This window comes from Geopseudomonas sagittaria (assembly GCF_900115715.1).
Lineage (GTDB): Bacteria > Pseudomonadota > Gammaproteobacteria > Pseudomonadales > Pseudomonadaceae > Geopseudomonas > Geopseudomonas sagittaria.
In genome coordinates this window covers 1-226,828 of sequence record NZ_FOXM01000002.1, presented here as the reverse complement: position 1 = coordinate 226,828, position 226,828 = coordinate 1, and the positions used below count along the sequence as shown (strand labels likewise).

At 66.7% G+C, this 226,828-nt stretch carries 204 protein-coding genes and 3 pseudogenes (1 of these 207 cut by a window edge); 108 read left to right on the top strand and 99 right to left on the bottom strand.

Features of this window, described 5'->3' with window-relative positions; translation table 11 throughout:
• The 19 genes from pcaF to BM297_RS03265 form a co-directional block, all read right to left on the bottom strand.
• Positions 1 to 318, bottom strand: the beginning of a protein-coding gene (gene pcaF, locus BM297_RS03350; RefSeq protein ID WP_092428274.1) for a 3-oxoadipyl-CoA thiolase. It extends 888 nt beyond the left edge of the window; the window shows 318 of its 1,206 coding nt (coding positions 1–318); it begins with the start codon at positions 316 to 318; the stop codon falls past the left edge of the window.
• Complete coding sequence (locus BM297_RS03345) at positions 315 to 1,100, bottom strand: CoA-transferase subunit beta (RefSeq protein ID WP_092428272.1); 786 nt, start codon at positions 1,098 to 1,100, stop codon at positions 315 to 317. The genes pcaF and BM297_RS03345 overlap by 4 nt, the downstream gene beginning before the upstream one ends.
• A complete protein-coding gene (locus tag BM297_RS03340) occupies positions 1,097 to 1,957 on the bottom strand; it encodes a CoA transferase subunit A (RefSeq protein WP_092428270.1) in 861 nt (286 codons plus the stop codon). Before BM297_RS03340 ends, BM297_RS03345 begins: the two co-directional genes overlap by 4 nt.
• A gap of 440 nt (positions 1,958 to 2,397) precedes the next feature.
• Positions 2,398 to 3,342 (bottom strand): catechol 1,2-dioxygenase, encoded by a 945-nt coding sequence (gene catA, locus BM297_RS03335; protein WP_092428268.1) that lies wholly within the window; start codon positions 3,340 to 3,342, stop codon positions 2,398 to 2,400.
• A gap of 44 nt (positions 3,343 to 3,386) precedes the next feature.
• Positions 3,387 to 3,677, bottom strand: coding sequence for a muconolactone Delta-isomerase (gene catC, locus BM297_RS03330; protein ID WP_092428266.1), 291 nt, complete (start codon positions 3,675 to 3,677; stop codon positions 3,387 to 3,389).
• A gap of 19 nt (positions 3,678 to 3,696) precedes the next feature.
• Positions 3,697 to 4,818: a muconate cycloisomerase family protein gene (locus BM297_RS03325; RefSeq protein WP_092428264.1), complete on the bottom strand. Its 1,122-nt coding sequence runs from the start codon at positions 4,816 to 4,818 to the stop codon at positions 3,697 to 3,699.
• A 272-nt stretch (positions 4,819 to 5,090) separates the two neighbouring features.
• Positions 5,091 to 5,867: a 1,6-dihydroxycyclohexa-2,4-diene-1-carboxylate dehydrogenase gene (locus tag BM297_RS03320; RefSeq protein ID WP_092428262.1), complete on the bottom strand. Its 777-nt coding sequence runs from the start codon at positions 5,865 to 5,867 to the stop codon at positions 5,091 to 5,093.
• 61 nt (positions 5,868 to 5,928) lie between these two features.
• Positions 5,929 to 6,939, bottom strand: coding sequence for a benzoate 1,2-dioxygenase electron transfer component BenC (benC, locus tag BM297_RS03315; protein WP_092428260.1), 1,011 nt, complete (start codon positions 6,937 to 6,939; stop codon positions 5,929 to 5,931).
• 126 nt (positions 6,940 to 7,065) lie between these two features.
• Positions 7,066 to 7,554: a benzoate 1,2-dioxygenase small subunit gene (gene benB, locus BM297_RS03310; RefSeq protein ID WP_092428258.1), complete on the bottom strand. Its 489-nt coding sequence runs from the start codon at positions 7,552 to 7,554 to the stop codon at positions 7,066 to 7,068.
• Positions 7,555 to 8,916 carry a benzoate 1,2-dioxygenase large subunit gene (gene benA / locus BM297_RS03305; protein ID WP_092428256.1) on the bottom strand — a complete coding sequence of 454 codons (1,362 nt, stop codon included), beginning with the start codon at positions 8,914 to 8,916 and terminating at the stop codon, positions 7,555 to 7,557. It abuts the gene before it with no gap.
• 240 nt (positions 8,917 to 9,156) lie between these two features.
• Positions 9,157 to 10,110, bottom strand: coding sequence for an AraC family transcriptional regulator (locus BM297_RS03300; RefSeq protein WP_092428254.1), 954 nt, complete (start codon positions 10,108 to 10,110; stop codon positions 9,157 to 9,159).
• A 175-nt stretch (positions 10,111 to 10,285) separates the two neighbouring features.
• Positions 10,286 to 10,513 (bottom strand): hypothetical protein, encoded by a 228-nt coding sequence (locus BM297_RS21765; protein WP_175526589.1) that lies wholly within the window; start codon positions 10,511 to 10,513, stop codon positions 10,286 to 10,288.
• Between the two features lie 220 nt (positions 10,514 to 10,733).
• The gene (locus BM297_RS03295; RefSeq protein ID WP_092428252.1) at positions 10,734 to 11,573 is read right to left on the bottom strand and encodes an IclR family transcriptional regulator; all 840 of its coding nucleotides are present in this window, start codon (positions 11,571 to 11,573) and stop codon (positions 10,734 to 10,736) included.
• Between the two features lie 72 nt (positions 11,574 to 11,645).
• Positions 11,646 to 12,596 carry an AEC family transporter gene (locus tag BM297_RS03290; protein WP_092428250.1) on the bottom strand — a complete coding sequence of 317 codons (951 nt, stop codon included), beginning with the start codon at positions 12,594 to 12,596 and terminating at the stop codon, positions 11,646 to 11,648.
• A complete protein-coding gene (gene zapE, locus BM297_RS03285) occupies positions 12,590 to 13,651 on the bottom strand; it encodes a cell division protein ZapE (protein WP_092428248.1) in 1,062 nt (353 codons plus the stop codon). Before zapE ends, BM297_RS03290 begins: the two co-directional genes overlap by 7 nt.
• The gene (gene pcaG, locus BM297_RS03280) at positions 13,641 to 14,231 is read right to left on the bottom strand and encodes a protocatechuate 3,4-dioxygenase subunit alpha (RefSeq protein ID WP_092428246.1); all 591 of its coding nucleotides are present in this window, start codon (positions 14,229 to 14,231) and stop codon (positions 13,641 to 13,643) included. Before pcaG ends, zapE begins: the two co-directional genes overlap by 11 nt.
• A 14-nt stretch (positions 14,232 to 14,245) precedes the next feature.
• Positions 14,246 to 14,965 (bottom strand): protocatechuate 3,4-dioxygenase subunit beta, encoded by a 720-nt coding sequence (pcaH, locus tag BM297_RS03275; RefSeq protein ID WP_092428244.1) that lies wholly within the window; start codon positions 14,963 to 14,965, stop codon positions 14,246 to 14,248.
• 102 nt (positions 14,966 to 15,067) lie between these two features.
• A complete protein-coding gene (gene pcaQ / locus BM297_RS03270; RefSeq protein ID WP_092428242.1) occupies positions 15,068 to 16,006 on the bottom strand; it encodes a pca operon transcription factor PcaQ in 939 nt (312 codons plus the stop codon).
• Positions 16,007 to 16,144: 138 nt separating this feature from the next.
• Positions 16,145 to 16,831: a phenylalanine--tRNA ligase beta subunit-related protein gene (locus BM297_RS03265; RefSeq protein ID WP_175526588.1), complete on the bottom strand. Its 687-nt coding sequence runs from the start codon at positions 16,829 to 16,831 to the stop codon at positions 16,145 to 16,147.
• A gap of 368 nt (positions 16,832 to 17,199) precedes the next feature.
• On the opposite strand from BM297_RS03265, the gene BM297_RS03260 reads away from it, so the two are divergent.
• Positions 17,200 to 19,035 carry a sulfatase-like hydrolase/transferase gene (locus BM297_RS03260; RefSeq protein ID WP_092428238.1) on the top strand — a complete coding sequence of 612 codons (1,836 nt, stop codon included), beginning with the start codon at positions 17,200 to 17,202 and terminating at the stop codon, positions 19,033 to 19,035.
• On the opposite strand, the gene BM297_RS03255 is transcribed toward BM297_RS03260, so the two are convergent.
• From BM297_RS03255 to BM297_RS03175, 18 genes and pseudogenes are all read right to left on the bottom strand, one after another.
• Complete coding sequence (locus tag BM297_RS03255) at positions 19,036 to 19,581, bottom strand: type II secretion system protein (RefSeq protein WP_092428236.1); 546 nt, start codon at positions 19,579 to 19,581, stop codon at positions 19,036 to 19,038.
• A complete protein-coding gene (locus tag BM297_RS03250; protein WP_092428234.1) occupies positions 19,568 to 19,942 on the bottom strand; it encodes a type II secretion system protein in 375 nt (124 codons plus the stop codon). Before BM297_RS03250 ends, BM297_RS03255 begins: the two co-directional genes overlap by 14 nt.
• Before the next feature lie 4 nt (positions 19,943 to 19,946).
• A complete protein-coding gene (locus BM297_RS03245; RefSeq protein ID WP_092428232.1) occupies positions 19,947 to 20,420 on the bottom strand; it encodes a type II secretion system protein in 474 nt (157 codons plus the stop codon).
• A 3-nt stretch (positions 20,421 to 20,423) separates the two neighbouring features.
• Positions 20,424 to 20,759 (bottom strand): annotated as a pseudogene (locus BM297_RS22035) (cohesin domain-containing protein); the annotation flags it as partial.
• Positions 20,760 to 20,873: 114 nt separating this feature from the next.
• Positions 20,874 to 22,724: pseudogene (locus BM297_RS03240) on the bottom strand (secretin N-terminal domain-containing protein); the annotation flags it as partial.
• Positions 22,721 to 23,263 carry a hypothetical protein gene (locus BM297_RS03235; protein WP_092428230.1) on the bottom strand — a complete coding sequence of 181 codons (543 nt, stop codon included), beginning with the start codon at positions 23,261 to 23,263 and terminating at the stop codon, positions 22,721 to 22,723. The pseudogene BM297_RS03240 and the gene BM297_RS03235, both read right to left, overlap by 4 nt.
• Complete coding sequence (gene pilO, locus BM297_RS03230) at positions 23,263 to 23,811, bottom strand: type 4a pilus biogenesis protein PilO (protein ID WP_092428228.1); 549 nt, start codon at positions 23,809 to 23,811, stop codon at positions 23,263 to 23,265. The genes BM297_RS03235 and pilO overlap by 1 nt, the downstream gene beginning before the upstream one ends.
• Positions 23,798 to 24,334, bottom strand: coding sequence for a PilN domain-containing protein (locus BM297_RS03225; protein ID WP_092428633.1), 537 nt, complete (start codon positions 24,332 to 24,334; stop codon positions 23,798 to 23,800). Before BM297_RS03225 ends, pilO begins: the two co-directional genes overlap by 14 nt.
• Before the next feature lie 16 nt (positions 24,335 to 24,350).
• A complete protein-coding gene (locus BM297_RS03220; protein WP_092428226.1) occupies positions 24,351 to 25,166 on the bottom strand; it encodes a class III extradiol ring-cleavage dioxygenase family protein in 816 nt (271 codons plus the stop codon).
• A complete protein-coding gene (locus BM297_RS03215; RefSeq protein ID WP_092428224.1) occupies positions 25,147 to 26,862 on the bottom strand; it encodes a GspE/PulE family protein in 1,716 nt (571 codons plus the stop codon). The genes BM297_RS03220 and BM297_RS03215 overlap by 20 nt, the downstream gene beginning before the upstream one ends.
• A 69-nt stretch (positions 26,863 to 26,931) precedes the next feature.
• A complete protein-coding gene (locus BM297_RS03210) occupies positions 26,932 to 27,324 on the bottom strand; it encodes a response regulator (protein ID WP_092428222.1) in 393 nt (130 codons plus the stop codon).
• A gap of 253 nt (positions 27,325 to 27,577) precedes the next feature.
• Positions 27,578 to 28,237 (bottom strand): SurA N-terminal domain-containing protein, encoded by a 660-nt coding sequence (locus BM297_RS03205; protein ID WP_092428220.1) that lies wholly within the window; start codon positions 28,235 to 28,237, stop codon positions 27,578 to 27,580.
• Positions 28,234 to 29,805 carry a cytochrome c/ABC transporter substrate-binding protein gene (locus BM297_RS03200; protein WP_092428218.1) on the bottom strand — a complete coding sequence of 524 codons (1,572 nt, stop codon included), beginning with the start codon at positions 29,803 to 29,805 and terminating at the stop codon, positions 28,234 to 28,236. The genes BM297_RS03205 and BM297_RS03200 overlap by 4 nt, the downstream gene beginning before the upstream one ends.
• Positions 29,806 to 29,822: 17 nt before the next feature.
• Entirely contained in the window at positions 29,823 to 30,455 is a 633-nt protein-coding gene (locus BM297_RS03195; protein ID WP_092428216.1) for an SCO family protein, read from the bottom strand.
• Positions 30,452 to 31,129 (bottom strand): SCO family protein, encoded by a 678-nt coding sequence (locus BM297_RS03190; RefSeq protein WP_092428214.1) that lies wholly within the window; start codon positions 31,127 to 31,129, stop codon positions 30,452 to 30,454. The genes BM297_RS03195 and BM297_RS03190 overlap by 4 nt, the downstream gene beginning before the upstream one ends.
• A 53-nt stretch (positions 31,130 to 31,182) precedes the next feature.
• Positions 31,183 to 33,216 (bottom strand): cytochrome D1 domain-containing protein, encoded by a 2,034-nt coding sequence (locus BM297_RS03185; protein ID WP_342742273.1) that lies wholly within the window; start codon positions 33,214 to 33,216, stop codon positions 31,183 to 31,185.
• A 118-nt stretch (positions 33,217 to 33,334) separates the two neighbouring features.
• The gene (gene mnxG, locus BM297_RS03180; RefSeq protein WP_245768192.1) at positions 33,335 to 39,109 is read right to left on the bottom strand and encodes a manganese-oxidizing multicopper oxidase MnxG; all 5,775 of its coding nucleotides are present in this window, start codon (positions 39,107 to 39,109) and stop codon (positions 33,335 to 33,337) included.
• A gap of 202 nt (positions 39,110 to 39,311) precedes the next feature.
• On the bottom strand, positions 39,312 to 39,950 hold the full coding sequence (locus BM297_RS03175) for a lytic transglycosylase domain-containing protein (protein ID WP_092428212.1): 639 nt from the start codon (positions 39,948 to 39,950) through the stop codon (positions 39,312 to 39,314).
• A 270-nt stretch (positions 39,951 to 40,220) separates the two neighbouring features.
• On the opposite strand from BM297_RS03175, the gene gspG reads away from it, so the two are divergent.
• The 11 genes and pseudogenes from gspG (at position 40,221) to BM297_RS03125 (ending at position 54,888) form a co-directional block, all read left to right on the top strand.
• The gene (gspG, locus tag BM297_RS03170) at positions 40,221 to 40,655 is read left to right on the top strand and encodes a type II secretion system major pseudopilin GspG (protein ID WP_092428210.1); all 435 of its coding nucleotides are present in this window, start codon (positions 40,221 to 40,223) and stop codon (positions 40,653 to 40,655) included.
• A gap of 29 nt (positions 40,656 to 40,684) precedes the next feature.
• A complete protein-coding gene (locus tag BM297_RS03165; RefSeq protein WP_092428208.1) occupies positions 40,685 to 41,875 on the top strand; it encodes a type II secretion system F family protein in 1,191 nt (396 codons plus the stop codon).
• Between the two features lie 268 nt (positions 41,876 to 42,143).
• Positions 42,144 to 43,496 (top strand): hypothetical protein, encoded by a 1,353-nt coding sequence (locus tag BM297_RS03160; protein WP_092428206.1) that lies wholly within the window; start codon positions 42,144 to 42,146, stop codon positions 43,494 to 43,496.
• A gap of 39 nt (positions 43,497 to 43,535) precedes the next feature.
• A pseudogene (locus BM297_RS22410) lies at positions 43,536 to 44,900 on the top strand (Ig-like domain-containing protein); the annotation flags it as partial.
• Entirely contained in the window at positions 44,889 to 46,076 is a 1,188-nt protein-coding gene (locus tag BM297_RS22405; protein WP_449404131.1) for an Ig-like domain-containing protein, read from the top strand. The pseudogene BM297_RS22410 and the gene BM297_RS22405, both read left to right, overlap by 12 nt.
• A gap of 394 nt (positions 46,077 to 46,470) precedes the next feature.
• Positions 46,471 to 47,802 (top strand): hypothetical protein, encoded by a 1,332-nt coding sequence (locus BM297_RS03150; protein ID WP_092428202.1) that lies wholly within the window; start codon positions 46,471 to 46,473, stop codon positions 47,800 to 47,802.
• Positions 47,803 to 47,846: 44 nt separating this feature from the next.
• On the top strand, positions 47,847 to 50,405 hold the full coding sequence (locus BM297_RS03145; RefSeq protein WP_092428200.1) for an Ig-like domain-containing protein: 2,559 nt from the start codon (positions 47,847 to 47,849) through the stop codon (positions 50,403 to 50,405).
• Positions 50,406 to 50,580: 175 nt separating this feature from the next.
• Positions 50,581 to 52,425 carry an ExeA family protein gene (locus tag BM297_RS03140; RefSeq protein WP_092428198.1) on the top strand — a complete coding sequence of 615 codons (1,845 nt, stop codon included), beginning with the start codon at positions 50,581 to 50,583 and terminating at the stop codon, positions 52,423 to 52,425.
• Between the two features lies 1 nt (position 52,426).
• Positions 52,427 to 53,251 carry a general secretion pathway protein GspB gene (locus BM297_RS03135; RefSeq protein WP_092428196.1) on the top strand — a complete coding sequence of 275 codons (825 nt, stop codon included), beginning with the start codon at positions 52,427 to 52,429 and terminating at the stop codon, positions 53,249 to 53,251.
• A 336-nt stretch (positions 53,252 to 53,587) separates the two neighbouring features.
• Entirely contained in the window at positions 53,588 to 54,187 is a 600-nt protein-coding gene (locus tag BM297_RS03130; RefSeq protein ID WP_092428194.1) for an FMN-dependent NADH-azoreductase, read from the top strand.
• Positions 54,188 to 54,288: 101 nt separating this feature from the next.
• Complete coding sequence (locus BM297_RS03125; RefSeq protein ID WP_092428192.1) at positions 54,289 to 54,888, top strand: RICIN domain-containing protein; 600 nt, start codon at positions 54,289 to 54,291, stop codon at positions 54,886 to 54,888.
• Between the two features lie 48 nt (positions 54,889 to 54,936).
• On the opposite strand, the gene BM297_RS03120 is transcribed toward BM297_RS03125, so the two are convergent.
• Together BM297_RS03120 and BM297_RS03115 are read right to left on the bottom strand one after the other, a co-directional pair.
• Complete coding sequence (locus tag BM297_RS03120; RefSeq protein WP_217648235.1) at positions 54,937 to 56,325, bottom strand: heavy metal sensor histidine kinase; 1,389 nt, start codon at positions 56,323 to 56,325, stop codon at positions 54,937 to 54,939.
• Entirely contained in the window at positions 56,322 to 56,999 is a 678-nt protein-coding gene (locus BM297_RS03115; protein ID WP_092428190.1) for a heavy metal response regulator transcription factor, read from the bottom strand. Before BM297_RS03115 ends, BM297_RS03120 begins: the two co-directional genes overlap by 4 nt.
• Before the next feature lie 498 nt (positions 57,000 to 57,497).
• Between BM297_RS03115 and nirB the strand changes: the two genes are divergently transcribed.
• Positions 57,498 to 60,056 carry a nitrite reductase large subunit NirB gene (nirB, locus tag BM297_RS03110; protein WP_092428188.1) on the top strand — a complete coding sequence of 853 codons (2,559 nt, stop codon included), beginning with the start codon at positions 57,498 to 57,500 and terminating at the stop codon, positions 60,054 to 60,056.
• Positions 60,056 to 60,436 carry a nitrite reductase small subunit NirD gene (gene nirD, locus BM297_RS03105; RefSeq protein WP_092428186.1) on the top strand — a complete coding sequence of 127 codons (381 nt, stop codon included), beginning with the start codon at positions 60,056 to 60,058 and terminating at the stop codon, positions 60,434 to 60,436. The genes nirB and nirD overlap by 1 nt, the downstream gene beginning before the upstream one ends.
• Positions 60,437 to 60,587: 151 nt before the next feature.
• Here nirD and BM297_RS03100 read toward each other — a convergent pair whose 3' ends face one another.
• On the bottom strand, positions 60,588 to 61,040 hold the full coding sequence (locus tag BM297_RS03100; protein WP_245768191.1) for a hypothetical protein: 453 nt from the start codon (positions 61,038 to 61,040) through the stop codon (positions 60,588 to 60,590).
• 174 nt (positions 61,041 to 61,214) lie between these two features.
• Here BM297_RS03100 and BM297_RS22030 point away from each other — a divergent pair, with 174 nt between their 5' ends.
• The 5 genes from BM297_RS22030 (at position 61,215) to BM297_RS03075 (ending at position 65,968) form a co-directional block, all read left to right on the top strand.
• Entirely contained in the window at positions 61,215 to 61,472 is a 258-nt protein-coding gene (locus BM297_RS22030; RefSeq protein WP_092428182.1) for a DUF2933 domain-containing protein, read from the top strand.
• Positions 61,473 to 61,475: 3 nt separating this feature from the next.
• Entirely contained in the window at positions 61,476 to 63,914 is a 2,439-nt protein-coding gene (locus BM297_RS03090) for a heavy metal translocating P-type ATPase (protein WP_092428180.1), read from the top strand.
• Positions 63,915 to 63,948: 34 nt separating this feature from the next.
• Complete coding sequence (locus BM297_RS03085) at positions 63,949 to 64,947, top strand: YncE family protein (RefSeq protein ID WP_175526586.1); 999 nt, start codon at positions 63,949 to 63,951, stop codon at positions 64,945 to 64,947.
• 278 nt (positions 64,948 to 65,225) lie between these two features.
• Entirely contained in the window at positions 65,226 to 65,492 is a 267-nt protein-coding gene (locus BM297_RS03080) for a heavy-metal-associated domain-containing protein (RefSeq protein WP_092428176.1), read from the top strand.
• Between the two features lie 26 nt (positions 65,493 to 65,518).
• Positions 65,519 to 65,968, top strand: coding sequence for a DUF411 domain-containing protein (locus BM297_RS03075; RefSeq protein ID WP_092428174.1), 450 nt, complete (start codon positions 65,519 to 65,521; stop codon positions 65,966 to 65,968).
• 39 nt (positions 65,969 to 66,007) lie between these two features.
• Here BM297_RS03075 and BM297_RS03070 read toward each other — a convergent pair whose 3' ends face one another.
• The 4 genes from BM297_RS03070 to BM297_RS03055 form a co-directional block, all read right to left on the bottom strand.
• The gene (locus BM297_RS03070) at positions 66,008 to 66,514 is read right to left on the bottom strand and encodes a TPM domain-containing protein (RefSeq protein WP_092428172.1); all 507 of its coding nucleotides are present in this window, start codon (positions 66,512 to 66,514) and stop codon (positions 66,008 to 66,010) included.
• Complete coding sequence (locus BM297_RS03065; RefSeq protein WP_092428170.1) at positions 66,508 to 67,347, bottom strand: TPM domain-containing protein; 840 nt, start codon at positions 67,345 to 67,347, stop codon at positions 66,508 to 66,510. The genes BM297_RS03070 and BM297_RS03065 overlap by 7 nt, the downstream gene beginning before the upstream one ends.
• A complete protein-coding gene (locus BM297_RS03060) occupies positions 67,347 to 67,988 on the bottom strand; it encodes a LemA family protein (RefSeq protein ID WP_092428168.1) in 642 nt (213 codons plus the stop codon). Before BM297_RS03060 ends, BM297_RS03065 begins: the two co-directional genes overlap by 1 nt.
• Positions 67,989 to 68,073: 85 nt before the next feature.
• Positions 68,074 to 69,138, bottom strand: coding sequence for an HD domain-containing phosphohydrolase (locus BM297_RS03055; RefSeq protein ID WP_092428166.1), 1,065 nt, complete (start codon positions 69,136 to 69,138; stop codon positions 68,074 to 68,076).
• A 381-nt stretch (positions 69,139 to 69,519) separates the two neighbouring features.
• On the opposite strand from BM297_RS03055, the gene BM297_RS03050 reads away from it, so the two are divergent.
• Genes BM297_RS03050 through BM297_RS03035 form a run of 4 tightly spaced genes read left to right on the top strand, consistent with a single transcriptional unit; the run spans position 69,520 to position 73,619 of the window.
• Positions 69,520 to 71,391: a copper resistance system multicopper oxidase gene (locus BM297_RS03050; protein WP_092428164.1), complete on the top strand. Its 1,872-nt coding sequence runs from the start codon at positions 69,520 to 69,522 to the stop codon at positions 71,389 to 71,391.
• Positions 71,392 to 71,405: 14 nt separating this feature from the next.
• The gene (locus BM297_RS03045; RefSeq protein WP_245768190.1) at positions 71,406 to 71,777 is read left to right on the top strand and encodes a hypothetical protein; all 372 of its coding nucleotides are present in this window, start codon (positions 71,406 to 71,408) and stop codon (positions 71,775 to 71,777) included.
• Entirely contained in the window at positions 71,758 to 72,897 is a 1,140-nt protein-coding gene (locus tag BM297_RS03040) for a copper resistance protein B (protein WP_449404130.1), read from the top strand. Before BM297_RS03045 ends, BM297_RS03040 begins: the two co-directional genes overlap by 20 nt.
• Positions 72,898 to 72,911: 14 nt before the next feature.
• A complete protein-coding gene (locus tag BM297_RS03035) occupies positions 72,912 to 73,619 on the top strand; it encodes a c-type cytochrome (protein ID WP_092428162.1) in 708 nt (235 codons plus the stop codon).
• A gap of 27 nt (positions 73,620 to 73,646) precedes the next feature.
• Here the strand turns inward: BM297_RS03035 and BM297_RS03030 are convergent, their stop codons facing one another.
• On the bottom strand, positions 73,647 to 75,074 hold the full coding sequence (locus BM297_RS03030) for a sigma-54-dependent transcriptional regulator (RefSeq protein ID WP_092428160.1): 1,428 nt from the start codon (positions 75,072 to 75,074) through the stop codon (positions 73,647 to 73,649).
• A 5-nt stretch (positions 75,075 to 75,079) separates the two neighbouring features.
• Positions 75,080 to 76,486, bottom strand: a complete 1,407-nt coding sequence (locus tag BM297_RS03025; protein WP_342742272.1) for a sensor histidine kinase — start codon at positions 76,484 to 76,486, stop codon at positions 75,080 to 75,082.
• A gap of 458 nt (positions 76,487 to 76,944) precedes the next feature.
• Here BM297_RS03025 and BM297_RS03020 point away from each other — a divergent pair, with 458 nt between their 5' ends.
• A complete protein-coding gene (locus tag BM297_RS03020; RefSeq protein ID WP_092428156.1) occupies positions 76,945 to 78,153 on the top strand; it encodes a tyrosine-type recombinase/integrase in 1,209 nt (402 codons plus the stop codon).
• A gap of 39 nt (positions 78,154 to 78,192) precedes the next feature.
• Here BM297_RS03020 and BM297_RS03015 read toward each other — a convergent pair whose 3' ends face one another.
• From BM297_RS03015 to BM297_RS21400, 3 genes are all read right to left on the bottom strand, one after another.
• Positions 78,193 to 78,546, bottom strand: a complete 354-nt coding sequence (locus BM297_RS03015) for an alpha/beta fold hydrolase (protein WP_092428154.1) — start codon at positions 78,544 to 78,546, stop codon at positions 78,193 to 78,195.
• Positions 78,547 to 78,687: 141 nt separating this feature from the next.
• On the bottom strand, positions 78,688 to 79,992 hold the full coding sequence (locus tag BM297_RS22025; RefSeq protein WP_245768187.1) for an alpha/beta fold hydrolase: 1,305 nt from the start codon (positions 79,990 to 79,992) through the stop codon (positions 78,688 to 78,690).
• 107 nt (positions 79,993 to 80,099) lie between these two features.
• Positions 80,100 to 80,867 (bottom strand): hypothetical protein, encoded by a 768-nt coding sequence (locus BM297_RS21400; RefSeq protein WP_139231008.1) that lies wholly within the window; start codon positions 80,865 to 80,867, stop codon positions 80,100 to 80,102.
• Between the two features lie 242 nt (positions 80,868 to 81,109).
• Here BM297_RS21400 and BM297_RS22355 point away from each other — a divergent pair, with 242 nt between their 5' ends.
• Positions 81,110 to 81,181, top strand: a complete 72-nt coding sequence (locus BM297_RS22355) for an excalibur calcium-binding domain-containing protein (protein ID WP_217648237.1) — start codon at positions 81,110 to 81,112, stop codon at positions 81,179 to 81,181.
• 73 nt (positions 81,182 to 81,254) lie between these two features.
• Here BM297_RS22355 and BM297_RS21390 read toward each other — a convergent pair whose 3' ends face one another.
• Positions 81,255 to 81,998: a hypothetical protein gene (locus BM297_RS21390; protein WP_139231007.1), complete on the bottom strand. Its 744-nt coding sequence runs from the start codon at positions 81,996 to 81,998 to the stop codon at positions 81,255 to 81,257.
• Positions 81,999 to 82,342: 344 nt separating this feature from the next.
• On the opposite strand from BM297_RS21390, the gene BM297_RS03005 reads away from it, so the two are divergent.
• Positions 82,343 to 83,269, top strand: coding sequence for a phage antirepressor N-terminal domain-containing protein (locus BM297_RS03005; RefSeq protein ID WP_092428152.1), 927 nt, complete (start codon positions 82,343 to 82,345; stop codon positions 83,267 to 83,269).
• Positions 83,270 to 83,325: 56 nt separating this feature from the next.
• Here the strand turns inward: BM297_RS03005 and umuC (BM297_RS03000) are convergent, their stop codons facing one another.
• A complete protein-coding gene (gene umuC / locus BM297_RS03000; protein WP_092428150.1) occupies positions 83,326 to 84,603 on the bottom strand; it encodes a translesion error-prone DNA polymerase V subunit UmuC in 1,278 nt (425 codons plus the stop codon).
• Positions 84,590 to 85,021 carry a LexA family protein gene (locus BM297_RS02995; RefSeq protein ID WP_092428148.1) on the bottom strand — a complete coding sequence of 144 codons (432 nt, stop codon included), beginning with the start codon at positions 85,019 to 85,021 and terminating at the stop codon, positions 84,590 to 84,592. Before BM297_RS02995 ends, umuC (BM297_RS03000) begins: the two co-directional genes overlap by 14 nt.
• Before the next feature lie 134 nt (positions 85,022 to 85,155).
• Here BM297_RS02995 and BM297_RS02990 point away from each other — a divergent pair, with 134 nt between their 5' ends.
• From BM297_RS02990 to BM297_RS02975, 4 genes are all read left to right on the top strand, one after another.
• Positions 85,156 to 85,851: an SOS response-associated peptidase gene (locus BM297_RS02990; protein ID WP_092428146.1), complete on the top strand. Its 696-nt coding sequence runs from the start codon at positions 85,156 to 85,158 to the stop codon at positions 85,849 to 85,851.
• 260 nt (positions 85,852 to 86,111) lie between these two features.
• Positions 86,112 to 86,345: a Phd-YefM gene (locus tag BM297_RS02985; RefSeq protein WP_092428623.1), complete on the top strand. Its 234-nt coding sequence runs from the start codon at positions 86,112 to 86,114 to the stop codon at positions 86,343 to 86,345.
• Positions 86,346 to 86,356: 11 nt separating this feature from the next.
• A complete protein-coding gene (locus BM297_RS02980) occupies positions 86,357 to 86,641 on the top strand; it encodes a type II toxin-antitoxin system RelE family toxin (RefSeq protein WP_092428144.1) in 285 nt (94 codons plus the stop codon).
• 162 nt (positions 86,642 to 86,803) lie between these two features.
• Entirely contained in the window at positions 86,804 to 87,022 is a 219-nt protein-coding gene (locus BM297_RS02975) for a hypothetical protein (RefSeq protein WP_092428142.1), read from the top strand.
• On the opposite strand, the gene BM297_RS02970 is transcribed toward BM297_RS02975, so the two are convergent.
• The 25 genes from BM297_RS02970 to BM297_RS02845 form a co-directional block, all read right to left on the bottom strand.
• Positions 87,019 to 96,312 (bottom strand): LPD38 domain-containing protein, encoded by a 9,294-nt coding sequence (locus BM297_RS02970; RefSeq protein WP_139231006.1) that lies wholly within the window; start codon positions 96,310 to 96,312, stop codon positions 87,019 to 87,021. The genes BM297_RS02975 and BM297_RS02970 overlap by 4 nt on opposite strands.
• Before the next feature lie 152 nt (positions 96,313 to 96,464).
• The gene (locus BM297_RS02965; protein WP_092428138.1) at positions 96,465 to 98,003 is read right to left on the bottom strand and encodes a hypothetical protein; all 1,539 of its coding nucleotides are present in this window, start codon (positions 98,001 to 98,003) and stop codon (positions 96,465 to 96,467) included.
• 55 nt (positions 98,004 to 98,058) lie between these two features.
• Positions 98,059 to 100,110 (bottom strand): hypothetical protein, encoded by a 2,052-nt coding sequence (locus BM297_RS21385; RefSeq protein WP_139231005.1) that lies wholly within the window; start codon positions 100,108 to 100,110, stop codon positions 98,059 to 98,061.
• 10 nt (positions 100,111 to 100,120) lie between these two features.
• Positions 100,121 to 101,680 (bottom strand): hypothetical protein, encoded by a 1,560-nt coding sequence (locus BM297_RS02960; protein ID WP_092428136.1) that lies wholly within the window; start codon positions 101,678 to 101,680, stop codon positions 100,121 to 100,123.
• A gap of 15 nt (positions 101,681 to 101,695) precedes the next feature.
• Positions 101,696 to 103,309 carry a hypothetical protein gene (locus BM297_RS02955; protein ID WP_092428134.1) on the bottom strand — a complete coding sequence of 538 codons (1,614 nt, stop codon included), beginning with the start codon at positions 103,307 to 103,309 and terminating at the stop codon, positions 101,696 to 101,698.
• Between the two features lie 103 nt (positions 103,310 to 103,412).
• Complete coding sequence (locus BM297_RS02950; protein ID WP_092428132.1) at positions 103,413 to 105,326, bottom strand: beta propeller repeat protein; 1,914 nt, start codon at positions 105,324 to 105,326, stop codon at positions 103,413 to 103,415.
• Positions 105,323 to 106,411: a hypothetical protein gene (locus BM297_RS02945; protein WP_092428130.1), complete on the bottom strand. Its 1,089-nt coding sequence runs from the start codon at positions 106,409 to 106,411 to the stop codon at positions 105,323 to 105,325. The genes BM297_RS02950 and BM297_RS02945 overlap by 4 nt, the downstream gene beginning before the upstream one ends.
• 13 nt (positions 106,412 to 106,424) lie before the next feature.
• Entirely contained in the window at positions 106,425 to 107,042 is a 618-nt protein-coding gene (locus tag BM297_RS02940; RefSeq protein ID WP_092428128.1) for a hypothetical protein, read from the bottom strand.
• 2 nt (positions 107,043 to 107,044) lie between these two features.
• Complete coding sequence (locus BM297_RS02935) at positions 107,045 to 107,704, bottom strand: phage adaptor protein (protein ID WP_092428126.1); 660 nt, start codon at positions 107,702 to 107,704, stop codon at positions 107,045 to 107,047.
• Positions 107,704 to 108,105, bottom strand: a complete 402-nt coding sequence (locus BM297_RS02930) for a hypothetical protein (protein WP_092428124.1) — start codon at positions 108,103 to 108,105, stop codon at positions 107,704 to 107,706. Before BM297_RS02930 ends, BM297_RS02935 begins: the two co-directional genes overlap by 1 nt.
• A 48-nt stretch (positions 108,106 to 108,153) precedes the next feature.
• Positions 108,154 to 108,633, bottom strand: coding sequence for a hypothetical protein (locus tag BM297_RS02925; RefSeq protein ID WP_092428122.1), 480 nt, complete (start codon positions 108,631 to 108,633; stop codon positions 108,154 to 108,156).
• Positions 108,634 to 108,689: 56 nt separating this feature from the next.
• On the bottom strand, positions 108,690 to 109,982 hold the full coding sequence (locus BM297_RS02920; protein ID WP_092428120.1) for a phage capsid family protein: 1,293 nt from the start codon (positions 109,980 to 109,982) through the stop codon (positions 108,690 to 108,692).
• 28 nt (positions 109,983 to 110,010) lie between these two features.
• Complete coding sequence (locus BM297_RS02915) at positions 110,011 to 111,042, bottom strand: hypothetical protein (RefSeq protein WP_092428118.1); 1,032 nt, start codon at positions 111,040 to 111,042, stop codon at positions 110,011 to 110,013.
• A 170-nt stretch (positions 111,043 to 111,212) separates the two neighbouring features.
• Positions 111,213 to 113,471, bottom strand: coding sequence for a portal protein (locus BM297_RS02910; protein ID WP_092428116.1), 2,259 nt, complete (start codon positions 113,469 to 113,471; stop codon positions 111,213 to 111,215).
• A 12-nt stretch (positions 113,472 to 113,483) separates the two neighbouring features.
• Positions 113,484 to 114,755: a PBSX family phage terminase large subunit gene (locus BM297_RS02905; protein ID WP_092428114.1), complete on the bottom strand. Its 1,272-nt coding sequence runs from the start codon at positions 114,753 to 114,755 to the stop codon at positions 113,484 to 113,486.
• Positions 114,752 to 115,285, bottom strand: coding sequence for a terminase (locus tag BM297_RS02900; RefSeq protein WP_217648234.1), 534 nt, complete (start codon positions 115,283 to 115,285; stop codon positions 114,752 to 114,754). Before BM297_RS02900 ends, BM297_RS02905 begins: the two co-directional genes overlap by 4 nt.
• Positions 115,286 to 115,848: 563 nt before the next feature.
• Complete coding sequence (locus BM297_RS02890) at positions 115,849 to 116,358, bottom strand: lysis system i-spanin subunit Rz (protein WP_092428112.1); 510 nt, start codon at positions 116,356 to 116,358, stop codon at positions 115,849 to 115,851.
• Positions 116,358 to 116,876 carry a glycoside hydrolase family protein gene (locus BM297_RS02885; protein WP_092428110.1) on the bottom strand — a complete coding sequence of 173 codons (519 nt, stop codon included), beginning with the start codon at positions 116,874 to 116,876 and terminating at the stop codon, positions 116,358 to 116,360. Before BM297_RS02885 ends, BM297_RS02890 begins: the two co-directional genes overlap by 1 nt.
• A complete protein-coding gene (locus tag BM297_RS02880) occupies positions 116,873 to 117,130 on the bottom strand; it encodes a holin (protein WP_092428108.1) in 258 nt (85 codons plus the stop codon). The genes BM297_RS02885 and BM297_RS02880 overlap by 4 nt, the downstream gene beginning before the upstream one ends.
• A 465-nt stretch (positions 117,131 to 117,595) precedes the next feature.
• Positions 117,596 to 118,036 (bottom strand): RusA family crossover junction endodeoxyribonuclease, encoded by a 441-nt coding sequence (locus BM297_RS02870; RefSeq protein ID WP_092428106.1) that lies wholly within the window; start codon positions 118,034 to 118,036, stop codon positions 117,596 to 117,598.
• A complete protein-coding gene (locus BM297_RS02865; protein ID WP_175526585.1) occupies positions 118,029 to 118,754 on the bottom strand; it encodes a replication protein P in 726 nt (241 codons plus the stop codon). The genes BM297_RS02870 and BM297_RS02865 overlap by 8 nt, the downstream gene beginning before the upstream one ends.
• Positions 118,681 to 119,511, bottom strand: coding sequence for a DnaT-like ssDNA-binding domain-containing protein (locus BM297_RS02860; protein ID WP_092428104.1), 831 nt, complete (start codon positions 119,509 to 119,511; stop codon positions 118,681 to 118,683). Before BM297_RS02860 ends, BM297_RS02865 begins: the two co-directional genes overlap by 74 nt.
• Positions 119,512 to 119,581: 70 nt before the next feature.
• Positions 119,582 to 119,779, bottom strand: a complete 198-nt coding sequence (locus tag BM297_RS02855) for a hypothetical protein (RefSeq protein ID WP_092428102.1) — start codon at positions 119,777 to 119,779, stop codon at positions 119,582 to 119,584.
• Positions 119,780 to 119,806: 27 nt separating this feature from the next.
• Complete coding sequence (locus BM297_RS02850; RefSeq protein WP_092428100.1) at positions 119,807 to 120,160, bottom strand: hypothetical protein; 354 nt, start codon at positions 120,158 to 120,160, stop codon at positions 119,807 to 119,809.
• A 46-nt stretch (positions 120,161 to 120,206) separates the two neighbouring features.
• Positions 120,207 to 120,395 carry a Cro/CI family transcriptional regulator gene (locus BM297_RS02845; RefSeq protein ID WP_092428098.1) on the bottom strand — a complete coding sequence of 63 codons (189 nt, stop codon included), beginning with the start codon at positions 120,393 to 120,395 and terminating at the stop codon, positions 120,207 to 120,209.
• A gap of 110 nt (positions 120,396 to 120,505) precedes the next feature.
• On the opposite strand from BM297_RS02845, the gene BM297_RS02840 reads away from it, so the two are divergent.
• The 22 genes from BM297_RS02840 to BM297_RS02735 all read left to right on the top strand — a co-directional run bounded on the left by BM297_RS02840 (position 120,506) and on the right by BM297_RS02735 (position 134,207).
• Positions 120,506 to 121,189: a LexA family protein gene (locus tag BM297_RS02840; RefSeq protein WP_092428096.1), complete on the top strand. Its 684-nt coding sequence runs from the start codon at positions 120,506 to 120,508 to the stop codon at positions 121,187 to 121,189.
• Between the two features lie 24 nt (positions 121,190 to 121,213).
• Positions 121,214 to 121,921 (top strand): thermonuclease family protein, encoded by a 708-nt coding sequence (locus tag BM297_RS02835; protein ID WP_092428094.1) that lies wholly within the window; start codon positions 121,214 to 121,216, stop codon positions 121,919 to 121,921.
• 30 nt (positions 121,922 to 121,951) lie between these two features.
• Positions 121,952 to 122,257: a carbon storage regulator gene (locus BM297_RS02830; RefSeq protein ID WP_092428092.1), complete on the top strand. Its 306-nt coding sequence runs from the start codon at positions 121,952 to 121,954 to the stop codon at positions 122,255 to 122,257.
• A gap of 29 nt (positions 122,258 to 122,286) precedes the next feature.
• Entirely contained in the window at positions 122,287 to 122,550 is a 264-nt protein-coding gene (locus BM297_RS02825; RefSeq protein ID WP_092428090.1) for a carbon storage regulator, read from the top strand.
• A 15-nt stretch (positions 122,551 to 122,565) separates the two neighbouring features.
• The gene (locus BM297_RS02820) at positions 122,566 to 122,943 is read left to right on the top strand and encodes a PH domain-containing protein (RefSeq protein WP_092428088.1); all 378 of its coding nucleotides are present in this window, start codon (positions 122,566 to 122,568) and stop codon (positions 122,941 to 122,943) included.
• A gap of 28 nt (positions 122,944 to 122,971) precedes the next feature.
• A complete protein-coding gene (locus tag BM297_RS02815) occupies positions 122,972 to 123,253 on the top strand; it encodes a carbon storage regulator (protein ID WP_092428086.1) in 282 nt (93 codons plus the stop codon).
• Positions 123,254 to 123,263: 10 nt separating this feature from the next.
• Positions 123,264 to 123,656 carry a hypothetical protein gene (locus BM297_RS02810; RefSeq protein ID WP_092428084.1) on the top strand — a complete coding sequence of 131 codons (393 nt, stop codon included), beginning with the start codon at positions 123,264 to 123,266 and terminating at the stop codon, positions 123,654 to 123,656.
• 107 nt (positions 123,657 to 123,763) lie between these two features.
• Positions 123,764 to 124,789, top strand: coding sequence for a nucleoid-associated protein (locus BM297_RS02805; protein ID WP_092428082.1), 1,026 nt, complete (start codon positions 123,764 to 123,766; stop codon positions 124,787 to 124,789).
• A complete protein-coding gene (locus BM297_RS02800; protein WP_092428080.1) occupies positions 124,779 to 125,981 on the top strand; it encodes a hypothetical protein in 1,203 nt (400 codons plus the stop codon). The genes BM297_RS02805 and BM297_RS02800 overlap by 11 nt, the downstream gene beginning before the upstream one ends.
• A 99-nt stretch (positions 125,982 to 126,080) precedes the next feature.
• Positions 126,081 to 126,524, top strand: a complete 444-nt coding sequence (locus BM297_RS02795; RefSeq protein ID WP_092428078.1) for a hypothetical protein — start codon at positions 126,081 to 126,083, stop codon at positions 126,522 to 126,524.
• A gap of 199 nt (positions 126,525 to 126,723) precedes the next feature.
• The gene (locus tag BM297_RS02790) at positions 126,724 to 126,972 is read left to right on the top strand and encodes a DUF1654 domain-containing protein (RefSeq protein WP_092428076.1); all 249 of its coding nucleotides are present in this window, start codon (positions 126,724 to 126,726) and stop codon (positions 126,970 to 126,972) included.
• A gap of 30 nt (positions 126,973 to 127,002) precedes the next feature.
• Complete coding sequence (locus BM297_RS02785; RefSeq protein WP_092428074.1) at positions 127,003 to 127,242, top strand: DUF1654 domain-containing protein; 240 nt, start codon at positions 127,003 to 127,005, stop codon at positions 127,240 to 127,242.
• Between the two features lie 352 nt (positions 127,243 to 127,594).
• The gene (locus BM297_RS21375) at positions 127,595 to 127,894 is read left to right on the top strand and encodes a hypothetical protein (protein ID WP_139231002.1); all 300 of its coding nucleotides are present in this window, start codon (positions 127,595 to 127,597) and stop codon (positions 127,892 to 127,894) included.
• A gap of 101 nt (positions 127,895 to 127,995) precedes the next feature.
• The gene (gene csrA, locus BM297_RS02775; RefSeq protein ID WP_092428070.1) at positions 127,996 to 128,187 is read left to right on the top strand and encodes a carbon storage regulator CsrA; all 192 of its coding nucleotides are present in this window, start codon (positions 127,996 to 127,998) and stop codon (positions 128,185 to 128,187) included.
• A gap of 436 nt (positions 128,188 to 128,623) precedes the next feature.
• Complete coding sequence (locus BM297_RS02770) at positions 128,624 to 128,995, top strand: hypothetical protein (protein WP_092428068.1); 372 nt, start codon at positions 128,624 to 128,626, stop codon at positions 128,993 to 128,995.
• Entirely contained in the window at positions 128,992 to 129,186 is a 195-nt protein-coding gene (locus BM297_RS02765; RefSeq protein WP_092428066.1) for a hypothetical protein, read from the top strand. Before BM297_RS02770 ends, BM297_RS02765 begins: the two co-directional genes overlap by 4 nt.
• 127 nt (positions 129,187 to 129,313) lie before the next feature.
• On the top strand, positions 129,314 to 130,120 hold the full coding sequence (locus tag BM297_RS02760) for a RecB family exonuclease (protein ID WP_092428064.1): 807 nt from the start codon (positions 129,314 to 129,316) through the stop codon (positions 130,118 to 130,120).
• 12 nt (positions 130,121 to 130,132) lie between these two features.
• Positions 130,133 to 130,342: a hypothetical protein gene (locus BM297_RS02755; RefSeq protein ID WP_092428062.1), complete on the top strand. Its 210-nt coding sequence runs from the start codon at positions 130,133 to 130,135 to the stop codon at positions 130,340 to 130,342.
• Positions 130,342 to 131,319 (top strand): recombinase RecT, encoded by a 978-nt coding sequence (locus BM297_RS02750; protein WP_092428060.1) that lies wholly within the window; start codon positions 130,342 to 130,344, stop codon positions 131,317 to 131,319. The genes BM297_RS02755 and BM297_RS02750 overlap by 1 nt, the downstream gene beginning before the upstream one ends.
• A 6-nt stretch (positions 131,320 to 131,325) precedes the next feature.
• Positions 131,326 to 131,526: a hypothetical protein gene (locus BM297_RS02745; protein ID WP_092428058.1), complete on the top strand. Its 201-nt coding sequence runs from the start codon at positions 131,326 to 131,328 to the stop codon at positions 131,524 to 131,526.
• 11 nt (positions 131,527 to 131,537) lie between these two features.
• Complete coding sequence (locus BM297_RS02740; protein WP_092428056.1) at positions 131,538 to 132,362, top strand: hypothetical protein; 825 nt, start codon at positions 131,538 to 131,540, stop codon at positions 132,360 to 132,362.
• A gap of 6 nt (positions 132,363 to 132,368) precedes the next feature.
• Entirely contained in the window at positions 132,369 to 134,207 is a 1,839-nt protein-coding gene (locus BM297_RS02735) for an AAA family ATPase (RefSeq protein ID WP_092428054.1), read from the top strand.
• A 432-nt stretch (positions 134,208 to 134,639) separates the two neighbouring features.
• On the opposite strand, the gene BM297_RS21370 is transcribed toward BM297_RS02735, so the two are convergent.
• Complete coding sequence (locus BM297_RS21370; protein ID WP_139231001.1) at positions 134,640 to 135,284, bottom strand: hypothetical protein; 645 nt, start codon at positions 135,282 to 135,284, stop codon at positions 134,640 to 134,642.
• A 35-nt stretch (positions 135,285 to 135,319) separates the two neighbouring features.
• On the opposite strand from BM297_RS21370, the gene BM297_RS02730 reads away from it, so the two are divergent.
• The gene (locus BM297_RS02730) at positions 135,320 to 136,999 is read left to right on the top strand and encodes a DNA cytosine methyltransferase (RefSeq protein ID WP_092428052.1); all 1,680 of its coding nucleotides are present in this window, start codon (positions 135,320 to 135,322) and stop codon (positions 136,997 to 136,999) included.
• 104 nt (positions 137,000 to 137,103) lie between these two features.
• Here BM297_RS02730 and BM297_RS02725 read toward each other — a convergent pair whose 3' ends face one another.
• Positions 137,104 to 137,805 carry a TIGR02391 family protein gene (locus BM297_RS02725; protein ID WP_092428050.1) on the bottom strand — a complete coding sequence of 234 codons (702 nt, stop codon included), beginning with the start codon at positions 137,803 to 137,805 and terminating at the stop codon, positions 137,104 to 137,106.
• 78 nt (positions 137,806 to 137,883) lie between these two features.
• Here BM297_RS02725 and BM297_RS02720 point away from each other — a divergent pair, with 78 nt between their 5' ends.
• The 7 genes from BM297_RS02720 (at position 137,884) to BM297_RS02690 (ending at position 145,049) form a co-directional block, all read left to right on the top strand.
• Positions 137,884 to 138,120 (top strand): hypothetical protein, encoded by a 237-nt coding sequence (locus BM297_RS02720; protein WP_092428048.1) that lies wholly within the window; start codon positions 137,884 to 137,886, stop codon positions 138,118 to 138,120.
• A 100-nt stretch (positions 138,121 to 138,220) separates the two neighbouring features.
• Positions 138,221 to 138,574: a hypothetical protein gene (locus BM297_RS02715; RefSeq protein ID WP_092428046.1), complete on the top strand. Its 354-nt coding sequence runs from the start codon at positions 138,221 to 138,223 to the stop codon at positions 138,572 to 138,574.
• A gap of 91 nt (positions 138,575 to 138,665) precedes the next feature.
• Positions 138,666 to 138,881 carry a helix-turn-helix transcriptional regulator gene (locus tag BM297_RS02710; protein ID WP_092428044.1) on the top strand — a complete coding sequence of 72 codons (216 nt, stop codon included), beginning with the start codon at positions 138,666 to 138,668 and terminating at the stop codon, positions 138,879 to 138,881.
• 60 nt (positions 138,882 to 138,941) lie between these two features.
• A complete protein-coding gene (queD, locus tag BM297_RS02705) occupies positions 138,942 to 139,298 on the top strand; it encodes a 6-carboxytetrahydropterin synthase QueD (RefSeq protein WP_092428042.1) in 357 nt (118 codons plus the stop codon).
• A gap of 110 nt (positions 139,299 to 139,408) precedes the next feature.
• Positions 139,409 to 140,161, top strand: coding sequence for a TraX family protein (locus BM297_RS02700; protein WP_092428040.1), 753 nt, complete (start codon positions 139,409 to 139,411; stop codon positions 140,159 to 140,161).
• Between the two features lie 26 nt (positions 140,162 to 140,187).
• Positions 140,188 to 141,414 carry an exonuclease SbcCD subunit D C-terminal domain-containing protein gene (locus BM297_RS02695; RefSeq protein WP_092428038.1) on the top strand — a complete coding sequence of 409 codons (1,227 nt, stop codon included), beginning with the start codon at positions 140,188 to 140,190 and terminating at the stop codon, positions 141,412 to 141,414.
• The gene (locus tag BM297_RS02690) at positions 141,411 to 145,049 is read left to right on the top strand and encodes an AAA family ATPase (RefSeq protein WP_092428036.1); all 3,639 of its coding nucleotides are present in this window, start codon (positions 141,411 to 141,413) and stop codon (positions 145,047 to 145,049) included. The genes BM297_RS02695 and BM297_RS02690 overlap by 4 nt, the downstream gene beginning before the upstream one ends.
• 131 nt (positions 145,050 to 145,180) lie before the next feature.
• Here the strand turns inward: BM297_RS02690 and BM297_RS02685 are convergent, their stop codons facing one another.
• The gene (locus BM297_RS02685) at positions 145,181 to 150,070 is read right to left on the bottom strand and encodes a DUF4011 domain-containing protein (RefSeq protein ID WP_175526584.1); all 4,890 of its coding nucleotides are present in this window, start codon (positions 150,068 to 150,070) and stop codon (positions 145,181 to 145,183) included.
• A gap of 305 nt (positions 150,071 to 150,375) precedes the next feature.
• Between BM297_RS02685 and BM297_RS02680 the strand changes: the two genes are divergently transcribed.
• Positions 150,376 to 151,293, top strand: coding sequence for a LysR family transcriptional regulator (locus BM297_RS02680; RefSeq protein ID WP_092428032.1), 918 nt, complete (start codon positions 150,376 to 150,378; stop codon positions 151,291 to 151,293).
• A 41-nt stretch (positions 151,294 to 151,334) separates the two neighbouring features.
• Here the strand turns inward: BM297_RS02680 and BM297_RS02675 are convergent, their stop codons facing one another.
• The 3 genes from BM297_RS02675 to BM297_RS02665 all read right to left on the bottom strand — a co-directional run bounded on the left by BM297_RS02675 (position 151,335) and on the right by BM297_RS02665 (position 154,666).
• Entirely contained in the window at positions 151,335 to 151,865 is a 531-nt protein-coding gene (locus tag BM297_RS02675) for a DUF934 domain-containing protein (RefSeq protein ID WP_092428030.1), read from the bottom strand.
• Entirely contained in the window at positions 151,862 to 153,532 is a 1,671-nt protein-coding gene (locus BM297_RS02670) for a nitrite/sulfite reductase (RefSeq protein WP_092428028.1), read from the bottom strand. The genes BM297_RS02675 and BM297_RS02670 overlap by 4 nt, the downstream gene beginning before the upstream one ends.
• 126 nt (positions 153,533 to 153,658) lie before the next feature.
• Positions 153,659 to 154,666 carry an AraC family transcriptional regulator gene (locus BM297_RS02665; RefSeq protein ID WP_175526583.1) on the bottom strand — a complete coding sequence of 336 codons (1,008 nt, stop codon included), beginning with the start codon at positions 154,664 to 154,666 and terminating at the stop codon, positions 153,659 to 153,661.
• Between the two features lie 455 nt (positions 154,667 to 155,121).
• On the opposite strand from BM297_RS02665, the gene antA reads away from it, so the two are divergent.
• The 9 genes from antA to BM297_RS02620 all read left to right on the top strand — a co-directional run bounded on the left by antA (position 155,122) and on the right by BM297_RS02620 (position 164,213).
• Positions 155,122 to 156,513 (top strand): anthranilate 1,2-dioxygenase large subunit, encoded by a 1,392-nt coding sequence (gene antA / locus BM297_RS02660; protein ID WP_092428026.1) that lies wholly within the window; start codon positions 155,122 to 155,124, stop codon positions 156,511 to 156,513.
• Entirely contained in the window at positions 156,513 to 157,004 is a 492-nt protein-coding gene (gene antB, locus BM297_RS02655) for an anthranilate 1,2-dioxygenase small subunit (protein WP_092428024.1), read from the top strand. The genes antA and antB overlap by 1 nt, the downstream gene beginning before the upstream one ends.
• A gap of 19 nt (positions 157,005 to 157,023) precedes the next feature.
• Positions 157,024 to 158,049: an anthranilate 1,2-dioxygenase electron transfer component AntC gene (gene antC / locus BM297_RS02650; RefSeq protein ID WP_092428022.1), complete on the top strand. Its 1,026-nt coding sequence runs from the start codon at positions 157,024 to 157,026 to the stop codon at positions 158,047 to 158,049.
• Between the two features lie 171 nt (positions 158,050 to 158,220).
• Positions 158,221 to 159,384 (top strand): ABC transporter substrate-binding protein, encoded by a 1,164-nt coding sequence (locus BM297_RS02645; RefSeq protein WP_092428020.1) that lies wholly within the window; start codon positions 158,221 to 158,223, stop codon positions 159,382 to 159,384.
• Between the two features lie 65 nt (positions 159,385 to 159,449).
• Positions 159,450 to 160,361: a branched-chain amino acid ABC transporter permease gene (locus tag BM297_RS02640; protein ID WP_092428018.1), complete on the top strand. Its 912-nt coding sequence runs from the start codon at positions 159,450 to 159,452 to the stop codon at positions 160,359 to 160,361.
• Positions 160,362 to 160,371: 10 nt separating this feature from the next.
• Positions 160,372 to 161,397 (top strand): branched-chain amino acid ABC transporter permease, encoded by a 1,026-nt coding sequence (locus BM297_RS02635; RefSeq protein ID WP_092428016.1) that lies wholly within the window; start codon positions 160,372 to 160,374, stop codon positions 161,395 to 161,397.
• Positions 161,394 to 162,143, top strand: a complete 750-nt coding sequence (locus BM297_RS02630) for an ABC transporter ATP-binding protein (protein ID WP_092428014.1) — start codon at positions 161,394 to 161,396, stop codon at positions 162,141 to 162,143. The genes BM297_RS02635 and BM297_RS02630 overlap by 4 nt, the downstream gene beginning before the upstream one ends.
• Entirely contained in the window at positions 162,136 to 162,825 is a 690-nt protein-coding gene (locus BM297_RS02625; RefSeq protein ID WP_092428013.1) for an ABC transporter ATP-binding protein, read from the top strand. Before BM297_RS02630 ends, BM297_RS02625 begins: the two co-directional genes overlap by 8 nt.
• Before the next feature lie 128 nt (positions 162,826 to 162,953).
• Entirely contained in the window at positions 162,954 to 164,213 is a 1,260-nt protein-coding gene (locus tag BM297_RS02620) for an OprD family porin (protein ID WP_092428012.1), read from the top strand.
• 85 nt (positions 164,214 to 164,298) lie between these two features.
• Here BM297_RS02620 and BM297_RS02615 read toward each other — a convergent pair whose 3' ends face one another.
• The 10 genes from BM297_RS02615 to mdcA form a co-directional block, all read right to left on the bottom strand.
• Positions 164,299 to 165,171 (bottom strand): alpha/beta hydrolase, encoded by an 873-nt coding sequence (locus BM297_RS02615; RefSeq protein WP_092428011.1) that lies wholly within the window; start codon positions 165,169 to 165,171, stop codon positions 164,299 to 164,301.
• Positions 165,172 to 165,544: 373 nt separating this feature from the next.
• Positions 165,545 to 166,309 carry a malonate transporter subunit MadM gene (gene madM, locus BM297_RS02610; RefSeq protein ID WP_092428613.1) on the bottom strand — a complete coding sequence of 255 codons (765 nt, stop codon included), beginning with the start codon at positions 166,307 to 166,309 and terminating at the stop codon, positions 165,545 to 165,547.
• Between the two features lie 8 nt (positions 166,310 to 166,317).
• Positions 166,318 to 166,755 (bottom strand): malonate transporter subunit MadL, encoded by a 438-nt coding sequence (gene madL, locus BM297_RS02605; RefSeq protein WP_092428009.1) that lies wholly within the window; start codon positions 166,753 to 166,755, stop codon positions 166,318 to 166,320.
• A 56-nt stretch (positions 166,756 to 166,811) separates the two neighbouring features.
• On the bottom strand, positions 166,812 to 167,747 hold the full coding sequence (mdcH, locus tag BM297_RS02600) for a malonate decarboxylase subunit epsilon (RefSeq protein WP_092428007.1): 936 nt from the start codon (positions 167,745 to 167,747) through the stop codon (positions 166,812 to 166,814).
• Complete coding sequence (locus tag BM297_RS02595) at positions 167,744 to 168,370, bottom strand: malonate decarboxylase holo-ACP synthase (RefSeq protein WP_092428004.1); 627 nt, start codon at positions 168,368 to 168,370, stop codon at positions 167,744 to 167,746. The genes mdcH and BM297_RS02595 overlap by 4 nt, the downstream gene beginning before the upstream one ends.
• 16 nt (positions 168,371 to 168,386) lie before the next feature.
• Positions 168,387 to 169,193 carry a biotin-independent malonate decarboxylase subunit gamma gene (gene mdcE / locus BM297_RS02590; RefSeq protein ID WP_092428002.1) on the bottom strand — a complete coding sequence of 269 codons (807 nt, stop codon included), beginning with the start codon at positions 169,191 to 169,193 and terminating at the stop codon, positions 168,387 to 168,389.
• Complete coding sequence (locus tag BM297_RS02585; protein ID WP_092428000.1) at positions 169,190 to 170,041, bottom strand: biotin-independent malonate decarboxylase subunit beta; 852 nt, start codon at positions 170,039 to 170,041, stop codon at positions 169,190 to 169,192. The genes mdcE and BM297_RS02585 overlap by 4 nt, the downstream gene beginning before the upstream one ends.
• Positions 170,034 to 170,333 (bottom strand): malonate decarboxylase subunit delta, encoded by a 300-nt coding sequence (locus tag BM297_RS02580; protein WP_092427998.1) that lies wholly within the window; start codon positions 170,331 to 170,333, stop codon positions 170,034 to 170,036. Before BM297_RS02580 ends, BM297_RS02585 begins: the two co-directional genes overlap by 8 nt.
• Before the next feature lie 2 nt (positions 170,334 to 170,335).
• Complete coding sequence (locus tag BM297_RS02575; RefSeq protein WP_092427996.1) at positions 170,336 to 171,211, bottom strand: triphosphoribosyl-dephospho-CoA synthase; 876 nt, start codon at positions 171,209 to 171,211, stop codon at positions 170,336 to 170,338.
• Positions 171,211 to 172,872, bottom strand: a complete 1,662-nt coding sequence (gene mdcA / locus BM297_RS02570) for a malonate decarboxylase subunit alpha (RefSeq protein ID WP_092427994.1) — start codon at positions 172,870 to 172,872, stop codon at positions 171,211 to 171,213. The genes BM297_RS02575 and mdcA overlap by 1 nt, the downstream gene beginning before the upstream one ends.
• Positions 172,873 to 173,052: 180 nt before the next feature.
• Here mdcA and BM297_RS02565 point away from each other — a divergent pair, with 180 nt between their 5' ends.
• From BM297_RS02565 to BM297_RS02450, 25 genes are all read left to right on the top strand, one after another.
• Entirely contained in the window at positions 173,053 to 173,481 is a 429-nt protein-coding gene (locus BM297_RS02565) for a LexA family protein (RefSeq protein WP_092427992.1), read from the top strand.
• 2 nt (positions 173,482 to 173,483) lie between these two features.
• Complete coding sequence (umuC, locus tag BM297_RS02560; RefSeq protein WP_092427990.1) at positions 173,484 to 174,737, top strand: translesion error-prone DNA polymerase V subunit UmuC; 1,254 nt, start codon at positions 173,484 to 173,486, stop codon at positions 174,735 to 174,737.
• A 133-nt stretch (positions 174,738 to 174,870) separates the two neighbouring features.
• Positions 174,871 to 175,035 (top strand): hypothetical protein, encoded by a 165-nt coding sequence (locus BM297_RS21760; RefSeq protein WP_175526582.1) that lies wholly within the window; start codon positions 174,871 to 174,873, stop codon positions 175,033 to 175,035.
• 253 nt (positions 175,036 to 175,288) lie between these two features.
• Positions 175,289 to 176,848, top strand: coding sequence for a type VI secretion system protein TssA (tssA, locus tag BM297_RS02555; RefSeq protein WP_092427988.1), 1,560 nt, complete (start codon positions 175,289 to 175,291; stop codon positions 176,846 to 176,848).
• Positions 176,849 to 176,901: 53 nt separating this feature from the next.
• Positions 176,902 to 177,408 (top strand): type VI secretion system contractile sheath small subunit, encoded by a 507-nt coding sequence (gene tssB, locus BM297_RS02550; protein WP_092427986.1) that lies wholly within the window; start codon positions 176,902 to 176,904, stop codon positions 177,406 to 177,408.
• Between the two features lie 25 nt (positions 177,409 to 177,433).
• Positions 177,434 to 178,909 carry a type VI secretion system contractile sheath large subunit gene (gene tssC, locus BM297_RS02545; protein ID WP_092427984.1) on the top strand — a complete coding sequence of 492 codons (1,476 nt, stop codon included), beginning with the start codon at positions 177,434 to 177,436 and terminating at the stop codon, positions 178,907 to 178,909.
• A 6-nt stretch (positions 178,910 to 178,915) separates the two neighbouring features.
• Entirely contained in the window at positions 178,916 to 179,320 is a 405-nt protein-coding gene (gene tssE, locus BM297_RS02540; protein ID WP_092427982.1) for a type VI secretion system baseplate subunit TssE, read from the top strand.
• A gap of 11 nt (positions 179,321 to 179,331) precedes the next feature.
• A complete protein-coding gene (locus BM297_RS02535) occupies positions 179,332 to 179,856 on the top strand; it encodes a PAAR domain-containing protein (protein ID WP_092427980.1) in 525 nt (174 codons plus the stop codon).
• A gap of 11 nt (positions 179,857 to 179,867) precedes the next feature.
• Positions 179,868 to 180,836, top strand: coding sequence for a DUF6402 family protein (locus tag BM297_RS02530; RefSeq protein ID WP_139231000.1), 969 nt, complete (start codon positions 179,868 to 179,870; stop codon positions 180,834 to 180,836).
• A 6-nt stretch (positions 180,837 to 180,842) separates the two neighbouring features.
• Positions 180,843 to 181,226, top strand: coding sequence for a hypothetical protein (locus BM297_RS02525; protein WP_245768186.1), 384 nt, complete (start codon positions 180,843 to 180,845; stop codon positions 181,224 to 181,226).
• A 154-nt stretch (positions 181,227 to 181,380) separates the two neighbouring features.
• Positions 181,381 to 183,171, top strand: coding sequence for a type VI secretion system baseplate subunit TssF (gene tssF, locus BM297_RS02520; protein ID WP_092427976.1), 1,791 nt, complete (start codon positions 181,381 to 181,383; stop codon positions 183,169 to 183,171).
• The gene (gene tssG / locus BM297_RS02515) at positions 183,135 to 184,157 is read left to right on the top strand and encodes a type VI secretion system baseplate subunit TssG (protein ID WP_092427974.1); all 1,023 of its coding nucleotides are present in this window, start codon (positions 183,135 to 183,137) and stop codon (positions 184,155 to 184,157) included. Before tssF ends, tssG begins: the two co-directional genes overlap by 37 nt.
• Complete coding sequence (gene tssH / locus BM297_RS02510) at positions 184,154 to 186,757, top strand: type VI secretion system ATPase TssH (RefSeq protein ID WP_092427972.1); 2,604 nt, start codon at positions 184,154 to 184,156, stop codon at positions 186,755 to 186,757. The genes tssG and tssH overlap by 4 nt, the downstream gene beginning before the upstream one ends.
• A gap of 10 nt (positions 186,758 to 186,767) precedes the next feature.
• Positions 186,768 to 188,282 carry a sigma-54 interaction domain-containing protein gene (locus BM297_RS02505; RefSeq protein WP_092428609.1) on the top strand — a complete coding sequence of 505 codons (1,515 nt, stop codon included), beginning with the start codon at positions 186,768 to 186,770 and terminating at the stop codon, positions 188,280 to 188,282.
• Between the two features lie 17 nt (positions 188,283 to 188,299).
• Complete coding sequence (locus BM297_RS02500; protein ID WP_092427970.1) at positions 188,300 to 190,597, top strand: type VI secretion system Vgr family protein; 2,298 nt, start codon at positions 188,300 to 188,302, stop codon at positions 190,595 to 190,597.
• On the top strand, positions 190,594 to 192,087 hold the full coding sequence (locus BM297_RS02495; RefSeq protein ID WP_175526581.1) for a hypothetical protein: 1,494 nt from the start codon (positions 190,594 to 190,596) through the stop codon (positions 192,085 to 192,087). The genes BM297_RS02500 and BM297_RS02495 overlap by 4 nt, the downstream gene beginning before the upstream one ends.
• Positions 192,084 to 193,046 (top strand): PoNe immunity protein domain-containing protein, encoded by a 963-nt coding sequence (locus tag BM297_RS02490; RefSeq protein WP_092427968.1) that lies wholly within the window; start codon positions 192,084 to 192,086, stop codon positions 193,044 to 193,046. Before BM297_RS02495 ends, BM297_RS02490 begins: the two co-directional genes overlap by 4 nt.
• 44 nt (positions 193,047 to 193,090) lie before the next feature.
• Entirely contained in the window at positions 193,091 to 193,225 is a 135-nt protein-coding gene (locus tag BM297_RS02485) for a type VI secretion protein (protein WP_092427966.1), read from the top strand.
• Between the two features lie 21 nt (positions 193,226 to 193,246).
• The gene (tagH, locus tag BM297_RS02480) at positions 193,247 to 194,440 is read left to right on the top strand and encodes a type VI secretion system-associated FHA domain protein TagH (protein WP_092427964.1); all 1,194 of its coding nucleotides are present in this window, start codon (positions 193,247 to 193,249) and stop codon (positions 194,438 to 194,440) included.
• Positions 194,441 to 194,445: 5 nt separating this feature from the next.
• A complete protein-coding gene (tssJ, locus tag BM297_RS02475; protein WP_092427962.1) occupies positions 194,446 to 194,940 on the top strand; it encodes a type VI secretion system lipoprotein TssJ in 495 nt (164 codons plus the stop codon).
• Positions 194,941 to 194,943: 3 nt separating this feature from the next.
• A complete protein-coding gene (gene tssK, locus BM297_RS02470; protein WP_092427960.1) occupies positions 194,944 to 196,275 on the top strand; it encodes a type VI secretion system baseplate subunit TssK in 1,332 nt (443 codons plus the stop codon).
• Positions 196,276 to 196,280: 5 nt separating this feature from the next.
• On the top strand, positions 196,281 to 197,147 hold the full coding sequence (icmH, locus tag BM297_RS02465) for a type IVB secretion system protein IcmH/DotU (RefSeq protein ID WP_092427958.1): 867 nt from the start codon (positions 196,281 to 196,283) through the stop codon (positions 197,145 to 197,147).
• A gap of 18 nt (positions 197,148 to 197,165) precedes the next feature.
• The gene (gene tssM / locus BM297_RS02460) at positions 197,166 to 200,705 is read left to right on the top strand and encodes a type VI secretion system membrane subunit TssM (RefSeq protein ID WP_092427956.1); all 3,540 of its coding nucleotides are present in this window, start codon (positions 197,166 to 197,168) and stop codon (positions 200,703 to 200,705) included.
• Positions 200,705 to 201,436 carry a PP2C family protein-serine/threonine phosphatase gene (locus BM297_RS02455; protein ID WP_092427954.1) on the top strand — a complete coding sequence of 244 codons (732 nt, stop codon included), beginning with the start codon at positions 200,705 to 200,707 and terminating at the stop codon, positions 201,434 to 201,436. Before tssM ends, BM297_RS02455 begins: the two co-directional genes overlap by 1 nt.
• Positions 201,433 to 202,416 (top strand): serine/threonine-protein kinase, encoded by a 984-nt coding sequence (locus tag BM297_RS02450; protein ID WP_092427952.1) that lies wholly within the window; start codon positions 201,433 to 201,435, stop codon positions 202,414 to 202,416. The genes BM297_RS02455 and BM297_RS02450 overlap by 4 nt, the downstream gene beginning before the upstream one ends.
• A 138-nt stretch (positions 202,417 to 202,554) precedes the next feature.
• Here BM297_RS02450 and BM297_RS02445 read toward each other — a convergent pair whose 3' ends face one another.
• Positions 202,555 to 204,714 carry a TonB-dependent receptor plug domain-containing protein gene (locus BM297_RS02445; protein WP_245768185.1) on the bottom strand — a complete coding sequence of 720 codons (2,160 nt, stop codon included), beginning with the start codon at positions 204,712 to 204,714 and terminating at the stop codon, positions 202,555 to 202,557.
• 553 nt (positions 204,715 to 205,267) lie between these two features.
• On the opposite strand from BM297_RS02445, the gene BM297_RS02440 reads away from it, so the two are divergent.
• Positions 205,268 to 206,641 (top strand): tyrosine-type recombinase/integrase, encoded by a 1,374-nt coding sequence (locus tag BM297_RS02440; RefSeq protein ID WP_092427950.1) that lies wholly within the window; start codon positions 205,268 to 205,270, stop codon positions 206,639 to 206,641.
• Positions 206,642 to 206,796: 155 nt separating this feature from the next.
• On the opposite strand, the gene BM297_RS02435 is transcribed toward BM297_RS02440, so the two are convergent.
• The 5 genes from BM297_RS02435 to BM297_RS02415 all read right to left on the bottom strand — a co-directional run bounded on the left by BM297_RS02435 (position 206,797) and on the right by BM297_RS02415 (position 215,697).
• Positions 206,797 to 208,113, bottom strand: a complete 1,317-nt coding sequence (locus tag BM297_RS02435) for a DUF1329 domain-containing protein (RefSeq protein WP_092427948.1) — start codon at positions 208,111 to 208,113, stop codon at positions 206,797 to 206,799.
• A gap of 19 nt (positions 208,114 to 208,132) precedes the next feature.
• On the bottom strand, positions 208,133 to 210,016 hold the full coding sequence (locus BM297_RS02430; RefSeq protein ID WP_092427946.1) for a DUF1302 family protein: 1,884 nt from the start codon (positions 210,014 to 210,016) through the stop codon (positions 208,133 to 208,135).
• 43 nt (positions 210,017 to 210,059) lie between these two features.
• Positions 210,060 to 212,519, bottom strand: coding sequence for an efflux RND transporter permease subunit (locus BM297_RS02425; RefSeq protein WP_092427944.1), 2,460 nt, complete (start codon positions 212,517 to 212,519; stop codon positions 210,060 to 210,062).
• A 10-nt stretch (positions 212,520 to 212,529) separates the two neighbouring features.
• Complete coding sequence (locus BM297_RS02420) at positions 212,530 to 213,549, bottom strand: WD40/YVTN/BNR-like repeat-containing protein (RefSeq protein WP_092428606.1); 1,020 nt, start codon at positions 213,547 to 213,549, stop codon at positions 212,530 to 212,532.
• A 456-nt stretch (positions 213,550 to 214,005) separates the two neighbouring features.
• Positions 214,006 to 215,697: a sigma-54-dependent Fis family transcriptional regulator gene (locus BM297_RS02415; protein WP_092427942.1), complete on the bottom strand. Its 1,692-nt coding sequence runs from the start codon at positions 215,695 to 215,697 to the stop codon at positions 214,006 to 214,008.
• Between the two features lie 165 nt (positions 215,698 to 215,862).
• Between BM297_RS02415 and BM297_RS02410 the strand changes: the two genes are divergently transcribed.
• The 12 genes from BM297_RS02410 (at position 215,863) to dmpG (ending at position 226,801) form a co-directional block, all read left to right on the top strand.
• Positions 215,863 to 216,954 (top strand): IS5 family transposase, encoded by a 1,092-nt coding sequence (locus tag BM297_RS02410; protein ID WP_092427940.1) that lies wholly within the window; start codon positions 215,863 to 215,865, stop codon positions 216,952 to 216,954.
• A gap of 537 nt (positions 216,955 to 217,491) precedes the next feature.
• Positions 217,492 to 217,761: a phenol hydroxylase subunit gene (locus BM297_RS02405; RefSeq protein ID WP_090348280.1), complete on the top strand. Its 270-nt coding sequence runs from the start codon at positions 217,492 to 217,494 to the stop codon at positions 217,759 to 217,761.
• Positions 217,762 to 217,810: 49 nt separating this feature from the next.
• Positions 217,811 to 218,797 carry an aromatic/alkene monooxygenase hydroxylase subunit beta gene (locus tag BM297_RS02400; RefSeq protein WP_092427938.1) on the top strand — a complete coding sequence of 329 codons (987 nt, stop codon included), beginning with the start codon at positions 217,811 to 217,813 and terminating at the stop codon, positions 218,795 to 218,797.
• Between the two features lie 16 nt (positions 218,798 to 218,813).
• Entirely contained in the window at positions 218,814 to 219,083 is a 270-nt protein-coding gene (locus tag BM297_RS02395; protein ID WP_090348278.1) for an MmoB/DmpM family protein, read from the top strand.
• Between the two features lie 14 nt (positions 219,084 to 219,097).
• Positions 219,098 to 220,639, top strand: coding sequence for an aromatic/alkene/methane monooxygenase hydroxylase/oxygenase subunit alpha (locus tag BM297_RS02390; protein WP_092427936.1), 1,542 nt, complete (start codon positions 219,098 to 219,100; stop codon positions 220,637 to 220,639).
• Between the two features lie 91 nt (positions 220,640 to 220,730).
• Positions 220,731 to 221,090 (top strand): phenol hydroxylase subunit P4, encoded by a 360-nt coding sequence (locus BM297_RS02385; RefSeq protein WP_090348276.1) that lies wholly within the window; start codon positions 220,731 to 220,733, stop codon positions 221,088 to 221,090.
• A gap of 10 nt (positions 221,091 to 221,100) precedes the next feature.
• Positions 221,101 to 222,162, top strand: a complete 1,062-nt coding sequence (locus tag BM297_RS02380; protein WP_092427934.1) for an NADH:ubiquinone reductase (Na(+)-transporting) subunit F — start codon at positions 221,101 to 221,103, stop codon at positions 222,160 to 222,162.
• An 8-nt stretch (positions 222,163 to 222,170) separates the two neighbouring features.
• Positions 222,171 to 222,485, top strand: a complete 315-nt coding sequence (locus tag BM297_RS02375) for a 2Fe-2S iron-sulfur cluster-binding protein (protein WP_090348274.1) — start codon at positions 222,171 to 222,173, stop codon at positions 222,483 to 222,485.
• Positions 222,486 to 222,555: 70 nt separating this feature from the next.
• Entirely contained in the window at positions 222,556 to 223,479 is a 924-nt protein-coding gene (locus BM297_RS02370) for a catechol 2,3-dioxygenase (RefSeq protein WP_092427932.1), read from the top strand.
• A gap of 209 nt (positions 223,480 to 223,688) precedes the next feature.
• Positions 223,689 to 224,552, top strand: coding sequence for an alpha/beta fold hydrolase (locus tag BM297_RS02365; protein ID WP_092427930.1), 864 nt, complete (start codon positions 223,689 to 223,691; stop codon positions 224,550 to 224,552).
• Between the two features lie 271 nt (positions 224,553 to 224,823).
• Entirely contained in the window at positions 224,824 to 225,747 is a 924-nt protein-coding gene (locus tag BM297_RS02360; protein ID WP_090312213.1) for an acetaldehyde dehydrogenase (acetylating), read from the top strand.
• 13 nt (positions 225,748 to 225,760) lie between these two features.
• A complete protein-coding gene (gene dmpG, locus BM297_RS02355; RefSeq protein WP_092427928.1) occupies positions 225,761 to 226,801 on the top strand; it encodes a 4-hydroxy-2-oxovalerate aldolase in 1,041 nt (346 codons plus the stop codon).
• The last annotated feature ends 27 nt before the right edge of the window (positions 226,802 to 226,828 follow it).

Genomic DNA, 226,828 nt, shown 5'->3' with positions numbered 1-226,828 from the left:
GGCGATGGCGCGGAAGGCGCTGCCCACCGCGTCCATGCCCGAGGCGCACAGGCGGTTGAGGGTCACGCCCGGCACGCTCGGCGGCAGGCCGGCCAGCAGCAGGGACATGCGCGCGACGTTGCGGTTGTCCTCACCGGCCTGGTTGGCGCAACCGTAGAACACGTCGTCGATCGCCGCCGGGTCGAGCTGCGGGTTGCGCTCGAGCAGGGCTTTCAGCGGAATCGCGCCGAGGTCGTCGGCGCGCACCGCGGCCAGCGCGCCGCCGAAGCGGCCGATGGGCGTGCGCACCGCGTCGCAGATGTAGACGTCGCGGCTCATGCCTCACCCCCAACCTGACCGCCGTGGGCGGCGGCGGTGCGGGCTTCCAGGGCGCGCAGGGCGTCGAGTTCGACGGCGGTCGGCTCGGCAGTGACGGTCATGTTGTCGGCGAAGCGGATCGCCCAGCCGGTGTTCTCGATCACCTGCTCGCGGGTCACGCCCGGGTGCAGGGCGGTGACGACGAACTCGTTGGTGCCGGCTTCCGGCTCCATGATGCACAGGTCGGTGATGATGCCGACCGGGCCCTTGCCGGGCAGGCCGAGCTGCTGGCGATGGTCGCCGCCCTCGCCGAAACCGACGGAGGTGATGAAGTCGAGCTTGTCGACGAAACTGCGATGACCCTGCTTGAGGATGATCAGCACTTCCTTGGCGCTGCCGGCGATTTCCGGGGCGCCGCCGGCGCCGGGCAGGCGCACTTTCGGCGAGAAGTAGTCACCGACCACGGTGGTGTTGATGTTGCCGAACTTGTCGACCTGCGCCGCGCCGAGGAAGCCGACGTCGATGCGCCCGCCCTGCAGCCAGTAGCGGAAGATCTCGCCGGTGGGCACCACGGTGTCGGCGGTTTCGGCCAGCTCGCCGTCACCGATGGACAGCGGCAGCACGGTCGGCTTGGCGCCGATCGGGCCCGATTCGTAGATCAGCACCACGTCCGGGGACGAGGTCAGGCGCGCCAGGTTGGCCGCCTTGGACGGCAGGCCGATACCGACGAAGCATACGGCGCCGTTCTTCAGGCGGCGGGCGGCAGCCACGGTCATCATTTCATTGGTGGTGTAGCTGCTCATTGGTTGGCCTCCTGCTGTGCGGCCAGCTTGGCCTGGAATTCGGAAAAATCGGCGGTGCCGCGGATATAGGTATCGATCCAGGCGGTGAAGGACTCGCGGCCACGCGCGATCGGGTCCCAGGCCTGGTAGAAGCGGTTGTCGCGCTCGGAGTAGCCGTGGGCGTAGGACGGATGGGCACCGCCCGGCACCACGCAGACGGCGGACAGCGCCCAGGTCGGCAGCACGCAGGCATTCATCGGCGCATTCAGGTCGTCGACGATCTCTTCCACGGTGACGATGGCGCGCTTGGCGGCCAGCACGGCTTCCTTCTGCACACCGAGGATGCCCTGCACCAGCACGTTGCCCTTGCGGTCGGCTTTCTGCGCGTGGATCACGGTGACGTCCGGGCGCACGCTCGGCACCGCGACCAGCTTCTCGCCGGTGAACGGGCAGGTGATCGGCTTGATCAGCGGGTTGACCTTGGGCAGGTCGGAACCAGCGTAGGCACGCAGCACGGCGAACGGCAGGCCGGAGGCACCGGCGACGTAGGCGTTGGCCAGGTCGGCGTGGCTGTGTTCCTCGATTTCCAGAGCGTGCGGCCACTGCTTCTCCACCGCGTCGCGCAGGCGGTGCAGCGAACCGACACCCGGGTTGCCACCCCAGGAGAAGATCAGCTTCTTGGCGCAGCCGGCACCGATCAGCTGGTCGTAGACCAGGTCGGGGGTCATGCGCACCAGGGTCAGCTCTTTCTTGCCCTGACGGATGATCTCGTGACCGGCGGCAGTCGGAATCAGGTGGGTGAAGCCTTCGAGGGCAACGGTGTCGCCGTCGTTGACGAAGCGCTGGACGGCTTCGCGCAGGGTAAGAATCTCGGCCATTTCGTGTGCTCTAGCTCGTTGACGATGCCCGACGCCACAGCGCCGGTCAGTGGGTAAACATTAGGGCGGTCGCCGGCACGAGACAATCCGATAATCGACAATATGTTCGTTTATCGGACATATTATCTTCACTCGATAACCACCCAAGCGGGCCGTTGCCGCCACCGCTACGCGCCATGGTCATCCAGCGTCGGACATGATCTGTGTGGGACTTCGAGCAGCATCCCGCCGATGCACCCGGGAAACGGCTGCGCCGTCATCGCCAACGGTGCTGACGATCACGGCGCAACTTCCCGAGCAGGCTGGGGTGCCCTTCTGGCAGGAAGAACTGAGCCCGCCGAAGCGGGCTCAGGGCGCGAATGACAACGCTCGAACGCATCATCCGCCAGCCATTGCCTGCCGGAGATCGGGCCGCCCCTCGCGGGGAGGCCCGACATCGGTCAGGCGCCTTGCACCTGCAGGGCGCGCGGACGCTGGCTGCGCAGCTCGGCTTCGAGACTGACGGCCTTCTGCAGCTGGAAGTCGAAGTCCAGCTCGGCGAAGCGACCTTGCACGCCACGGGCATCCGCGGCGGCGGCGTCGTCGATGAAGCGGATGTCGCCGACCAGGCCATCGCGGGTGGCATAGGCGAAGTCGTCCCACAGGTACTGGTCGCCGGCCAGGTTGATCTGGGTGGTCAGCAGGCGATGACCCGGCGCGGAGATGAAGAAGTGGATGTGCGCCGGGCGCTGGCCGTGACGACCGAGCAGGTCCAGGCACTCCTGGGTCGGGCCGTCGGCGGAGCAACCGTAGCCGGACGGCACGATGCTGCGCGCGCGGTAGCGGCCTTCGGCGTCGGTGACGATGCGGCGACGCAGGTTGTACTCGGACTGGCTCTTGTCGAAGTACGAGTAGTTGCCCTTGGTGTTGGCGTGCCACAGGTCGACGGTGGCGCCGGCGACCGGGTTGCCGTCGGTATCCACCACGCGACCCTGCAGGAACATCACGGTGGCCTCGTCGAGCTCGCTGCCGTCGTCCATGCGGGTCTCGCCCTGACTGATCGGCGCGCCGGCCACGTACAGCGGGCCTTCGATGGTGCGCGGAGTGCCGCCGGTCAGGCCGGCCTGTTCGTCCTTGGCGTCCTGCAGCAGGTCGAGGAAGTGCTCGAGGCCCAGGCCGGCAACCAGCAGGCCGGCTTCGTGGCGACCGCCGAGGCGGTTGATGTAGTCGACGGCCATCCAGAACTCGTCCTGGGTCACTTCGAGGTCTTCGACGATGCGGGCGATGTCATTGACGATGCGCAGCATCAGTTGCTTGATGCGCGGGCTGCCCTGCTCGCTGTTGAAGCCGCTGGCTTCCTCGAAGAACTTCTGGACTTCGGCAGTCTGGGAAATTTTCACGGTCATGATGTCAACCTTGGATTGTTGTTATCTACTGGCTTTACTGGAGATCAGCGATCATCGCTGTGGATGGACGAGGGATGGCGGCACAGACCGTCCACCTCGATATCCATGTAGGGGAACAACGGCAGCTGCATCAGGGTGTCGTGCAGCTCCTCGACGCTGGCCACGTCGAACACGCTGTAGTTGGCGTAGTGGCCGGCAATGCGCCACAGGTGGCGCCACTTGCCCTCGCGCTGCAGGCGCTGGGCCAGTTCCTTCTCGTCGGCCTTGAGCTTGCTGGCCTTGGCCGGGTCCATGTCGACCGGCAACTTCACGGTCATCTTCACGTGGAACAGCATCGGGGTTTCCTCCTCAGGATTACTTGCGGGCGAAGAACGCCAGGCGCTCTTCGTCCAGGGTCAGGCCCAGGCCCGGGGTGCGCGGCACTTCCAGCTGGAAGTCGCGGTATACCGGCGCCTCAGTGACGATTTCTTCGGTGAGCAGCAGCGGGCCGAACAGCTCGGTGGCCCAGGTCAGCTTGTTGAGGGTGACGAAGGCGTGCGCGGAGGCCAGGGTGCCGACCGAGCCTTCCAGCATGGTGCCGCCGTACAGGGCGATGCCGGCCGCCTCGGCGATCTGCGCGGTGCGCAGGACCGCGCGCGGGCCGCCGTTCTTGGCGATCTTCAGGGCGAACACGCTGGCGGCGCCGTCGGCGGCCAGGCTGAAGGCGTCCTCGACGCTCTCGATGGACTCGTCGGCCATGATCGGCGCCGGGCTGCGCTGGTTCAGGCGGATCTGGCCGCTGCGGTTGATGCGCGCAATCGGCTGTTCGATCAGGTCGATGCCGTTGTCGCCGAGTACCCGGCAACCGCGGATGGCCTGCGACTCGTCCCAGCCCTGGTTGACGTCGACGCGCACGCTGGCGCGGTCGCCCAGGGCCTTCTTGATCGCCACCACGTGGCGCAGGTCCTGCTCCAGCGGGTTGGCGCCGATCTTCAGCTTGAAGATGCGGTGACGGCGCAGGTCGAGCATGTGCTCTGCCTCGGCGATGTCCTTGGCGGTGTCGCCGCTAGCCAGGGTCCAGGCCACTTCCAGGCTGTCGCGTACGCGCCCGCCGAGCAGTTCGCTGACCGGCAGACCCAGGCGCTTGCCCTGGGCGTCGAGCAGCGCGCTCTCCAGGCCGGACTTGGCGAAGGTGTTGCCCTTGGCGGCCTTGTCCAGGCGCAGCATGGCGGCGTTGACGTTGGCCGCGTCCTGACCGACCAGCAGCGGCGCGAGGTGGCTGTCGATGTTCTGCTTGATGCTCTCCGGGCTTTCGTTGCCGTAGGCGAGACCACCGATGGTGGTCGCTTCGCCGATGCCCTGGATGCCGTCGGCGCAATGCAGACGGATGATCACCAGGGTCTGGTGCTGCATGGTGTGCATGGCCAGCTTGTGCGGGCGAATGGTCGGCAGGTCGACGATGACCGTGTCGATGCGTTCGATCAGGGAGTGGCTCATATCAATACCCAAAGTTGTCTGGTCGATGAGGTCTGGCGTTTGCAGTTGAGGCGTCGCCGCAGCGGCGGGCAGGCTGCCCAAGGCAGCACAGGTGCACAAAAGGGATCGCGACGACGCCTCGCGGGGCGAAGGCAATCCGCTTGCACTGCTGCGGCATTACGCCGGCACGCTTATGCCCATGACCTGGCCGGAACCGCGGGAGCGGATGGCCATGTCGGAGAAGTACGCAGCCTGGAGCTCGGCCCGCCGCCTGGCGGGCCGCAATCGCTCACTCAGCCCAAGTCGCCACCACCCACCGGCAGGGTCACGCCGGTGATGTAGGAGGCCTCGTCGGAGGCGAGGAACAGGATCGCCGCGGCCTGCTCGTCGATGGTGCCGTAGCGCTTCATCAGGCTGCTGTCGATGGTCTGGTCGACGATCTGCTGGTACCAGACCTTTTCCTGCGCGCTCTGCTCGGCGGCGTTGCGCGGGATGCGCCGCGGCGGCGCCTCGGTGCCGCCCGGCGCGGTGGCGTTGACGCGGATGCCGCGCTCGGCGGTTTCCAGCGCCAGGCAGGCGGTCAGCGCATTGACGCCGCCCTTGGCCGCGCCGTAGGGAACGCGGTTGACGCCGCGGGTGGCCACCGAGGAGACGTTGACGATGGCGCCGCTGCCCTGTGCGAGCATCTGCGGCAGCGCCGCATGGCAGCACCACAGGGTGGGGAACAACGAGCGGCGCACTTCGGCCTCGATCTCGTTTTCCGCGTAGTGCTCGAACGGCTTGGCCCAGATGGTGCCGCCAACGTTGTTGACCAGGATGTCGAGACGACCGAAACGCTCGACGGCGGCAGCCATCACCCGCTGGCAGTCGCCGGCCTGCTCGAGGTCGGCGGTGAGGGTCAGCACCTCGGCGAACCCGGCCAGCTCGCCGGTCAGTTCGTGGACCAGTTCGGAGCGGTCCACCAGCACCAGACGACCACCCTCGGCGGCCATGCGCTCGGCAACGCGCCGACCGATACCCTGAGCTGCGCCGGTGATCACGGCGACCTTGTCTTGAAAACGCTTGTTCATGGCGATGAATCCGTTAAAAAAGGGCCCGTGGTTAGCGGGCCCAAGGCCTCTCAAGCTGAAATCAGGCGCTGGCTGCGAACTTCTCGTAGTAGAAGTTGGCCGGCTGGATGCCACGCTGACGCAAGTCCTGGCTAACCGCCTCGACCATCGGCGGCGGGCCGCACAGGTAGATGTCGACGTCGCCGTCGTTGAGCTGGCCAGGCTCGATGTGCTGGGTCACATAGCCCTTGAGCGGATGACTGCTCTCGGGGTTGGCGACGCAGCCGGCATAGGTGAAGTTGGGGATACGCGCGGCGAAGGCCTCGAGCTTGTCCATCTCGACCAGATCGAAGTCGTTGGTCACCCCGTAGATCAGGTGCACCGCATGCTCGCTGCCCTCGGCGGCGATCTTCTCGAGCATCGCCAGGAAGGGGGCCAGACCGGTACCACCGGCCAGCATCAGCAGCGGACGCTTGATCTCGCGCAGGTAGAAACTGCCCAGCGGACCGTTCAGACGCATGCTGCCGCCTGCTGTGGCCTCGTTGCTGAGGAAGGTGCTCATCAGGCCGCCCGGTACATTGCGGATCAGGAAGCTGACCGCCCCGTCCTGCTGCAGAGAGCTGAAGGAGTAGGCGCGAGTCTGGTCGCTGCCCGGCACCTGGAGATTGACGTACTGACCCGGCAGGAAGGACAGCTTTTCCAGTTCGGCACCGGCGATGGTCAGGCCGATGGTGCTCTCCGACAGGGCGCGCACCTCACGGATTTCGGCGTTATAGCTGGTCTGCTTGATCTTGCAGACCGCGGAGGAAGCCGGCACACGGACGACGCAATCACTCTCGGCACGCATCTGGCAGGTCAGAACGTAGCCCTGCTCGGCCTCGTCTTCGCTCAGTGCTTCCTCGATGAAGTTGTCACCCATGTCATAGCGGCCGGCTTCGGCGAAGCACTTGCAGGCGCCGCAGGCACCATCACGGCAGTCCAGGGGAATGTTGACGCCTTGGCGGTAGGCGGCATCGGCCACGGTCTCGCCGGCCTTGGCGTCGATGAAGCGGGTAACCCCGTCTTCGAAATTCAGTGCGATCTTGTGCGACATGCTGCACCCCGCTTGGAGCAAATAATCAGCGCATGGCCTGAACCACACGCGCACGCAGGAAAGGAGTGGCGGCAGAGCGCCACTCCAGCCCGTACCTGGGACGGCTAAGCGTCCCGGTCGAGTCGTTTAGATGTGGTAAACGTCGATGACCTGGCGGACATAGTCGTTCTTCAGCACGACCTTCTTCTCCTTGATGACCGGGCTGGAACCACGGGTGTCGAGGGTGTAGAAGCTGGTGCCGTAGAACTGGTCGACGGTCTTGTAGCGGAAGCTCAGGGTGTGCCAGTTGAAGCGCACCTTCACGAAGCCCTCGCCCTGCTCGACGATCTCCAGGTTGCTGATGTTGTGCGAGGTGCGGGTATCCGGGATGCTGGCACTCGAACGCTCGGTCTTGATGCGGAAGACGCGATCTTCCAGGCCACTGCGACTGCCGTACCAGATCAGCGAGATTTCGGTCTGCGGATTTTCGATCAGCTCATCACGATCGTCCCAGGCCGGCATCCAGAAGGTGGCGTCCGGCGCATACTGCTCCAGCCACTGCTCCCATTGCTTGTCGTCCAGGTAGCGTGCTTCGCGATAGAGGAAATCGCGCACGGCTTCATAGGTCATGCTCATTTACGCGCCCTCCACGTGAATCAGCTGGTCCTTTTCTTTCTTCAGCGCCTTGATCATTTCCTGCTGCCAGTAGTGGTGCTGCAGCACGAACAGGCCTTCGTCCTCGGTGCGCACGCCGCTCAGCAGTGGCTTGAGCTCGATATCGCTGGCCGCCTCGTCGGCGCCCTCGATCCAGTGCTTGGCCCCGCGGGACATGTCGTTCCAGGGAGCAGCGCTGCCGGCGAAGCCCTGCTGGCAGGCGCGGAACTCTTCCAGATCGTCCGGGGTGGCCATGCCGCTGACGTTGAAGAAGTCCTCGTACTGGCGGATGCGGCTGGCACGCGCCTCTGCGCTCTCGCCCTTGGGCGCGATGCAGTAGATGGTGACTTCGGTCTTGTCGACGGAGAGCGGACGGGCGATGCGCAGCTGGGAGCCGAACTGGTCCATGAGGTACAGGTTCGGGTACAGGCACAGGTTGCGCGAATGACCGATCATCCAATCGGCGCGAGCCTCGCCGAACTCGCTGACCAGACGCTCGCGCTCGGCGAACAGCGGACGATCCTCCGGGTTGTCCCAGCGGGTCCACAGCAGCATGTGGCCGTTCTCGAAGGAGTAGAAGCCGCCGCCCTTCTTGCCCCAGCCGCCGGCGCTCATGGTGCGGATTTCTTCACCCGCTTCCTTGGCCTTGCGCTGTTGCTGGGTGGCGGCGTAGTTCCAGTGCACGGCACTCACGTGGTAGCCATCGGCACCGTTCTCGGCCTGCAGCTTCCAGTTGCCTTCGTAGACGTAGGTGGACGATCCACGCAGCACTTCCAGACCTTCGGACGACTGGTCGCAGACCATGTCGATGATCTTCTTCGACTCGCCGAGGAACTCTTCCAGCGGCGCCACGTCCGCATTCAGGCTGCCGAACAGGAAACCGCGATAGGACTCGAAGCGCGCGATCTTCTTCAGATCGTGGGAGCCATCGCAGTTGAAGCTGTCGGGGTACCCGGCTTCGCTAGGATCCTTCACCTTGAGCAGCTTGCCCGAGTTGCTGAAGGTCCAGCCGTGGAACGGGCAGGTATAGGTCGACTTGTTGCCGCTCTTGAAGCGGCAGAGCACGGCCCCGCGGTGACTGCAGGCATTGATGAACGCATTCAACTCACCATCCTTGTTGCGCGCGATGAAGATCGGCTGGCGCCCCATGTGGGTGGTGTAGTAGTCGTTCTTCGCGGGGATCTGGCTTTCGTGGGCCAGGTACAGCCAGTTGCCCTCGAAGATCTGCTTCATTTCGAGTTCAAACAGACGTGGATCAGTGAACATCTCGCGCTTGCAGCGATAGACGCCCTTCTCCTTGTCTTCTTCCAGCAGGCTTTCGAGGTAGTCGAATTCCGAGGTCATGGCCATGGCCTCCGTTGTTATTGTGTGCAGTGATTCGAGCTTAAAGCCCGGGAGGCGGCGGCAATATCCACTTTTCCTGTGACATGCATCCGATTTGTGCAATGTGACAAAAAGGCGCAGGCAAGCGGATGCGCTCCGGGCCGGACGACGGCACGGAGGCAGGAAGAAGGAAGAAGGAAGAAGGGAGGACACAAGGAGAGGCGAGCCAAATCTGGCCCGCCCCCTTTCAGGCAGAATGACTCAGCTGTGCCGGCGCAGAGTCTCGGAGGGCAGTTCGCCGAAGGCCTTCTTGTAGTTCTCTGCAAAGCGGCCCAGGTGCAGAAAGCCGTAGTCGAGGGAGATCTCGGTGATGGAGCGCGCGCCCATGCGCGGATCGCTCAGGCTATTGCGGATCGACTCAAGCTTGCGCTGGCGGATGTATTGCCTGGGGGTGGTGCCCGCGCTCTTTTCGAACAGCGCGTAGAGCGAGCGCAGACTCATCTGTCCCAGCTGGGCCAGATGCTCGAGGTTGATGTCCTTCTTGATATTTTCCTCGATGAACTGGGAGAGGTGCTCGAAAGACGGATTGCCATCGCTCAGCGGGTCGTAGCTGACGTTGCTCTTCAGCAAGGCGAGCAGCTTGCCCGCGATGATGCTGGCGTACTTCTCCTGGATCAGCGGCAGCGCATGCTCGCTTTCCGCCTCATCGCAAACCAGTCCGAGCAGACTGGAGAAACCATCCAGCTCACCCAGGTTGTGGCGTGGCGAGAAGCGGATGCCCTCGCTGGGGCGGCGCCATTGGTTGTCGCTGCAGGCCTTGTCGAGGAACGAGGCCGGGATCTTGACGATCAGCTTCTCGCAGTCGTCCGAATAGGTCAGGTCGACAGGATCATCGGGATTGATCAGCAGCAACTCGCCAGGAATGAAGTGGTGCTCACCCTCGCCGCCACGCCACAAGCAGTGGCCCTTGAGCAGGATCTGCAAGTGATAGAGGGTTCCCAGTGCCGACGAGGTGACCCGCACGCTGCCGCCATAGCTGATGCGGCACAGATCGAGATTGGCGAGAGGGCGATGGCTCAAGCTGGCCGACGGTTTGCCGTGGTTCGGCATGAGGATGCAGTGAGAGCCTACATGCCGATTGACGTACTCGGACACCGCATGGGGATCGGCATGGGCAAAGACCTGACTCTTATCGCTCTGCAGAGGACAGTCCATAACTCGTGAAGCCTTTGTAATAATTGTCGACTCCGGGCGCAGGGCACGCATGACAACGGCCCTCGGTTCCCGTACTGATCCACGCTTCCAGCACTGGCGAAAGTGCCCATGGATCAAGGGTCACACCGAACTGCTTACACCATACCTGAGCAAGACACTAAGGTATTGACTTGCATTAGAATAAAAAATTCACCCAAGGCCTGGCGCGCCATTGATCGATAACCGGACAGATTTTTTGCCCGCGTGCCAGCAACAGCGGCCGCCGCCCCTTGCAGCCGCTGATCTCCGGCGAGAGCCTGGCTTGCCTGCCGCTATCCGGCAGCGGCATCGCGCTGGCCCCGGGCGGTGAACGGCGCGCCTGTCGATTCGGTAAAGGCCGATGGCTGTGCAAGACGATGGTCACGCCAGGCTCTGCGCCAGAGCGGTGGGCCGCCCTCGCCAGCCGTTGTCCGACTGGCGCAAAACCGGCAAAGATCCTGGTGACGTGTGGGGGATCGCACGGCGGCCCAGACAGTACTGAGACTGAAGCAGCAGCTCAAGCCGATAATCGACTATGAGTTCGATTATCGGACAAACTATTGGCGGATGTCAGGTCCGGTGCAGGGACATCAAGTGTCCCGCGGTTAACGCCACAACTGCGCGCCCAGCTCCTTGCTGCCGGCCAGCAGCACCGGCAGGAAGCGCGTCTCCAGCTCCTGGCGGCTGACCCGGCCGGCGTGGGTGCTGACGTTCATCGCCGCCAGCACCTGGCCGCTGGCGTCGCGCACCGGCACGGCCACCGAGCGCAGGCTCTGCTCCAGCTCCTGGTCGACGATGCACCAGCCCTGCTCGCGCACCTGCATCAGGCACTCCCACAGCGCCTCCGGGGTGTGCAGGGTGCGGCTGGTGCGCGGCTTGAGGTCGGCGCGCGCCAGGTAGGCGCGCAGGCTGTCGTCGTCCAAGGCGGCGAGGAGGATGCGGCCCATCGAGGTGCAGTAGGCCGGCAGGCGGCTGCCGACGCTGAGGTCGACCGAGATCAGCCGCTGCGGGATCGCCGAACGGGCGATGTAGAGCACCTCGTCGCCTTCCAGGGTGGCCAGGTTGCAGGCCTCGTGCAGCTGCTCGCTGATGCGGTCGAGGAACGGCTGCGCCGACACCGCCAGCGGCGTCGACGACAGGTAGGCATGGCCGAGGGTCAGCACCCTGGGCAGCAGCGCGTAGGTGCGCCCGTCGGTGGCGACGTAGCCGAGCTGCATCAGGGTGTACAGGCAGCGCTGCACCGCGGCGCGCGGGATGCCGGTGCGGTGGCTGATCTGCGCGATGGTCAGGTGGCGCTTGCGCTCCTGGAAGGCGTTGATCACCGCCAGGCCGCGCGCCAGCGAGGACATGAAATTCGGGTCGCCGGCGTAGGCCTTGATCTGCTCGGCGGCCAGCTGCTGCGGCGGCGGCGCCAGGCCGGACGGGGTGGGTTGCAGGTCGCTCATGGGGCCTCCTGGGCGGGCGGGAAAGTTCAGGCGATTATCGAACCGAAGTCCGATAATCGCAAACCTTGCCGCTCAGGTCTGCAGGTAGCCCGCCTGCCCGAGCACGCCGATCAGCGTGCTGATGGTGACGAAGGCCAGCACGGTGGCCGCCACCAGCGCGGCGGCGCAGCGTTCCTCGAGGCCGAAGCGCAGGCCGAGGATCGGGTAGATGCTCATCATCGGCGCGCTGGCGAACAGCAGGCCGGCCACCTTGAGCTGCGGGTCGATGTCCGGCACCAGGACGAAGGCGAGCAGCAGCGCCAGCGGGTGGAGGACCAGCTTACCGAGGGCGGTCTGCCCGACGTCCGCCCACATGCCGCGCGGGCGCAGGCCGTAGAGGGTGCCGCCGATGACGAACAGCGCCAGCGGCGCCGAGGCGCTGGCGAGCATGTCCACCACGCGGAACAGCAGCGGCGGCAGGCGCAGTTCCAGCAGCGACAGCAGCAGGCCGAGGGCGATGGCGCTGATCATCGGATTGCGCAGCAGGCGCAGGGCGGTTTCCCGCGCCAGCGCCCGCCCGCGGACACCGGACTGCTGGCCGATCTCGGCCAGCGCCAGGGCCAGGGGGATCATCAGCAGGTTCTCCACCAGCATGCCGAGGGCCATGGCCAGCGCCGCCGTGGGGCCGAGCAGCATGGCCACGATGGGGTAGCCGATGAAGCCGCTGTTGGACACCGACATGCCCATGGCCAGGATGGCGCTGGCCGACAGATCCTGGCCGCGCAGCCAGCGCGCCACCGCCAGGCCGCCGGCGAACACCGCCAGGGAGGCCAGCGCATAGGCCAGCAGGTAGGGGCCGTCGAGCACCTCGCCGAGGCTGCGCTCGCTCAGCGCCCGCAGCACTAGCGCCGGCAGGGCGAAGTTGATGACGAAGGCGCCCAGGCCGCGGATCTGCCCGCGGTCGATCAGGCCGCCGCGTACGGAAAGGAAGCCGAGGGCGATGAGGATGAAGATCGGCGCGGTGACGCCGAGCACGGCTAGCATGCCTGATACTCCCTGTGGTCGACCGCTGTCAGCCGGCGCAGCTGCGCCAGGCGGCTGCGGGTGCGGCCGAAGTCCATGTGGTTGACGCCGGCGCACAGCGACTCCAGCGGCTGTTCGCCGTGCAGCAGCAGCTCGCGGCCGGCGTCGTAGGCGATGTCGACGAAGTTGACCAGGCGCTGCTGGGCGTCCGCCGAGCAGCGCGCCAGCTCCGGCAGCCCGCTGACCGCCAGACGCGCGAAGCGCCGGCACAGTTCGAGATAGTCGGCGCTGGCCAGCGGGCGCTGGCACAGCTCGGCGAAGGACAGCCACAGCGCTTCCCTGCCCTGCCCCAGCGGCTGGATCTGCCGCGGACCGAGCGCCAGCGGCGCTGCCGGCATGACCAGCTGCAGGCGCTCGGCCAGCAGCGTTTCGAGCCCGGCCTGCGGCGCCTGCAGGTAGTGGCCCCAGTGGCGCTCGCTGAGCGGGCGGTAGTCCACCCCGGCGGCCATCTCGACGACCAGGCAGTGGCGCTCGAGCAGTTCGGCGAAGGGCCTGAAGCGGCTGTAGTAGAGCGGATTGGGACAGAGCTGCGACGGCGCGTAGTTGGAGCTGAACAGCAGGATGGTCCCGGCCTTCAGCAGCTGCTGCAGCAGGCGACCGAGGAGGATGGCATCGCCGATGTCGTGGACGTGGAACTCGTCGAAGCACAGCAGGCGCGCCTGGCCGGCCAGCTCGCTGGCGACCCGCGCCAGCGGATCGGCCTGGCCGCTGTGGGCCAGCAGGCGCTGCTGCAGCTCTTGCAGCAGCTGGTGGACGTGCACGCGGCGCTTGGCGGTGAGCGGCGCGGCGGCGAACAGGCTGTCCAGCAGCAGGCTCTTGCCGCGCCCGACGCCGCCCCACAGATAGGCGCCGGCCGGCGCGCGACGGCGCCAGGCCGACGGCTGCAGGCGTGCCTGCAGCCAGTCGGCCAGCCGGGTCAGGGCCTGGCGCTGCGCCCCGTCCAGGGACAGGCCGCGCGCGGCGAGCTGCGCGGCGGCCTGTCGGTACAGCGGGTTGCCAGGGGACTCAGAAGTCAAAGAACACCGTCTCGTTGTCACCCTGGATGCGGATGTCGAAGCGGTAGGCGGTCTTGCCGTCCACCTCGCAGCGGGTCGCGATCAGGGTCTGCCGGCGCTCCACCGCCTCGATCAGGTTGAGCACCGGATCGGCGGCGTTGGCCTCCACTTCGTCCTCGAAGTAGAGGCGCGTCTGCAGCTGGATGTTGATGCCGCGGGCGAACAGCGCCACGTTGATGTGCGGCGCCTGCTTGCCCACCGCGCCCGGCTTGACGGTCTGCACCGTCCACTCGCCGGCGTCGAAGGTGGTGGCGGTGCGGCCGAAACCGTTGAACGGCTTCTCCAGATCGTAGGCGCAGTCGTAGACGCCCTCGTGGTTGGCCTGCCACAGCTCGAGGAAGGAGTCGCGCACCAGGTGGCCGTTGCCGTCGAACACGCGGCCGATCAGCACGATGTGCTCGCCGGTGGCGCCGGGCTTGGCCATCTCGTTCCAGATTTCCTGGTCACGGGTCGGGTTGCCGGCGGCGGCCAGGGCCAGGCCGATGTGTACGTAGGGGCCGGCAGTCTGCGAAGGGGTTTCCGGCAGCAGGTCGAAATTCATGGTCGGCTCCTCTCTCACTGGTTCTCGAAGTGGGTCTTGCGCTGGCCGCGCAGCACGATGTCGAAGCGGTAGGCCAGGCTGTCCATGGGCGTGCCCATGCTCATGTCCAGGCGACCGATCAGGGTCTGCACCGCGTCCGGGTTGGCTAGGGTGCGGACGATCGGACACTTCGGAATCAGCGGATCGCCCTCGAAGTACATCTGGGTGATCAGCTTGGTGGAGATCGACGGGCCGGAAATCGACACGTGGATGTGCGACGGACGCCACTCGTTCGGGCCGTTGCGCCACGGGTAGGGACCCGGCTTGATGGTGCGGAAGAAGTAGTTGCCGTTGGCGTCGGTCAGGGTGCGGCCGACACCGCCGAAGTTGGGGTCGAGCGGCGCCAGGTAGCGGTCGTTCTTGTGGCGGTAGCGGCCGCCGGCGTTGGCCTGCCACATCTCCACCAGGGTGTGCGGGATCGGCTGGCCGTACTGATCGACCACGCGGCCGAACATGATGATGCGCTCGCCCACCGGCAGACCGCCGTTGTTGAAGTTGAGCAGCAGGTCGTTGTCGTACTTGCCGAGCTTGAGGTGGGAGAAGTCCGGACCGGTGGTCTCGGAGATCGACTGCGGGATGCTCACCAGCGCCTGGCGCGGCGAGCGCGGCACGGAGGTCTTGTAGTCGGGGGTGTAGGCCTTCGGCTGCCAGTTGCGGTCACGGGTGACGAACCGGCTGTTTTCCGCGTCGTGCATGCTGCGTTCCTCTTGTTGGAGTTGTCGGAGCGGATCTGAGTGAGGTCAGTCTGCCCGGCTCTCCGCCGCGAGGAAATTGAATTGTACTGTTTGGTTCATAACCTATTGGTTATGTTTACCCTCCCCGCTACGCCGTCCGGCCACCTCGCGCAGGGCGCTGCAAAACCACTGCGCCGCCAGCGGCAGCGGTCGTGCGCCGCTGGAGCAGATGCCGATGGAGCCGCCCGGCTCGCGGATGCCCAGCGCCAGTTCGGCCAGCACGCCGTCGGCCAGGTCGTGGCGCACCGCGTCCTGCGGCGCCACCCAGATCGCCTCGCTGTCCAGCACGTAGCGCCGCCCGAGGGCGATCGACAGGGTTTCCAGGCGCTGCGCCGCCAGCGGGATGCCCCACTGCACGAACAGGCCGTCGGCGTACTTGCGGATGGTGGTGCCGGCCGGCGGCAGCACCAGCGGGTAGTCGGCCAGGTGCGCCAGCGCGCCCTCGCCCAGGGCCAGCAGCGGATGGCCGGTGCGCACCACCAGGGTCATCGATTCGCTGTACAGGTGCTCGAAGATCAGCCCCTGGATCTCCGGGCTGTCGGTCATCCGCCCGACCACCAGGTCCAGCTCGCCGACCTTGAGCTGGGCGAGCAGCTGGACGCTGGAGCCGCCGGCGACCTGGATCACCAGCGCGCCGTGGCGCGCGTGCAGGCGGGCGATGGTCTCGGGCAGCAGCTGGCTTTCCACCGTCGACAGCGCGCCGACGCGCACCTCGAGCGCCTGCGGCGCATGGCCGCGCACCACGCCGACGCCGTCGCGCAGCGCCTGCACGCAGGGGCCGGCGTAGCGCAGGAAGGTCTCGCCGGCCGGGGTGAGCAGCACGCCGCCCTTGCCGCGCTCGAACAGCGGGTGGTCGAGGATCTCCTCGAGTTCCTTGAGGGTCTTGGAGATCGCCGGCTGGCTGACCGCCAGGCTGTCGGCGGCCTTGGCGAAGCTGCGCTGGCGAGCGATCTCGAGGAAGCAGGTGAGGTGGCGGAACTTGATGCGGTTGTCGATGTTCATCGGCGCGAGGACTGGGGAGGCGATGGAGAGCGACTGTGGCACAGAGCGGCGCCCGGCCAAAGCCCGCACCACGAATTTCACACCGCAGCATGGCATCGCTTCAGCGTCGCCCCCCCGTCGGGGCCGCTAGTGCCCCATCTAGCGACCCATGGCGAGACGCGCGAACGGCGCCTCTAGCGGCCGGACCAGACTGGCGCAGCAGTACTCCTGCAGATCGGCCTTGAGCCCTTCGGCCACCGCGTACAGCTCGTCGCTGTCGGTCTGCGCATCGCCCTGGATGATCAGCAGGGCCGAACGGGTGTCGGCATGCACCGCGGTGGCGGCGGACTGCAGGGACTCCATGCGACTGAGCACCTGGCCGCGACCGTCGAAGTACACGTACTCGCCGGCCGGCAGGATCACCGGGGGGAGATTGTGGCGCGCCTGGAAGCTTTCGCCGCCGCGGCTGAGCGCCAGGGTCACCGGCAGGCGCAGGTGCTTGAGGTCGTGGGCCGAGATGGACAGGCCGCTGTTCAGCGACCACTGGCTGGACAGGTCGATCAGCGGGGACACGCTGGGCAGGCGGCCACGGGCCAGGTACAGCTCCAGCAGCGCCTGCGCCGAGGGCGGCAAGGCACCTGGAAGGTGTTCGACCCGCTGGCGCAGGACGGTGCAGCCCTGCTGCCGGGTCAGGCTGCGCTCGGCATCGAAGTCGGCGCGCAGCTCAGACAGGCGCCGCTGCAGCCAGGCCGAGGGGGTCCGGTTGTTCAGGCCATGCAGGGTAAAGGCGATGGCCTTGAGACCAAGGTCGGCGGGGGTATCGAGTCGGAAGACTGGAATCAGCATGGTGCATGCTCCGTTGAGGGCTGGCGCTGTGACGACACTGATCGGCCCTACCCTGGTCAGACCGTGACGAGCGGCAGCATCTGCTCTTCTCCGAAGCATGAACCGTGCCATGGATTTTTCCCTTGTAAATCAGCGCTCCGCCAAACGCGATGACCCCGCATCACGCACCACAGTGCGACAAAATGCAGCAAGTGTCGCAATGGCGACCAGTCGGCGCTGGCGGTTGTCCCGAGCGCGGTCCGCCGCGTAAGGTGCACGGTTAAGGATGCTTTAAGCTTGCCGCGCTAGCTTCACGGCCGATCATGGCCAGTGAACCCGCCTGCTATCCGCTGGTCCTGACAACAATAATTTCAACGCAAGGATTACCCATGCCGTCTGCTGCACCGCGTCGCGTCGACGCCTTCTACTGGCTGCTCACCTGGCTGGCCGTGGCCCTGAATCTCGGACGCTTCTTCGACCTCGCCTCCGCACCACTGGTGCTGCTGTACCAGCTCGTGCTGATCGGCAGCTACGCCCTGCTGTTCATCGCGCCGATCTGGGCGATCAGCCGGCTGGTCGGTCGCTTCGCGTCCAGGACCGGCGCGGTGCTGGGCGTGCTGCTGGCCGGCGGCGTGCAGCTGGCCCTGTACGGTGATCACCTGCTCTGGCAGCTGTACGGCTTCCACCTCAACGGCTTCGTCTGGAACATCCTCACCACCCCGGGCGGCATCGAGGCGCTGGGCTCTTCGGCGTCCACCGAGCGCGAGGTGGCCCTGCTCGGTGCCGGCATCTTCGCCCTGCAGGGCGGTCTGCGCCTGCTGGCCCTCGGCCTGGCCCGCCTGCGTCTGCCGGCGCCGCGCCTGGCCTGGGTACTGCCGCTGTTCCTGGTCGCCACCCTCGGCGAGCGGGTGAGCTACGGAGTCGGCCACTTCTACGGCTACAGCCCGCTGCTGGAGAGCGCCCAGCGCGTACCCTTCTACCAGCCGCTGACCATGCGCCGGGTACTCGAGAAGCAGTTCGGCCTGGTGCGTCCGCAGCGCATGGAAGTCGCCAGCGCCGAGCTCAAGGGCCAGCTGCGCTACCCGCAGGCGCCGCTGCGCATCGAGGCGCCGGGCAAGCCGCTGAACATCGTCTGGCTGGTCGCCGAATCCTGGCGCGCCGACAGCCTCAACCCGCGGGTGATGCCGCAGACCCACGCCTTCGCCCAGCGCGGACAGCACTACCTCAGCCACTTCTCCGGCGGCAACGGCACGCGCATCGGCATGTTCAGCCAGTTCTACGGCCTGCCGGCCAACCTGTGGTTCCCGGTGCTGGATGCCCGCGTCGGCAGCCCGCTGATCGACGTGCTGCAGCAGCAGGACTACCAGATCAAGCTGTTCACCAGCGCGCGCTTCAGCTATCCGGAGTTCGACAAGACCCTGTTCGTCAAGGTGCCGCCCGCGCAGATGGTCGAGGAAGGCGCAGGCGCCTCGTGGGAGCGCGACCGCCGCAACGTCGACAACCTGATCGAATTCGTCGACCAGCGCGACCCGGCCAAGCCGTTCATGACCTTCCTGTTCTTCGAGTCGCCGCACGCCAACTACAATTTCCCGCCGGAATCGGTGATCGAGCCGGACTACCTGCCCGACTTCAGCTACGCCAGCATGGACTTGAAGCGCGACATCGGCGGCATCCACAAGCGCTACCAGAACGCCGTGCACCATCTGGACAGCCAGCTGGCACGGGTCACCGAGCATCTGGAGAAGAACGGCCTGCTCGACAACACCATCGTGGTGATCACCGGCGACCACGGCGAGGAGTTCATGGAAAAGGGCCGCTGGGGCCACAACTCCACCTTCGTCGACGAGCAGCTGCGCGTGCCGCTGGTGCTGTGGATTCCCGGCCGCGCGGCGCATGCGGAAAGCCTGCGCACCAGCCACGTCGACCTGCTGCCGACCCTGCTGCCGCTGCTCGGCGTGCAGAACCCCAGCCAGGACTACGCCATCGGCCACAGCCTGTTCCAGCCCAAGGCCGATCGCCTGCTGCTGGCCGGCGACTGGGACCGCCTGGCCTTCCTCGGCGAGCAGTACAAGCTGGTGCTGCCGTTCACCAGCGGCAGCTTCGTCGGCATGGACGTCAGCCGCGCCAACGACCGTCAGGTGAGCAATACCGCCAAGGTGCTGCAGAGCAAGCTGCCGCTGATCCAGGCGGAGATGGGCAGCCTGCGGCGCTTCCTGGCGCATTGATCAGGGCGTGCGCTGCCCGGAGGCTGCAGGCGTCGTGGCCGGCGTCTGCGCCCCGCTCGAGCGACTGTCGAAGAAGGCCGGCTCGGCGACGAACTGCCAGCCGGAGTAGCGGCTGGCACCGGCGAAGTCGGTCCATGGCGGGGCAAAGCCGTGGGTCTTCATCGGCTGGCGCTCGGAGCGACTGTAGACCCCGGTGATGCCGCCGTCGAAGTCGCGCAGCAGCCCCCAGTCGAGGCTGTTGGTGACGGGGTCGGGATACAGGCGGCGCAGGTGGCGGCGCACCATCGGCACGCGCTTGTCCTCCAGCAGGTCCTCGAGCCGCCGCGGATACTGGGCGACGCCGACCGAACTGCGATAGTAGCTGCGCAGCGCCCGCGCGTACTGGCTGCCCACCCACAGCAGCTCGCGCTCCTTGGCCCGCTGGCTGGCGGCCGACCACAGCTGGCCGGTGCCGGCCAGCGCGGCGCCCATCAGCACGACGAGAAACAGCACGCCGAGGTAGGTGAAGCCGCGCTGGCCGCACTGCCTGCCACTACCAGTCGGCATAGGCCGTACCATCGCGCGCCACACCGGGCGCCCCGCTCTTCACGTCGCCCACCAGGCCCTCGGCACCGGCAGGCGGCGGCACGATCACCCACAGGTCGCTGCGCTCGGTGATCGGATCGACCGGCATCTGGCGCAGGTAGCGCTTTTCCACCAGCGCCTCCAGCGAATCCGGGTAGCGGCCGGTATCGCCGTAGTGGTGATCGAGCGCCTCGCGCATCACCGACAGGCTCTGGCGCAGCGCCGTCTCCTTCGAACTCTCCAGGCTGGAAAAGTAGCGCGGCACGGCGATGGTCATCAGCGTGGCGATGATCGCCATGACGATCAGCAGTTCGACCAGGGTGAAACCCGCGCGCCTGTGCATGCCCTCACCACTCCCGATAGGAAATCCCGTTCAGCCCCATGCCCTCGGAGCGCGAGTAGACATCGAAGACGTCCTCGCCCTCCTCCGGGTCGTCGGGCGGACTCTCGTAGCTGCGCAGGCCCCAGTTCTCGCCGGGTTCCAGCTCCGGGTCGGCGAACGGGTCGCGGGGAATCCGGCGCAGGAAGTACAGCTTGCCGCCCTCGACGCTGCGCAGGTCGCGCACGCCGTCCACCAGCACCTCGAGCGAGGGCGGATAGCCGGAACTGTCGGCACTCTTCTCGATATGCCCGGCGTCGGCAGCCACCTTGTAGGCGTCGATGGCGTCGCGCAGCTGGTACAGGGCGATCTTCAGCTCCTGCTCCTTGCCGCGGCGCACCACGGTTTCGGTCAGCGGCGCGGCGATGCTGGCGAGCAGCGCGATGATGGCCATGGTGATGACCACCTCGATCAGCGAGAAGCCGCGCGCGCGACGGTGCATGGCTCAGGGCCCGACCGCCAGCAACTTGGCCGCCGGCAGCGGCGCACTGACCAGGCGATTGCCCTGGCCCACCGCCGAGAAGGTCAGCAGGCGGATCGGCACCGCCGCCTCGCTTGCCTGCAGCGCCTTGACGCGCAGACGCAGCAGCCCGCCCTCGCCGGATGCGCCGCTGCTGTCGGCGCGCGACATGGCGACGTACAGCCGCCCGTTCTGCTCGTCGAGACGCGGCGCGAAGGTGGTGGCGGAGTTGCCCTGGCCGAGGAAGTCGCCCTCGCTCACCTCGCTGATCTGCAGCGCGGCCGGGTCGTAGGCCAGCTGCAGGGTCGAGCTGCGCAAGGGCTGGTTGCCCGCGGCGTGCAGGACCACCAGCGCTTCCTCGCCGACACGCAGGCTGTCCGGTCCGACCCACGACAGCACCAGGCTGCCGGGGCTATCGGGCGCGGCCGCGCTGCCGCTGGCGGTGGCCGAAAGCGGCGCCGCCAGCACCGCGTCGGCCGGCAGGGCCAGCGCCAGGCTGTCCCCCGAGGTGGGACGCAGGCTGACCGGCCGCACCCGCAGGCTGCCCTCGGTGCCGGAGGGGAACTCCATCTGGTGGGGGCTCATGTACGGCAGGTTGCGCACGATGCGCGGGGTGATCGACAGCACCAGCTCGGTCTTGCGCACGTCATCCTGGCGGCTGCCGAACAGCCGGCCGATGCCGAACAGCCCGCCGAGGCCGGAGCTTTCGCCGAGTCCGGGAATCTGATTGCCCAGCTCGTTGTGGTCGTTGCGCATCAGCCCGGCCAGTACCTGGGTCTCGCCGTCGCGCAGGCGCAGCACCGTCTCGGCGTTGCGGGTGGTGACCTTCACCGGGATGGTGCCGGATACCGTGGGGGGCTGGTTCTCGGCATTGCTCACCTCCAGCATCACCTTGATCGCCACCTCGTCGTTGAGGTGGATGGTCGGCTCGACCTCCAGTTTCAGGCCGACGTCCAGGTAGGTGATGCTCTCGGTGATCACCGGCCCCTGGGTCGAAGGCACCGAAGTGGCGCTGATCACCGGCACCCGGTCGCCGATGTGGATCTTCGCCTTCTCGCGGTTGCTCACCCGCAGCACCGGACTGGCGAGGGTGTTGATCGCGCTGTTCTTGGCGTTGATCTTCAGCTGTGGCGACGGACTGATGCCAATGCGAGCGGAGTCGATGCTGTTCAACTTGTCGAGGGTAGCCGCATCCAGCAGGCTGAAGGTCTGCGGCCACTCCAGGCCGAGGTCTTGAACCCGCTGCCGGGAAATCTCCATCACCTGCACTTCCAGCACCACCTCCGGACTGGACTGGTCCTGGGCCAGGAACAGCTTCTCGGCCAGGCGCACGGCTTCGGCGCTGTCGCGCATGGTCAGGGTGTTGAGACGCTCGTCGATGAACACGTCGCGGGTCTTGAGCATGGTCTTGACCATGTCCTGCGCGCTCTTGGCGTCGGTGTTGGTCAGGTAGAAGGTGCGCAGCACCAGGTCCTGGTAGTCCCTGAGCTTCTGCGGGGTGTCCGGGTAGACGACGATGGTGTTGTCGTTGACCACCTTGCTGAGCAGCTGGTTCTGCTGCAGCAGCAGGTTCACCGCATCCTCCACCGCCACCTGGCGGACGAAGATGGTGGCCTTGATGTCCGGGCGCACGTCCTTGTCGATGATGAAGTTGAGGCCGGCGGTCTGTGACAGCACCTCGAGAATCAGCTTGAGGTTGGCGTCGCGGAACTCGAGCGATACCGGCTGGCTGAGCTTGGAGCGCAATTGCGGATAGGGTTGCGCCATGCGTGCGCGCAGGGTGTCGACCTGGCGCTTGAGGGCCAGACCGCCCGGGTAGCCCGGATCGAGGGCGGCGATGGCCTCCACCTCGCGCTGGGCGCCGTCGAGATCCCCGCGGCGCAGGGCAATCTGCCCCTGGCGCTGCATCTCCGCCAGGCTGCCCAGCTGCTCGATCTCGCGCAGCGCCTCGCGGGCGCGCTGGTTGTCCGGCTCGATGCCGAGCACCCGCTGGTAGCCGCTCGCCGCCGAGCTGTAGTCACGCGCCGCCCGGGCGCGGTCGGCCTGGGTCAGCAGGGTGGTCACCACGCGGCCACGCTGGGTGGTCAGCGCCAGCTGCGCGCGGGTATCGCGCGGCGCGGCGCGGGCCGCTTCCTCCAGGTTCGCCAGGCCCTGCTCGTAGTGGCCTTCGTCGATCAGCTCGAACCGGTCGCGGCCCGCGTTGGCGGCGCAGCCGGCCAGCGCCAGCAGCGCCAGCATGACGACGCAGCAGCGGCCGGCGGCAGGAGTGATCCGGGTAATCGTCATAGCTTGCCCCCCACGGACAAAGTCTGGCGGACGTTGAGCGGCAGGTAGGTCAGGACCATTTCGCTGTCCGCAATGCGTTCCACACGATAGGTGCCGTCGATCACCTCGCCGACGGTCACCGTGTAGATCTTCTCGTCGCGCAGCAGGAACACGCGCAGGCGCTGGGCATCGTCCATCTTGCCGATGAACTCGAAAGGCAGTGCCGGCGCCACCGCCGGCGGCGCCGCGGCGACCGGCGGCGGTGGCGTCCAGGCCGGCGCCGGAGCCGGCGGCGGCGCCACCCGCCAGCTGTGCGCGCTGAACAGCCCGCCACCCGGCGGTGCGCCGCCCGGGGCGGACGCCGCCGGCAGCGGCGTGCCGGGCGTCCCTGCGCCCTCGCCCGCGGGCCGCGTGGCGAGCGGCGGCGCGACAGCCTCTGAGCGCTGCACTGGCGGCACCACCAGCGCCTCTTCCGGCGCAAAGAAGTACTCCGGAATCAACGCCAGCACGGCCGCGCCACCGAGGAACAGCAGCCACCACCCGACGCGCCTGTTATCCATCACCACCTCGTCAGGTACAGGGCCATGCGGATGCGGCCGTCCAGTTGGGTTTCGGCGATCTGCTTGCGCTGCAGGTCGATGTCTTCCAGCACCAGCGCCGGCAGCTCGCTGCGCACCGCGCCGAGAAAGCGGCGCAGCTGCGGGTAGCTGCCGCGCACCGGCAGGAGGATCTGGTAGCGCGCCAGCCCGGTCTGCGGATCGAGGGCCAGCGAGTATTCGCCGCGCGCCAGGGCGATGCCCTCGCGGGCGGCGGTGGCGTAGATGCGATCGATCGCCGCGGTGGCCTCGCGCTGCGCCGGCAGGCTCTGCTGCAGGCTGCTCAGTTGCTGCCCGGGGGCCACCGGCGCCGCCTCGGCACCACTGGCCACCCGCGCCACTCGCGCCTGCGCCTCGACGGCGCGCACCTGCAGGCGCTGCATGTCCTGGCTGGCCGGCCACAGGCCGAGCAGCGCATAGGCCGCCCCGCCGACGAGCAGGGCGACGCCACAGGCGCCGGGCCAGCCCAGACGCTGCAGCGCTTCGCGCAGGAGCAGGCTATGGATGCGCATCGCGAATCACCCAGGTCGCGGTCAGGTTGAAGCGCACCGGGCGCTCCGGCACCTCGTCGACGATCTCGTGGTTGACCAGCGCCACGTCGCGCAGATCGCCGCTGTGCTCCAGACGTCGGTGGAACGCCAGCATGGCCGGCAGGTTGCGGGCCTCGGCGCTGATGCGCAGCTGCTGCTTGCGCGCATCGGGCGCCAGACTGAGCAGGGCGATATCGGCATCGGCGATCGCCTCCAGGTTGGCGAACAGCCGGTCCCAGGGCAGGCTCAGCTGCTCCGACAGGCGCTGCATCTCGGCCAGGGCCGCGCGCTGCGCGCGACTTTCCGCGGCCGACACGGGCACCGCGGAAACGCCCGGCAGGATGCGTTCGCTGCGCTGCAGATCGGCCTCGGCCGCTGCCACCGCACCGGCAACCTGCTGGCGGAGCACCGACAGCAGGCCGAGCAGCAGCACGCCGGCCGCCAGCAACGCCCAGCCCGCCGGGCTGGCCAGCGGGCGGCGGTAGTCGAGGTCGAGGGCACGCATCCGCTTCACCGCCATTTCAGCTCACCGTCTCGGCCATGGCCCACAGCGGATCGGGCGCCTCGTCCGGCGCCGCTCGCGGCTGGCCGAGCACCTGCGGCAGCAGCCCGTGCACGGGCGGCGGAGCCAGGTCGGCGCGCCCCGGGGCATGGATGTAGACGGCCAGCGGCGACTGCGCCTCCAGCTCCTGCAGCTCGCTTTCGCGCTCGAGCAGCACCGCCAGCGCGGCGTCGCTGTCGCTGCCGGCGGTCGAGCGCACCGCCACCCAGCGGCCCTCGCGGGCCACCAGCAGGCAGCTGCGCTCGGGCTCGGCGAGCAGGAACAGGAAATCGCCGCCGACCAGCGGCCGGCACAGCCGGTTGAAGGCACTCATCAGGTAGGGCTGCACCGACACCAAACGCAGGCCAGCAGTCTTCGCCAGGCCTGTCAGACGCTCGAGCAGCCCCTCGGCGATGGCCACCGCCAGGCGCGGCTGACCGGCGGCCTCCGGCGACAGCTGCAGGGCCCAGCCGGCCGCCTCGCTGCCGTAGATCTCTTCGAAGCGCAGGCGCGCATAGGCGCTCAGCTCCTCCGGGGTGCCGATGGCATCGCTCCACGGCACCAGGGTGAAATGCGCGAAATGCTCGCCGAGCACCACCGCCAGTTCGCCACGCCGGCCGGGGCAGGCGCGCAGCAGCTGTTCCAGCGCATCCACCGCGCCGGCCCAGTCGCCGAGGTCGCGGCTGGCGCACGCGGCGCTGCCCAGGTTGTCCAGCTGGCTGCCGCGGCGGCGGGCCAGTTGCACTCGCGTGGGACCGAGCACGGCGAGGTAACGGTCAGGCGACAAAAGTGACACGGTTGATCTCCTCCAGTGAGGTCCGCCCTTCGCGCACCAGCTGCAGCGCCGACTCGCGCAGCAGACGCAGGCCGCGCCGGCGTGCCAGCTCCTTGACCCGGGCGATCGGCTGGCGCTCGATGATCATCTGGCGCAGCTCGTCGTCGAGCAGCAGCAGCTCGGCGATCGCCGTGCGCCCACGGTAGCCGGTGCCGCGGCAGCGGCCGCAGCCAGTGCCGTGCACGAAGCGGTAGTCGCCGACCTGCTCCGGGTCGAGCCCCGAGGCCAGCAGCTCGTCGCGCTCGGGCACACGCTCCACCGCGCAGCCCGGGCAGACCAGGCGGATCAGCCGCTGGGCGAGGATGCCGTTGAGCGCGGAGACGAAGCTGTAGGGGTCGACCTCCATCTGCACGAAGCGGCCGATCACGTCGAACACGTTGTTGGCGTGGATGGTGGTGAACACCAAGTGGCCGGTGAGCGCCGACTGCACGGCGATCTGCGCGGTGTCCGGGTCGCGGATCTCGCCGACCATGATCTTGTCCGGGTCGTGGCGCAGGATCGAACGCAGGCCGCGGGCGAAGGTCAGGCCCTTCTTCTCGTTGACCGGAATCTGCAGCACGCCGGGCAGCTGGTACTCCACCGGGTCCTCGATGGTGATGATCTTGTCCATGCCGTGGTTGATCTCGCTGATCATCGCGTACAGCGTGGTGGTCTTGCCGCTGCCGGTCGGGCCGGTCACCAGCACCATGCCGTAGGGCTCCGCCGCCAGGCGGCGCAGGGTGCGCAGGGTCGCCGCCTCGAAGCCCAGCGCCTCGAGACTCACCCCGCTGATCTGGTCGCCCAGGTCCTGCTTGTCGAGCACCCGCAGCACCGCATCCTCGCCGAAGATGCTCGGCATGATGGAGACGCGGAAGTCGATCTGCCGGCCCTTGATGCCGACCTTGAAGCGGCCATCCTGGGGCACGCGCTGTTCGGCGATGTCCAGTTCGGCCATCACCTTGACCCGCGAGATCACCTGCTCGGCGACGTCGGCGCCCTGCACCCGGCTGATGCTGTTGAGCACCCCGTCGATGCGGTACTTGATCACCAGGCCGTTGCCGGTGACGCCCAGATGGATGTCGCTGGCGTGCATCTTCAGCGCGTCGTAGAGGGTCGAGTTGACCAGCTTGACCACCACGCTGGCATCCTCGCTGATCTGCGCCAGCGACAGGGTCTCGACCGCCGCAACCTCGGCGGTGCTGTCGGCCGCGCCGGCCAGCGAGTCGACCGCGTGGAAGTCTTCCTCGTGGCGGGCCAGATAGCCGGCCAGGTCGGCGGCATGCACCAGGTACAGCGGCGCGCCGCGCAGTTTCTCATCGATCCAGGCCAGCCGCGCCGCATCGAAGGGATCGCTGAACACGCCGACCACCTCGTCGCCGCGGCGCACCATGGCGAACTCGCGCTTGAGCGCCTGGGCCAGGGTGACCTGCTCGAACGCCGGCGCACAGGCGAACAGCTCGTCGCTGGCCAGCACCGGATAGCGCAGGGTCGCCCCCAGGCAGCCGACGAAAGCCGCGGGTTCCAGCCCGGTCACCTCCTCCAGCTCGTCGAGCACCCGCCGTCCGCTGGCGGCGGCGCGCTCGCGGGCGGCATGCAGCTGGGCGGCATCGCAGCGCAGTGGCTGTGCATCCCCGGAGAAGTTCGCCGCCAATCCAACGGTTGGAATTATTCGCTCCATGGCCCGGCTCCCTGATGCCTTTCGGCTCTGTGAGTATAGTGACCGCCCCGGATACACAAGGTCCGGCGATCAGCTGCGGTCGGCCGGCACACAGCGCACCAGGCGGGCCAGATCGGCCAGGGCAAAGGGCTTGTAGAGGATGTGCAGGACGCCGCGTGCGTTCGCCGCATAGCGGACTCTGTCGCCCGGATGGGCGGTGATCAGCACGCCGGCGCAATGGCATCCGCGGCGGCGCATGGCGTCGAGCGCCTCGAAACCACTCATGTCCGGCAGGCTGTAGTCGAAGACCAGCAGGTCAGGCGCGAAGTCGCCGCACAGGGCGATGGCGCTGCTGCCGTCGCCGACGATGCGGACCTCGTGGCCCATGGCCTCCAGATAGGTGCCGATGTTCTCGGCCAGGGTAGGCTCGTCCTCGACTACCAGAACCTTCCGTGGCGGTGAAGGTGCTGCGAAGGCATCCATGAAACGCTCCTCTGCTCATGAGGGCTGACAGGTATCCCTCTCCCACGCACGCGCCATGCCATCTGCAAGCAGGCGACAAAGCCTTTTATCTGTTTGATTTATAAACGCTTTTATCGAGCCAAGAGGCATGCGGGGAACCGCAGTGGGGAAAGTCGCCGGCCGGCCTGCGGATTGCCCCAACCTGCCCCGCAAGGATTCCCCAACTGTGGGGAAAAGCCCGGGGCGAGCCAGGGGGCGTAACGCGACTCGGCGCTCAGAGCGGCACCAGCACCTCGATGCGTGCCGCGGCGCGCAGCTGGTCGAGGGCGGCGCGGCGCGCCTCGCCTTCACGCTGCTCCAGCAGGATCCGCCGCGCCGGCGCCAGCAGCTGCTCCTCGCTGAGCGGAGCGTCGGACGTCGGTGCGCCCTGAGCCCGCAGGACCTGATAGAAGCTGCGCACCTCCGCGTCGCTGACCGTGACCGTGCCCACCAGCTGATCGAGCATGCGACTGGCGGCGATTTCCCGGCGCAGGTACTCGCTATAGCCGGCCTCGTCGAAGCCGGCGGCCTGCAGGCGCCGCGCGAACGCCTCCGGACTGGCGAAGCTGGCCGCCACCGCGGCGCGGGTGCGCGCCACCTCGGCATCGTCGACGGCGATGGCCCGGCGCTGCGCTTCCTGCCAGAGCAGCTCCTTGTCGATCAGCTGCTCCAGCGCCTCGCGCTTGAGGCGCTTGTACACCGAAGGGTTGCGGATCTGCGCGACGCTGCGGCGCTGCTCGCGCAGGTAGTCCTCGAAGTGCCGTTCGAGACGGAACAGGCTGATCTCCACGTCATTGACCCGCGCGGCGCTGCCGTACTCTTGCGCCGTCAGCTCCCGCCCGCACAGCAGGACCAACAGCAGCGCCGCCAGGGCCTCCAGCAATCCTCGATTCATGGCGTATCCACCTGCAGATAGCGGCCGGTGGGACGGAACAGCCCCTGCTGCAGATCCACCGTCACGATGTGCGCCCCCGGCGCGCCGACCCGCCGCCCCGGGCCGAAGCCCAATACCGGGGTCACCCCGGTGTGGAAGCCGTGCAGGTTCTCCAGGGCGCTCAGCAGCTTTTCCCGGCTGGCGTCGCGGCCGGCGCGCTTGAGCCCTTCGGCCAGCACCAGCGCGGCGCTGTAGGCGCTGACCTGCAGCGCCGCGTGGCGCTCGCCGAGGCCGCTGCGCTGGCGCACGGCCTGCAATGCGGCGCTGCCGGCCGGGGTCCAGTCCGCGGGCAGGAACGGATAGGCGAGGAACAACCGGCCGTTGAACGGCGGCGGGATGCGCAGCACCGCGCCGGCCACCTGGCTCGACGCGGCGAACAGGTAGGGGCGCGCCCCAGCCTCGGCCAGCGTGCGCGCCAGGGCGACGAAGGCGTCCGCCGGGCCGAGGAAGAACAGCGCCTGCAGGTCCGCCAGCGCCGGCAGCTCGGCGCCCGCCGCCTCCGGCGGGTAGGCGAACGGCTGTACCTGCGGCCAGCCCTGCGCCTGCAGGCGGGCTGCCAGGGCTTCGGCCAGGGTGCGGTAGCGCTCGTCCTGCGGGTAGGCGACCAGGGCCGCCCCGCTGCCGAAGGCCGGCGAGGCGCGGGCGAAGTCGCCGAGAGCGAACAGCTGCTCGCGCAGGCCCGGCAACGGAGCGAACACCAGGTGGCTGCTGTCGTCGGCGAACTGCAGCAGCGGCCCCACCAGCGGCGTCCCGCTGGCGGCCAGCAGCTCGGCGTAACGGCCCTCCAGCGCCGGCGCCAGCGGCGCGACCAGGGCGAACACATCGCCCCGCTCGAGCAGCCCGCCCAGCGCCGCCGCGGCGCTGGCGCGGTCCGCGCCGGGGTCGACCACCACCAGTTGCAGCCGGCGGCCATGGATGCCGCCGGCCTCGTTGATCCCGTCGAGCATGCCCTGCAGCAGCGCCGCCACCGTCGCGCCCAGCCCGGCCAGCGGGCCGTCCGCCGGCAACAGGGTGCCGAGGCGCAGCACCTCGTCGTGCAGGCCGGGGTCGCGGTCGGCGTCGAGACGCTTGATGTAGGCGGTCAGGTTGCGCATGTCGCGCAGCGACATGACGAAGCGCGGCATCGCCGGGTTGAGGCGATTGCCCGCCGGGTCGAGTCCCTCGCCGAGGGCGCGGGCGAAGGCGCCGTCGTCGTAGGCCGGGTGCTGGCGGCCGCTGGCTGGGCGCTGGCCGTTGGGCGCGCTCAGGCGTCGCCAGGTGATGTCGGGCGGGCGCACCCCGCCCTCGGCCTTGCCGCGGCCGTCGCTGCCGTGGCAGCCGGCGCAGGGCAGCGAGGTCGCCGGCAGGCTGGTGCCGGCGACGCCGACCAGCGCCTGGATGGCGGCATCGCTGCTGCCGCTACCGTGCAGGTAGATGCGCTTGCCCGCCGCCTCTTCGGGCGTCAGCTGCAGCGCCGTCGCCATGCCGGCCCAGCCGAGCAGCCCGCAGAGCAGCCAGGCAACGCCGCGCCGCCTCGTCGCCGCCCACATCGTCGCCACCCGCCGGATCAGCGCCCGACCGCGGGCGGCAGGGTCAGCAGCTGCAGGCGCTGGGCGATGGCCGCCGGTGGTGCATCCGGGCGGATCTTGCTCCAGCGCTTGTTGGCGACGTCGCCGGCGATCAGCAGCGTGGAGTGCTCCTCGGGACTGCGCGACAGCTGGCCGAGGCGCCCCAGCACCACGTCCATCTGCGCCTTCGGCCCGGTGAGGAAGGTCCAGTTCGCATCGTCCGCGCCGTGCTTGCGGGCATAGGCCTTGAGCGCCTGCGGCGAGTCCTTGACCGGATCGCTGCTCAGCGAGATGAAGTGCACCTGCGCGGCGTCGTTGCCCAGCGCCTTGCGCACCTCGGCCAGCTTGCGGGTGATCAGCGGGCAGGCGTCCTCGCAGCTGGTGAAGATCACGTTGAGCAGCACCACCCGCCCGGCCAGCACATCGCTGTAGAAACGCACCGTTTCGCCGTCCTGGTTGAGCAGCTCGGTGTCGGTGAAGTAGCTGCGCGCATCCAGGGTGCCACCCCCGGCGACCGCCTGCGCCACCGGCCCCTTGGCCGCCGGCGCGGCGGCGTGCTCCTCGTGGGCCTCGGCGATGGCCACGCCCAGGCAGGCGACCAGCGCCACGGCGAGCCAGTCATGCAGGTTCATGGCCGCTCCTCCTGCTGTGCGGCCTGGGCGGCATGCCCGGGCCCGTCGTGCCCCGGCGGCGTGTGCTGGCGCGCCGCGCCGAGGGCGTAGACCCGGCCGACCAGCACGGCCGGATCGGTGAAGCCATAGAAGCGCGTCCACTGCGCGCTGCGGCCGTCGCCGACCATGATCACCGGCGGATGACTGGTGAAGTCGGCCGACCAGGTGCCCAGTCCCTTGAGGGTGTCGTTGACCGCCGGCACCGGGCCGGTCAGCCAGGTCCAGCCCGGCCCGGCCTGAAACTGGCTGGCGTACTCGCGCAGCCGCTGCGGGGTGTCGCGCAGCGGATCGACGCTGATCGACACCAGCTGCACCTCGTTGCCGACCATGTCGCCCAACTGGGCCTGCACCTTCTGCATGATCGCCGAGACCACCGGACACACCGTGGTGCAGCTGGTGTAGATGAAGCCCATGACCACGATCCTGTCGCCGACCACCTCGTCCTTGAGGCGTACCGGCCGACCGTGCTGGTCGGTCAGCTCGACGTCGGCGAACTGCACCTGGGCAGCTTCCGGTGGCTGCGCGCGAGGGTGGTGCCCGGCGTGCTCGTCCGCCGCCTGAGCGGGCAGCGGGCCGGCCAGCGCCAGCGCCAGCGAGCACAGGGCAAGCGCCAGGCTGGGCAGTAGTGGTTGCATGATCGCCTCCTGCGGCCATCGCGCCGCGTGTCAAATCGCCTCCGGCCAGGGCCTCAGGGCTTCTGCTCGGCGACCACGGACTTCGCCGCCGTGGCGCGCAGGCTGACATAGGGCTGGTCGCCGAACGCCAGCCCCAGCGACGCCGAGCCCGCATGCAGGTACCAGGCGCCGGCCTCGGGCAGTTCCACCGTTGCCTCGTAGAGGCCCTCGCCCACCTCGCGCGCCGCCACCTCGCGCGGCCGCGAGGACGGGGCGAGGAAGTAGCGCACGCGCAGGTCGGTCACCCCGCTGCGCGGCTGGTTCGCGTCGCCCTGCACCACGCGCAGGCGGGTGACTACCGGCGCGCCGACGCTGACCGTCGGGTTGTCGAGGAGAAACTCGACCCGCGGCGTGCTGCGTTCGCGCGCCAGCAGCGGGTCGGCCTGCACCTCGGCGCTGAAGCAGTGGGTGATCTGCGGCTGGTTGAGCAGCACCGCCACCTCGAAGCGCCCGGCCGCCGGCAGCTTGACCCGCGCACCGAACACCCCCGGTTCCAGCTCCTGCAGACTGCGGTCGATGACGGTAACAGCGCGGGCGCTGTGCCCCCGGTTCGGGTAGCCGGACATCGGCGCGTTCATGCCTTCCATGTAGAAGTAGGTGGTGTTGTCCACCGGGTTGACCACGAACACCGCCGCGTCGTCGCGCGCGGTGGCCAGGCCCGGCGCCAGCGGCAGTGCGCCGGCCTGCTTGGGCGCGGCGGGGCCGGCGTCGAAGCCCAGCACGCCGGGCGTGCGCTCGCCGCCCAGGCTGGCCAGATCGACCATGGTCACCCGCGGCGAGGCCAGACCGCGGATATAGGCGAAGGCGCGGCTGAAGGTGATCTGCCAGGGCTCGGCGGACACCTGCAGGGTGTGCAGGACCTCGCCGCTGGCGGCGTCGATCACCGTGGCGCTGTCCTCCAGGGTGTTGAGCACGAAGCCGTAGCGGCCATCCTGGGTGAAGCGCAGCGGGCCGATGCCGCGCTTGAGGGCGATGGTCTTGCGCGTCTTCAGACTGTCGGCGTCGATCACGCTGACCGTGCCGTCCTGGCCGTCGCTGACGTAGACCGCCCTGGACAGCGGCGAGAAGGCCACGGCCAGCGGGTGCGGCCCAGTGCGGATCTCGTCCACCGGCTTGAGGGTCGCCACGTCGAACACCGTCAGGGTGCCGGCATCGCGGCTGCTGACGAAGGCGCGCCGCGAGTCGTCGCTGAAGGCGATCTCGTGGTGGCCCGGCCCGAGGCGGGCGCTCAGCACCGTCTGCAGGGTCTGCGTGTCGATCACCGTCACTCCGCTGTCGGCCGCGGCGCGGGCGTTGTTGCCGACCCACAGGTAGCGGCCGTCGGGCTGCAGCGCCACGCGCACCGGCTCGCGCCCGGCGGCGACGTTGCCCAGCACCCGGAAGTTCTCCGCATCGACCACCGCCACCTCGCCGGCATCCGGCATGGACACGAACAGGCGCTTGCCATCGGCGCTGGCGGCCCAGTCCATCGGCGGGCGGCGCAGGGCGATGCGCGTCAGGGTGCTGGTGACGCCGCCGACCGAGGTCAGCGGATCGATCACCGTGATGCTGGGATCCTGGTTGAGGACGAACAGGTAGTAGCTGTTCAGATCGAGGGTCGGCCGCACGCCCGGCAGGCCCTTGAGGTACAGGCCGATGCGCGACTTGGAGCTGGTCTCCGGGGTGCCGCTACCGGCGGGCTGGGCCGCACTCGGCTGGGCCAGGTCGAGCCAGGCGCCGGGCACCTGGCCCTGCAGCGGCTGGCCGCTGGCGGCATCGCTCAGGCGAAAGCGCAGGTCGGCGAAGCCGCCCTCGACCAGCGGGCCGTCGCCCTCGCTGCGCGCCTCGAAGTCGATGACCACGCCATCGCGCACCAGGCGGCCACTGGCCTGGGACTGCGCCCCGCTGCCGGCCGCTGCCACGACCCGTGCCGGGTCCGCAGTGGTGGCCGGCGCCAGCTCGGGAGCCGACTGCCGGCCGACCAGCAGGCCGGCGAGCAGCGGCAGCCCCAGCGCGGTCGCCAGCAATAGCAGTGCCCATCCTTGCTTCTTGTTGCTTGCCGGTTTCACCGTTCGTTACTCCCCGAATCGCTTGCGCTTGAGGGCAGCGCCTTCCTCCCTGAAAGCATGGTCCATGAGGGCGGGACCGGGGAGAGGGCCAGCGCAGGCGCCCTCTCCCGTCGGCCGGCTATTTCCTGCCGCCGCCCTTGCCGCCGCCGCTGCTGGTGGCGGCCGGGGTTACCCGCAGCAGGCCCCACATCCCGCCGGCGTTGCCGAACACGGCGAAGTCGCGCCACAGGTAGTCGCCGGGCACCGCGTTGCCGCCACCGGCGCTGGGGTACATGAAGTTGAAGTGCGCCGCCGGCAGCACGCTCTCCTGTGTGCCGACATAGCGGCTCAGCGGGTTGTAGCCGAAGCGCACCGAACCGACCCCGGCGAGCCGCAGCGGGTAGCTGTCGGCGTCGGAGTTCTGCGACACGAACGGCTCCTGCGGATGCAGGTGACCATCGAGCTGGAAGGTGGCGCCGCGGCTGCCGCCCGCCGGCATGGTCAGGTGCACGCGGAACGGCTGGCCGGCCTGCACCTTGAGCACCGGGGTCACCGGATCGCCGCTGACCAGGGCGTTGCTGTAGGCCATGTGCGCGTTGGCAATGTCGCCCCAGCCGCCCTTGCCGAACGGGGCGTTGGGCGCCTTGGCGAAGCGGTACCACATGGGCTCGCTGCGGTAGTTCACCGCCATGTCCGAGTTGTCCTTCGGATCGGTCGGCGTGCCCAGCCCTTCCGAGGCCATGCCCTGCACCGGCCGGCCGTTGGCCCAGCGCAGGTTGAGGCCCTTCTGCCAGACCAGCGAGAAGTCGCGGTAGGCCGCCTGCCCCGGCGCCTGTACGGTGGCGGCGGTGCGGCTGCTGCTGTCCTCGCTCCAGGTCGCACCGAGCGGCATGATCGCCATCGCCCCGGACAGGCCCTTGGCCGCCTGCTTGATCGGGTCCGCCGGCAGCAGGTTGAGGCCGCCGAACTCGATCGGCGTGGCCTCGATCTTGTCGAGGTTGCGGTTGCTGCCCGACTCGACCTCGCCCAGCCGCGCCAGATGGCCGGCGTAGAACTGGTAGGTACGGGTCGCGTAGCTACCCTTGCTGCCGACGCGCGGCGCGATCGTCTGCACCGGGTTGATGCCGACGTTGACGCCATCGCCCTGGGTGATGTCGTAGGCGAGCAGCTGGGCGTGCAGGCCGACGTGGCTGGACGGGCGAAGCAGGTTGTTGTTGAAGCTGGTCGAGCCCTGCGCACCGAAGCGGTCGCGCTTGACCACCGACGGCAGCACCGCGTAGGTCGGCAGGTCCGGCATGACCGGCGGCAGGCGGTTTTCCAGGGTGATGGTGACGCACTCGCCCGCCGCCGCGCGCAGCACCAGCGGCTCGATCGGCACGCCGGCCTTGAGCTTGCCAGTCTTGTTATCGAGATCGCCCTTGTGCACGTAGAGGATCGCCGTCGGGTCGTGCAGCGGACCGGCCTGCCCGCCGATGGTCACCGGCTGGTGGGTCTCCTCGTCGATCACCGTCACCTGCGGAATGCTCACCGGCCGCGGGTTGACCACCAGGGTGCCGCCACTGGCATTCAGCGGGCCGCCGACGTGCTGGCCGGCGCCCTGCGGATCGCCGATGGTCAGACCCAGCGGGTTGGCCAGGATGTCGTTGGCCAGCGCCACCACCACGTTGTAGGTCCGCTGCGGGGTCGGCTGGCTGCCGCCGCTGGCGGTCGGGCCGGTGGACGGGCACACCCCGGTGAACGAGGCGGTGTTCTTCGCCGCCACCGGCTTCGGGTTGTTGGGCAGGGCGTAGAGGTCGGGGCGCGTGGTGGTGTAGTTGCGCATGATCCCCCACATGCCGTTCCAGTAGCCCTCGATGGCGGCATCCATGCTGTACAGGTAGTCGCCCTTGTCGGCGATGGAGCTGGACAGCATGGTCACCGGTGCCACGAAGCCCATCTGCTCGGAGATGCCGACCATCTGCGAGGCCTTCCATCCCGAGTTGGAGCTGTTGCCGTAGCCGGTGCCGTTCTGCAGCCACTTGACGCCGTGGATGGTGACGTTGTGCTCCTCCTCGTGGCCGCCGGCATGCACCCGCACCCGCACGTTGTCACCCGAGTAGGTGCGCAGCATCGGCGTGAACGGGTCGCCCGGCAGCGAGTCGGCAACGTTGATGTGCGGCGGGAAGGTGGTGATGCCGCCGGTCGGGCCACGCGCCTGGCGAACCTCGCTGGGCGCCAGGTTGAGTGCCGGAATGGCCCGATCGGTGCGGCTCTGCAGGGCGAAGGCGAGGTCGCCGGCCAGGCCGTCGGCCTGCATGCCCGGCTTGCCGTCGGGGCCGAGGCGGTTGGGGTCGAAGACCCGCAGGCCCAGCGGCTCGTTGCGGTAGTTGACCACGAAGATCCCCGGGTCCTCGACCGAGATCGCCTGCGGGCACGGCCGGCTCGGGCAGCCGGGCACCTGGCCGCCGGCCATTTCCACCACCGACTCGAGCAGGCGACTGGCGTTGCGCCGGGTCGGCGGGTTGATCGCGTAGCGGAAGGTCTCGGCGGTGGCCGGGTAGCGCGAGGCATCCGGCACGCCGTCAGGACCGGCGCCGACGTACACGCCGGCCTCGTAGGCATGCTGGAAGTCGCTGTACTCGAGGAAGAACTCGCGGAAGCTGTCGTTCTTGCCGTCATTGTCGAAGTCATTGGTGGCGATCACCGCCTGCCAGGAGGTCGGTCCGCCGTCGGCGCGGGTGTACAGCGGCGTGCCGGTTTCGGCGTGGAACCAGCTGGAGCCGGCCGGCTCGGTCAGCACGGTGGCGTAGAGGCCGACCTGCTGGTGGGTGGACGGGCCGAGGTGGTCGTGGGTGAAGATGTTGCCCAGGCCACGGTCGACGTCCCAGCGGTTGACCACCGGGTCGGCGAACCAGCGCTGCATGGTGGTACGCGCGCCCAGCCAGTCGCTGCGGTTGTATTTCTTGAAGTACGGGTGTGCCTTGGCCTGCGGGCACTGCGCCGACACCTCCCCGTCATCGCAGTCGTTGAACTCGCGGATGGCATGGATGCGCTCGACCACCGCCACCGGCGAGAGCACGCCGTCCTCGTAGTTCCAGCCGTTGGCCGAGCCGTCGGCGGAGGGCAGGTCCCACTTGGGCAGGTGGATGTGCTGACCGATCACGTCGGTCGGCGTGCGCACCTGATAGTCGTCCAGCTCGTAGAACGCCGGGATCAGGTTGGTGTGGTGGTACATGGTGCAGTCGAAGGTGTTCATCCGCATCACCAGCGGTTCCGGCGGCTTCTGCTTGTTGATCACCGGCACGGCATCCTCCCACAGGGTGAGGATGCGCGCCTGCGGGAAGTGGTAGCCGACCTTGTTGAATACCGCGTCGAACTGGATGTTGGCCGCCTTGTAGACCCGCGGATTGTCGGCGGTGAAGGTCGAGGAGCCCTTGAACGACAGCTCGGTGCCGCCGAAGAACTCGCCGAGACCGGCCGCCGCGGTCAGGCGCTTGCCGCGGTCATCCATGCACGGCTCGAAGAACGGCGCACCGCCCACCGGCAGGGCGCCGTTGGTGCGGAAGGCCTTGGGCTCTATCTCGCCGTTGGGCTTGATCATGTAGCTGGGGTGCTCGGCCTGGGCGTGGAACAGCATCGCCGCCTGCTCGACCTCGGTGCCCTCCTCGGGGAAGAACACCGCCTTGGCCTTGGTGACCGTCTTGGAGAAGTCCAGGGCGCTGGTGACCACCGTCGCCTCGCCACCGGCCGCCAGGCCATCCAGCGAGTGCCGCGGCAGGCCGCCGTCGAAGCCGCCGGCCTGGGCCGGATCGAGGTTCTGCCACAGGGCCTTGCCGGTGGCTTTGAGGGCAGTCGCCGTGGCCGCATCGAGCATGTCCAGCGGCGGGGTCGGCGGACGCTGGCCGACGGTGCTTTCCATGCCGCCGATCCAGAACGGGTAGCCCGGATTCTTCAGGCTGCCGTCGGCGTTCTGGTTGCCAGCGCTGCGATCGACCAAGGCCACCGAACCGACGATGCGCGGGCCGCTGTCCTCGCCCTCATCGCCAGCTACCAGGGCGCTGCCGAGCTTGGGCACCACCGTCACCGTGCCCGGCATCGGCGCCAGCGCCTTGCCCGGCAGCGGCACGATCGCCGGGATCGGCGTGCCGGCGACGATCTCGCCATCCGGCAGGGCACGGGCGTTGGCGGCCGGCAGGCCGCTGCGCAGGGCGAACGGCTGGCTGTGGAAGCCATTGGCGCCCTGCTCGGAAACCGCCAGGCGGGTGCCCTCCTCGAACACGTCGTGGACCCGCCACAGCGACCACATGCCCTGGGCGAAGTGCGGGTAGAAGTGGCAGTGGAAGATGGCGTCGCCGGCCACCCGGTTGCGGTTGCCCGAGCCGCCGAAGGCGATCTCGTAGGTGTAGCCCGAGCCCGGGCCGATGCCCTGGGCGTCGACGTAGTCGGAGTTGTCGTCGTTGGGGTTGTACAGCCACTGGTGGGCATGCAGGTGGAAGATGTGCTGCTCGTGGCCGACGTGGGTGTTGCGGAACTTGACGAAGTCGCCGATGTAGCTGTGGTGCACGTTGGCCGGCTCGGCCGGGTACAGGGCCATCGAGGCCTTGATGCCGGTGGCCGCCGCTGGCGGCACCTGGTTCGGTCCCACCGCCTCCAGGCCGACGTTGGCCGGCACATCCACCAGCATGCCGACGTCGCCAACCGTGTGCGAGCTGAGGAAGAACTCCTCGTAGGCGCAGGACAGGCAGTCGTGCATCGGCCCGACGCCCAGGCGGTTGGCGATCACCTCGGCGCCCACGGCGCCGGAGCCGTAGTTGATCATGAAGCCGTCACGCAGCGGCTGCAGCACGTGGCCGAACACCGGGTCGCGCCAGAAGGCGGGGAAGGCCTGCGCCGCCACCGCCTCGTCCTGGAAGGCGACGGAGAAATCGCGGAACGGCTCCAGACGGTTGGGCAGCGACGGGTTGCGCTGGCCCATGCGCTCCAGCGGATAGGTCTCCGGCGGGAAGCTGCCGTCGGGATTGGGGCCCATGACGATGGCATCGGTGGCGCTGAAGACGATCTCGTTGCCGTCGATCATGTTGAGGATCGGCGCGCCGGCCTTGCCTTCGCTGATCCACGGCTCGACGTTCGGGTAGCGCACCTCGTAGTCGACGACCGGCTGGCCGGTCGGCGTGCGCGCGCGACCGGCCGAGGCCAGGCGCAGCTCCTCCTCGGTCACCGTGCTGCGATAGGTGCGTGCGCCCTTGGGCAGCACCACCACCTGGCCGAACAGGCCGTTGGAGATGTTGCCGCCCGAGGCCTCGCCGCCGAAGGTGGCGCCGTCGCTGCTGACCACGAAGGCGCCCTCGCGCTCGGCGTACAGGGTGTAGCTGCGGCTGCTGCCGGGGGCCAGCAGAGCACTCTGGTTGAGTCCCGCATGGCTGGCGATGTCGCCGATGCCGTTGACCGCCTGCAGGCCGGTGACCTTGAAGCCGACGTGGCGGCTGGTCACCTGGTCATTGATGTCCAGCTCGGGCACCTCGGCGTTGCGCGGGTTGGCATTCAGGGTCAGCAGGTTCTGCAGGTTCACCCTCAGGCAGTCGCCCTCGGCGACCCGCAGCACCAGCGGGCGCGGACGCTTGTCGGGGCGCAGCATGACCTCGCCGGGTGTCGCCGCGCCGCCCTTGTGCAGCGGCACATTGTTCTTGTCGACCACATCGCGGCGCAGCGCGAAGATCATGCCGTTGACGTTCTGCGCGCCGAGACGGTTGAACATCAGCGGCTGGTCGATCGCCACCACGTTGGCCACCAGGGTGCGCTGGCAGTTGATCGCCGCCTCGGCGGCGCCTGTCGCCAGCAGGGTGGTGCCGCTCAGCAGCACGGCCAGCCAACCGGCCCGGCGCCCGGGCTGTGCTGCACTGCCGCCTGGCGCTCTGGGGAAAGTATCGTTGCTCATGTCTGTCCTCCCGCTTGCCCCGTACCGCGGGCAAGCCTGCCCACCGCCACAATGTGAATCGCTTCACACGTCGCAAGGGCCGTGCCAGAGCGGGAGGCCGCGGATTTCCTGAGGTTTGCTCAGCACGATGGCGGGGTGATGGCAAAAACGGGTCTCTTGCCCCAGCGGATTCCCCAATCCGCCCCCACGATTGGGGCACCAATTATTTGTTCTGCAAGTGACGGAAGCGTTCGATGACCCGCGGTACGTACTGGCGGGTCTCGGCATAGGGCGGGATGGCGCGGCCCTGGCGCAGCACCGCACCGGGACCGGCGTTGTAGGCGGCCAGGGCCAGTTGCAGGTCGTTGTCGAACATCTGCAGCAGGTGCTTGAGGTAGCGCGCGCCGCCGTGGATGTTGGCGGCCGGGTCCCAGGGGTCGCTCACGCCCAGCTCGCGCGCGGTGTCGGGCATCAGCTGCATCAGGCCGATGGCGCCGCGCCCGGAGATGGCCACCGGGTTGTAGTTCGACTCGGTACGGATCACCGCGTGCAGCAGGGCCTCGGGCAGCTGGTGGGCGGCGGCGGCGGCGGCCACCTGGCTGGCGTAGGGCAGCCCGGCAGGGGCTCTGGTTGCCGGCTGCGCGGCTGGCGGACGCGGCGCTCTGGCCACGGCAGGCGCGGCCACCTTGGCCTTGGGCGTGCGCAGGATGCGCACATAGCCCCGGCCCGGACGGTAGACGTTGGTGAAGGTGACCGAGCCGTCGGCCGCCACCACCTTGTAGACATCGGCCCGTGCCGGCAGCGTCGCGACCCCGACCAGCAGGCTCAGGTAGAACAGCGCCAATCGCTTCGTGGTGATCATCTGCGTGTCCCGCAGGTCGCGCCTTGCGCGGAGCTGCATGGAGATTAGCAAGCGCCATGCCGAGGTGCTGGGGTGAGGGCTGGTGGCTAGCGCACCTCCACCCTCACCCCGCCCCTCTCCCGCCAGCGGGAGAGGGAGCAATCCGCTGCCTGCGCCAAGCAATGGTGCGATGGCCCTGCCGGCGTGCGGGTGACGGTTGCGGCCAGTGCCCGGTTTGACGCGAACCCGATCCTGACCTTAGATCCAAGCAGGTATCCGGGAGTGCTGCCGATGATCCGCCGTATCCGCCCGCCCCTGCGCCCCGTCCGCGGCTTCACCCTGCTCGAGTTGCTGGTGGTGCTCGTGGTGCTCGGCCTGCTCGCCGGCATTGTCGGCCCCAAGTACTTTGCCCAGCTCGGCAAGTCGGAAGCCAAGGTGGCGCGCGCGCAGATCGAGAGTCTGGGCAAGGCGCTGGACCTGTACCGCCTGGATGTCGGCCGCTACCCCACCAGCGAACAGGGCCTCGTCGCGCTGGTCACCGCGCCCAGCGACGAGCCGAAGTGGGATGGCCCCTACCTCGCCAAGGGCATTCCCCTCGACCCCTGGAGCCGCGAATACCTGTACCGCTCGCCGGGCGAGAACGGCGAATACGATCTGCTGTCGCTGGGCAAGGACGGCCAACCCGGCGGCGAAGGCGAAAACGCCGAGATCGCCAGCTGGCAATGAGCAGAGCGCTGTAGACAGGGCCAACCACCATGCGTTTTCACGTCAAGGCCGTGGACAAGCAGTCCGCCGTGGTCTCGCTGCAACTGGATGCACCGAGTGCCGACGATGCCCGGCGCCTGGCCGAGCACCAGGGCCTGCGCGTGCTGGCCCTGCACGCCGAGCGCGGCTGGGCCAGCCTGCGCTGGCGGCCGCGCGAGGCCTTTCCGCTGCTGCTGTTCAGCCAGGAGCTGACCACCCTGCTGGGCGCCGGCCTGGCGCTGATCGACGCCCTCGAGAGCCTCGCCGAAAAGGAGACCGACGCCCAGGCGCGCAAGGTGCTCGCCGATATCGTGCGCCTGCTCTATGAGGGCAAGTCGCTGTCCCAGGCGCTCGGCCAGTTTCCCGAGGTGTTTCCCGGGCTGTACGTGGCGCTGGTGCAATCGAGCGAGAAGACCGGCTCGGTCGGCGATGCGCTGGGCCGCTACGTGGCCTATCGGCAACGGCTGGACGAGGTGCGCCAGAAGATCGTCAGCGCCTCGGTCTACCCGGTGCTGCTGCTGGTGGTCGGCTGCGGCGTGCTGCTGTTCCTGATCGGCTATGTGGTGCCGCGCTTCAGCCTGGTGTTCGAGGGCCTCGGCTCCGACCTGCCCTGGCTGTCGCGAATCCTGCTCAGCGCCGGGCAGTTCCTCCACGCCCACCAGGCGGCGGTCTTCGGCGGCCTGGCGCTGGCCCTGCTGGCCATCGTGCTGCTGCTGCGCCAGCGCGCCGTGCGCCGCGCCCTCGGCCGCCTGGTCGAGCTGGTACCGACCATTCACCGGCGTCTGTTCATCTACGAACTGGCGCGGTTCTACCGCTCGCTGGGCATCCTGCTGCAGGGCGGCATCCCGATCATCAGCGCCCTGGGCATGGTCCGCGGCCTGCTCGGCGTCAACACCCGCACGCGCCTCGACCGCGCCGCCGAGCGCATCCGCGAAGGCCGCTCGCTGTCCCAGGCGCTGGACGAAAACCAGCTGGCCACCCCGGTTTCCCTGCGCATGCTGCGTGCCGGCGAGCAGTCGGGCAACCTCGGCACGATGATGGAGCGCACCGCCGACTTCTACGACGAGGAAACCGGGCGCTGGGTCGAGTGGTTCGTGCGCCTGTTCGAGCCGCTGCTGATGGTGTTCATCGGCCTGATCATCGGCGTGATCGTGATCCTCATGTACATCCCCATCTTCGAGCTGGCCTCCAGCATCCAGTAGCGCTAGCCCCCGCGGCCCGTCATCCCATCGCCTGCTGTCCCCACTTCCCCGCGCCAACCCCCACTTGTGGGGGGAGTTCCCCACTCCCCGCTTGCTGCCACCGTCTCGACACCCATCGACAAGCCATTGTTTTGAAAAGACTTTTCCAGATCAGCACGTCTGCAGTCGGGTGGTACGGATCTTGCCACTCCAAGTCAGCACAACCTCCGAGGCCCGATCCGGCCCCGACCGAGAAGCCGTCCATCAGCAAGAAGAGAAGGACTCCATCATGCACAACGCTCACTCGAAAATTGCCGCCTTGCTCGGACTCGGGCTGCTGGCCGGATCGGTCCAGGCCGCGCTGAATGCCGTGGACCCCGGCCCCTATAGCCTGGCGAACGGCCACTTCGCCGCCTGGTACCAGGACACCCACGGCCGCACCCTGGACCTGTGCCTGTCCAAGGCGGTCAGCACGCGCGTACCGGGGACGGCCACCGCGCCGTCCTACATGTGCTCGCTGCTGCCCTCGGAGTTCTTCGATGACACCCAGACCATCGCCTTCCCCGGCAACTTTCCGGACGAAGCCTTCTGGTTCACCGCCGATGCCCTCATCCAGCAGGATGGCATCGACCTGAGCTACGGCGCGGCCCTGGAGGCCGCCTTCAACGGCGGCGAACCCAAGGTGGGCGACCAGACCAGCTTCGCGCGCATCCGCATCCGCGTGACCGTGCCGACGATCGGGATCTACACCGTCACCCACCCCTACGGTGTCGAAGTCTTCGACGTAACAACCACCGATACCCGGGCGATCAACATGACCCGCGACATCGGCATCGGTGCACCGGGGGTCTACAGCGGCGCCCTCACCGGCGATGTCGGCCCCTTCCTGCGCAGCACCAACGGCCCCTATGTCGAGCAGAATCCGGACACCTTCGTCATGGAAAGCTTCATCGGCGACCCCAACCTGCCGGAGCCGGTGACCGGCAGCCCGTTCGGCACCAACTACGTGCGCATCGAAGGCCCCGGCATCGACCTGCGCACCGACGTCTTCGCGGTGTCCGGCAAGCTCTCCGCGGTCACCCTGCCAACCCCGCTGGTCGTCGACCGCGCCACCTACTCGCGCAGCGCCGGCGCGGCCCAGCAGGACGTCTTCGCCCTCGCCCCGCCGCCCGCGGGCACCGCCCGCTTCGCCGACAGCGCCGGCGTGGACACCCGGATGAGCGAAGTCAACGGCTGGGGCGCCTGGTACGGCCAGTCGGCCAGCTCGCCCGCTGGTCTGCCGACCACGGTCACCGTGACCGCCGACAACTCCGCGGCCATCCCCACCAGCACCCCGACCAGCAAGGCCAGCCCGCTGACCGACCTGGTGGTGATCCGCCGGGCGGAGTACGTGCAGACCGGCACGGGGGTCGGCCAGCTGACCGTCGAGGCGGCCTCGAGCGACGAGACGGCCTTGCCGGTGCTGACCCTGACCCACGAAGACGGTACGCCGATCGGCACCCTCGCCGGCGACGGGCCGGTCAAGACCCTGACCACCGCGGTCAACCCCTTCCCGCCGGCACGCATCACCGTGACGTCCGCCAACGGCGGCAGTGACAGCGAAGACGTCCTGCTGATTCCCGGCACCACCGCTACCCCCTGAGGCAACACCAGGAAACGCTCAATCGAGTCTGGAGGCATCATGAACAAGCAGCTAGGAATACTCGTGACAGCCCTGGGGTTGCTCGCCGGCACCGCCCAGGCAAAACTCGCCGCCGTCGACCCCGGCCCCTACACCGCGGCCAGCGGCTACTTCCCCGTCTGGTATCAGGACGCGGGGGTAACCGCCGCGGATGGAACGACATCGCCGCCGACCGCCCTGGACCTGTGCCTGTCCAAGGCCGTCAGCTCCCGGGCTCCGGGCACCGCCGCGGCGCCGGGCTACATGTGCACCCTGCTGCCCAACCCCGGCATCTTCGACGACCAGAAGCCGCTGGTCTTCCCGACCAACTGGCCCGACGAGTCGTTCTGGATGCTGGCGGAAACCTCCTTCGTCGATCCCAGCGGCATCGAGCTGATCGTCTACGTGGCCGGCCTCGAAGCCGCCTTCGGCGGCGGGGTGCCGCTCGCCAACGACCAGGTGAGCTTCGCGCGCATCCGCATCCGCGCCAGCGTGCCGGTAGCCGGCGACTACACCATCATCCATCCCTACGGCGTGGAGAGGGTCAGGGGAGTCACCGGCAAGAAGGGCATCAACATCACCCGCGACATCGGCATCGGCGCCCCCGGGGTGTTCACCGGCGCCCTGGATGGCGATCTCGGCCCGTTCCTGCAAAGCGTCAACGGGCCGTACACCGAAACCAACCCGGAAACCACCCTGCCCGAGACCTTCATCGGCGACCCCAACCTGACCGAGCCGGTGACCGGCAGCCCGTTCGGCACCAACTACATACAGATCCTCGGCCCGAACGGCCTTGCCACCGCCCAGTACAACCTGTTCAGCCTGTCCGGCAAGCTGCGCGCGCCCGCCGCCCCGCCGCCCACGCCGGTCACCCTCGCCCGCTCCACCTACAGCCGCACCGCCGAGCGCACCTGGATCGAGGTGTTCGCCAACTCGACACCGCAGGCCAGCCTGTGCTTCCGGGAAACCCTCGAGCTGGTTGACGGCGCGCCGAATCCGGCCTGCCTGATCGACATGGCCGGCGATGGCAACGGCCGCTTCTTCGGCAACGACCTGGCGCCGACGACGTTGCCGAAAGCGCTGATCGTCACCGCCACCGACACGGCTGCCGGAACCCTGCCAACGCCGGTTTCCAGCCCGCTCACCGACGTGGTGAAGATCGCCAACGCCAGCTACTCGTGGGCCACCCGGTCACTGACCATCGAGGCGAGCTCCAGCGACGAGCTGTCGCCCCCGCAACTGGTGGCGGCAGGCTTCGGCAGGCTGTCCGCGGCCGGCGGCAGCACCCAGCGCCTGGTGGTCAGCGACCTGGCCCAGCCACCGGCGCGGGTGACCGTGAAGTCCTCGGCCGGCGGTGCGGATAGCGAACCGGTCGTGGTGGCCGACGCCCGGCCAAACCCGGCACCGCTCGCCGGGAATGACAGCGCGACCGCGACCGCCGGCATCGCCATGCAGATCGACGTGCTGGCCAACGACAGCGACCCCGAGGGCGATGCGCTGACCGCGGTACTGGTGAGCCAGCCGGACCTGGGCAGCGCCAGCGTCAGCACGGATGGCGGCATGGTGACCTACACCCCGCCGGCCACGCTCGAGGTACAGCAGACCACCTCGTTCACCTACCAGGCCAGGGACTCCCAGGGTGCCCTGTCGGCAGCCGCCACCGTAACGGTGACGGTCAATCCGGCCGCGGCCAACCCGCCGCCGACCGCCGTCGACGACACGGCGACCGCCACCGCCGGCGGCGCGCAGGTGAGCATCGCCGTGCTGGCCAACGACAGCGATCCGGAGCAGCAGGCACTCAGCGTGGTCAACCTGACTCCGCTGAGCGCCCTGGGCAGCGCCACCAGCGATGGCACGACGGTGACCTACACGCCGCCGGCGTCGGTGAGCGGCAGCGTCGAAGATACCTTCAGCTATCAGGTGCGGGACTCGGGCGGCGCGCTGTCGGCAGCAGCCACCATCCGCGTCACGGTGAGCCCGGCGGCGGTCAACCAGGGACCGAACGCCGTGGATGACACGGCCTCCACCACGGCGGACCGGCCGGTGAGCATCAACGTGCTGGGCAACGACAGCGATCCGGAGGGCGATACCCCCCTGAGCGCGGTGATCGTCAGCCAGCCCGACCAGGGCAGCGTCAGCCTGGCCGGCACCACCGGCATCACCTACACCCCGCCGCAGAACGGCAGCTTCCCGCTCACCACGAGCTTCACCTACCAGGCCGTCGACGCCCTCGGCAATGCGTCGAATGTCGCCACCGTGACGGTGACCGTGGATCCGGCGATCGTCGAGACGCTGGTCATCAGCAGCGCCACCGTACAGGCGAGGGCCGGCAGAAACCGCTGGACCATCAGCGGCACCACCGACAAGCCGGCCGGCAACACCATCTCGATTGAGGTGGACAGCACCGGCGGCAGGGTCCCGCTCGGCACGGTGACCCCGCGCGCCAACGGCGCCTGGTCCCTGCGGGTCGACAAGTCGCCGATCGCGCCGGTACAGGGCGGCCGGGCCTACGCGACCTCGAGCAACGGGGTGACCACCGAGCTGCCGCTGATCGTGCAGTAAGCCCGGCGCCTGCGCCTGGCGGCCGCTTGCCACGGTCGCCAGACGCAACGCTGCAGATCGAGTCCCACTGTCGACGCCCCCGGCCTGGGGGCGTCGCCGTTCGAGGAGGTCCATCGCAACGCCAGCCCCCACGCCAGACGCTCCGGCGCAGCCTGGCGCCCCACCGTCACCCGCATTTTCCCCGCGCCAATCCCCACTTCTGGGGAAAGTCACCCGGCACCCCCACCCTGCCCCAGCCATCCAGCGCAACGCCAAGCCATTGTTTCAGCAAGCCTTTTACCGCCCAGCCGCGATTGGCGGGGCTGGTACGGATATTGCGATCCCAGTCAGTAGCACCTGCGAGGCCGACCCCAACCGAGACGCCGTCCATCCGCAAGAACAGAGGGACACCATCATGCACAACGCCCACTCGAAAATTGCTGTCCTGTTCGGACTCGGACTCCTGGCCGGCTCCGTGCAGGCCGCGCTGAACGCCGTTGCCCCGCAGACCAACCACGGATTTCCCACCTGGTACCAGGACACCCACGGCCGGGTGCTCGAACTCTGCCTGTCCACCGCGGAGCGCACGCCTGGCGCCGGTCCCATGTGCCCGCTGCTCGCCGAGCCGGGCTTCGATCCGTCCCAACCCATCGTGCTGGGCGGCGCTGCGCAGAATTTCCCCGGCGAAGCCTTCTGGTTCACCGGCGATGCCTTCATCCAGGGCAGCGGCATCAACCTCACCTACGTCTCGGCCCTGGAGGCCGCCTTCAGCGCCGAGCAGCCGGTGCCCGGCGACCAGATCAGCTTCGCGCGCATCCGCATCCGCGTGGACGTGACCAGCGCCGGCACCTACGTCATCACCCACCCCTACGGCGTCGAGGTGTTCAACGTGGTGACCCCCGGCACCCGGGCGATCAACCTGACCCGCGACATCGGCATCGGCGCCCCCGGCCAGTTCGCTGGCGCCCTGCAGGGCGACGTCGGCCCCTTCCTGCGCAGCCTCAACGGGCCTTACGTGGTCGGCGACGAGACCTTCCTCGGCGACCCCAACGTGCTGGAGCCCGTCACCGGCAGCCCGTTCGGCACCAACTACGTGCGCATCCAGGGGCCCAACGGCCTCGACCTGACCACCAGCGATTTCGCCGTCTCCGGCAAGCTGTCCAGCGTGCTGCTGCCGACCCCGATGATCGTCGAGCGCAGCACCTACGCGCGCAGCAGCGTCACCGAAACCGATCCCGAAACCGGCCTGCCGCTCAGTGTGGAAGTCGCCCAGCAGGACGTGTTCGTCGAGGCGCCGCCAGCGCCCGCCACGGTCAGCTTCGTCGATACCAGCGGTGGCAGCGTGGCGATGAGCGAAGCCGACACCACCGGCAGCTGGTATGGCCAGTCCAGCGCCAGCCCGACGCCGCTGGGCAGCATCAGCGTCACCGCCGACAACAGCCTGGCCACGCCGCCCAACTCGCCGCACAGCGCCAGTTCGCGCCTGATCGATCAGGTGACCATCAGCACCGCGACCTTCAGCGTCGCTTCGGGGGTGCTCACCATCGCGGCCAGCTCCAGCGACGAGACCGCGGCGCCGACCCTGACGGCCAGGGCCACCAGCAGCGGCGTCAACCTCGGCGAGCTGGCCGGTGAAACCCACGCCAAGAGCAGCACCTTGCGCCTGACCTCGATCCCGCCGGCCCAGGTCACCGTGACCTCGGCCAACGGCGGCAGCGATACCGAAGCCGTGGTCATCCTTCCCTGAGGCAGCCACCCCCGACTACCAGCTCAAGCGAGCGTGGAGGCATCATGAACAAGCAACTCGGAGCCGTGGTGATCGCCTGGGGACTGTGCGCCGCCATGACCGGCATCGCCCTCGCGGATCTCAAGGCCGTCGATCCCGGCCCCTACAGCGGGGCAACCGGCCACTTCCCGCTGTGGTATCAGGACAACAACGACCTGGCCCTGGAGCTGTGCCAGTCCAAGGCCCTCAGCCCGACCGGCGGCTACCTGTGCACCCTGATCCCCGAGGCGGGGGTGTACGACGACACCCAGCCGATGGTGTTCGCCGACAACTGGCCCAGCGAGCTGTTCTGGTTCCTCGCCGAGACCTCGATTCCCGCCGGCAGCGTCAACGGCTACGAGGTGGAAGTCTACGTGGCCGGCATCGAAGCCGCCTTCGCCGGTGGCCCGCCCAAGCCCGGCGACCAGCAGAGCTTCGCGCGCATCCGCATCCGCGCCTCGGTGCCCAACAACCGGCGCGGCACCTACACCATCACCCACCCCTACGGCGTGGAAACCGTCACCGTCACCCAGGGCGGCCGGCGGGCGATCAACATCACCCGCGACATCGGCGTCGGCGGGCCGGTCGACTTCAGCGGCGCGCTGGGCGGCGCCGTCGGCCCGTTCCTGACAAGCGCCAGCGGCACCGTCACCGCCACCAACCCGGAAACCGGCGCGCAGGAAATCTTCATCGGCGACCCCAACATCCCCGGCCCGGTCGTGCCGATCACCAACCCGGTGACCGGTCTGCCGGTGGACTACCTGGAGATCAGCGGGCCGGCCGGCACCCTGCGCACCAACCTGTTCAGCGTGTCCGGCAAGATCCTCGACTCCCGCCCGGCCACCCCGCTGACGGTCGAGCGCAGCACCTACAGCCGCAACGCTGCCGGCAGCCGCATCTCGGTGTTCGCCCAGTCCAACCCCGCCAACAGCGTCTGCTACCGGGAAACCCTGGCGTTGCTCCCCGGCACCCCGCCATCGCCCTGCCTGCGCAACCTGCTCCCCGATGGGCAAGGCTACTTCTTCCACAGCGACCCCTTCCCGCAGAGCCTGCCGCCGTTCCTGGTGGTCACCGCCAGCGACCCGACCAGCCTGAGCCGGCCAACCGCGGTCTCCAGCCCGCTGACCGACGTGGTGAAGATCAGCAGCGCCCGCTTCGACCGCGACACCGGCACCCTGACCATCGAGGCGACCTCCAGCGACGAGGTGCTGATTCCCGACCTCGCCGCCACCGGCTTCGGCCGGCTGAACAAGGCCGGCACCCTGCAGAGCCTGACGGTGACCGGCCTGTTCCAGCCGCCCGCCCAGGTGACGGTGAAGTCCGCCGCCGGCGGCTCGGACACTGAAGCGGTGAGCGTGCGCGGCAGCGCGCCGGACAGCGGGGACAATCAGCCGCCGGTGGGCGTGGCCGACAGCACCAGCACCAGCCCCGGCGCAGCGGTCGACATCGCGGTGCTGAGCAACGACAGCGACCCGGATGGCAACCCGTTCAGCGTCGCCAGCGTGACCCAGCCGGCCGAAGGCGGCAGCGTGACCATCAACCCGGGCGGCGCCTCGCTGCGCTACACCCCGCCGACCACGGTCACCACCGCCTTCACCGCCAGCTTCAGCTACGTGCTGCGCGACAGCCTGGGCGCCCTGTCCGAACCGGTCGGGGTCACCGTCAGCGTCAGCGCCAGCGACCCGACCAACCAGCCGCCGCTCGCCAACCCCGACAGCGCCAGCACCACCCCGGGCAACGCGATCAGCATCAACGTGCTGGGCAACGACAGCGATCCGGAAGGCCACCCGTTCAGCGTGACTGGCGTGACCCAGCCGGCCACCGGCCAGGGCAGCGTGACGATCAACGCCAACGGCACGCTGCTCTACACCCCGCCGGCCACGGTCGCCACCGCCTTCACCGCCAGCTTCAGCTACACGGTGACCGACTCGCTCGGCGCCGCGGCCATCGGCAGCGTGACGGTGAGCGTGAGCGCCTCCCCGGTGAACCTGCCGCCGACCGTCGGCAACGACACCGCCAGCACCAGCGACGGGGTCCCGGTGACCATCAACGTGCTGGCCAACGACAGCGATCCGGAAGGCCACCCGTTCAGCGTGACCAGCGTGACCCAGCCGGGCGGCGTGCAGGGCAGCGTGGCGATCAACGCCGATGGCAGCCTGCTCTATACGCCGCCGCCGGCGGACACCATCGACACCCCCTTCACCGCCACCTTCACCTACACGGTGACCGACTCGCTCGGCGCCTCGGCAACCGCCACCGTCAGCGTGCTGGTCCAGCCACTGGTGACCGAACCGCCGCCAGCCGTGATCAGCGTCACCACGGCGACCGTGCGCGCCGGCAACGGCGGCCGCTTCACCTGGGAGCTGAGCGGGAACACCACGCAGACCAACTCCAACCTGACCATCGAGGTGACCACCACCAATGGCCTGGCGCTGCTCGGCACCGTCACGCCCAACCGGCGCACCGGCAGCTGGAGCCTGACGGTGCGCAACACCACGCAATTCCCGCCGATCAACACCCCGTCGGCCACCATCACCGCGACCGCCACGGGCGCCAGCATCACGGTGCCCGTCCAGCGGCTCTGAGCCGGTCTGCTGCGCTCCTGCGCCCGTCCCCGCGGGCGCAGGAGCGGACGCCCGGCCAAGCCAATCCGCACCTTTGCGCCGCGCCCTTCTCAGGCGCGGCTATGCTTTGCAGAACAACAAATCTGCGGGGGCCGACGCCGAACCCGGCGTGCGCGCAGAGCGACGGAAAGCGACCATGTACAACCAGCATTTCGGCTTGTCCGAGACTCCCTTCTCGATCTCGCCCGACCCGCGCTACCTGTTCATGAGCGAGCGGCACCGCGAGGCGCTGGCCCATCTGCTCTACGGCCTGCGCATCGACGGCGGCTTCGTGCTGCTCACCGGCGAGGTCGGCACCGGCAAGACCACCCTGTGCCGCTGCCTGCTGGAGCAGGTGCCGGAGCACTGCGACATCGCCTTCATCTTCAACCCCAAGCTGAACGCGCTGGAGCTGCTGCGCACCCTGTGCGACGAGCTGCACATCGACGTGCCGGCCAACGTGCTCAGCCTCAAGGTGCTGGTCGACCGCCTCAACGCCCACCTGCTGGCCAGCAACGCCCGCGGGCGCAAGACCGTGCTGATCGTCGACGAGGCGCAGAACCTGTCCAACGAGGTGCTGGAGCTGCTGCGCCTGCTGACCAACCTGGAAACCAGCCAGCGCAAGCTGCTGCAGATCATCCTCCTCGGCCAGCCGGAGCTGCGCGAGCGCCTGGCCGAACCGCCGATGCGCCAGCTGGCCCAGCGCATCGTCGCGCGCTACCACCTGGAGCCGCTGTCGCGCCCGGAGGTCACCGCCTACGTGCAGCACCGCCTGGCGGTGGCCGGCGCGCGCTTCAACCTGTTCCCACCCAAGGTGCTGGAGCGCCTCTTCCAGCTGAGCGGCGGTACGCCGCGGCTGATCAACCTGATCTGCGACCGCGCCCTGCTCGGCGCCTACACCAAAGGCCAGCCCCTGGTGGACATGGCCACCCTGACCCGCGCCGCCCACGAGGTGCAGGGCCAGCCGGCGAGCCGGCGCGGCATGCCCTCGCGACGCCCGCGGGCCGTCCCGACCGCCCTCGCGGTGGCGCTGGTCGCCGGCCTGGCCGTGGCCTTGCTGCAGGGCACGCCCCTGCCCTGGCTGGGCGGCACTGCGCCGCCGCAGGCCGATGCCGGCAGCGCAGCGCTGCCCGACCCCGCCTCCCGGCCGGCCGACCTTGCCCGCGAAGCACGGGCCAGCGCTGCTGCCACCGGCGAAACGGCCACTGCGCCACCTGCCGATGCCGATGCCGATGCCGATGCCGATGCCGATGCCGATGCCGTCCAGATCGTCGACGCAGCGCGCAGTACGCCCTCGCCCGCCGACGCGGCGCCGGTCGCCGCCGAAGCGCCGCCGACCGCAGCGGCCGACAGCCTGCCGAGCGTGATTGCCGGCCCCCGCGCCGAGGACCACTGGCTGCACGAGGCCATGGCGATCCGCGCGCTGCTCGGCCAATGGCAGATCGAGGTGGAGGAGCCGACCACCCTGGCCAACGCCTGCCAGCGCGCAGGCCTGCTGGGGCTGCACTGCCTGGACATGAACGACGGCCTTGCCGCCCTGCGCGCCCACAACAGCCCGGCCATTCTCGAGCTGCAGCAGGCCGGCGGCCCGGACTTCCTCGCCACCTTGATGAAGCTGGAGCAGACCCGCGCCAGCCTGGCGGTGGCCGGTGAACTGCGCGAGGTGACGCTGGACAGCCTGACCCGCCAGTGGAATGGCCGCTACATCCTGCTGTGGCGGGCACCGCCGGGCGGGGAACAACGTCTGGCGCCAGGTGCCCGGGGGCCGGCGGTGGCCTGGCTCGAGCAACGCCTCGCCCGCTGGGAAGGCGTGCGCCCCAGTGCCGCACCGAGCAGTGTGTTCAGCGCCGAACTGGCCGAGCGGCTGCGCACCTTCCAGCGGGCGCATGCCCTGCAGGTCGATGGCGTGGCCGGCCCCATGACCCTGGCCCGCCTGGCGACCCTGACCGACCCCGAAGCTCCGGTTCTGGCCCTTCCGACTCTGGCAAGACAGGCGCACTAGCATGTCCTACATCCTCGACGCCCTGAAAAAATCCGAATACGCCCGCCAGCAAGGCAAGGTCCCGGATCTCGCCACCCTGCCGGCGGTCGATACGCTCGCCAACGCTCCGTCAGCCTTCGCCCGCCTGCCCCTGCTGGCCAGCGGCGCCCTGCTGCTGGCCGTTGCCGTGGCCGGCTGGTGGCGGCCCTGGCAGGCGCCGGCAGCACCGCTGCCGAGCAGCCCCGCGACGGCGGCTAGCCTGAGCACGACCACCGTCGTCAGCTCGCCCGCGACCGCGCTGGCATCGGCACAGGCCTCGAAAGCGGCACCGCCCAGCGCCAGCCCGGGAGCCACCGCCGCGCCGCCGAGTATCCCGGCCGCCGCGCCCGTGGCGGCGGCGCAGCCAGAGACGCCGCCGCTGGCGACACCACCACAGGCGCAGGCCCAGCCGGTATCGCCCGTAGCGGCGATTGCGCAGGCCGTGCCCAAGGTCGTGCTGCCCGCGCTGGCGCCGCAACCCGGCACGCCCAAGACGCTGCCGGCCGCCGCGCCGGCAACGCTCGCCGCCACGCCGCGTCCGTCGTCCGCGCCCGCCAGCGCGCTGCCCGCGCCCCCCAGCCGGGTGCTCGCCTTCTACGAACTGCCGCCCGCCGTGCGCGAGCGCATTCCGGCGCTGGCGATTTCCGGCTTCTCCTACGTCGAGGAGCCGGGCATGCGCATGGCGGTGATCAACGACCGGGTGCTGCGCCAGGGCGAAAGCGCCGCACCGGGCATCACCCTGGAGCGGATCGCCAGCGATGGCGTGGTGCTGAACTTCAGCGGCTACCGCTTCCGGCCGCAGCGCTGATCCGGCCCCTCTTCCGCCTGCGGGAGGGGGCGGAAGAGCGCCTCTGCCTCTTCACGCACTTATCCAGGCGCCCCCGGCACAGACATCACGCCGAGTCTGCGCGGGACTCCGCCAGCCAGCCGGCCAGGAACTCGATCAGCACCCGCACGTGATGGGGCACATAGCGGTTGCTCGCCAGCACCGCGTAGATGCCCAGCTAGGCGACGCGGACGAACAGTTGCATGGCATCGAGTCGGCTAATTGTTGATTATCCAGTCAACAGACAGTTCCTGATTGCCGCCTATTTCACATCAGTGCAAAGGCTTAAAGTTCACCCATCGTTCGAGGAAAACCGCCATGAAGATCCTGCAAATCAACGCCAGCGCCCGTTCCACCGGCGCCAACTCCACCCGCCTGGCCGACGCCATCACCGCCCGCCTGCAGGCGCAGAACCCGCAAGCCGTGGTCGAGCTGCGCGACCTGGCCAGCCATCCGCACCCGGTGCTCGACGAGGCGGCGCTGGGCGCGCTGTTCACCCCGGCCGAGCAGCGCAGCGCCGAGCAGGCCGCCCGCGTCGCCCTCGATGATGCGCTGATCGCCCAGGTGCAGGCGGTCGACGTCATCGTCCTCGGCGTGCCGATGTACAACTTCGGCGTGCCGGTGCAGCTGAAGACCTGGATCGACGCCATCGCCCGCGCCGGGGTGACCTTCCGCTACACCGAGAACGGCCCGCAGGGCCTGCTGCAGGGCAAGAAGGTCTACGTGGCCCTGGCCCGCGGCGGCCTGTACCGCGACACCCCGAACGACTCGCAGGTGCCCTACCTGAAGAGCGTACTGGCCTTCCTCGGCATGACCGACGTCGAGTTCGTCTACGCCGAAGGTCTGGCGATGGGTGCCGAGGGTGCCGACAAGGCGTTCGCCGCCGCCCAGGCGCACATCGGCGAGCTGATCGCCTGAGCGACCCAGGCCCCGGAGCGGCGTCCTGTCGAGGGCGCCTCTCCTCCCCGATGCCCAGCCCTGCCGGCGATTGCCGCGCAGGGCTTTTGCAGGTAGCGAGCATGCGCAAAGCCCGAAAACACCTTTCCCCCGGATCCGCCGCCCGGCTGCTGCTCGCCGGCCTGGTATTCGCCCTGAGCCTGGCGGAAGGCATGGCCGCGCCCCTGGCGCCCAAGCCCCCCGGCCATCTGCAACTGATCGATCGCCTCGATCGCCCCGAGGATGGCTATTGCCTCGACATCGTCGGCTCGGGTCAGTACATCCGCTTCGACATGCCGATGACCGCGCACAACTGCAAGCCCGGCCTGTACGAGGACGAGGCGGTGATCCTCGAGCCCAATGGCTATATCCGCTTCCCGGCCTACAACCGCTGCATGACGGCGGCCGGCCTGAATGGCCGTGCCCTGCCGGGCGCGGCGCTGATCCCGCGTGGCTGCGGCGAGCGCACCCCGTTCCTCGAGGCCGAGCGCTTGCAGATCTTCCGCCTGCACGGCGACGGTCGGGTCGAGCTCGAAGGCTCGGGGCTGTGCGTGACGGCCGGGCACAAGTCCGACACCACCTTCTCCAGCGAACACCGCTGGCGTGCCCTGTTCCTGGAGGAGTGCGACGCCGCCGAGCCGGCACGTTCGCGCTGGCAGTTCAAGGCTGCGCCGAACCGTTGAGCGCATGGCCAGCGCCGGAATACGGCCGGCAGCTGGGACACCGCGCCATCAGAGCGGCCCTGCCGCCATCGCCGCCGGAAACGCCAGCTCGAAGCGGGTGATGCCGTCCGCCGACGCACAGCGGATGCGCCCGCCGTGCGCCTCGACGATCGAGCGGGTGATCGCCAGGCCCAGCCCGGCGTTGCCGCCGCCCTCGCGGTCCGCCGGGGCCACACGGTAGAAGCGGTCGAACAGCCGGCCGAGGTGTTCGGCAGGAATGCTCGGCCCGGGATTTTCCACGCTCAGCATCACCTCGCCCTCGCCCTCGGCAATCGCCACGCGGATGCTGCCGCCGGCCGACGTGTAGCGCAGCGCATTGCTCAGCAGGTTGGACAGTGCCCGGCGCAGCATGCCCTCGTCGCCGGCGATCAGCCCGCGGCCGCTGGCCTGCAGGGCGATGCCGTGTTCCTCCGCCAGCAGGCGGTAGTAGTCCAGCAGCTTGTCGACCAGCTCGTGCAGCGCCAGCGGCCGGCGTGCGGGGACGATCAGGCCGTTGTCGGCCTTGGCCAGGAACAGCATGTCGTCGATCATCCGCGCCATGCGCTTGAGGTCATCGAGGTTGGCGTAGAGCGCGTCCTGGTACTCCTCGAGGCTGCGCGCACGGGTCAGCACCACCTCGGTGTGGGTCATCAACTGGGTCAGCGGGGTGCGCAGCTCGTGGGCGATGTCGGCGGAGAAGTTGGCCAGGCGTACGAAGGACTCGTCGAGCCGCTCGAGCATGCCGTTGAACGACGACACCAGCGGCCGCAGCTCGACCGGCAGCGCCGCCTCGGGAATGCGCTCCTTGAGCGAGCGGGCGGACACCGTGGCCGCCACCTGGGTCACCTCGCGCAGCGGCCGCAGACCGCTGCGCGCCACCAGCCAGCCGAGCCCGGCGCTGAGCAGCGCGCAGACGCCCAGGGCGATCCACAGCCAGCGCTCCAGGGCGGCGAAGAAGTCGGCATGGTGGGTCACGTCCAGCGCCAGCAGCAGGGTCAGCGACTGCCCCGGCTCGGCCAGTGCCACCTGCGCAGTCATCCCGCGCAGCAGGCGCCCCTCCTCCCACCACTCCCACAACGCGTGGGTCTGGGTGCGAAAGCGCGCGGGAATGGCCGCCTCGGAAGGCTCGGCGAACAGCACCCGGCCATCGGCCGCGAGGATCTGCGCGCGCAGGTCCTGGTGGGCACCGAGCAGGGTGTGCAGCTGCGGGCCCAGCGCCTCCAGCTGGTCCGCCCGGCGCAGACCGCCGAGCAGGCGCTGGCTGGCCTGCAGCTTCTCGTGCAGGGCATGGCGGTCGAGATCGACGAAGTGTTCGCGGCTGAGCAGATTGAAGGTCAGACCGACCGCCAGCAGCACGCCGGTCAGCGCCAGCATGAACAGCAGGCTCAGGCGGGTGGTCAGCGACGGGCGGCGGATCATTCCGGCGCATCCAGCAGGTAGCCCATGCCGCGCACGGTGTGGATCAGCTTGGGTTCGAAGCCGTCGTCGATCTTCGCGCGCAGGCGGCGGATCGCCACCTCGATGACGTTGGTGTCGCTGTCGAAGTTCATGTCCCACACCTGCGAGGCGATCAGCGACTTGGGCAGCACCTCGCCCTGGCGGCGCAGCAGCAGTTCGAGCAGGGCGAACTCCTTGGCGGTCAGGTCGATGCGCCGCCCGCCGCGGCTGGCCCGGCGCTTGAGCAGATCGACCTCCAGGTCGGCCACCTGCAGGCGGGTCGGCACTGCACTGGCCTGCCCGCGCCGCAGCAGGGTGCGCACCCGCGCCAGCAGTTCGGCGAAGGCGAACGGCTTGACCAGGTAGTCGTCGGCGCCCAGTTCCAGGCCCTTGACCCGGTCCTCGACGCGGTCGCGGGCGGTGAGAAACAGCACCGGCACCTCCTGCCCGGCCGCGCGCACCCGGCGCAACACCTCCCAGCCGTCCAGGCCCGGCATCATCACGTCGAGGATCAGCAGGTCGTAGCCCTCCTCCAGCGCATGCTGCAGCGCATCGCTGCCGTTCTCCACGCGCTCGACGGCAAAGCCTGCCTCGCTCAGCCCCTGCTGCAGATAGGCACCGATCTTCGGCTCGTCCTCGGCCACCAGGATTCTCATCGCTTCTCCTCTCCGTTGCGCCGTTGCGCGAATGGCGATTGTGCAACCCGGCGCGGCCGGCAGCCACCGCCTGACAGAAATGTAATCGCCCCAAAAAGGACTCCGCGCAGCCCTGCACGCACTTTTCTGGTTCACGGTCGCCTGCTGGACGAGGGCTGCCCCGCCCCGTCGAGATCGCCCCAGCCGCCTGGAACAGCGCGTTTGCGGCCCTGCGGCGCGCCTCGCAGCGATCTGCCGGGCAGCCACGGCGAAGCTGGCACGGGATCTGCAGTTATTCCGCCAAAGCCTGCCCCACCGGCAGGACGTCCCCCGTGGTCATCGGCGACCACCAGCCTCCACAGGCGCGGGACGGGGTGAACCGGGCAACGTGGCTCAGGCAGGCACCCCACCAACAATCCATGAATACCAGGCAAAGGCGCCTGGAGCTGCTCACCAGCTCCAGGCGCCTTTTTGCGTTTTGCAGGCCATGCCCGGCAGTGGCAAGACTGAGGAAAAGCCATGAACTCCATCGTCACCCCGATTCCGCGCGAAACACTGATCATCATCGGCAACGGCATGGTCGGCCATCACTGCATCGAGCAGCTGATCGAGCGCGGCGCGCTGGCCCGCTACGAAATCCACGTGTTCGGCGAGGAACGCCAGCGCGCCTACGACCGCGTGCACCTGTCCGAATACTTCGGCGGCCGCGATGCCGAGTCGCTGGCCATGTGCACGGCGGACTACTACGCGGCTCACGGCGTGCAGGCGCACCTCGGCGTGCAGGTGCTGGAGATCGACCGCGTGCGCAAGGAGGTGGTGACCAGCACCGGCCGCCATGCCTACGACCAGCTGATCCTGGCCACCGGCTCCTACCCCTTCGTGCCGCCGATCCCGGGTGCCGAAGGCAACTCGCGGCTGGTCTACCGCACGCTGGACGACCTCGACGACATCCGCGCCGCCGCCGCCCAGGCCCGGCGTGGCGTGGTGGTCGGTGGCGGCCTGCTCGGCCTGGAAGCGGCCAACGCGCTGAAATCCCTCGGTCTGGAAGCCCACGTGGTCGAGTTCGCCCCGCGGCTGATGCCGGTGCAGCTGGACGGCGAAGGCGGTGCGGCGCTGAAGGCGCGCATCGAGGCCCTGGGCGTCGGCGTGCACCTGTCGCGCGCCACCCAGGAGATCGTCGCCGGCGAGCAATACGCCTACCGGATGAACTTCAACGACGGCGAATACCTGGAGACCGACCTGATCCTCTTCTCCGCCGGCATCCGCCCGCAGGACGCCCTGGGCCGCAGCGCCGGGCTGGAAATCGCCGCCCGCGGCGGCGTGGCGGTCGACAACGCCTGCCGCACCTCGGACCCGACGATCTTCGCCATCGGCGAATGCGCGTCGTGGAACGGCAGCGTGTTCGGCCTGGTCGCCCCGGGCTACAGCATGGCGCGCACCGTCGCCGCGCAGCTGGCCGGCTCGGCCGGCGAGCCGTTCACCGGTGCCGACATGTCCACCAAGCTCAAGCTGCTCGGCGTGGATGTCGGCTCGATCGGCGACGCCCACGGCGCCACCCCGGGCGCCAAGAGCTATCGCTTCATCGACGAGGCGACCGCCAGCTACCGGCGCCTGGTGGTCTCCGCCGACGGCAAGACCGTGCTCGGCGCAGTGCTGGTCGGCGACAACAGCTACTACGACACCCTGCTGCAGTACGCGCAGAACGGCATCAAGCTGCCTTCCGATCCGTCCAGCCTGATCCTGCCGCTGTCCGACGGTGCCCCGGCGCTCGGCGCCGACGCCCTGCCGGACACCGCGACCATCTGTTCCTGCCACAACGTCACCAAGGGCGCGGTGTGCTGCCAGGTCGAGGCCGGCATCACCGATCTGGGCGAACTGAAGGCGGCGACCAAGGCCGGCACCGGCTGCGGCGGCTGCAGCGCGCTGCTCAAGCAGGTCTTCGAGCACGAGCTGAGCGCCCGCGGCGTGGCGGTCGACAAGAGCCTCTGCGAGCACTTCGCCTACACCCGCCAGGAGCTCTACGCCATGGTACGGGTCGAGGGGATCATCAGCTTCGAGGAGCTGCTGGCCAAGCACGGCCGCGGGCATGTCGGCTGCGACATCTGCAAGCCGGCGGTCGGCTCGATCCTCGCCTCCTGCTGGAACCAGCCGATCACCGACCCGCTGCTGGTGCCGCTGCAGGACACCAACGACACCTTCATGGCCAACATGCAGAAGAACGGCACCTACTCCATCGTGCCGCGCATCGCCGGTGGCGAGATCACCCCGGACAAGCTGATCGCCCTCGGCGCCGTCGCCAAGAAATACGACCTCTACACCAAGATCACCGGCGGCCAGCGCATCGACCTGTTCGGCGCCCAGCTGCACCAGCTGCCGGACATCTGGGGCGAGCTGATCGAGGCCGGCTTCGAGACCGGCCACGCCTACGGCAAGTCGCTGCGCACGGTGAAATCCTGCGTCGGCAGCACCTGGTGCCGCTACGGCGTGCAGGACAGCGTCGGCATGGCGCTGCGCCTGGAGGATCGCTACAAGGGCCTGCGCTCGCCGCACAAGATCAAGTTCGCCGTCTCCGGCTGCACCCGCGAATGCGCCGAGGCGCAGAGCAAGGACGTCGGCGTGATCGCCACCGAGAAGGGCTGGAACCTCTACGTGGCCGGCAACGGCGGCATGCGTCCGCGGCATGCCGAGCTGTTCGCCACCGACCTCGACGACGCAGCGCTGATCCGCGCCATCGACCGCTTCCTGATGTTCTACGTGCGCACCGCCGACAAGCTGCAGCGCACCTCGGTGTGGCGCGAGAGCCTGGAAGGCGGCCTGGACTACCTCAAGGCGGTGATCCTCGACGACAGCCTAGGCCTCGGCGCAGAGCTGGAGGCGCAGATGCAGCTGGTGGTCGACCGCTACGAGTGCGAGTGGGCCAACGCCCTCAAGGACCCGGAGAAGCTCAAGCGCTTCCGCACCTTCGTCAACGACGGCCGCGGCGACCCGGACATCCACTTCGTCAAGGAGCGTGGCCAGCGTCGGCCGGTGCACGCCTCCGAGCTGCACCTGATTTCCGTGACCGAGGAGCTGAACTGATGAGCCAGTCCAACGTGGTACGTAATGCGTCCGTAGGACGTGTCATCCACTGGCACGCCGTGTGCCACCGCCAGGATCTGGTGGCCAACTCCGGCGTGGTCGCCTGGCTGGACGGCGCCCAGGTGGCGCTGTTCCACCTGCCGCACACCGCGGACGGCGAGCAGCTCTACGCCATCGACAACCGCGACCCCAAGTCGGGAGCCAACGTCATCGGCCGCGGCATCGTCGGCAGCCTCAAGGGCGACCTGGTGATCGCCTCGCCCCTGTACAAGCAGCACTTTCGCCTGAAGGACGGCAGCTGCCTGGAATATCCGGAACAGCGCCTGCGCGTCTGGCCGGTCCGCCTGAACGGCGATGCGGTGGAGGTTGGCCTGGCGTGAGCGTCGCAGGTGGTGGTGGAGGCGATGAACTCCACCGCCACCAGCGCTCAGGCGTAGCGTCTTCACCGCACCACATGCGCCGAGAGCCGCCCCAGCCGGGCGCCTCGGCACGCCGACCTCAAGCGGCCGCGCCGTGAGCCCCCGAACACCGTCAGGGCTTGGGTTTGGCCAGCATCTCGCGGTGGGCGCGCAGCTGCTCGACCATCTGCTCCATGCGCTGGATGCGCAGGTCGACCTGCTCGACCGTGTCCAGATTCATCATCCCCGGCCCCATCCCACCGCCCATACCCATACCGCCGCCCATCCCCATGCCCATCCCTTTGCCGTCAACCATGCAGCCGCCCATGCTCTGCATGCCACGGCCCATGGCCTGCTGGTGCGCCTGCATCAGCTTCTGCCGCTCTTCGGGCGTCTTGCCGGCCATCCAGTTCTGATGCAACTGGCGCATTTCGGTGATGTGCTGCTGCCATTGCTGTTCAGCCGTAGGTTGCGCCGCAGGTTCCGTCGCGGCCCACACGCTGCCGCTGGCGACCAGTAGCAAGCTGGCGAAAAGAGTCGATCTGTTCATCTGCAAGCCCTCTGAAAGACTGGGTTGGAACTTCACTCTAGACCCAAGTCCGCCTGCCGATGGCTAACTGACGCAAATGTAATGCGCCGCTCAGCTTGCGGTAAGCAACGGCCATCTAACATGAGACTGCAAGTGTTGCTGTCTGGGCATTGCCCCTTTCCGGACAATCGGCGTCCGCTGGACGCCGTTTCTTTCAGGAGATCCCCCGCCATGCACCACAACACCCGCTCATCCGACGAGCCCACCCCCTCGTTCTGGCGCAGCAGGCTGGGCATCGTTCTGGGCATGCTCGCCGTCATCGCCCTGTTCTACGTCGCGCGCGAACACTACGCCCATGCCGCAGGCCTGCTGCCCTATCTGATCCTGCTGCTCTGCCCGCTGATGCACCTGTTCGGCCACCGCCATGGCGGCCATGGGCAGCATCGCCACTCGGCACGGCACGACGAAACCGACCAGAAAGGACGCTAGCGCATGCCCTCCCGCCCGCCCCAACACGCCCACACCACTGCCCGCGCGCCGGAAACGGCGCAAGGCGAACCTCGCGATCCCGTCTGCGGCATGGCCGTCAGCCCGCAGAGCACCTTCCATGCAATGCACCAGGGGCAGCACTTCCACTTCTGCAGCCAGCACTGCCTGGACAAGTTCAGCGCCGAGCCGCAGCGTTACGCCCAGCCCGTCGAGGTCGCACAAGGCGAGCACGTGCATGGCGGCCACACCAGCCATGCCGGCCACCATGAACATGCCGGGCATGCAGAGCACGCCCCCTCTCCAGCGGTCGCTGCTGCCGCACCGCTCGCCGCCGATGCCGGCGCCGAATACACCTGCCCGATGCACCCGGAGATCCGCCAGATCGGCCCCGGCACCTGCCCCAAGTGCGGCATGACCCTGGAGCCGGTGCTGCCCGAACTCGAGGAGGAGGAAAACCCGGAGCTGAAGGACTTCACCCGGCGCTTCTGGTGGACCCTGCCGCTGACCGTGATCGTCACCGTGCTGGCGATGGCCGGCCACCAGTTGCAGCTGGTGCATGGCGCGCTGCAGAACTGGGTCGAGCTGGCCATCGCCACCCCGGTGGCGCTGTGGGCCGGCTGGCCGTTCTATGTGCGCTGCATACGCTCGATGATCCGGCGCAGCCCCAACATGTGGACGCTGATCGGCCTCGGCACCGCCGCCGCCTACCTGTACAGCGTGGTCGCCACCCTGGCGCCGGGCGTGTTCCCCGCCACCTTCATTATGGACGGGCGCATCGGCGTGTACTTCGAGGCGGCGGCGGTGATCATCTCGCTGACCCTGCTCGGCCAGATCCTCGAACTCAAGGCGCGCTCGCAGACCTCGGCGGCGATCAAGTCGCTGCTCGGCCTGGCGCCGAAGACCGCACGGCGGATCAACGCCGACGGCACGGAAGAAGACATCCCGCTGAGCCACGTGCACAGCGGTGACAAGCTGCGCGTGCGCCCCGGCGAGAAGGTGCCGGTCGACGGCCGGGTGCTGGAAGGTGAAAGCGCGGTGGACGAGTCGATGCTCACCGGCGAACCCGTGCCAGTGATGAAGCGGGCCGGCGACACGCTGATCGGCGCCACCCTCAACACCCACGGCAGCCTGGTGATGGCGGCGCAGAAGGTCGGTGCCGCCACCATGCTTGCGCAGATCGTGCAGATGGTCGTCCAGGCCCAGCGCTCCAAGGCGCCGATGCAGCGCCTGGCCGACGTGATCGCCGGCCGCTTCGTGCTGGTGGTGATCGCCATCGCCGTCCTGACCTTGCTCGGCTGGGGCCTGTGGGGACCCGAGCCGAGCTGGGTGTTCGGCCTGATCAACGCGGTGGCGGTGCTGATCATCGCCTGCCCCTGCGCCCTCGGCCTGGCCACGCCGATGTCGGTGATGGTCGCCACCGGCAAGGCGGCCACCAGCGGCGTGCTGTTTCGCGACGCGGCCGCCATCGAGAACCTGCGCAAGATCGACACCCTGATCGTCGACAAGACCGGCACCCTCACCGAAGGCCGCCCGGCCTTCCACAGCGTCGCGGCCGCCCCCGGCTTCGCCGCGGACGAGGTGCTGCGCCTGGCCGCCAGCCTCGACCAGGGCAGCGAGCACCCGCTGGCCCACGCCATCGTCGAACACGCCCGTGCCCGCGGCCTGACCCTGAGCACGCCGCAAACCTTCGAGTCCGCCTCGGGCATCGGCGTGCGCGGCCAGGTCGACGGCCATCGCCTGCAGCTGGGCAACACCACCTTGCTGGAAGATGCCGGCGTTGCCACCGCGGCCCTGCAGACCCAGGCCGAGGCGCTGCGCAGCGAGGGCACCAGCATCATGTACCTGGCGGTGGACGGCGCGCTGGCCGGGCTGCTGGCGGTGGCCGACCCGATCAAGCCGACCTCGAAGCTGGCGGTCGAGCGCCTGCAGGCGGACGGCGTCAGGGTCATCATGGCCACCGGCGACGGCCTCACCACCGCGCGCTCGGTGGCCCGCCAGCTTGGCATCGACGAGGTGCACGGCGAGGTCAAGCCGCAGGACAAGGAGCGCCTGGCCGCCGCCCTGCAGCAGGCCGGCCACCGCGTGGCCATGGCCGGCGACGGCATCAACGACGCCCCGGCGCTGGCCCGCGCCGACGTCGGCATCGCCATGGGCACCGGCACCGACGTGGCGATGAACAGCGCCCAGGTCACCCTGGTCAAGGGCGACCTGCTCGGCATCCTGCGCGCACGCAGCCTGTCGGTGGCCACGGTGCGCAACATGCACCAGAACCTGACCTTCGCCTTCCTCTACAACGCCATGGGCATCCCGCTGGCGGCCGGCCTGTTCTATCCGCTGACCGGCCACCTGCTGTCGCCGCTGATCGCCGCGCTGGCGATGAGCGTCAGCTCGGCCTCGGTGGTGTTCAATGCGTTGCGCTTGCGCAAGGCCTCCATCGAGTAGGCAAACGCTGCACCGACCCTCCAGGAGAATGCCCATGAAACCCGCCATTGCTGCCCTTGGCCTGCTGGGCGCCCTGCTCGCCGGCACGCCCGCCTTGGCCGCCACCGTCTATGTCGCCAACGAGCACGCCGGCAGTCTTACCGTCATCGACGAGAAGAGGAATACGACCCGCACCCTCGCCCTGGATGTCCTGCCGCACAACCTGGATCTGACCCCCGACGGCAAAACCCTGCTGATTGCCGGCATGTCGCGCGGACACGCCCAGGGCGGCCACGACGGCCATGCCGAGCAAGGCGGACTCCTGCTGCTGCTCGACGCCGACACTGCGGCAGTGCCAGCAAAGGTCGTCGCAGTCGGTGGTCATCCTGCCCATGTGGTGCCTGACCGCAGCGGCAGCCTGGCCTTCGTCACCGACGCGGCCAGCCACGCGGTGGTGGTGGTCGATCTGGCCGCCGGGCAGGTCATGGAGCGGATCGCGGTCGGACGCTACCCGCACGGCCTGCGCCTGTCGCCGGATGGGCGCACCCTGGCGGTGGCCAACCGCGACAGTGACGATGTCAGCCTGATCGACGTGTCCAGCCGCACGCAGACAGGCCGCATCGCCGTGGGCCGCCAGCCGGTGCAGGTAGCCTTCACGCCCGACGGCCAGCGGCTGTTCGTCTCCCTCAGCGGCGAGAACGCAGTGGCTGCGGTGGATCTGCACAGCCGCGCGCGTACCGCCACCTATCCGGTGGGTCCCATCCCCATCCAGCTGGCCGTCACGCCCGACGGTGCGAAGCTGGTGGTGGCCAACCAGGGCAGCCAGAGCAAGCCTGGGCATAGCCTGTCCATCCTGGAAACCGCCACTGGCCGCCTGATCGCCACCACCGAGGTCGGCAAGGGGGCCCACGGAGTGTCCATCGCCGGCAACGGTTCGCGCGCCTACGTCAGCAACGCCTTCGAGGACAGCGTTTCGGTCGTCGCTCTCGATAGCCACAAGGAGCTGACCCGGTATCCGACCGCGGCCGCTCCCAACGGCATCGTGGCGCGCTGACCGGCCCGCGAAGCCAAGCTGACAAAACCGTAATCTCCGCCTCAGCTTCCCGACAGCTCGCCGCGGCTATGGTGAAAAACTCGCCAAGCCATGTCGTCCCGGGACGGCGGCAAGAGTGGCGGATGGCGAGTCTCGGCTGCGGGCTCTGCATCGCTGCCGCTCAGCCTGTCCTGGAGTATGCTTCGCGCCATGCAGCAGAAGACTTGACCTTGCCGCGATGGCAAGGTCGAAGATTGCCTCAAGGCCGGACGGGACCGGCCATCCCAGAGGAGTTCACCATGAGCACCATCGAACTGAACGTCCAGGACATGACCTGCGGCGCCTGCGTCAAGCACGTCACCCAGGCCCTCAGCCCGCTGCCGGGCGTCGAGGCGGTCGAGGTCGACCTGCAGGCCGGCCGGGTACGGGTCAGCGGCAAGCCGGACAGCGCGGCGATGATCGCCGCCCTGGATGCCGCCGGCTACCCGGCGCAGCTGGCAACCCCGGCTAGCGCACCGACTGCCGGCAAAACCGGCGGCTGCGGCGGCGGTTGCGGCTGCCACTGAATCTGCCAACCCTCAGGAGTCACCCGATGAACAACCCACTGCGCATCGCCGCCCTCGCCGCCCTGCTGATGAGCGGCGCCGCCCAGGCCGCCGACGCCCTGACCATCGACGTCCATCGCGACGCCAACTGCGGCTGCTGCAAGGACTGGATCAAGCACCTGGAAGCCAACGGCTTCACGGTGAACGACCACGTCGAGCCGGACATGCGCGCGGTCAAGCAGCGCCTCGGCGTGGCGCCGCGCCTGGCCTCGTGCCATACGGGGGTGATCGACGGCAAGTTCGTCGAGGGCCACGTGCCGGCGGCGCAGATCCTCGAACTGCGCCAGCGCCCCGACCTGCTCGGCCTCGCCGTGCCTGGCATGCCGGCCGGCTCGCCGGGCATGGACTACGGCGACCGCAAGGATGCCTACCAGGTGATCGGCCTGACCAAGGCGGGTAGCGACGAGGTGGTCGCCGAATACCCTGCTGGCCAGTAGTTCGAGCACGCAGGCAGCGAGCCCAGGCCGACCCGCCGCTCACAACAGGGTGGGGCGATCCGGCAGCTCGTTGACCTGCTCGGCCGTCGCCGGGAAGTGCTCCAGCATGAGGCGGGTCACCGCGCGAATCCCCTCCAGGGCGCCCTCCTCGAAACGCCCCTGGCGAAAGGCCTCCTCCATGACATGGCAGATGCTCTCCCACTGCTGCGCGCCGACCCTGGCCGCGATGCCCCGGTCGGCGACGATCTCGACGTCGCGGTCGGCCAGCAGCAGGTAAACCAGCACGCCGTTGTTCTGTTCGGTGTCCCACACGCGCAGCAGCGAGAACACCTCGAGCGCCCGTTCCCTGGCCGACTGCTGGCGCAGCAGCCCGATCCTCGGCAGCGAACCCTCCACGGCGAAGCGGATCTGCCCGGCATGGCGGCGCTCGCTCGCCGCGATCTCCGCCTGGATCGCCGCCAGCATATGCGGTGCAAAGGCCCGTCTCAGCTGCCAGGGCGTCATCAACAGATGCCGAGCCAGGCGCTTGCAGTCGCTGCTCACCATCGTCCCGATGCGCCTCCCCCGCCAAAGCCGCCGCCACCGCCGCCGAAGCCCCCACCCAAGCCGCCCCGGCCGCCACCGAGGCCGCCAAGCCGGCCGGCGCTGCCACCGAGCAGGATGAACACGAAGGCCACCAGACCCGCACCCAGCGCGGCCGAGATCAGCCCGATGAGCAGCCAGGCAACCACCGCCACGCCAGCGCCGGTCAGCAGCGCCGCCGGCAGGCGGCCAAGGACCGTGCGCAGCACCCCGCCGAGCACGAACACCAGCATCATTACAATCGGGATGAGCTGCGAGAATTCGCCCGCCAGGTCGCCCACCGCGCGCTCGGGCGCCGGCAGCGGTTCGCCGCCGATCACGTCGATCATGCGCTCGATGCCGGCATCGATGCCGCCGTAGAAGTCGCCCTGCTGAAAGCGCGGCACGATGATTTCGCTGACGATGCGCTTGGCCGTGGCATCGTTCAGCGCGCCCTCCAGACCGTAGCCCACCTCGATGCGCAGGCTGCGGTCGTTCTTGGCGACGATCAGCAAGGCGCCGTCGTCGACGTTCTTGCGCCCCAGCTGCCACTGCTCGACCACCCGCAGGGCGTACTGCTCGATCGGCTCGTCGCCGGTGGTCGGCACGATCAGCACGGCCAGTTGGCTGCCCTTCTGCGCTTCGAACGCCTGCAGTTTGCCTTCGAGGGCCGCGGCCTGTTCGCGGCTGAGCGTCGCCGTCTGATCGGTGACCCGCGCAGTCAGCGGCGGCACCGCCACCAGCTCGGCCAGGGCCGGCAGGCTCGCGCCCAGGGCGAGCGCCACCAGCAGGGCACGCGCCGGCGCGAAGACACCCATCAGTAACCCGGCTGCGGCTTGCCGCCTTGCGGCTGGGCCGGCGGGGCTGGCGGCGCGGCGAAATCCACCGCCGGCGCCGTGGAGATGGCGCGTTCGTTCTCGACGCTGAAGTTGGGCTTGACCTTGAAACCGAACAGCATCGCGGTCAGGTTGGAGGGAAAGCTGCGCACCGTGACGTTGTACGCCTCCACCGCCTTGATGTAGCGGTTGCGCGCCACGGCGATGCGGTTTTCGGTGCCCTCCAACTGCGCCTGCAGATCGCGGAAGATGGCATCGGCCTTGAGCTGCGGGTAGTTTTCCACCACCACCATCAGGCGCGACAGCGCACCGCTCAACTGCGCCTGGGCCGCCTGGAAGCGGGCGAAGGCCTCGGGATCGTTGACCAGCTCCGGGGTGGCCTGGATGCCGCCGACGCGCGAGCGGGCCTCGGTGACCTGCGCCAGTACTTCCCGCTCGTGGGCGGCGTATCCCTTGACCGTGTTGACCAGGTTGGGCACCAGGTCGGCGCGGCGCTGGTACTGGTTGAGCACTTCGGACCAGCTCGCCTTGGTCTGCTCGTCGCTGGACTGCAGGTCGTTGTAGCCGCAGCCGGAGAGGCTGAGCAGCAACACGATGAGCAGCAGGTTCCACGGTTGGCGCATGTGCGTTCTCCACAGATGAGTTGGCGCTGCTTGCAGGTATAGCAGCAACCCCCCACTTCAGGCGCCAGGCCAGCGCCCGGCGGCGCTAGTCGCTCCAGATCATGCGCAGATTTTCAAAGCTCTCGAACATCTGCCGATCCATCAGCTTGACCAGCTCGGGATCGAAGTAGCGGCCGGCCTGCTCGCGGATGAACAACTGGGCCTCCTTGCCACTCCAGGCCTGCCGGAACGGACGCGCGGCACGCAGGGCGTCGTAGACGTCGCACAGCGCGACGATGCGCGCGGACAGGGGAATGGCCTCGCCCTTGAGGCCCTGCGGGTAGCCGCTACCGTCCCATTTCTCGTGATGGTAGCGGGCGACTTCCGCCGCCAGCTGCAGCAACGCATTGCCGGACGTGTCGCTGAGGAAGTGGTAGCCCAGCTCGACATGCTCGCGCATGACCTGGGTTTCCTCGGCGTCGAGCGGACCCGGCTTGAGCAGGATGCGGTCGGGAATGCCCACCTTGCCGATATCGTGCATGGTGGCGGCCAGGCGCAACTGGTTGACCCATGGCGTCCTGCAGCCATAGGCGCGGGCCAGCAGCGCGGCGCTTTCGCCGATGCGGATCATGTGGTGACCGCTCTGGTTGTCCCGGTATTCGCTCACCCGCACCAGACAGCGGGTGATCATTTCCGTGGTCTTCTGGACGTCGCGGGTGCGCTCCTCGACGCGCCGTTCGAGCAGGCGCCGCTCCTTGTCCAGCTCGAGGCGGGTGAACCAGAGACTCAGGTGGTTGCGCAGGCGCAGGAGCATTTCCTGAATGTCCACCGGCTTGCACAGATAGTCGCTGACGCCGAGGTCCAGGGCACGGCGCCGGCTGTCGAGGTCGCGGCGGGTGGAGACCGCGATGATCGGCAGGCTCTCCGGCAGGTACTTGCGCAGCAGGCTGATGATCTCGAGGCCGCCGGGGCGGGGAATGTCGAGGTCAAGCAGCAACAGGTCCCAGGAATTTTCCAGCAACCAGGGCAGCCCCTGGGCGGGATCGCTGAACACACGAATGTTCTTCAGGCCGGCCGCGTTGAGGGCGCTCGCCGGCAGGGTCAGGTTACCCTCCGTCGCCTCGAGCAACACGATATTGGACTGGCACAGGTGTTCGGGAATGTTCAGCATGGTTTCTGTCCTTGGAAATCGACTGCCGTTCTGCGTTTGAGGTTCTGGCTTTTCCGGGAGTGGGTCAAGCTGGCGGGGGAGTTCCGTCGACACGCTCGACACTTTTGCCTTTTCCCGCGCCCCAAAGGACCATTGCAGACACGCCCACGCCTCGTCCCCCGCGCATCTCCCCATCCCCTCATCGCCGCAACTGACCGTGGCCGGTCATGACCTGCACTTGGGCCACGGCAGCAACCTGACAAAACTGTAATCTCTACCTCAGTTTCCCGACAGCTCGCCTGCGTTATGGTGCCACCCATACCAAAGGCGTTCGCCCAGAGGCGGACGTGGCACATGGGCGAGCCGACGCGGCCTGCCTTTGACTGACGGGACAGGAACAGCATGCAAGCTCCAACTTCGCGACGAACCTTCATCAAGGGCCTGGCCGCCGGTGGCGTGCTGGCCGGCCTCGGCCTCTGGCGCCAGCCGGTGTGGGCGCTGGCCAGCCCCGGCCAGAGCGGCGTGCTGGCCGGCAGCCAGTTCGACCTGAGCATCGACGAGCTGGCGGTCAACCTCACCGGCAAGGCGCGTACCGCGATTGCCATCAACGGCAGCCTGCCGGCGCCGCTGCTGCGCTGGCGCGAAGGCGACACCGTGACCCTGCGGGTACGCAACCGCCTCAAGGAAGATACCTCGATCCACTGGCACGGCATCCTGCTGCCGGCCAACATGGACGGCGTGCCGGGCTTCAGCTTCGCCGGCATCGCCCCGGACGGCATGTACGAATACAAGTTCAAGGTGAAGCAGAGCGGCACCTACTGGTACCACAGCCACTCCGGCTTCCAGGAGCAGCTCGGCGTCTACGGTCCGCTGGTGATCGACCCGCTGGAACCCGAGCCGTTCCAGTACGAGCGCGACTACGTGGTGATGCTCTCCGACTGGACCGACGAGAACCCGGCCAGGGTGCTGGCCAAGCTGAAGAAGCAGGCCGACTACTACAACCAGCACCGCCGCACCGTCGGCGACTTCATCCGCGACGTCAGCGACAAGGGCTGGAGCGACACCCTGAGCGAGCGCTGGGCCTGGGCAAAGATGAACATGAGCCCCACCGACCTCGCCGACGTCAGCGGCGCCACCTACACCTACCTGCTCAACGGCCAGGCGCCGGACGGCAACTGGACCGGACTGTTCCAGCCGGGCGAGCGCATCCGCCTGCGCCTGATCAACGCCGCGGCGATGAGCTACTTCGACTTCCGCATCCCCGGCCTCAAGCTCACCGTGGTCGCCGCCGACGGCCAGAACGTCGAGCCGGTCGAGGTCGACGAGCTGCGCCTGGGCGTGGCGGAAACCTACGACGTGATCGTCACCCCGGACGGCAGTCAGGACGCCTACACCCTGTACGCCCAATCCATGGATCGCAGCGGCTACGCCCGCGGCACCCTGGCCGTGCGCGAGGGCCTGAGCGCGCCGGTGCCCGCTCCCGATCCGCGTCCGGAGCTGAGCATGGCCGACATGGGCCACGGCGATCATGGCGCGCACGGCGCTGCCGACGCACACGCCAGCCATGGCGGCGCAGCGGCGGCCGGTGGCATGGATCATTCCAGCATGCAGCACGGCGGCATGAACCACGGCGCCGCGGCGCCGGGCGGGATGAACCACGCGGCCATGGCCGGGATGGATCACAGCCAGATGGCCGGCATGGATCACGGCAGCATGGCCGGCATGCCGCACGGCGCGGCGGCCGTCGCCATGCAGGGCCACCCGGCCAGCGAGGCCGGCAATCCGCTGATCGACATGCAGACCATGACCCCGGTCGCCAAACTCGACGACCCGGGCATCGGCCTGCGCGACAACGGCCGCCGCGTGCTGACCTACGCCGACCTGCGCAGCCGCTTCGCCGACCCGGACGGCCGCACGCCGAGCCGCACCCTCGAGCTGCACCTGACCGGCCACATGGAGCGCTTCGCCTGGTCGATCGACGGCGTCGCGTTCGCCCACGCCGAGCCGATCCGCCTGAAATACGGCGAGCGCGTGCGCATCGTGCTGGTCAACGACACCATGATGCACCACCCCATCCACCTGCACGGCCTGTGGAGCGATCTGGAGGACGAAAACGGCAACTTCCTGGTGCGCAAGCACACCATCGACATGCCACCGGGATCGAAACGCAGCTACCGCGTCACCGCCGACGCCCTGGGCCGCTGGGCCTACCACTGCCACATGTTGATGCACATGGACCTCGGCATGTTCCGTGAAGTCCGTGTCGAAGAATGACGGAGATCGAAGCCATGACCACCCCTTCCAAGCGCACCACCCTGCTCGCCACTTCCCTGGCCTTCGGCCTGCTGGCCGCCCTGCAACTGCCGCAGGCCGGGGCGCAGAGCGAACACGCCGGGCACCACCCGCAGTCCGCTCCGGCCAGCCAGCCGGTCGCGCCGAAGGCCCAGGCCGGCGGCATGATGGATCACGGCAACATGGACCACAGCCAGATGGGCCATGGGCAGATGAACCATGACCAGATGATGAAGCAGATGCACGACCAGCACATGAACCATGGCCAGATGGACCACGGCAACATGGGCCAGGGGCAGATGAACCACGGCAGCATGCCGCCGGCCAAGGCCGCGCCCGCCAGCAAGGATGGCAAAAATGGCCAGTAAGCTGCCCCTCGCCCTGGCGCTGAGCCTTGGGGTGATCGCCGCCGCCCAGGCCGCCGAGCCGGAGGATCATTCCGCCCACGCCGGGCATGGCGAGGTAGCGCCTGCCCCGGTCGCCAGCGACCCGCACGCCGGCCATCACCCGCAACCGGCGGCACCAGCCCCGGCCGCCGCCCAAGGCATGCCGATGATGGATCACGGGCAGATGGGCCATGGCGACATGAGCCACGAGCAGATGATGCGGATGCACCAGCAGCACATGCAGCAGATGCAGAGCGGCCAGATGGACCACGGCGGCATGAGCCACGAGCAGATGATGCGGATGCACCAGCAGCACATGCAGCAGATGCAGGGCCAGCCGCAGGCGCAACCCGGCGCCGCCGAGCACGCCGGCCACCACCCTGCCGGCTACCCGGGCGCACCGGTGCCGCCGATCACCGACGCCGACCGCGCGGCCGCCTTCCCCGACCTGCCGCCGCATGCCATGCACCAGGGCGGCATCAACTACCTGTTCCTCGCCGACCAGCTGGAATGGCAGGACGCCGACGAGGGCAGCGCGCTGGCCTGGGACCTGAGCGGCTGGATCGGCGGCGACATCGACCGCCTGGCCTTCCGTTCCGAAGGCGAGCGAGTCGCCGGGCATACCGAGGAAGCCGAGCTGCAGCTGCTGTGGAGCCATGCCATCGGTCCCTGGTGGGAAACCGTGGCCGGCGTGCGCCAGGACTTCAAGCCCGGCTCGCCACAGACCTGGGCCGCCTTCGGCATACAGGGCATGCCGCTGTACGGCCTGGAGACCGAGGCCACCGCCTTCCTCGGCGAAGGTGGCCAGAGCGCGCTGCGCCTGGGCGCCGAGTACGACATCCTGCTGACCAACCGGCTGATCCTGCAGCCCGCCGCCGAGGCCAACCTGCATGGCCGCAACGACGACGAACGCGGCGTCGGCTCGGGCTTCAGCGATCTCGAGCTGGGCCTGCGCCTGCGCTACGAGATCCGCCGCGAGTTCGCCCCCTACATCGGCGCCACCTGGCACCGCGCCTACGGCAACACCGCCGACCTGCACCGCGAACACGGCGAGGACGTCGAAGAGGCGCGCCTGGTAGCGGGTATCCGCTTCTGGTTCTGAGAGACTCCCGCCCAATGAAAAGAACGATAAAAACCCTGACGCTGGCCAGCCTTGCGGGCACCCTTGCCGCTGCCGGCGTCATCTACGCGGGCCTGATCAACGTCGGCGCCGACGATCCGCACCTGGACAGCGTGCATGCCCTGCTGAGCACCGTGCGCGAACGCTCGATCGCCGTGCGCGCCGCCGACATCGTCGTGCCGGACCTGAACGACGCCGAGCTGGTCCGCCGCGGTGCCGGCAACTACCAGTCCATGTGCATCGGCTGCCATCTGGCGCCGGGCATGGCCGATACCGAGCTGAGCCAGAACCTCTACCCGGCGCCGCCCAACCTGGCGCAGCGCGGCGCCAACGGCAGCCCGGCCACCACCTTCTGGATCATCAAGCACGGCATCAAGGCCACCGGCATGCCGGCCTGGGGCAAGAGCATGGGCGACGAGCACATCTGGGGCATGGTCGCCTTCCTGCAGCAGTTGCCGAGCCTGGATGCCGCGCAGTACCGCGCCCTGGTGGCGGCCAGCGATGGCCACTCCCACGGCGGCGGGGAAACCGACATGCACGACCACAGCCGCCAGCACGACGCGGCCGCCGACGACCACCATGCGCCGGCCGCCAGCCATCACGGCGGCGCCCAAGGCCACGACCAGGAAATTGCCGGCACGCCGGCCGCGCCGGAGAAGAAGGTCCACGTACATGCCGATGGCAAGGAGCACCTGCACCGCTGACCGGCCAGCAGGCCGATCGTCTAGTGGTCAGTGGTTGCGATCCGGCCGCTCCAGGCCAAGCTTCTCGATCCGGTAGCGCAGCATGTCGCGGCTGAGGCCCAGCAGACGGGCCGACTTGGTGACGTTCCAGTCGGTCTTGTCCAGCGTCCTCAGCACCAGATCCCGCTCGATCGCGGGCAGGCTCGCCAAGCCATCGGGCTCGGCGGAGTCGGCAGGGTCGGCCGGCGCGGGATCGGGACAGTCGCGCGCCGCACAGTCCTCCACGCGGGTGGCCAGGTTCAGCTGGGCGGGACTGATCTGGGGTCCTGGAGTCAGCAATACGACCTGCTCGAGCAGGTTGCGCAGTTCGCGCACATTGCCCGGCCACTCGTAGTGCAGCATCGCGATCTCGGCCTCGACACAAAAGCTCAGGTCGGGCTTGCCGTAGCGCCGGCCGTGCACGGCCAGGAAGTGGCGAGCCAAGCGGACGATATCGTCGCCCCGTTCGCGCAGCGGCGGCACCGCGATGGCGATGATGCGCAGGCGGTAGAAGAGGTCGCGGCGAAAGCGCCCCTCCTGGACCATCTGCTCGAGGTCGCAGTTGGTGGCGCTGATGATGCGCAGGTCGATCTTGCGCTCCTTCACCGAGCCCAGACGGCGAATCGAGTGATCCTCCAGCAGCTTGAGCAGCTTGGCCTGCAGGGGCAGCTCGATCTCGCCCACCTCGTCGAGGAACAGGGTGCCGCCGTCGGCGGCCTCCACCAAGCCGACCCGCCGCTCCTTGGCGTCGGTATAGGCGCCCTTCTCGTGGCCGAACAGCTCCGCTTCGAGCAGATGGGAGGGGATCGACGCACAGTTGACCTCGACGAAGGGGCCCGCGCGGCGCACGCCGTCGTAATGCAGGGCGCGGGCGACCAGCTCCTTGCCGGTGCCGGTTTCGCCCCTGATCAGCACCGCCGGCAGTTCGCCGTCGGTCATGTGGCGCTCCGCCTCCAGTACCTGCTGCACCATCGACTTCAGTGCCTGCATCGGCGCCGACTCGCCGAGCAGCGCGTCCAGACCGGCGCCACGGGCGTCGCGCTGCCGATAGAACGACAGGCTGTGCTCCAGCTGCCGGGCCTCGAGGGCCTTCTCGATCAGCAGCTTGAGTTCGGCCAGCACCACCGGCTTGGTCAGGTAGTCGTACGCGCCGGCCTTCATCGCCTCCACGGCGCCCTGCACGTTGCCGTGGGCGGTCATCATCACCGCCTTGACCTGGGAGTCCAGGCTGCGCACCTGGCGGATCAGCTCGATGCCGCTCATGCCCGGCAGGCAATAGTCGGTGAGCAAAACGTCTGGGTGCTGGGCGGCGAAGATCTCCAGGGCCTGCTCGGCGGACTCGCAGAGCAGCGCCTCGTAGCCCTTGCGCTCGAGGTAGGTGCGGATATTGTCAGCCAGGACCTCGTCGTCTTCGACGATCAACACGCTGTGCTCCATTACCGTCAATCTCCTTGCGCCATCTTGAACAGCAGGCACACGTTGGTTCCCACATGCTCGCGGCTGGTCACCTTCACTTCGCCGCCGAAGCGCTCCATGATCCGCTTGACCAGCGACAGCCCGACCCCCAATCCACCCCGCTTGGTCGAATAGAACGGCTTGAACGCCTGCGCCAGCTGCTCCGCCGACATGCCCACCCCGGTATCGCTGATGCCGAGAACCAGGCGCCGCTGGCGCGTGTCGCGCTCCAGGTCGATGCGCAGGCAGCCGCCCCTGGGCATTGCCTCGATGGCGTTGGCCACCACACTGTTGAGCGTCTGGCTGAGCAGTACCGGGTGGCTGAGCACTTTGGGCGCAGCCACCGGCGACCACTCGACCGCGATGCCGGCCTTGGCGATCTGCGGCGCGTACGCGTTCAACACCTCGCCCACCGCCGCGACCAGATCCACCGCCTCGTGATCGTCATTGAGCTGACCCGAGCACAACAGCAGCTCGCGCACCCATTTCGACAGGCGATCGACCTGACCGATGATGTCGTCGATGTTCTTGCGCGCCGGCGAGCAGTCCAGATCCAGCGCCAGCTCGGCACTGGTGCGGATGGCGGCCAGCGGATTGCGCAGGCCGTGGGCCACCGCCGAGGACATTTCGCCGAGGGCCACCAGGGTTTCGTTCTCGATCAGCTGCTTCTGCTGCGCCGCCAGCTGCTTCGAGGCACGGAACACGATCCAGAACAGGCCAAGATAGATCAGCCCGCCGCCTCCGGCCGCCGCCACCCACAGCAGCAGGTAGGCTCGTTCCATCCGGCCGATCAAGTCGGCCGGTTCCTTGTAGATTTCCACCACCGACGCCACGTTGCCGGCCTGATCGAGCAGCGGAATGTAGTTCTCGAAGTAGAGCCCGGCCGGACTGCGGATGAACTGCTGCTCGGTGCGCCCGCCCTGCACCCGCCAGTGGGCGTGGGCGACGTGGGACTTCTTCTCGAACGCCTCCTCCAGCTCCTCGCGATCGAGCAACCGCCGACCGACCAGCTCCGGGTTGGTCGACCAGACGATGGTGCGGTCGGGGGCGAAGACGTTGGCCTGCAGGGCGTCGGGCAGGTTGGTGACATGGTCGAAGAACTCGCGACGCACCCGCTCCAGGTGCATCCGGTCGATGCCGTCGTCCTCACCGTCATCGCGAAAATCGAGGAACTCGCCCATGGTCACGCCCGGGCCGAAGTTGGCATGGCGGATCTCGCCCTCGGTGAGGGCCTGGATGAACTGGGCGGTGAGCAGGGCATCGCGCTCGATGCTCTCGGTGATGGCGTAGCGGGTGGCGCTGACCCCCAGGGCGATAGCTACCGCGGCGATCAGCCCGAGGCTCACCAGCGAGAACCAGCGGAGCAGGTTGAACGGTCGCGAACTGGCAGCCATCGCCATCCTCTTTTGTTTTTGATGTCGGGAAAGCGGCCGCAAGATACCGATCTGCCCTGACCTCGTTCCCGGGGAAAACTTCCCTTGTGCGCCTCAACAACCATAGCCCAGCCGCGCCAGATACATGGCCAACCTTTGGCACACCCCATGCCGCAAGTGCAAACCGTCAATTTACAGGCGCTGTAGTTCATCCCGAGCGTTTGCCGGCGCGCGCGGGCAAGTACCGGCAAAACTGGTAGACTGACGCGGTTTTTTTCCAGCCCGTGAGTGTTGCCGTGGAACTGTTCAAGGGCTCCACGGGCTCATCCCGCAAAATCCCCCGCCGCACCAAAAACTCCCTGAACCGCCGATTTATGCAGGCTTGAGCGTGCCAGGGAGTACCGCCAATAACCTTCCCTGCACGACAAAATCAGTACATCATTCAGTACATCAGCCCGCCCCCTCGCGAGAATGTACTAGTGCCGCTCACCGACACCGCTGCCCGACAAGCCAAGCCGAAGGAGAAGGCCTACACCCTGCCCGACTCCCTCGGCTTATCCCTCTACATCGCCCCCAGCGGCGTCAAGAGTTGGCATTTCCGCTTCACCTGGCTGGGCAAGCAGGCCAGGATCTCGCTAGGCACATATCCGGAAATCGGCCTCAAGGAAGCCAGGGCGCGCAGGGACGAATCGCGCGAAACAATTGCTCGAGGTGTCGACCCGCGGCACGCGAAGCGAGAGCAGAAGGTGGCCGCCCTGGAAGCCGAAGGATGGACATTCCGCAGGGTCTACGAGGAGTGGCTGGCATTCCGGCGCAGCTCGCTGTCGGAAGGGACGCTCAAGGGCATCCGCATCGCCATGGACAACGACGTGCTGCCGTCCCTGGGCAGCCGGCAGGTCACCTCCATCACGCGGGCGGACGTGATCACTATTATTCGGCGCATCGAGGCCAGAGGTGCAATCACGTCGGCGATGAAGACCCGGCAGTGGATGGGGCAGGTGTTCCGATACGCGATCGCAATCGGTGTCCTCGAAGTCAATCCCAGCGCGGAAATGCACGCTGTCACGAAGAAGGTCGACGCCTACAAGAACCGTCCGTTCGCCGGATTCACGGAAATGCCGCGCATCCTGCAAGCGATCCAGAACTGCGATACCGGGCAGGTCAATCGCTCAGCCGTCATGCTGATGATCTACACCGCCTGCCGCCCTGGTGAGATCAGACAAGCAGAGTGGAGCGAGATCGACTTAGACTCGGCAACCTGGATGATCCCGGCGGCGAAGATGAAGATGCGCCGCGACCACGTTGTCCCTCTGCCGTCGCAGGCTGTCGCTGTCCTCAACGAAATGCGGCCTATCTCGGGGCGGTTCCGCTACGTCTTCCCAAATCGTAGCGACTACACCAGGCCCATCGGCGTGAACTACGCGACCAACGTGATGCAGATGTGCGGCCTGCAAGGGCAGCAGTCGCCGCACGGTTTCCGCCATCTATTCAGCACCGAGATGAACCACCGCGGGTACAACAGCGACTGGATCGAGCGTCAGCTGGCTCACGCAGATGACAGCGTCATCCGCGACACCTACAACCATGCCTCCTACTTGGAGCAGCGGCGAGGCATGATGCAGGAGTGGGCTGACAGCATTTGGCGCGCTGCTGACCTAGAACTCAGTGCCGAGGGCCCAACAGACTAGCGCGCCCTGACCGCACCTCAATCAGAGATGACCCGCCCCCTACTCCGCCCCTAGGTGCCTGTCGATCAACCTCGCCACCTCGTCGGCATGGGTGAAGCCCAGGTCGTGACCACCACCAGGGATGACGTGCAGCTCGGCACGGGGCAGCAGCTCGGCGAGTCGCTGGCCGACGCGAACGGGGCTGATCGGGTCGGCGTCGCCCCAGAGCAGCAGCACGGGCACGTGCAGCTCGGCCAGCCGGGCGGTGAGGTCGGTGCGGTCGTCGAGGAACCAGCGCGGCAGGTTCGGGTTGGCCGCGGCGAAGTCCGGGCGCCAGTCCTGCGCGCCCAGGGCGGACATGCACGCCCACGCACGCATTGCGCGGATCGAAGCCGGGCGTGACCAGGGCGGCATTGAACTCGTCGAGGTTGCCCGCCTGGGTGGCCACCTCGATTGCGCTCATGCCATACGAGTTGATGGCATGTCAGGCGGGTTGGATATTTTGGCCCCCCTCTGGATGGCCTCGGGGCAGGGCATGCGGCTCATGTTCTCGGATCAAATCCCGTAACGCTTGTTGCCCCCGGAGGTGATACAGAACCGCCCGCCGCGCGGGCCGAAGCAGACGTTGCCCCCGGCGCACGAACAGTCTCCACCTTGTGCTCGACGCTTCTCGCGCTGCTGTTCTGCGCTGCGCCGAGCCCAGGCTTCCCACTCTCGCTGCTCTTGCAGTGCCTGCTGGTGCTTGGCAATGCTGTCCTCGAATATCTGATCGAGCGGCTTGCTCGCAAGGGAGAGGGCGAACTGAAACTTGACCACCCCGATGCGTACCTGCTCTGCCCACGCCTGAAACTCGCGGCCGGGCGACTGCTGCTGTCGCGCCAGCTCAGCCGCCTTTTGCAGGATGGGGTCATGCGCGTTGAGGCGCTGCACCAGCTCGTCGGTAAGTTCGTCGAACACCGTGCGCGACCGGTTCGCCGGGTTGCCGTAGAACGCCTGCATCGCTTCACCCGCGGCAGCAGCCTCGCTCAGTGGCGCCCTCAGAGCTTCGAGTCGAGCGATCCGCTTGAGTACGGAGGACTTGGGGGTAGAGCTGGGCTGCCTAAGGTGGAATCGAACGGTTTTCTCGTAGGATTCCAGCATGTATATCGTCAGCTGTTCGGCCTTTTCGGCGGCCTGTAGGTAGGCGGCCGGATAGCCCGGATTCACGGCGATGCGCCACTCGATCTCGTCGCCGGCCATGTAGCGCTCAGCCGGATCATTCTTCACGTCGACATCAATGATGATCGGCTCCGGCTTGGTCGGAGTAAAGCGTGGGGCCGGCGCCGATGGCATCGCGGTTTGCGGTTGATCACCGCGGGCGACCATGTAGCTGACCTCGGATGTCACGAAGCCGGCGCACGACTTGATGATTGCCTGCTCGACTTCGCAGGCGCGTACATGCGCCGAGGAGCCTTTGACGCACTGGCCTCGCGGAAGACTGGTCATGCAGTGTGCGTTGTAGCCTCGAAGTTGGTACTGGTGCAGCTTCTCTTGCTGGGTCTGACAGCCGGTCAGCGCCAGCGTCATGCCGAGCACAGCCAGAAGGTGTTTTAGCATTCCCGTTCCTCTGGTTGGGTTGGCGCTCCGTCGCGCTTCAGCGTTACCCATCTGGACGATGGGCTGGTCGATCTCCGGCAGTACGCTGGCCACCAGATCGGCCATACCGGTCACGCCCGAGTCGGGCGGTGTGCTGCCGAAGCCGGGCCAGCCGATATGGACCTGCTGCGCCGGGTGGGCAAGGCGCTCGGCGGCCGGGCGCCAGGACTCCGTGTTGCCGGAGGCGCCGGGGAGGAAGAGGAGTTTGGAGGGGGATGTGGTCAATGGTCGTCCTTGAATGCGGCGAAGTGGGCTGCGTTGAGCAAGGTAGACAAGGCTGCGCCGTTGTCTACCCTACGCGAAGCCAAGAGAAGCGTTACCCAGCATAGCCGCTACGCAATACCCTTTTGGCTAATTCCGCGATCTATTAATTCATTTATCTGCGCATGCAAAAACTCCGCAACGTCTCGAACTGCTTTGCAAGCCCCATCAACGAAGCCAACCTCTATGCTAAGCTCAAAATTATCTACAGATACCCCTGGAATCTTGCGTAGTTTCTGTACCTCATTCTCCATGAGCGTAGAGATATCGTCTCCATGGTGAGCTAGCGCGTTACGCACAGCAAGGAGATTCCTGATTGGCCCCCAGAGGTTATCAGGCACACAGAATTTACCATGCCTTTCTAGAAAAGCCCTTCGAGCACTCCAAGCATCACCTTTCAGCTCCGACGGCTTAAACAATACCTGCTCGGCTAACACCAAGGTAACCCGATCGCACTCTCGCTTCATTGCCCCTTCGAGAATAGATGCCAAATGCATGACGTGAGAGGCACGCATTCTCTTGCGATAGTACTCGACCACAAGCGCACCGCTGTCATTTACCTCCACCCCAGAGTCAATTTGCCCCTGAATGCACTTCTGCTCTTCAGAGTTCATCCGCGCCCAAGTTTCTTCAGTCTCTTTCATGAACCACTGAAACAGGTCTAGCTCATAGGTATCCAGTGAGCGATTGCCCTTCAAGCCCGCAAGAAAATTTTTCCGTATTCCTTCTCTAAGGTAATCAGGTATTGGTCCAAGAGTCATAATTAGCTCCCATGCTGCCAAGTTATATATCCCGAGCGGGACTGGTAGCTCAGATTGGCTATCCATGATCGCGACCATGGTGACCACTTTCCAGCGTTATACACCATGACCATCAGGCCTTGGCAAGTCGCTGATCAGCCAAACGGTTCGCCGACAAGACTCCCAGTGTGCGGCTTGGCTCCAGTAGCAGCCTGAGCGGGGCGCGGGATGGCTTTACTGGTGGCAGCACTGTCGGGGGAATGTACCGGCGGCACCCGCTACAGCTGCTCGGCGCGCATGGTGTGTAGTCAGGTGGCCTCTGCGTCGAGGCGGGCTTTCACCTGGAGCAGTGCGGCAGCACCAAGCTCGATGGCAACAGGGACGGGGTGCCGTGCGAGAGCTTGTGCCGGTAATCGGATCAGCAGGCGGGCAACCCGCGCAGCGATTGCCCGCCATGAACATCGGCAAATAAGGCTGATCAACTCGTTACCCTGCGCGACCTTTTGGTTGCTCGTTGCTGATAATTAATCCAGCACTGGATGAGCTGCGCCCCTTATACTCTATGGCGGCATGAATACCAATAGTAAAAAGAATAAATAACATAACAATGCAAGCCCAAATGGAAAACCTTTTCGTTTGCTTGTAAGCTGGCTCACCCACTTTAACTGTTTCCCATTCGGCTTTAAGTATCTGCCTAGCGTAAGTGGACATCTCACCGGTTGCCGAGTGAATTTGCTCCTTTATTTTTAGCCTCTTGCCACCTTTCTTGGCGGCGCGCATCTCTTCCACCTTACCCATGCAATAATCAAATTTCTGTTCAATTCTGCTAAAACTCAAATCATCAGACTTGAAGTGAAGTCGCACCTTTGCGTAAGCGTGATAAATTTTTTTCAGATCATCCTTTTGGGTGGCCACACTTTCATGAAGTAACTTCTTATTGAGTTCTATGGCTTCTTGGCGAATGCCTTTTGCATGATCATCCTCTGGAGGCGCACCCTTCATCAGCTTTAAAAACTGGCGACCACTTGATGCACTTTGGTTTGTTGAGCTGGCAAATGAGTTTAGAGCCCCAATAAGCTCCGCAAGTGACTCCCTGGCGGATTCCGTCCATGATTGGCGATAATCAGTGGTTTTACTCTCTTTCTCGTTTACAAGCTTCACAATACTTAAGGCTGCCGTTATAAACCCAGCAAGCGCTGTAAGAAAAGCAGTTAGCAATACTTTATCCATGTTTGCTCCAGCTATTGATCAAGACGCGTTACGACCGCTGACCTCAAGATTCAATGATGCCACACCGACATTTACTTGACACCTACGCCCCCAAGGCATAACGTCTTATCCGCTGCCGCTAAATCGGCAGCCTGGGATTGGCGTCCCGGAAAGCAAAGGCGGTCACGAAACCGCTCACAAGCGGTTTTTTTGTGCCCGCGGCATGGCTGCACCCGTTATGGGCGGGCCGTGCGTGGGGGCCTTACGGCCCGCCGGTTCCTTTGCCCGGTACGCCAACCCGCACGGTTCCGCTCTCCCAAATTGGCGTTTGGGAAGCGGTCAACGGACTGCAAAGGGAAATCACCATGTCAACCATCACCAGCCAGCTCGGCACCGTCAGTTTTCAAGGTCACTATCTCACCGTCATCACCTCGCCCACCGGCGAACACCTCGTGGCGATGAAACCCATCTCTGAGGCCATTGGCCTCGACTGGAAGTCGCAGTACAACCGTATCCAGCGTCACCCCGTACTCTCGACCTGCATGGTCGTGATGACCATGCAGATGCCCGGCGACGATCAGCACCGCGAGCTGGTCTGCCTCCCACTCGACTACCTCAACGGCTGGCTGTTCGGCGTGGATGCCTCCCGCGTCAAACCCGAGATCCGCGAGCGCCTGGTGCAGTACCAGCGCGAATGCTTCGCGGCACTGGCGGCCTACTGGCAACAGGGCGAGGCGGTGAATCCGCGCCGGCGCAAGGCCGCTGCGCAGAAGGCCCTGCCCAACGGGCTGACCGGCGATCAGCAGGGCGCGATCAAGGCACTGGTGGCCGCGCGCATCGAGACGCTGCCGGAGGCAGAGCGCGGCAAGGCGGCGACGCGCTGCTGGTCGGCGCTCAGGTCGAAGTTCGGCTGCTCCTTCAAGAAGATCTCGCCCGAGCAGTTCACCGAGGCCGTTGGCCTGGTCGCCCGGGTCGAGTTGGAGGGCGAGTTTCTGGGCAAGCCCACCGGATTCGGCGGCGTCATCGGGCGCCCGCTGAGCCCCATCGAGCGCTGGATGGTCAGCCTCGACCCGCAGGGGCAGGAGCGCTACACCCCTGTTCCTGTCGACGCCTGCGTGATGACACACCGGGAGCTGATCAAGGCGATGGTGACGCCCGGCGCGCTGGACGTATCGACTGAGGAGATGTTCGAGTTTTCCATGGCCGCGCTGGCGAACCTCAAGGCCCGCTCCGACACCCAGAGCAAGCCAGCGCGCTCGCGGGCAATTACGAGACCTTCGGCATCAGCGTGAGCGAGTTGGAGGCCCTGAGCGGCGCTCAATGAGGGCACGCACTTGGCCAGCCCGGCTCATCCACCCACCCGCCAGAGCTGATCGACCCGCGTGGTGTAGCTCTGGCTCATCAGCTCCCGCCGCATACCCCAGTCGGGCGCGGTGGGGACGCTGGCCGGGCGCAGGGTGCCGCGGCCCCAACGGGCATTGATCGCATCCATCACCCCCATCACTCGCTCGACCGCGGCCGGCTTCTGGACGGCGAACAGGTCTGGGGTGTATTCGCCTGGCTGCCGCAGATCGAGCAGTAGCACCTCGGCCTTGCTGAAGGCGAAGCCCTCCCGATAGACCAGCTCCAGCCCATCGCTGGCGGCGCGGATGATCAGGCGGGTGTCGTCGGTCGGGTACGGCAGTTCGCAGATCACGCCCTTGGCGAACTTCGGTTCGGCCGGGTTGAACATGCCGGTGCGGATGCTGATCCGCACCTTCTTGCACAGCGAGCCCTGGGCGCGCAGCTTCTCGCAGGCCCGGGCGGCGTAGGTGGCCACCGCTTCGCGGATCGGCTCCAGCTCGCGCAGGCGCTTGCCGAACATCCTGCTGCAGCAGATCTCCTGCTTCGGCGCCGGCTCGTCGTCCAGACTTAGGCAGGCCGTGCCGCGCAGCTCGCGTGCGGTCTTCTCGACCACCACGGAGAAGCGTTTGCGGATCGTCCAGGGGTCGGCCATGGCCAGATCCCAGGCGGTGCGGATGCCCATCTCGGCCAGGTGTTCGGTGAGCTTGCGGCCGATGCCCCATACATCGCCCACCTCTAGCGCGCGAAGCAGCTTGTCGCGCCGCTCTGGGTCGCGGATGTCCACCACTCCACCGGTCTGCTTCATCCAGCGCTTGGCGGCGTGGTTGGCCAGCTTGGCGAGCGTCTTGGTGCTGGCGATGCCCACGCCCACCGGGATGCCGGTGCAGCGCAGCACGGTGGCGCGCATTTGCCGGCCCAGCGCCTCCAGGCTGCCAGGCATGCCCGCCAGGTCGGCGAACGCCTCGTCGATGCTGTAGACCTCCAGCGCCGGCGCCATGCCCTCGAGCAGCGTCATCACCCGCTGGCTCATGTCGCCGTACAGCGCGTAGTTGGAGGAGAACGCCATGATGCCGTGGCGGCGCAGGGTGTTGCGGATCTGGAAGTACGGCTCGCCCATCTTCACGAAGGGCTTGGCATCGTAGCTGCGCGCGATCACGCAGCCGTCGTTGTTGCTGAGCACGACGATGGGCGTGCGCGCCAGGTCGGGGCGGAATACCCGCTCGCAGCTCGCGTAGAACGAGTTGCAGTCGATCAGCGCGAAGGCCGGTTCAACGCGGTTCATGGCAGCGTACGCTGAAGCGCACCACGCCCCAGATGGTCAGCTCATCGCCCTCCAGGATGTAGCGCGGCGCATAGCGCGGGTTCTCGGCACGCAGCACCACTTGCTTGCCGTCGTAGGTGAGGCGCTTGACCAGCGGCTCGCTGTTGAGCGCGGCGATCACGATGTCGTTCGCCTCCGCCTCGCGGGAGCGATCGACCACCATGAGGTCGCCGTCGAAGATGCCGGCGCCTTCCATGCTGTCTCCGGCGGCGCGCACCAGATAGGTGTGCGGGGCACGGATGTCGAGGATCTCGTCGAGGGAGATCTCCCGTTCCAGATGGTCCTGCGCCGGGCTGGGGAAGCCCGCCGGGACGCGGAAGGCAAACAGCGGCAGCGGCTGGCCGCCGAGGGCGAGACGGATGATGGCTGGAGTGGACATGGCGACACCTGACAATACTGTATTTGTATACAGTATTGATTCTGGCGCGCGGATGGCAAGAGGGGGCGACGACTGGAAGGCGTGCAGCTCTCCCTGGGCAGCTACGCTGGACGCAGAACGTGGAGGGTGCAGCTATGTGCGGACGATTCGTGCAGTCCCTGACGGCGGTCGAATATCTGGAAGCGCTGCGCATCGAAGTGCCGGTGTTGGGCGGCTTCAACCCGGATCCGATCGGCCGCTACAACGTGGCGCCGCGCACGCGGGTGCTGCTGATGCATCAGGAGGAGGAAGGGTTGCGGCTAGAGTCGGTCCCGTGGGGCTACGCGCCGTCCTGGGCGAAGGGCCCTCGCCCGCCAGCGATCAACGCCAGGGTCGAGAAGGTGGCCTCGGGGCCGTTCTGGAGGGAAGCATGGAAGGCAGCCCGGGCACTGGTGCCGGCGGATGGCTGGTACGAGTGGAAGCCGGCCCCGGGGACCAAGCACAAGCAGCCGTACTACTTCCGCCTGCGCAGTGGCGCTCCGCTGTTCTTCCCGGCCATCGGTCACCTGCCCAGGGACGGCCGGGAGATCCAGGAGGGCGACGGCTTCGCGACCATAACGATGGATAGCTACGGCGGCATGGCCGAGATCCACGACCGTCGGCCGCTGGTGCTGGCACCGGAGGAAGCCCGCACCTGGCTCGACCCGCATCTATCTCCTGAAGAGGCAGAGGAAATCCTGCATCTCGGCATGCCGGTGGAGGAGTTCGAGTGGTTTGCGGTGGGCGTTGATGTGGGGAACGTGAAGAATGAGGGGCCCGGTCTCATCTCTCCGAGCGATGGCTCTGCCTAGACGGAGATGGCGGGGAACCAGCAGTACCCGCAGCGCGCCGGCGGCAAGCCTGCCGCAGATCGGTTTACGCATTTTCTTACGCATAATGTTGCGTATACTGACCAGGCAGCGCTGACGACTGAATCCTGAGTCCTGAATCCTGAATCCTGAATCCTGAATCCTGAATCCTGAGTCCTGAATCCTGAGTCCTGAATACCTGAGGCATAGCGCGCATGAGTGCACTCCTAGACCGAGCTGAGCAGGCAGTGTCCGCTACCGCCATGGTCCGTAGCTTCGGAGCGAAACTGAAGGAGATCACCAGCGGAGACGTTACTCACCTGGTGATCTTCAAGGACAACGAGCCGGCAGCTGTTCTGATAGGCGTAGACGCCTACCAGGCGCTACAAGATGAGCTCGAAGACCTTCGTGCCGAGAGACTGGCCATTGAGCGCCTGTCCAGCCTGGACGAGAAAAATACCGTGAGCCTCGAGGACATGGAGGCTCGCTTCAGTTAGGTCTCTAGCCGATGAAGTGGAGCGTTCGGTTTCACCCAGAAGTTGAGCAAGACCTCAAACAGCTCGGAAGTGCTGAAGCGAGGCGAGTCCTGAAGGTGATACGAGAACGTATCGCTGAAGGAGAACCAGACAAGATCGGCAAGCCCCTCCGGGGCGCCTTGGCTGGTCACCGCCGGATTCGGACGGGCGATGTACGCATCGTCTACCGCATCAACGGCACCGAGATCGTGTTGGTCCTGTGCGTGGGCGCTCGTCGTGATGACGAGGTCTACGAATCGGCCACCAACCGCGTCTGACCCAAACCCCGCTCCGGCGGGGTTTTCCTTTCAAGCCACGGTGAGCAGTACGACAGCTCCCTCTCCTGCACCTTGCCAATCAGAAAAACTAGGGCCTGGCATCTCAGCTTGTTGCATGGCTACCCTCCTCCAGCCATCGCATCGCAAGTTAGGAGAATCCCCATGTTCAAGGTCTGGAGCAGCGCCATTCTCATGGTGCTCGGCATGGTTGCCGTCGTTCCCCAACCGCTCGCCGGCATGGCGATGCTCGGCGCCGGCATCTGGCTCTTCCTGAGCACCACCCCGAGCCAGCGGCACGAGGCATCCAGCCTCTTCTTCGGCCTCGCCCTCCTTGGCATGGCCATCACTACCCTGGTCGCTCTCGCCGACGTCCTTCTCTAGAAATCCTCCCCTGCCAATCGCGTGACGCGCTCGGCGACCCCGTTCGCCTGCCGCTGCAGGTCATCCAAGCGGACGCGCTTGGCGGCCGCATCCATCCCAGTGTCGCGATACACCCGATCCATCTTCTGCCGGATGTTGCCCAGTTGCTTGCGCGCCAGGCCCAGCGCCGGCCGGTGGCGCAGCTTTTCCCGGTTCGCCTCGAGCAGCATGGCGGCCTGCTCCAGCTTCCCCTCCTCTCGGTAGCTGCGGATGGTGCGGTGGAGCTGCTCTGCCTGCTGCAGCATGTCGTAGAACTCCGTCTGGTACTGGGTCGAACGCACCGCATCGCCCTGGTACAGCACCTTCAGCACCGGAATATCGCCGGCGATCAGGGCAGGCCGCGCTGCATCGCTGAAACCTGCGGCGATCAGGTTCGACATGGACAGCACGTAACCACCAAGCGTGCCGGTATAGCCCATCACCAGGTGGTCGAGCTGCTTCGGCGACAAGCCAGCGACCGGCCCGGTCACCTGCCCGAGGGCCCGACTCAGTGTGCTGGTGCGCTCGTCGTAGCGCGCCTCGGGCAGTTTGCCCTCGTCGGCCATGTCCTCGATCGGCATGTCGCGGAAGAAGTTGCGATTCGCCTGCAGCTCGCGGATCGGCTGGTAGAACTGCGGCACCGGGTTGAAGGCCAGGGTCTGGAACACGCCATGGGAAACGGCCTTGGCCAGATCCTCGCCGTCCTGGCTGCCGGTCAGCGCATGCAGCAGGCGCTCGGGTACCGTGCCGAAGACCAGCCCCAGCTCGAACGGCTTGGGAATGCGGAAATGCTCCTGGCCGAGGAAGATGTGCCAGTGCATGTCCTTGTCCCAGTCCTGCAGGGCCTGGTAGCGCTCGTCGTCATCGTTGAGACCGGCCAGCAGCAGGGAGAACAGCGCGATGTAGGCGCCCTTCATCGCCACCTCGCGGGCGAGCAGACTCTTGTCGCCCTTCACCGCCCGGCCCAGTTTGTACAGGCCCTGCAGGCGAGCATTGAGGAACGGCACGACGTCGGTGAACCACTGCGCCGCGGCGAAGTTGCCGCGCAGGCTGTAGTCCATCAGGTCCTTAGCTTCGAACGCGGCCTGGCGCTTCGACTTGCCAGCCGCGAGCGCCGCCTTGTAGGTGCTCAACCGGTTGGCGTTCTCCACCTTGTCGCCCACCTCTCGATACTTCTGCCAGCCCTGCTTCAGCATGGCTGCGGCCTTGGCCGGCGTGTTCACCAGGCTGCCCAGGTAGGCCTCCTGCTGCTCGCGCGTGAAGCCCTTCTTCTCCAGGGCCCGGCGGATGATCTGCGCCGAGGCCTCCGGGTCGGTGCCGTGGACATAGCCGCCCTGGAAGCTGCCGCCGGCGAACATCAGGTCGCGGTAGTCCTGGTCCTCGCGCAGGGCGTCGCGCATGCCCTTGATCGAGTCTTTGCCGAGGACGAACCCATCCTTGTTGATCATCCAGGCATGCGCCGCGTCGCGGATGAAGTTGCGCAGGATGAAATCCGGCGAGGCGGTCACACCCGTGGTCAAGATGCGCTTGAAGGCCCGGCCGATCTTGGTGATCGGGTCGTTGAAGGTCGAGCCCGCCATGAACTTCAGGCCGCGCAGCAGCGACTCGTCGTTGACCCGGTAATACTCGTTCTTGCCGGCGCGCTGCACGCGGATGATGTCCGGATCGGTCGGCGCCACCCGCGTCCACAGCTTCTCGAATCCCTCGTTCTGCGGCTTCATCAGCTCGTTGAGCACCTTCAGCGAATTGGCCCCCTCCTCCAGCCCCAGCATCTGCGCGGCCAGGCGCAGAGCCTTGCGGTCCTGGCGGATCTGCGCGGCGATCTGACTGCGGGAGATCAGCACCTGCTGGTAGCGAGGACTCTCGTCGGCCAGGTAATCGCTACCCTTGAGGTTGTCGACTACCTCCAGCAGTGCCTTGTTCTTCATGGCCGCATCGATGCGCTTGGTCCAGCCGGCCAGCATATTGCCCAGCAGATCGTTAGTCGGCAGCTTGCCGCCCTTCAGAGCCCTGATGGCAGCGGTCTGGTGGGACAATCCGCGCTTGGTGCGTGGTGCGCTGAACAGCCCCTCGTCGCCCTCCTGCTGGCGGTAGAAGGGCACGTAGTAGTCAGTTGCCCACTTCGCCCTGGCCTCGGCATCGATCAGGCCGGCCTGCTCGGCGAGATCCAGTACCGCCTCGTTCAGCTGGGCATACTCGCGGTAGACGCGCTCGAACAGTGCTTCCTTGCCGGCCGCCATGCCAATCAGCTCGGCAATGTCCGCGTCTGCCAGGTTGTTCTCGCGCCCCTCGGCCTTCAGCAGCTGGCCGCGCTTGCCGCCCAGCCAGGCGAGCCACGGCGTCAGGTTGTCCGGGCCAAGGTCGCCCAGGATCTCCAGCACGCCGCGGCTGCCCTCCTTGCCGGCGACCACGCCTTCACGCCACTCCGGCGCCGCGTAGTGCAGCACTCCATGCATCACGTCGGCGATTCCGCTGGCCATACGCGCGGAGACATAGCCCTGCTGGTCGACATCGGTGACACCCACCGCCTCTTCGGCGCGACGGATGCCGTCGAGGCCATCGAACAGCCCTTCCCGGGAGCGGGTGGCCCAGGCGCCGAGCACGCCCTGGAGGTCAGCCTGGGTCAGGTTGCGGATGCGATCGAGCATGCTCACCGCCCCCTCGCCGGCCAGTCCCAACTTGCGCAGCGCATCGCGGGTGTCGGGCTCGGCGGCCAGGCTGTAGAGGTTGTCGGCGCCGGCCTGATTCTCAGACGCGGCCCGCTCGCGCTGCAGCCACTTCCGCGACTGCTCGATCAGCCCAAGGATGTCGTTGTAGCTCCAGCGGACCTGCGGGTACAGCTTGCGCAGCACGGCGCGGACCTTCGACACGAAGCGCTGCAGCACGCCCGGTCGATCGCCCGACTCTGCCAGGTGGGCGATGATCTCCTCGGCCACCATCAGGCGCTGCCTGGCTGCGCTTCTGCGACTCAGCGGCGCCGCGTAGGCCTCGCGGATCTGGGCGATGCGCTGGCGGCCCTTGTCGGTCGACGCCTCGCTCGAGTAGATGCGCTCGAGGGTGGCATCCAGCTCGCGACCCAACACACCACGCACGCCCAGGTGGCCGACCATCTCGTGCACGGCGGTGTGCACCGCTTCGTCGAGGCTCTCAAGATTGTCGGCGACCAGGTACTGGCCATCCGGGCGGAACACGCCACGCAGGTTACCCGGCGCCACCCCGTCACGCTCGGCACGAGCCCTGACCGCCAGGGGAAGATCCTCGAAGGACTGCACCACCTGGATACCAGCCAGCTCGGGGGCAGCGGCGATAGCGTTTGCCACTGCCTCGGCCAGCAGGCGGTCGCTCTGTCCAGGCGCCCGCGTGGTGCGCTCGACTTCGGCGCGGAAGCCGTCACCCTCCAGCGAGTAGGCAGCTGCCGTCTGCACCCCACCATTCAGACTCTGCTCACGGTTGCCCACGACAACCTGCCGGCGTGCCTCGGCCAACAGCTGTACCAGATCGTTGCGAGTCCACTTCACGGCGATGTTGTCGCCGAAATTCTCGCGGATCCATTTGCGCAAAATCGCCACCAAGCGATCCAGCAGGCTGTTCTGGGGATCCGTCTCGGCCAGGTGTGCGACGTACTCCTCGGCGATCAGTTGCTCGGCCCGTGCCGAGCTCATCCGGGCAGCCTTCACTTGCGCCTGGTAGTTGCGCATCAGGCGCAACCGTTCGGCCTCGGGGATGTCGTTGAAAATGTCGCGCATCACCGGGGCTAGCCTGTCGCCCAGCAGCTGCTTGATCCCGCCGTGGCCGATGGCCTCGTGCAGCACGATGCTGACTGCCTGGTTGGTGCTGCGCAGGTTGCTGGCGATGATGTAGCTGGTGCTGGTCGCCTGGTGATACAGGCCGCGCACGCGCCTCTCCACGCCAGCGCGTTGGATACCGACGAAGATGTGCGGCGGCAGATCGGCCGGCGTGGCAACTGCCTTGACCTTCACCCCCTGCTTCTCAAACTTCGCGGCGATCATGCGGGCGGACAACAGGGGGATGCCCTTGGCGGGCACGCCCATCCGGTAACTGCTGCCGGCCTCGTCCAGGCTGAACAGCACCACGTTGCCGTCTACCCCTTCGCGGATTTCGACGGCATCGACCAGCGTCTGGAAGGCGCGATTGATAGCCGCCCGCTCCAGCCCGGCAGGGTATGGATAGTCCGGATCGGTCACCCCCTGATCGCGCTTGACCGGAGACACCAGGTAGTCGTTCTGGGCGCCGCGCTCCATCAGGCGGTCCAGCACGAAGGCCTCGAAGGACCGGGCGAACATCTCGTGTGGTGTGCTCCAGTAGGCCTTGCCCTTGCCGTCCAGCACCTGGCTGCTCTTGTAGAAGTTGGTGTGAACCAGGCGCTTCTGGAAGTTTTCTCGCTGGTCCTTGAGTGAATAGCCGAGACTGGACACGGTGTCGTGCATGTTGACGGTCTGAGCAGCGTCGAAGCCGATGGCATCCGCAACCGTCTTTACGTCGCCCGGGACGTAGTCCTTGTTGCGCTTGCGGCTCGGCAGCTCGACATACTCACTCTGTTCGCCAGCCAGGATGCGTGCCAGAGCCGCCTCGGCCTCGGCATTGCCGGCGACCTTCTCGGCCACCTGGTTGCGCTCCAGGTATGCTGCTTGCCGCCGGCGCGCCTCATCCACGCGCGTGGCGGCACGCTGGCGGACCTGCTCCTCGCCCTCCTCCATAGAGCGCATTGCGGTTCCGATGTTGGCGATGGCCGTGCGGATCTCGCTCCGCAGCTCCCCGGCGGCACCACGAGGCCCGATGTGGCTGGCGTAGGGCTTCTCCTTGCTGGCCATGCCACCCTGCACACCGAAGTAGTGATCCAGGGCGTGAGCCCACTCGTGGGCCAGGCTGCCGGCACCCGCATTGCGGGTCAGATTGATCTCGTTCACCCCGGGGACGAAGTGAGCCGCAAACTTGCCGCCATTGCCCTGGGCACCGAAGGCCAGGCCGAGCATGCCGTTCAGGCTCATGGCGCGCGGCGGCACACCCAGAACCTCGGCCAGGTCATGCATGGCGTCGAAAGCTCGGTTCAAGTGGCTCTGCCGCTCGCCCTGCGGCACGTACTTGCCGAAGTTCACCCCGCGAAAACCGAAAGTCTCGCGCAGCTGGTCGGCGGTCACGTCCTGCCCGGCCTCCCTGCGCTCACTGCCGGCACGCTGGATCTCGGCATCGGCCAGGGGCGTCTCTCGAACGGAAGGCTTCGCCTCCCGCTTAACGCTCGCGCGGGCCGCCTCGATCGCCAGCTCCTCGCTGTCGAAGCCGCTGACCAGACGGTTGCGCTTGTCCAGCAGCAGGAACGGCGCCCAGCTCTGCAGCTCGGCCTGGGCAGCAGCATCGGCCTCTGCCTGGGTAGCGAACTCACGGCGGGCACCCTCACCATCTCGCAAGGTGGTCAGATGGTTACGGCCGTCGAAGATCATCGCCGCGTACACGCCGCGCAGCTGCTCGACGCCTGCGGCACGCAGGGTGTCGCGCGCCAGCACACGGTACCCCTGCTTCTGCCAGGCCTCCTGCGATGCCGGCCAGCCGGCCTTGATGTCCTTCAGCGCCTTGCTGGCATCGGCCTGGCTCCACTGCATCGCCTTGATGACTTTATTGCCGATCACCTGCCCGCGGTCGTTGGCCAGCGTGCCGCGCTGGAATCGGCCACCGGCGGCGATCTCGGGGAAAACCGCGTCGAAGATCGGCATCGTGCCGGCCTGGCGGGAGAACGACAGAATGTCGCCGCTGCGCCGGGTCAGGCCGTTCAGCAGTTCGACGTGGCGCTCGCCATCCTGCAACAGTGCCTCGGCCGCACCGCGCACGCGCTCGACGACCTCGATGTAGGCCTGCAGCCCCTTGTCGGTTCGATCCTTGGGAGCAGCCGGCAGGGCGTCGTAGACCTGCTTGGTGAGACGGGCGACCAGTACGGCCGCATCGCGCTGCTGCTCGGGCAGCTTCGGCAGCAACTCGTCCAGGTAGGCCTGCCAGTCCGGCTTGGCCCAGACGCGGGCCTTGGTTACCAGCTTGGCGCGCAGAGCCTCGTTCTCCCCGGCGATCTGCTCCCACTTCAATCCACCGCCACGCCAGGGGTTCTTGCGGTTCCAGTACAGGCTGTCGCCGGTGTCGTCGATCTTCTCAGCTGCGGACATAGACCGACGCTTCGGCTTCTCGGGCCCGATCTCACCCGCCGGCACTTCCTGCGCTGGGGGCGGGGCATCGGCGGCAGGATCCTGCTGGGCAACCGGTGCCTCCGCTTGCTCACGCGCAGGTTGGGCGCCGAACAGGTTATTCTGCCCGCGTGCCGCACCAACATCCGCCGGCCGGTCGCTACCGGTCAGGGTGAAGTCGTTGAGCTCGGCATCGGCCTGGGCCTTCTGCTCAGCCTCGCGACGAGCCTCATTCTCGGCCTGCTCGCGGGCCTGCCGCTGCCGATCCTGCTCGGCTAGTCCTGCTTCGGTTTGCTGCTGGAGTTGGAAAGCCTCTCCAGTATTTTCTCCTGCAGCGCGACCTTCTCGGCCATCAGCCTGCCGTAGCTGGTCATCACGGCGGGTTGCGTCGGCTTCGGTGGCAAGTTCGCCATCGATGACGATTTCTTGCTGTTCTCGGGCATCTTCAATGGCTCCTTCAATGTGTTCGCTACGGGCGGCAATCGCCTCGTCAAAGGATCGCGCGTCAGCGGCGGCATCCGGGCCGTACTCGGCCTCGATGCGGGCGTACTCGGCCTCGCGCTCGTCGATGGCCCGGGCGACGGCCTCAGCATAGCGGTTCAGCAACTCCTGTTCAGCTGCCTCGATCTGCCGGGCGGAATCGGCGGCATAGCGTGGACGGCCGGACAGCTCGTCGCGGATGGCCTCCTGCAGCCAGGAGACGCCGCCATCCTTTTCCATCTCGCCGGCCGGCACATAGCCGTGCTGGTCCAGCAGCGAGGCCATGTCGTCGAGGCTGGTGCCGGTCTTGTCGCTCCACAGCGCGCCGACGCCGGGAATGTTCTTGTTGCCCACGGTGTCGCCGGTCGTGTCCTGCTTCCACTGGGTCGTGATGCCGCCGAGACGGATGGCCGCCTGGACCACCGAATCCCGGTCGCGGTCCAGGCTGCGGCGCTGGCCGCGCTTAGGGGCCTTGGGCTGGCGGCCGATGTCCATGGGCTGGGCGCCGGCATCCTGCGTGGCGCTGGGAAACTCGGCCACCGCCGGCAGCAGGTCACGGATCGGCGCCTGGAGGCGGATCACCCGCACGTCCCCACCGGCATCGCGCCTGGCGAGCCACTGGTGGTGGCCATCGAGCACATGGCCGTCGTTGGACACCAGGATGGCGCGGTCGCCGCCGGAGAAGCCCTTGGCCTGTGCCACCTTCTCCCGGGAGAACTCGGCCTGGGTAGGCTTGAGGCTGGCGGCCGGTACCGTCTGCTCCTCGTGCTGGATGCCCCGGGCGTTGAGGAAATTCACCATCGCCCCGCGGTGCTCGGCCTTGATCTGCGGCATCTCGGCGCGCGGAATCGCCAGGGTGCCGGACTCCTGGGCGAACTCGGACCACTCGCCGTCGATCTCCCGTCCGGCGATGCTGGGCGCTTTTGGCGGCAACTGGCGGATGGCGAAGGTGCCGCCCTGCTCCTCAACGGCATAACGCTCGGGTGCCGGGAGGCTGTTGCGGGCCAGCTCGGCGGCGCCGCGCTTCTTGAAGGTGGTGGCCAGGGCGCGCTGGAGACGCGGAGACAGTACCTCGCCTTCGAGGGTTTCGCCCTGCCGGGCCAGGCCCGGGCGCGGACTCTGCGCCTGAAGGTCACCGCCCAACAGCTCGCCGGTCAGCGGGTCGCGCACCGGCGTCATGCTCCCCTCTCGGTACTGCTGCGGCACTGCCTTGGCGTCAGTCAGCAGCTCACCCTCCAGCGGCTGCGGCGGTACCTGGTCGATACCCGGGAAACGGTCATAGGGATCGCTGCTGCGGTTGTTCGCCGGATTCACCCACGGATCGCGGGAGCGACTGGTGAAGCCGTTGCGGCTGGCGAAGAAATCGCTGCGTTGGTCGCCGATAGCGGGCTTGGCGCGCTGCGCTTCCTCGGCAGCCTGTTGCAGGGTCAGCAGCTGGCCGCTCAGCCGCGCACGCTCCTGGGCGAGCACCGGGTTCATGCCGCCCAATCGGGCGCGCATCTCGACGTTGGCGATGGCCTCGCGGATGCGGGCCTCCTCCGGACTGGACGGTGCAGACTGCTCCTGCTGGGCCTGAGCGCCCTGCTGCTCCTGCTGGTGGCCAGCCAGCACCTCGCCCTGGCCAAGCTGCTGATCAATGCGCGCGATGTCCAGCACCGGGATCGGGTTTGCCGGCGGCAGCATGCTGGCCGCCGCCGACAACGGACCGTTGCTCGGATCGGGGCGCTCGACCGGTACCGGTGTAGGGTTCTCGGCGGTCGGGATTGGCTGGATGAAGTCGGGGGCATCGGCACCGCGGCTGACAACCAACGGCGGGGGCTCGTCCGGATCGGTCACCGGCTGGGCTGACTCTGGCTGGCCTCCCTCGGCCGGCTGGCGGCGGCCCGACACAGCGCCAAAACCGGCCCCCATCGCACCACCAGTGACCAGACCCATGGCCGCGGCACCGCCGACACCCTCGCCAAGCTCGCGGTCCAGCGCGTAGTTCTGCAGCACCTGCTCGGCGGCCGACTGCGGCATCTCCTCGAGCGCACCCTCGGCCAGTGCACCGCCAGCGATGCGGGCCGGCATGGAGCGGGTCGATACGCCAAGGGTACCGTTCACCAGCGCGGTGTCCACATCGCCGAGACCGAGGCGCTGACCAACCTTGGCGCCCAGGCCGCCGATAGTTGAGCCGGCCAGACCAGTTCCTGCGGCGGCCAGAGCCTGCTTGCCGGTCAGCAGACCATCGTCCGTCTGTTGGCGGATCTGTTCAGCAGCGCCGCCGGCCATGACAGCACCCTCGCCCACGGCGCCAGCCACCAGCGGCGACACCTTCGGAGCCACGGCAGCAATTCCGCGGCCGACCACGCCGCCGGCCAGCATCGGGGCTGCCGACTCGACGACTGCATGCGGGATGACGCTCGGGTTTTCGGCGATGGCGCCGAGCTTGTCGACGAAACCGTCAGCCTGAGCAACCTGCTGGTTCGCGGCCTTCTGCTCGGGGCTCAGGTAGTCGTCGAGGATCTGCTTGGCCTCTTTCGGGCGGAAGCCGATACCCTCGGCTGCTTTGCCGGCACGCCCGCCGGTTACAAGGTCAGCCAGTCCGACAGCTGTTTCCGGCACGGCAATGGCGCCTTTAAGCAGGGAGATGCCGCCATCGCCCAGCACACGGCGGGCAATACCAGATTGCTTCGGCTCTTCAGGTCCAAGGAACGAATCAATGTCGGACCCGCCTGCTGCGCCGGAGCCATCCAGGAAGGAATCAATATCGCTCATCAGTTGTACCCCAGGGCTTTCAGTTGGGCGACCTTCTGCTCACGGGTCAGCTGCGGGTTGTCGCGGATGGCGATCGCCTTTTGGTCACTCGAGATGGCAGCGCTACCCTGCCCCCCTTGATCCACCAGCGGACGCCCGGTGCGGGCGTCTGCCAGATACTCCTCCTCGGTTTTGGCTCCGGTCAGCGGGTCGGCGCTGGCTCGCTTGAGCTTGATGGTGCCGCTGTCGAGTTTCTTGCCTGTCAGCTGGCTGTAGGTGCGAAGCAGGGATTCGCGCTCGGCCGCGTCCGTGGCTGGATCAGCTATGCGAGCGGACAGTTCTTCCACGCGCCGCTGCTGGGCCAGGGTCATGTCGCCTGCCTCGATTTCCTGCTGAGTACGCTGGCCTTCCAGCTGGTTGCGCTGCTCGGCGGCGGTCAGCTCGCGCTCGCGCAGACTGCGATCCATGCCGGCCTCGATGCCACGCTGGCGTAGTTCGCGGTCGGCGCGGTCGGACTCGCGCTGACGCAGGCCAAGGCGAGCTTGCAGGGCATCGTCCAGCGTCATCGGCCCACGATTACCGCTTATGCCGCTCGGCTCGTACTGCCTGAGCATGTCGATGGTCTTGGCGCGCTCGGCGTTGGCGCGCTCGAAGCGCTCGGCGGCCAATGCGGCATCGCCTGCGGCTCCTTGCGAAAAGGTGCCGATACCGTTGCCGATGTTGGCCGCAGACCCCAGTCGCGCGAACTCCTCGGCATCCGTGCGCACATTGCTGCCGGACGCCAGGTTGCGCGATCCGGCAGGCCCTTGTGGCATGGCGCGGCGATCCTCGTCGGGGATTGCCGGAATATCCACGCGCTCTCGCTGCGGACGCAGGCCGCCCGCTGAGAACTGCCGTCCCGCGCCCGCCTGCTGGTCGCCGGACAGGTTGCTGAACTCGGCTACGCCATCGGCATTCACGCGCCCGACGATCCCGCCATAGCCGACCTCGCCAAACTGTCCGCGCTCGACAGCGACGGGTTGCTCATCTGGTTGCGCGGCAGACTGCTGCGAGGAAGGATCTGCGGTTATTCCGCCAGCACCGCCTGACGCGACTACGCCGCCGCTCGGCGCCTTCAAGGTGTCAGGGATGGGCGCGGATGGCCGGGGCATGGCGCGCATCTGCTTGTCGTAGGCAATGCCCGCGTCAGTGGCGCGCTGCGCTGCGTCGAAGGCCATGATGCCGCCGGCCTGCTGCCGCGGCGTTGCGCCAGGCTTGGCAGCCTCTTTCGCGGGAGTGCTGTAGTCGAACGGACGGTCGTAGACGTTGGCATTGGCCAGCGCCTTGCCGATGCCCAACGGGATGCTGGCAATCGAGCCGGCAGCCGTGCCGACGGCATCGCTCACGCCCTGCTTGAACTGCTGCTGACGCTGGATGGAGCCCTTGCGCCACTCGGCGTCACGCTGGGCCTTGGCTTGCTCGGGAGTAAGGCCGATGCCGGCCGGGGCGCTGCCCTGGCCAATGATTTCTTGGCGACGCTTGAGCTGCGGAAGATCGCCGGGGTAGTCGCTGATGGCCATGGGGCGCTCCTGTAGAGAGTGCCCCGAGGCTATGTGACTGCCGGCAGTAGGCAAGCTATGCCGGAGGTTGCGGCGGAACATAGCGCGGCACCGCTCCTGCTCGCACAGACTCCAGCGGGCTGCCAAAATCGAAAACCGCAGACCCTGGCGGCGCGCTGGCAACAACTCTAGGCGCCCCAAGATTTTCTATTGCATACAGCTGCGCCGAAGTTGGAACCCCCTGGGTATAGCGGTCAACCTTTGACGTGGCGGTCAGGAATAGCGTTGCATGCTCGGTGATTGCTCCGCTATCAGGATCAACCTTGCCGGCCTTTGCGCAGGTTAGAAAAACCATGTCCGATCTGGATACGCTCATAAGCGTTCCAGACGATGCGACTTGCGCGCCAGTGCTTGCCGAAAACACCTTGATGCTTATCGGGAGATAATCGCTGTCATATTCGCCACCCTCGATGCCTCCATCAATGAGTGCGCCCTGTGTCGCAACAACAACAGCAAAAAGACCTGGCGCGTATGCACAATAAGGCAGCATCTTTCCCTCGCCCTGGATGTAAGAGACTGGAGCGCTGCCACCCAAGCCAAGTTCGACTTTCTCGCCGCCAGGACCAACAAGAACCCACTTGGTAGCATTAAATGCTTCGCCTGGGGTGAATTGCTTTACTGTAACCTTGCCCTTTGTTGGCTCTCTGAATACCGCCTGGATCATTACGCCAGACCCCATTTCCTCCTCGACGGTTCCGTTTGTGCTTTCGTAACACTGTTTCTGGTACATCGGCCGATCAATAAAGCCAACCTCGCCGGGATCTGGCGGGGTCATGATGAACTCTGGCGTGTACGCTCTGCACAGGAGTCTTGGCTTTCCGTCGACTGTGCTGACGCCAAATACCGCCCGGTAACTTGTTTCATTGCTCCGCGTAATATCGGTGGGATCTGTGGTGCCGTTGGATAGCTCAATCTCATCCGTGCTGCCGTCAGCGTGCGACACCACAAGCACCGTTTCATGGTCGTAGGCAGGGAGGTAGTACGACTCCTCGGGCCATCTGTGATAGGCATTAGGCCATACCCACATATTGCCCTTGAACCGGGTTATCGCCGAGCATATTGGCCCAGCATCCCAATGGCCTTCTGGACTCTGCGGACATGGCGTAGTGTCCTCGCTCGACGCAATGAAGTAGGCGGTCGACACCTGGCGGTGATTGCTCCTTCGGTGAAGGATGAACATGGCATCAGCGGCAGAAGGGTCCGTTTCAAGGTCTTCATCCGACACCTTGAATCCGGCATTCTTTGCCCAGGCGACGCCGAGCAGGCTAGAGTCCGCCCAGTCTTTTTGGTGCTGAACAACGACCGAGTAATAGCTTGATCCTTCCGCCTTGTTCAGCTTGTACCTGAAACAGGCCGCATGATCTCCCCCGAAAGGCTCATTGTTGAATGCCGAGCCAACAAGAATCCCGCTGCTGGCGCCCCACTCAACGCCGGCGGCAATAGCGCCCTGGCCAAATCCATCCATGAAAGGCCAGGAGATTGCGATGAGTCCTGCGCTTGCAGGGTTTTTTATCCCGCTAGAGTGCGAAATCATATGCTGATGGTTGTTCAGGCCGGTGTATGCAGATCCGGACGCCATTGCTCCGGTGCATCGAAAGGCGGCGATATAGCTTGTGTAGCTTGATACCTTAATGAATGCTCCGGCAAAAACCGATGAAGCAAGCCCGGCAGGAACGGCCCCGGTCACTAAAAGCCCGGTGCTCTGCCATGCCAGGTAGCCCGCTGAGAATGAGTTTCCAGGGCGCTTTACGGTTAGGTCTGGGTTTGGCTCCTCACTCCCTTCTTCGGCCTGGTACGGCCACCCCTCCTGGTTCACAGAAGTCGTCCAGACGACAGGCTTCCCCTCGATGGGCTTGTGGTAGAACTCGCTTGAAATTGACCCGACCAGCCGTGGCGGGCTTACCACCTTGACGACTACGTTCTTGCCGTCGCTGGTCGCGTGCATGATGTAGCCGCCGACAACGATTGTGCGGACGCCCTTGCGATTTCTCAGGGAGTTTGCCAGGCGCTTCGCGTAAGGCCGCATTAGCGCGGCCCTTCGTGAGACTGGCCGGAAGATCAGCGCCATTCTGCGCCCCTTAGCCGCTGGTGATTTGCGCGTTGAGGGTGCTGGCAGCAGAAGCAGCCTGGCCGGCAATCTCGGCGAAAGCGTTGGCCGCATGCCCGTAGGCGGCGTTCCACGAACTCGCCGTGCCCTCGGTGACAGTGGCATTGTTGCGTTGAGCGGCAATCTCGCCGTCGACGGCCAGCTTCTTGGCGCTCAGCTTCAATTCCTCGATGCTGATCTTGCCGTTGAGGTAGGCGGTCAGTGCGCCCTGCAGAGCGCTGTAGGCAGCCACCTTGAGACGCCCAACCTCGGCGCCAGCATCTACACCGACCTTGGCCAGATCGGCGCGTAGCGCCTCGTACTCGCGCTGGATGCGGTAGTAATCGCTCATCGCATTCTGCAGGGCGCCGTAGGTGGATACCTTGAGCTTCGATTCCTCCAGTGCTCCAGTCGAGCGCAGTTGCTCAGCCCGCAGCTTCAACTCCTCCAGGCTGATTTCACCGGACTGGTAGCGGGTCAGCGCCTCGTTCATGGTGCTGTACGCCGACACGCGCAGCTTGGACTCCTCGATGCCGCCGGTGGCGCGCAGCTCGGCCGCCTTCATGCGCAGTTCCTCGAAACGAGTCTCGACTTGGTAGTAGTCGCCGAGCGCTCGCTGCAGGGAATCGTAGGCGGCCACCTGCAGGCGGCCCTTCTCATAGCTCTTGTCGGGCAGGCTGATCCACTGCCGGTAGAAGTCGGCCAGGGACTGCATCACGCCAGCCTTGAGGCGCAGCGCCTGCTCCTCGGCGAACTTGAGCAGATCGACCTTGATTTCCGACTCGCGGATCATCTGCGCCAGGTTGACGCCCGCAATCGCATCGGCGGCGGCCTCCTCGCTGCGAGCAATGGCGCCGACCATGGCGCCCGGCGGCAGGGTGAAGCCGCGCGCCGAAAACTCCTGGCGAATCTGGTCGGACGCGCTGTTGCGTGCCCGGTACTCGCGGTCGCGGGCCTGGTTCCAGATGGCGGTGAAGGCGGCCGGCGCTATGCCGAAGGGGTCGGTCCCGCTGATCACGCCCCACAACCACTGCTCGGGCTTGTCCTTGTTGGCGTTGGCTGCCGCCAGCTCGGGGAAGAAGCGGGTGAACCAGACCTCGGCCTGGCCGTCCAGCCACGCCAGGGTGGACTCGGCCACCTCGCCCTCCAGATCCACGACAGGCGCGCCTGGCTTGGCCACCGCTGGCGTGCTGACCGTGTGATTGAACCGCAGGTCGGTGCCCAGCAGCAGGCTGGTATCGCCGGGAGTCGCCAAGCTCGGTGCAGAAACCGCATGGTCGAACGCAGCGCCCGGCACCAGCAGGGCGCTCGGGTCGCTGGGCGCGCTCACGGCCGGCAGGGTCGCCGTGTAATTGAACTCAACCGGCGTGCCGACCAGGCTGGCAAGGTCGGTGCTGGGCGCCAGCGCGGGGGTCGAATCGGTGATGGTGTGCGAGAAGTTGGTGGAAAAGTTGGCATCCACGCGAACGATGCGACTGGCCACGTCGGACGCCTGCGAGAGCGCGGAGTTGGCCAGGGTCATCAGTGCCGAGGCTTGTGCGTCGAGAGACATGCGGTGAACTCCTGCTTACTTGATGCGGCGCTGGGCGGCGCCGGCTTCGACTTCGATACTGTCCAGGGCGGCATGGCTCGCCTCCAGCAGCTCCAGGGTGAAGGTCCAGCGGCGACCGAGCAGGCCGCGCGCCAGTGGCGCCTTGCGGGTGCCAGCGGTTCCCAGCACGCGATGGGGGTGGTGCGGGCCACCATCCACGGCGACCTGCAGGGTGGCCTGGCCGTCGGTGTCCAGCGCCAGCCACGCGGTCTGCAGACGCTTCACGGCGTTGGTTCCGAAGTCGGTGGCCGGAAACTCGGCACGGGCATCAATCGGAGCTGCTTCGTCGACCACCACGCCAAGCCGGTACACGCCATCAGCCTTCCAGGCGAAGGATGCGCCGTCGCGGCCGGTGAAGCCCTCGAAGGCGAATCCCTGGTACAGGGTGACGGCGCCGGTATCCAGCGCGACGGCATAGGTCACGTCCTCCAGGGCATCCGAGAACCGGGCGCGCGGGTTGGCCCACACGTCGCCCTGCAGGCAGGCCACCACGCGAATGACGCCCTGGTGCTCGAGTACGCCACAGGCGGCGCGCTCGGCCTGCATGGGAGCGTGCCGGGACCGGCTGGGTGCGGCGGTGCTGCCGTCGCTGCCGCCGATCACCAGCCCATGCCGGCTGAACCATGCCGCGGTGCCGTCGGGCAGGGCCACGCCAGAGCCGGCCAGGCCGCCGATGTTGTCGATGTGGCGCTGGCTCGGCGCCTCGGTTTCCACGCCGGTCAGGTGGTAGGTTCGGTCGGCCAGCACCACGAACACGCCGGAGTCAGTCGGCACTAGCGCCTGCACGTCGCTGCCGTACTGGAAGAAGCGCGTCACCGGGTTGGTCAGGTGCGGCATCATCGGTTCACTGAGGAACACATAGCGCCCAACGGCGCCGACCAGCACGGAATGGTGGCTGACCAGCAGCTCGGACGGCGGCATGGTGTCCAGATGCGCAGTGGTCAGCCGTGCCTTGTCGTCGGTCGGCGCCTCGATCAGCGCCACGCCGCCGAGGATCTGGCCCTGGTAGTACAGGCTCGCCGAGTCGGCCGGTGAGACGTACAGGCGCAGAGGGCGGGGGTCGTCGCTGATCACCTGCAGCCGGGCGCCGTCCATCGTCACCACCAGCGGCACGGCGCCGGACTCCTCGCCATCCTCGCCCAGGGCGGTGACAGCCACCTTGTACTGCCCGGCCAGACTGCCGCCCGGCAGCGCCGCGGCGGTGAAGGCCGGCGGCGGCACGTCCCAGCGCACCAGGCGCACGCCATCGGTGCGGTACTGCGCCGCCGGGGTGGACAGGTACAGCTGGGCATTCAGCTCGCTGGCGGTCAGTGGCCCGTCCGGCAGGCTGGCAGTCAGCTCGGCCACGCTGCCAGCGTCCAGGCTGTAGGACAGCAGCCGTGCGCCGTCGGCGATCACCAGATAGCGCCCCACCGCGAATGCGCCACGGCAGTCGGCGCAGGCCAGCAGCTGCTCGGCGCCGCCGCGCAGGCCCAGGCCGCCGCCCGGTAGTGGGTCGAGGTTGACCATGGCGCGCACATAGCCATCGGGGATGCGGTCGGCAGGCGACAGGTTGTCGATGCCGCCTGCCCAGTTGCGCAGAATCGCCATGCTGAATGCTCCAGTATGAAAGGTCGTGCGGTGAGGCTATGTGACTCCCCGCTTGCGGCAAGGCATGAAAAAAGCCCGCCGGAGCGGGCTTTCTCTTTTGGTGTTACGCCGTCGCCTTGATGTAGGCAGTGGCGCCAACCGGCGCTGTCACCTCGGGAACGAGGAACTCCGTAGCCGCGTTGTAGGGGTATAGGTCGCCAGAACGGAGAATCTTGGCGTAGCCGGTGGCAACCCATTGGGCGCCATGCACGGCAATATCGCCAACCATCTCGCTGGCAACTGAAGTCCAGGTATCCCCGTCGTCCGCAGAATGGAAGATGCTGGCGCCAGCGCCTACCCATTTGCCATTCGCACTGCCTTGCATCCTGCCGACCATGAGAAGGGCATCTTTGTAGGTCCAAGTAGCGCCGTTGTCGATTGACACGGCCCAAGGGCCGGTGCCGTTGTCTGCGCCACCCGCAATCCACTTGCCGATGGTGTTGGTGGATACCCAGGAGAGGTTGGGAACTCCGCTCGGATACATCACCAGCGACCAAGAAGCGCCGTTGTTCACGGATCGAGACATCTTGCCAGCCCAGCCAGTAGCTACCCAGTTCCCAGCCATGTCGGTGGCAATGTCGGTGATTTTCGTGAGCGAAAACCCGCTGGTCACGGTGCCCCAGGTAACGCCGTTGTCAGCGGAGCGATACATGGTGCCGCCGCTCCCGCCGGCCATCCAGACGCCTGCCCGATCGGTATCAATGCAAAGAGCCGGCTTGGCCGATACGGGGTTGGCCGTGAACGCCCAGGTGTTCCCGTTGTCGGTAGTGCGGTAGAAGCCGGCATCGCCGGTGACGATCCATACGCCGGTGCCATCGCCTGCGATGGAATATGCCCAGTCGTTCGCGCCAAAGCCGGTCAGGAGTGCCCAGGTGGCGCCGTCGTCGGTGCTGCGGAAAATCTCGCCACCCTTGTACTCGACAGCCATGAAGGTGTTGGTGCCGTCGTTTGCGACACGCACAACGTCCATGGCGGCAGCGCCTGCGGGGTACAGGTTCCCACCCCAAGAAGCGCCATCGCTGGGGCCAGAGCCTCCCGTAAGGCCGATCAGTGCGAACAGCTCGGGATAGGTGGCCTGCAGCTGGGTAGAGCCTGGCGCGACATGGCTTGCGCCGGGGTCACGCAGAGTCAGCAGCACGTCACCAACCGCCAGGCCATTCTGCAGCCCAGCCAGCTTGGTCTTTTCGGCATCGGTGAAAGCATTGGTGTCGGGGTTGCTCTCGTACTCGCTTTTCACCTGAGCGGCGGTCAGCTGCGCGCTCGCGCCAAGTTGCGGCACCCAGGCAGCGTCGGAGCTGTCCCACAGGTGACGTACCACTTCCGAGCCAATGCCGGCATCCACGTCGGCATAGTCGCCGTCGACGGGGGCCGGCACAGCGGCAGTCAGCGCGGCCAGGTCGACGAACAGGCCCTTGAAGTGGGAGCTTTCCAGCCCAGCCAGCTTGGTCTTTTCGGCGTCGGTGTATGCGTTGGTGTTGGGATTGCTCTCGTACTCGCTCTTGATCTGCGCGGCAGTCAGCTGCGCGCTCTGCCCGAGCTGGGGCTTCCACTCGCTATCGGAGCTGTCCCATACATGGCGCACCACTTCCGCGCCCAGGCCGGTATCCACGTCGGCATAGTCGCCGTCGACGGGAGCCGGAACGGCAGCGATCAGCGCGGCCAGGTCGACATGCAGCCCCTTGAAGTGCGAGGACTCCAGGCCGGCGAGCTTGGCCTTTTCCGCGGTGGTGTAATCCTCGGTGCTCAGCTGCTTGGCGCCATCCTTCTGCACATACTGGGTGTGCGGGACGGCGTCAGCGACATGCGCGGCGACGGCAGCAGCGGCAGTTCCGCCCTTCTCCTGCAGCACCCAGTCCTCGGCAGTCAGGGTGCCAAAGGCGATGTATTCCTGCTTGCTGGTCAGGTCGGTGTAGTGCGCGCCGATGCTCGGCGGCGCGACCAGCGGGGCGCCTGCCCCGGTTACGATGTGTTGGCTCATGCTGCTACTCCAAAGGTCAGGTAGTTGCCGTTCTGGTCGGTCAGGTGGGCGCCGTTCTGGTCAGTCAGGACATTGGTGGGAACTGCGTGGTAGCCCTCCAGGGTCGCAATGCGCTCAAGGAGGCTTTGCACCTGCGCCTGCAGGGCCGCCACTTCCTCGCCGGTCGGCAGCGCGCCGGCATCCTGCGTGGTGGTGTCGGTGTAGGTGATGATGAGGTGGCCGTTCGCGTCGAAAGAGACGCCGGCAATGCCCTTGCCGTCGGCGCCAACGCCGTCGAGCACCGGGAGCTGGCCGGCATCGAGCACGGTGCCGCTGGTCAGGGTGACGATCAGGTGGCCGGTGCCGTTGACGCTCATGCTGGCGATGCCAATCCCGTCATCGCCATCGGTGCCGACAACGTGCCCCACGTCAGCCGTGGCGCCGTCGGTGTAGGTGACGATCAGATTCCCCGACAGGTTGACCACGGCACTGCTGATACCGCGACCCTGCAGGGTGGCGATCTGGCCGGCATCCAGAACGGCACCAGTGGACAGCGTGACCAGCAGGCGATTGCTGCCGTTGATGGCAACCGACGTGATGCCAGTGCCATCGGCACCGCGCGCCTGGCCAGCATCCTGCGTCGACTCATCGGTATAGGTGGCTATCAAGCGGCCTTGATCGTTGATCGCCAGCGTGGCAATGCTGCGGCCGTCGACGCCATTGATGCCCGGCTCGCCCTTGTCACCCTGAATCTGCCCGGCGTCCTCCCATGCGGAGCCGTTCCAGACCCAGGCATGCCCGGCGATCATCCAGGCATTGCCGACGATGCCGGTAGCCGGCAGCTGGTCAACGGATGCCAGGCTGCCGAGCAGCGTGATACCGCCGCCGCGCGGCCCGGCAGGCCCACGGAACAGCATGCCGGCGCTCCAGGCGCCGGGCAGCGACTCCTTGAAGTACAGGTAGCCGTTGTCGGTGGCCAGGTAGGTGAAGCCCGCCAGCTGGGTGTTGTAGTTGGCGCGCTCGGCCAGGGTGCCCTGCTTGTCCACGCGGAACGGCAGGCCGGGATCGCCCCGCCCGCCGCGCAGTCCAGCCGCAATTACGCTCATTGGTGGTCCCCCATCAGGTCGTTACCTCTTTCGTCACGTTGATTCGGCTGATAGCGGTCACGGCATGCACGCGCCCGGCGGCGTCGATCAGTTCCAGCTCGTACACCCCGCGACGCCACGGCAGTGCAGCCGACGTGGCGGCGTCGATGATCAGCACGATCTGGCAGCCCTCGGCGTCCATTTCGATCGCCCCGTCACGCTCCATGTCCGGCGAGCTGTGCCAGCGGAACAGCACATTGCCGCCCGCGCGGTCGCGCACGGTGGCGCGGGCATGGCAGCCGGTCAGGTCGAACGGCTTGGCGTAGACCACCTGGCCGCCGCCGCGGTAGTCGCGCCAGCTGCTGCCGTTGATTCCCGCCAGCAGCACATGGTCGGCATCCACGACGCGCGACATATCGCTCTGCAGGTCGCGGGCGGCCGTGTTCAGCTGGCTTGGGGTGGCCACGCCCTCGATGCGGACGGGCCAGCCGTCCGGCAGTCCATGGGCCGGCACGTTGAGGGTGACGGGCGCGGTGTCGGTGATGGCCGCAATGTCCGCATAGAGCGGGTTGCTGGCATCCTCGGAGTACAGAAAGGCGTACTCGAAGGTCTTGCCGCGCGCGATGGTCAGGTCGTAGACGGGTGCGTTCATGGTCAGACCCAGGCCTTGTTGTGGTGGTCGGCGTCTTCGCGCGTGATGCGGCGCAGATCGCTGTCCGAGCGGGCGCCGAAGTAGTCGGTGAACGTGCCTTCGGCCATCGCGGCGCGCTGCGGGTCAGCCAGGTCGGCATCCGGAACGCTGTAGGCGCGGAACAGCAGCCACTGCAACAGCTGCAGGTGGTGCGCGCGGTGAATCTCCGGGCGCCACTCCCCGGTGCGCTCCAGCGGCGTGCGGTAGCCCTCCAGCAGCAGCACGCCATCGGCGTCAGGCTTTGGGATCAGGCGGATTGTGGTGTCACCCTGGATGGCGTACTCCGGCCGCCCGGCACGGTCGCGCCAGTCACGCAGGTTGTCGTCCAGCCACTCCTGCGATACCAGCCGGATCGGGCGACGGCAGGTTTCGCCAGCCTGGCGGTAGGCGATGTGGTCGATTTCGTACAGAGCAGGATGCAGCGGAAAGCTGCCCTCGCCGGCGTACACGTCGACCTCGCACACGTCCTCGTTTTCCGACTCATGCAGCAGGCGAGCGCGCACGCACGCCTCGGCCTCGGCCTCCTTGAGCCAGCCTTCCAGCCAGTCGGTCGGCCAGCGGTACGGATCTACCCGGTCCTGAGTGGCAATGCGGAACTCGCGCACCAGCTCATCGCGGGTCATTACACGGCCCCGAACTGGTCAATCAGGCCGGTCACCTGCTCGCGCAGGCTGGCCACACTGCGGCGCTTGTCGATGTCATGCCGGTACTTGGTCTTGGCGAATTGCTCGAGCGCGTCCTTGTCCATGTACGACACTTGGTCGCGCAGTTCCTGCAGGGCGTTGAGCTGCTCGTGCTGCTGCGCCTGCTCCCTCGCCGACTCATCTAGCAGCACTGCCGTGTCGTCGCCCTGGGTCTGCTCTACCTGCGCCGGCATCTCCTCAGGCGCAAACTCAGGATGACGCAGGAACCGGCGGGCCAGCTCGATCGGTACCGATCGCACCTGGTCAGTCTCGAACGGCAGGCCGGAACCGTAGAGCCGGTCAACGAATGGCTTGCGGCCGATGTACTTCACTACCTGCATGGCATGCTCCTCTACGAAGAAGCAGGGGGCCGAAGCCCCCTCCTCCAGTTACTGGCCGGTCAGCTCGCCGCTGATTACGATGTCCAGCTGGCTGGCCTTGGCGTTGGCAGCCGCAGCTGTGGTCAGGATCAGTCGGGCCGGCTTGGGCAGCACCACTGGCGCGTTGCTGGTGGCGTTGCGCAGACGCGCAGCAGCGGCCAGATCAAGGTCGGCGCCGAAATAGTCATCGTCCTGCGGCACTACGGCGGAGTCCGCGCCGTCCTCGTACTTGAAACCCAGCTTGCCGGTGATGGTGGCGGTCATGCCGGCGGAGATGATCAACAGGCTGTCGTCCAGGCGCATGCCAGCCGGCAGCGGGCCGAGATCCACCACATCGCCGGAGGCCAATGCGGCGCTGGAATCGGCACCGATGGCAGCGCCCGTGGCGTTGGTCTTGAGCTGGAAATGCAGGCGGGTGCTGTTGCCGTAGGCGCCTGCGGCACCGCCGAACTGGCGGGCGTGGTACTGCTTGATCTTTACGGTGGCCATGTGCGGCTCCTCATCTCGAAACGGAAGGCTGGGCCGGTGTTACCCGGCCCAGGTCATCACTTGCGAGCGCCGATGATCGGCACGGCGGTGTCGATGGCGGTCACGCCGTAGTCGGTGAACTGCACGCCGTCGCCGTGTTCGATGGCGAAGCGGATCTTCGACACGCCGCGGATGGCACCGAGCAGCAGCTCAATCTTGTCGCCGTGGTCCAGCTCCTTCTCACTCCAGAAGAACGGGATCTTCGACTTCTCGCTGGCCGCCAGCGCCTCGGCCACCGCCTGGCCGCCGAGCAGGATTGCGCGGTCAACGGCGAACCTGTCGGTGAAGCTATCCGGCACCTTGCAGCTGGACTCCGCCTCGCTGTCGTAGGCCTCGCAGTAGCGGAGGGTGTCGCCGGCATAGAAGCGGATGGGCTTGGGCATCTTGACGATCAGTACCCCGTTCCACAGGCCGGCATCCCCCATGAACAACGGGTGGCCGCCGGCCTGCTGGGCACGTGCCATGGCCGAAGCCTGCAGGCTGCGGAAGTTCGGATCGGTGGAGAAGCCGCTGTACTGTGCCGGAGACACCAGCAGCACGCGGATTGGCGAGTCGGTGGCTGCCTTGTCGCCCTCGAACACCACGGCCGGCGGCGGCAGAGCAATCTGCTCCATCACCGTGCGGACGCCGTCGATGGTGTCCATCTTCAGAAGGTCGGTGGTGGCCAGGTCGATCTCGCCGGCATTGGCCGCGAACGGCTTGATGCCATTGCCGCCGTCGGCGATGTAGTGGCGGTTCTTGGTCGGCGCCTTGACCTTGTTGACCATGATCGGCTCGAACTTGGCGTGCGCCTCGGTGGGCACGGCCCACTCGATGTTGTCGTGGAAGCCGCGGGCGCCGGCCATATGCACCAGCAGCGACTGGTCGACGTACTGGTCCATCTTCTGCTGGGCGACGGGGCGACCGAGGCGGCGGAAGTCGGCCGGGCTGCGGATGGTGGTCATGGTGTCGCCCAGGTCCAGCGGGAAGCGCGCCTGGTTCACGCGCAGGCGGTCCTCGGACAGCTTCATGCCCACGCCGCGGCCCTCGGCGTACTCGCCGCCCATGATCGGGTAGCCACCGACCGGGTTGAGCAGGTGGAAGGTGACCTCGTCGCCCTTGCCCTTGCCGAGGTCCTGGCAGCGGACGATAGGCATGTGCTGGGTGGTCTGCTTACGCAGGGTGGCTTCGGCGCCGGCGGTGCCGGTCGGCATCTTGCCGGTCAGGCGGGCCATGGTCGAATTGCGCTGGCAATGGGTGGCGAACAGGCCAACCGCCTGCTGCACCATCGCCTGCGGATCGCCGTAACCCATGTTGGTCTTGCTGGTCATGGAGTGCTCCTAATTCGGGACTGTCGGCTCACAGACTCCGGCTCAGATAGGCTTCGATCTGCTCCGGGGTCATGCTCGCCATGGCGTCGGCCAGCTCGGGGCCGCTCATGCTTGCCAGCGCCTCGTCGCGCGACGTCGGCGCCACCCGGCCACCCGGAATGTCCGAAAGGCTGGCGGGCGCCGCTGCCGCGGCCTTGGCGACGGCCTGTTGTGCGGCAGCCTTGAGGTCCGCCGGTGGTTGTTGATTCCGTCCAACCTTGAACGCATCGAGCAGCTCCACCACCTCCTGCGCGCTCCCGCTCTGAAGCACCCGCTCGTAGCCGGCGCGTACATCGGCACGCACGGCCGACGGCAGCGCATTCACCTGCGAGTCGATCCACTCAACCAGCTCCTTGCTCTCGGCGATGGAGTCAGCGTCCGGGTGCTTCTCGTAGATGGCGCGGTAGTGGGCCGCCGCGGCGTCTTCCTGCTTGTACTTCTGCAGGGACTCGATCTCCTTACGAAGATCGGCGACGCGCTGTTCGGCGATAGATACCTGGCGCTTGGCGGTCAGGCTGTCGATCTGGTCTTCCAGAGCTTCGGCCTTGTCGTCGTCGCCTTCGTAGATCGCCTCGCGGAGCTGGCGGCGCAGGACCTTGATGTCGGCTTCCTGCTCCACATCGGGAGCCTTCTGCTCGACGCTGGCAGGTTGCTGCGCTGCCGCACGGGCGGCTGCCAGCTCCTGCTCCAGGTCCTGCATGCGAGTTAGCTTCTCTTCCAGCTGACCCTTGTACTGCTGGGCCTGCTGGCGAGCCTCGGTCAGCCGCTCGTAGGGGATGGTGTGCTTGCCGTCCTTCGCCATCAGCACGGCATCGGCCGGCTCAGGCTCGGCGGCTTGCGCCTGGGGTTGCTCGCCCGACGGCTCGGGTTGCTGCTGCTCAGGGGCAGCGGCGGGCGCCTCGCTGCTGTCCGGCGAGGTGCCGGTATCGCCCATGGCCAGCTCAAGAAGCTGGGCCGCCTGCTCAGTGGTCAGGGTGCCGTCGGTTGCGTGTTGCTGGATGAAATCGTCTGCTCTGCTCATACCTGTCCCGCCACATGTCGCCGTGGCCGCATGGGTTTCAGTTGATCTCGACGGGCGATTGCCGATCGATGTAGCGGACGCTATGTGACTGGAGAGGCTGCGCAACCCCTTGGAGCAGGAACAAAAAGGCCCGCACATTGGCGGGCCAGATCGAGGATGTAGTTGGCTGGTCAGGCCTGTAGGTTGTCGTCGGGCCTGGGCGTCTCGATCCCCTGCATCGGCGACGGACCATCCTGCGGTACCGGTGGGTAGGCGGGGCTGGTGTTCTGCTGAACCCCGGGCGTGGGCTGGCTGACCTGCGGCGTCTGCGCGCCGGTCGACACCGGGAAGTTCGGATCCTGCCCGGCGGGATTCGGCCGCTGGTACCCGGCGCCCTGCATGACGGCATCGGCGATGGGGGCGATCTGCGGCATGCTGGCCACCTGCACACCAGCCTGCATGGCGCTGTAGGCCGCCTGCACGCCGATCTGCACCGCGCGCGCCTGGATCTCGGCGATCTCCGACTCGCTCTTGCGCTCCTTGATCGCCAGCTCGCGCAGCTTCAACTCCGCGCCGGACTTGGCCAGAGCATCCTGCACCGCCTGCTGGATGCGCTGCTCGACCTGCTCTGGACTCTCCTGTTGGGCAGCAGCGCGGATTGCTTCCACCACGTCGCGCTTAAATGGCACGTCCATGAGGCTGACCATGAACGGCATCATGGCGGCCTGGTACTGCGGCGGCAGCGACTTGACCGCCTCGGACATGGCGTTGAGTTGCTGGCCGCGGTAGCTGGCGGTGCTTGGTACCTCCTCGAGCGCCACTTGCAGACGCGTGCGCAGCAAGTCGTTGCTCAGGTAGTGATAGCCGCTGACTGGATCGACCTCGGGCTTGTTGATGACCACCGTGCGATCTTCGCGCACTGCGTCACCCTCGATGACGACCACCTGCTCCTGATCGCCCAGGTCGTCGATGATCATCGACAGCAGCAGCTCGCCGACCATGCTTCGCGCGGCGCGGAAGTTATCCATCGCCCGTGCCAGGGACTGGTTCGACTGCTCCACCTGCGTCTGCTCCTGCAGCCCAGACGTAGCCGTGCCCTGCTTGCCCATGAAGCCCGCAGTGACGGCCGAGACTCGCTGAATCGATTGCCGCGCATCCTGCATCATCTGGAAGTGCTGAGCGTTGAGCTGGAAGTCGCGCTTGACCTCAAAGCGAGCGCCATTGCGCCCCATGTGATCGGCGTCCAGCACGATGTCCGCATCCACGCGGGCGATCTGCCGGCGGAACTGCGCATCGCTCATCGCCACCGCGCCCTTGGTCCGCTCAGTGCGCACTGCGGACAACCCCCAGCGCAGCTTGCTGATGCCGCTGTTGAGCGAGTCCTGCGGATAGATCATCCCGCGCACGTAGCCGTAGGGCACGCCCGTGGTGTCCTCACGGAAGCCCCAGAACGGCACGTATGGGAAGTGGCTGTGGCTGTACGGGCTCGGGGCATCGTCCAGCAGGTGCGGGCCGAGCCAGTAGCTGCGGCGCACGCGCGCCACCACCGCCATCTGCGGCACAGTCGCGCTCGAGGCGACCGCCACCTGGTGCGCCAGGTGGCCCTCGTCGAACTCCACCACGCGGCCGTCCGGCGTCTTGATGACCGGCACACGAACCCAGCGCCGGTACCAGACCTCAGCGACGCAGACCTCCTTGCTGGTCGGGTTGTACCAGCGCTCCTCCAGCGCGGTCCACGCGCGCGCCTCGGCCCAGGCATTGTTCAGTCCGGTCGAACTGCCGCCGTCTGCCGCTTCGATGGCCTGTTCAGCCCACCAGCCGGGACCGTGTCGATCGATGCTCAGGATCAACTCGCGGTGCTGCGGGAACATCAGCGCCAGCCGCGACGGATGCAGCCAGCGTTGCCGGCGCAGGTAGCGCGCATCGGAAAGATCGGGCTCCTGCGCGGCGAAGTCCCAGTGGATCTCGTTGCGGTGCACGGCCTGGCAGCGGTAGGGGAACTTGAATGGATCGCTCTCGCGGCGTACCTCGACCCATCCGATACCGACGGCGATCTGGCCGCGGAACGCATCCGAGCAGGCGCGGTCGGCGCGGCTCTCGCGCTCGGCCTGGTTGAGCTTGTAGTTGAGCGCGTCGGCCACATCCTGCCCGCCGGTACCGCCGGCAGCGGTGACGCGCCAGTCGGTACGGATGGTCGCCTCGTAGCCCTGGATCGACAGCAGTGCCGGGCCTATCAGGTCCTCGACCGCCGGCGGTATACCCAGCTCACGCTGCCGCTGGAGCAGATCGCTGGCCAGCTGGTTGCCGTCGGCATAGTCCATCTCCCGGTCGGCAGTCGTTCGCCAGCGCGGCTGCTCCTCAATCTCCGCCATGATCTCGGTGTATTCGTTCAGGTTCAGCGCCAGCTCGTCAGCCGGCGCCTCAGGGGCCTTGATGTTCGCGGCGTCCATGGGGTTCCTCGGTCAGGTGCGCCAGTCCGGCGGTGGGGCTTCTTCATAGTCATCGGCAGCGTGAGCGCTCGGCATCTGGTGCACAGCCTGGCCGAGATAGCGGAACGCGTCGGCGCCGTGGCTGAACTCGTCATGCAGCGGCGCCATCGGCTCGCCGGTCTTGGTGTGGATGTCGCGGCGGTAGCGCTTCAAGCACTCGACCAGCCGGGCAGTCCGGGCCTGATCGAAGTAGCAGCGTGGGAACAGCAGGCGCGCCGACTTGATGCCCTCCTCCACGCTGGTGGCCGACTGCACGACCACCTGCCTGCGGCCCAGCTCGCGCAGCAGTTCCTCGGTGCTCTTGCCGGTCTGGAAATTGCGCGTGCGGCCGTCGTGCGGCAAATAGTCGACGCCCCAGCGGTACGGGCGCCGCTCCAGCTGGGCCACGTACCAGTCCAGGGTGCGGTTGCTGTCCTCGAGGTAGTCGATGATCCGCACGTCCTGCGGACCGCGCTGCGCGAGGATGATCGTCATCGCGTCGTTCCAGCCCAGATCCCAGATGGTGTGCACGGGTAGCAGCGGGTCATATGGCACCGGGCACACTCGCCCTTCGGCATACAGCGCGTCGATCTCGTGCCGGTAGATTGCGCCTTCGGCCACGCGCCGCGGTTTACCCTCCCATATGTGCTCGTAGTCTTCCTGGCTGCTGGTGCGCTTCGCCTTCTTGCGTTCTTCGTTGAGCACCTCGGGGAACCACGGGTTGTCACGCCAGTTGACCTCGCACACCCAGGTGTCGCTGCTCGGTGCGGCGATGAACCTGACGTAGGTGTCATCAGTGTCCATGTCCGGGTTGAGGGTCAGCCAAATTTCGCTGCCCTCCTTGCGGATCGTCGGGATCAGCACGTCCCACGACTTCTTGGAGACGCCGTGCGCCTCCTCCACCCACACGATGTCGACACCCTCGAACGACTTAATCGAGTCGACCGTATGGCTCTGCAGGCCGCTGAACAGGAACAGCGAACCGTTGGCCCCGCGGATCTCGCTGTCCAGCACCTCGAAGAACGCTTCCAGGCCCAGACGGACGATGGTGTCCTTGAGCAGGCGGTGAACCGAGTCGCGCATCGACTTCTGCACCTCGCGGGCGCAGAGGATGCGCAACGGCCGGTCGGCTGCCATCACCAGCAACACAGCCGCCACAGCCCACGACTTGCCGCCACCGCGGCCACCGTGCATCACCTTGTAGCGCCTGGGCTGGAACAGCGGCGCCAGTTTCGCGGTGAGCTGCAGTCGAGTGGCTGCCGTCATGCGTCCTCGGCCTCGCGGCACGGCGGGTTGACGAACTCGATGGCCACGCGCGCCTGGATCGGGCCGCCGTCAGGGCCGGAGTGCTCGGTCTGGATCTTGTCGCGCCACTTCGCCGGCTGACGATTGCGCAGCCAAAGCGACGCCGCAGGGGTATCGGGCGGGTAGTGCTCGACGTACTCCTCGCGTACTACCTGGTTGGCAACGGTCATGATCTTGACGGCCGTGTGGCTGTACCCGAGCGCACGCTGGTAGAGGCGATCGGCCACTTCGGCGTCTGCGATCAGCTTTCCTCGCGTGATGGACTCAAGAAATTCGGGATGCTGCTTCTTCCACTTATTGAGCGTTTGCTCGCTCACCTCGAAAACTGACGCCAGCTCTGCATCAGTTGCACCCAGCAAGCAGATCTTCCGCGCCTGCTCGGCGAACTCGGCGCGGTACAGGGTCGGCCTGCCTACAGGGCGCGACTTGCCGGCATCCTTCTTGGCTGCCGGTTTGCGTGGCTTGGTGGTCTTGGCGGGCGTATCGCTCACAGTGCCTATCCTCGATCTGGATCGAAGGTAACGCTATGTGACTGGCCCAAACGAGCAAGGGCATCGAATTCAACTCCATGGCACAAAAGTCCAGGGGATCCGATTGATGTGGGGGTAGCCGGGCAATTATGTTGGGCGCAAATGGATTGCTTCATTCGGGAGAGGTTGATGACGCTATTACGCCAAGCAGGGGACTACCCGAACAGGTCGGTCGTCGAGTACGCCACGGTTGAAGTCCGCATCCCAAACGAGCTGCTGCCGAGTAACCTTCAGCACACTGACCAGGCCGGCGAGACACCCATCACCCTGTCCGTATCTCCAAGCGGCCGGCTGACCAACAAGACCCTGTACTTGAACAGCGTCGAGCTGACCGAGCAGTTCGCAGCGCACCTGGCGAACCTATTCGACTCGCGCACGTACGCTGGGCACTATGAGCTACGTGTACGTGTTAGGACGACAACCAAGACGACTACTGCAACCAAGGGAAAGGGCGAGCACTCTGCCAGGGTTGCTGAAGTATTGGCCTCCGCGGACTAGTCCTCTTCAGGGCCGACCAAAGCTACCTACTTCTGCTCCCCGAACGCCCTCACCCACTCCTGCAGCGCTGTCAGCCTGGCCCGGCACTCATCCGCCCTCCCCGTCACTCGGACAAGAGCCGCTGCATCTGCTGGGTGTAGGTCTGCTCGGGCTCCCGCGCCATCATCCAAGCCGGGGGCGCCGGTGGTGGTGGGCAATCCTGAGCAACTGGCCGGATCGATTCGGACGCGCAACCGCTGGCGAGCAGAAGCGAGATCAGCAGCAAGGCGATCGGTGTTTGCTTGGGCATGGGTCAGCTCCTGGTAGCGCTGGGTGTCGATTGCTGCGAGCTGCTGCTCGAGGTGCTGCCGGGCCTGCTGCTGAGCGGCGAGTGCGGCGGCATGGGTGTCTGCGAGGCGTTGCAGCTCCATGGCGTGATCGGCTCGCAGGTCGGCCAGCTCCGCACCAAGGCGCCACCCCTGCAGGGTCATCCCCAGCAGCAGGCCAACGGCCAGGCCGGCACCGCTGGCGAGGGTGATCGCCCGCATGTTGATCATCACTGCGCCTCCAGGCACTTGCGGTGCCGCTCCTGCTGCCGAGTCCACACGCCCTTGCAGCCCTTCGGCCCCCAGTTTTGCGGGAGGCTGCAGTCGCGCCCGCCTTGGCGGCGCCACTTGAGCAGCGCATCGCACGCCTGGCGGTACTCACCGTCCAGCAGGTGTCGGCGCATGGAGCTGGTGCGCCAGTTGCCGATGCCGAACTGGCCAGTGAAATCGAGGTAGAGGTCGTACTCCTCCTGGTGCAGCGCCACCCCGGGCAGCGAGGCGCGGAAACGCTGCTCTTCCTCGCTGTGGAGGTTGCGCGCCAGCTGCAGGGCTCGTGCGCGGGTGATCGGCGGATCGCTCAACCGCACCGGCGTGCCGTCTTCATAGCGAGTGCTACCGTGGCCGATGGTCGGCACATCGCCCCGGGTCGGGACGTAGGGCACCAGCGACAGCCCTTCGCCTCCCACCCAGGCGGCGAAACCAGCAGCGCTCAAGGCGAGCACCGCAACAGCTTGGCGTGTCCGATTCATGGCTCGCAGCGCTCCTTGAGCGCTTCGATGCGTGCCGTGCTCTCGGCTGCCTCACGCCGGTCGCGGCGAATCTGGAAGTAGATGTTCGCCGCCAGGCCCAGCGCGGCAATGATCACGCCGGCAATCCCGATCCAGTTCACCTGCGCCAACCAGCCGACCAGACCTGTGGCCGCGCCGGCCATCGTCGCCTTCTGACCAAGCGAGGCGCCGACCACTTCCGCCGCGAATTCCGTGTGCGTGTGCTGGGCCGCCATTCTTCGTGCACCTTGTCCAGTGATGAGGTGCCGTCGACGCTATGTGACTGGTGAGGTCGGTCAACAGCCCGCCCTGAGCTCCTGTCCAGGCCTGCTTCCGATCATCCATCCCTGCATCCACAACCCGCGTGGCCGCTCCGGATCCAACGCATCCCGCCAGGTGTCACCGCGCATCCTGCGCATCTTCACCGTCTGCCACTTCAGCCCGCGCAGCTCGGCCCACTCGCTTGCCGGCCTGGTCACCCCGTCGATCATGATCGGCGTCCCGCTCGCACAAGTCGTCCGCACTGGCGCAGCGTGAATGATCGTCAGGTCCAGCGTGAGCTGCTGCTCACAGTCGTAATGCCGCGTTCTCCACCGCATGCGGTCACCTCCCCAGAAGCTGCTACCATTGGCCTTGTCACGGGCGGCTGCACTTTCGGGTGGGTCGCTTTTTTTATGCCTGCGCAACGACGAAACCGCGCACTACTCACCCTCCATCAGCGGCACGATCCGCACCCTGACGCCTGGCGTCTCGCTGTACCGACGCCGGAAAACCCCATCGGTTGCCTGCACGTCATCCTTCCAGACCACCCCATTGCAGCCGTCGCAGATGGCCTTGAGCACGTTGTCCGTGTCGGGCTTCTTCATCGGCAGCAGCTCGCCGGCGAGCGCCTGGGCTTTCCGCTTTTTCGACATGGATTGAGGCACCCCATGCAGGATGTGCAGCTCGATCAGCACCGGCCCGGTGATCATGTCGCGGCCCTGCATCGCCTCCTGGGCGGCCAGCGCTACTAGGCCCTCGTAGGCCACGGTCTTGGCTGGCGTGAACATGCGGGCATGCTGGCCTACCCGACCGATCCGCGGGCGGCCCTTGCCCTGGGGCTCGCCCGGGACGGCGAACACGATGGGGCGGAAGTCAGCCATGCAACTGCCCTCCGCGACGGATCCGCATCTTGGCCAGCAGTGCCAAACGCGCAGCCTGGCCAGCTTGCGGGATCCCCTGCCGCTCGAGGCGCTCCTGTAGCTGCCGCTCAGCATGTTCGTCGGCCAGTTCGATGGCCGACTTCTGGCTGTCGTGGCAAATGCCCTTCAGGATCGCGCTATCGAGGGGCTCGCCATTTTCCAAGCGGCGCACCACGATGGCGTAGTTGCGCTCAAACTCGGCCCGCAGCACGACGTCGCCATAGCCGGAGCGCTGCAGGTCGTAGGTTCCCGTCAGCTTGGCGGCCACCCTCACGGCCTCGTGGCTGTAGCGCTTGCGCAGGGCCTGATACCAAGCGGTACTGGCATCAGGAAGCCCATCGATGCGCAGGCACAGCTTCACGAACTCCTTGAGGCTGGGTGGGAAATCGGCGTCCAGCACCATCCGCTGCAGGCCGCGATCGACTTGGACATCGGTCAGGGACTTGATGCCAGTCATCCAGATCCGCTTGGCGAGACTCTCAGCGCGCACGTCGCCGTAATGCCGCTCGTACCAGGCCGGGTAGCTGGTCTTGAGCGTGGCGAACACGCGCTTGACGGCATTACGCGCCCTGGCCTCCAGGTCGTGCACATTGCTCTCCACAGAATCACCAGTTGTCGTCGTGCAGGATGTCGACAGCGTTGCGCGTGCGCCGCGCAGGAGTTCGTCCACGGGCTTCATGGGCCATGTCCTCAGGTCTGGATTGTTGGATTCGGGTGGTGCGCTTGAGCTGCTGGGCGAGCTGGTGCTCCCACTGAGCTTGCGACTGATGCTTGTCAGTCCTGGCGATCCAGTAGCTGCGGAACTCCAGGAGTTGATCGGGGTGGAATCGCACGTTGGCCATGCCGTTTCGCATGAGCACCGCCGCGAAGGTGCTGCGACCAGGCTCCCAGCCATCGTGCATGGGGAAACGGTCTCGGGCGTCGAACGCCTCACGCGCGTTGTGTGCTGTAGGATTGCTTTTACCGGATACCGGAGGTGTGCCCACTTTCGGCAATTCACCCCCTCCCACTTCTCTGCCCTCTTCTTCCGTGGAAGCCGCGTCGTTACTGGGCTGCGACCCTCCCACATCACTGCCCACTTCATCTGCCCACTTACTGCCCACTTTATTTCGGGCGGACTGATCCCGTGTTGCCAGCAGCAGCTCGAAAACGAGGCGCCTCTCGGCCTGGTTCTGGCCGAGCAAGCCCGCCTTCTGCAGCCAGACCAGGGCGCGCCGCAGCTCTTTCTCGGACGACTCACCACCCTTGATGCCCTGGTGCGGCTCGACGTACAGCTCCTCGGCGATGGACTTCCACGAGACGCCGCGCTTGATGCCGACGATGCCGGTCGAGAAGTCCATGAACGGCCGCAGGCCGAACACGTAGATCTCGCGCGCCAGCATCGGCAGACCTCGCAAGGCCCTGCGCTCATCGTCGTTGATCTGGAAACTTGGCATTCAGCAGTCCCATTGCGCCCTGGTAGGGCCTCCCATGTCGGAAAGCCTCGCTCTCGCGAGGCCTCCCGGCTCACCCCTTGACCAGTACCAGGCGCCGGCCACTTGTTGCGGTCAGCGCGTAGAGCTGCTGCTGCAGGTTCTCCAGCGCCACGGCCACCAGCGCATCGCTGGGGTTACAACCGCGGCGGGCCGCCTCCTGGTCTAGCTCTCGCCGCTCAGCGGGGCTCAACCGCTCCAGTGCCGCATCACATACGTCATTCGCGAACATTGCTTTCTCCTTGGCTACTAGGGCCTGTCAGGCGCTTTTCCTTTTCCGCACACTGGCCTCGCCGGCCTGCTTCACCAGTTGCGCCAGCAGCTCGCTCAGGCGCTCCGGATCCAGCTGCTCACCGCGGAACAACGCCGCCAGGGTGTGCGCCTTCTGCTGCAGCACCAGCGCCGCCAGGATCTGCTCGCGCTGGCCGCCCTGCTGCAGGCGGTGGCCGATGAACATGCAGTCCCGGGCGTAGCCGGTCAGGTTCTCGGCGTGGCTCAGCCGCGAGGCCTCAATCAGCTCGCGGTGGTCCTCGGTGCACACGCGCACCTTGATCTCTTCGGTCAGATGCGTCCCGGGCGCCTTGCGGCGCCGGTCTTCGCGGAGTTTCGTCATGGGATGGTTCCTCGGTTATGGGGCGGTTACCGGGTCGGGGTGGGAATCAGGCGGCAGGGGGAGCCTCGGACTCTTGCTCAGCCTTGAACTTGCCTTTGGAGATGACCTGGATCTGGTACTGCCGCGAGACAGGGATCGTTTCCCCCCACATGCTCACGGCGCTCGGACGGATACCCAGAGCGTCTGCCAGCTTCTTCCTGCCGCCGAAAAAGTCGGCCACTTCTTGCGTCTTCATTGCGACCACCTCGGGATAGCTTGCGCGAATTTCAGCATGCTTAATTTAAGCAGTCAACAGCCACTGCACACGCGATGCATGCTTAAATTCAGTTAACTTAAACTCAGACGATGGAAAGACACGAGCGAATCGCCAAAGCCATAGCGGCCAGCGGCAAGAAAAAAGGTGAGATTGCTGCTGAGTGCGGGGTCGCAAACTCTGCCGTGACTCAGTGGATCAACGGAGACAGCAAAAGCCTGAAGCCGGAGAACCTCTACGCCCTCGCAAAAGCAACAGGGTTCCGTGCCGAATGGCTCGCCATCGGTGAGGGGGAGGAGCGCGAGCCCGCTTCCTCAGCCTCACAGTTAGCCGAGCCCGGAAACGTCACCCCCGCCCAGCAGCCCGACCGCCTCTACCGCTACCCCGTGATCAGCCGGGTGGCCGCCGGCGCCTGGCAGGAGGCCATCGAGACCTGTGATCCCTGGGCCTACGACACCTTCGAGCTGGCCGACTACCAGGCCAAGGGCCCGGCGTTTTGGCTGCACGTCAGCGGCGACTCCATGACTTCGCCGGTACCGCCGAGCATCCCCGAGGGGCACCTGATCCTAGTCGATACCGGCATCGAGCCGCGCCCGGGCGACATGGTGGTGGCCAAGCTGGTGGATGCCGACGAGGCCACCTTCAAGCTGCTCGTGGCCGACGCCGGCCAGCTCTACCTGAAACCACTGAACCCAGCCTATCGCATGATCCCGATCGACGAGCGCTGCCGCATGATCGGCGTGGTCGTCGAGGCCAAGATGAAGCTCCGGCGATAGCCGTCAACAACGCAAGGAAGCACCATGCGCTCCAAGTTTTTCGCAGCCTTACTACTCGCCCTCGCATCCCCGCTGGCCCTGGCTGCTGACATCAGCTGCAAGGTTGTCGGCGTGTACGACGGCGACACCTTCACCTGCCTGACCGACGCCAAGCGCCAAGTGAAGGTTCGCATGGCCGAAATTGATACCCCCGAGTCCAAACAGCCGTATGGCACCAGGTCAAAACAGGCACTCAGCGACTTGGTGTTCGGTAAGAACGTAACCTTGAAGGTGCAGGATACCGACCGCTACGGCCGCACCGTTGCCCGGGCCGATGTCGGCGGTACCGATGTCAACGCGCAACTGGTCAGCCAGGGCGCGGCATGGGTCTATCGCCAGTACAGCAAGGACAAGAGCCTGATCCGCATCGAGGACAAAGCCCGGGCAGCCAAGCGCGGCCTGTGGGCGCTGCCGGAAAGCGAACGCATGCCGCCCTGGGAGTGGCGCAAGGCCGGCAAGGATCAGCGCCAGGCTCAGCGAGACTTGGCAAGCATCACTGAACGACGCACTGGCACCGGTGGCGGCAGCGCAGTGGGCGGCAGCGCTGGCGGATCCAGCTACAGCTGCGCCACGCGCAAGACCTGCGGCCAGATGAGCAGCTGCTCCGAAGCAAGACACCAACTGGAGCAGTGCGGCAACAGCCGTCTGGACCAAGATAACGACGGCGTGCCCTGCGAGAGTCTCTGCAGATAAACATCAAGCTGAACGCGAAGAGGCGACACCATGGCTCAAGGTTCTCTGGTACTCAGCCGCCGTGTCGGCCAGAAGCTCATCCTCACCATTGACCCTTCGGTCGACCCTCAAAAAGCGCTGCAGCGGATCCTCGAGGAGGGCATCGAGATCTGCGTCACCAAAAGTGACTTCGAGCGCAAGCAGGTTCGCCTGGGAATCAAGGCGCCGCGAGAAGTGCGAGTGCAGAGGGAAGAGCTGGTGTGGCGCGATAATGCCTGCAACAACTTGGAGCCGTGTTGCAACGGCGGGCTCGACATAGACAGCGACGGCGGGCCTTGCGAGTCGACCTGCCGGTAAGAACAACCCCCAACGCAAGGAAGCGAACCATGTCCCTCATCCTCGGTCGCCGCGTCGGCGAGAAAATCCGCCTGACCATCGATCCCGGCGCAGACCCGCAAGATGCGTTGCTCCGTCTCCTCGAGGACGGTATCGATATCGAGGTCGTCAGTATCAAGAACAACAACCACGTACGCTTTGGCATCACGGCGCCGCGCGAACTGCTGGTGCTGCGGGAGGAGCTGGTGGCAGGCAGCAACGAGCGATACCACATGGACAACGACGGCATGCAGTGCGAGTCGCCTTGCCGATAACACGAGGAGAACGAGATGGCAATTCTTGGAGGGCTCCTCGGCAATGCGAGCCCGATCGACGAAGCAGAAGTGCGTGATGAGCTGGGCAAGCTTCTCGGCGAAGGCGAGCAGGTGCTGCGCGGCTACAAGCTGGTGCGCGACCTGATCGTGCTGACCGATCGGCGCATGCTGCTGGTCGACAAGCAGGGGATCACTGGCCGGAAGACCGAGTACCGTTCAGTCCCCTACCGCTCGATCACCAACTTCTCCGTCGAAACGGCCGGCCACTTCGACCTCGACGCTGACCTGAAGATCTGGGTGTCCGGCATCGCCGACCCGATCATCAAGAAATTCAGCCGCGGTGCGGACGTGTACGAGATGCAGGCTCTCTTGGCGCGGTGCGTCGCGAAGTAGCGCAGACCTCATCGCAAGGAAGCGAAGCATGCCCCTCATACTCGGCCGCAAAGCCGGCCAAAAACTGATCATCACCATTGCCCCTGACGCCGACCCGCAGGAGTGTCTGCGCACCCTGCAGGCCGAGGGCATCGAAATTACGGTGAAGGACATCAGCGACCACGGCACCCAGGTGCGCCTGATGATCGAAGCGCCGCGCGAGCTGCTGGTGCTGCGGGAGGAGCTGGCTCGCACCCCGGCCTATCCTACGAGGAATACCAGCGCCGCTACCGGGTCATCACTGGGCAGCAGAGATCCAGAGGATATATAGGGAGGAGTAAATGGACGTCATTTCCGCAATCCAGGCCAGCATAGAGTCCGCCAAAAAGCTTCGCGAGCTTTCCAAGAAGCTACAAGATGCCGAGTTCTCAATGGCGCTGGCAGACCTGAACAACAGCCTTGCTGATGCAAAGCTGGAGGCAGCCGGCCTTAAAGAGCAGCTTGCCGCTCAAAAGGAGCTGAACCTGCAGCTGTCTGAAAAGCTGGCTCAAAGGGAGACTGGCAAGCCTGTTTGCGAGGATGGCAGCTATGTCTTCGAAGGTGAAAGCGGGAATTTCTGCACCGGCTGCTGGGATGCCAAAGGTATGAAGATTCGTCTGACCGAGGAGAAAGGCGCGTTCAGAGCTTTTGGAAAATGGTCCTGCCCGTCCTGTCAGCAGTGCTTTGGGCAGTGAGCTTCAGACAGGTTGGCACGAACCTCACGATGATGCAGAGCTGTGGAAGCATCAAATTCATGGGCTGCAGCCTCAATGATCGAACACACGCATACAGAGCCGGATAAATGCCAGAGGCAGTAAATCAAATTACGGATTGCATCGTTCACCGTCTCATCAAGGAGCAATACCAGCGGGAGGCAGCGGTCGAGTTGCGAACGGCTCCGTTGGAGGCCAACGAGTCGGTGCAACGCCTGATTGACCACCTGAACAAGCTCTACAGCGGGCGGGCCGGGAAAGGCTATGGCCGCTTCGAAGATAACGAGGATGAGTACCCGACTCAGAAGTACCTCAGGCAGCACCTGGTGGATGGAGAGACAGACTTTCTGGCTTTCTCGGGCCAGCTCATGGAGCGCCTGAGGATTGAGGCTGCGAAGGAGCACCTGGCTACCGGCGGCTATGTTCTGATCGCCAAGATCACTACAGAGACATCCAGCTACCTGCTTGTAGCTATCGTCACCGAGGTGGTGGGTAGCGCCATCACGGAAGGCTTGGATGTGGTCGACAGCGTTCATCTCGACATGAGCCATTTGCGTGTGGCAGGCCGTATCGACCTGACGGCCTGGCAGGCAGATGCTGAACGCTACATCAGCTTCCTCAAGGGCCGTAGCGATATTGCAGACTACTTCAAGCTGTTCCTTGGCTGTAATGACATCCTGAAGCCCGTCGAAGAGACCAGAAAGCTGGTTGCAGCACTGGAGCAGTTCGCTACGGAGAGAAACCTGGAGGGCGAGGCCCGTGACCAGTTTCTGGAACGTGCTTATCAGTACCTAGTCGACCTGGACAAGAACACCCCGGTGAGCCTGGAGGCATTGTCCAACCATGTGTGGCCCGACGAGCCTGACACGCTACAGCAGAAACTGGCAGACGAGGAGCTGGGGCTTTCTGACGGCTTCGTTCCGGACCGTCGTGTAGCAAGAGGTCTTGTCAAATTCGAAGGCAAGACCTCTTTCTGGAAGCTCTCGTTTGAGCGCTCCGGCCTGCGGAATGGGCATATCCGCTATGATGAGGAGCATGACACCATCATCCTGTCGGGCATCCCCGATGACCTGCGCCAAGAGCTGATTGAAGAAAGACGCCCCGATGACGACTGAGCAGCGCTTCAAGCAGCTGATTTCCCTGTACCGGGAGGTCGAGTTCGCTCCGTCCTCCCGAGACGGTACCTTGATCATTGCCGATGCCAAGCAGCTGACACTGCTGCGAACCCTTCTGGCAGACCAAAGGGAATTCGGGCTTGAGCTGCGCTACCCATATTCAGAAGATAACTTGAGTGTCGAAATGGAGGTCAGGCTCAGGGCAGGCGATCCTCGCATCGGTCTTGGGCTGCTGGCAGACGCCTTCGATGATGTCCTGCGCTTCACGAATGGGCGGATCAAGGCACCTCGCTTTTTCCTGATCAACGCCCGCTGGTCAACAGGTGATCCAAATCCACCAGAAGTGGTGGATCGCTATCACAAGGTACTGGCGTTGATCAGCCTGCTGGCCGAAAGTGCTGCCTATCTCGACAAGGAAAGCCAGGAGCTGATCTTTGTGGATGATGGCAAGTTCACCCTTCCGCTCATCTATGGTGTCGCAGAGCTGCAGGGCGTCGACCTCTCGATCATCAATGAGCTGTTAGGCCGATTTGGTCAGGACACCCATCGCAAGCAGAAGCTGGCGATCCTCTCCAAAACCATCAGATCCATCTGCAGCGCAGTATCTGCGAAGACACGTTTCGCTCATCTGATGGAGCACATGGGGGACGTGCTCAAGCAGTTCGACGAGGGGTACAAGCTCTTTGTTGCTGACTTCTCTTACGAAAAAATCGTCGATCAGATGGAGACGGCCAAGCTCGAGGAGCTGGCCAAAATCCACAAGGTGTTTGCCGACGTACAGAACCAGATCCTTGGCATACCTGTCGCCACGGTGATCGTTGCCACTCAGCTCAAGCAGACCTCAACGGTGGATGCAGTATTCTGGGGAAACACTGCTGTGCTACTGGGAGTGTGGGTTTTCGCCGTTTTGATCTGGCTGGTCATGCGCAACCAGCTCCATACGTTGAACGCTGTCGGCCAAGAAATCGCGAGAAAGCGTAAACAGATAGAACGGGAATACGCGACCGTGAAGGATGTCGTCGGTAAGGCTTTTCCGTCACTCGACAGTAGGCTATGTACACAGCGATGGGCCTTGTATGCCGTCGATGGAGTGGTGGTAGTTGGCGTAGCGATGGCCCATGTAATGTATTTGGTATTGACCGATCCGGCCCGTATATTTGTTTCTGAATACCTGAAGCAACTTGGCTTCTGACCCAATTTTTCCCCCGGTAAAACACCCCACCCCAGCCCCTACGCCACCCTGAGCCCATCGCGCCACAAATCTCCCAAACCACCGCACGGAAGCATCCCCATGGCACGACGCCCCCGCAAACCTCTCTCCTCCATCGCCTGGCTTCTTGGCGCGATCATCTCCGTCTCTGGCGCCTACATCGTCTACCAGGTGCGCGTCGCTGGCATGGAGAGCAGGGTTCAGCAGAAGCTCGAGCGAACCCAAGCCGCCATCCAGAAGATCCAGCAGCAACAGCAGGCCAGGCGAGAACTGCATGCGGAGGCGCCCTCGATCAATCCCGAGGAGCGCGCTAGACAGCAGGTGGCTGCGCGACTCCGTCAAGCCGAGCTCGCAGCAGCTGCGCGGGCGAAAGAGAAAGCCTGGGAGCGCTTCTATCTGCCGCCCAATGCCTGTATCTACCCAGAGTCGGATCAGCGGGCTGATGTATGCCATGCCTGGGAGGGCAAAGCCCGACAGCAATTCGAAGATGCCTGGGCCTCCGGACAGCTGCAGACCCAGCGCTGAGATTCACGCGGGGCCGACATCCGCATGACGAAACCTTCACGACCCGGGGCATAGCCTGCAGGGGCTGAGAGTTTTCCCTATTTGCCCCGCCACCGTGCGGGTTTTTTTGTTTCTGCGTCAGCCGTTCCACACCATCTCCCTCTTGCCCTCATGCCCATATCAAAATACTGTATATGCATACAGCAAAGGAGATGCCTTCATGGCAAAGAAAGCAACCGCCCCTACCCCTCTCAGCTCCTACGAGCTGCTCGCTCAACGGATAAAGAAGCAGATCCTGACGCCGCGCGCGCAGCTGGAGCGCCAGGCCGTCATCGCCCGCGCGCCGGATGAGCTGGAAGCCGACTGGAATCAGCTGCTCGAGCAGCTGAGCGAGGAAGAGAGCGTAACCACCACGCCGCAAGAGGACGGTTCCATCCGCCTGACCTGGACGAAACCTGAGGCTGAGTGACCGGCGCTCGAGAACGAAAAGGAATTTCAGATGCTGTTCCCCAGTCTGCCCCCAACAGACACTTACCTCGCCCTCGCCTGCCGTGTGCAGGACGCCATCCGATCCCCTCAAGCCCAGCGCCTCCACGAGGTAACGATCAGCCGCCGGCCTTGCGAGAGCCGGCAGGACTGGCAGCGCCTGCTCTACGAGCTGGGCAGTACCACCGACCTGCGTCTGGTCAGCCTCTGCGATGACCGGGTCCGCCTATGCTGGTACATCGACCGATCCTGAGCCTGCCGAACAGCGCCATCTGAAGCCCGCCACCGTGCGGGCTTTTTTGTGGGAACGAGGACTGTAAAATTAAGTATTCTTAAAAATAATCTTGACGGAAATTTTCAGAATGCTTAAATTCACATCAACACCGAACACACAGCAGGCCCTAGCAGGGCCGAAGGCAGCACCACCGCCTCACCGCTCTTTAGTTCCACCCACCCGCAGGCTTCGAGCCGGCACCTGCGGCGTAACCAAGTCCGGTACAGGGGAAGCCTCACCCCGTGGCCAGCAGCTTGCGGATGGCCCTAGATCAATGAGTGTCGGCAGCCACACCAGCGTGGCCGACTGTCGGAGCCCCAGGCTCCCCGAGATGCGAAAGCAGGCCCAGGCGCAGGTGGCCAGAAACAGCGCCCAGCAAGATCAGACGTTTTCACTGATGGCCGTTGGAGACAGCGGCCATTGGGAAAACCACCAACCAAAGGAAGCACCCATGAGCGAGTTCCAGAAAGGCCAGGCCGTGAAGTTCAGCAACCCGCGCAAGCAAGAAAAAACCGGCAAGTACCTCGGCCAGACCGATCGTGGCCCGGGCAAAGGCAAGGGCATGTATGCCCAGGTCGAGGTCGACGGCAAAACCCTGAACGTGCGCCCGGCGAAGCTGAGCGCGGCCTGATCGGTACCAGGTGCCCGACCTCTGCGCCGGGCGCTTCACGGTATGGCCTTCACCGAGGGCCATACCGGAAGCAAACAGCCAACGACCAAGGAGGTCACGCAATGCTCATCCTCACCCGCCGTGCAGGCGAAACCCTGAACATTGGCGACGACATCACCGTGACGGTGCTGGGCGTCAAGGGCAACCAGGTGCGCATCGGCGTCAACGCGCCGAAGGAAGTCGAGGTACACCGCGAGGAGATCTACCAACGGATCCAGAAGGAGAAGGAACAACAGCCCCAGGCAGTCGCCTGATGGCTGGGCAGCCGCCGGCGGATCGGCATGCCTGAAACCCGCTGCAGGGGTTAGCCGCTGAAACCCTCGGCAGCCGCGCTCACGGTCGCGGACATGCGCCCCAGCAGTTCGAGTAATCCGCAAGCCAGCCCCGTACGAGGCCCCATGCCGGCAGCTGCGCCGGTGGCGACAGAGCAGACGTCTGGCCGGCGTAACCGGCCCCGAGAGCCCGCCAGGGTGAATCGGAGAGTGATCTGCTGATCGCCGAAGCAAACAGCGGGGTGGCCACCTCCACGCGCATAGCGGTGGATTGCCCGGCCAGCCGATCACTCCCCGATGCGCCCTGCATCACCGCCGGCACCCCGTGGTGGCACTGCCGGCCCCCTCCCCCCATTCCCAGCCTTCATCGGTCGCCGCATCAGCGCGGTGCGTCGACTCATGCACGCAGGAGCACGCCATGACCCCAGCACTTCGCAATGCCGCTGCCATGCGCCGCGGCCAGTTCGCCTACGACCACGCCGAACCCGAACACGACTACGCCCGTGAGGAAGCAGAGGGACGCATCGGCGAGCTGCTCGACGAGGGCGACCAGAACACCGCCGAGGCGTTCGCCGAGTACGCCTACGGAGTGATGAGCCACGCGGAAATCATCGATGCGATGGCCGCTCTGTTCCGTGTCACCGACAGCCGGTGGCGACACCTGCGCGACAAGCTCTGCGAGGACCTGGTGGCCGGTCCGTTCGACTGCCTGCGGATCTGCATGGACAAGCACCGCGCCGGCTTCATCGCCGAGCGTGCCACGCAGCAGCTGAAGGGGGACGCGGCATGACCACTTCCCCCGTCCGCAGCATCGTTGACGAGCAGCTCGACGAGATCCGCACCGTGACCGTGCTCACCACCCAGCCGCTGCCAGAGGCGCTGGGGCTTCCGCCGGAAACACGGCTCATCGACTGCCGCCTCCGTGGCGCGCTGACCATCCGCGGCGGACGCCGGTACATCGCGCGGGAGGTGCGGTCGTGACCTCCGCCCATCAGAAAGCCCGCCGCCGTGCCATCTGGCGCGGCGCCTCCCTCGCCCTCCTGTCCATGGCCGTCTATTGCATGGCCTTGGGCCTGGCCGGGGCCATCACCTCCTGACCGGATCCCACATGACCAGCACCACCACCGTCCGAGCCTCGTCCTGGGGCTCGCTGTTCGACTGCGCCTACAAGTGGCAGGGCATCCACCTGCTGGGCATCAAGTCGCCCAGCAGCCCGCGGGCCCTGCTCGGTACTGCCATCCACGCCAGCACCGGTGCCTTCGACGCCGCCCGGATCGCCGGCCAGGAGCTGTCGGCCTTCGATGCCGCGGAGCACCTGGTTGAAACGCTGCGCCACCCAGAGTTCGACGTGGATTGGCGCGGCTCCGACCTCACCCCGAGCGAAGCGCAAGCCACCGGCCTGACCCTGCACACCCGCTACTGCCTGGACATCAGCCCCCGCTACCACTTCGTGGCGGTTGAGTTGGAGACCAAGCCGCTGGAGATCGACTGCGGCGGCGGCGTCATCGTGCGGCTCACGGGAACCCTGGACCGGGCGCGCATCAAGCGAGACTGCGACGGCATCGGCATTGCCGACGTGAAGACCGGCGGCGCCGCGGCCAGCCAGGGCATCGCAAAGACCAAGGGCCACAAGCCCCAGCTCGGCACCTACGAGCTGCTCTACGAACACACCACCGGCGAGCCCTGCACCGCGCCGGCCGAGATCATCGGCCTCAAGACCAAGGGCAAACCGGAAACCGGTACCGGCGAAATCATCGGCGCCCGCGAGCTGATGGTCGGCACCGAGGACTACCCCGGCCTGATCCAGTTCGCGGCGGACATGTTCCGCACCGGCCTGTTCCCGCCCAACTCACAAAGCCCCCTCTGCAGTGCGCGCTACTGCCCGCGCTGGAAGACCTGCCCCTATCACGACTGAACGGAGATCCCCATGAAATCCGAAGACCTGTACATCCGCCTGGTCGATCCGGCCGGCAAGCGCCAGCCGGTGATCACCTCCCACCGCGTCCACGACCGCGACCGCTTCCTCGAGGCGCAGCGCGATACCCACGAACGGAAAGCCAAGGGCGCAGACGTGCGCAGTGTCGAGGTTGCAACCGAAGCCGACTACCGCAAAGCCCACAACTACAAGGTGATCTGATGAGCCAGCCCACTACCCTGCAGCAGATGCGCGAACCTGCCCCGCGCGAAGCAAACATGCCGACCGTCACCATGGGCTTTGGCAGCCTGCAGAGCTTCGAGCTGATGCAGCGCGCCGCGAAGGTGCTGGCCGGCTCTACCCTGGTGCCGACCGCCTACCGCGCCTTCAAGGAGGTCAAGCAGTACGGCAAGGTCACCGGCTACGAGCAGAACGCCGCCGGCCTGCCGAATTGCATCGTGGCGCTGAACATGGCCCAGCGCATGGGCGCCGATCCGCTGATGGTGATGCAGAACCTGCACATCATTGAAGGCCGGCCGAGCTGGTCCAGCGCCTTCATCATCGCCGCGATCAACAGCTGCGGCCGCTACTCCCCGCTGCGCTTCGAGCTCAGCGTGCCCGGCGAGCCAACCGAGGTGACCTATACCGCAATTGAGTGGAAGAACAACAACAAGACGGAGGTGAAGAAGAAGATCACCGTCCGCCACCAGACCTGCAAGGCCTGGGCGATCGAGAAGGAAACCGGCGAGCGCCTCGAGTCGCCCGTCGTGTCCATCCAGATGGCCGTCGACGAGGGCTGGCTCACCAAGAACGGCAGCAAGTGGCAAACGATCCCGGAGCTGATGCTTCGCTACCGCTGCGCCAGCTTCTTCGGCCGACTGTACGCACCCGAGCTGCTGATGGGGCTGCAGACTGCCGAAGAAGCACACGACTTCATCGAGGCCGAGCCCGACGGCCAGGGCGGGTTCGCCGTCAACCTGGACAACCTGCGCGGCCAAGCCAGCGACGAGCCGGCACCGCCACCGGTACCGGACGCCGAAGACGAGCCGATCGACGTCGACACCTCGACCGGCGAGATCCGCGACCACCAGGAGGTCGCCGAGTCTGAGCCAGCGGCCACCGAGCCGGCAGCCAAGCCAGCGTCCAAACCTCGGGCACAGCAGCAGTCCACCGACCTGGACGGGCTGAACTTCGAGTAAGCGCCGATGGCCTCTCGCACCATCACGGAAATCTTCGACCGCACCGAGGAGTTCGCCGCGCTCCTCGGTGCGGCCGAACTCAACGCCAACAACGACTGGGAAGAACAGTTCGCCGCGGACCTGCGCGTGAACTTCCAGCGCTACGGCACCCGCACCTACCTCAGCGACTCCCAGCTCGAAACCCTTGAACGCATCGCCGAACAGTAAGGAAGCCCTGCATGAATCACATCAGCTCTATCATCGATGAGGCTCTGGACGATGTCCTGGAGTCCGCCCTGCTCACCGACATCAGCTTTTCCGAGGAGCTCACCCCGCTGCAGATGGCCAGCGAGACCTTGGGCCGCGATCTGCTGCAGGGCTGCCTGCAGGAGATGCGCGACATGCCCGAGGTCTGGGCGAAGATGAGCGAGAAACGACAGAGCGCCGTCATCGAGCGCTTGGCCAGCCGCGTCAGCACCTCGGTAAAGGCAGCCGTGCGGATCCTGGCCGCGGACAACCGCCCCACTATCGACGGCATGCTGGAGTCGGTTGCCGTGAAGGACGGCATCAAGGCCACCTTCAAGGTGAGCCAGCACAATCCCGAGCGGCACCACCTGATCGACTCGGTGAACAAGGTCTGCCTGCTGGTGGTGGCCAGCGCTGCCGACCACCTGGGCGGCATGGACGAGGTGACGGCGGATCCCGACCAGAACCCACTGGACCTGAATGGCGGCGACCAGGACATGCAGGAGCCCGGCGCCTGGAGTGGTGACGCCCCTCTGGATGCAGGTACCACGACCGCGGATGACTCCTTGAGCTCGCCGGCAGGCGAAACTTTCGGCGGCCACGCGCTGGCCGATCTGGAGGCCGCCGTCGTCACCCGCAAGAAAACCATCGACCTCGGCTACCTGCAGTCGCGCTTCGCCCTCAGCTACGACGAGGCCCGCCGCGTCCTGCTGCTGATGCTGAAGGACGGAACCATCGCGCTGGAGACCGAAGGTACGCACCCGGACGAGAACCTCTACCGCGTCCTGAAGAAACCTACGGAGCTCAACCTGGAGTAACAGTCCATGCGAATCTCGAACATCGAAGTCACCAACTTCCAAGGGCTGCGTCATGCGGCCCTTGCTGTTTCTGAGCCGGTGCTGCTGGTCTCCGGCTTCAACGGCGCCGGCAAGTCGAGCCTACTGGATGCGATCAGCATGGCCCTCACCGGCCAGCCGCGCCGCGTCAGCCTGAAGAAGGACATGGCCAAGCTGGTCACCGAGGGCGCCAAGAAAGGCGAGGCGGTGGTCAGCTGGGTGGGCGCCGCCGGCGAACAGGAATCCGCAGCGGTTGCCCTGCCCAGCGGCAAGGGCGCGCCCCTGGTCGACCTGCCCTGCCTGCCCTTCGTGTTGGACGCCAGCAAGTTCGCCGCGCTGGACGAGAAGGAGCGCCGCCGCACGCTGTTCGGCCTCACCGGCGCCAGCGCCAGCCCGAACGAGATCGCCAAGCGCCTGGCCGACAAGGGCGCCGGGGCCGACCTGATCGAGCGGATCAAGCCAATGCTGCGCGCCGGCTTCGATGCCGCCGTCGGCCAGGCCAAGGAGTACACCAGCGAGGCACGCGGCGCCTGGAAGGCGATCACCGGCGAGGCCTATGGCAGTGAGAAAGCCGAAGGCTGGGAGCCGGAAGCGGTCGCCGTCGAGGTGAAGCCGGAGGACCTGGAAGCGGTCGCCCGCGAGCTTTCCGTGGTCGAGCTCGATCTGTCCGAAGCCCAGCAGACCATCGGCAGCCACAAGGCCACCTTGGCGGCCGCCGAGCAGCGCCAGCAGCGCATCGCCGAACTGCGGGAGACAGCCTCCCTGCTGCAACGGCGCCAGCACAAGCTGAGCAATGACAGCGCCGACCTCGAGCACTGGCAGGGCCAGCTTTCCGCCGCCGAGGCTGCAGCAGCCGGCGGCAAGCAGGGCCTGGTCCATGACATGGCGCGCAACCTGGCCGACTGGCAGGCGCTGGCCCAGCGCACCGCCGGCGTGCGGGCGGCCGACAGCGGCCTCACCACGCCCTGGGCCGTCCTCGAGGAGATGGATCGCGCGAAGCTGCTACTGGAGCGATACACCGCCGAGCATGGCCCGCTGGCTGACGCCGGCGCCGATGACGCCCAGCTGGCCAAACGCATTCCGGAGTTCCGGACCTATGTCGACAACCTGTCCCGCACCGTCGCAAACGACCAGCGCGACGTGAAGGCCTCGCAGGACGCTGTCGTGCAGCTGGAGGCGCTGGACGCGGAAACCGCCAGCATCCCAACGACGGAGGCCATGGCCAACGCCGAGCAGGCCATCAACGACCTGCGCCAGCAGCGGGACAGGCTGATGGCCAAGCAGCAGGCCCTGCAGGAGGCCCACCGCGCCCAGGCCGACCGCGACAAGATCATCGCCGAGGCCGCCGGCCACCACACCGCGGTGAAGAACTGGACGCTGATCGCCGACGCCCTGGCGCCGACCGGCATCCCGGCCGAGATCCTGGCCGGCGCGCTCGCCCCGGTGAATGCCCTGCTGGCTGAGCTGTCCACCACCGCCAGCTGGCAGCCGGTGCAGATCAGCAGCGACATCGGCGTCGAGTTCGGCGGCCGCCCCTATGGCCTGCTGTCCGAGTCCGAGCGCTGGCGGTGCGACGCGCTGCTGGCCATCGCCATTGCCTCGCTGTCCAACCTGCGATTCGTGGTGCTGGACCGCTACGACGTGCTGGATCTGCCGAGCCGCAGCCAGATCATCAAGCTGCTGATGGCCCGCACCAAGGACGGCACCCTGGATAGCGCCATCATCGCCGGCACCATGAAGGCGCCGATGGCGGCCACCCCGCCGGGCCTGCAGGCAGTCTGGCTCGAGGGTGGAGTGATCGGGCAGCCGGCGGCAGCAGCTGCTTAATCGCGCCGCATACCCAGCTCGATTAACAGTGGCGTAACAATTGCTAAGTAGCTGTTGAATTAAAATCGCACGGAGGCATTGCCATGATCATTTGCAATATCACCCCGTCACGTCGTGCAGCTGATGCAGCCTGGCTGGATGAGCTGGTTGCTCAGAGCTCAGTACCTGTCGTGTCTGTCGCAGGTTTCGAGGAAGTCAAACCCCTGCCGCCTCGGCGGATGACCGTGGATCCGGAGACGCGCCTCAAGCGGCATCGCAGGACCAGATAACAGTCACGCACCACCGCAACAGCGCTCTGCGCAGCTATGCCGCGAGGGCGCTGCCGCAACAGCTCTGCTCAACTGAGCCGACACCTCAATCCAGATTAAAGCCACCGCTCGCTCACAGCATATGTCCCCCATTAATGGAGAAGATATCTGCTAACCCACGACATCAATCAATTGCGCCTTTCATCAGATCGACAATTAATTTATCCCCCACAAGGAAATACTCATCCAGCGCCAGCTTTTCTTTGGAGGCAACTGAACAGCATGCAGCAAAAACGTCATCCGAGACGAATGCAGCTTGCCTTACCTTGTTCTTGAACCCTGGATATATTTTCTTAATTTCATATGGACTGTACTTGTCCAGCTCAGATCGATCAGAAAACGAAGCGCTGACATCTAGCCATGCATTTAAATATGCAGCCTGGGCAGAAGCCCACTCAGCATAACTCTCGTCAAGTTTCTGAGAGAGAACCTCATTCACCTCCCCTCCTTTTTCTTGAGCCCCCTCCCATGCAGAGTGATAAAACGCATAGTCAGTCAAGAGCGTCGATATCTTCCTAAGCCCCCAATAGGCAACACGAAGGCGCTTTACCCCAGAATAATGGTCCTGCGTTAAAAATTGCCTCTTCCAAGCAAATAGAGTCGCAACCGCAGCCACCCCTGCAACTGCTGTAGAAATATAACTAACAACCTCAAACACTGTTTTCGCCGACGTAATCGCGTTCGAAAAAAGAGGACTCCAGGCAGCCCCCGCTCCAAACAACATTACGGCAAGCCCCGCCCAATAAGGCCATCCCGGTTCCTTTTTCATAGCTCCTCCTAAAAAACTCTGATCGAGACATGAGTATGCTGATAAAAAAACTAAAACATTTCCACTTTTGTTGTGGTTTGGGCGGCGGCGCCAAGGGCTTCAACCGCGCCAAGCCGGTGGTCGGCAACCAGCAGGCCGAATGGCGCTGCCTCGGCGGCATCGATGTCGACCCGGCCGGCCTGCGCGACTTCGAGCGTTTGGCCGGTGTGCCGGGCACCCTGCTGGACCTGTTCACCCGCGACCAGTACACCCGTTTCCACGGCGTCGAGCCGCCGGCCGGCTGGCTGGAGGCGACGCCCGAGGACATCCGCCGCGCCGCACAGAACGAGGACCCGAATGCGGTCTTCATCAGCAGCCCGTGCAAGGGCGCCAGCGGCCTGCTGTCCGAGAGCATGAGCAAGACCCCGAAGTACCAGGCGCTCAACGAGCTGACGCTGCGCTGCGTCTGGCTGATGTGCGAGGCCTGGCGGCACAACCCGGTCGACCTGATCGTGTTCGAGAACGTACCGCGTCTGGCCACCCGCGGCCGGCACCTGCTGGACCAGATCGGCCAACTGCTCGGCCACTATGGCTACGCGGTGGCGGAAACCACCCACGACTGCGGCGAGCTGGGCGGCCTGGCGCAGAGTCGTAAGCGATTCCTGCTGGTCGCGCGCCACGTCGAGAAGGTGCCGCCGTTCCTGTACGAGCCGGAAAAGAAGACCCTGCGCTCGGTGGGCGACATTCTCGGCCGCATGCCGCTGGCTGGCGACGTGGAGACCGCTGGACCGATGCATCGGGTGCCGGCGCTGCAGTGGAAGACCTGGGTGCGCCTCGCCCTGGTTGAGGCCGGGAAGGACTGGCGCAGCCTGAACCGCCTGGCGATCGAGGACGGCTACCTGCGCGACTTCGTCATCGTGCCAGAGTACCAGGCGGGCTATCTTGGCGTTCGCGACTGGGATCAGGCGGTGGGTACCGTCGCCGGCCGCAGCAGCCCCACCAACGGCGCATTCTCAGTGGCCGATCCGCGGGCGCCGGCCGGCGCGCTGCAGTACCAACAGTACGGCGTGCGCCGCTGGGACGAGACCAGTGGGGCGGTGATCGGCGTGAAGTCGCCTGGGCAAGGCACGTTTTCGGTGGCAGATCCACGGCCGACTCGCGAGTACCACCACAATGTCTACCGCATCGTGCCGATGGATCAGGCGGCCGGCACCGTGACCGGTGGCCAGTCGCCCAGCGCTGGCGGTCAGTGCGTGGCAGATCCGCGCCCGGGCATGCGTCGCGTCGCCGGCGACGCCTATCTCACTGGAGGCCACTACGGCGTAGTGGCATGGGATGGGCAGGCCGGTGCAGTGTCCGCCAGTGCGCGCCAGGACAACGGCCGCTGGAGCGTCGCCGACCCGCGCATGCCGGCGGCCGACAAGCGCCTGACATGCGTGATCCGCGCGCTCGACGGCACCTGGCACCGGCCTTTCACCACGCTCGAGCTGGCCGCCCTGCAGAGTCTGGTGGACCCAGAGGAGCAGCTGGAGCTGGACGGTTTGTCCGATCAGGCCTGGCGGGAGCGCATCGGCAACGCGGTACCGCCGGCGGCGGCCGAGGCCATCGCCCACGTCATGGGTACCACCCTGCTGCTGGCCGGGCAGGGCGAGACGTTCATGCTCAGCAACATGCCGGTGTGGGTGCGGCCGGTGGCAATAGGCTTGAGCATGACGCAGAAAGAGGAACGGCCCTGAAAGGGCCGCTCAATATGCTTTGGTGGCATCGTAGGGTCATGTGAGGCTCTATATAACCAGGTTAAAATCTCGCCCCAATTTTAATACAGAGAAGCATCGGATAATTAAATTAAATTATGAGCCGCTGAGGCCTCCGCCACTTCCTCCAAGTCCTTGATCAAAGAGTTCGTCATTTCCACAACACCCTTTGCCTGAGTCAGGGTTGGCTGAAAGTCATCATGATTCAGGCGATTCCTATAAGTTGCATAAAAACCAGCCAATAAATTCCTATAGGCAGTTTTCGCATCAGTGGACAGCACTACTGGATTGTCACCCTCCCCACGCGCAAATATGGCATTCACCAACCCCTCGCCATCAGACCCAGGCGACACTCCAAATAAAAGTCGAAGCCTCGCCGATAGCACAGGGAAAGCCGCCCTGATCACAGATGCATAATCCTGAATATCAAATAGCCTATTGGTTGCTTCAAAAAGCCTTGGATCAATGTGCCCTGGTGTACCAGCTTCAGATATCAAATAATCCGCAAGAATAGGAAGATCGTAATAAACGACATCGAAAGCATCGCTCACACATAGCTGCTTATAACCACGCGGCAAGTATTTCCTTAGAAAGTTCATATGCCTCCCTAAAGAACCACAGTGATCCCATTTCGGATCAACACTTTTAACAAGAGGAATAATGATCCTCTCGAAACTATCCAAAAGGATCAGCAATGCAGGGGCATCTAGATCTTCGAATTGCCGATGCATGGAAAGAGCAATCTTGTATGCCTCTTGATATTGAGATATTTGCGCAACGCCGGACATAGCAACTTCCCTGATTTTGATCGAAAAATCGAACCTACCCCACTCCGTGCCATCACGCCACCCCGGCGAGGTATCCCCATGCCCACAGAAAACCAGTCTGCCTCGGACGAGATCCTGATCGTCCGCCAGGTCAGCCGCGACACCGACCGCTCATATACCGCCCGCTGCCCCCACTGCAGCCAGGTGATCGGCCTCGAGGGCGACGACCTCGACGAGATCCGCGGCGAGCAGTACCAGCACAAGCGCTGCGGCGGCTGGCTCGAGGTCGACAACGCCGCAGCCTTCGTGCGCGAGCTGCCGGAGGCTGCCCCGTGAACCGCCCCACCTACTGCCGCACCAGCGGCGAACGAATCGGCAGCTGCAAGTGCCTGCGCTGCCAGCCAGCACACCAGGGCAAGACCAAGGAGAACCAAGAATGAACAAGCCTTTCGCCAAACTCTTCGATGTCGACGGCATCGGCCAGATCCTGGTGGTCAAGCGCCGCGACGAACTGACCATCACCTTCCGGATGCCCAACGGCAGCATCTGCGACATCAAGCTGGGGTTCCCTGACAACGACGATGGCTGGAACCAACTCGACGCGGCGTTCGACCAGGTCGACGAGTCCACGGCCGCCAGCCTGGCGCGCGAGCAGATCGAGGCCGGCCCATTCGCCGGTCTGGGCAGCATCGACGACGAGGAAATCGAGCGGGAACAGGTCGGCGCAAGCATCTGCGAATGCGGCGACCCGGACTGCCTCAGCGGCACACAGCTCCACTGCAGCGACTGATCAGCACTGGCCGCCTGCCGCAGCCTGATCCCATCCACTCTCAACTACTAACTTAACGCTGCCCGACCGGGCGGCACGGAGAGCTATTGCCATGAACGCAGCGGAAAGCATCGACCGCCTCATGCGCCTCGATGAGGTGCTCCATACAACTGGCCTCGGTAGAAACACCGTGTACCGTCGGATGCGTGAGGGAACATTCCCGAAACAGGTTAAACTAGGCCCCAACTCGGTCGCCTGGCGGCAGTCTGACATTGCCACTTGGATGGCCAGCCTCACCGCCAGCAACGATCAATCAGTACATCAGTAAGTACATTCACACCGCGCAGTTCGCCAGAGACCGCGCCGCATAAGACTTGCGAGAAAATCAGTGGAACTGTTCAAGGAATTCACCTTCGAAGCCGCCCATCTCCTGCCCCATGTGCCGCAGGGGCACAAGTGCGGGCGTCTGCATGGCCATTCGTTCCGCGTGGCGATCTACATCGAGGGCGAGGTCGATCCCTATACCGGCTGGATCCGTGACTTCAGCGAGATCAAGGCGATCTTCAAGCCGATCTACGATCGCCTCGACCACTACTACCTGAACGACATCCCCGGCCTGGAAAACCCCACCAGCGAGAACCTCTCCAAGTGGATCTGGCAGCAGCTCAAGCCAGCTCTGCCCGAGCTGTCGCGGGTGCGCGTGCACGAGACCTGCACCAGCGGCTGCGAATACCGCGGCGACTGAGTCCCCTTGTCGGCATCCGGTCGCCGCGCCCAGCCGGCCAGATGCCGGCGCCCGGCCCTGCGCCCGCGTGCCGGGCGGGCGATGCGCCATCCGCCGCCCTCTACGCCCCGATGAACACCCCCCAAGCGTCGCGCCGCCGCGAGCGTGGCCTCGACCTGGTCAAGTGGCTGGCGCTGCTGAGCATGGCGCTCGACCACCTGCGCTTCCTGATTCCCGGTCACGCCCTGCTGGGCTGGGGCTTCGTCCCCGGCCGGCTGGCCTTTCCGCTGTTCTGTCTGGCCCTGGCCGCCAACCTGGCGCGCAGCCGGCCGGGCGCCTGCGGTCGCTCGGAGCAGCGCCACATCGCCGCCCTGCTGCTGTTCGCCGCACTCAGCGAGCCGGCCCACGACCTGATGCTGGGCAACGCCGGCAAGCTCAACATTCTCATCACCCTGGCGCTGGGCTGGGCCATCGCCTGGAGCGCCCAGGCCCTGCAGCGCGGGCCGCTGCTGCTGGCCGCCCTGCTGCTGGCCGGCGCCGTCTGGCTGAACGCCAGCCTGACCTACGGCCTGCTCGGCGTGCTGCTGCCGACCCTGTGCCTGCTGGCCCTGCAGCGCGGCGGCGCGTGGCTGGCGCTGGCTACGCTGACGGCACTGCTGGCCAACCTGACGCCGCGTCTCGGCGCCGCCCTGCTCGCCGGGCAGCCGCGCGACTGGCTGATCGCCTTCAGCTGCCTGGCTGCCCTGCCGCTGGGTTTCTGGCTGCTGCGCACGCCGCTGCCGGAGCGCCTGCGCGTGCCGGCGGTCGGCCGCTGGGCCTACTACTTCTATCCGCTGCACATGCTGGCGATCGCCGCGGCCGCCTGGCTGCTGCGCGCCCTTTGAGGGAGCGATTGTTTGATGGAGCGACCATGCGCCTGATCCACACCTCCGACTGGCACCTCGGGCAGACCCTGCACGGCCAGGACCGCGACTTCGAGCACGCCGCCTTCCTCACCTGGCTGCTGGAGCAGCTGGTGGCGCAGCAGGCCGACGCCCTGCTGATCGCCGGCGACGTCTTCGACACCGTCAACCCGCCGTTGAAGGCCCAGGAGCGCCTGTACGACTTCATCGTCGAGGCCCACCGGCGCCTGCCGCGCCTGGACATCGTGATGATTGCCGGCAACCACGACTCCGGCGGGCGCATCGAGCTGCCGGCGCCCCTGATGCGCCGCCTCAACGCCCACGCCCTCGGCCGGGTCAGCTGGCTGGACGACGGCAGTCTCGATAGCACGCGCCTGCTGCTGCCGCTGCACCGAGCCGACGGCTCGGTGGGCGCCTGGTGCCTGGCCCTGCCGTTCCTGCGCCCGGCCGAGGTCACCGGTGGCGAGGTGGGCGACGACTACCTGGCCGGCATCGACAAGGTGCACCGCGAGCTGATCGCCGCCGCCGAGGCGCAGCGCGCGCCCGGCCAGGCACTGGTCGCGGTCAGCCACGCGCACATGGCCGGGGCCGCGGTGTCCGAGGATTCCGAGCGCAACATCGTCATCGGCAACGCCGAGGCGCTGCCGGCCAGCCTGTTCCCCGAGCAGGTCGCCTACATCGCCCTCGGCCACCTGCACAAGCCACAGCAGGTCGCCGGCCAGGGTCGCATCCGCTACAGCGGCGCGCCGCTGCCGCTGTCGTTCGCCGAGGTCAACTATCCCCACCAGGTGCTGCTGGTCGAGCTGGACGGCAGCGCCCTGCGCACGGTCGAGAGCCTGCCAATCCCGCGCGCGGTGGACATGCTGCGCGTCGGCCCCAGGCCGCTGGCCGAGGTGCTGGAGCAGCTCGCCGCCCTGCCCGCCTCGGCGCTTGAGCGCGAGCGCCAGCCCTGGCTGGAAGTGCGCGTGCAGCTGGAGCAGCCGCAGCCCGACCTGCGCCAGCAGATCGAGGCCGCGCTGGACGGCAAGGGCTGCCGCCTGGTGCGCATCGCCAGCGAATATCGCGGCAGCCAGGAAGAGGCGCCGGCACTGATCGGCCTCGACCAGCTCAGCCCGCAGGAGCTGTTCCGGCGCAGCTGGCAGGCCGAATACGGCAATGACGCCGATGGCCAGGTGCTGCAGGACTTCCTGCAGTTGCTGCAGGAAGTGGAACTCGAAGGAGAGCAGTCGGCATGAAGATCCTCGCCATCCGCCTGAAGAACCTCGCCTCGCTGGCCGGCGAGCAGCACGTCGACTTCACCGCAGAACCGCTGCAAAGCGCCGGCCTGTTCGCCATCACCGGACCGACCGGCGCCGGCAAGAGCACCCTGCTCGACGCCCTGTGCCTGGCGCTGTTCGGCGAGACGCCGCGCCTGCAGCACGCCAAGGCGCAGCTCAAGGTGCCGGACGGCAGCGCCGACAACGAGGCGCTGGGCAGCGACGACGGCCGCAACCTGTTGCGCCGCGGCACCGCCGGCGGTTACGCCGAGGTGGATTTCGTCGGCATCGACGGCAAGCGCTACCGGGCGCGCTGGGAAGTGCGCCGCGCCCGCGACAAGGCCAGCGGCAAGCTGCAGAACAGCCAGCAGAGCCTGCGCGACCTGGACGGCGACCAGCTGCTGACCAGCAACAAGAGCGAGTTCCGCGAGCAGATGGAGCTGCGCCTGGGCCTCAGCCTGCAGCAGTTCACCCGCGCCGTCTTGCTGGCGCAGAGCGAGTTCAGCGCCTTTCTCAGGGCCAACGACAACGACCGTGGCGAGTTGCTGGAAAAGCTCACCGACACCGGCCTGTACAGCCGCATCGGCAAGGCCGCCTTCCTCGCCGCCAAGCGAGCGCGCGAAGCCCTCGAACAACTGGAGCGCGACGCCGGCGGCATCCGCCCCCTGGCTGCGGACGAGCGCCAGCTGCTGGAGCAGCAGTACGCCGAAGCACAGGCGCAGCTCAAGAGCGCGCAGCAACAGCTGCACAGCCTGCAGCAGCAGCGCCAGTGGCTCACCGAGTTGGCCCGCCTGCAGGCCGACCAGCAGGCCGCCCAGAACCAGCTGGACGCCGCGCGCACCGAGCACGACGGCCTGGCCGGCGAACGGCAGACCCTCGCCCTGCTCGAACAGCTCGCCCCCGAGCGTCACCGCTTCGCCCGCCAGGGCGAACTGGGGCCGCTGCTGGCCGAGCGGAGCGCCAGCCTGCAAGGCCACGGCGAGCAGCAGCAGGTGCTGCAGCAGCGCCTGGGCGAACTGGACGCCGCCGCCAGCCTCGCCAAGACACAGCTGGAAGCCGCCGAACAGGCCCGCCAGCAGGCCGAGGCGCCGCTGCGCCAGGCGTTCGGCGAGGAGCAACGCCTCGCCGAACTGCAGCAGGAGCTGAGCAAGGCACAGCAGGCCGAACAGCGGGCCCGCGACGCCTTCAGCGCGGGGGAAACCGCGCTGAAGCAACTGCAGGAGCGGCAAGCCCGCCTGGTCAGCGAGCAGAACCAACTGGCCGAACGCCTGCAGCGCAGCGCTGCCCTGCACGCCCTGTGCTCCGCCTGGGACGGCCACCGCCCGCGCCTGCAGCAGGTCGTGCAACTGGCCAACCAGCTGGCCAAGGGCCACGAGGAACTGCCTACGCTGGAAGCGGCCGCCACACAGGCAGACGAGCAGCTGCACCAAGCCCGCCAGCAGCTCGACGCCCTGCAGCGACAACTCAGCGGCAGCGCGCCGGCCGAACAGCTCGCCAGCCTGCAGCAACAGCTCGATGCCTGGCGCCCGCAGCTACGCACGTTGGACGATACTCAACGGCTCTGGCAGCGCCGCGAGGAGCTGGCTACGGCTCTGGCCAAGGCACAAACGAGCGCCGCCGATCTGTATGCCCGGCGCGCGCAGTGCGTGGCCAACGGCAAGGCGACCAGCACCGAACTGCAAGGCGCGGAGCAGGCGCTCAAGGTCACCCTCGACCTGCTCGAGCGCCAGCGTCTGGCCCGCAGCGCCAGCGTCGAGCAACTGCGCGCCCACCTGCGCGACGGCGAACCCTGCCCGGTGTGCGGCAGCGCGGAACACCCCTATCACCAGCCAGATGCCCTGCTCCAGGCCCTCGCCAGCCAGGACGAGGCCGAAGCGGAACGTGCCCAGCGCCAGGTCGACCAGCTCAAGGAGCGCCAGGCCGAGCTGCGCGCCGAGTACCGCACGCTGGAACGGCAGCAGGGCGAAGCCGGTCAGGAGCAGGAACGGCTCGTCGGCGAGCTGGGCACCCTGGACCGCGCGCTCGCCGCGCATGCCGAGCTGCAGGCGCTCCCCGACGAGCAGCGGGGCGACTGGCTCGCCGGCCAGCTTGCCAGCCTGCGCCAGTCCATCGAGCAGGCCGAGCAACGCCAGGGCGAACTGCTCAAGCTGCAGCGCCAGAGCGAACAGCTGCAGCGCCAGCAGCTGGAGGCCGAGCAGCTCAGCCAGACCACAAAGCGCAATCTGGAACACCAGCGCCAACAGCTGCGCGCCGACCAGCAGCGCCTGGACACGGAGCTGCAGACCTTCGCCACGCTGCTGCCCGGCGACTGGCTGGCGCGCTGGCAAACCGCGCCGGCGGTCACCTTCATGGAGCTGGATCGCCAGGTCGCCGAACGCCTGCAGCAACTGGACGCTCAGCGCGAACTGGACGAGGAATACCGGCAACGGCAGACCACTCTGGACAAGGAGCACAACGAGCAGACCCATCGCCAGAAAGAGCTGCAGGCTTGCAGCGCTCGACAGGGCGAGCTGGACGCGCTGCGCCACGCAACCCAAGCCAGCCTGCGCCAGTGCCTCGGCGAGCAGCCGAGCGCCGCCGCCTGGCAGCAGGCGCTGGAGCAGGCGCAAAGCCGGGCGCGCACTGCCGCGACGACCGCACAGCAGGCACTGCAGGACGCCCACAAGCGCCAGGTCCAGCTCGCCGCCGAAGGGCAGAACCTGCGCCAGCGTCTGCAGGAACTGCAGGAGGAAAGGGCCGGACTGGACCGCGAACTGACCGCCTGGCGCGCCGGCCACCCCCAACTCGACGACGCCACCCTCGCCGCCCTGCTCGCTCGCCCGGCCGGCGATCTCGTCGCGCTGCGTGCGCAGCTGAAAGCCGCCGAGGACGCCGTCGCCCAGAGCCGCGTGCGCCTGGAGGAACGCAGCCAGCAGCTGGCCGCGCACCAGAGCAAGCAGACTGAAGCGCCCGAACCAGCGGCACTGGAACAGGCCCTGGCCGAGCAGCAGCAACGCGGCGAGCAGACCGAGCAGCACTGCGCCGAGCTGCTCGCCGCCAGGAAGGAAGACGACCGGCGACGCCAGCAGAGCAACGAGCTGCTGACCCGCATCGCCGCCGCGCAGGCCGAGCACCAGCGCTGGGGCCGTATCGAGGCGCTGATCGGCTCGGCAACCGGCGACAAGTTCCGCAAGATCGCCCAGGGCTACAACCTCGACCTGCTGGTGCAGCACGCCAACCTGCAGCTGCGCCAGCTGGCCAGGCGCTACCGCCTGCAGCGCGGTGGCAGCGCGCTGGGCCTGCTGGTGCTGGATACCGAGATGGGCGACGAGCTGCGCTCGGTGCACTCGCTGTCCGGCGGCGAGACCTTCCTCGTCTCGCTGGCGCTGGCGCTGGGCCTGGCGTCGATGGCGTCGAGCAAGCTGCGCATCGAGTCGCTGTTCATCGACGAGGGCTTCGGCAGCCTCGACCCCGAGTCGCTGCAACTGGCGATGGACGCGCTGGACAACCTGCAGGCGCAGGGGCGCAAGGTGGCGGTGATCTCCCACGTGCAGGAAATGCACGAACGCATCCCGGTGCAGATCCGCGTGCAGCGCCAGGGCAACGGCGCCAGTGCGTTGAGCATCGTCGGCTGACAGCCGCCCTCACCGGCCCCTCTCCCCGCGGGGGAGAGGGGAGCAACGCACCACAGCCGCAAACCCCGTCGCGGACTGCCCCCTCTCCCCCGCGGGGAGAGGGCTGGGGTGAGGGGAAAAGCCGCGCGCCGCTACGCGCCAGCCTTCGCCCGGCTCCGCTCCAGCAGCCGGCGCAGCTGCTGGTCGAGCTTGTCGAGGGTGCCGGCCGGATCCAGCCAGTAGTCGGTGGACCACAGACGGAGGATCTCCCAGCCCAGGCCGCGCAGCACGCTCTCGCGGATCTTGTCGCGGTCGCGGGCGGTGGCCGAGCGGTGGTAGGTGGCGCCGTCGCACTCGATGCCGGCCAGGTAGCGCCCCGGCGCGTCGGGGTCGACCACGCCCAGATCGATGCGGAAGCGCGACACGCCGACCTGCGGGTGCAGGGTCCAGCCCTTCTCGGCCAGCGCGCGCGCCACCGCCTCCTCGAACGGCGAGTCGAAGCTACCCACCGAGCCGTGCACCGCCTCGTTCAGCGCGCGCGCGCCGCGCTCGGCGAATTCGAGGAAGTGCTTGAGGTCCTTGACTCCTTCGGCGGCGCTGCGCGACAGGTCGATCAGCTCCGGACGCAGGCTGGAGAACACCTTGAGCTCGGTGCGCGCGCGGGTGATCGCCACGTTGAGGCGCCGCTCGCCGCCGCTCTTGTTCAGCGGGCCGAAGTTCATGCTCAGCGTACCGACGCTGTCCGGGCCGAAGGTGGTGCTGAACAGGATCAGGTCGCGCTCGTCGCCCTGCACCGACTCGAGGTTCTTGACGAACACCGGCTCGATCAGCGCCTCGTCGAAGTGCCGGTCCAGCGCCGGATTGCGCCGCCGCGCGGCGTCGAGCAGGTCGAGGATCAGGGTCTGCTGCTTCTGGTTGAAGGTGACCACTCCGAGGGTCAGCTGGCCCGGCTCGACGTCCGCGAGACGCTGCTCGATCTCGGCCACTACCGCATCGGCCTCGGCGCGGTTGGTCTGGCTGCCGCCACGGTCGTAAGTGCCGGCGACGAACTGCAGGTTGACCGCGCGATCCTCGGTGGCCGGCGACGGGAAGGTGATCAGCCCGCCCTTGTAGTAGCGGTGGTTGGAGAAGGTGATCAGGCTCTCGTGCCGCGAGCGGTAGTGCCAGGACAGGTCGACGGTCGGCAGGTTGGCGCCGAGCAGTTCGTCGAGGATGCTCTCCAGGTCCTCGTCGTCGCTGCCCTCCTCCTCGCCGGCCTGCGCCGCGCTGAAGAAGCTGGTCGGTGGCAGCTGCTTCGGATCACCGACCACCACGGTCTGCCGGCCGCGGGCGATGGCGCCGATGGCGTCCCACACGGTGATCTGCGAAGCCTCGTCGAAGATCACCAGATCGAACGGCTGCTGGTCGGCCGGCAGGTACTGGGCGATCGACAGCGGCGACATCAGCAGGCAGGGGGTCAGTGCGGCGATGGCGTTGGGCGTCTCGGCGAGCAGCTGGCGCAGCGGCTTGTGCCGGGTCTTCTTCTCCAGCTCGCGACGGATCACCCCGAACTCGGAGGATTTCTGCGCATCCTCGCGCTCGACCAGGCCCTGGCGGATGCGCGTGCGGATGTACTGGGCGGTGATCTCGCGCACGCGGTCATCGAGGGCGCGGAAGCTGGCGATCTTGCGCTCGTGCTCGACCGCCACGAAGTTGCGCAGCGCCGGGGTGGCGTCGATCTTCTGCACCAGCCAGCCGCGCGCGTAGTTGACCTCCAGCGCGCGCTGCGCCTGGCCGGCCGGCACGCGGCCCTGCTCGATGGCCTCCACCAGCGGCAGCAGGCCGAGCGCCAGCGCCTCGCCGCGCACGCGCAGCCAGGCGCACCAGGCATGCAGGCGGCCCTGGGCGGCGTCGAGGCGCGCGGTCAGCTCCAGCACCTGCTCGAGGCCGGAGAGGCCAGGGCTGTACAGCTCGTCCGCGCTGCGTCCGGCAAGGCTGGCGAACTCGTCCAGCGCCTCGGCGAAGTTGTCCTGCAGTTCGAGATAGCGGCCGCACAGGCGGCCGACCGGAGCGTCGGCGGCGAGCAGTTCGTTGGCCTCCACCACCAGCAGGCGCAGGCCGCTGCGCAGCGCGGCCAGCTGCTCGGGATCGGTGGCCAGCGCGGCGAGCAGCTGGCGCAGGCGCCAGGCCATGTCGGCCAGCACGCGCAGCTGCGCCGGGTCGGAGTCCAGGCCGCACCAGCCGGGCAGGCCATCGACCCGCGCCAGCAGCGGCTGCAGCTCGGCGTGGATTGCCTGCAGCTCGGCCAGGCGCGGCAGGTCGGTGACGACCTTGGCGCCCTCGCCGACGCCGGCCTGCTCCTGCAGCCAGGCGTGGAACTGGCGCTGCTTGAGGATCGTCAGCGGCCACCAGCTGCCGTCGACCTCCTGCCAGCGCCGCTCCAGCGCCGCCAGGTCCAGGGCCAGCAGGCGCTCGCGCGGCCAGCGCAGCGACAGCTCGTCCTCGGTGGCAGCGAAGCGCTCGAGCAGGCCGACCGCCTTGTTCAGCGCGTCGAGGCGCTCCAGCACGTCGCTCTGGAAGGCGAAGCCCAGCTCCTTGCCGATGGTCTGCGGCAGCAGCTCGAGCAGCTGGCCCAGGGCGACGAGCTGACCGCGGCCGTTGAGCGGGCGGATCAGGCCGAGGCGCTGGCTCAGCTCGACCAGGGCGCCCTGCAGCGTGCGGGCCCGGCTGGTCAGGGTGGTGGCCTGCTGCAGCAGGGCCTGCTGCCAGGCCATGCTCCACTCCTCCACCTGCAGGAAGGCCAGCGGATGGTTGGCCATGTCGCCGACTTCGCCGGCATTCAGGTCGATACGCTCGGCCACCGCGCGCAGCTGCTCCAGCGCGCTCACATCGTGCTGCTCGGCGCTGGCCCAGCGCAGCTTGATCTCCGCCAGCCCGGCATTGGCCACCGCGGTGGCCAGCGCCTGGCGGATGCTCATGCCGTTGCGCTGGCGCTCGTGCAGGGCCTTGACCAGCTGGTTGAGCTCGTCGCGCAGCAGGCGCAGGCGCCGCGTCTCGCGCTCCCACTCCTCCTCGCTCAGCGCCGCGCGAGCCTGCCAGGCCTCACCGAGCTGGCGGATCACGTCCTGCTTGCGCGCCTTGTTGGAGTGCAGCTCGAGGCAGAACTCGCCGAGGCCGTGCTCGCGCAGGCGGCGGTAGACCACCTCCAGCGCGGCGGCCTTCTCGGCGACGAACAGCACGGTGCGGCCCAGCGCCAGGTTGTGGGCGATCATGTTGGCGATGGTCTGCGACTTGCCGGTGCCCGGCGGGCCGATCATCACGAAGTTGCGCCCCTGGGCGGCAGCCACCACCGCGGCGAGCTGCGAGGAGTCGGCGGAGAGCGGGGTGAACAGCTGCTCCGGCGACAGGCGCTGGTCCAGCTCGCACGGCGCGACGAACTCGCCCGTACTGGCGAACGGCTCGCGCGGGGTGTCGAGCAGGTGGCGCACCACCGGGTTGTCCTTGAGCTGCTCGACGCGGTCGACCAGATCCTTCCACATCAGGTACTTGGCGAACGAGAAGGTGCTCAGCACCACCTCGTCGGCGATCTCGAAGCCGTCCACCTCGAGCACCTCGCGGCGCATGCGGGTGAGGATGCCGGCGATGTCGAGGCCATGCTCGTCGCTGGGCAGCAGGGCGTCGAAGCCCTGGATGTCGAGGTTGAAGTCCTGGCGCAGCATCTCCAGCAGGGTGGTGTTGAAGCGCGGCTCGTCGTCGCCGAGGGTCAGGCGGATGCCCGAGCTGATCGACTTGCGGGTCAGGGTTACCGGCAGCAGGATCAGCGGCGCGCGATAGCTGCGGTCCTTCACTCCCGGGCGCTGCCAGCGCAGGAAACCGATGGCGAGGAACAGGGTGTTGGCGCCGCCCTCCTCCAGGTCGCTGCGCGCGCGGCGGTACAGCTCGACCAGGCTGGCGTCGAGCTTGTCCGTCTCCAGCGGGGCGAACAGGCGGCCCTTGGCCAGCGCGGCGAGCGCGGTCTGCGCCAGCGCCGCGGCGTCCTCGGCGGCATTCTCCGCGGCGCCGGACGGGCGCCTGGGCTGCGGGTCGATGGCGAAGGCCTTGCCGCCGGCCAGCAGATCCTCCAGCGCCGCCGGATCGGGGGTCAGCAGCGGGATGGCGACCTTGCTGTCGCGCAGGCTGAGCAGCGGGTTGCGCAATGAGAGGTCGAGCAGACGGCGCTGCCACTGCTCCAGGCGCCCGCCCGGGCCGGCGGGCAGTTCGTCACTGTCCGCCGCGGCGACCGCGGCCAGCTCCGGGGCGTCGAGCGTCTGCGGATCGGCCGGCGGTTCGCCGGCAGCGGCGTCCAGCGGGCGGATCTGCGCGGCGCGCGCCTGGGCGATGTCGAGGACCAGCACGAAACGCGCATCGTCGTTGAGGCGCTGCTGGGCGACGCGGATCGCTTCCTTGAACGGCGTGCCCTTGCCGAGCAGGCCGCTGTCGAACAGCAGCACCTCGCGCAGCTGCACGCGCTTGCGCAGGGTCAGCGCCTCCTCGCTGCAGATGCGTGGAAAGAAGCCCTCGGCGCCCAGCCACAGGCCGACGTAGGCATGCTCCTGCTCCAACACCAGCAACGGATGCAGGCCGATGCGCTCGAGCAGCGCGGCGAACAGCAGCGCGCTGTCGAGGGCGCTGGCGCTGCGGCCCTGGACGATCTGCGCCGGGCTGCGCAGACGCTGCGGCTCGGCCAGGCTGGCCGGCGCGGCCAGGGTGTCGAGACGCAGGCCGTGCAGCACGTTCCACAGCGCCGCCACCTGCAGACCGAGGCGCGTGGCGTCGGCACCGGCATAGCCGTGCAGGCTGGCGTCGTGGCCGTTGCGCTTGAGCAGCTCGCCGGCCAGCTGCAGCAGCTTGCCCACCACCGGCTGACCGGGCAGGCAGAAGGCCGCCAGGCGCTCGGGGGCTTGGCGGTAGCCTTGCCAGGTGTGGCGCTCCGGCGAGGCGATGTCCGTTAGCGTCGCTTCCCGTCCCGGGGAATGGCGCTCCTCGCCACGGGCCTGCTCCGGGAATAGGGCTTGTTCGGACATCCAGCGGTCTCCAACCGGCGGGCCGTCGACACGACGACCCGGTGCCGGCGCAGCGGCGCCGGCAGCAGTGTTCATGGGGGAAAAAGGTGCCGAGCCGCGGCTGGCCTGGCCATCCATTTGTCATGCACCTGTACGGGCGAACAGTATCCGCCGCTACCCTGCAGGTAAAGAGTTTTCCTGCAAAGTCAGACACTTGGACCGCATAGTGGAGGAGAAATTGCAGGAAAGACGATTTTCCGCCGCGACCGGGCACGCCGGCCGGCTTTGCGGCACAATCGAAGGCACCTTCGCCACCGAACGCCATCATGCAGATCGACGAAGAACTGACCTTCAAGAAGCTGGAAATCTTCCTGGCCTTCATGCGCAGCGGCAACCTGTCGCGCGCCGCCGCCGAGCTGGACACCAGCACGGTGAGCGTGCACCGCGCCCTGCATTCGCTGGAAAACGCCCTGCGCTGCCCGCTGTTCAAGCGCGAGGGGCGCAAGCTGAGTCCGCTGGAAAGTGCCCACGTGCTGGAGGACCGCGCGCAGAAGCTGATCGCCGACATGCTCGACACCGTGCGCCTGACCCGCGAGGCGGCCGGCTTCTCCGCCGAGCGTTTCAAGCTCGGCGCGCTTTATTCGCTGACGGTGAAGACGGTGCCGCAGCTGATCATGGGCCTCAAGCTGCGGCGCAGCGAGCTGAACATCGACCTGATCCTCGGCTCCAACGTCGACCTGCTCTACAAGCTGAAGAACTTCGAGCTGGACGCCATCCTGGTGTCGCTCAACGACAGCGTGGCCGACCCGGACTGCGAGTCGCTGCCGCTGTTTCGCGACGACATCTTCCTCGCCGTGCCCACCGACTCGCCGTTCGCCAACCAGGCCGAGGTCGACCTGGCCGAGCTGCGCGAAGCTACCTTCATCACCCTGACCCAGGGTTTTGCCACCCACCAGGACGCCCAGCGGGTGTTCCAGCAGGCCGGCTTCGCGCCCAAGGTGGCGATGCAGGTCAACGACATCTTCACCCTGCTCAGCATGGTCAGCTCCGGGGTCGGCTACGCCCTGCTGCCCGGGCGCATCGCCGCGGTGTACGAGAACCGCGTGCGGCTGATTCCGCTGCAGGCGCGCTACCGCATGCAGCAGCAGATCGGCGTGGTGTTCCTGAAGAGCCGCGAGCGCGACCCCAACCTGCTGGCGCTGGTCGCCGAGTGCCGGATGTATGCCAAGCGGCATGAAGGGTGAAGTCGCCGAGGCGCGGGAACCACCGAGCGCACGCTCATGCCCTACTCCTCCTCGTCCACGCCAAGGCGGCGGCGGAACAGCGGCCGCGGTTCGAGCACCGAGCGCCCGTACAGCACGCTGATGCCGTTGAGGCCCTTGAGCGCATCAACCGCCGACTTGTCCTCACGCACGGCGAAGGCGTCGAAGCCGCACTGGCGCATGTGGCTGAGCTGGTCGCGCAGCACGTCGCCCACCGCGCGCAACTCACCCTGCCAGCCCAGGCGGGTGCGCAGCAGGTAGGCTTGGCTGTAGGCGCGGCCGTCGCGGAAGCTCGGAAATTCCAGGGCGATCAACGGCAGACCGGCAAGCCAGGGCGCCAGCTCTTCCGGCTCGTCGTCGGGGGCCAGCCAGAGGCCGTCGCGGGTATCGGCCGCGCCAGCCAGCACGGCTTCGCTCTGCCGCGCGCGCCACAGCGCCAGCGGCAGCAGCAGCGGGCCGTCCGGCAGTGGTTCGACCGGCTCACGTACCCAGATCCAGGGATCGTCGGCGACAATGCGCGCGCCGCCCGCGCCCAGCTTGATCAGGTTGTTCATGCCGACACCTCCGCCTGGCGGTAGACCCGTTGCTTGAACGGCTCCAGACCGATGCGCTGCACGGTATCGACGAAGGGCTCGTCGCCCTCGCGGTAGGCGACGAAGGTGTCGACCAGCCGCTCGATCACCTCGGGAATCTGCTCGGCGCCGAACGCCGGGCCGATCACCTTGCCCAGCGCGCTGGCCTTGCCCTGGGCGCCGCCGATGGTGACCTGGTACCACTCGCTGCCGTTCTTGTCGACGCCGAGGATGCCGATGTTGCCGATGTGGTGGTGCGCGCAGGCGTTCATGCAGCCGGAGATGTTCAGGCTCAGCTCGCCCAGATCGTGCAGGTGGTCGAGATCATCGAAACGCGCCTGGATGGCCTGGGCGATGGGGATCGACTTGGCATTGGCCAGCGAGCAGTAGTCGCCGCCCGGGCAGGCGATGATGTCGGTGAGCAGGCCGATGTTCGGCGTGGCCAGGCCCAGCTCGCCGGCACGCTGCCAGACAGCGTACAGGTCGGCCTTGCGCACGTCGGGCAGCACCAGGTTCTGTTCGTGGGCGATGCGGATTTCGCCGCAGCCGTAGCGCTCGGCCAGCTCGGCGATGCCTTCCATCTGCTCGGCGGTGACGTCGCCCGGCGGCGCGTCGGCGCCGGGCTTGGTCGACAGCACCACCGCGGCGTAGCCCGGCACCTTGTGCGCCTGCACGTTGCGCGCCGCCCAGCGGGCGAACTCGGCATCGCCGGCCAGTGCGCTGCCGTAGTCCAGGTCGGTGTCGGATAGTGCCTCATATGCCGGCGGCGCGAAGAAGGCGGCGACGCGCTGGTATTCGGCCTCAGTCAGCTCGGCCGGGCCGTCCTTGATGTGCTGCCACTCCTCCTCCACCTCGCGGGCGAAGGCCTCGACGCCGAGCGCCTTGACCAGGATCTTGATCCGCGCCTTGTACTTGTTGTCGCGCCGGCCGTGGCGGTTGAACACCCGCAGGATGGCCTCGACGTAGGACAGCAGGTGGCGCCAAGGCAGCGCCTCACGCACCTGCTGACCGAGGATCGGCGTGCGCCCCAGGCCGCCGCCGACCATCACCCGCAGCAGCAGCTCGCCGGCCTCGTCACGGTACAGATACAGGCCGATGTCGTGAATCATGATCGCCGCGCGGTCCTGCTCGGCCGAGCAGATGGCGATCTTGAACTTGCGCGGCAGGTAGAGGAACTCCGGATTGACCGTCGACCACTGACGGAGGATTTCCGCCAGCGGCCGCGGGTCGAGCAACTCGTCGGCGGCGACACCGGCGAAGGCCTCGGTGGTGATGTTGCGCACGCAGTTGCCGGAGGTCTGGATGGCATGCATCTCCACCTCGGCCAGCCGTTCGAGGATGTCGCCGACCTGCTCCAGCTCGATCCAGTTGAACTGGATGTTCTGCCGGGTGGTGAAGTGGCCGTAGTCACGGTCGTAGTGGCGGGCGATGTGCGCTAGGGTGCGCATCTGGACGCTCGACAGCGTGCCGTAGGGGATGGCCACGCGCAGCATGTAGGCGTGCTTCTGCAGGTACAGCCCATTCTGCAGGCGCAGCGGCAGGAACTCCTCCTCGCTGAGTTCGTCGTTCAGGCGCCGGCCGATCTGGTCGCGGAACTGCGCGACGCGCTCGAGCACCAGGGCGCGGTCGTATTCGTCGTATTGGTACATGGGCCACCTCGTCCGACCCGCGCCCTCGCGGCAGCGGGCACTCAGGGCGGCGACTATGCCGGGACGGGACAGACGAAAACAGTGGCAGATCGGCCTGAAAAAACCGTATCAGACGCGGCGCGGCGGTCAGCGGCTCCGCCGCGCCTCGGCCCGTTGCACCGTCATGCTCGGCGTTTCGCCGAACAGCTTGCGGTACTCGCTGGAGAAGCGTCCCTGGTGGGTAAAGCCCCAGCTCAGAGCGATCTCGCAGATGTTGCGCTGCGAGCGATCCTCGAGGAGGTCCTGACGCACGGCGGTCAGGCGGTACTTCCTCAGATAGGCCATCGGCGACAGGCCGAAATACTTATTGAAGCCTTCGTAGAGCTTGAAGCGCGCCACCCCGGCGGCCTGCTCGATGTCCTCGAGGTACAGCTCCTGGCGCGCGTTGGCCTGGATGAAGTCGCGAGCGCGCACCAGGTAGTGCGGCAGCTTGACCTGCAGGCGCTCGCGCAGCTCCTGCGAGTAGTTGTGCGGCTGGGTGAGGATCAGGCCCTTGATCAGCGCGCTTTCCATGTCGCGGGTGAAGAACAGCTCACCGAACAGGTCGCGGCTGCGCTCCAGCTCGTCGGTCAGGTGGCGGACCATGCGCCACCAGGACGCCGAGCCGCCGTGGACCGCGTCCATCTCCGCCTCGAAGCTGAGCGGTACCTCCACGCTGCGCTGCAGCAGCTCCTCCAGGGTCTTGTGCACGGCCGCCTGGGGGATGGCGACCTGCAGCTTGCGGCAGTCGCCGGCGATGGTCAGCTCCTGATGCTCGAAGGGCATGACGATCACCCCGCGGTCGCGGTCGGAGCGCAGCAACTTTCCGGCCTTGAGCAGCTCCTGCTCGCCCGACAGCGGCAGGCTGAGGCTGTAGCAGTTGAGCGTCATGTCCTCGCCGACGCCGATGGTCACGTCGGTGCCGTACTGGACGTAGCCGAGGATGGTGGAGGTGGAGCGCAGCACGTTGCCGCTGTGGTGGAACTGGATGCGCTCCGGCTTGCTCGCCCTGAGCACGTGCGGACCGCAGACTTCGGACATCCAGGAACGCGCTCCGGCGAGATCGAAGCGATCGGCGGATATATCCCGACCATGCAGACCGTTGTTGTTGTTCATCGCAAGGCACCTGTTGAAGCTGTTCGACCGGTTGCGCTCTGACGGCGCTGTACATACGTACAAAGCAATTGCCATGCCACGCTTGTGCGGCCGGTTATCCGGAAATTCAGGATAGCGCCTGGCAAATTTCCGGATAGACCCATCTGCCGAACGGCGGATTCCTCCGTGCCAGGCATGCCCGAAGCCCCGTTCCAGAGCGGCCGCGCACCAGAGAACGGCAGACTGTTACCGCCCGCTGGCCCGGCTGCCGCGGGTGTTACCGACCGCCCCGCGACAGGACCAAATTCCGTGTCATGTCCGCGCACGCCGGCAGCTGGGCGCGCTACCTGCTGATCCCCACAAACCCATAGCCGGAATTTCCGGATGGTCTTCGTCAACCAGGCGGATAGACCGGTTTGCCCGCGCTTTCCTTTAATGGCTTCCACGGATCACCCGCTGTGGAAGGTACAAAAACCATGACCAATTCAAACAAGAACATCGAGCAGTGGAAGGAATACATCGCCGGCTGTGTGGACTTCCGTCCCGCCGAAGGTGTTTTCCGTATCGCCCGGGACATGTTCACCGAGCCGGAGTTGTTCGACCTGGAGATGGAGCTGATCTTCGAGCGCAACTGGATCTACGCCTGCCATGAAAGCGAGCTGGCCAAGCCGCACGACTTCGTGACCATGCGCGCCGGTCGCCAGCCGATGATCATCACCCGCGACGGCAACGGTCAGCTGCATGCGCTGATCAACGCCTGCCAGCACCGCGGCGCCACCCTGACCCGCGTCTGCAAGGGCAACCAGTCCACCTTCACCTGCCCGTTCCACGCCTGGTGCTACAAGAGCGACGGTCGCCTGGTGAAGGTCAAGGCCCCGGACGAATACCCGGTGAACTTCGACAAGGCCTCGCGCAGCCTGAAGAAGGCGCGCATCGAGAGCTACAAGGGCTTCGTGTTCATCAGCCTGGACGTCGCCGGCACCGACAGCCTGGAAGACTTCCTCGGCGACGCCCGGGTGTTCTTCGACATGATGGTCGCCCAGTCGCCCACCGGCGAGCTGGAAGTGCTGCCGGGCAAGTCCACCTACACCTACGACGGCAACTGGAAGCTGCAGAACGAGAACGGCCTGGACGGCTACCACGTCAGCACCGTGCACTACAACTACGTGGCCACCGTGCAGCACCGCCAGCAGGTCAACGCGGCCAAGGGCGGCGCCACCGGCACCCTGGACTACAGCAAGCTGGGCGCCGGCGACGCCGAGACCGACGACGGCTGGTTCTCCTTCCACAACGGCCACAGCCTGCTGTTCAGCGACATGCCCAACCCCGCCGTGCGTCCCGGCTACGCCAGCGTGATGCCGCGCCTGGTGGAGGCCTACGGCCAGGCCAAGGCGGAGTGGATGATGCACCGCCTGCGCAACCTGAACATCTACCCCAGCCTGTTCTTCATGGACCAGATCAGCTCGCAGCTGCGCATCGTCCGTCCGGTGGCCTGGAACAAGACCGAGATCATCAGCCAGTGCATCGGCGTCAAGGGCGAGTCGGACGCCGACCGCGAAAGCCGCATCCGCCAGTTCGAGGACTTCTTCAACGTCTCCGGCATGGGCACCCCCGACGACCTCGTCGAGTTCCGCGAAGCCCAGCGCGGCTTCCAGGCCCGCCTGGAGCGCTGGAACGACATCTCCCGCGGCCACGACAAGTGGGTCAGCGGCCCCACCGCCAACAGCGAAACCATCGGCATCGCCCCGGCGCTGACCGGCACCGAGTTCACCCACGAAGGCCTGTACGTGAACCAGCACGCCAACTGGCAGCGGTTCCTGCTCGAGGGCCTGGACCAGAAAGCCCTGAAGCTCAAGGAGGTGGAGTAATGAATCCGCAGCTGCAGTACCAGATCGAACAGTTCCTCTATGAGAAGTCCGCGCTGTGCGACGCCCAGGACTGGGACGCCTACCTCGAGCTGTTCGACGAGCAGTGCGAATACCACCTGCCGCAGTGGGATTCGGAGCACGAGTACGTCAAGGACCCGAAGCGCGGCATGTCGCTGATCTACTACGCCAACCGCTCCGGCCTGGAAGACCGCGTGTACCGCATCCGCACCGGCAAGGCCGCCTCCACCGTGCCGATGCCGCGCACCGCGCACTTTGTCGACAACGTGCGGATCGCCGAGCTGGACGGCGGCCAGCTGGAGGTCAGGGCCAACTGGCACACCCTGTTCCACCGCCTGGGGATGAGCGAGCAGTTCTACGGGTACGTCACCTACCACCTCAAGCCGGCGGGCGAGAGCTGGAAGATCACCCGCAAGCACATCGTGCTGCTCAACGACACCATCAACTCGGTGCTCGACTTCTACCACCTCTGATTTACCGGATGGACGCGCCATGAGCCACAAGGTCGCCTTCAGTTTTGCCGACGGCAAAACCCTGTTCTTCCCCGTGCAGGGCAACGAGGTCCTGCTCGACGCCGCCCTGCGCAACGGCATCAACATCCCGCTCGACTGCCGCGAGGGCGTGTGCGGGACCTGCATGGGCCGCTGCGAGTCCGGCCGCTACGAAATGGACTACGTGGACGAGGAGGCCTTGTCGGCCCAGGACATCGAGCAGCGCAAGATCCTCACCTGCCAGACCCGGGTGAAGTCGGACGCGTCGTTCTACTTCGACTTCGACTCCAGCCTGTGCAGCGCGGCGCGTCCGGGGCAGCAGCGCGGCGTGGTCAGCCGCGTCGAGCAGGTCTCGCCGACCACCGCGATCCTGCATGTGGACGCCGGCGCCGACGGCCAGCAGCTGGACTTCCTGCCCGGGCAGTACGCCCGCCTGCAGGTGCCGGGCACCGAGGCCAAGCGCTCCTACTCGTTCGCCAACCGGCCGAACGCGCAGAACCGTCTGCAGTTCCTCATCCGTCTGCTGCCGGACGGGGTGATGAGCAACTACATCCGCGAGCGCTGCCAGGTCGGCGACGAGATCCGCTTCGAGGCCCCGCTGGGCGCCTTCTACATGCGCCACATCGAGCGGCCGCTGCTGCTGGTGGCCGGCGGCACCGGGCTGTCGGCGTTCCTCGGCATGCTCGACGAGATCGCCGAACGCGGCGGCTGCGGCCAGCCGGTGCACCTGTACTTCGGCGTGCGCCAGGCGGCCGACCTCTGCGAGCTGGAGCGCATCCAGGGCTACGCCGAGCGCATCCCGGGCTTCAGTTTCACCCCGGTGATCAGCGATGCGGATCCGGACTGGAGCGGCCAGCGCGGCTACGTGGCCGAGCACTTCGACGCCGCCGCCCTGCGCGAGCTGGCCTTCGACATGTACCTGTGCGGCCCTCCGCCGATGGTCGAGTCGGTGAAGGACTGGCTGGCGAGCAACGCCATCGACAACGGCCGCCTGTATTTCGAGAAATTCACCGAAAGCAACACCTGAGCGTCGCCGCGGGCCGGGACACCCGGCCCGCGCAACGCAACAACGACAACGACAACGACAACGACAACGACAACGACAACGACAACCAGCTTCACCCGCTTCATCGACTGCCCACGAACAAAAACCAGCAGCCCGAATCTCGCACGGAGCTGCACAACCAAGGCGGTAACCATGAAAAAGACCCTCAACCTTGCGCTGCTCGGGGCGGCACTGGCCTCTTCCTTCAACGTCCTGGCCCAGGAGCCGGTGCGCATCGGCTTCATCACCACCCTATCCACCCCCGCCGGCTACCTCGGCGAGGACGCCCGCGACGCCTTTCGCCTGGCCATCGAGCAGGAAGGCGGCAAGCTCGGCGGCGTGCCGGTGGAGCTGGTGGTCGAGGACGACGGCCTGCAACCCGCCAAGGGCAAGCAGATCGTCGACCGCATGAGCCTGGACGGCATCTCCCTGTACACCGGGGTGATGTTCTCCAACGTGCTCGCCGCCGTGGTCAACGGCGCCACCCAAGGCGACCGTTTCTACATCAGCGCCAACGCCGGCCCGTCCAACCTCGCCGGCGAGCAGTGCAAGGCCAACTACTTCGCCGCCTCCTACCAGAACGACGTGCCCCACGAGATGGCCGGCGTCGCCGCCAACGACCTCGGCTACCAGAAGATGGTCATCCTCGCCCCCAACTACCAGGCCGGCCGCGACGCCCTGGCCGGCTTCAAGCGCACCTTCAAGGGCGAGGTCACCGAGATCTACACCAAGCTCAACCAGCTGGACTTCTCCGTGGAGCTGGCGCGCCTGCGCGCGCTGAACCCGGATGCGGTGTTCCAGTTCCACCCCGGCGGCGCCGGCATCAACTTCGCCAAGCAGTACGGCAGCTCGGGCCTGGCCAAGAGCATCCCGATGGTGGTGCCGGTGTTCTCCATGGACGAGCGCATGCTCGCCGCCACCGGCGACGTGGCCGAGGGCGTCAACGTGGTCAGCGGCTGGAACCCGCAGTCCGCCAGCCCGGCCAACCAGGCTTTCATCCAGGCGTTCACCGCCAAGTACAACCGTGCGCCGACCATGTACGCCGCCCAGGGCTACGACACCGCACGGCTGATCGGCTCGGCGCTCAAGGCCACCCACGGCGACCTCAAGGACGCCGACGCCTTCCGCAGCGCCCTGCGCGCCGCCGACTTCGACTCGGTGCGCGGCGACTTCCGCTTCGGCAGCAACCAGCACGCGGTGATCGACTGGCACCTGCTCAAGGTCCAGCCCGGCGCCGACGGCAAGCTCGTCGAAGTGCCGGTCAAGACCATCGCCACGGCCCAGGTGGACAGCTACGCCGCCAAGTGCGCGCTCTGATCCGTCGCTGACGTCCCCTGCCTGCCGCCCCGCCGGGGCGGCGGCTCCCGCGTAGGACCCTTGCCATGCTGTTGCTCGAACAATTGCTCAACGGCCTGCAGTACAGCGCCCTGCTGTTCCTGCTCGCCTCCGGCCTGACGCTGATCTTCGGCATCATGGGCGTGATCAACCTCGCCCACGGCGCCTTCTACATGGTCGGCGCCTTCTGCGCCGCCTACACCGCGATCGCCAGCGGCTCGTTCTGGCTCGGCGGCCTGGCCGCTCTGGCCGGCGCCGCGCTGTACGGCCTGGTGATCGAAACCGCCATCGTCCGCCGGCTGTACAACCGCGACCACCTCGACCAGGTGCTGGCCACCCTCGCGGTGGTGTTCTTCACCAACGAGCTGATCACCCTGCTGTTCGGCCGCAGCCCGCCGGCCATGCCCACCCCGGACTGGTACGGCGCCTTCGTCGAGGTGCTGCCGGGGCTGATGTACCCGGTCAGCCGCCTGCTGTTCATCGGCGCCGGGCTGCTGGTCGCCGTGGGCATGTGGCTGCTGATCAACCACACCCGCCTGGGCATGCTGATCCGCGCCGGCGCCGACGACCACGAGATGGTCGGCGCGCTGGGGGTCAACATCGGCCGCCTGTACACCTTGGTGTTCGTGTTCGGCTGCGCGCTGTGCGGGCTGGCCGGCTTCATGGCCGCGCCGCTGCTGTCGGTGGAGATCGGCATGGGCGAGAAGGTGCTGATCACCACCTTCGTGGTCATCGTGGTCGGCGGCGTCGGCTCGGTGCGCGGCGCGCTGGTCGGCGCCCTGCTGATCGGCATGGTCGACAGCCTCGGTCGAGCCTATATCCCGCCGCTGCTCGACCAACTGCTGCCCGCCGAGGTCAGCGGCTCGCTGTCCGCCGGCCTGCTTTCCGCCAGCGCCTACATCGTCATGGCCCTGGTCCTGCTGGTCCGTCCGCGTGGCCTGCTGCCCGCGCGTGCCTGAGGAGAATCCCATGTCCCGTCGCATCGTCATCGACCTGGCCTGCCTGGCCACCTTCGCTCTGCTGCCGCTGCTCGCGGCGCTGCTGGACGAACCCTTCCTGGTCAGCCTGTTCACCCGCCTGGCCATCTACGGCATGGCCGCCGCCAGCCTCGACCTGTTGATCGGCTACGGCGCCCTGGTCAGCTTCGGCCACGCCGCCTTCTTCGGCCTCGGCGGCTACGTGGTGGGCATCGTCGCCTTCCATACCTCGCAGCTGCTGCCGCTGTGGGGCTGGGAGGGCAGCAACAGCGCGCTGCTCGTCTGGCCGCTGGCCCTGCTGTGCTGCGCCCTGCTCGGCCTGCTGATGGGCTACCTGTCGCTGCGCACCAGCGGCGTGCAGTTCATCATGATCACCCTGGCGTTCAGTCAGATGCTCTACTTCATCCTCGGCTCGCTGTCGCTGTACGGCGGCGACGACGGCATCCTGCTGAACGAGCGCAACAGCCTGCCCGGCCTCGATATGAACGACGCCAACCAGTTCTACTACCTGTGCGTCGCCCTGCTGGTCGGCTGGCTGCTGTTCTGCCGGCGCCTGGTCGGCTCGCGCTTCGGCTTCGTGCTGCGCGGCCTCAAGCAGAGCGAGCGGCGCACCGTCAGCCTGGGCCTGCAGCCGGTGCGCTACCGCCTGACCGCCTTCGTCATCGCCGGCCTCGGCGCGGGTCTGGCCGGCATCCTCTGGGCCAACTACGCGCTGTTCGTCAGCCCCGACATGGCCGCCTGGCAGAAGTCCGGCGAGCTGATGGCCATGGTCATCCTCGGCGGCGTCGGCACCCTGCTCGGCCCGGTGCTCGGCGCGGCCGCCTACCTCGGCCTGGAACAGCTGCTCAGCCTGTGGACCGAGCACTGGCTGCTGGCGTTCGGCCCGCTGCTCCTCCTGGTGGTGCTGTTCGGCCGCCAGGGCATCTACGGCCTGCTGATGAAGGGCGCCGGCAAGCCGCGCCGCGCCAAGGTCAGCTCCGCCCTCCCGCCCCTCGCTGCCCAGGAGGTCCGCCCATGAGCGCGCATCTGTCGATCCGCGGCCTGGAGAAGTCCTTCGGCGCGGTGAAGGCCACCAACAACGCCAACCTGGAACTGGCCGCCGGCGAACTGCACGCCATCATCGGCCCCAACGGCGCCGGCAAGTCCACCCTGATCGCGCAGATCGCCGGCGAGATCCGCCCGGACAAGGGCCAGATCCTCCTCGGCGGCCGCGACATCACCGCGGTGCCGGCCCACGAGCGGCCGCGACTAGGCCTGGCGCGCTCGTTCCAGGTCAGCCAGCTGTACCCCGAGTTCAGCCTGCTGGAGAACCTCGCGGTGGCCATCGCCGCCCGCGAGGGCAAGAGCTTTGGCCTGTGGAAGCCGCTGTCGCGCGACCGCAGCCTGCTCGATCCGGCGTTCGCCTACCTGCAGCAGGTCGGCCTCGCCCGCCGCGCCGAGGACCGGGTCAGCGAGCTGTCCCACGGCGAGCGCCGCCAGCTGGAGCTGGCCCTGGCGCTGGCCCAGGAAGCCTCGGTGCTGCTGCTCGACGAGCCGATGGCCGGCCTCGGCGCCGAGGAGTCGGCGCGCATGACCGAGCAGCTGATGGCGCTCAAGGGCCGCTACGCCATCCTGCTGGTCGAGCACGACATGGACGCCGTGTTCGCCCTCGCCGACCGCATCACCGTGCTGGTCTACGGCGAAACCATCCTCAGCGGCAGCGTCGAGGAAATCCGCGGCAACCAACTGGTCCGCGCGGCCTATCTGGGAGAGGAACATGCTTGAAGTCAGTGGACTGCGGGCCGGCTACGGCCTGAGCCAGGTGCTGTTCGACATGCACCTGAAGATCGAAGCGGGCCAGGTGGTGTCGCTGATCGGCCGCAACGGTATGGGCAAGACCACCACGGTGAAATCCATCATGGGCCTGCTCAAGCCCAGCGCCGGCAGCATCCGCGTGCATGGCAAGGAGCTGCGCGGCGCCACCCCCTGCCGCATCGCCCAGGCCGGCCTCGGCCTGGTACCGGAAGGCCGCCGCGCCTTCGGCAGCCTGAGCGTCAGGGAGAACCTGCTGGCCACCTCCAGCAAGGGCGGCAAGTGGGACCTGGCGCGCATCTACCAGCTGTTCCCGCGACTGCAGGAACGCCAGGACCAGCTGTCGAAGACCCTCTCCGGCGGCGAGCAGCAGATGCTGGTGGTCGGCCGCGCGCTGATGACCAATCCGCAGCTGCTGATCCTCGACGAAGCCACCGAGGGCCTGGCGCCGATCATCCGCGAAACCATCTGGAACTGCCTGGCCACCCTCAAGGCCGAGGGCGAGACCATCCTGGTGATCGACAAGAACCTCAAGGAGATGGCGCGGGTGGTCGACCGCCATCACATCATCGAGAAGGGCCGCCAGGTCTGGGAAGGCACGCCCGCCGAGCTGGCGGCGGCCCCGGAACTGTCGCACCGCTACCTGGGCGTCTGAGCCGCGCCCATCCCGGCCCGTGATCCCGCGGGCCGGACTACCCGACGCAACCTGCCTCCCATCGGCCCACTCCGGGCCGGCGGCGGCCGGCTGCGCCCTGAAAAACCACAAGAAGAAAGAGCCTCGCGATGAACTACAAGACCCCCACCCTTCCCCTGCTGTTGAGCACTTTGCCTCTTTCCGCCCTGGCCGCCGACGGCGGCTTCCTCGCGGACTCGACCGCGACCCTGAACGCGCGCAACTACTACTTCAGCCGCGACTTCCGCGACGTGCCGGCCAGCGCGCAGTCGAAACAGGAAGAATGGGCCCAGGGCTTCATCCTCAATTTCAAGTCCGGCTACACCCCGGGCCCGGTCGGCTTCGGCGTCGACGCCATCGGCCTGCTCGGCATCAAGCTGGACGGCAGCAAGGACCGAGCCGGCACGCTGGGCACCGGCCTGATGCCGCGCCACACCGACGGCGAGCCGGCCGACGAGTACAGCCGCGCGGGGGCGGCGCTCAAGGTCCGGGCGTCGAAGACCGAGCTGAAGGTCGGCGAGCTGCAGCCCAACCTGCCGGTGCTGACCTTCTCCGACATCCGCCTGCTGCCGCCGACCTTCCAGGGTGCCGGCATCGTCTCCCAGGAGTTCGCCGGGCTGACCCTGCAGGGCGGCCAGCTGCGCTCGATGAGCCAGCGTGACGAGGCCGGCGACGCCGAGATGTCGCCGTGGATCGGCCGCCGCGCGGTGCTGTCGGTGAGCAGCGACCGCTTCAACTACGCCGGCGCCGACTACGCCTTCAACGCCAACCGCACCAGCGTCGGCGCCTGGTACGCGCAGCTGGAAGACGTCTACCACCAGCGCTTCTTCAGCCTCAAGCACAGCGAGCCGCTGGGCGCCTGGACCCTGGGCGCCAACCTCGGCTACTTCGATGCCAGCGAGGACGGCGACCGGCTGGCCGGCGCCATCGACAACCAGACCTTCTACGGCATGCTGTCGGCCAAGCGCGGCGGGCACACCTTCCACGTCGGCTACCAGAACCTGTCCGGCGACGACGGCATGGTGCGCATCTTCGGCAACGTGACGCCGCTGGCCAACGAGCTGCCGACCTTCGACTTCGCCTCCACCGACGAACGCTCCTGGCAGGCGCGCTACGACTACGACTTCGCCGCCCTCGGCATCCCCGGCCTGGTCAGCACCGTGCGCTACGTGAAGGGCGACAACGTCGACACCGGGCGCAACTTCGAAGGCGAGGACTGGGAGCGCGACCTGGATCTCGGTTACACCGTGCAGAGCGGGCCGCTGAAGAACGTCAGCGTGCGCGTGCGCAACGTCACCGCGCGCTCCAACTACCGCGCGAGCATCGACGAGAACCGGCTGATCCTCAACTACACGGTCAGCCTGTTCTGATCGTCAGGGGCGCGCCGCCCGGTGCGCCCCCCTGCTCTCTTCGCCTTCCTGATTGCAGCGCCTCCACAAGGAGGCGCCTGCCGATTCACTCCGCGACCAGTCCCATCAACTGGAGCAACGCCCGGTACAGCGGCGTGCCCGGCTGGCCCAGCTCCAGCACCACGTCGAAATGGTTGCGCCCTTCCACCGCCAGCAGGCGACCGGGCAGCCCGCGGCTGCGCCAGGCCGCCAGGTAGTCCGCCGACTGGCGGGCGAATTCCGCCGTCTCCAGAGCGCCATAGGCGACCAGCAGCTCGCCGGCCGCCGTCGGTAGATGGAACTGCGGGCTGTTGCGCCGCGCCGCCGCCTCGTCCAGGCGCATCCAGCCGTTGATGTGGGTGTCCAGCAACGGCCGCAGGTCGAACAGCCCGCTGACCGGCAAGGCACCGCGCAGCACGTCCACTGGCAGGCCGTACTCGGCCTGCCAGCCGCCTGCCAGCAGCATGCCGACCAGATGGCCGCCCGCCGAACTGCCGCTGGCGTACAGCCGCTGCGGATCGCCGCCAAACGCGGCGATGTTGGCGTGGACCCAGGCCAGGGCGCGGCGCACCTGGGCGACGATCTGATCGAGCGTCACCACCGGCGCCAGGTCGTAGTCGATCACCACCACGCAGGCCCCGGCCGCGGTCAGCGCCGGTGCCATGAACGCCGAGTCGGCCTTGGACAGCGCACGCCAGTAGCCGCCGTGGACGAACAGCAGCACGGGCGCATCCGGCCGGCTGGCGGGGAAGATGTCCAGCCGCTCGGCGGCGCCCTCGCCGTAGGCAATGTCCTTGAAGCACGGCAGGGTCGCATGGGCCTGGTCGCTGAGTGTGCGGTAGATGCGCGGGTACTGCTCGTAGTCGGCGACGCTGGCGCGGGCGTTGTACTGCACGTCGTAGTAGGCGGCCAGCTCGGCCGGAGCGCAGGGGATCGTCATGGATTGTCTCCTCGTGGCGGCAGCTCGCTTGCCAGGCAGCCCTGACCATCCCGCGGAAAGGGTCGCGGCATCGAGCAGGATGGGACTGGGCCCGGCATGGCGGGCGCGTTGACGCGTGTGGCTTATCGATTCGAAGCCGCCCCAAACGCAGGCGCCCCCAAGACTAAGGCGTGCTGCAGGAGCCGATCTATCCGCAGGGGTGGCCAATGCTGGCCATATTTGCTGTCTCAGACCCGCTTGCAATCCGCGCCTTCGACCTGTTCGCCATCACCGTGGCCGCCGGCCGCATCTGCTGCGGCTGCACCTGCCCGCAGCGCATGTGGCGAAAGTCAACGGCCCGCACAAGGCGGGCCGCTGACGAAGGCATTGCCGATCAGCCGAACAGGCCGCGCATCACGAAGTAGATCAGCGACGGGCCGAGCAGGCAGCCGAGGGCGGTGTAGAAGGCCGCGGTCAGGCAGCCGTAGGGCACCAGCTTCGGGTCGGTGGCCGCCAGGCCGCCGGCCACGCCGCTGGAGGTGCCCATCAGGCCGCCGAAGATCACCGCGGCGCGCGGGTTGTTGAGGCCGATGAAGGGCGCCACGAAGGGGGTGGCGACCATCACCACGATGGCCTTGATCAGGCCGGCGGCGATCGACAGCGCCATCACCTCGGAGCTGGCGCCGATGGCCGCGCCGGTCACCGGGCCGACGATGTAGGTCACCGCGCCGGTGCCGATGGTGGTCAGGCTGACCGCGTCGGTGTAGCCGAAGGCCAGGGCCACGCCGGCGCCGGCGACGAAGGAGGCGAAGATGCCGACGATCAGCGCCAGCACCCCGCTGGCCCCGGCGCGCTTGAGCTCCGCGGGATTGACGCCGAAGCCGGTGGCGATGATCGCGAAGTCGCGCAGCATGGCGCCGCCGAGGATGCCGATGCCGGACAGCAGCGGGATGTCCACCAGGCCCTTCTGCCCGCCGGTGTACAGGCCACCGACGTAGGACAGCACCAGGCCGATGAGGATGGCGATGGCCGAGCCGTGCAGGCGGCCCTTGGTCAGCCTGGCGGATGCCCAGTAGGACAGCCACATGGTCGCGCCGATCACGGCGAAGCCGCTGATCATGCCGTAGCCGTTGAGTACCTTGGTCAGGGATTCGAGGATCATGGCAATCACCGTTGGGCGCTGGAGGTGGCAGGTTTGACAGTAGCGACAGGGGTTGCGGGCTTGGCGTCAGGCTCCGCGGCCACCTCGTCCTTGCGGCCGAGGCGGTCGAGCACCGGCACCAGGGCGAAGCTGATGGAGACCGCCGCCAGGCCGGCGAGGATCGCCGCCGGACCGCCGGACAGCGCGCCCAGCACGTTCTGCTGGGCAGCCATGGCGACCACGATGGGAATGTAGATGGCGCTCCAGAACTCGATGCCCTGTTCGGTCTTGCCGGCGAGCAGGCCGCGTTTACTGAGATAGCCGCCGCCGAAGATCAGCAGGATCATGGCGATACCGACACCGCCGACGTTGGAGGGCACACCCATGAGCACGCCGAGCAGGTCGCCGACGAACAGGCCGGCCAGTGTGCAGATGGACAGCAGGGCTACACCGTAGATGATCATTGTTGTTGTCCTTTAGTGGATCGAAGTTGTTGTTCTTGTACTTCGCGAAGGGGCTGTCAGCGGTCGGCGCAGCCCTCCTCGCGCAGCAGCGCGACCAGGGTGTCGAGACGGGCGCCCTGGAAGGCAGCCACGGTTCCCTGTCTCATGACCCGCCGCGCCAGTCCGCTGAGGACCGTGCCCGGAGGCAGTTCGATGTGCAGGCGCACGCCACGTTCGTAGGCGTTGCGCAGGGTGCCCTGCCAGTCGACCAGGCGGCACATGTTCAGCGCCAGGTCGTCACGCAGGGCGCTCGGCTCCATGACCAGGCGTGCCGAACTGCTGCTGAGATAACGCAGCGCCGGCCGCCGCACTTCTACCTGGGCGAAGGCTGCGACCAGTTGCGCGGCGGGTTCGTCGAGCAGCGCGCAGTGCGAGGGCACGCTGACCGCCAGGCGCTTGACCGCGCCGGCGCCGAGGGCGCGGGCCCGGGCGCCCACCGCGGCCATGGCCGCCTCGCTGCCGGCGATCACCAGCTGGTTGGCGGCGTTGACGTTGGCCAGGAACACCGGGCTGTCCGCGCCGTGGACCTCGGCCAGCAGCGCTTCGACGGTCGAACGCTCCAGGCCCATGATCGCGGTCATCCCGTAGCCGCTCGGCCAGGCGCGCTCCATCAGCTCGCCGCGCAGGGCGACCAGGCGCACCGCGTCGCCGAACGCCAGCGCCCCGGCGGTCACCGCCGCCGCCCAGGCGCCGATCGACAGCCCGGCCACGTAGTCCGGCTGCGCGCCGCGCGCCATCAGCAGGCGGGCGCAGGACACCCCGGCGAGCAGCAGGCACAGCTGCACGGCGCGGGTGGAACGCAAGGCTTTCTCACTATCCAGCGCCAGCACGTCCTCGTCCAGCACCGCGCTGGCCTCGCGCAGACAGGCGGCCACCTCGGGCGTATCCGGCAACTGGTGAAGCATGCCCGGCTGCTGGGCGCCCTGGCCGGGGAAGGCGAACAGACTGCTCATGCCGTCACCTCCTGCCACGGGTCGCGCACCAGACGCGGGCCCTGCTCGGTCTTGAGCAGCACCTGCGGCGCCGGACCGGCCCACTCGCGCAGGGCGATGGCGCCCGCCGGGGTCTCCAGCTGCAGGTCGACCCGGCACAGCGCCCGGTCGAGCAGGGCCAGCAGTTCGGCCGCGGCCTCGCGCGCCAGCGGCTGCGGCGCGCGCAGCAGCAGGTCGAGGTCGCTGTTGCCGTGCAGCACCGGCGCGCCGCTGGCCAGCTGGTAGCCGGCACCGCCGGTGACGCCCCAGGCGAGACCCAGGGCGTCCAGCTGCGGCGCCAGCCAGGCCAGCGCGCGCAGGGCCGGCCAGGCGTCCTGCCCTGCCCCGCCGCCGGTCAGCTGCTCCGGCGCCACCCGGCGGCTGATCGCCGCCAGCGGCATCCAGGTCGCATGGCGCTGCTCGCGGCCGCGCCCGCGCACGCCCACCGCGACCTGGCCCTGCGGTGCCGAGCCGCGGCGCACCACCACCGGTTGGCCGGCGGCGAGCACGTCGCGCGCCCAGTCCGGCGCACCGGCGTCGAGCTGCTCGGCGCTCAGGCCCCACAGCAGGTCGTGGGCTTGCGGCTGGAAGTCGATGGCAGGCATGGACGTTTCCTCCCGGTTACCACTGCGCGCGCAGCAGCTCGCGCACGCGCTGCGAAGCGGCGCGGTTGGCGGCGCCGAGGCGGCCGCGCAGGTCGGTGCCGCCGGCGCGGATGTCGGCCTGGGCCTGTTCCAGGCAGGCCTGCACCCGCGCCAGGTCGTCGCCCTGCGGCGCCTCGATGGCGGCCACCGACAGGGTTTCCCAGAGCAGACCGAGGCTGGCGTAGCTGTCGAGGTCGTAGGCCATCGGCGGCACCTTGGCGGCGAAGGCTTCCAGCTCGTCGACCGTGCGCAGGGTGACGCGGGCGGCGGATTCCTTGCCCATGGCGTGGACCATCACCCCCGGATCGCGCAGGGCGACGATGCGGTTGGCCTGGTAGCCGTGGGCGAGGAAGGCGCCGGACATGGCCTTGCCGACCAGCAGGGCGATCACCGGATGGCCGGCCAGGCGAGCGCGGGCGTAACCGTCGACCGCGCCGGCCAGCGCCTGGTGGATGCCGAGGGCCTCCTCGCGGCGGCCGTAGGCCTGGCTGGGCACGTCGACCACGGCGACCACCGCGCGCTTCACCGCGACGTCACGGTCGGCGGCGATCACCTCGTCCAGCGCGCGGCCGAGGCTCCAGCCTTCCAGCAGGCCGACCTCGCCGCTGCGGGCACGCGGGAAGCGGTTGGCCGCATCCGGCACCACCGCGATGTAGCGGGCCGGCTGGCCGCCGAGGCTGGCGTCGACCACGCGGACCGAGCCCGGGTAGCCCGGCTGCTCGGCGGCGTTGCCGGTTAGGGCGCGCAGCCAGTTCAGGCCGCGTTGCGAAAGGACGGTGCTCATGCCTGGTCTCCTTGGTAGAGGGCGCGCACGGAGGCGGCGTCGGCCTGCGGTGCGGCGTCGAAGCGCTCCAGCAGGTCGAGGAAGCGGGCGTACTGGCGGCTGCGCGGCAGGGCCTCGCCGGGCTGTTCGAGGGTGTCCAGCAAACGCTCGCGGATGACCTCCACCTCGTCGGCGACGTAGGCGTCGACCAGGCCGCAGGCGAAGCGCTGCTCGCCGCCGGTGAGGCTCCAGATGAACGGGCGGTCGCGCGAGTCGTACTCGTCGAGGCCGGCCTCCTGCTCGATCACCTGCGGGCCGTTGAGACCGAGGCGCGCCTCGCGGGTGACCAGCAGGTGGCTGCACAGCGCGGCGGCGATCGACATGCCGCCGAAGCAGCCGACGGGACCTGCGACCACGCCGATCACCGGCTGGTACTGGCGCAGCTCGACGATGGCGGCCTGCACCTCGGCGATGGCCGCGAGGCCGAGGTTGGCCTCCTGCAGGCGCACGCCGCCGGTCTCCAGCAGCAGCACGGCGCAGGTCGGGATGCCGTTGCGGTTGTCCTCGGCGGCCAGTTCCAGCGCGCCGGCCAGCTTGGCGCCGCCGACCTCGCCGAGGCTGCCGCCCTGGAAGTTGCCCTCGATGGCGGCGATCACCGCCGGGCGACCGCCGAGGGTGCCCTTGGCGACCACCACGCCGTCGTCGGCCTGGGCGACGATGCCCTGGGCCTCCAGCCACGGCGACTTGACCCGGGCGAAGGGGTCGAGCAGCTCGCGCATGCTGCCCTGATCGAGCAGGGCCCTGGCGCGCTGGCGGGCGCCGAGTTCGACGAAGCTGCGACTGTGCAGCAGTGCATTCAGGTCAGACATCGCTCAGCTCCTCCAGCGCCTGCTCCAGACGCAGCCGGACCACACCGGGTGTGGCGCCGAAATCGTGGATATCGACGTTCAGGGCCGGCGGGTTGCCACCGGCGAACATGCGCTCGAACAGGTGGCGCCAGCGCTCGGCGCTGCCGTTCACCGAGGTGACCACCTGGATGCTCAGGGTGCCGGCCTGGCCGGGTTCGAGCAGCACTTCCAGGTCGCCGGAACCGACGCAGCCCACCTGGGCGCGCTGGCGTGCCGGCTGGCCGGCGGGAAAGGCAAAGGACAGGGTTTCCATGTTCACAGGCTCCCAATCTGCGCCCGGAGCGTCGGCTCCAGGCGGTCGAGGAATAAAGTCACGGCGAGCAGATCGGCTGCACCGCCGGGCGAGGCATTCAACCTCAAGAGATGGCATTCGAGATCCTTGAGCCGGCGGCGGCCGGCCAGGCTGGCGCTGCCGCCGGCCTCCAGCACCGCGCGGGAACCGTCGTGCATGCAGGACAGGCCTTCGGGGCCGGCGCGATGCAGCACGCAGGTGTCGTCGAGCTGGGCCATGATCGCCAGCAGGGCGTCCAGGCGGGCGTGGCTCTCGCCGGCGCCGGCGGCGCGACTGCGCCGGAGCTGCGGCAGGCCGTGGTGCAGCGCGCCGGGGAAGCCGGCCTGCGCCTCGGCGCGGGCGCCGCCGACGCCGTAGCGCTGGCGCACCCGCTCGCCGTTGCTCGGCGTGCGCTGCGAGATATGGCGATCCTCCAGCCGCGCCAGGCGGGCGGCGCGCAGGGTCACGGCGGCCGGCATCGGCCGCGCTTCCTGGGCGGCGGCGGTGACCAGCAGGCCCAGCGCCCAGATCGCCCCGCGGTGGGTGTTGACCCCGCCGGTGACTGCGAGCATCTGCGCCTCGCCGTCGCGGCCGAGGCGGCCGAGGGTCTCGCGCAGGGCGACATCGACCTGCCCGGCTTTCTCGCCGGCGGCGGCCATGTCGTGGAAGGTGGCCCACAGCGACCAGGCCGAGGCGTGCATCAGCTCCAGGCTGAGATCGTCATGAGCGCCGCAGCCACGGCGGTCGACCAGCGCCGGCTTGGGCGACAGTTCGACCTCGTCGATCAGCGCCTCGACGGCCAGGTCGGCGAGCGCCTCGGCCAGACTGAGTTGCGGGCGTGCCGCAATCCGGGCGTTCATCACCAGCTCCTGAACTTGGCGGGCGGGTTGTAGAGGCCGCCGGACCAGTCGACCAGCTCGGCGATGCTCTTGGCGGCGAGCAGCTCGCGGGTCGCGTCGGTGCGGCGGATGCCCAGATCCTCCGGCAGGGCGATCAGCCCCTCGCGGCGCATGCGCTCGGTGTCCTTGGGGTCGTGGCGCAGACCGATGCTGGTGACCCCGGCCACCGCGGCGATCATCGCCTGGCGTTCCTCCAGCGAGCGAGCCTTGTACAGGTAGGCAATGCCCTCCTCGGTGAGCAGGTGGGTGACGTCGTCGCCGTAGATCATCACCGGCGCCAGCGGCATGCCGACCTTGCGCGCCACCTCCACCGCGTCGAGTTGCTCGACGAAGGTGGGTTTGCCGCCCTCCTGGTAGGTCTCGACCATCTGCACGACGAGCTTCTTGCCGCGTTCGAGCAGCGTGACCGGCTCGGTCATGTCCAGCCAGGCCGGGGTGGCGTGGCGGCGGCCGCGCGGGTCGTGGCCCATGTTCGGCGCGCCGCCGAAGCCGGCCAGACGGCCGCGGGTGACGGTGGAGGAATGGCCGTCGCCGTCGACCTGCAGGGTGGCGCCGATGAACAGGTCGACCGCGTACTGGCCGGCCAGCTGGCACATCATGCGGTTGGAGCGCAGCGAGCCGTCGCGGCCGGTGAAGAACACGTCCGGGCGCGCCGCCACGTAGTTCTCCATGCCCAGCTCGGTGCCGAAGCAGTGCACGCTTTCCACCCAGCCGGTCTCGATGGCCGGGATCAGGGTCGGGTGCGGGTTGAGCGTCCAGTTGCGGCAGATCTTGCCCTTGAGGCCGAGGCGCTCGCCGTAGGTCGGCAGGATCAGCTCGATGGCCGCGGTGTTGAAGCCGATGCCGTGGTTGAGCGACTGCACCTTGTGCTTCTCGTAGATGCCGCGGATCGCCATCATCGCCATCAGCACGTGCACCGGCTTGATGTGGCGCGGGTCGCGGGTGAACAGCGGTTCGATGTAGAACGGCTTGTCGGCCACCACCACGAAGTCGACCCAGCTGGCCGGGATGTCCACGCGCGGCAGGTCGCCCACATCGTCGACGATCTCGTTGACCTGGAAGATGACGATGCCGTCGCTGAACGCGGCCGCCTCGACCAGCGCCGGGGTGTCCTCGGTGCTCGGCCCGGTATAGATGTTGCCTGCGCGGTCGGCGACGAAGCCGGCGACCAGCGCGACGTTGGGGATCAGGTCGACCAGCAGGCGCGAGTACAGCTCGATGTAGGTGTGGATGGCGCCGACTTCGAGCAGGCCGTCCTCCAGCAGCTGGCCGATGCGCAGGCTCTGCGGGCCGGCGAAGGAGAAGTCGAGCTTGCGGGCGATACCGCGCTCGAACAGGTCCAGATGCTCGCTGCGGCTGACGCTCGGCATGATCATGTGCAGGTCGTGCAGGCGGCCCGGATCGGCCTTGGCCAGCGAGCGGGACAGGAAGTCGGCCTGCTTCTGGTTGTTGCCTTCCAGCACCACGCGGTCGCCGGGGGCGAGCAGCGCTTCCAGGGCGGCGACGATCCTGTCGGTCGGCAGGACCACGCCGTCGGCCAGCTGGCGCACCTGGGCGAGGCGGCGCTGCTTCTCGCTGCGCCGGCGCGACCACTGCGGCGGGGGGGAAATTGTTGTTGTCATGGCTACTCCACGGGTTCCGCTGTCGTGGAGTCACGTTAGGGTTCGGGCGGGGGGCGTTCAATCAAGCAGGGTGGTCGATCGTTACGCTCAGGTTAACGATTGTGTGAAACGACCGGCTGCGTTGACCCGCGCGCCAGCCACCTTATACTGTATGCAAATACAGTATTCGAGCATTCCGCCATGCCCCTCGACCGCCCTGCCCCGCTGGCCGCTTCATCGCAGCGCCTGCCGCTGTTCCTCAGCCCGGTCGCCGCCGGCTTCCCCTCGCCGGCCGACGACTACATCGAGGCCGAGCTGTCGCTCGACGAGTTGTGCATTCGCCACCCCGCTGCCACCTTCCTGCTGCGCGCTCGCGGCGACAGCATGGAGGGTGCCGGGATCTTCGACGGCGACGTGCTGGTGGTCGACCGCTCGCTGACCCCGCGCCCCGGCCAGGTGGTGGTGGCGCAGGTCGGCGGCGCCTTCACCTGCAAGCACCTGGAGTACGAGGACGACCTGCCGCTGCTGCGCGCCGCCAACCCGCGCTACGCCGACATCCGCCTGGCCTCGGCCGAGGAGCTGGAGGTGTTCGGCGTGGTGACCTCCTGCATCCACCGTCTGGCGCCCTGACCATGTACGCCCTGGTCGACTGCAACAGCTTCTACGTCTCCTGCGAGCGACTGTTCCGCCCCGACCTGGGCAGCCGGCCGGTAGTGGTGCTGAGCAACAACGACGGCTGCGTGATCAGCCGCAGCAGCGAGGCCAAGGCGCTGGGCATCGGCATGGGCGAGCCGTACTTCAAGCTCAGGCAGCACGGCGCCCTGGAAGGCGTCGAGGTGTTCAGCTCCAACTACGCGCTGTACGGCAACCTGTCGGCGCGGGTGATGCGCGTGCTCGGCGAACTGGCGCCGCGCCTCGAGCAGTACTCGATCGACGAGGCGTTCCTCGACCTGACCGGCCTCGGCGAGCCGCTGCCGCTCTACGGCCGCCGCTTGAAGGACGAGGTGCAACGCCTGGTGGGCATTCCGGTGGGCGTCGGCATCGCCGCCAGCAAGACCCTGGCCAAGCTGGCCAACTGGTGCGCCAAGCACCACAGCCGCAGCGGCGTGGTGGTGATCGCCGACCCGGTGCGCCACGAGAAGCTGCTGCGTCTGGCGCCGGTCGGCGAGGTGTGGGGCATCGGCCGCCGCCTGGCGCCGCGCCTGGAGCTGATGGGTATCAAAACGGCCTGGGAGCTGGCCGCCCAGGAGCCGGCGCAGATGCGCCGCATGTTCGGCCTGCCGATGGAGCAGACCGTGCGCGAGCTGCGCGGCGAGCGCTGCTTCGCCCTGCACGACGGCCCGGAGCCGAAGCAGAGCATCGCCTGCAGCCGCAGCTTCGCCGAACGCATCACGGAGCTGCCGCCGCTGCGCGAGGCGCTGGCCAGCCACACCCTGCGCGCGGCGGAGAAGCTGCGTGCCCAGGACGCCTGGTGCCGGCTGTTGCAGGTGCACCTGCGCACCGGCCTGCACAACCCCGGCGAGCGCCACTACCAGCGCAGCGCCTGCGTGCCGCTGGCGCGCGCCAGCCGCGACAGCCGCGAGCTGGTCGCCGCCGCCCAGCGCGCCCTGGCCAGCCTGTACCGCCCCAGCTACCGCTACCAGAAGGTCGGCGTGGTGCTGCTGGAACTGGCCCACGCCGGCGAGCTGCAGGACGACCTGTTCGCCCCGCCACCGCGCCCCGGCAGCGAGGCGCTGATGGCCACCCTCGACCGCATCAACGCCCGCCACGGCCACGGCACCCTGCGCCTGGCACGCATCCCGACGCAGCCGCAGTGGGCGATGCGCCAGGAGTTGAAGTCGCCGGGGTATGTGAGTCGCTGGGCGGAGTTGGCGGAGGTGCGCTGAGCACAATGTTGTGCAACACGCTTTGGCCCGCCCAATAACCGACTTGAATACCGAGGTATTGTCTGGAGTCCTGCGCAGGAATTTCCAATCTACCGATGAACGCTCATTTCTCAGCCTTCACAAGGAAATCAAATTGACCTGGATCAACTCAAAAACACAAATACAACTTCTGCCGGATAATAGGGCTGCGCAAAAAGTTGCACACATCAGCTTTCTAGAGCTTGAGCAACACACTCGACCCGCCCAAAACAAAACTCCAGAAAGACATCAGAAAACCATCAAGGCAATATCAAACTGACACTACAAAAAGGCCGCCAACGCCATAAAACACATAAATATCAAAACAACTCCGCCCGCAAAACACAAAGCAGTTCACACACTAATTACTTGCCTGACCGTTCGTCGCCAACTAGGATGCAGACCACTTCAAACCATATGCGCAAATTGTTGCACATGAATTAATTGCGCAGAAAGCTGCACAACCACGCTCAATTAATTTGTTCACACGAGAGAGACCGGATTTTCTCTCGCAATTACCGAGTCAGGGAACGATGCACTTCAAGAAGCTCGCCGAGCACTATATCGATCTGGCCAGAAAGCCTGTCGGCACCAACGACTTCGCCGGCGCCGACGTGCGCTATACGGCCGAGTTCGAGATGCTGGAAAGCGAGCTGGGCAAGTCCGCGGCGCTGCATGAAACCACGACCATCGACTGGCAGAAGGTGCTTGAAGGCTGCGAGGCGTTGCTGGCCCAACAGTCCAAGGACCTGCGCGTCGCCGCCTGGCTAGGCTGGGCACTCTATCAGCGCGAATCCCATGCCGGCCTGCAGGCCGGTTTGGCCATGCTGAGCCAGCTCTGCAATCACCACTGGGCAGACCTGCACCCGCGCAAGGCGCGGACGCGCGCCGCCGCGCTGGCCTGGCTGCTGCCACGCATGGAACAGGCACTGGCCGTGCAGGTTCCGGTCGGCGAACAGCTGCCACTGTTCCGTGCCCTCGCCGATCACCTGCGCCAACTGGATGACTGCCTGACCAGCCATCTTGGCGAAGAGGCCCCCCTGTTTCTGCCGCTGCGCCGCCGCCTCGACGAACTGGTCGAGCGCGCCAGCCAGGGCCACCCGGAAGCCGGCCCGGTCGGCGCGGCTATCGCCCAGGTCAAGCAGGTGGCCACCCAGATCATCAACCCCACCGGGGTGGTGGAAAACAGCAAGGACGCCCAGCGCAACCTGCGCAACTTGCAGGATCAGGCGCGACCGCTGTGCACCTGGTGGCTCAAGCAGAAAGCCGGCGACCAGCGCGCCCTGCGCCTGTCGCGCACCCTGCTGTGGCTGCCAGTCGACGCCCTGCCCGAGCGCAACGCCGAGCGGATCACCGCCCTGCGCGGCCTGCCGGCCGACAAGCTGGACAGCTACCGCGAACGCATCAAGCAGGGCCTGTACGCCGACCTGCTGCTCGACCTGGAAACCAGCATCGCCCGCGCTCCGTTCTGGCTGGACGGGCAGCGCATGGTCTGGGAATGCCTGCTGGAGCTGAACGACGCTCAGGCGATGCTGGAAGTGGAGATCCAGCTGGCGCTGTTCCTGCAGCGCCTGCCGGGGCTGGAGGAGCTGCGCTTTCACGACGGCAGCCCGTTCGCCGACGCCGAAACCCGCGCCTGGATCGACGCCCATGTGCGCACGCACCTGCAACCGCCCGCACCGGCCCCCAGCCATGTCCTCGCAGAAGCCGGGGCGCTCCCTGCCTGGGAGGAGGCCCTGCAGCATGCCCAGGCGCAAATCCGTACGGACGGCCTGAAAGTTGCGGTGCAGTACCTCAAACAGGGCCTCAACCGCGCGCAGGGTGGTCGTGAACGCTTCTTCTGGCAACTGGTCATGGCCCGCCTGTGCTACCAGGCGAAGAAGTACGAACTGGCCAAGACCCAACTCGAATCGCTCGACCAGCTGCTGCAGGCCTCCGGCCTGGGCGCCTGGGAGCCCGATCTCGCCCTGGAAGTACTGCATCTGCTGCACAGCTGTTGCGAGCTGCTGCCGCAGAACCACGCCGTGCGCGAACGCAAGGATGAGATCTACCGCAGGCTGTGCCACCTCGATCTCGAGGTGGTTCTGGAGTAAGAGCGCACAGCCGCCCCCAAGGCCCCCGGGCCGCAACCGCAAAGGAGAACACCATGGCCAAAGAAGGCACGGTAGCCCCCAAGGAACGCATCAACGTCACCTTCAAGCCCGCCACCGGCGGTGCCCAGGAGGAGGTCGAGCTGCCATTGAAGCTGATGGTGCTCGGTGATTTCACCCAGCGCAGCGACGACCGCAAGATCGAGGATCGCAAGCCGATCGCCATCGACAAGCACAGCTTCGACGAGGTGCTGGCCAAGCAGGAGCTGGGCCTGACCCTCGCCGTGCCCAACCGCCTGCAGGACGAGCCGGGCGACGAAGAGCTGGCCGTACGGCTGCGCATCGAGTCGATGAAGGACTTCAACCCGGCCAGCCTGGTCGAGCAGGTGCCGGAGCTGCAGAAGCTGATGGAGCTGCGCGACGCCCTGGTCGCCCTGAAGGGTCCGCTGGGCAATGCCCCGGCCTTCCGCAAGGCCATCGAGAGCGTGCTGGCCGACGACGACTCGCGCGAGCGCGTGCTCGCCGAGCTGGGCCTGGCCGCCCAGGACAAGCAGGATTCCTGACCTCAACCGACAAGGACGCTGATTGATGAGCACCCGTGCAGCAGTAGCAAGCAGTCACCACACCGCCGAAGCCGGCATTCTCGACCGCATCATCGCCGAGACCAAGCTGACCCCGGATGACGAGGCCTACTCGATCGCCAAGCGCGGCGTGTCGGCCTTCATCGAGGAGCTGCTCAAGCCGCAGAACGAAAACGAGCCGGTGAAGAAGGCCATGGTCGACCGCATGATCGCGGAGATCGACGCCAAGCTAAGCCGGCAGATGGACGAGATCCTCCACCATCCGCAGTTCCAGTCGCTGGAGTCGTCCTGGCGCGGCCTCAAGCTGCTGGTCGACCGCACCGACTTCCGCGAGAACATCAAGCTCGAGCTGCTCAATGCCTCCAAGCAGGACCTGCTCGACGACTTCGAGGACAGCCCGGAGATCTTCCAGTCCGGCCTGTACAAGCACGTCTACACCGCCGAGTATGGCCAGTTCGGTGGCCAGCCGGTCGGCGCGCTGATCGCCAACTACTTCTTCGATCCCAGCGCGCCGGACGTGAAGACCCTGCAGTACGTCGCCAGCGTCGCCAGCATGGCCCACGCGCCGTTCATCGCCGCCGCCGGGCCGAAGTTCTTCGGCCTGGAAAGCTTCACCGGCCTGCCCGATCTCAAGGACCTCAAGGACCATTTCGACGGCCCGCAGTTCGCCAAGTGGCAGAGCTTCCGCGAGCAGGAAGACGCCCGCTACGTCGGCCTGACCGTGCCGCGCTTCCTGCTGCGCACGCCCTACGACCCGCAAGAGAATCCGGTGAAGACCTTCGTCTACCAGGAAAGCGTCAGCGCCAGCCACGAGCACTACCTGTGGGGCAACACCGCCTACACCTTTGCCAGCCGCCTGTCCGACAGCTTCGCCAAGTTCCGCTGGTGCCCGAACATCATCGGCCCGCAGAGCGGCGGCGCAGTGGAAGACCTGCCGCTGCACCACTTCGCCAGCATGGGCGAGATCGAGACCAAGATCCCCACCGAGGTACTGGTGTCCGATCGCCGCGAGTACGAGCTGGCCGAGGAAGGCTTCATCGCCCTGACCATGCGCAAGGGCAGCGACAACGCCGCGTTCTTCTCCGCCAACTCGGTGCAGAAGCCCAAGTTCTTCGGCATCAGCGCGGAAGGCAAGGCCGCCGAACTGAACTACAAGCTCGGCACCCAGCTGCCCTACCTGTTCGTGGTCAACCGCCTGGCCCACTACCTCAAGGTCATGCAGCGCGAGCAGATCGGCTCCTGGAAGGAGCGCAGCGACCTCGAGCGCGAGCTGAACAAGTGGATCCGCCAGTACGTCGCCGACCAGGACAACCCCAGCGCCGAAGTGCGCGGCCGCCGTCCGCTGCGCGCCGCGCAGATCGCCGTCAGCGAGGTGGACGGCGAGCCGGGCTGGTACCGCGTCAGCCTCAGCGTGCGCCCGCACTTCAAGTACATGGGGGCCGACTTCACCCTGTCGCTGGTCGGCAAGCTGGACAAGGAGTAAGCGGCCATGGCCTACGGCAGCCTGTTCGAACGCCTCGGCGGCGAGGCCGGCCAGCGCAACGGCTGGAGCCTGGAAGTCGCCGCCATGGCCTCGGTGGCTGCCCACCTGGCGAAGATGCTCAGCACCCGGGCGGGCAGCGTGCAGACGCTGCCCGACTACGGGTTGCCCGATCTCAACGACATGCGCCTGTCGCTGCACGACTCGCTGCAGCAGGCGCGTGCCGCCATCGAGCGCTTCATCGAGGCCTACGAGCCGCGCCTGCGGCGGGTGCGGGTGGTTTCCCTGCCGCGCGACCACGATCCGCTGAGCCTCGCCTTCGCCATCGAGGGCTGGCTGGAAGTGGACGGCTTCAGTCGCCAGGTCAGCTTCGCCGCCCGCCTGGACGGCAGCGGCCAGGTCAGGATCAGTTAAGGAGAACAAGGATGTCCGGCAAACCCGCCGCCCGCCTGGGCGATCCCACCGCCTGCCCGCTCCCGGGCCACGGCAACAACCCGATCGCCGCCGGTTCGCCCGACGTGCTGTTCGACGGCCTGCCCGCCGCGCGCCTGGGCGATGCCTCCGCCTGCGGCGGCGCCATGAGCGGCAACGTGGTTGCCAACGTGCTGATCAACGGCAAGCCGGCGGCGGTGCTGGGCTCGGTGGGCAGTCATGGGAATGTGGTGGTGGGTGGGTCGGGGACCGTGCTGATCGGGACTGCGCACTCTCCCGCGACCTTCATAGCGCCTCCGCCGGTGATCGTGAGCGGTCAGTTCGATGAGCACTTCGTCATTTTGGACGCAACGACCAAGGCCCCATTGGCCGACCAGCGTTATCGACTGGAAACGGCGTCGGGGAAAGTCATCGTGGGGATGACCGATGCAAACGGCAAGACAGAACGAATCACCTCCTCGCAGGCGGAGAGCGTAACGCTTGTGCTTGAGGAACAAACGTCGCTTGTGATTGCGTGAGGGTCCCAAGAATGTCTTTTCCCAGCATCAGATCCAAATTGACTCCAACCGCCCAAACAGCAGGGAAGCAGGCGCCGGTGGATGTTTTCAAAATCACCGATATTCCTGCCGCCATGAGCCAGCTTGGGTGGACTGAAGGCGCAAGGCTCATGCGCAAGTGGTTCGACAACTCCGCCTATGAAATGCCTATTGCAGTTAAGGTCGGCGATGCGTCACCCAGCAACCTGGATGCACAGAAGCTGCTGACAGACCTTCCGTTCGATTGGCTTTTCAGCGCCTCCTCACGCGTACGGGGCCCGGTGGAAAGCCTGGTATCCGACCTCCAGGACGTTCGTGAATTCAACGAGCTAATAGGAAGAACGAAGTCGCCGCTGACGCAGCTTTCCAACGGACTTGTAGTTTTCATGACCCGTCTGAAGCGTATAGGCCTCTTGGATGAAAACGCCTGTGCCCTACAAAACTCCTATGAAGACTTCAGTAAGCTGTCCGCCATGCAGCACGAAGAAACCTCTCAGTTCAACCTGATTCGTCTGGGCTCAAGCCTCTGGGAAAAGGCGACAGACAATCTGGATGACGTATACGGCGCACTTGGAAGTTTCGCCATCAAGGTTGCCGCGACAAAATTCCGTACTCTGTCCAATGACTACGGTTTTCCGGCGATAAAAATAGAGGAGATCGGCCTCTATGTGCGAGACACCTATGACTTCCTTGATGACGACCAGCTTCTCGGCTATTGGAACCGGAAGGGCGTGATCCGCCCGTGGCCACACGACTACCTCTCCGTCCCAAGTCACATCGACAGGAATGGCGACCGCTACTTCAAGGTCACCAATGGCGCCTTCACCCAGTACCGCAAGCAGAAGAACCAGGGGGGAGATTTCCTAGTCTTCTCCACGGTCAAACGCTATCCCGTATCTATTTCCATACACCTGAACCGAACCGACTTCGTAGAGTTCAAGTACCGGACCCATGGGGGCTGACGACAGATGCCCAAGACAAACCATGCCATCCCCATGACGCTGCTCATCGTGTTGCTAGCAATCAGCGGAGGCTGGCTGTTCGTAAAGATCAACCTGAGTTCGAAAGCCACGCCTTACATGACCTACTGGAATGAGTCACGGTCCTGCTACATCAATGCCTACATCCCCAAATTCTCCTCGCTCGGCGCGTTGGGAAAGATCGTAAAGCTCTTTAGCAGCGACTCATTCTTCCGCGTTTACAGCAAAGACGGCGTCCTGCTGAAGAGCTCGGAGTGGCTGCTCTGGCAACGCGAGTTTGCCGAGTCTGAAAAGGCGATCTGGGTACACAGACGAGCTATCTACCCCACTGACAGTGGGTATGAAGGCTGGGTGATCGAAGCATGCATGTGAAAAGAGCTTCTACCACCGGCCGTCGGGGCTATCTCTTAAAGCCTTTACGTGCTTCTCGATGCAGGCGTCTCTGCCGCCTTACCGGCGATGCACCTTCTCGAACGCTGTGAAATCGCGGCTCCCTTCAAGCGCTATTCACGTCAAGGACTGACTCGTGTCTTTCAACCACTACTACCAGAGCGAACTCAACGCCCTGCGCCAGCTCGGCAAGCGCTTTGCCGAGCGCAGCCCGGCGCTGGCGCCGTTCCTCGGCCAGAGCGGGCGCGATCCGGACGTCGAGCGCCTGCTCGAGGGCTTCGCCTTCCTGACCGGGCGCCTGCGCCAGAAGCTCGACGACGAGTTGCCGGAGCTGACCCACTCGCTGATGCACCTGCTGTGGCCGAACTACATGCGCCCGCTGCCGGCGTTCAGCATGCTGCAGTTCGAGCCGCTCAAGCGCCCGGGGCCGGCGCTGACGGTAGCGCGCCACACGCCGGTGGAGTCGAAGCCGATCCAGGGCGCGACCTGCCGCTTCCGCACCGCCTACGCGACCGAGGTGCTGCCGCTGGCGCTGCGTGCCCTCGACTATGCGGTGCAGGGCGAGGGCGCGCTGCTCAGCCTGCGCCTGAGCATGAGCGCCGACGGCCATCTCGGCGAGCTGGACCTGCGCCGGCTGCGCCTGCACCTGAGTGGCGAGCGCTACATCAGCCAGCTGCTCTACCTCGGCCTGCTGCGCCACCTCGACGGCATCCAGCTGGTCGCCCTCGACGCCGAGGGCCAGCCGCTGCGCGATGCCCACGACCAGCCCCTGCCGCCTCTCCGCCTGGAGGCCGGCCAGGTGCAGCCGGTCGGCTTCGCCGAGGACGAGGCGCTGATTCCCTACCCGCTCAACACCTTCCGCGGCTACCGCTACCTGCAGGAGTACTTCGCCTTCCAGGACAAGTTCCTGTTCGTCGACCTGCACGGGCTGGAGGCCCTGCGCCGTCTGCCAGATGAGCAACTCAAGCGCGCCCGCGGTCTGGAGCTGCGCTTCGACATCCGCCAGGCCGGCGTGCAGCGCATCCAGCCGACCCTGGACAACCTGCGCCTGTACTGCACCCCGGTGGTCAACCTGTTCGCCCACGACGCCACGCCGATCCGCCTCGACGGCCGCCAGGACCAGTACCTGCTGCGCCCGGCCGAATACGACCCGCAGCACTGCGCGGTGTTCTCGGTCGACCGGGTCACCGGCTGGCGGCCCGGCGGCATGGGCTACGAGGAGTACGTGCCGTTCGAGTCGTTCGAGCACGACGCCAGCTTCGACGTACCCCACGCCCGCCCGCACTACAGCGTGCGCCAGCAGCCCTCGCTGCTCGGCGACGGCCTGGAGACCTGGCTGAGCTTCGGCGCGCGCCAGGCCGACCAGCAGGAGACGCTGTCCATCGAACTGACCTGCACCAACCAGAACCTGCCGCGCCAACTGGGGATCGGCGACATCTGCCGGCCCTGCGAGGGCACCCCGGAGTTCCTGGCGTTCCGCAACATCGGCGCGGTGACCCCCAGCTACGCCCCGCCGCTGCACCGCGACTACCTGTGGAAGCTGATTTCCAACATGTCGCTCAACTACCTGTCGCTGGCCAACGTCGAGGCGCTCAAGGCGATCCTCGAGACCTACGACCTGCCGCGCCACTACGACCAGCACGCGGAAAAGGTCAGCCGGCGCCTGCTCGGCGGGCTCAAGCAGATCGACCACCGCCACGTCGACCGCCTGCACCGCGGCTTGCCGGTGCGCGGCGTGCGCACCGAGCTGGTCATGGCTGCCGACTGCTACCTGGGCGAGGGCGACCTGTTCCTCTTCGCCTCGGTGCTCAACGAATTCTTCGCCCTGTACGCCAGCCTCAACTCGTACCACGAGCTGCGCGTGCAGAGCACACAGGGAGAGGTGTACCAATGGACGCCGCGCATGGGGCAGCAGCCCCTGCTCTGAACCGGCTCGGCCGGAGCATCCGCGAGTACAGCCTGTTCCAGGGCGTGCAGCGGGTGCTCAACCGCCTGCAGGCTGCCCATCCGCAGCTGGACGAGCAGGCGCTGTACGAACGCCTGGAATTCCAGGCCAACCCCAGCCTGGGCTTTCCCGGCTGCGACATCGAGCGCGTGCAGTTCTTCGAGGAGCACGGCGAGCTGCGCGCGCGCCTGTGCATCAACCTGGTCGGCCTGTGCGGTGCCGGCTCGCCGCTGCCGGCGTTCTACGGCGAACAGGCGCTGGGCGACAGCGCCACCGACAACCCGACCCGCCACTTTCTCGACCTGTTCAACAGCCGCCTGCAGCGCCTGTTGCTGCCGATCTGGCAGAAGTACCGCTACCACGCGCGCTTCGCCAGCGGTGCCCGCGATCCGCTGTCCGCCCAGCTGTTCGCCCTGATCGGTCTCGGCGGCGAGCAGATCCGCAACGCTTCGGAGCTGAACTGGAAACGCCTGCTGCCCTACCTCGGCCTGCTCAGCCTGCGCGCCCACTCGGCAGCGCTGATCGAATCGGTGCTGCGCTACTACTTCAAGCACGCCGAGCTGCACATCGAGCAGTGCCTGGAGCGCCGGGTGACCATCCTCGACGAACAGCGCAACCGCCTCGGCCGCGCCAACAGCCAGCTGGGGGAAAGCCTGGTGCTCGGCGAGCGGGTGCGCGACCGCGGCGGCAAGTTCCGCATCCACATCCGCCAGCTCGGCTGGCAAGGCTTCCACGACTTCCTGCCGCTGGGCGACGGCTACCAGCCGCTCTGTGCGCTGGTGCGCTTCACCCTGCGCGACCCGCTCGACTACGACATCCGCCTGGAACTGCGCCGGGACGAAATCCGCGAGCTGCGCATCGGCGCCGCCAACCCCTGCCGCCTGGGCTGGACCAGCTGGCTCGGCCGCGACCGCGCCGACGGCCTGGTCACCCTGGGCAGCCGCATCAATCAAGGAGCGATGAAATGATCAACGTCGATTTGCAACAGCTGGTCCAGGCCCTCGATGCCGCGACCCGCCGCGACCTGGAAGGCGCCGCCGAGCGCTGCGTGGCCCGCGGCGGCAGCAAGATCCTGGTCGAGGACCTGCTGCTCGGCCTGCTCGAGCGCCCGGACGGTCTGCTGGCCCGCGCCCTGCAGGATGCCGGGGTGGACGCCGGCGAACTGGCCGGCGTGCTGCAACCGCGCGGCGAGGCCAGCGCGTCGCGCAACCCGGTGTTCGCCACCGAGCTGGTGCAGTGGCTGCAGGATGCCCTGCTGGCCGCCAGCCTGGAGCTCGGCCAGAGCCAGATCGACCAGGCCGCCCTGCTCCTCGCCCTGCTGTGCAGCCCGCTGCGCCATGCCGGCACCCGCTACCAGCAGCTGCTGTCCCGACTGAACACCGAGCGCCTGCGCGACTTCGCCCGCAGCCAGCAGCCGCAGCCGGCCGCCGGCCAGCCCGCCGCGGGTGGCGAATCGGCGCTGGCGCGCTTCACCCACAACTTCACCCAGCAGGCCAAGGACGGCAAGCTCGATCCGGTGCTGTGCCGCGACGGCGCAATCCGCCAGATGATCGACATCCTCGCCCGGCGGCGAAAGAACAACCCCATCGTGGTCGGCGAGGCCGGCGTCGGCAAGACCGCGCTGGTCGAGGGCCTGGCCCTGCGCATCGCCAGCGGCGAGGTGCCGGAGGCGCTCAAGGGCGTCGAGCTGCTCGGCCTCGATCTCGGCCTGCTGCAGGCCGGCGCCAGCGTCAAGGGCGAGTTCGAGCGCCGCCTGCAGGGGGTGATCGACGAGGTCAAGGCCGCGCCCCGACCGGTGATCCTGTTCATCGACGAGGCGCACACCCTGATCGGCGCCGGCGGCCAGGCCGGCGGCTCGGACGCCGCCAACCTGCTCAAGCCGGCGCTGGCCCGCGGCGAGCTGCGCACCATCGCCGCCACCACATGGAGCGAATACAAGAAGTACTTCGAGAAGGACCCGGCGCTGGCCCGGCGCTTCCAGCCGGTGCAACTGCTCGAGCCGACGGTGGCCGAGGCGGTGACCATCCTGCGCGGCCTGGCGCCGGTCTACGAGCGCAGTCACGGCATCTACCTGCGCGACGATGCCGTGGTGGCCGCCGCCGAACTGTCGGCCCGCTACCTGGCCGGGCGCCAGCTGCCGGACAAGGCGGTGGACGTGCTGGATACCGCCTGTGCGCGGGTGCGCATCAGCCTGGCCGCAGCCCCCGAGGCGCTGGAGCGCCTGCGCGGCGAGATCGCCGAAGGCGAGCGCCAGCAGCAGGCCCTGCGCCGCGACCTGGACGCCGGGCTGCCGATCGACGTTGCCGCCCTGGCGCAGCTGGAAGAGCGCCTGGCCGCCGCGCGCACCGAACGCGAGCAGCTGGAAAGCCGCTGGCAGCGCCAGCGCGGCCTGGCCGAACGCCTACTCGAGCTGCGCCAGCGCTGCGCCACTGCGCGGCTGGTCACTGCCGCGGAGGATGTCGGGAACGTCGCGCAACCCGCCGCGGAACCACTGGAAGACCAGCTGCGCGCCCTGCAGGCCGAACTGGCCGCCGCCCAGGCCGCCGAGCGCCTGGTCAGCCACGAGGTCTGCCCGCGCCTGGTCGCCGAGGTGATCAGCCAATGGACCGGCGTGCCGCTGGCCCAGCTGGCCCGCGAACACAGCAGCAAGGTGGCCGGCTTCGCCGCCGACCTCGGCCTGCGCGTGCGCGGCCAGGAACAGGCGGTGCAGGCCCTCGACCGGGCCATGCGCGCCAGCGCCGCCGGCCTGAACAAGGCCGACGCGCCGGTCGGCGTGTTCCTGCTGGTCGGCCCCAGCGGGGTCGGCAAGACCGAGACCGCCCTGGCCCTGGCCGACCTGCTGTACGGCGGCGAGCGCTTCCTCACCACCATCAACATGGCCGAGTTCCAGGAGAAGCACTCGCTGTCGCGGCTGATCGGCGCCCCGCCGGGCTACGTCGGCTACGGCGAGGGCGGCATGCTCACCGAGGCGGTGCGCCAGAAACCCTACTCGGTGATCCTCCTCGACGAGGTGGAGAAGGCCGACCCGGACGTGCTCAACCTCTTCTACCAGATCTTCGACAAGGGCGTGGCCAACGACGGCGAGGGCCGTGCGATCGACTTTCGCAACTGCCTGATCCTGCTCACCTCCAACCTTGCCAGCGAGCGCATCGCCGCGCTCTGCGCCGGCGGCCGGCGGCCGGATGCCGACGAGCTGGAGCAGGCCATCCGCCCGCAGCTCAGCCAGCACTTCAAGCCGGCGTTGCTGGCGCGCATGCGCGTGGTGCCCTACTACCCGGTGGCCGGCGAGGTGCTGCGCGAACTGGTCGAGCTCAAGCTGGCGCGCTTCGGCGAGCGTCTGGCGCGTCGCCAGCTGCGCTTCAGCCACTGCGCGGCGCTGGTCGAGCACCTGGGCGGACGCTGCAGCCACGGCGACAGCGGCGCACGGCTGATCGACCAGTTTATCGAGCGCCACCTGCAGCCGCTGGTGGTCGACCGCCTGCTCGCCGCCATGGCCGGCGGCGCACCCCTGCAGCACGTGCACGCCACCCTCGACGGCGAAGGAGCGCTGACCTGTGAGTTCGCCTGACGCCACGGCGCTGTTCGCCCAGGTCCCGCAGCCGCTGCACTACGCCGAAGCCCTGCTCGAGTGCTATGCCAGCCTGGCCCGCGCCGCCACTGCCGACAGCCTGCTGGGCGGCCTGGTGCGGGCGGCCGCGCAGCTGTCCGGCGGCGAGCTGAGCCAGCTGTACCTGCTCGACGACAGCCACACCCGGCTGTGCCTGTCGGCCGAATGGCTCGACGGCCTGCTGCAACCGCGCGAGGCCGCCAGCCTGCCGAGCGACTATCGCGACGCCCAGCTGCTGCAATACTGCCTGTGCCAGAACCGCACGCTGAGCCTGGCCGGACTCGACGCCAGCCTGCACGACAGCAGCTTCCTGCCGCCGGCCCGCCTGCCCTGGTGCAGCCTGCTGTGCCTGCCGCTGCTGGACGAGCGGCAGCGCTGCAGCGGCCTGCTGCTGGTCGCCAGCCAGAGCTCCCGCGACCTGCAGGGCTTTGCCGCCTCGCTCGGCCGGCTCGGCGGCTTCGCCCTCGCCCAGCTGCACCTGCTGCAGCGCCTGCGCGCGCCCCGCCCTGCGGAGGACGCCAGCCCCGCCGTGCCGGCCCCGCTGGCCAGCGGTTACGGCCTGATCGGCGACAGCCCGCGCATGCGTGGGCTGTACCAGCTGATCGGCAAGGTCCTGCACAACCCGGTGAGCGTGCTGGTCACCGGCGAGACCGGCACCGGCAAGGAGTTGGTCGCCCGCGCCATCCACGACTGCGGCCTGCGCCGCAGCCGCCCGTTCATCGTGCAGAACTGCGCCTCGCTGCCGGAAAACCTTCTGGAGAGCGAGCTGTTCGGCTATCGCAAGGGCGCCTTCACCGGCGCCGACCGCGACCGCCCAGGCTTGTTCGATGCCGCCGACGGCGGCACCCTGTTTCTCGACGAGATCGGCGACATGCCGCTGGCCCTGCAGGCCAAGCTGCTGCGCGTGCTGCAGGAGGGGGAGGTGCGCCCGCTCGGTTCGACCGAGACCCACCGGGTCGACGTGCGCATCATCGCCGCCACCCATCGCCACCTGCGCACCCAGGTCGAGGCAGGCCGCTTTCGCGAGGACCTGTTCTATCGGCTGTCGCACTTCCCCATCGAGCTGCCGCCGCTGCGCGAGCGCGACAGCGACGTCCTGCGCCTGGCCCGGCACTTCGCCGCCAACGCCTGCGCCTTCCTGCAGCGCGACCCGTGCCGCTGGTCCGACGCCGCCCAGGAGCGTCTGGCCAGCTACGACTTCCCCGGCAACGTGCGCGAACTGAAGAGCATCGTCGAACGCGCCGTCCTGCTCTGCGAAGGCGGCGAGCTGCTGCCCGAGCACCTCAACCTGCGCCACGACGACAACGCCGCCGACAGCACCCTCAGCCTGCGCGAGCGCCTCGACCGGGTGGAGCGCAACCTGCTGCTCGACTGCCTGCGCAAGAACCGCGGCAACCAGACCCACGCCGCCCGCGAACTGGGCCTGCCGCGGCGCACCCTGCTGTACCGCATGGACAAGCTGAACATCAGCGCGAGCGATATCTGAGGCTCAGGGAGAAGAGCATGTTCAATCCGGCCAACCAGCCCCACTTCCAACTGCGCATCGACGGTGTCGAGCACGACCTGCAGGTCCTCGCCTTCGACGGTCGCGAGGCCATCAGCCAGCCTTGGCGCTTCGACCTGGAGCTGATCAGCGAACGCCCCGACCTCGACCTCGAGGCCCTGCTCAACCGCCCGGCCTTCCTCGCCTTCGCCGCGGACGGCGCCGGCGTGCACGGTCTGGTCCAGCGCATCGCCCAGGGCGACTCCGGCCAGCGCCTGACCAGCTACCGGCTGAGCCTGGTGCCGCGCCTGGCCTACCTCGCCCAGCGCAGCAACCAGCGCATCTTCCAGCACCTGACAGTGCCGCAGATCGTTGGTAGGGTACTGGCCGAGCACGGCATCCTCGAGGGCGACGGCCACCGCTTCCAGCTCGGCCCGACCGTCTATCCCCCGCGCGACTACTGCGTGCAGTACGACGAGTCCGACCTGCACTTCGTACAGCGCCTGTGCGAGGAGGAAGGTATCCACTACCACTTCCAGCACAGCGCGGACGGCCATGTGCTGGTGTTCGGCGACGACCAGACGGTATTCCCCAAACTGGGGCGGCCCACCGCCTATGTGCAGGACAGCGGCCTGGTCGCCGACGAGCCGGTGGTCAAGCGCTTCGCCGTGCGTCTGGAAACCCGCACCAGCCGGGTGACCCGCCGCGACTACGACTTCGAGCAGCCGCGCCTGTCGCTGGAAAGCGCGGTCACCAGCGCGTTCGCCCCGGACCTGGAGGACTACGACTACCCCGGGCGCTACAGCGAAGGCGCGCGCGGCAAGCAGCTGGCCCGCCGCGCCCTCGAGCGCCACCGCGCCGACTACCAGCTGGCCGAGGGCGACAGCGACCAGCCGACCTTGCGCAGCGGGCACTTCCTCGAGCTGGGCGAGCATCCGCGCCGCGAGTGGAACCAGCTGTGGCTGCTCGGCGAAATCCACCACGAGGGCCGCCAGCCGCAGGTGCTGGAGGAGTCGGTCACCAGCGATACAACCGCCAGCGACGGCTTCCAGCAGGGCTACCGCAACCGCTTCACCGTCACGCCCTGGGATGTGCTCTTCCGCCCGCCGCTGGAGCATCCGAAGCCGCGCCTCCTCGGCAGCCAGAGCGCCGTGGTCACGGGGCCGGCCGGCGAGGAGATCCACTGCGACCAATACGGCCGCATCAAGGTGCAGTTCCACTGGGACCGCGAGGGCCAGGCCGACGACGCCACTAGCTGCTGGCTGCGCGTGTCGTCGAGCTGGGCCGGCGACCGCTACGGCGGCATCGCCATCCCGCGGGTCGGCATGGAGGTGCTGGTCACCTTCCTCGAAGGCGACCCCGACCAGCCGCTGGTCACCGGCTGCCTGTACCACAAGGAACACGTCGTCCCCTACGACCTGCCGGCCAACAAGACCCGCACGGTGTTCAAGACCCTCAGCTCACCGGGCGGTGGCGGCTACAACGAACTGCGCATCGAAGACCGCAAAGGCCAGGAGCAGATCTACCTGCACGCCCAGCGCGACTGGGACCAGAACATCGAGCACGACCAGAAGCTCCGCGTCGGCCACCAGCGCCACGACAGCGTCGAGGCCAACAGCTACAGCGAACTCAAGGCCGAGGAACACCGCACCACCCACGGCGAGCGCAGGAGCGAGGTACGCGCCAGCGACCACCTCACGGTCGGCAGCAGCCAGCACATCAAGCTCGGCAGCGGCCGGTTTATCGAGGCGGGCAGCGAGATCCACTACTACGCCGGCAACAAGGTGGTGATCGACGCCGGCCTGGAGTTCACCGCCCAAGGAGGCGGCAGCTGGCTCAAGCTCGACCCGAGCGGGGTCAGCCTCAGCGCGGCGACCATCCGCATCAACTCGGGCGGGGCGCCGGGGAGCGGTTCGGGCATCCAGATACTCGGCCCGCTGATTCCGGGAGCCGCGGATACGGACAGGGCCGGCAAGCTACTCGATAGCGCCAAGGCCAATACCACCTGGCTGGAGCTGAACCTGCATCACGACAACCTCGAACCCGTTCCTCACGCCCCCTATCGGGTGGAGTTCAGCGACGGTTCCGTCAGAGAAGGCAAGCTGGATGAGAAAGGCTTCGCACGACTCGAAGACGTACCGCCCGGCCCCTCGAAGATCTACTACGGCGAAGACCCGCGCAGCTTCGATCTGGAACCCATCAAGGTAGTGAAAACCACCCGGCGAGACCTGGAGGAAGACCTGTGTCGCATCGGCCTCGACCCCGCAACCCTCGACATTGACGAGCTGATCGCTCGAGCCTCAGGACGACTGGTATGAGCGACATGGACCACTACGACGAAGACCTCGAACTGAACGAGGACGAACAGGGACTCGATCCGCAGGCACAGCGTCAGGCCGCCTACCAGGAAGCCGTAACCGAGCTGGCCAAGGGCATCGCCCTCGGAGCCGTGCCCTTTCTGGGCCAGGCCATCGACGCCTACGACACCGTCGAGTCGGCGATTCGGGTCTATCAATCGAAAACGACGTCCACCAAGGAGGAGGCCCAGTTCGATCTGGTCCTGGCGATCATCGGCTGGATTCCCGGCCCCGGGGATGGCGTGAAGAAGAGCCTGCGCCTGGTCAACCGCGACCCCGAGCGCTTCGCGCCGGTGCTGTTCGACTTCCTCCGCTTTGTGCTGGAAGAGTGCGGTATCCGAACCAGTCCGGAGGAGCTGTTGGCCAAGATTTTCGATGCCGATGCCCTGCGCACCCAGCTCGACGAGATCATCGAAGGGGTCAGAGACTCCGGTGCCTTCGAGGCGCTACCGAGTTCACTGCAACACGGTGTCATCGATGTGCTGGTGATTGCCCGCGACAACTTGTCGAGCATGCTGGGCATCGTCGAGCGGCGCCTGCTCAAATGGCGCAGCAAGCAACGCAATAGCTCTGCGACAGTCTCCGACAACGGCCAGCCCGCCGTGGGTATAAAACCCAGGGGCGAGGCGCGGGACAACGCCGATGGCAAGGACACCCCGAGCCATTCCGGCCCGAACAGAATAGACACCCAGCAAACACGCACGTACCCGATTGAGGGCATCGACAACGCCATACTCAGCGTCGCCGGAGAGCATATCGCGGATTACTACTGCTACGAGCAGCTGGGCTGGGGCAGCGGCTGGGAAGCCCATGACCTGGGCGGCGCGGGCCAATGGACAGGCGCCAAGCCCAGCGCGCTGGTGGCCGGCAAGCTGTCCCGCGGCGGCAGCCCGAAAGACCACCAGAAGCTGTTCAAGCTGACCGATCCCTCGTTCGGCACAGGCATCGATGCGGTCTGGTGCGCCACCGGCTGCGCTAACAATGACGGCAAGCCCTTCGCCATTGTCGACGCCAAGGCCAGCATCAGCAGCAAGAATAAGAAGCCCAAGTACATGAGCAGACCCGGCAATACCCGCAAGCCTGGCATATCCAGGTTGCTGGAGGGCAGCGGCAGTGGGCACAACCGCGTCGTGCAGATGAGCCACGAGTGGATTTATAAAAACATATATCGCGCCATACCCCCCGACATAGCCAGGAAGGTATTAAAGAAACTACCAGACGGAGCATGGCCCTATGATCGACATGTTTTTTATACACCGACCTACTCCGACTCACTATTAACGCATCTGGGGGCCACTTTCGAAAATGGCGCTGCGGAACTTCATGATGAGCATGCGGCCATCCACTACCCCGATGGCAATGTGAAAAACGCAGTCAACAAAGCCAAGCTGCGCGAGAGAAAGACTGGAAAATATCCCGGCGCCAAAGGCCTAGACGAGGAAAAACAATGAGCACTGAAAAATCATGCCGTCAATCTTTTGCGACAAAAAAATATTTTCAAAGACTGACCTCCATATTTGAAGACTGGAACGAGGATATTTTGGAAGATATTTCCAACCCTCTGATCAATGATTACGACAGAGCCATACTTGCAACAGGCCTTTGCAGAAATTCATATTTCCTAATATCCGCCGCTTATACAGAGGGCCAAAACCCAGAGCAAATAACCCCTAGGCTAGATGCCTTGGTTGCAGTTTATGAGAAAGAACGAGAACTGGACATCATCTCTTACGGCAGCGATGAAGTCTGCGCCGGCTTCGGCGAGAACGACGATTACGAGCAGTTTCTGCAAACCCTCAGCCTATGCATCCTGCTCGGCCGCGGTGAGCTGATTCCTCGTCTCTCCGCCATCTTCGACCGCGACAACAAGGGCCAGGACGCCATCTACGAAACCCTGCTCTCCTTCTACGACGACAGCCGGGTCAGAACCGACGATCTGCTGTTCAAGCGCCCTTTCGCCGGCCTGCTCAAGGTCATCCGCGCCGCCACGCCCAAGGAAGCCAGCAAGCTGCTGGATAAGTACTGCAAGGACTGGTACCCCGCCTTCAAGAAGGCTCCCTGGTACGACTCGCACCTCAGCATCGACGGCGACAATGGCAGCTACAGTGGCTACTGGGCCTTCGAAGCCGGCGCCATCGCCTTCCTCTACGGCATCGACGACAGCCAGATCGACCACATGGTCTACCCCAGGGATCTGGTCGCCTATGCGCGCAACCTCACCCCACCGGCCGGCTCGACACAGATCGGCCGCGTCGAGGCCGGCCAGCCCTGCCCGCGCGCCGGCTACTGGTTCACCCCGGCGCAGGCCAACTCCCGCCGCCACTTCCAGCAAGGCGAACTCATGCCCTGCTTCATCGGTTCCAGCTGGGGTGACACGCTCTGGTACTGGTCCGGCGAGGAGCACGCCTGATGCCAACAGCACATTTACCCATCGCAACCGGAAGGGAGCCCGCCATGCGCCACCACCTCTACCCCGCCGCCCTGCTCGCCCTGGCTCTGTGCCTGGCCGGCTGCAGCGGCAACTACAAGTTCAGCGACGACGACTACCGCCCGCTGGGCGATCCGCACGTGGAAAACCGCGGCAACTGACCGCCAGGGAGGACAACAACCATGGAACTGGTTTTCGAAATGGTCGCTGCCCAGCAGTTCGGCCCGGGCCTGCTGACCAGCAAGACCTTCACGCAGGCCGGCGGCATCATCGGCCGCGCCGAGGACTGCGACTGGGTGATCCCCGATCGCAAGCGCATCCTCTCCGGCCACCATGCCGAGGTGAGCTACCGCGACGGCGCCTTCTACCTCACCGACACCAGCAGCAACGGCATCCAGCTCAAGGACAGCGGCGCCAGCCTGACCCGGGGGCAGCCGCAGCGCATCGAGCACGACAGCGTCTACTGCCTGGGCGACTTCGAGATCCGCGCGCGGCTGGTCCGCGATCCGGCGCTGTTCGCCGCCGATATCGGCCGCCCGCTGCCGGCCGGCAGCATCATTCCCGACGATGCCTTTCTCGACCTCGATCCGCTGACCGCGCTGGAGCAGCAGGAGCGCGGTTATGCCGAGGTCGACGAGCTGAGCGCGATCCTCCAGCCGCCGCGCGCCCAGGCGCAGCAGCGCGACTACGCGCAGATCGACGAGGAAAACCTGTCGGTACCGGAACTGGTGATGCCCAGGCCCGCGGCGCCGCCCAAACCGGCCGCCGCGCCCGAGCGCCTGCCGCCGGACTTCTGGCAGCGCTTCGGCGCAGACCTCGGCGTCAGCCTCGACGGCCTCGACGACGACGCCCGCGAGGCGCTGGCGCTGCACGCCGCACGACTGCTGCGCCAGAGCGTCGCCGGCCTGCAGCAGAGCCTGCGCACCCGCAGCGAGCTGAAGAACGAGCTGCGTCTGGCGCTGACCACGGTGCAGAGCGCCGGCAACAACCCGCTCAAGCACAGTAGCGATGCCGATGCCGCCCTCGCCGCCCTGTTGCGCCCAGGCAAGCCCGGCCAGCTGCCGGCCGGACAGGCGCTCGGCCGCGCCTTCCGCGACCTGCAGGCGCACCAGGTGGCGCTGCTCGCCGCCAGCCGCGCCGCGGTCAAGGGCATCCTCGCCCAGCTCGCCCCGGAGCAGCTGACCCTGCGCTTCGAGCGCGAGCACAAGCCGCTGCTGGCCACCGCCGGCAGCCGCTGGCGCGCCTACCGTCGTCTGCACGAGACGCTGGCGCAGGACGACGACTGGAGCGAACGCCTGTTCGCCCGCGACTTCGCCAAGACCTACGAAGAACAGGTGCGCCTGATCGCCACCCTCGATACCGACCTGCAAGGATGATCCGCATGCCTCGCCTGTTTCCCCTCGCCGTGCTGGCCACGCTGCTCGGCCTGGGCGGCTGCTCGGCGCTGTCGCCCTACTCGAGCCTGACCAAGCTGGACCTCAGCCTGGCCGGCAGCGACCAGCTCAACCCCGACCTCAACGGCCGGCCGTCGCCGATCGTGCTGCGCCTGTTCGAGCTCAAGCATCCGGTGGCGTTCGAGAACGCCGACTTCTTCAGCCTCTACCAGCGGCCCAAGGAGGCCCTGTCGCCCGACCTGGTGACCCTCGAGGAGCTCGAGCTGCGCCCCGGCGAAACCCGCACGCTGAAGCTGTCGGTGCAGGCGGACAGCCGCTACGTCGGCGTGCTCGCCGCCTACCGCGACCTGCCGGAAGCCCAATGGCGCTTCGTCATCCCGCTCGAGACCGCCGCGCGCAACCGCAGCCAGCTGAGCCTCGACGCGCGCGGCATTCATGATCGCGCCGCCGCTGACGCGCCGAAAAACCAGGACGAGGACTGAGCCATGAGCCAGCACAAGGTGGTCTGGCAGGAAGGCATGCTGCTGCGCCCGCAGCACTTCCAGCAGAACGACCGGTACTACGAGCAGCAGCTGAAGACCCGCACCCGGAAGCTGGGCCACTACGCCTGGGGCTTCTTCAGCCTGGAGATCGACCGCCAGTTCCTCAACATGGGCAAGCTGGTGGTCAGCCAGGCCAGCGGCATCCTCCCCGACGGCAGCCTGTTCGAGCTCGACCGCGGCCGCGAGCCGCTGGCCGTCGACGTGCCGCCGAACACCGGCAACACCCCGGTGTACCTGGCGCTGCCGCTGGTCACCGGCAACCACATCGAGAGCCGCCGCGCGGAGCAGAAGGACGTGCTGGCGCGCTACACCGCCTGCGAAGAGGAGGTCGCCGACTCCAACGCCGGCGACGGCAGCAGCAGCCAGGTCAGCACCGCCCGCCCGGACTTCCGCCTGCTGCTCGGCGAGCAGCGCAGCGACCAGGCCTACGTCCGCCTCAAGCTGTGCGACATCCTCGACACCACCCCGGACGGGGTGATCGCCCTGGACGCCGAGTTCATCCCGACCTTCATCGACTTCCAGGCTTCCGGCTACCTGCTGTCCTGCCTCAAGGAAGTGATCAGCATGCTCGGCCACCGCGGCGACATCCTCGCCGAGCGCATCCGCGCCACCGGCAAGGTCGGCGGCGCCGAGGTCGGCGACTTCCTGATGCTGCAGCTGATCAACCGCCACGAGCCGGTACTGCGCCACTACCTCGGCCTCGAACAGGTACACCCGGAGCAGATCTACCGCGAGCTGCTCGGCCTGCTCGGCGAGCTGGCGACCTTCTCCAGCGAGAGCAAGCGCCCGCGCCTGGACAGCCGCTATCAGCACAGCGACCAGGGGATGAGCTTCCGCAAGCTGATGGACGCGATCCGCCAGGTGCTGTCGATGGTCCTCGAGCAGCACGCCATCGAGCTGACCCTGCAGCAGCGCCAGTACGGCATCCAGGTGGCGCCGCTGCACGACCACCAGCTGCTCGGCTCGGCCGCCTTCGTGCTCGCCGCCAGCGCCCAGTGCGACTCGGAAGAGCTGCGCTCGCGCCTGCCGGCGCACCTCAAGGTCGGCGCGGTGGAGCGCATCCGCCAGCTGGTCAACCTGCACCTGCCGGGGATCAAGGTGAAGCCGCTGCCGGTGGCGCCGCGACAGATCCCCTTCCATGCCGGCAAGACCTACTTCGCCCTCGAGCTGAACGCCGAGGAACTGGCCCAGCTGGAGCGCTCCGGCGGCTTCGCCTTCCACGTCTCCGGCGAGTTCGCCGAGCTTGAACTGAAATTCTGGGCGATCAGGAACTGACCGACATGACCCGCGCAATGGACTATGCCAAGGACGACCGTACGGTCATCCTCAACCGCCACGGCGAAGCCGCGGCCCACAGCCCGCTGACCGACTTCGCCAGCCCGCCGCACTACGAACAGCTGGAGGAGCGCATGGTCTACGCCGCGCGCCTGCGCCCGGCGGAGAGCTTCAACCTCGGCCTCAACCCGCTGGTCGCCGCCGCCGCCGTGCTGCTCTCCGAGGCCGTGCGCCTCAAGCACAGCTTCGACAGCGAGGATCTGCACGCGCTGCACCAGCACCTGAGCGGCGAGCTCAAGCTGTTCGAGCACCGCGCCCTGCACGACGGCGCCGAGAGCAGCCAGGTGATGGCGGCGCGCTACGTGCTGTGCACCGTGCTCGACGAAGCGGTGGTGACCACCCCGTGGGGTAACGAGAGCGAGTGGTCGCGGATGAGCCTGCTGTCGAGCTTCCACAACGAGACCTTCGGCGGCGAGAAGTTCTTCCAGCTGCTCGAGCGCCTGTCGCGCAACCCGGTCAAGCACCTGCCGATGCTCGAGCTGATGTACCTGTGCCTGGCGCTGGGCTTCGAGGGCAAGTACCGCGTGCAGCCGCGCGGCATGCTCGAGCTGGAGGCGATCCGCGACAGCCTGTACCGGCAGATCCGCCAGCTGCGCGGCGACGTGCCGCGCGAGGTGTCGCCGCACTGGCAGGGCCTCAGGGACACCCGCCGCCACCGGGTGCGCATCGTGCCCTGGTGGCTGGTGGCGCTGTTCACCCTGGCCAGCCTGCTGGTGATCTACGGCGGCTTCGCCTGGGTGCTGGGCGAACAGCGCGACGCCGTTCTGCAGCCGTATCAATCGCTCGGCGGCAACGCCGCCGGGCAGCCGTAATTCAGGGATGAATGCACGATGAAAGACTTCTTCGCCAAACTCGGCGCCTTTTTCCGCCAGACCTGGGTGTGGAGCCTGTGCCTGCTGCTGGTGCTGGCCCTGCTGGTGTGGTTCGCCGGCCCGCTACTGGCGGTCGCCGAACACAAGTTCTGGGCGCCGCCGACCAGTCGCCTGCTGAGCATCGCCGCGCTGTGCCTGCTGTGGGGGCTGTTCGTGGTCTTCGCCGGCTGGCGCGCCAACCGCCGGCACCAGGCCGAGGAGGAGGACCAGGCCGCCCAGGAGCGCCTGCGCCGCGAGGACCAGGTCAGCGAGGAGCAGGGCATCCTGCGCCAGCGCTACCAGGACGCCCTGCGCACCCTCAAGCACTCCAGCCTCTACCGCGGCCACAGCGACCGCTGGCGCAGCGAGCTGCCCTGGTACCTGCTGCTCGGCCCGCAGGGCAGCGGCAAGACCAGCCTGCTGGACTTCTCCGGCCTGGACTTCCCGCTCAACCGCGGCGACGCCCAGCGCCTGACCCGCGACGTCTCCGGCACCCGGCATGCCGACTGGTACTTCGCCGAGCACGCGGTGCTGATCGACACCGCCGGCCGCTACCTGACCCAGCCCGACGCCCAGGTCGACGGCCGCGCCTGGGACTGCCTGCTCGGCCTGCTGCGCAGGCGCCGCACCCGTCCGCTCAATGGCGTGCTGGTCAACATCCCGCTGGAGCGGCTGCAGGGCGGCAACGAACTGGAGCTCGAAGCCCTGGCCCGCCAGGTCCGCCAGCGCCTGCAGGAGCTGCACCAGCGCCTCGGCGTCGAGGTGCCGGTCTACCTGGTGCTGAGCAAGGCCGACCAGCTGCTCGGCTTCGACGAGTTCTTCGACCAGCTGTCGCGCGAGGACAGCGAGCAGGTGCTCGGCGCCAGCTTCCGCAAGGAGCAGGACAGCACCGCTGCCTCCGTGGTGCGCCAGGAATTCGAGGAGCTGCTGCGCCGCCTGAACAGCCAGGTCATCCAGCGCATGCACCAGGAGCGCGACACCCAGCGCCGCGGGCGGATCCTCGACTTCCCGCACCAGCTCGGCCAGATCGGCGAGCGCCTGTGCCTGTTCGTCGAACTGGCCTTCGCCGGCAACCGCTACCAGCGCGCCAGCCAGCTGCGCGGTTTCTACCTGACCAGCGCGCCGCGGCTGGACAGCCCGCTCGATCCGCTGACCGCCGGCATCGGTCGCAACCTGGGCCTGGCCAACAGCGCCCTGCCGACCCTGCGCAGCGGGCGCGCCCGTTTCATCCACAACCTGCTGAGCCGGGTGATCTTCCCCGAGGCCAATCTGGCCAGCCTCGACCAGCACGAGGTGCGGCGCATCGACTGGGGCCAGCGCGCGCTGTATGCCGGCGCCCTGGCCTGCCTGGCGCTGTTCGGCCTGCTCTGGGCGAACAGCTATTCGGCCAACCACGGCCAGCTCGAACAGCTTCGCGAGAACGCCCTGCAGCTGGGCCGCGAGCGCCAGGGCATCGCCGCCCAGGACGACGCCCTGCGCACCCTCGCGGCGCTGGAGCGCAGCCATGCCGCCACCCGGGTGTTCGCGCCCGCCGCCGAGGCCCGCTGGGCGCAGCGCGGCGGCCTGTACCAGGGCGAGGCCGCCCAGCCGATCCTCCAGCAGGCCTATCGCCGCGAGCTGGAAGGCCTGCTGCTGCCGCGCGTCGGCCGCCAGCTGGAGGCACAGATCCGCGCCAACCTGAATGATCGCGAGCGCCTGCTCGGCAGCCTGCGCGCCTACCTGATGCTCAACCTCGAGGAGCGCCGCGACCCGGCCTTCCTCAAGGACTGGCTGGCCACCGACTGGTCGCAGCGCCATGCCGGCAACACGGCGGCGCAGGACGGTCTCAACGGCCACTTCGCCCGCCTGCTCGACGGCGCCTTCGCGCCCTACGCAGTGAATGACCAGCTGGTCGCCCAGGCCCGCGAGGTGCTGCGCCGCGAGTCGCTGGCCAACGTGGTCTACCGCATGCTCCGCGAGCAGGCGCGCAGCCTGCCGGACTACCGCCTGAGCCAGAAGCTCGGCCCGCAGGGTGCGCTGCTCTCCGGCAGCGACCAAGCCATCCCCGGCTTCTATACCCAGCGCGGCTACCAGCAGTACTTCGTCGCCCAGGGCAGCGGTCTGGTGCGCGAGATCCTGCGCGACAACTGGGTACTTGGCGAGGGCGAGAAGCTCAGCGTCAACGACCTCGGCCGCCTGCTGGTGGAGATGGAACAGCTGTACTTCCGCGACTACGCCAACCACTGGGCCGAGGCGCTGGCGCAGCTGGCGCTGGAACCGCTCGGCAGCACCCAGCAGGGCGCCGAGCAGCTGGCCGGCCTGACCGCCGCCAACTCGCCGCTGCTGGCCCTGCTGGTCGAGGTGCGCGACAACACCCGCTTCCCCGGCCTGGCCAGTGCCGCCGACCAGGCCGCCGCGGCAGGCGAGGCGCTCGGCGACCAGGGCGGCAAGCTCGGCAACGCCGCTCAGCTGGCCGCCGCCGCGGCGCAGAAGACCGAGGCCGCGCTGGCGAACAGCCTGCCGGATACCGCGCGCAAGGCCGTGGAGCGCCGCTTCGCGCCGCTGCACCAGCTGCTCGACGACAACGGCGGGGCCGGTGCGGAGCTGACGGCAGGACTGCAGGCCCTGGATGCCCTGCAGCAACAGCTCGCCGAGCTGAGCCACGCCAGCGCGCCGGACCAGGCTGCCTTCGAGCTGGCCAAGGCGCGCATGGGCGGCCAGCGCGACGCCATCCAGCGCCTGCGCAGCAGCGCCGCACGCCTGCCGCAGCCGCTCGGCAACTGGCTGGTCCTGCTCGCCGAGGACAGCTGGATGCTGGTGCTCAGCGACGCCTACGACTATCTCAACCAACGCTACCAGAGCGAACTCTACGCCGTGTACCAGAACTCCCTGCGCCAGCGTTACCCATTCAGCGCCGACAGCGAGAGCGACGTGGCGCTGGCCGATTTTCGCGAGTTCTTCAAGGCTCAGGGCGTAGCGGACAGCTTCTTCGAGCGCTACCTCAAGCCCTTCGTCAGCGGCAGCGCCGGCGAATACCGGCTGCGCCGCCTCGAGGGTCGCGGCCTGCCGCTGTCCAGCGAGTTCCTCGCCCAGATGAGCCACGCGCAGACCATCCGCCGCAGCTTCTTCGCCGAGACCCCCAACGAGCCGCAGGTGCTGTTCAAGCTTGAACCCTACTCGCTGGATTCCAGCCTCGGCCGCGCCGACTTCCGCCTCGGCGACCAGCAGCTGGAATACCGCCACGGTCCGATCGTGCCGGCCGCCTTCCACTGGCCGAGCGAGGCCGACAACGGCCAGACCAGCCTGGTGGTGGAGGAGCTGGGCGGGCGCAAGCTGGGCATCCGCAAGAACAGCGGCCCGTGGTCGCTGTTCCGCCTGCTCGACCTGATGGAAGTCGGCTACCACAGCGGCCGCGACGTGCTGCTGGTCAAGGCCAACGTCGGCGGACGGCGCGCCAACTACCTGCTGCACAGCCAGCGCGCACCGAACCCGTTCGACGTCGCCCGGCTGCGCGACTTCAAGCTGCCGGCGATGCTGTGATGAGCACTGTTGCCACTGCCTGGCGCAGCGCCGCGCGCACCGAGGCCGGCAAGGTCCGCGCCCGCAACGAGGATGCGGTGCTCGACCGCCCGCAACAGGGCCTGTGGGTGGTCGCCGACGGCATGGGCGGCCACCAGAACGGCGCCCTGGCCAGCCGCCTGGTTATCGACAGCCTCGCCGAGCTGCCCGACGCCGGCGACCTGGCGCAGCGCCTGGCGCAGCTGCGCCAGTGCCTGCACGCGCTCAACCGGCGCCTCGGCCAGACCCCCACGGTGACCGCCGCGCACCCCGACCCGGTGATCGGCAGCACCGTGGTCGCCCTGCTGGCTAGCGGCACGCGCGCCGTCTGCGTGTGGGCCGGCGACAGCCGCTGCTACCTGTGGCGCGCGGGCCGCCTGTACCAGCTGTCGCGCGACCATTCGCTGGTCCAGGAGCTGATCGATGCGCAGCAGCTGACGGCCGAGCAGGCGGCCGGGCATCCGGCTGCCCACGCGCTGACCCGCGCCGTGGGCGCCGGCGAGCAGCTGGTGCTGGATATCCTCGAGTTCGAGGTGCTGCCCGGCGACAGCTTCCTGCTGTGCAGCGACGGGTTGTATCAGGAACTGGCGCCGCCGGCCCTCGGCGCCGCCCTCGGCCTGCCCTGCGCCGCCCTGGCCGTGCAGCGCCTGTTCGAGCAGGCGCTGCAGGGGCCGGCACGCGACAACCTCAGCGCCGTGGTGATTCGCCGATGAATGATGTTCTGCCCGCGACCGAGGCCTCCAGGCTGACCTACTTCGCCTTCGCCGCCAGCGCCGCTCCGCCGGTACCGCGCCCCCCGCCCAAGCCACTCGGTGCGTTGCCCGAGCTGCTCACCGGCCGCTACCACATCGAACGACTGCTCGGCGTCGGCGGCATGGGCGCGGTGTACCGCGCCCGCGACCTGCTGCGCGAGCAGTTCGGCGACCCCGAGCCTTGGGTGGCGCTGAAGACCCTCAGCGCCGACTGCGCCGACTACCCGGACGCCCACGCCCTGCTGTACAGCGAGTTCGCCCTGACCGCCCGCCTAAGCCATCGCCATGTGGTGCGGCTGTTCGGCTTCGAGGTGGACAGCGCCAGCCAGCGCGCCTTCATCACCCTGGAGCTGCTCAAGGGGCCGACCCTCGATCAGCTGCTCGACGAGCGGCCTGGCGGCCTGCCGTGGACTGAGCTGCGCGACATCGCCGTGCCCCTGCTGGAAGCCGTGACCTACTCGCACAGCCTCGGCGTGCTGCACGGTGACCTCAAGCCCGGCAACGTGCTGCTCGCCGCCGATGGCCTGCGCCTGTTCGACTTCGGCCTCGGCCAGGCGGTCGATGGCCGGCTGCCCGGCCTGCCGCGCCTGTGTCGCGAACGCATCGCCGCCTGGACGCCGCGCTACGCCGCCGCCGAACTGCTCGACGGCGCGCCGCTGTCCGCCGCCGCCGACGTCTACGCCTTGGGCTGCCTGCTCTTCGAGCTGTGCAGCGGCCACCATCCGTTCGGCCACCTTGACGCCCGTCAGGCGCGGCAACAGGCGCTGGACCGGCAGTTGCAGCGCCCGGCCAAGCTGCCGGCGCACTGCTGGCCGGCCCTGCGCACGGCGCTGACCTTGGACCCGGCGCAGCGGCGCGTCAGCAGCGCCGAGCTGCTGGCGGTCTTCCGCAGGCCCAACCAGAATCGACTGTGGCGCAGACTGGGGTTTACGGACAGATGAGCCCGCATCAGAGCCGGCAAAAAAGCCGAGGCCGGGTACCCCCTCCTCGGCCGTTGGTCCCCCTCACCCGTTCTGCACCAGCCCACGGGATAGCGATGAGCGGCAACCGGCGCGGGCTGTGGGCCGGCATCCATCGGCTTAGAACGCAACCTGAGCGCTGAAGTAGACCTGGCGGCGGTCGTCGTAGAGGTTTTCCCGCCAGGTCAGCGCCTCGTCATCCAGCCGCTGCTGCAGCACGCCGGCCAGCTCAAGATCGGTGCGACCCAGACTGAAGCGCTTGGCCAGGCGCAGGTCGAGCCGCTCGAAGCGGCGCTCGTTGAGCAGGTCGGCGCCGTAGTAGAACAGGCCGCTCGACCAGCCACGCCCCCAGTCGTGCATCCAGCCGCCGGAGCCGCTGTAGCGAGCGGTCAGGCGGCGGTCGCTCTTGTGCGAGGCGTCGAAGTCGACATACGCGTAGGTCAGGCGCAGGCGATCGCGCAGGCCGAGCTGCCAGTCGATCTCGGTCTCGGCGCCGCGGAACCACATCCAGTGCTTGTTGCTCGGCACGAATTCCTTGACGTCCAGCGGCTCGCTGATCATCCGGTGGATTTCGTCGTTGAACACCTTTATATCGATGCTCAGGCCGAAATCGAAGTGGCCGTTGTAGCCGATTTCCCGCGAACGCATGATTTCCTGGTCGAGATCGCCCGGACCGGTGGCGTAGGCGAAGGCATAGGCGGAGTCGCGCCCGGCGAGGCCGGTCACATTGCTCAACCGGTAGCGCCAGTCGACGTTGTTCTCCTGCATGTCCGGCGAGCGGATGGCTTCCGAGTAGACGAAACGCAGGCCGTGGCGCGGGGTGATCAGGTAGTTGAGCGCTACCCGCGGCGTCAGCGTTTCGCCACTGAGCTTGTCGCTTTCGTACATGACGCCGCCCTGCAGCACGACATGTTCGGTCAGATACCACTCCAGGTGACCGAACAGCCGCCCGATGTCGTTGCTGACGCGACCGTTGAAGTAGGTCTGCGAGTCGCTGCGGTCATGGCGGTAGCCGATGCCGCTGAGCAGGCGCAGGTTGTCGGTCAGGCTGAGGGTATCCTGCAGCTCCAGGTCGTAGCGGGTCTCGTCGATGTCCTGGTTGACGTCGCCGCACACTGCGGTGCGGGTCGTCGGGTCGTCGTAGAACTTGTTCATGATGGCGAAGCCCAGCACCTCCTCCTCGGCGCTGCCCGGCGGCGGGGACGGCACTCGGAAATCAAGTTCCTCGCCGATATTGATGTAGTCGGCGACGTCCTCGACATACTCGGGGTTCATCGCGAACAGCCGGGCCACGTCGGGATCGAAGGCCAGGGCGACATCGCAGGTCCGCCAGCTCTGACGGCGCTCCCAGCGCTGCGCGTAGATCTGCAGCTGGACGCTGTGGCTCGGGTCGAGGTCGACATTCCAGCGCAGCGAGCCGGCAAAGTCGCGCGCGGTAACATCCTTGTCGGTGTCGCCCGGCTCGACGATGTTCTCCACCATCGGCTCGTCTTCGAAATCGTAGTTGCGCTGGTTGCTGCCCTCCTTGGCCGCCAGCTGCCAGTCCAGCGCCTGGTTGTCCGCCAGGCTGTGGCTGGCGCTCAGCTGCATGCGTGTGCTGCGCCGGCTGTCGCGGTACTTCTCGCCCCAGTCGGTATGGTGGAAGCCGTTGTCCTCCTGCCCCGACAGCGACAGGCGAAAATCGCCGCTGCCGGCGCGGAAACCCTCGCTGGCGTACCAGTCGTCGACGCCGCGCTCGCCGCGGGTGTACTTCAGGCGGCTGCCCTGGCTGTCGACTGGCCGGCGACTGGTGATGCTGATCACCCCCATCAGGGCGTTTGCGCCGTAACTGACCGTGTTCGGCCCGCGAAACACCTCGATGCGCTCGATATCCTCGATGGCCAGCGGGATGTCGCCCCAGTCCACGGTGGCGAGCCCGGGGCGGTACACCGAACGGCCGTCGACCAGCACCTGCAGGCGGCGTGCCTCGGTGGCGCGGCTGCCGTGGTAGTTGACCGTGGCCAGGTTGCCCTTGGCGTAGCCGCTGTAGCCGACCATCATCCCCGGCACCAGGCGCATCAGCTCGGGAATATCGCGCGCACCGCTGGCCTCGATCAGTGCGCGATCAAGCACCGTGACGCTGCCCGGCACCGCCGCCGGGGACTGTTTGAGGCGAGTGGCGGTGAGCACTGCAGGCAGTGGCTCGTCACTGTCCAGAAACAGGTCGGAAGCCCACCCGGCAGGGCTGCTGAGCAGTCCGGGCAGCAGGGTAAGCAGGACGAAACGGCGCAAAGTGGGCACGGCGGAATCTTCGCAGGCGAGACAAAGGGCGAGATTTTAACCGAGTGCGCTGGCAGTAGTCTGCGGCAGATCTCAGCGGAAAGGGCAATCGCATGAATGGTTCTTGCACACTGGCATCAAGGAAATTTGGGCTTCTGATTAAAAAGCAAACAGCCAGGCTGGCTCAGTGCGAAATCCAGCTTGTACGCTTACATGAAAATGGGTCGATTGCGTCTACGCAACGCTGCATGCGATTGCCTTGGGTGGCCACCTTGCGTGGCCAAGCACAAACGGTCACCAGAACGTAAAAATCGCACAAACAAAAAAGCCTGGTCATTTCTGACCAGGCTCTAATGTAGGGATTTGTTGGTCGGGACGGAGTGATTCGAACACTCGACCCCTTGCACCCCATATAGGTTTGATATGGTCCACTCTCGACCACCAAAGCCTAGCATGTGCTCTGAAACGCCCGTATTTGCTGGACCTCTCTCTTATCACTGTCTTCTGGTTTCCGCTATTATCCATCCAAAGCTAGGCACAAACGGTCACCAAACGGTCACCAGTGGAGAACGGCATGGGCGAAATCACCGACCGGCAGATGGGTACCAAGCCAGCCGATAAAGATATCTGGCTAAACGAATCCGCCCCGAAGGGGTATGGCCGTTTTATTGCCAGGATTACGCCCAGTGGCGATCGCCTTTTCTACTTCCGTTACACTGACTCAAATGGGAAACGAGTCCGGCTCCCCTTGGGTGCTTATGACCGTAACGGTACCACCGGATTAACCTTGAAGGCCGCCCGCCAGCGCGCGCGCGAACTAGCCGACCTGTATTTGAGCGGTATTACCGACCTGCGTGAACACTTGGCAGCCGAAGAAGCCGCTCGTATTGCTGCCCGTGATGCAGAGCTCGCGCGTCTGGCTGCCGAGAAAGCTGCTACTGAAGCGGAGCAAGCCCGCCACGCTGCCCGCAAAAGTGTTGCCGAGCTGTTCGAGCACTGGGCAAGGGTGGATCTGGTAAACCGCAAGGACGGCGGTGCAGAGGTGCGCCGGATGTTCGAAAAGGACGTGCTGCCGATTCTGAGCAAGCTGGCAGTAGCCGACGTGAAAAAAGGTCATATCACCGAAGTGACGGACGCCCTACTAGCCCGTGGCGTCAACCGCATGGCCAAGCTGATCTTTTCGTTAATGCGGCAGATGTTCCGCTTTGCCGTAGACCGCGACTTGATCGAGCATGACCCCAGCGCCAGCATTCGCAAAGCCAAGATTGGCGGAAAAGACGTTGAACGTGACCGAGTGCTCAGTGACGACGAAATTCGAACCTTAGCCAAGAATGCCCCAGAGGCCGGCCTGCTGGCCACATCCGAGGCGGCGATCTGGATTGCTCTTTCCACCTGCTGCCGGATTGGTGAGCTGCTAGCCGCCCGCTGGGAGCATATCGACCTAAAGCAAGGCATCTGGCTGATCCCTGCCGAAAACAGCAAAAACGGCAAGGCGCACACCATCACCCTGTCACCCTTCGCCGCCCGACAGTTCGAGCGTGTGCAAGAGGTCAACGGCAAATCTGCTTGGTGCTACCCGAACACTGACAACAGCGGCCCGGTATGCCCAAAGACCGTGACCAAGCAGCTAGGCGACCGCCAACGCACGCTCGAGCAGGGCACCATGAGCCGCCGCAGCGCCAAAGCACAAGCCCTACTGCTACCTGGCGGCAAGTGGACACCACACGACCTGCGCCGCACTGGAGCCACGATCATGACCGCATTAGGAGTGCTGCCAGAGGTGGCAGAGCGGTGCCTCAACCACACAGAGGAAAACAAGGTGAAACGCACTTACCAGCGACACAGCTACGCCGCAGAGATGGCCGCCGCCTGGTGCTTGCTGGGCAACCGCTTGAACATGCTGACCCGCTCGGACGCAGATAATCTAGTGACATTCAAGCGAGCGTAATCGAGTACCGGCCTGCCCAGCCTGACGTCGCGAACACATACTCCCCCATTGCGTTCCGATACGACAAGCTGAAGCGAAATTACCCTTCTATCTGGAACACTCGAAAAAGACGAGGCCGGCAAATGCCGGCCTCGTGCTGTTGGGGTGGGAAGGACTCAGTTGCCGGTGGCGCGCATGTGCTGGACGCTGAACATCTCCGGCGGGCTGAGCTTGGCATCGACAACGCCCTTGAACTGGCCGGAGGTGCAGTGCATGGCCTGCACGTCGATCATGCTGAAGCTGTCGTCGATCGACACCCCGCTGCCCTTGTTGACCGGCAGGTGATGGTCAGGGTGGGCCTGGCCGATGGTGAAGGTCTTCCACAGCGTGCCCTTGCGGTCATAGGAGATGGTGCGCGGCACGGTGAACGTCTGTGCATCCATGTAGTGCACACGCTTGGCCAGCGGGTGGCTGGCATCCACCGGGGCGGACTCCACCTCGTAGACCTTGCGCAGCTGCCAGGTGATATTGGGGAAGCAGCCGCCCTGGCCGCCGAAGGCCACCACCTTGTAACCGTCGCTGTCCTGATGGGTCTCGTTGTCCAACTGCAGCTCGTTGTGGTTATAGAACGGCATGAGCATGAAACGGGTCCCCTTGTAGGTCCACTTCATGTCGGAGATTCGTCCGTTGTAGCCCTCGAAGTCCTCGATCATCAGGTCCGAGCCGAGGAATGCGTCGGTCACCTGACCAGTGGCTAGGCGGCGCACTCGACGCTGGAAGCCGAGGTACAGCCAGGAGTTGTCACGCTTGAGGTCGTCCTCGGCGCGGTGGATCAGCAGCTGGGTGTTGCGCACGTCGTGCGGCTCCAGCACGTTGACGTAAATGCCGCGGAACAGCTGCGAGGGGTTGGGGGAGATCGCCGGCTTGGGATCTTGGTTGACCCGCCCGGTGAAGTTGAGGAAGTGGAAGTTGAACTTGATTGTGCGCTCCACCTTGCCGGAGTCCATGTCGCGGAACTTCCAGTAGAACGGATAGACGGCGGCGCTATCTCCCCAGTTATAGCCGTACTTGTAGTTCCAGGCGAGTTTTTCACCGGCGCGCGGGTCGTTGGCGTCCGGCTCCTCCGGGAACGGTCGTCCGGCGCTCCAGCCCTGAATCTCGCCTGTCTTGCCACCCAGCTTGACCTGATCCATGCCCTTACGGGTGGCCTCGACGTAGTTTGGGTGCAGGTCAAAGGAGGTGGTCTCACCAACCTTCAGCTCGGCCCAGCCCTTCTCGATGAAACTGTAGAAGGCCGGGTCGATGATGTCCTTGAACTGGGCGACGTTGCCTTTGTTGATGGTCATGCCGGCACTCAGACCGGCGGCCTTCGGCACGTCGCTCTTGTACGGGTAGAAGGACTTCTCGATCACCGTTTCGGCGCCGGCCAGGGCCTGGCCGGCGACCAGAGCGAGGCTCAGGGCGGTCAGGCGGAAGAGGTTATTGTTATGCATTTTTCCGTTCCTCGTGTGATCAGAAGCTGTAGCGCATGGTGAGCTGGAGTTCGTCTTCTTTCTGCGCCATGCCTATCGGGCCGGCGCGGAAGCGACCGAGCGGCTCGTAGCCGCCGAGACCCACGCTGTAGCCGGCTGGCTGGCCAGCGCTGGTGAAGGGGTCCCAGGGGTTGCAGCTGCGGCAGTCGTCGTACTCGCGGGCGCCGCGGCCGACCTTGACGTTGGCGCCGGCGATGATGCGCAGGTTGTCGCTGAACAAGTACTCGACGCTCGGTGCGATGGCGGTGGCCTTGGCCCGGAAGTCATGAGCAGCGAGCAGCTGCGGACTGAGGCGGTCGTTCATCCACCAACCCTTGAACAGAAGGGTGGCGATCCAGTTCTCTTCCCAGTCCGGCATGCCGACCTTGCCCAGCGCGCGCTTCTCCTCCTGGTGCTCGTGGATGTGCTGGCCGAACAGCTGGCCGGAGATCAGGAAGGCGCGCCCTGGGTTGAGGAAGGGGATGAACACGTTCTTGTCCGCACCGATCACGTAGCGGGTCACGTCGGACTCGGAGAACAGTCGCGTCTGCAGGGTGTTGGCGAACTCCTCGCCATCGGTGTGCGCCAGCTCGAAGCGGAACACGGTGTCGATGGCCTGGGAGTAGTAGTCCATCGAACCGCCGATCAGATTTACCCGAGGAAAGTGGATGTCGAAGGCGATCAGGCTTGGCCACACGCCGGTCTCGCCGGTGAAGCCGTTCTGCGCCGGGATTCCGCCGCGCAGCGAGGGCAACTGCGAGCGATAGGTCAGCGCATTCAGCGAGAACCCAAGGTCACCGTAAACCCCTTCCAGCTTCATGCCGAACTGGGTGTTGGACAGGCTCCACGACGGCATGTGCGCCTTGCGGATACCAATCTGTCCGGGCCCGAAGTCGGTGGCAGTATCACCAAAGGCGAAGTTGGAGACGGTGCCGCCGTTCTCCCACAGGTTGTTCATGCCACGAAAGAAACAAGACGCGTCGAGGATCGAGTTGGGCGTACCGCACTGGCCAAGGTTGTGTGGACGGAACTTGTCGAAGTTCCACACGAACGACAAGTTGAGGTCGTCGAACACCTCGCCAGCACCCATGCGCCAGTCGGCCTTGGCGATCCACATTGGGATGCGGATGTCTTCCAGCTCGTCGTAGATGTTGTTGCGCGAGTAGTCGATCGGGTTGATCACGTCGAGCACGCGGAACAGGTCGGTACGGCCCCAGATCACCTGCTGCTTACCGACCCGCCAGCTGACCATGTCACCGTTGGGCAAGTCGTGGTCGAAGTCCATGTACAGCTCACGGATGAAGTCCAGGCGCTCGTTAAACTCGGGAAAGCGCAGGTCGTTGGTACTGGCGTCGAGGTAGTCGTCGATGCAGCCACGGCTATCCTTGTCGCACGGCCGCACCGGTACACCGAAGCCCACCCCACCACTGGTCCGGTGCAGGTTTTCACCAAGGACAATCATCCCCTCGTTGGGATTATTGGCCACGTCGAAGGTATTCGGCAGTTTCAGGCCGCCGCCATGCGGCACGGAAGCCGCCGGATTGAGGCTGCCGGTGTCTTCAAGCTGGATGGCGCCCCCCGCGCCACTGCCGTATTCGCTGGAGTTGAGGTCGTAGACGCCGTCGTAGGTGCCGCGGAAGGTCCCGTGGAACTTGATATTGCTCAGCCCTCCACGATCTTCCAGCTGGCGGTCGGCATTGACCTGTACGGTGTTGCGGAATTTCGACAGGCCGGCCGTGTCGCGCACGTAGGTGGCGTTCTCGTAGAAACCAGTGATGCGGGTTTCCTCGGCCACCGCCATGGCCAAGGGAGTAAGACTCAGGCTGGCACCACCGAATACGGCGAGCCCCAGGTTGCGCAGCTGTCTTGTTGTTCTTTTCTGCATGGCAGTTCCTCTAACGGTCATGAGCAGGACAGCTCGCCCGGCCTCAGGCCGAGCGAGCAACCCCGTACGGCAACCCGTCGTCGGCCCTGGTCTGGGCCGCCGGCAGGGATTCGGCAGGCTGGTCGTGGTCGGCGTGGATGATGCCGTCTTCATCAACGTAGGCGTCGGTGATGAAGCGCGGCTTGAACACCAGCACCCAGGCCGGCGCCAGCAGCATGGCGGCTATGCCGTTGATCACGATCATCACGCACAGCAGCATGGCGGCGTCGGCCTGGAAGCGCAGGTCGGAGAGCAGCACCCACATGATGATGCCGGCCATCAGGGTCAGTGCGGTGAAGCTGATCGCCATGCCAGTGGTGGCGATGGCACGGTGCACGGCGTGGGATAGGTTGCCGCTCTTGACCATCTCCTCGCGGATGCGGTCCATCATGTAGATTGAGTAGTCGATGCCCACGCCGATGCCCACGGCGATCACCGGCACCGTGTTGATGTCGATGCTCATCCCGGCCAGGCCCATGTAGGCGTAGGTCAGTACGGTGGCGAACAGCATGGCCATCAGCATCATCAGGCCGGCATGCCAGCTGGTGTAGAACACCATGACGAAGGCGAAAATCAGCAGGAACACCAGCGGCAGCACCACCAAATTGGTTTCGAACGCCGACTCGTTCATCGACGCGGCGACGCCGAGGGTGCCGCCGGCCAGGCGGATGGTCAGGCCCGGAACCTCCTCGCCGTGCTCGGCGATCCACTGCTTGGCCATGTGCATGGCGCGGCGGATGGTCTCGCCCTGGCGGTCCTTGTAGTAGAAGACCAGGTTGGCGATGCGGTCGTCGGTGTCGTTGAACTCGTCTAGGGCGCCGGGGATCGGGCTGGAGGCCATGTAGGTGAACATCAGCCCGCCGACGTAATCGGCGTCGTGGGGGATCTGGAACCAGCGCGGGTCGTCGTTGTGCATCAGCCGGTTGACCTGCTTGATCAGGTCCGGCAGGCCCTTGCTGCCTCCCACCGCGGGGTCGGCGAGCATGTGCGACTGCAGCGACTGCAGCGCCTGCAGCACTTCCGGGCGTTTGATGCCGCCCTTCTCGGCGTGCTCGGCGATGATGTACAGCTCCTCGGAGCCGGGAAAGCGCTCGTTGATAGCCTTGGACGACACGTTGTAGTCGTGTTCAGGATAGAGGATCGGCGAGCCGGGCTCGGAGTCACCAATCTTCACCAGCGAGGAGGCCCAAAGGCCGGCTAGGATGGCCGCGGCCGCCAGCCACAGCAGCTTGCTGGCGGCGCCGGGACGCGACACGGTTGCAGCGCAGCTGGCGCCGATGTGTCGCAGGAAAGTTTCCTTGATCTCCGGATTTTTCGGCTGCGGCAGGATCGACAGCAGTAGCGGCACACCGATCAGCACCGAGAAGATCACCGTGGTCGCCCACAGCGAGGCATATATGCCCAGCTTGGTGTTGAGAGCGATAGAGCCGATGGCGATCAGCGCCAGGCCAATGGCGTCCGAGGCAATGCCTAGGGTACCGGGGCGGAACAGACTGTCGAAAGTGGCGCGCGCGGCCAGCTGGCCGTCGCCGAGTTCGCGCACCTCAGCGTAGTAGCGCTCGACCAGCTGCACGCCGTGGCTCATGGCGCGGGCAGCGATCAGGAAGGGGATCACCAGGCCCAGCGGGTCAAGGTTGTAGCCGAGCAGACTGATGATGCCCAGGCCCCAGATGGTCGAGATCATCACCCCGCCCAGCGGGATCAGCACGCCGTAGGCCTTGCGGAAGTGGAACACTAGCAGCGCCAGCATGGCCAGCACGGTGAACACGAAGATCTGCAGGATCTGCTCCATGTAGGTGTAGGCCCAGCCGACCAGCACCGGCTGGCCGGTGGCGTACAGAGTCACATCGTCGCGGGTTTCCGCCTGGCGCAAGGCCTGCAGCTGGGCGAAGGTCTTCTCGTAGTCGAGTTGGCCCTCGATCAGCTGCGCCTTGACCAGCGCCACCTTGAGGTCAGGCGATACCAGCGGGCCGTAAACCCGTGGGTTGGCCACCACGTCGGCCTTCATCGCCGCTAGCTGGGCGTCGTCGAGCGGGCCGAACTCGGCCTGGTAGTAGGACTCGGAGTTGATGCTGCCGACCTCGGTGAGCCAGATCTTGCGCGAGTTGCGGTGGGTCAGGCTGCTGACCAGGTTATGGTTGACCCCCGGCAGGCTGTCGACACCCTGGGTGACACGGTCGAGGGTGGCTAGGTTCTCGTTGCTGAACAGGTCGCCATCCTTGAACTCGACGCCGATCACCAGCACGTTGGCGCCGCCGAAGGTGTCCTTGATGCTGTTGTGCAGCTGGATGTACGGATGCTCTTGGGGCAGCAGGTCGGCAAAGTCGGTGTAGACCTTGAGCGCCGGGATGCGCAGGGCGAAGAAGATGGTCAGCGCGGCAATGATCGCCAGTACCGTACGCGGGTGGCGGAACAGCCAGACCTTAGCCAGATGGAAGACGTGGGTGAAATGATGCATGGACATGGTCAGAGCCTCACTGAGCCTGGGCGGCCAGGGCCGGACGGGTATCGAGATTGAGCAGTAGGCCGCGGCCGCCGGCGACGGTCAGACGATGGTCGTTGCTACTGCTGGCGGCACGCAGGTAAACCGGCGCGTTGGGGGTCGGCAGGGTTTCCCAGCGCTCGCCGGCCAGGCGCAGCACGCTGCTGTGGTCGCCTATGGCGAACAGACCGTCACGGTTGGCACTGAAGTTGAATATCGGCGCGGCCGACGGGGTGATTTGGCGCTGCCAGCTCTCGCCGCCATCGCTGGTGTGGTAGATGAAGCCGTTGAGGCCGCCGACCCAGCCCTCCTCCAGGCTGGCGAAGTGGCTGGCGTGCGGATAGAACTCGTCCGGCAGGCTGCCGGCCTGCTGCCAGCTGGTGCCACCGTCACCACTGATGTACACCAGGCCGAACTCGCCGGTGAGTACCGCCTGCTGCGCGTCGAGGAACTGCAGGGTAGTCAGCGTGGCGTCCTCGTCCAGGCTGTTCTCCTCCCAGTTATCGCCTTGGTCGCTGCTGCTCAGCAGGGTGCTGTAGCTTCCGGCCACCCACCAACTGCCGTCCGGGGCACAGGTGGAGGTCATCATCTGTTCCTTGGTCGGCAGCTCGAGGGACTGCCAACTGAGACCGTCGTCGCGGCTGTGCCACAGGCGGTTGTCGAAGCCGAGGGCGATGAAGCTGCCGTCACCGCAGGCGTCGAGGTCGATGATGCTGGCGCCGCTGGCGATCTGCCGGCGCTGCCAGTTCGAACCCTGGTCGGCGCTGGCGAGCAGTACGCCGTCGTTGCCGGCCAGCAGGGCCACCCGCGGGTTGGCGGCCATGGCCTGGTAGAAGTCTGTGCGCTGGCTGGCCTGTTGGCTCTGCTGTTCGACGCCGGCCAGATCGAGGGCGGCCTCGCAACCGGTTAGGGCCGCAGGCAAGGCGAGCAGAACGGAGAGGCTGCGCAGTGCACGCAGGGATTGTGGGCGCAGGCCGCTACGGCCGTGCGCTGACGCGGGAAAGCGGAGCATCAGGGTCACCACTACTGTCTTGTTTTTGTTGAGAAGCAGTTGGATGACCTATAGCAACCGCTGTGCCAAGCCTCGCACGGCGCTCCAGCTATCAACTAACGTATTGATACGTAATGATTTTTTATAATTTCGATGAGTGCGCGATTACTTCCCGCCGCTATCGGGAAGGCCTGCACTTAAGCAACTGGTAAAGTCGCGCGGGGGCTTGTCCAAATGCTAAAACATCCGGTGCAGGGCCTAGGGGGCTGTCGACGTTTCGCGGCAGGGGCATTGAGGAAGAAGAGCAAATCCGCAGAACTGAGGCTCCTACACCAATAACCCTGCGGGGTTGTAATGCCCCGATTGATGCTCAGTGACGAGCTTTGGCCGAGGCTGGAAAAAATTCCAGATTCAGCAGGCCATTTGCCACAGGCAGTGTGCTGGAGGCTCTGGTAGCTCTAGCGAGCTCCTACATCGCTACTCCTCTTGAAACTCGAAGCCAATCTTCTTCAGCCTGTAGGCCAGGGCTGCGCGGGTCATGCCAAGGAGACGCGCGGCGCCCGACACGTTCTGGCTGCTGCGCTCCATGGCCTCGCGCATCAGAGCAGCCTCTACCTCCTCAAGACTGACTCCCTCTGCGAGGATCTCGGAGAGCCATTGACTGCGCTGAACCAGATCACCAGCGCTGGACAAGCGACGGACGCCTATTCTCTGCCTCTTCAGCTCCAGACCGGGGAACAGCGCCTCGACGCTGATGCTCTCGTTGCTGTCGGTAAGGATCACCCCACGCTCAATGACGTTTTCCAGCTCGCGGATGTTGCCCGGCCAGGCATACTGCTGGCAGGCCTCGATGGCGCGGTCGGACAGGCCAAGGGTCTTCTTGCCGTACTCGTCGTGGAACTTCTTGAGAAAGTGTTCGACCAGCAATGGGATGTCCTCACGGCGCTCACGCAGCGGCGGTATCTGCACCGGGAACACATTGAGACGGTAGAACAGGTCAGCGCGGAAGCGCCCAGCCTGTACCGCCTCAGCGAGATCCTCGTTGGTCGCGGCTATTACCCGTACGTCTATCTTTCGTGCGTGATAGCCGCCGACCCTCTCCAGCTCACCCTCCTGTAGCACGCGCAGCAGTGTGGCCTGGGCGCGCGGGGTAAGCTCGATAACCTCGTCGAGGAAGATAGTGCCGCCATGGGCGCGCTCGAAGCGCCCGGGGCGCGACTGTATGGCGCCGGTATAGGCACCTTTCTCGACACCGAACAGCTCCGCCTCGATCAGGTCTGGCGGAATCGCTGCGCAGTTCACCGGCACGAATAGCTGATCAGCACGCGCGCTGCGCAGGTGCACGCTACGCGCGATGACCTCCTTGCCGACTCCGGTCTCACCGAGCAGCAGCACAGACACTTTGCCGCGCGCCGCCTTGTCGATTATCTGGCAGACCCGCTGGTAGGCCTGGGACTGACCGATACCGTAGTACTGGCCATCCTGACTCTGTAGACGGCTGCGAAGGCAGGTGATCTGCGACTGTAGCTCGTAGAGCTCGTCAATCACCGGATCGCTCTTGAAATAAGCCCTAAACTCGGCAGCATCCTCCCAGTCTTCGGCTCTCTTACCGATCACCCTGCACTTGTCGTCGCCACAGCCGCGACAGCTGACCTCCTTGTAGATGATCTCGCGGCCCATGAAAGACGAAGAATAGCCGCAGGCATAGCCGAGTAGCGTCCAGCAAACCGGCTGCTCCATCAGGCCCAGTTCAGTCTGGCAGATATCTACCTCGAATGAGTCAATCCATTCTGCCTCGACATAAAAGCGGCCCGTTTCGATGTCGATGTCAGCGTTAACAACGGGCGTACGAGCCATGCCTTTGAGCATATGCAGCTGCGGACCGGCAAGAAAGTTGTCCAGCTCGCTGCTGTTAGGTCGGAGCTTGCGCGTCAGCTCGGCATCCTTAAGACCGGACTGATAACCCAGGCGCAGGAAGAACCCCTTGGCACGCTCGACACCAAGCAGATTAATGATCTCGCGGCGGAAGTTGGCTAGCGACGAGAGCGGCATCAGCAACATTCGCTGTTCGCCGAACCAGATCTTGCCTTCCTCGCTAAGGAAATGGATCAGATCACTCAGGTCATGAACATCAGGGTATGGCAGCTGTTGATTGTTCTTCTTGGTCATTAGGCATATCCCCTGATTATAGTTGTGAAGGGGGGCTCCCGGCGCCCTGTGGAGCTACGGCGGGACACGGCCCTAGCAGCCTGTTGAAATTCGCCCACGCCCTGTCTGACTTTGCGGCATGAGGTTTACGATATCGGCTCCAGCTTGCCAGAGCCCTCGATTGTCATGCGCGGAGCCGATATCACTCAGGAAGCACTGTTCACTGTCGCCAAGCTCGACGATTTCGTACCGGTGGATCACCCCCTGCGAGAAATCCGCAAGCTGGCAGACGCTGCTCTGCAGCGGATGAGTGGCCTGTTCGACACGCTTTATGCAGATACAGGGCGTGCCTCGATTGCCCCTGAGAAACTGATGCGGGCGCAGTTGCTGCAATTGTTCTACTCGCTGCGTAGCGAGCGCATGCTCATGGAGCAGCTTGGCTACAACCTGCTGTTTCGCTGGTTCGTTGGGTTGGCCATCGATGATCCGGTGTGGGACCACTCGGTGTTTTCAAAGAACCGCGACCGTCTGAATGGTCAGGCGGTGACCGCAGAGTTTCTGAGCGAAGTGGTGCGCCTGGCCGAGAAGCAGGGGCTGATTTCGGATGAGCACTTTTCGGTCGACGGCACACTGCTGCAGGCTTGGGCCTCGCAGAAGAGCTTCCGTCCCAAGGACGATCCTCCGGATGCTCAAGGGCCTGGTCCCCGTAATGCCCAGCCTGATTTCAAAGGTCAGAAGCGCAGCAACGATACCCATGCCTCGACCAGCGATCCGGATGCCCGGCTCTATCGCAAAAGTCACAACACCGGTGCTCAGTTGAGCTACATGGGGCATGTGCTCATGGAGCACCGCAGCGGCCTGGTGCGCAGTGCACGCGTGAGCCTGGCCAGTGGGCGCGGCGAACGCGAGACGGCGCTGGCCATGCTGAGTGAACTGGGTGGCCGCCGTCGGCGCACCCTGGCCGCGGACAAGGCCTATGACACGGCAGACTTCGTGGCCGCCTGTCGCGCCCTCGGCGTGACACCTCATGTGGCCCAGAATACCAGTGGCCGGCGCAGTGCTATCGACGGCCGCACGACGCGTCATGCCGGCTATGCCCTGAGCTTGAAGATCCGTGCCTGGATCGAAACCCACTTCGGCTGGCTCAAGGCGACGGCAGGGCTTCGCCAAGTGAAGCAGCGAGGCCTCGAGCGCGTCGAAGCGCTGTTCCAGTTGGCCATGGCCGCGAGCAACCTGGTGCGCTTGCCGAAGCTGATAGCTGCAGGCACACGCGCATGAGCCTGCTCACGGGGAAGGTGCGTCCAGATCGAGCTAAATCCCGTGATTTACCCTGCGCTATGCCTTGAAAAAGATCTATGCGCCGCGCCCACAGCTGCATACGGAGCAGTGGGCGCGGTCATAGTGGCGAATTTCAACAGGCTGCTAGCGGCAGAGCGCGATATAGAAGCCTGTAACGCAAAAAAAAACAACCAATCGAGCAAGGCGCACCCCACCCACAGGGCTTGTGGAGCTGCTCAATCATCACATCAATCGCCAATCCAGGCCTTGCACAAGCCCTCCCCGCCTGTGTCGACATCTTCACCTGTGCATTTGCACAAGCACATCGGTTGATTCTCCAAATGATCAAAGCCCCACCCCACCCTGGCCGCCCGCCAAGGACCAAAAAGCTCTGAAAAACGGCCGATCTTAGCCGCCGATAAAGCAAAAAATCCTTTTGCATCAACAGCTTATAAAAAATCCAAACCACCCGCCGAGACCCTGGCACAGCTGTTGCTCTATTGCTCCAGGCAAGCAGCGCAACCTGGAGATACCGAGATGACTGCATCGGACAATAACTTTGAGCAGCTCAAACGCTACGTCCGCGTCCGCAGCGAGCCCGAAGCCAAGTTCGTGGAGTTTGACTTCGCCATTGGCTACCCCGACCTGTTCGTCGAGTTGGTGCTGCCGCATGAGGCCTTTGTGTCGTTCTGTAGCCACAACAACGTGGTGTTCATGGATGCCGAGATGGCCGCAGCGGTGGACGAGGACATGGTCAAGTGGCGCTTTGGCGACGCTGGCCGCCGAATGCCTAAGACCACGAACTGACAGGCCTGCAACGCGCAACCGCACACAAAAACAACACGGTACGGTCGACATGAACATTGAAATCAAAACGCACGCGGTGGAACCGATCCGCCAAACCTTCAGCCACACTCGCCGTCGCTTCGGTGATAAGCCCGCCAGCCGCTATCAGGAAGCCAGCTTCGACCTCGAGCCCAAGGTCAACTTCCACTACCGTCCGCAGTGGCAGCCAGACAAGCTTCTCAACGATCCAACCCGTACCTGCATCCGCATGAACGACTGGTATGCGGTCGTCGATCCGCGCCAGTTCTACTACGGCGCCTATGTGCAGACCCGTGCACGTATGCAGGAAACCACCGAGCACGACTTCGCCTTCTGCGAGAAACGCGACCTGCTGGGCCGCCTGAGTAACGAGCAGCGCGAGCGCGTAGCCCGCCTGCTGCTCCCTCTGCGCCACGCAGAGTTGGGCGCCAACATGAACAACAGCAGCATTGCCGCCGACGGTTTCGCTACCACAGTCACTCAACAGCATATGTTCCATGCCATGGACCGTCTGGGCATCGCCCAGTACCTGTCGCGCATAGGCTTGATGCTCGACGGTGGCACCGGCGAATCCCTCGACGCTGCCAAGCAACAGTGGATGCACGCCCCGGAGTGGCAGGGCCTGCGCCGCCTGGTCGAGGACAGCCTGGTAGTCAAGGACTGGTTTGAGCTGAGTCTGCTACAGAACCTGGTCAGCGACGGGCTGTTGTTCCCACTGATCTATCAAAAGCTCGACGAGACCCTGAGCGCAGAAGGCGCCGGCGACGTCGGCATGCTCACTGAGTTCATGCGCAATTGGTACGCCGAAACCACTCGCTGGGTCGACGCCATGGTCAAGACCGTGGCCGCCGAGCGCACCGAGAACCGGGAGCAGATCGAAGCCTGGATTGATCACTGGCAGGGGCGCGTCATTGAGGCGCTGGCACCGCTGGCCAAGGTTGGCCCTGGCCATGAAGCCTTGGCGGCCGTTCAGCAGGACTTCGCTGCACGCTTGAAGAAACTCGGCCTGTTCAACTGACTGAAGGTACGCAGACATGTCACTGGTTTTTATCGTCCTGCAGGACAACGACAACGCCCGCTACCTGGTGGAAGGCATCGTCGAGGACAACCCTCAGGCCAAGGTGCTGCATCAGCCGGCGCTGATCCGCATCGAGGCGGAAAACCGTCTGGAGATCCGCCGCGACACCATGGAGGAGAAGTTCGGTCGCACCTGGGACGTCCAGGAGATGCTGGTGGATGTAATCACCATCGGCGGCAACGTCGATGAAGACGAGGAGCGTTTCGTCCTCGAGTGGAAAAACTGATTGGGAGCCGCGAGATGACCACCAACAACAAGAAAAAGCTCGGCCTGAAAGACAAGTACCGCTACCTGACCCGCGACCTCGACTGGGAGCCCAGCTACCAGAAGAAAGAGGACATCTTCCCCTTCGAACAGTTCGAGGGCATCAAGATCACCGACTGGGACAAGTGGGAGGACCCCTTCCGCCTGACCATGGACGCCTATTGGAAGTACCAGGCGGAGAAGGAGAAGAAGCTCTACGCGATCCTCGACGCCTTCGCCCAGAACAATGGTCAGCAGAGCATCTCCGACGCGCGCTATGTCAACGCGCTGAAACTATTCATCAGCGGCATCAGCCCCTGTGAGTACGGGGCATACCAGGGCTTTGCCCGGGTCGGTCGGCACTTCAGCGGCAGCGGAGCGCGCGTCGCCTGCCAGATGCAGGCGATCGACGAACTGCGTCACGTGCAGACCCAAGTGCACGCGATGAGTCACTACAACAAGCACTTCGACGGCCTGCATGACTTCTCTCACATGCACGACCGCGTGTGGTACCTCTCGGTGCCCAAGTCGTTCTTCGACGACGCACGCGCTGCGGGGCCCTTCGAGTTCCTCACTGCGATCTCGTTCTCTTTCGAGTACGTGCTGACCAACCTGCTGTTCGTGCCGTTCATGTCCGGCGCGGCCTACAACGGCGACATGGCCACCGTCACCTTCGGCTTTTCGGCCCAGTCCGATGAGGCGCGGCACATGACCCTAGGCCTCGAGGTGATCAAATTCATTCTCGAGCAGCATGAGGACAACTTGCCAATTGTCCAGGGCTGGATCGACAAGTGGTTCTGGCGCGGCAACCGCCTGCTGAGTCTGGTCGGCATGATGATGGACTACATGCTGCCGAATAAGGTGATGTCCTGGGCCGAGGCCTGGGAGGTGTACTTCGAGCAAGCTGGCGGCGCACTGTTCAAGGATTTGGCCCGCTACGGCATCCGTCCCCCCAAGTACGTCGAGCAGTGCCCGGAGGCGAAGCAACATATCACCCACCAGATCTGGGCCGCCCTCTACCAGTACAGCCAGGCGACCAACTTCCATACCTGGATGCCCAGCGACGAGGAGATGGACTGGCTGTCGGCCAAGTACCCGGAAACCTTCGACAAGTACTACCGCGCGCGTTTCACCTTCTGGCGCGAGCAGCAGGAAAAGGGCGAGCGCTTCTACAACAACACCCTGCCGCAACTGTGCCAGGTGTGCCAGATCCCGGCCATCTTCACCGAGCCGGGCGATCCGACACGCCTCAGCCATCGCAGCCATGTGCACGAGGGCGAGCGCTACCACTTCTGTTCGGATGGCTGCTGCGACATCTTCAAGAACGAGCCGGAGAAGTACGTGCAGGCTTGGATGCCGACGCACCAGATATACCAAGGCAACTGCGGTGGCGCCGACATCGAGTCGGTGGTGCGCGACTACTACAACATCAACATCGGCGAGGACAACTTCGAGTATCTCGGCTCGCGGGATCACCGCCGCTGGCAGGAGTGGAAAGGCGAGAAACCCGCCGCCGATGAGCTGCCCAAGGCCGGCTGACGCAACGCTGCGGGGTGGCCAACCACCCCGCATGTTCTCCTCCAAACGCCCTATTCCTGCCTCCAAGAACAAGAGAAAAGAGGGACACGAAATGACCGTCAAATCCATCGGCGAATACAGCTTCCGCCCGCTAGACCTGCAGGAAAACTTCCACGGCCAGCAACTGCTCTACGTCAGCTGGGACCGCCACCTGATGTACTGCGCGCCCTTCGCCCTGCTGGTGGCGCCGGCGCAAACCTTCGCCGAGCTCATCGAGCAGGTACTGCGGCCGGCCATCGCCGCCCACCCCGACAGCGCCCGCGCCGATCTGAGCAGCGCCATCTGGTACCTGAACGACGAACCGTTCCAGCCCGACCTCGCCACCAGCCTGGAAGCCAACGGGCTGCGCCATAAGGACATGCTGCGTCTTGATACACCCGGTCTGAACGGTATTGCCGGTTCCTGCAGCTGAGGGTTTTGCCATGAGCTACCAAGTCACCATCGAACCGACCGGCGACGTGATCGCGGTCGAGGACGGCCAGACCATCTTGCAGGCCGCCCTGCGCCAGGGCGTCTGGCTGCCCTTCGCCTGTGGCCATGGCACCTGTGCCACCTGCAAGGTCCAGGTACTCGACGGCGAGGTCGAGATCGGCGCTGCCTCGCCCTTCGCCCTGATGGACGTCGAGCGCGACGAGGGCAAGGTGCTGGCGTGCTGCGCCACCGTGCAGAGTGACGTGACCATCGAGGCTGAAATTGATGTAGATCCGGACTTCGCCGGTCACCCGGTGGACGACTTCACGGCCACGGTCAGTGCCATCGTCGACTTGTCTCCGACCATCAAGGGGCTGCACCTAAAGCTCGACCGGCCGATGGCCTTCCAGGCCGGCCAGTACGTCAACCTCGAGCTGCCCGGTATCGATGGCAGCCGCGCCTTCTCGCTGGCCAATCCGCCGAGCAAGGCCGACGAGGTGGAGCTGCACATCCGTCTGGTTGAGGGCGGCGCGGCCACCAGCTTCATCCACCAGCAGATCAAGGTGGGTGACACGGCGAAGCTGTCCGGCCCCTACGGCCAGTTCTTCGTGCGCGACTCTCAGGCCGGCGACCTGATCTTCATCGCCGGCGGTTCAGGGCTATCCAGCCCGCAGTCGATGATCCTCGACCTGCTGGCACGCGGCGACACCCGTCAGATCACTCTGTTCCAGGGCGCGCGCAATGTCGCTGAGCTGTACAACCACGAGCTGTTCGAGCACCTGGCCGCCGAACACGCCAATTTCACCTATGTGCCAGCGCTCAACCAGGCGGCCGAGGACGACAACTGGAAGGGCTTCAAGGGCTTTGTCCACGACGCTGCCAAGGCGCATTTCGACGGCCGCTTCAGCGGACACAAGGCCTACCTGTGCGGCCCGCCGCCGATGATCGACGCAGCCATTACCACGTTGATGCAGGGCAGGCTATTCGAGCGCGACATCTTCATGGAGCGTTTCTTCACTGCCGCCGACGGCAATGCCGATAGCACCCGTTCCGCGCTGTTCAAGCGCATCTGAGGTGAGCCATGGGACAGTCCTTTCATGTCACCGAAGTATGCAGCGGTAGCCATTTCGAGTGCGATACAGAGCAGTCGGTGCTGGCGGCCATGGAGCAGCAGCACCATCACTGCGTGCCGGTCGGTTGCCGCGGCGGCGGATGTGGGTTGTGCCTGGTGCGGGTGGTCCGCGGTGAGTTCGACTGCGGCCGCATGAGCGCTCGACACGTACCGCCAGAAATCCGCGCGCAGGGCCGGGTGCTGGCCTGCCGACTCTACCCACGTAGCGACCTGGCTATAGAGCGCCATCCGGAAACAGTCGTTTCCGGGAGCAATCCGGGCTAGCAAAGTCCAGGATCCGAAGTCGGATCCATGATGTTTTAGACCCAACAAAAAAGACAACAGAGGTGTCGAGATGAACAAAGGTGTAATGCGCCCCGGCCACATCCAAGTGCGCGTACTGGACATGGCCCAGGCCTTGGAACACTACGTCGAGCTTCTGGGCCTGATCGAGGTCGACCGCGACGAGAGCGGCCGCGTCTACCTCAAGGCGTGGAGCGAGGTCGACAAATTCTCGCTGGTACTGCGCGAAGCCGATGAGGCCGGCATGGACTTCATGGGTTTCAAGGTGATCAACGAAGCCGCCCTCGGCCAGTTGACCGAGGATCTCGTAGCATTCGGCTGCCCGGTGGAGAGTATCCCTGCCGGTGAGCTGAAGGGCTGTGGCCGCCGTATCCGCTTCAGCGCACCGTCCGGCCACCGCTTCGAGCTGTTCGCCGAGAAGGAGCAGACTGGCAAGTGGGGGCTCGCCGAGATCAACCCGGAAGCCTGGCCGCGCGGCCTCAAGGGCATGCGGGCGATGCGCTTCGATCATGCGCTCATGTATGGCGACGAGCTGCCGGAAACCCTACGCCTGTTCACCGAGGTGCTCGGCTTCGATCTGGCCGAGCAGGTGGTAGACCCGCACGGCAACCGCATCGCCCAGTTTTTTACTTGCAGCATGAAGGCTCATGACGTGGCGTTCATCCAGCACGCTGAGAAGGGCAAGCTGCACCATGTCTCGTTCTTCTTGGAGACGTGGGAAGGCGTGCTGCGCGCCGCCGACCTGATCAGCATGACCGACACCTCGATCGACATCGGCCCGACCCGCCACGGCCTGACCCACGGCAAGACCATCTACTTCTTCGACCCCTCCGGCAACCGTAACGAGGTGTTCTGTGGTGGCGACTACCACTACCCGGACCACCCACCGGTGACCTGGACCACAGACCAACTGGGCAAGGCGATCTTCTACCACGACCGCCAGCTCAACGAGCGCTTCCTCTCCGTCTTGACCTGACACCGAGACTGCGTCCGCGAAAGAGATCAAACACTTCATCAGCAGCGCATATGTCGGCTCAGCCAGCGGCAAGCTGTTCGAGAACGTCAACTTGGCCAACGTCCAAGTGATCGGCGGGATCCACGAAGCCGGCAAGGCCGACGTGGGTACCGTAATCGAGGCCGCGCGCGCCGCGCTGAAGAATATCTGCGTAAAACTGTGAGGAAGTCATGGCCCAATCCCTATCCAGCCCAGAAATCGGCCGCGAGATCGTCGCCGCCGGCTACCGCACCAACCTGCATGACCAAGGCGAAGGCGCACCGGTCCTGCTCATCCACGGCTCGGGCCCCGGCGTGACCGCCTGGGCCAACTGGCGCGGGATCATCCCACAGCTGGCGCAGCACCGCCTAGTGATCGCCCCGGACATGCTCGGCTTCGGCTACAGCGAGCGTCCGACCGATCAGCAGTACAGCCAGCAGCGCTGGGTCGAGCATGCCATCGGCGTGCTCGACACCCTCGGCATTCAGCAGGCCGACATCGTCGGCAACTCGTTTGGCGGCGGCCTGGCGCTGGCGCTGGCCATCCGCCATCCCGAGCGCGTGCGCCGGCTGGTGCTGATGGGCAGCGTCGGTGTGAGCTTTCCGATCACCGCAGGGCTGGAGATGGCCTGGGGCTACACCCCGTCGCTGGCCAACATGCGCCAGCTGCTCGACGTGTTCGCCTACGACCGCAACCTCGTCAACGACGAACTGGCCGAGCTGCGCTATCAGGCGAGCATCCGTCCGGGCTTCCAGGAGTCGTTCTCCGCCATGTTCCCACCTCCGCGCCAGAACGGCGTCGACGACCTGGCCAGCAGCGAAGCCGACATCCGCGCCCTGCCCCACGAGGCTCTGGTCATCCATGGCCGCGAGGACCAGATCATCCCGCTCGAGGCCTCGCTGACCCTCGCCCAGTGGCTGCCGCGCAGCCAGCTGCACGTCTTCGGCCAGTGCGGTCACTGGACCCAGATTGAACATGCCGGCCGTTTCGCGCGTTTGGTCGAGGACTTCCTCGCCGAGGCCGACGCTGCTGATCAACAGCAAAACCGCGCATGAACCAGGAGCTGATCCAGCGGCTCGGCGATGAGCTCTACCTGGCCATGCTGAACCGCGAAGCCATGGAGCCGCTGACCAGCCGTTTTGATCTGTCCATCGACGACGCATAGCAGATCTCCCTGCGCATGCTCGAGCGCCGCCTGGCGTCCGGCGAGCACACCCTCGGCCACTTCGGCTCCCTGGTGCCTCTGGGGCCGGCGACTTGAGCGCGTCGACATCGGCAGCGCCAGCGTGCGCTTCGTCTGACCAGAACAATAAAGGGAACCATCCCATGAGCAAGAAACTGAAAGCGGCGATCATCGGCCCGGGCAACATCGGCACCGACCTGGTGATGAAGATGCTGCGCTCCGAGTGGATCGAGCCGGTGTGGATGGTCGGCATCGACCCCGAGTCCGACGGCCTCAAGCGCGCCCGCGAGTTCGGCCTGAAGACCACCTGCGAGGGCGTCGACGGCCTGCTGCCGCACGTCATCGCCGACGACATCCGCGTCGCCTTCGACGCCACCTCGGCCTACGCCCACGCCGAGAACAGCCGCAAGCTCAACGAGCTGGGCGTGCTGATGATCGACCTGACTCCGGCCGCCATCGGTCCGTTCTGCGTGCCGCCGGTGAACCTCAAGGAACACGTCGGCAAGCTGGAAATGAACGTCAACATGGTCACCTGCGGCGGCCAGGCGACCATCCCGATGGTCGCCGCGGTGTCGCGCGTGCAGCCGGTAGCCTACGGCGAGATCGTCGCCACCGTGTCGTCGCGTTCGGTCGGCCCGGGCACCCGCAAGAACATCGACGAGTTCACCCGCACCACCGCCGGCGCCATCGAGAAGGTCGGCGGGGCGAAGGAAGGCAAGGCGATCATCATCATCAACCCGGCCGAGCCGCCGCTGATGATGCGCGACACCATCCACTGCCTGACCGAGAGCGAGCCGGACCGCGACGCCATCACCGCGTCGGTGCACGCCATGCTCGCCGAGGTGCAGAAGTACGTGCCGGGCTACCGCCTGAAGAACGGCCCGGTGTTCGATGGCAACCGCGTGTCGATCTTCATGGAGGTCGAGGGCCTAGGCGACTACCTGCCCAAGTACGCCGGCAACCTGGACATCATGACCGCCGCCGGTCTGCGCACCGCCGAGATGTTCGCCGAGGAAATCGCCGCCGGCACCATCCAACTGCCGAGCCGCGAAGCTGCACTGGCCTGAGGGGAATAGCACGATGAATCTGCAAGGCAAGCAAGTCACCCTGCACGACATGAGCCTGCGCGACGGCATGCACGCCAAGCGCCACCAGATCAGCCTCGAGCAGATGGTCGCCGTGGCCACCGGCCTCGACGCCGCCGGCATGCCGCTGATCGAGATCACCCACGGCGACGGCTTGGGCGGTCGCTCGATCAACTACGGCTTCCCGGCGCACAGCGACGAGGAATACCTGAGCACGGTGATCCCGCAGCTCAAGCAGGCCAAGGTTTCCGCCCTGCTGCTGCCGGGCATCGGTACGGTCGACCACCTGAAGATGGCGGTGGATTGCGGCGTGTCGACCATCCGCGTCGCCACCCACTGCACCGAGGCCGACGTCTCCGAGCAGCACATCGGCATGGCCGCGAAGATGGGCGTCGACACCGTCGGCTTCCTGATGATGGGGCACATGACCAGCCCCGAGAAGATCCTCGAGCAGGCCCGCCTGATGGAAAGCTACGGCGCCAACTGCATCTACTGCACCGACTCGGCCGGCTTCATGCTGCCCGACGAGGTCGGCGAGAAGATCGGCCTGCTGCGCGCCGAGCTGAACCCGGCCACCCAGGTCGGCTTCCACGGCCACCACAACATGGGCATGGCCATCGCCAACTCGCTGGCCGCCATCGAGGCCGGTGCGGTGCGCATCGACGGCTCGGTGGCAGGCCTCGGCGCTGGCGCCGGCAACACCCCGCTGGAAGTGCTGTGCGCCGTACTGGCGCGCATGGGCGCCGAGACCGGCATCGACCTGTACAAGATCATGGACGTCGCCGAGGACCTGGTGGTGCCGCTGATGGACCAGCCGATCCGCGTCGACCGCGATGCCCTGACCCTGGGCTACGCTGGCGTGTACAGCTCGTTCCTGCTGTTCGCCCAGCGCGCCGAGAAGAAGTACGGCGTGCCGGCCCGTGACATCCTCGTAGAGCTTGGCCGCCGCGGTACCGTCGGCGGCCAGGAAGACATGATCGAAGACCTGGCCCTCGACATGGCCAAGGCCCGCCAGACCCAGAAGGTGACCGCATGAACCGTACCCTGACCCGCGAACAGGTGC

Excerpts from the sequence above, each read along its gene's own strand:
- BM297_RS03345 (WP_092428272.1), bottom strand. The coding sequence starts at position 1,100 with ATGAGCAGCTACACCACCAATGAAATGATGACCGTGGCTGCCGCCCGC.
- BM297_RS03340 (WP_092428270.1), bottom strand. The coding sequence starts at position 1,957 with ATGGCCGAGATTCTTACCCTGCGCGAAGCCGTCCAGCGCTTCGTCAAC.
- catA (WP_092428268.1), bottom strand. The coding sequence starts at position 3,342 with ATGACCGTGAAAATTTCCCAGACTGCCGAAGTCCAGAAGTTCTTCGAG.
- catC (WP_092428266.1), bottom strand. The coding sequence starts at position 3,677 with ATGCTGTTCCACGTGAAGATGACCGTGAAGTTGCCGGTCGACATGGAC.
- BM297_RS03325 (WP_092428264.1), bottom strand. The coding sequence starts at position 4,818 with ATGAGCCACTCCCTGATCGAACGCATCGACACGGTCATCGTCGACCTG.
- BM297_RS03320 (WP_092428262.1), bottom strand. The coding sequence starts at position 5,867 with ATGAACAAGCGTTTTCAAGACAAGGTCGCCGTGATCACCGGCGCAGCT.
- benC (WP_092428260.1), bottom strand. The coding sequence starts at position 6,939 with ATGTCGCACAAGATCGCACTGAATTTCGAAGACGGGGTTACCCGCTTC.
- benB (WP_092428258.1), bottom strand. The coding sequence starts at position 7,554 with ATGAGCATGACCTATGAAGCCGTGCGCGATTTCCTCTATCGCGAAGCA.
- benA (WP_092428256.1), bottom strand. The coding sequence starts at position 8,916 with ATGACCTCGGAATTCGACTACCTCGAAAGCCTGCTGGAAGAAGACAAG.
- BM297_RS03300 (WP_092428254.1), bottom strand. The coding sequence starts at position 10,110 with ATGGACTGTCCTCTGCAGAGCGATAAGAGTCAGGTCTTTGCCCATGCC.
- BM297_RS03295 (WP_092428252.1), bottom strand. The coding sequence starts at position 11,573 with ATGAGCGACCTGCAACCCACCCCGTCCGGCCTGGCGCCGCCGCCGCAG.
- BM297_RS03290 (WP_092428250.1), bottom strand. The coding sequence starts at position 12,596 with ATGCTAGCCGTGCTCGGCGTCACCGCGCCGATCTTCATCCTCATCGCC.
- pcaG (WP_092428246.1), bottom strand. The coding sequence starts at position 14,231 with ATGAATTTCGACCTGCTGCCGGAAACCCCTTCGCAGACTGCCGGCCCC.
- pcaH (WP_092428244.1), bottom strand. The coding sequence starts at position 14,965 with ATGCACGACGCGGAAAACAGCCGGTTCGTCACCCGTGACCGCAACTGG.
- pcaQ (WP_092428242.1), bottom strand. The coding sequence starts at position 16,006 with ATGAACATCGACAACCGCATCAAGTTCCGCCACCTCACCTGCTTCCTC.
- BM297_RS03265 (WP_175526588.1), bottom strand. The coding sequence starts at position 16,831 with ATGCTGATTCCAGTCTTCCGACTCGATACCCCCGCCGACCTTGGTCTC.
- BM297_RS03260 (WP_092428238.1), top strand. The coding sequence starts at position 17,200 with ATGCCGTCTGCTGCACCGCGTCGCGTCGACGCCTTCTACTGGCTGCTC.
- BM297_RS03255 (WP_092428236.1), bottom strand. The coding sequence starts at position 19,581 with ATGCCGACTGGTAGTGGCAGGCAGTGCGGCCAGCGCGGCTTCACCTAC.
- BM297_RS03250 (WP_092428234.1), bottom strand. The coding sequence starts at position 19,942 with ATGCACAGGCGCGCGGGTTTCACCCTGGTCGAACTGCTGATCGTCATG.
- BM297_RS03245 (WP_092428232.1), bottom strand. The coding sequence starts at position 20,420 with ATGCACCGTCGCGCGCGCGGCTTCTCGCTGATCGAGGTGGTCATCACC.
- BM297_RS03235 (WP_092428230.1), bottom strand. The coding sequence starts at position 23,263 with ATGGATAACAGGCGCGTCGGGTGGTGGCTGCTGTTCCTCGGTGGCGCG.
- pilO (WP_092428228.1), bottom strand. The coding sequence starts at position 23,811 with ATGCGCATCCATAGCCTGCTCCTGCGCGAAGCGCTGCAGCGTCTGGGC.
- BM297_RS03225 (WP_092428633.1), bottom strand. The coding sequence starts at position 24,334 with ATGCGTGCCCTCGACCTCGACTACCGCCGCCCGCTGGCCAGCCCGGCG.
- BM297_RS03215 (WP_092428224.1), bottom strand. The coding sequence starts at position 26,862 with ATGGAGCGAATAATTCCAACCGTTGGATTGGCGGCGAACTTCTCCGGG.
- BM297_RS03210 (WP_092428222.1), bottom strand. The coding sequence starts at position 27,324 with ATGGATGCCTTCGCAGCACCTTCACCGCCACGGAAGGTTCTGGTAGTC.
- BM297_RS03205 (WP_092428220.1), bottom strand. The coding sequence starts at position 28,237 with ATGAATCGAGGATTGCTGGAGGCCCTGGCGGCGCTGCTGTTGGTCCTG.
- BM297_RS03200 (WP_092428218.1), bottom strand. The coding sequence starts at position 29,805 with ATGTGGGCGGCGACGAGGCGGCGCGGCGTTGCCTGGCTGCTCTGCGGG.
- BM297_RS03195 (WP_092428216.1), bottom strand. The coding sequence starts at position 30,455 with ATGAACCTGCATGACTGGCTCGCCGTGGCGCTGGTCGCCTGCCTGGGC.
- BM297_RS03190 (WP_092428214.1), bottom strand. The coding sequence starts at position 31,129 with ATGCAACCACTACTGCCCAGCCTGGCGCTTGCCCTGTGCTCGCTGGCG.
- mnxG (WP_245768192.1), bottom strand. The coding sequence starts at position 39,109 with ATGAGCAACGATACTTTCCCCAGAGCGCCAGGCGGCAGTGCAGCACAG.
- BM297_RS03175 (WP_092428212.1), bottom strand. The coding sequence starts at position 39,950 with ATGATCACCACGAAGCGATTGGCGCTGTTCTACCTGAGCCTGCTGGTC.
- gspG (WP_092428210.1), top strand. The coding sequence starts at position 40,221 with ATGATCCGCCGTATCCGCCCGCCCCTGCGCCCCGTCCGCGGCTTCACC.
- BM297_RS03165 (WP_092428208.1), top strand. The coding sequence starts at position 40,685 with ATGCGTTTTCACGTCAAGGCCGTGGACAAGCAGTCCGCCGTGGTCTCG.
- BM297_RS03160 (WP_092428206.1), top strand. The coding sequence starts at position 42,144 with ATGCACAACGCTCACTCGAAAATTGCCGCCTTGCTCGGACTCGGGCTG.
- BM297_RS03150 (WP_092428202.1), top strand. The coding sequence starts at position 46,471 with ATGCACAACGCCCACTCGAAAATTGCTGTCCTGTTCGGACTCGGACTC.
- BM297_RS03145 (WP_092428200.1), top strand. The coding sequence starts at position 47,847 with ATGAACAAGCAACTCGGAGCCGTGGTGATCGCCTGGGGACTGTGCGCC.
- BM297_RS03140 (WP_092428198.1), top strand. The coding sequence starts at position 50,581 with ATGTACAACCAGCATTTCGGCTTGTCCGAGACTCCCTTCTCGATCTCG.
- BM297_RS03135 (WP_092428196.1), top strand. The coding sequence starts at position 52,427 with ATGTCCTACATCCTCGACGCCCTGAAAAAATCCGAATACGCCCGCCAG.
- BM297_RS03130 (WP_092428194.1), top strand. The coding sequence starts at position 53,588 with ATGAAGATCCTGCAAATCAACGCCAGCGCCCGTTCCACCGGCGCCAAC.
- BM297_RS03125 (WP_092428192.1), top strand. The coding sequence starts at position 54,289 with ATGCGCAAAGCCCGAAAACACCTTTCCCCCGGATCCGCCGCCCGGCTG.
- BM297_RS03120 (WP_217648235.1), bottom strand. The coding sequence starts at position 56,325 with ATGATCCGCCGCCCGTCGCTGACCACCCGCCTGAGCCTGCTGTTCATG.
- BM297_RS03115 (WP_092428190.1), bottom strand. The coding sequence starts at position 56,999 with ATGAGAATCCTGGTGGCCGAGGACGAGCCGAAGATCGGTGCCTATCTG.
- nirB (WP_092428188.1), top strand. The coding sequence starts at position 57,498 with ATGAACTCCATCGTCACCCCGATTCCGCGCGAAACACTGATCATCATC.
- nirD (WP_092428186.1), top strand. The coding sequence starts at position 60,056 with ATGAGCCAGTCCAACGTGGTACGTAATGCGTCCGTAGGACGTGTCATC.
- BM297_RS22030 (WP_092428182.1), top strand. The coding sequence starts at position 61,215 with ATGCACCACAACACCCGCTCATCCGACGAGCCCACCCCCTCGTTCTGG.
- BM297_RS03090 (WP_092428180.1), top strand. The coding sequence starts at position 61,476 with ATGCCCTCCCGCCCGCCCCAACACGCCCACACCACTGCCCGCGCGCCG.
- BM297_RS03085 (WP_175526586.1), top strand. The coding sequence starts at position 63,949 with ATGAAACCCGCCATTGCTGCCCTTGGCCTGCTGGGCGCCCTGCTCGCC.
- BM297_RS03080 (WP_092428176.1), top strand. The coding sequence starts at position 65,226 with ATGAGCACCATCGAACTGAACGTCCAGGACATGACCTGCGGCGCCTGC.
- BM297_RS03075 (WP_092428174.1), top strand. The coding sequence starts at position 65,519 with ATGAACAACCCACTGCGCATCGCCGCCCTCGCCGCCCTGCTGATGAGC.
- BM297_RS03070 (WP_092428172.1), bottom strand. The coding sequence starts at position 66,514 with ATGGTGAGCAGCGACTGCAAGCGCCTGGCTCGGCATCTGTTGATGACG.
- BM297_RS03065 (WP_092428170.1), bottom strand. The coding sequence starts at position 67,347 with ATGGGTGTCTTCGCGCCGGCGCGTGCCCTGCTGGTGGCGCTCGCCCTG.
- BM297_RS03060 (WP_092428168.1), bottom strand. The coding sequence starts at position 67,988 with ATGCGCCAACCGTGGAACCTGCTGCTCATCGTGTTGCTGCTCAGCCTC.
- BM297_RS03055 (WP_092428166.1), bottom strand. The coding sequence starts at position 69,138 with ATGCTGAACATTCCCGAACACCTGTGCCAGTCCAATATCGTGTTGCTC.
- BM297_RS03050 (WP_092428164.1), top strand. The coding sequence starts at position 69,520 with ATGCAAGCTCCAACTTCGCGACGAACCTTCATCAAGGGCCTGGCCGCC.
- BM297_RS03045 (WP_245768190.1), top strand. The coding sequence starts at position 71,406 with ATGACCACCCCTTCCAAGCGCACCACCCTGCTCGCCACTTCCCTGGCC.
- BM297_RS03040 (WP_449404130.1), top strand. The coding sequence starts at position 71,758 with ATGGCAAAAATGGCCAGTAAGCTGCCCCTCGCCCTGGCGCTGAGCCTT.
- BM297_RS03035 (WP_092428162.1), top strand. The coding sequence starts at position 72,912 with ATGAAAAGAACGATAAAAACCCTGACGCTGGCCAGCCTTGCGGGCACC.
- BM297_RS03030 (WP_092428160.1), bottom strand. The coding sequence starts at position 75,074 with ATGGAGCACAGCGTGTTGATCGTCGAAGACGACGAGGTCCTGGCTGAC.
- BM297_RS03025 (WP_342742272.1), bottom strand. The coding sequence starts at position 76,486 with ATGGCTGCCAGTTCGCGACCGTTCAACCTGCTCCGCTGGTTCTCGCTG.
- BM297_RS03015 (WP_092428154.1), bottom strand. The coding sequence starts at position 78,546 with ATGCCGCCCTGGTCACGCCCGGCTTCGATCCGCGCAATGCGTGCGTGG.
- BM297_RS21400 (WP_139231008.1), bottom strand. The coding sequence starts at position 80,867 with ATGGTCGCGATCATGGATAGCCAATCTGAGCTACCAGTCCCGCTCGGG.
- BM297_RS21390 (WP_139231007.1), bottom strand. The coding sequence starts at position 81,998 with ATGGATAAAGTATTGCTAACTGCTTTTCTTACAGCGCTTGCTGGGTTT.
- BM297_RS03005 (WP_092428152.1), top strand. The coding sequence starts at position 82,343 with ATGTCAACCATCACCAGCCAGCTCGGCACCGTCAGTTTTCAAGGTCAC.
- umuC (WP_092428150.1), bottom strand. The coding sequence starts at position 84,603 with ATGAACCGCGTTGAACCGGCCTTCGCGCTGATCGACTGCAACTCGTTC.
- BM297_RS02995 (WP_092428148.1), bottom strand. The coding sequence starts at position 85,021 with ATGTCCACTCCAGCCATCATCCGTCTCGCCCTCGGCGGCCAGCCGCTG.
- BM297_RS02990 (WP_092428146.1), top strand. The coding sequence starts at position 85,156 with ATGTGCGGACGATTCGTGCAGTCCCTGACGGCGGTCGAATATCTGGAA.
- BM297_RS02985 (WP_092428623.1), top strand. The coding sequence starts at position 86,112 with ATGGTCCGTAGCTTCGGAGCGAAACTGAAGGAGATCACCAGCGGAGAC.
- BM297_RS02980 (WP_092428144.1), top strand. The coding sequence starts at position 86,357 with ATGAAGTGGAGCGTTCGGTTTCACCCAGAAGTTGAGCAAGACCTCAAA.
- BM297_RS02975 (WP_092428142.1), top strand. The coding sequence starts at position 86,804 with ATGTTCAAGGTCTGGAGCAGCGCCATTCTCATGGTGCTCGGCATGGTT.
- BM297_RS02965 (WP_092428138.1), bottom strand. The coding sequence starts at position 98,003 with ATGGCCATCAGCGACTACCCCGGCGATCTTCCGCAGCTCAAGCGTCGC.
- BM297_RS21385 (WP_139231005.1), bottom strand. The coding sequence starts at position 100,110 with ATGGCGCTGATCTTCCGGCCAGTCTCACGAAGGGCCGCGCTAATGCGG.
- BM297_RS02960 (WP_092428136.1), bottom strand. The coding sequence starts at position 101,680 with ATGTCTCTCGACGCACAAGCCTCGGCACTGATGACCCTGGCCAACTCC.
- BM297_RS02955 (WP_092428134.1), bottom strand. The coding sequence starts at position 103,309 with ATGGCGATTCTGCGCAACTGGGCAGGCGGCATCGACAACCTGTCGCCT.
- BM297_RS02950 (WP_092428132.1), bottom strand. The coding sequence starts at position 105,326 with ATGAGCCAACACATCGTAACCGGGGCAGGCGCCCCGCTGGTCGCGCCG.
- BM297_RS02945 (WP_092428130.1), bottom strand. The coding sequence starts at position 106,411 with ATGAGCGTAATTGCGGCTGGACTGCGCGGCGGGCGGGGCGATCCCGGC.
- BM297_RS02940 (WP_092428128.1), bottom strand. The coding sequence starts at position 107,042 with ATGAACGCACCCGTCTACGACCTGACCATCGCGCGCGGCAAGACCTTC.
- BM297_RS02935 (WP_092428126.1), bottom strand. The coding sequence starts at position 107,704 with ATGACCCGCGATGAGCTGGTGCGCGAGTTCCGCATTGCCACTCAGGAC.
- BM297_RS02930 (WP_092428124.1), bottom strand. The coding sequence starts at position 108,105 with ATGCAGGTAGTGAAGTACATCGGCCGCAAGCCATTCGTTGACCGGCTC.
- BM297_RS02925 (WP_092428122.1), bottom strand. The coding sequence starts at position 108,633 with ATGGCCACCGTAAAGATCAAGCAGTACCACGCCCGCCAGTTCGGCGGT.
- BM297_RS02920 (WP_092428120.1), bottom strand. The coding sequence starts at position 109,982 with ATGACCAGCAAGACCAACATGGGTTACGGCGATCCGCAGGCGATGGTG.
- BM297_RS02915 (WP_092428118.1), bottom strand. The coding sequence starts at position 111,042 with ATGAGCAGAGCAGACGATTTCATCCAGCAACACGCAACCGACGGCACC.
- BM297_RS02910 (WP_092428116.1), bottom strand. The coding sequence starts at position 113,471 with ATGGACGCCGCGAACATCAAGGCCCCTGAGGCGCCGGCTGACGAGCTG.
- BM297_RS02905 (WP_092428114.1), bottom strand. The coding sequence starts at position 114,755 with ATGACGGCAGCCACTCGACTGCAGCTCACCGCGAAACTGGCGCCGCTG.
- BM297_RS02890 (WP_092428112.1), bottom strand. The coding sequence starts at position 116,358 with ATGATCAACATGCGGGCGATCACCCTCGCCAGCGGTGCCGGCCTGGCC.
- BM297_RS02885 (WP_092428110.1), bottom strand. The coding sequence starts at position 116,876 with ATGAATCGGACACGCCAAGCTGTTGCGGTGCTCGCCTTGAGCGCTGCT.
- BM297_RS02880 (WP_092428108.1), bottom strand. The coding sequence starts at position 117,130 with ATGGCGGCCCAGCACACGCACACGGAATTCGCGGCGGAAGTGGTCGGC.
- BM297_RS02870 (WP_092428106.1), bottom strand. The coding sequence starts at position 118,036 with ATGGCTGACTTCCGCCCCATCGTGTTCGCCGTCCCGGGCGAGCCCCAG.
- BM297_RS02865 (WP_175526585.1), bottom strand. The coding sequence starts at position 118,754 with ATGAAGCCCGTGGACGAACTCCTGCGCGGCGCACGCGCAACGCTGTCG.
- BM297_RS02860 (WP_092428104.1), bottom strand. The coding sequence starts at position 119,511 with ATGCCAAGTTTCCAGATCAACGACGATGAGCGCAGGGCCTTGCGAGGT.
- BM297_RS02855 (WP_092428102.1), bottom strand. The coding sequence starts at position 119,779 with ATGTTCGCGAATGACGTATGTGATGCGGCACTGGAGCGGTTGAGCCCC.
- BM297_RS02850 (WP_092428100.1), bottom strand. The coding sequence starts at position 120,160 with ATGACGAAACTCCGCGAAGACCGGCGCCGCAAGGCGCCCGGGACGCAT.
- BM297_RS02845 (WP_092428098.1), bottom strand. The coding sequence starts at position 120,395 with ATGAAGACGCAAGAAGTGGCCGACTTTTTCGGCGGCAGGAAGAAGCTG.
- BM297_RS02840 (WP_092428096.1), top strand. The coding sequence starts at position 120,506 with ATGGAAAGACACGAGCGAATCGCCAAAGCCATAGCGGCCAGCGGCAAG.
- BM297_RS02835 (WP_092428094.1), top strand. The coding sequence starts at position 121,214 with ATGCGCTCCAAGTTTTTCGCAGCCTTACTACTCGCCCTCGCATCCCCG.
- BM297_RS02830 (WP_092428092.1), top strand. The coding sequence starts at position 121,952 with ATGGCTCAAGGTTCTCTGGTACTCAGCCGCCGTGTCGGCCAGAAGCTC.
- BM297_RS02825 (WP_092428090.1), top strand. The coding sequence starts at position 122,287 with ATGTCCCTCATCCTCGGTCGCCGCGTCGGCGAGAAAATCCGCCTGACC.
- BM297_RS02820 (WP_092428088.1), top strand. The coding sequence starts at position 122,566 with ATGGCAATTCTTGGAGGGCTCCTCGGCAATGCGAGCCCGATCGACGAA.
- BM297_RS02815 (WP_092428086.1), top strand. The coding sequence starts at position 122,972 with ATGCCCCTCATACTCGGCCGCAAAGCCGGCCAAAAACTGATCATCACC.
- BM297_RS02810 (WP_092428084.1), top strand. The coding sequence starts at position 123,264 with ATGGACGTCATTTCCGCAATCCAGGCCAGCATAGAGTCCGCCAAAAAG.
- BM297_RS02805 (WP_092428082.1), top strand. The coding sequence starts at position 123,764 with ATGCCAGAGGCAGTAAATCAAATTACGGATTGCATCGTTCACCGTCTC.
- BM297_RS02800 (WP_092428080.1), top strand. The coding sequence starts at position 124,779 with ATGACGACTGAGCAGCGCTTCAAGCAGCTGATTTCCCTGTACCGGGAG.
- BM297_RS02795 (WP_092428078.1), top strand. The coding sequence starts at position 126,081 with ATGGCACGACGCCCCCGCAAACCTCTCTCCTCCATCGCCTGGCTTCTT.
- BM297_RS02790 (WP_092428076.1), top strand. The coding sequence starts at position 126,724 with ATGGCAAAGAAAGCAACCGCCCCTACCCCTCTCAGCTCCTACGAGCTG.
- BM297_RS02785 (WP_092428074.1), top strand. The coding sequence starts at position 127,003 with ATGCTGTTCCCCAGTCTGCCCCCAACAGACACTTACCTCGCCCTCGCC.
- BM297_RS21375 (WP_139231002.1), top strand. The coding sequence starts at position 127,595 with ATGCGAAAGCAGGCCCAGGCGCAGGTGGCCAGAAACAGCGCCCAGCAA.
- csrA (WP_092428070.1), top strand. The coding sequence starts at position 127,996 with ATGCTCATCCTCACCCGCCGTGCAGGCGAAACCCTGAACATTGGCGAC.
- BM297_RS02770 (WP_092428068.1), top strand. The coding sequence starts at position 128,624 with ATGACCCCAGCACTTCGCAATGCCGCTGCCATGCGCCGCGGCCAGTTC.
- BM297_RS02765 (WP_092428066.1), top strand. The coding sequence starts at position 128,992 with ATGACCACTTCCCCCGTCCGCAGCATCGTTGACGAGCAGCTCGACGAG.
- BM297_RS02760 (WP_092428064.1), top strand. The coding sequence starts at position 129,314 with ATGACCAGCACCACCACCGTCCGAGCCTCGTCCTGGGGCTCGCTGTTC.
- BM297_RS02755 (WP_092428062.1), top strand. The coding sequence starts at position 130,133 with ATGAAATCCGAAGACCTGTACATCCGCCTGGTCGATCCGGCCGGCAAG.
- BM297_RS02750 (WP_092428060.1), top strand. The coding sequence starts at position 130,342 with ATGAGCCAGCCCACTACCCTGCAGCAGATGCGCGAACCTGCCCCGCGC.
- BM297_RS02745 (WP_092428058.1), top strand. The coding sequence starts at position 131,326 with ATGGCCTCTCGCACCATCACGGAAATCTTCGACCGCACCGAGGAGTTC.
- BM297_RS02740 (WP_092428056.1), top strand. The coding sequence starts at position 131,538 with ATGAATCACATCAGCTCTATCATCGATGAGGCTCTGGACGATGTCCTG.
- BM297_RS02735 (WP_092428054.1), top strand. The coding sequence starts at position 132,369 with ATGCGAATCTCGAACATCGAAGTCACCAACTTCCAAGGGCTGCGTCAT.
- BM297_RS21370 (WP_139231001.1), bottom strand. The coding sequence starts at position 135,284 with ATGAAAAAGGAACCGGGATGGCCTTATTGGGCGGGGCTTGCCGTAATG.
- BM297_RS02730 (WP_092428052.1), top strand. The coding sequence starts at position 135,320 with ATGCTGATAAAAAAACTAAAACATTTCCACTTTTGTTGTGGTTTGGGC.
- BM297_RS02725 (WP_092428050.1), bottom strand. The coding sequence starts at position 137,805 with ATGTCCGGCGTTGCGCAAATATCTCAATATCAAGAGGCATACAAGATT.
- BM297_RS02720 (WP_092428048.1), top strand. The coding sequence starts at position 137,884 with ATGCCCACAGAAAACCAGTCTGCCTCGGACGAGATCCTGATCGTCCGC.
- BM297_RS02715 (WP_092428046.1), top strand. The coding sequence starts at position 138,221 with ATGAACAAGCCTTTCGCCAAACTCTTCGATGTCGACGGCATCGGCCAG.
- BM297_RS02710 (WP_092428044.1), top strand. The coding sequence starts at position 138,666 with ATGAACGCAGCGGAAAGCATCGACCGCCTCATGCGCCTCGATGAGGTG.
- BM297_RS02700 (WP_092428040.1), top strand. The coding sequence starts at position 139,409 with ATGAACACCCCCCAAGCGTCGCGCCGCCGCGAGCGTGGCCTCGACCTG.
- BM297_RS02695 (WP_092428038.1), top strand. The coding sequence starts at position 140,188 with ATGCGCCTGATCCACACCTCCGACTGGCACCTCGGGCAGACCCTGCAC.
- BM297_RS02690 (WP_092428036.1), top strand. The coding sequence starts at position 141,411 with ATGAAGATCCTCGCCATCCGCCTGAAGAACCTCGCCTCGCTGGCCGGC.
- BM297_RS02685 (WP_175526584.1), bottom strand. The coding sequence starts at position 150,070 with ATGTCCGAACAAGCCCTATTCCCGGAGCAGGCCCGTGGCGAGGAGCGC.
- BM297_RS02680 (WP_092428032.1), top strand. The coding sequence starts at position 150,376 with ATGCAGATCGACGAAGAACTGACCTTCAAGAAGCTGGAAATCTTCCTG.
- BM297_RS02675 (WP_092428030.1), bottom strand. The coding sequence starts at position 151,865 with ATGAACAACCTGATCAAGCTGGGCGCGGGCGGCGCGCGCATTGTCGCC.
- BM297_RS02670 (WP_092428028.1), bottom strand. The coding sequence starts at position 153,532 with ATGTACCAATACGACGAATACGACCGCGCCCTGGTGCTCGAGCGCGTC.
- BM297_RS02665 (WP_175526583.1), bottom strand. The coding sequence starts at position 154,666 with ATGAACAACAACAACGGTCTGCATGGTCGGGATATATCCGCCGATCGC.
- antA (WP_092428026.1), top strand. The coding sequence starts at position 155,122 with ATGACCAATTCAAACAAGAACATCGAGCAGTGGAAGGAATACATCGCC.
- antB (WP_092428024.1), top strand. The coding sequence starts at position 156,513 with ATGAATCCGCAGCTGCAGTACCAGATCGAACAGTTCCTCTATGAGAAG.
- antC (WP_092428022.1), top strand. The coding sequence starts at position 157,024 with ATGAGCCACAAGGTCGCCTTCAGTTTTGCCGACGGCAAAACCCTGTTC.
- BM297_RS02645 (WP_092428020.1), top strand. The coding sequence starts at position 158,221 with ATGAAAAAGACCCTCAACCTTGCGCTGCTCGGGGCGGCACTGGCCTCT.
- BM297_RS02640 (WP_092428018.1), top strand. The coding sequence starts at position 159,450 with ATGCTGTTGCTCGAACAATTGCTCAACGGCCTGCAGTACAGCGCCCTG.
- BM297_RS02635 (WP_092428016.1), top strand. The coding sequence starts at position 160,372 with ATGTCCCGTCGCATCGTCATCGACCTGGCCTGCCTGGCCACCTTCGCT.
- BM297_RS02630 (WP_092428014.1), top strand. The coding sequence starts at position 161,394 with ATGAGCGCGCATCTGTCGATCCGCGGCCTGGAGAAGTCCTTCGGCGCG.
- BM297_RS02625 (WP_092428013.1), top strand. The coding sequence starts at position 162,136 with ATGCTTGAAGTCAGTGGACTGCGGGCCGGCTACGGCCTGAGCCAGGTG.
- BM297_RS02620 (WP_092428012.1), top strand. The coding sequence starts at position 162,954 with ATGAACTACAAGACCCCCACCCTTCCCCTGCTGTTGAGCACTTTGCCT.
- BM297_RS02615 (WP_092428011.1), bottom strand. The coding sequence starts at position 165,171 with ATGACGATCCCCTGCGCTCCGGCCGAGCTGGCCGCCTACTACGACGTG.
- madL (WP_092428009.1), bottom strand. The coding sequence starts at position 166,755 with ATGATCATCTACGGTGTAGCCCTGCTGTCCATCTGCACACTGGCCGGC.
- mdcH (WP_092428007.1), bottom strand. The coding sequence starts at position 167,747 with ATGAGCAGTCTGTTCGCCTTCCCCGGCCAGGGCGCCCAGCAGCCGGGC.
- BM297_RS02595 (WP_092428004.1), bottom strand. The coding sequence starts at position 168,370 with ATGCCTGCCATCGACTTCCAGCCGCAAGCCCACGACCTGCTGTGGGGC.
- mdcE (WP_092428002.1), bottom strand. The coding sequence starts at position 169,193 with ATGAGCACCGTCCTTTCGCAACGCGGCCTGAACTGGCTGCGCGCCCTA.
- BM297_RS02585 (WP_092428000.1), bottom strand. The coding sequence starts at position 170,041 with ATGTCTGACCTGAATGCACTGCTGCACAGTCGCAGCTTCGTCGAACTC.
- BM297_RS02580 (WP_092427998.1), bottom strand. The coding sequence starts at position 170,333 with ATGGAAACCCTGTCCTTTGCCTTTCCCGCCGGCCAGCCGGCACGCCAG.
- BM297_RS02575 (WP_092427996.1), bottom strand. The coding sequence starts at position 171,211 with ATGAACGCCCGGATTGCGGCACGCCCGCAACTCAGTCTGGCCGAGGCG.
- mdcA (WP_092427994.1), bottom strand. The coding sequence starts at position 172,872 with ATGACAACAACAATTTCCCCCCCGCCGCAGTGGTCGCGCCGGCGCAGC.
- BM297_RS02565 (WP_092427992.1), top strand. The coding sequence starts at position 173,053 with ATGCCCCTCGACCGCCCTGCCCCGCTGGCCGCTTCATCGCAGCGCCTG.
- umuC (WP_092427990.1), top strand. The coding sequence starts at position 173,484 with ATGTACGCCCTGGTCGACTGCAACAGCTTCTACGTCTCCTGCGAGCGA.
- tssA (WP_092427988.1), top strand. The coding sequence starts at position 175,289 with ATGCACTTCAAGAAGCTCGCCGAGCACTATATCGATCTGGCCAGAAAG.
- tssB (WP_092427986.1), top strand. The coding sequence starts at position 176,902 with ATGGCCAAAGAAGGCACGGTAGCCCCCAAGGAACGCATCAACGTCACC.
- tssC (WP_092427984.1), top strand. The coding sequence starts at position 177,434 with ATGAGCACCCGTGCAGCAGTAGCAAGCAGTCACCACACCGCCGAAGCC.
- tssE (WP_092427982.1), top strand. The coding sequence starts at position 178,916 with ATGGCCTACGGCAGCCTGTTCGAACGCCTCGGCGGCGAGGCCGGCCAG.
- BM297_RS02535 (WP_092427980.1), top strand. The coding sequence starts at position 179,332 with ATGTCCGGCAAACCCGCCGCCCGCCTGGGCGATCCCACCGCCTGCCCG.
- BM297_RS02530 (WP_139231000.1), top strand. The coding sequence starts at position 179,868 with ATGTCTTTTCCCAGCATCAGATCCAAATTGACTCCAACCGCCCAAACA.
- BM297_RS02525 (WP_245768186.1), top strand. The coding sequence starts at position 180,843 with ATGCCCAAGACAAACCATGCCATCCCCATGACGCTGCTCATCGTGTTG.
- tssG (WP_092427974.1), top strand. The coding sequence starts at position 183,135 with ATGGACGCCGCGCATGGGGCAGCAGCCCCTGCTCTGAACCGGCTCGGC.
- tssH (WP_092427972.1), top strand. The coding sequence starts at position 184,154 with ATGATCAACGTCGATTTGCAACAGCTGGTCCAGGCCCTCGATGCCGCG.
- BM297_RS02500 (WP_092427970.1), top strand. The coding sequence starts at position 188,300 with ATGTTCAATCCGGCCAACCAGCCCCACTTCCAACTGCGCATCGACGGT.
- BM297_RS02495 (WP_175526581.1), top strand. The coding sequence starts at position 190,594 with ATGAGCGACATGGACCACTACGACGAAGACCTCGAACTGAACGAGGAC.
- BM297_RS02490 (WP_092427968.1), top strand. The coding sequence starts at position 192,084 with ATGAGCACTGAAAAATCATGCCGTCAATCTTTTGCGACAAAAAAATAT.
- BM297_RS02485 (WP_092427966.1), top strand. The coding sequence starts at position 193,091 with ATGCGCCACCACCTCTACCCCGCCGCCCTGCTCGCCCTGGCTCTGTGC.
- tagH (WP_092427964.1), top strand. The coding sequence starts at position 193,247 with ATGGAACTGGTTTTCGAAATGGTCGCTGCCCAGCAGTTCGGCCCGGGC.
- tssJ (WP_092427962.1), top strand. The coding sequence starts at position 194,446 with ATGCCTCGCCTGTTTCCCCTCGCCGTGCTGGCCACGCTGCTCGGCCTG.
- tssK (WP_092427960.1), top strand. The coding sequence starts at position 194,944 with ATGAGCCAGCACAAGGTGGTCTGGCAGGAAGGCATGCTGCTGCGCCCG.
- icmH (WP_092427958.1), top strand. The coding sequence starts at position 196,281 with ATGACCCGCGCAATGGACTATGCCAAGGACGACCGTACGGTCATCCTC.
- tssM (WP_092427956.1), top strand. The coding sequence starts at position 197,166 with ATGAAAGACTTCTTCGCCAAACTCGGCGCCTTTTTCCGCCAGACCTGG.
- BM297_RS02455 (WP_092427954.1), top strand. The coding sequence starts at position 200,705 with ATGAGCACTGTTGCCACTGCCTGGCGCAGCGCCGCGCGCACCGAGGCC.
- BM297_RS02450 (WP_092427952.1), top strand. The coding sequence starts at position 201,433 with ATGAATGATGTTCTGCCCGCGACCGAGGCCTCCAGGCTGACCTACTTC.
- BM297_RS02440 (WP_092427950.1), top strand. The coding sequence starts at position 205,268 with ATGGGCGAAATCACCGACCGGCAGATGGGTACCAAGCCAGCCGATAAA.
- BM297_RS02435 (WP_092427948.1), bottom strand. The coding sequence starts at position 208,113 with ATGCATAACAATAACCTCTTCCGCCTGACCGCCCTGAGCCTCGCTCTG.
- BM297_RS02430 (WP_092427946.1), bottom strand. The coding sequence starts at position 210,016 with ATGCAGAAAAGAACAACAAGACAGCTGCGCAACCTGGGGCTCGCCGTA.
- BM297_RS02425 (WP_092427944.1), bottom strand. The coding sequence starts at position 212,519 with ATGTCCATGCATCATTTCACCCACGTCTTCCATCTGGCTAAGGTCTGG.
- BM297_RS02420 (WP_092428606.1), bottom strand. The coding sequence starts at position 213,549 with ATGCTCCGCTTTCCCGCGTCAGCGCACGGCCGTAGCGGCCTGCGCCCA.
- BM297_RS02415 (WP_092427942.1), bottom strand. The coding sequence starts at position 215,697 with ATGACCAAGAAGAACAATCAACAGCTGCCATACCCTGATGTTCATGAC.
- BM297_RS02410 (WP_092427940.1), top strand. The coding sequence starts at position 215,863 with ATGCGCGGAGCCGATATCACTCAGGAAGCACTGTTCACTGTCGCCAAG.
- BM297_RS02405 (WP_090348280.1), top strand. The coding sequence starts at position 217,492 with ATGACTGCATCGGACAATAACTTTGAGCAGCTCAAACGCTACGTCCGC.
- BM297_RS02400 (WP_092427938.1), top strand. The coding sequence starts at position 217,811 with ATGAACATTGAAATCAAAACGCACGCGGTGGAACCGATCCGCCAAACC.
- BM297_RS02395 (WP_090348278.1), top strand. The coding sequence starts at position 218,814 with ATGTCACTGGTTTTTATCGTCCTGCAGGACAACGACAACGCCCGCTAC.
- BM297_RS02390 (WP_092427936.1), top strand. The coding sequence starts at position 219,098 with ATGACCACCAACAACAAGAAAAAGCTCGGCCTGAAAGACAAGTACCGC.
- BM297_RS02385 (WP_090348276.1), top strand. The coding sequence starts at position 220,731 with ATGACCGTCAAATCCATCGGCGAATACAGCTTCCGCCCGCTAGACCTG.
- BM297_RS02380 (WP_092427934.1), top strand. The coding sequence starts at position 221,101 with ATGAGCTACCAAGTCACCATCGAACCGACCGGCGACGTGATCGCGGTC.
- BM297_RS02375 (WP_090348274.1), top strand. The coding sequence starts at position 222,171 with ATGGGACAGTCCTTTCATGTCACCGAAGTATGCAGCGGTAGCCATTTC.
- BM297_RS02370 (WP_092427932.1), top strand. The coding sequence starts at position 222,556 with ATGAACAAAGGTGTAATGCGCCCCGGCCACATCCAAGTGCGCGTACTG.
- BM297_RS02365 (WP_092427930.1), top strand. The coding sequence starts at position 223,689 with ATGGCCCAATCCCTATCCAGCCCAGAAATCGGCCGCGAGATCGTCGCC.
- BM297_RS02360 (WP_090312213.1), top strand. The coding sequence starts at position 224,824 with ATGAGCAAGAAACTGAAAGCGGCGATCATCGGCCCGGGCAACATCGGC.
- dmpG (WP_092427928.1), top strand. The coding sequence starts at position 225,761 with ATGAATCTGCAAGGCAAGCAAGTCACCCTGCACGACATGAGCCTGCGC.